This is a genomic window from Polaribacter atrinae (genome assembly GCF_038023995.1).
Taxonomy (GTDB): Bacteria; Bacteroidota; Bacteroidia; order Flavobacteriales; family Flavobacteriaceae; genus Polaribacter; species Polaribacter atrinae.
The window spans coordinates 237,844-468,529 of sequence record NZ_CP150660.1; the positions used below are offsets into that span (position 1 = coordinate 237,844).

A 230,686-nucleotide genomic window follows, 5' to 3' on the forward strand; every position below is an offset into this window, starting at 1 on the left:
TGATAATTCTAAGTTTTCAAAAATTTCTGGTCCAGCTGCTAGACCAGGAACGAAGTATATTGGAATCTTTTTCATATCTATTTCTTTTTTGTTTCAGTAATTCTATTTTAAACTGTAACGCTACTATTTTCAAAATTAAATCTTACCAAACCATCTTCATCAATTTCTGTAAGTGTAATAGTGTGTAAAGTATTTACTAATTCAGGGTTCCAAGGTGTTTTAACTTTAACGTAATTTTCTGTAAAACCGTTTATAAAACCTTCTTTATTTTCGTTTTCAAATAAAACAGTTACGGTATTTCCTAACTGACTTTCATAAAAAGCACGTCTTTTTTTAGCGGATAAACCACGAAGCATTTTACTACGTTTTGCTCTTACCTTTTTAGGGACTACACCTTCAAGATGCACAGCTTCTGTATTAGGTCTTTCAGAATAGGTGAAAACATGCAAATACGAAATATCCATTTCGTTTAGATAGTTGTATGTTTCTAAAAATAGTTCATCTGTTTCACCAGGGAAACCAACAATAACATCTACACCAATACAAGCGTTAGGCATTACTTCTTTAATTCTTGTAACTCTATTGGTATACGTATTGGTTAAATACCTACGTTTCATTTTTTTTAGCAATTCATCACTACCAGATTGTAGAGGAATATGAAAATGAGGAACAAAAGAAGTCGATTTTGATACAAATTCTATCGTTTCATCTTTTAATAAATTAGGTTCTATAGATGAAATACGCAAACGATGTATGCCGTCTACTTTATCTAATTCTTTTACCAATTCTAAAAATGTATGTTCGTGCTTTTTGTTTCCAAATTCGCCTTTACCATAATCACCAATATTAACACCTGTTAAAACAATTTCTTTAATTCCTTTAGATGATATTTCTTTGGCATTTTCAATAACATTTTCTAAAGTATCACTTCTAGAAATACCACGTGCTAGCGGTATTGTACAATAGGTACATTTATAGTCGCATCCATCTTGTACTTTTAGAAAAGCACGAGTTCTGTCTCCAATAGAATAAGACCCCACATAAAAATCAGCATCAGAAATTTCACAAGAGTGAACTTCACCAACATTATTTTTAGTTAAATCGTTGATGTAACTGGTAACATTAAACTTTTCGGTAGCGCCTAAGACCAAGTCTACCCCATCTACAGCAGCCAATTCTTCTGGTTTTAACTGTGCATAACAACCAACTGCTATTAAAAATGCGTCATCGTTTTTCTTTAAAGCATTTTTTACAATGGTTTTAAAGCGTTTATCTGCATTATCTGTAACAGAACAGGTATTTATAACATACACATCTGCTGCTTCTTCAAAATCTACACGTTCAAAGCCCTCACTCACAAAGTTACGAGCAATAGTAGACGTTTCTGAAAAATTTAATTTGCATCCTAAAGTGTAAAAGGCAACTTTTTTATCTGCATTCATTCTAATAAGTTTGTTTAACTAAAAAACAAAACTTTAAAAAAGGATTTATTTCTTAAAGTTCAAATTGTATATTTACAAATACTGTACAAAACAGTTTACAAGAGCAAAAGTACGATATTATTGATGATTTTTGAAACGGAAAGGTTAATTATTAGAAGACTAGTTTTGGCGGATTTAGCTATGTTTCATGAGCTAGAGAGCAACCCTAATGTTTTAAAATATGCAATAGGAACTCCAAAGACCTATATTGAAAATGAAAATGAGTTAAAAACATTAATATTAAAATATAATGATCCAAAAAATGATTTTTGGATACTTGCGATCACCAACAAAACAGACCAACAATTTATAGGTACAGTAGCGTTGGTAAAAGATAATTTAGAAGATGAAATTGGTTATCGTTTTTTAGAAAATTTTTGGAACCTTGGTTATGGTTCTGAAGTTTGCTTCGGATTAATCTCGTATTGTAAGCAAATTAAAATTAAAAGTATTATTGCTTATGTAGTAGATGAAAACAAAGCATCTGTAATCATTTTAGAAAAAAATAACTTTACGATTGTTGATGAATTTATAAATGATGAAGGCTTATCGGAAACAAAATACGAATTGTATTTATGATTAAAGATTATTGAATTTCGATTTATAAAGCAACCTATGGTAGTTGTTTTGATTAATATAACTTTTCTTTTATTTTAGCTTTTAATTTTTCAGATACATTTGTAGGGAATGGCTTGTCTCCGTGTAAAATGTCAACCATTAAATCGCTAAAATGTTGCCCATATTTTTTTAGCATATAATTTCTAACCGGGTTGTTATTGTAAAAGAATTTAGATAAAGTGCCACCAGAGTGTAATTCTGGGAGTAACTTTATATTTAGTTTTTCTAAGTACAATTGTTCTGCTAAATTTTTATTTAAGTTGCTTTCAATAAGTGCTTCTGCAACATACTTTCCGCTTAGAATAGCGTTTGAAATTCCTTCTGCAGTTATTGGTTCTGCAAAACCAGCTGCGTCTCCAATTAAAAAAACATTATTTTTAACAAAACCATCCGTTCTTGGAGCAATTGGTATTTTAAAACCGTGTGCATCTTCTTTTATTACTTCATTAATGCCAAGAGTTTTTAAATATTTTTTGTAATAATCTTTTAAATTTATTTTACCTTTTTTAGTGGTTAATACGCCTAGTGATAAGTGATTTTTCTTAGGGAAACTCCATGCATATCCGTAAGGAACAGCATCAATATCAAAACGTACACTTGTAGATAATCGTTTAAAATCTTCTTCAGAAACTTCTACCTCGTATTCTAAAGCAGGTATCAGTTTTCTCGTATCTTCTTTCCAACCAGCCATTTTTGCTGTCGGACTTAAAACACCGTCTGCTGCAATTATAAAATTGGCTGTTATTTCTCCTTGGCTTGTGTGTAATACCGATTTATCAATTAAAAAATCAATACTTTTTAATGTATGGTTTTCTAATAATGTAACGCCAAATTCTTTTGCTTTCTCTACAATTAAATTATCAAAAGCATCTCTCATAATCATTGTTATGATTGGTTTTTCTTTAGAAGATTGATAATAAATTTTACCATTATTAAAATAACTATCAACAGCAAAAAATTCACTTTCAATGACTTCATCAATCTCAAAAGGCATATTTTTTCGTCCTCTATTAACAAAACCACCACCACAAGTTTTATAACGTGGTAAAGTTTCTTTTTCTATTATAACGGTAGAAATACCTTGCTTACCAAGATAAAAAGCTGTTGAAGCACCAGAAGGCCCACTTCCAATAATAGCTACACCAAAATGTTTCATTGAATTAGAAAATTTAATTTTAAAATACGAATATAGAAAATCTTACCAGTTAATTTTTGCCATAATAGCAAAATGATCTGAGTGCTTTTCTGAAAAAGTAGAAAATTTGTTACTAATTGCGTCTTTGTCTGTTAATATGAAATCTATTCTCATTGGAAACCAGTAATTATAGGTTTTACCAAAACCTTTACCAGACTCGATATAGGTATCCTTTTTATTTTTTGCTATTTTGTTATATACCCAAGAGTAGCTTGTGTTATTAAAATCTCCACAAACAATTTTTTTTCCTTTCCATTGCTGTTCATGCGCTAAAAATTGAACAGTTTGTTCGGCTTGTTCTTTAAAGGAGCTTGAAACTCTTTCTATTAATTTTTCAGAATTTTCTTCTCCAAAATTTTCTTCATTTGGTTTTATTCTTAAAGATTCTAGATGAATATTATAAATTCTGATGGTATCCTTTTCTTTTAATATATCAGCAAAAATAATATTATTTCCGGTGCTTTTTAAATCTAAAGATCCAGAATTAATAATCTTGTATTTAGAATAAATAGCCATTCCGTATTTTTTACTTTTAGGGCGAAGTTTTACGTATTTATATGGAAATGAGAATTTGTTTTTATTCGTTAGATAGTATTCTTGTATGCTAATAACATCTGGGTCTTTTAGAGCTATAAATTCGTACCCATCTTGTTCTTTAGAGCCTTTTTTCTTATGAAAAAGATCGAAACTTTTTACATTATAACTCATCACTTTTAAATCGTTATTAAAAGAAGAGTTGTTGCTAGAGATTTTGAAAAAAGGTGAGGAAAAGAAGACGCCTATAATAAAAACAGTAACGGATAGTAAAAATTGTTTTTTCATTTTAATTAACCAGTAAATAGCAAAAAGCAAGTTAATTATCATTAGAAAAGGTACAAAAAGACTTAAAATTGCAACAAAGGGTATGGTAGCAGGAGATATAAAATGCAGCACATAAGATAGCAATAATAAGGTTGCTAATATTGAGTTTATAAAATATAGAACCTTATCTATGGGGGACAAATTTTTCATACGATTATCTTCCTTGTTTAAATAAAAACTCTTTTTCTTCTTTAGTTAAGGTGTCATAACCAGATTTGCTAATCTTGTCTAAAATAGCATCAATTTGTTGTTGATTTAAAGAATTATCTTTATTTGTTTTAACCGTTTTTTTAGGTGATTTGTAAACGGTTTTTAATGGTTTCTTTTTCGTTGAAAATAGATTTGCTAATTTATCGAATATTTTTATTTCTTTATTGGCTGCCCCATTAACATATAAAAAGCCAAATAAGGCGCCGCCTAAATGTGCAAAATGTCCACCAGCATTTCCGCCAGATAGCGCTAAAATATCTAAACCTACCCAAATAGCTCCTAAATACCATAGCTTAACAAAGCCAATAAAACGTATTTTTAATTGATAGTTTGGTATGTACGTGGTAATACCTATAAAAATGGCAGAAATACCTGCGGAAGCACCTACCAAAATAGAGGATTGATTTTGAAATAATGGAAAGTAATTATGGCTTAGTATAAACAAAGCTCCACCCAAAATAGTACCTAATAAATAGAACGTTAATAATTGTTTTTGTGTAAAATATTCTATAAATAAATTACCTACAAAATATAAGGTTATTAGGTTTAAAAGAATGTGTAGAAAGTCTGCATGTAAAAAACCATAGGTAATAATTGTCCAAGGTTTGGTTAATAAAGATGTAAAATTATCATCTAAAGAAAACCATGTTACCACCCAATTTATTTCTCCTTTATACAAGTCTTGAAAAACAGATGTTAATAAGGTAAATATAAAGATGGCAATATTTATGTAGATCAATTTTTCTACAATATTTCCACTTTTATAGCGGTCTTTTATGTCGTCTATAAACCCCATTAATATGTTTTAAATTCATTTTTTTTCCAATACCAAGCAATAATAAAACCTATTAAAGCACCACCAACGTGTGCAAAATGAGCAATGTTACCTATAGAGTATTTAGTCATTCCAAAGAATAAATCTCCCAAAATCATTACCGGTATAAAGTACTTTGCAGCAATAGGAACAGGAAAAAATATCAAAGCTAATTTCGCATCTTTAAAATAAAGACCAAAAGCTACTAAAACACCATATACAGCTCCAGAGGCTCCAACTGCAGGAGTATTGTATAAAGAGGTTATTTGATTAAATTGATCTTGCGAAATAGCCCCTATAACTCGAGCATCATTGGTGCTCCCTGATTTTAATATAGATAGAACTTCAGAATTATTTAAACCTGCATCTATAAAGAGTTCATAGATGCCGTTAAATTGATAATAATTGACTAATGTGTAAATAATTCCGGCTCCAATTCCTGCGGAAAAATAGAAAAATATAAACTTCTTTTTCCCCCATATTTGTTCTAAAGGTGTACCAAAAGCCCATAGACCATACATGTTAAATAAAATATGACTAAAACCACCATGCATAAACATGTGCGTTATGTATTGCCAAATTCCGAAATGTTCATTTTTAGGAAAATGTAAAGCCAAAATATTTGTAAAATCTAATTTTAAAAGTTGTGGTGCAACAAATAAAATTACATTTATAATAATTAAATGTTTTATGGCATCTGTAAGTTTAGTATTCATTTTTAACTGTTAAATAGATTGTCTATTTCGTTTAATGTTAATGTTTTAAAAGTTGGTTTTCCAAAAGGAGAAACATTAGGCTCTTTACAAGAAAATAAATCATTTACTAGTCCTTCTTGTTCTCTTTCAGAAAGTTGTGTACCTGTTTTTATAGATAATGTTTTTGCAAATGATTTTGCCATTACATCAAAATGACTATAATTAGCATCTGGTACTTCTAAATCGATATCACTTAATAACTCTTCTAATATAATAGTTATTTTACTCTCTGTAACAGAAACCGGAATTCCTTTTATAGTAACACTGTCTTTGGTAAATTCATCAAAAGAAAAACCTGCATTTTCTAATTCGGTTTTAATTGTATAAATCATTTCTATTTCTGCAGATGTATAAGAGATCTTAACCGGAAATAATAATTGTTGGCTATTGGCTTCTTTTACAGTAATACTTTCTAGAAAATCTTCGTATAAAATACGTTGATGTGCTAAGGATTGATTGATTAAAACCACTCCAGATTTTATAGAACTCAATAAATATTTTCGTTGAATTTGAAATGTTTTTTGTGTTTTTATTTCTTGCTGATTGTCAAATAATTCAGACTGTTTTTCTTCTTCAGTATCTGCCACAGAAGTATATAAAGATTCCCAACTTTCTGTTTTTGGTTCTTCTCTTTTAAATGGCGTATGAATTTCTTTATTTGCTTCTTCTTTAAACGGATTAAAGTCTGGATCAACAGAGATTCTAGGAGTAGCTGTAGATTTTGGTTTTGAATTAAAATGATACGGAGTATCTAAATTTGCATCTCTATTAAAATCTAAAACTGGTGCTACGTTGTATTGCCCTAAACTATGTTTTACCGTGGCTCTTAACATGGCATACAATGCTTTTTCATTATCAAACTTTATTTCCGTTTTTGTAGGATGAATGTTAATGTCAATTGTATTTGCAGGCACGGTTAAATATAAAAAATAGGAGGGATGCGAACCTTGTTCTAATAATCCATCAAAAGCATTTACAACTGCATGATTTAAGTATGAACTTTTTATAAAACGATCATTTACAAAAAAGAATTGTTCTCCTCTTTTTCTTTTAGAGAATTCTGGTTTTGCAACAAAACCTTCGATACCTACAATATCTGTTTGCTCGTTTATAGGAACTAACTTTTCATTCATTTTAGTGCCAAAAACACTAACAATTCGTTTTCTTAAATTACTGCTTTTTAAATGATATACTTCATTATCATTATGATGCATTAAAAAAGCAATATTTGGATGCGCTAAAGCAACTCTTTGAAATTCATCTATAATATGACGGGTTTCAACAGTATCCGATTTTAAAAAATTTCTTCTTGCAGGAATGTTGTAAAACAAGTTCTTTACAGCAATACTGGTTCCTTTACTGGTAGAAATAAAATCTTGTGATACAATTTTACTTCCTTCAATTTTTATGCAAGTACCTAATTCTTCGCTGTCTTGTTTTGTTTTTAATTCTACATGGGCAATGGCAGCAATAGATGCTAAAGCTTCTCCTCTAAAACCTTTTGTGTTTAGGTTAAATAAGTCTTCTGCTTTTTGTATTTTAGAAGTTGCATGACGCTCAAAACTCATTCTAGCGTCTGTAGTGCTCATTCCTTTTCCGTTATCAATTACTTGAATTAACGTTTTACCAGCATCTTTTAATAAAAGTTTTATATTAGTTGATCCAGCATCTATGGCGTTTTCTAGCAATTCTTTTACAACAGAAGCAGGGCGTTGAACGACTTCTCCTGCAGCAATTTGATTCGCAACATGATCTGGTAATAATTGAATAATATCCGACATTAATTTTTATTGAAAATAGATAAATCGAAATCTATGATGTACAAAAAGATAAGCACCAAAATTGCGATGATAATAAAAAGTGTTTTGTTTACGCTTTTGTCTGAGTTTTTTAAATCATCAAAAGCATCACTAAATTTACCTTTAATTCCTTTGTTTTTACCAGTTGTTGTTCTAAACTGGTCTAATTTATGTTCAATTTTAAAAGGACTTCCTTCTCCTTTGTAGAAGCGAGGTTGGTAATCAAATTTCTTATTAGTACGTTTTAAAAATCCCATAGTTTTAGTATTATTGGTTTATAATTGCTTGAATAAATCAAGGATTATACCAACTTATATAAGTATTTCAAATTTACAGAATTAAAAGGAATTCTTCAAACAAAGATGTTAAAAGAGTTCTTAATTTTTCTCACTTAGTTTTTTAAAATTATGTGGATAAAACTTTAGGAAAAATTAAAGAATACCTACAAGGTTAGAAAAACCTTGTAGGAAAATGGTTATCATTAATAACCAATACTTTCTGAAGAAGCATCAATATTTTTAAGAGCAGCCATTTTAATTGCTGCTACAGCACATTCGGTTCCTTTGTTACCTAATTTACCGCCAGATCTGTCTAAAGACTGTTGTTTTGTATTGTCTGTTAAAACGCAAAATATAACAGGTACGTCATATTTTACATTTAAATCTACAATACCTTGTGTAACACCTTCACAAACAAAGTCGAAATGCTTTGTTTCTCCTTGTATTACATTTCCAATAGCAATAATGGCATCAACTTGTTGCGATGCTATCATTTTTTTGCAACCATAAACTAGCTCAAAACTTCCAGGAACATCCCAAGAAATAATGTTTTCTTTTGTTGCACCGCAATCTATTAAAGTTTCAATTGCTCCTTTTTTTAAATTTCCTGTAATTTCAGGATTCCATTCAGAAACAACAATCCCAAATCGAAAAGATTTCGCATTTGGGATTGTTGCTTTATCGTAAACTGATAAATTAGTTGTAGCCATATTTTTAGTATTCAGTTAGCAGTTCTCAATCTTCAATAAGTTATTGCCTACTGTTACACTGAGAACTGCAAACTATTTAGTTAGCGTATTTTGCTGCTGCTATATATTTTTCTATATCTCTACCTTGGTCAGATTTAGAATAGTTTTCTTTAATTTCTGTAAATAAAGTTTCTGCTTTACCAAAATTCTTTAACTCCATAGCAATTTGACCTGCTTTAAATAAGTATAATGGCGTAGTAAATTCATTATTTTTTTTATTTGCTGCTTTTTCATAGTAATCTAAAGCATCTTCTGGTTGATTAATGTCTGCAAATGCATCTCCAATAGCACCAATAGAAACAGGTCCTAATAATTCATCATCAGAATCAAATTTACTTAAATACTCAATTGCTTTGTCATATTTTTTCATTTGTAAATAAGAAACACCTGCATAATAGTTTGCTAAATTTCCAGCATCTGTTCCGCTAAAAGAATCTGCGATGTCTAAAAAACCATATTTACCATTTGCTCCTTCTAAACCTAAAGTTAATAAAGAATCTACTCCAGAACCTGCAATTGCTGCTTCATTAAAATATTTTCTAGGAAAAGCTAACTCATTAGTTGCTTCTGTTTCATTTGGTTCAACGATATATTTAGTGTAGCCTAAATAAGCTAAAAACAGTACAACAACTGTAATTAAAGCTAAAAACAAAGGTTTATTGTTTTTTTCAATCCATTGTTCTGATTTAGAAGCCGTTTCATCTAAAGTATTTAATACTCCAGCTGTTTCGAATTCAGATTCATCAATTTGATTTTCTACTTGTTTACTTTCTGCCTTATATTTTTTCTTGTAAGTTGCCATTGTTTCCTTAAAAATTAGTGGCGACAAAAATAGTTTTTTTAATTGGATTTTAAAAGCGGATAATTCGCTAAATTTTCAATAATTTGCAAAACGTTTTCAATATCAAAATTCATCCATGTATTTACAGAAAATTTCTTTACTTAATTTTAAAAATATAGAGTCGCAAACTTTTGATTTTCAGCAGAAAATAAATTGTTTTGTGGGTAATAATGGTATCGGAAAAACAAATGTTTTAGACGCTATTTATTACTTGTCTTTTACAAAAAGTTACTTTAATTCAGTCGCAGTTCAGAATATTAGGCATGGTGAAGGTTTTTTTATGATAGAAGGAGACTATCTTTTAAATGATAGAAATGAGAAAATTGTTTGTAGTCTAAAAAAAGGTCAAAAGAAGGTTTTAAAGAGAAATGGAAAAAGTTACGAGAAGTTTTCTGAACATATTGGACAGCTACCATTGGTTATTATTTCTCCTGCAGATAGAGATTTGGTTACAGAAGGGAGTGATACAAGAAGAAAATTTATTGACGGCGTAATTTCTCAACAAAATAAAAGCTACTTAAAAGATTTGTTGTCTTATAATAAGGTGTTAACTCAAAGAAATGCGTTGTTAAAGTATTTTGCAGCAAATAGAACTTTTGATGCTTTAAATTTAAGTGTGTATGATGAACAGCTTTCTGATTTTGGAACTCGTATTTATGAAGTTAGAAAAAGTTTCTTAGAAGGTTTTATTCCGATTTTTAATGAAAAATATCAAACAATTTCTGGTGATAAAGAACATGTCAATTTGGTTTATAAGAGTCAGTTGCATGATTTTTCTATGAAGCACTTATTAGAGAAATCATTGGTAAAAGATAAGATTATACAGTACACCACTTCAGGTATACATAAAGACGATTTAAGTTTTGATATTGGCGAGTATCCTATTAAAAAATTTGGTTCACAAGGGCAGCAAAAGTCATATTTAATCGCTTTAAAGTTAGCTCAGTTTGAGTTTATTAAACAACAATCTAATGTGACTCCTATTTTATTGTTAGATGATATTTTTGATAAATTAGATGAAAACAGGGTTTCTCAAATTATAGATTTGGTGAATAATGATGAATTTGGACAAATATTTATTACAGATACTCATTTTGAAAGAACAGAGAATATCTTAAAACAAGGAAGTAAAGAATATCAGATTTTTAAATTATAGATTTCTGTAGTTTAAGAATAACAAATTTAAAATATACGACAATCCAATAATCTAAAATAAAAATGGCAAAAAGAGAAAATGATTCCTTTTCTATAGAAGATTTAATGAAAACTTTTATCAAGGAAAACAACTTGAGTAAAGGAATGCAAAAAATTAAAATTGAAGAAACTTGGATTAAGATGATGGGACCGGGTGTTGCCAATCATACTACTTCTGTAAAATTGCAAAATAAAACATTGGTTATTCAGTTAACGTCTTCTGTTTTACGTGAAGAGTTAAGCTACGGAAAAGATAAGATTGTAAAAATGATGAATGAAGAAATTGGCGATGATGTAATTTCTAAATTGATGTTAGTATAGTTTTTATTAACGGTTTATATAATAAAGATAAAGCAAAATATGTGTACTATATTTTGCTTTTTATAAAAAAAAAGTCCCAAAAGTTTATAAATTGTTTTTAAATATGATAGGATGATATTTTTGTGCAAACAAGTCAGTATCTTTTTTAGATATGCTACTCGGGTATGTCATTAATAATAGTTGTAAAGCAGATTGGTCTTTTCTTAAAGGAGGCATTTTATAAGAATGTAGATTTAATTTAAAACCTACTTTCTCATAAAATTTTATTCTACGTTCATTCAGTTTGCAAGTAGGTAGTTCTACTTCTAGTATTATTGGTTTGTCTTCTTTGTCTATAAATATATTTAGAACTAATTTTCCAAGGCCTTTATTTCTATGTTTTGTAGCTGTCGCAAAATGATCTATATATCTACAAGTATCCAAATCCCACCATAATATAAATCCCATAAACTGTTTTTTTTCAATTAAAACTTCAAAATGATACATCTCGTTCTCTAAGACCAAAGATTGATCTTCTATAAACCTTCGTTCTTCAATAGGGAAAGCGTCTTCGTAAAGTCTCCAAGCTTCTTTAAAATAAGTGTCAGAAGTGTTTTTAAGCCTTAATAGTTTCATGAGTTAGGTTGTCTTTTTTGATGTAAAAATTTAATTATACGTTTAAATAACTAAAATAGTGTATTAATCAAGAGTAGTATGGTTTCGAAAGGTGTTGTTTAGTATGGTGTTTTATTTTTGATAGTATCATTTGATATTATTAAATGTACAACCGTTAATTCAAACAATAAAATGAAGTGGTATTTTTAAATTGGGATAATTATTATAATATAAATCGTGTATGTAACGATTTAAAAGAAAAGCTAGTTTAGTTAAAGTTTTAAGGATAATATAAACTTTAAAACACACATTTCAAACAAAAAAAACTCGTAACAATTGCGTTACGAGTTTTATAAAAATATTTTATTAAGAATTTTATCAATCCTTAAAATTGGTCTCTTCCAGAAAAGTGAAAGTTTCCTTCAATTTCTGCATTTTCATCAGAATCAGAACCATGCACAGCATTTTCTCCCATAGAAGTTGCGTATAATTTTCTAATAGTTCCTTCTGCAGCATCTGCTGGATTTGTAGCTCCAATTAAGGTTCTAAAATCTTCTACAGCATTTTCTTTTTCTAAGATTGCAGCTACAATTGGTCCGCGTGTCATGAATTCTACTAACTCACCAAAAAACGGACGCTCGTTATGCACAGCATAAAAAGTTTCTGCATCTGCTTTTGTCATTTGAGTTTTCTTTAAAGCTACAATTCTAAATCCTGCAGCATTAATTTTTTCTAAGATAGCGCCAGTATGTCCGTTTTCTACAGCATCTGGTTTAAGCATTGTAAATGTTCTATTTGTTGCCATTTATTGACTTTAGTTTTAATGGTTAATTTGTAAAAGCTTGTTGTTAAGCCTTTCATAAATTTGGCGCGAAATTACACAAATTTTTTAATTATATTGTATATTCGCTGATTATGATTTTAAAAGGATTTGAAGAGTTAAAGGGCTTTCTTGGTAAATCGAGAAATATTGTAATTGTAGGGCATAGAAATCCGGATGGAGATGCTATGGGCTCTACATTGGCTTTAAAACATTATTTAGATAAAAAAGGACACAATGCAACTGTTGTTGTGCCAAATGAATATCCAGAATTTTTACATTGGTTACCAGGTTCAGAGACAACATATCGTTTCGATTGGCAAAACAATCAATCTCAAAAAGCGATAAATGCATCAGAGCTTATTTTTCTTTTAGATTTTAATACGTTGCATAGAGTAGGTTCTGATATGCAAAAAACGTTAGAAAAATATCCAAATGATTTTGCGATGATAGATCATCATCAACAACCAGATGATGTAAAATATATGTATTCTGATGTTACTATTTGCTCAACTAGCCAAATGGTGTATCAGTTTATAGAGATGAATAATGATTTAGACTTAATTGATGCAGCAATTGCTACTTGTTTATATACAGGTATCATGACAGATACTGGGTCTTTTCGTTTTAGATCTACCACAAGTACAACGCACAGAATTATTGCAGCTTTAATTGATAAAGGTGCAGAAAACGATAAAATACATAATAATGTATATGATGCTAACTCTTATAATAGATTACTACTATTAGGGCAAGCATTAAGTAATTTACAAATTTTACCAACGTATAATACCGCTTATATTACGTTATCTTCTGAAGAAAAAAAGAGATTCGATTTTCAAAAAGGAGATACAGAAGGTGTTGTAAATTATGCACTTTCTTTAAAAGGAATTGTTTTTGCTGCAATTTTTATAGAAGATAACGAGCAAGGACTTGTAAAAATATCTTTCCGTTCTAAAGGAGCTTTTTCTGTAAATAAGTTTTCTAGAAATCATTTTTCTGGAGGCGGACATGACAATGCTGCCGGAGGAAGATCTGATGTGTCAATGGCAGAAACAGTGACCAAATTTGTAAGTTTATTACCACAATATCAAAAAGAATTAGAAGCTTCTTATGAAAATTAATTTTTTAATTCTTGCGTCAATCCTGTGTTTGGGTTGTGCAAAAGTAGAACCTAGAAGACCAATAAATCCTACAAACTCTACAACCATATTAAAAGAAACCATAGAGGAGTCTATAAAGTTAAATGCTTTAGAAGAGGATAAGATTATAGATGTCATTAAAAAAGATTCTACAAAAACGTATCAAGTTTCGCCTAATGGTTTTTGGTATGCTTATATCAACAAAATAGAAGAGGATACACCAACTCCTAAAGTAGGAGATATTGCAACAATAACTTATAATATAACTGATTTACAAGGGACTGTCATATACAGTGAAGCAGAATTAGGAACAAAAGAATACAAAGTAGATAAAGAAGATTTTATTTCTGCACTTCAAGTAGGAATAAAGTTGATGAAAGTTGGAGAAACCATTACATTTGTCATTCCGTCTTACAGTGCATTTGGTATTTCTGGAGATGGAAATAAAATTGGAATCAATCAATCAATTAAAAGTACAGTAACATTAATCAATATAAATAAGTAAAAATGAAAGTAGTAAAAAGTGTTTTAGCAGTAGCAGTTGTTGCATCTATGGTTTCTTGTGGTAACCAAGTAAAAGAAGTAAAATCTTTAGAAACAGAAATAGATTCTGTAAGTTATGCAATTGGTTTAAGTATGTCTGGTCAATTAAGATCTGGTTTCGAAGAAGTAAATAAAGATATTCTTACACAGGCTATTAGAAATGGTTTAGATTCTACTAATTTATTAATAGATGTTAAAGATATTCAGAATGTAATTAGCCCTTATTTTCAAAAGAAACAAGCAGAGCAAATGAAAGAGCAGCAAGAAAAAGCAGCTAAAGAAGCAGAAGCTAAGTTTGGTGAAAATAAAAAAGCAGGGATTGACTTTTTAGCAGAAAATAAAACTAAAGAAGGTGTAATTACTACAGATAGTGGTTTACAATACATCGTTTTAAAAGAAGGTAACGGAGATAAACCAGAAGGACCTACTGCAAGAGTTAAAGTTCACTATCATGGAACTAACATAGAAGGTAATGTTTTTGATAGCTCTGTAGATAGAGGTACGCCTGCAGAATTTGGATTAAACCAAGTAATTAAAGGTTGGACAGAAGGTGTACAGTTGATGAGTGTTGGTTCTAAATACAAATTTTTTATACCTCAAGAATTAGCTTACGGAGCACAACAAAAAGGTGCAGAAATTAAGCCATTTTCTACATTAATTTTTGAAGTAGAATTATTAGAAATTAATAAATAATACACTTGATGAAGAATTTAAAATACTTAATAGCATTTGTTGTTTTATTAACAGCATGTAGTACTACACCAGAAAAGTATAAAGGACTTAATGATGGAGTTTATGCTGAAATTTTAACCAATAAAGGAGAAATTTTAGTAGAATTATATGCAGAAGATGTACCAATGACAGTTGCAAATTTTGTTTCTCTTGTAGAAGGAACAAATAGTAAGTTAGTAGATTCTTTAAAAGGTAAAAACTTTTATGAAGGCATTATTTTTCATAGAGTTGTAGATAATTTTGTAATTCAAGGTGGTGGTTTTACTGCCAATGGAAGAAAAGACGCAGGTTATGTTTTTGGTGATGAATTTCCAAAGAGTGAAGATGGAGATTTAATGTACAGACATGATGATAAAGGGATTCTTTCTATGGCAAATAGTGGACCAACAACCAATAATACTCAGTTTTTTATTACTCATAAACCAATTCCGCACTTAGATGGTAAACATGCCGTATTTGGTAAAACAATTATAAATGCTCTTCAATTAAAAGAATTAAAAAGTAAAATTAAAGATTCTTTACAGTTACATAAAGCAATAGATTCTACAAGAATGGCTGTTGTAAATAGTATTGTGCAAAAAGATACTATTTTATCTGTAAAGATTCTTAAATTAGGTGCAGAGGCAAGTAGCTTTAACGCTTCAGAAGTTTTTGATACTCAATTAGGAGATTTTGAAAATTTAGAAAAAGGTAAAAAGAAAGCAGAAGAGGAAGTTGAAAAAGCAAGATATGCGAATTACTTAGTTGAAAAAGCAGCTTTTTTAGCAGAAATGGATGAAGCAAAAGCAGAAAAAACATCTTCTGGACTACGAATTTTAAAATTAAAGAAAACTTCTGGTAAAAAAATTGTAGATAACAAACCTCTGTCTATTAACTATACATTGTATACAGCAGATGGTAAAAAAATTCAATCTACCGCAGAAACTAGTGGAGCTCCTTTTGTATGTCAGTTAGATGATGCACAAAGACCTATGATTGCAGGTTTTAAAGAAGGTGTTTTAACCATGAATGAAGGAGAAAAGGTGCGTTTATTTATTCCTTATTATTTAGGATATGGTGAAGAAAAATATGGTCCTTTCCCTGCAAAATCAGATTTAGTTTTTGAAGTTGAAGTTTTAAAAATAGGAAAATAATTTGTTAGATACTATTATACCTTTAGATAAAGACCTATTAATTTTCCTAAACAGTTTAGGGAGTGAACAATGGGACCCGTTATGGTTGGTAATTACCAATCAACTTTATTGGAGCCCATTGTTTATTCTTATTTTTTATTTAACAATTAGAGCTTTTGGGTGGAAACGTGGTGGATTTATGATTCTATCTATGATTTTATTGGTCGGGTTTTCAGACCAATTTACCAATCTAATAAAAAACTCTGTACAACGTTTACGCCCTAATAACGATCCAGAAATAAAACATTTATTAAGAACTCTAATTACCCCTCAGAGTTATAGTTTTACATCTGGTCATGCTTCTACATCAACATTTTTCTCTGTATTTGTTGTTTTACTTTTAAAAGATAAATACAAGTATATTTATTTTGTCTTATTTTGGCCATTAGTCTTTGCTTATAGTAGGTTATATTTAGGAGTGCATTTTCCTCTAGATATTATTGTAGGTGTTATAGTTGGTGTCACTTTAGCCAATATATATTACTTCTTTTTTAAGAAGGTAGATAAGAAACTTTTTCCGAATAAGTAGAAAACAGTATTACTTCATTTGTATTTATCCGATAATTATCGGAGTAGAAAGGCATGTAAAATTAGATACTATTTAAAATATTACAAATCAGTTTTGTTAATGCTTAATTAGTGTTGTAATTTAATACTTCTAGTGAATATTTACATGCTAATTGTAAATTTTAAACAGAAACAATTACCTTCCCAAAATTCTTTTTTGAATTTTAGTTTTAGAAACTGCTTCTAACTTTAGTTGCTAAACTAAAAGAATACGTAAAGATGATGTGGCTCTAGAGAAACACCTGTATGATATTTACTATATATCACTTGATTATTAGGTGTTTTTTACAATAATATTGGGGTTTTGAAGCACTAAAATATTAATTTTAAAAGTATTCAAAATAAACTTTCGTTTTTAGAATTAAAAAGGATGATAAAAAGTAGATTTTGAGTAAATTTGCAGTTCACAAACCCGGAATAAAATAATATGAAAATATCATACAATTGGTTACAACAATTTTTACAGATAGATTGGGAGCCTGTTAAAACAGGAGAATTGTTAACTGATTTAGGATTAGAGGTGGAAGGAATTGAAACCAAAGAATCTATAAAAGGAAGCCTAAAAGGAATTGTTGTTGGTGAAGTTTTAACTTGTGTACAACACCCTAATGCAGATCGTTTAAAAGTAACTACAGTAGATTTAGGTCTAGAAAAACCTGTACAAATTGTCTGTGGTGCGCCTAATGTTGCAGCAGGACAAAAAGTGCCAGTAGCAACTATTGGAACTACTTTATATGACGAGAAAGGTGACGGCTTTAAAATAAAAAAAGGAAAGATTAGAGGAGAAGAAAGCCATGGAATGATTTGCGCCGAAGATGAATTAGGTTTAGGTAAAGGTCATGATGGAATTTTAGTCTTAGATGAAGAATTAAAAACAGGAACGCCAGTTGCAGAAGTTTTTAAAATAGAAACAGATTATGTTTTCGAAATAGGGTTAACACCTAATAGGTCTGATGCAATGAGCCATTTTGGTGTTGCAAGAGATTTACGTGCAGGTTTAATTCAAAAAGATATTAAATTAGAATTGATATCTCCATCTGTAAGTAATTTTCATGTAGATGAAAGAACACTTCGCGTTGATGTAGAAGTAGAAAATAAAGAATTAATTCCTCGTTATTGTGGAATTACAATTACAGATATTGAAGTAAAAGATTCGCCAGAATGGATACAAAATAGGTTAAAAGCTATTGGCTTAACACCTAAAAATAATATTGTAGATATTACAAATTATGTATTACATGAATTAGGGCAACCTTTACATGCTTTTGATGCTCAGAAAATAAAAGGAAATAAAATTCTTGTAAAAACATTAGAAGAAGGTACAAAGTTTACCACTTTAGATGAAGTTGAAAGAGAATTATCATCAGAAGATATTATGATTTGTGATGGAGATTCTAATCCACTTTGTATTGGTGGTGTTTTTGGAGGTTTACACTCTGGAGTTACAGACCATACAACATCTATATTTCTAGAAAGTGCTTACTTTAATCCTGTTAGTGTTCGTAAAACAGCAAAAAGACATGGTTTAAACACAGATGCATCTTTCCGTTTTGAACGTGGAATAGATATTAATACCACAGAATATGCTTTAAAAAGAGCTGCTTTGTTAATCGAAGAATATGCAGGAGGTAAGTTAGCTTCAGATATTTCTGATTTTTATCCTGTTAAGATAGAAGATTTTCAAGTCTTTTTATCTTACGAGCATGTTTATAGATTAATCGGGCAGGAGATTCCAAAAGAAACCATTAAAAATATTTTAGCTTCTTTAGAAATTAAAATAAATAGTGTAACAAATGGTGGTCTTGGTTTAACAATACCTTCTTATAGAACAGATGTACAGCGTGAAGCAGATATTATTGAAGAAATCTTAAGAGTATATGGTTACAATAATATTGAATTTTCGCACAAATTAAATACATCAATTTCTTTTGATTCTAACAAAGAAACAAAGATTGAAAATGTTATAGCGAACCAATTAAGCGCTTTAGGTTTTAATGAAACCATGGCTAATTCTTTAACAAAGCCAGAGTATACATCCTTGTCAGAGAATATAAATGAAGAAGCGAATGTAGAAATGTTAAATCCGTTAAGTAACGATTTAAAAGTACTACGTCAATCTTTATTGTTTAGTGGTTTAGAGTCTGTTGGTTATAATATCAATAGAAAAAATAATTCATTACAATTTTATGAGTTTGGTAAAACATATCATAAATACAGTGATAAATACGAAGAAAACAAACATTTAACACTTTTTGTTACCGGTAACAGAACTAAAGATAGTTGGAGTGTTGCTAGTAAAACTACTGATTTCTTTTACTTAAAAGGGATTATAACTTCTTTATTAAGTAGATTAGGTATTGATAAAGTTAAATCGTTACCATCTAAGCAAGATGTTTTTTCTGAAGGAATTTCTTTTGGTTTAGGAAAAATAAAATTAGTAGAATTTGGTGTCGTTAAAAATTCTTTATTAAAAGAATTCGGAATTAAGCAAGAGGTTTTATTTGCTGATTTTAATTGGGATACTATTTTAAAATTAGTAGGAAATAAAAATGTTAAGGTAAGTGAACTTCCTAAATTCCCTATTGTAAAACGTGATTTAGCCTTGTTATTAGACTCTAAAGTATCTTTTAATGAAGTGTACAACTTAGCTTTTCAAGCGGAAAAAAGCCTATTAAAAGAAGTAGATTTGTTTGATGTTTACGAAGGTGATAAATTGCCAGAAGGGAAAAAATCGTATGCAGTTAGTTTCTTATTACAAGACGAAACAAAAACTTTAGCAGACAAACAAATAGATAAGATAATGCAAAAATTACAGCAATCTTTCGAGAAGAATTTAGAAGCTGTTTTAAGATAGATTTAGAATAAAATTTAAACATAAGTCATTAAAAAACCATCTCATATGAGATGGTTTTTTTAATTCAATAATTCAAATATTTATATATGAAATCAGGTTACAAGGCTGCTATCATCTATACCTTTTCAAGTACCCTGCAAAAATAATACATTATTTAAGAATATGTAAATTAAATAGTCTTTTTATCTTTATATAATAAAAAAACGACCCTATTTTAAGAATCGTTTATTTTTTAACACTAAAATTAAAAATAATTAGCTAATCTTTATCAACTATTAAGTTTTAAACAGCGTGTTTATGTGCTTTATATGAAGAACGAACTAAGGCGCCACTTTCTACAAACATAAAGCCCATTTCTAACCCTAAAGTTTCGTATTTTTTAAATTGATCTGGAGTAATAAATTCTTGAACAGGTAAGTGCTTTTTAGTTGGTTGTAAATACTGACCAATCGTAATAATATCACAATTTACTGCACGTAAATCTTTCATGGTTTGTATTACTTCTTCTTCTTTTTCTCCTAAACCAAGCATTAAACCAGTTTTAGTACGCATTCCTTTTTCTTTTAAGTATTTTAAAACACCTAAACTTCTGTCGTATTTAGCTTGAATTCTAACTTCACGTGTTAATCTTCTAACGGTTTCCATATTATGAGAAACTACTTCAGGATGCACCTCTATAACTCTATCTAATTGTTTCGTGTTTCCTTGAAAATCCGGAATTAAAGTTTCTAACGTTGTATTTGGGTTTGCTCTACGAATTGCATCTACAGTTTCTGCCCAAATAATAGAACCACCATCTTTTAAATCGTCTCTATCTACAGAAGTAATTACAGCATGTTTAATGCTCATTAATTTTATAGAACGCGCCACTTTTTCTGGTTCATCCCATTCTACAGTATCTGGTCTACCGGTTTTTACACCACAAAAACCACAAGAACGAGTACAGGTATTTCCTAAAATCATAAATGTTGCAGTTCCTTCTCCCCAACATTCTCCCATGTTTGGGCAGCTACCACTAGTACAAATAGTATTTAGTTTATATTTATCTACCAAAGTTCTTAGTTCTGTGTATTTTTTACCAACAGGTAGTTTTACACGTAGCCATTTTGGTTTTTTAACTTTCTCAGGAAGTATTACAGATTCTATTGCCATTTTCTATTGAATTTGAAAAACAAAGATACAAAGGAAAAAATAAAAAAGTAGGGTTCTAAATTGAAGTATTAAACTTGTTTTATAAGAAATAATGAGATGTTGAATTTTCTTCTAGAAATGTCCGGTTAAACCCGCCTTAAAATGTTCCCAATCAGAAATTATAGCTTTAAAAATAATAAAAGAAACTACAGCAATTAAAGTAGTTATTCTTAAGTTATTCTTGTCTTTTTTAGAGATGGAGTTCTTTTTCTGTTTTGTTGTCATTACAAGTTTTTTATAAAAATAAAGAATTAATTACAAAAACATTGGTATATAGTTTAAGATTTTTTAATAATCTCTGCTAATAACTTTTTTGCTCGCAATAACTTTACCTTTACGTTGTTCATAGGTTCGTTAATTTGCTCGGAGATTTCTTTGTAAGAAAGTTCTTGAAAATAACGCAACTGAATTACTTCTTGGTATTTAGGTTTTAATTGTTTGATGTCTCTTAACAATTTTGCTAAATTTTGTTCGGTAATAATTTTATCTTCTGGTGTTGGGCTTTCATCTACCACTAAATAAGCCCTTTCTTCTTGTTCTTTAGAAGTGTCTGTAGCGATAGAAATATTTTTCTTTCGTAATAAATCAATATGAACATTATTAGAAATGGTGATTAGCCAAGTTTTAAAAACGTACTGTTCATCAAAAGTATTAATCTTATCAAATGCTTTAGAAAACGTTTGTATGGTAATATCTTCTGCTTCGTTTTCGCTTTTTGTTCTTTTTAATTGATAATTATAAACGGCAGACCAATAGGTATCCAATAAGTATCTAAATGCAGATTGATTTCCACTTTTAGCTTTTGTAATATTAATTTTAAGTTTCTGGTCGCCTATTTCCAATGATTTGGTTTTGAAGACAAATTAGTAATAAATATTGAAAAGTGAAATATTAGTAATCCAATTTCTAAAAAAGGCAATACATAAGTAATCGTTGGTTCTTTTAATTTTTTAGCAGAAAAACCAATCACAATAAATTGAACCAAATAGTACGTTAAAAATATTGCTAAAACAGGTTTCCAAGGATAAAATAAAAATAAGGAAATTGCTAATAGATACAATAATACTTTAGACACAAAGAATAAGCCTAAAAAGAATTTATGCTTCGGTTTATAGTATTTTACTGTAGATATATGTCTTCTTTTTTGTTGAAACCATTCTTTAAAACTTTTAGGAGCAATCGATTCTGTAAAACTTTTTTTAGAGATAGAAAAAGTAGTATTTTCTTTGTTGGCTGCATCTTGTATAAACAAGTCATCGTCACCCGATTTAATGTGTATGTGATTTATAAAACCTTTTACATTAAAAAACTCAGATCTATGATACGCTAAATTACGTCCAACTCCCATATATGGAGACCCTAATTTTGCATAACTAAAATATTGAATTGCGGTTAATAAGGTTTCAAACCGAACAAATAAATTGACTAATAATTTTTCTTTTTTATATTTCCCATACCCTAAAACAATCGTTTTTTCAGCATTGAAATTTTGAGACATTTCAGAAATCCAATGTTTAGAAACAGGTTTACAATCTGCATCTATAAATAAAAGATGTTCATTTTTAGCTCCTTTTATACCTAATGTTAAAGCGTATTTTTTATTGCCCCAAAAAGCTTCTATATTTTCAACATTAATCACTTTAATATTCGAATGTTCTTTTTCAAAAGATTCCATTACTTCTAATGTTTCATCAGAAGAAGCATCATTTATTAAAACAACATCAAAATTAGAATAATCTTGATTTAAAATAGACGGTAAAAATTCTTGTAAATTTTTAGCTTCATTTTTGGCACAGACAATTACAGTTATAGGAATATCTAAGGCGTTTTTTTGATCCTTTTTATTATCGAATAAAAAAGAAGAAAAAGAGAGATAGTAAATAATTTGTATTGCTGTAAATACTACAAAAGCGTAGAAGAGTACAGATAATATCATTTAAAAAAGAGAATTAGTTGTGTTGCGTATCTTCGCAAGAATCAAATTGATCTGGAGTCTTTCCACAAAAACCACAAGATTCCCCTGTTTTGTTTAACATAGGGTTTTGGCTAGCACAAGTTCCTGCAAATTTACCATCTTTTTTTGCCCATATTTTTATAGCAATTCCTGCTACTGCAAGTGCTAATAAACCTAAAGTAAGAAATAATAATTTCATAATAAAAATTTGATCTACAAAGATACAAATTCTTATTTTCTTTTTTTTAAATCTACTACAAATCTTTTTGTAGAGTGACTTTATAAAGATATAAGTGTCCTATTTTTTGAATACTAAATTTTAACAAAAAAAATAATATGGAAACGACAACAGAAGCTTTAAAAAATTTTTACCATTCAATTTCTTCAGGTTTAGGTAACTGGGGTCTTCAATTAATAGGAGCTCTTGCTGCTTTAATTATTGGACTTTGGATTATCAGGATGATTATGAAAGGAATCTCTAAAGGGTTTGAACAAACAAAATTAGATGAAACTTTACAACCGTTTCTATTAACAACTATTGGGTTTTTATTAAAACTTTTATTAATTATTTCTATAGCAGGAATTGTAGGATTACCTATGGCTTCTTTTGCAGCTTTATTAGCTGGTGTTGGTTTAGCAATTGGAGCAGCTTTTAATGGCTCTTTAGGGCATATTGCCTCTGGTGTAATGTTGCTTATTTTTAAACCTTTTAAGGTTGGCGATTTAATTAAAACAAATGGTGCTTTTGGTTTTGTAAAAGAGATTTCTGTTTTTGTTACTGTTATAGAAACGTTTCAGAATGAAACAGAGATCATTCCAAATTCGGCAATTACTTCTAATAAAATAACCAATTTAACTAAAATAGGAAATTTACGTATCGATATGCCTTTTGCTATTAGATATGGTTCGGATATTGCAAAAGCAAAACAAATTGTTTTAGATGTCCTTAAAAAGGATAAAAATGTATTACAAGAAGGAGCAAGTGCACCAAGAGTAGCTGTAAATAATTTAGGTGTTAATAGTGTAGAACTGCTAGCGTTGCCTTATGTAAATTGTGAAAACTATTGGGATGTTTATTGGGATACAAGACAAGAAATTGTAGAAGCTCTTGGTAATGCAAACTACGAAGCACCTTTACCACAGCGCGTTGTTACCATGACAAAATAAATTATAAATACATAATATATAGAAAAGACTGTTTTAAGAAGCGGTCTTTTTTTGTATGTTTACTTTTTTAATTAGTAATCCCCTTTGAGCTAAGAATCTTTTTTAATAGAATTAAAAGCCGGAAAACAAGCTGCATTTAGTCAACTTTTAGATCAATATCAGCAGAAAGTTTTTGGTACCTGTATTTCCTTTATACCTAATAAAGAAGATGCAGAAGATGTTGCGCAAGAAGTTTTTTTAGAAGTGTTTAAGTCGATACATAAATTTAAAGGAGATTCTAAATTGTCTACTTGGATTTATAAAATAGCCACTAATAAGTGTCTAGAATTTATCAGAAAAAAGAACACGAAAAAAAGATTTGCGTTTATGCAAACTATTTTAGGAAATGAAATCCCTTTAGATAAGACGAGTTATTTTACAGAAGTAAATCATCCAGGTGTTTTACTAGAAAATCAAGAAAAATCTACCATTATCTTTAAAGCCATAAATACCTTACCAGAAGCTCAAAGAGTAGTTTTTACGTTGGCTAAGATAGATGATAAAAGCTATCAAGAAATTGTAGAAATTACAGGTAAAAGTTTGTCTTCTGTAGAGTCTTTAATGTTTAGAGCAAAGAAAGGATTGCAAGGTAAATTAGAAAATTTTTATAAAAATGAAAGCTGATAAAGCTTTTTAATTTAATTAGTAAGTTGATCTAAAAAAAAATATATAGAAAAAATAGAAAGCTACGCAAGTTTTTATAATTTATTGCATCTAAATAAATAACATTGTTTTAAGAAGACAAAAAATGAAAAGTAAAAAAGATATAAACCAGCAAGTAGATGATACTTTTAAATCATTAGATAACATTAAAAAAGTTGAAGTAAATCACTTTTTTAAACATAAAGTTTTACAGAAAATACAAGCTGAAAAGGACGAGAAACAGGTTGTTTTTTCTTGGTTTACACCACAATTACAATTAGCAACTTTAAGTATTGTTTTGTTATTGAATATCAGTACTATTTTTTATGCTTTTAACAATTCGACACAAAGTTCAGGTTCAACCTCAGATATTAAAACGTTTGCGCAAGAATACTCATTACAATCAGATAGCAGTTCTATTTTAAATTAAAAGTTATGAAATCAAAATTACTTCCTATTCTTCTAATCTTGTTACTACTATTAAATGGAGTGCTTATTTTTATGTTGGTAAAAAAACCACATGAAAATCAAAGAAATAATCCGACGAGAAATTTTTTAATGGAACAATTAAGTTTTAGCAAAACTCAAAAAGCATCATTTAGAACATTAGATGCAGCTCATAGAGAAGTTATGAGATCTTTAGAAAATGAAATTAAAAATCAAAAAGATTTCTTATTTGAAGGTTTTAATAAAGAAGATTTTAAGATAGACTCTTTAACTGCTAAAATTGGAGCTTTACAAGCTAAAAAAGACATAGAAGTTTTTTCTTTTTTTAAGCAAGTAAGAAAGCTCTGTACTGCAGAGCAAGTGCAAAAATTTGATAAGATAATTAAAGAAGCTATTAGAGGTGGAGAAAGAATGCCTCCAAATGATAGAAGAATGCCACCAAATGAAGGAAGAATGCCTCCTCATGGAGATGAAAGAATGCCTCCTCCAAGATAATTTTTTTACAACGTATTAAACTTTTTTTATTTGTAGCTACTCGTAATTTTTTTAAATATAAACATAAATAATAATGATATTTAAGAATCAAAGTGCCGTAGTATTATCAATTTTTACATTTCTTGCTATTTTTGCATGTACTTCATCTACCGATGTAGAAGAAGAAGCGGAAGTAGAAGTAACAACAGACTATGATATTACACCTGTTTTAACAATGTTTGATAATATAGATGCAATTACATACGCATTAAATGGTAATACAGTAACATTTACAACTACAGATGTACCAAATCATACAAGTCCTTATTTTGAAACTTCAAATGATTTATACGAAGCATATAATGGTACAAACACTGATTGGAACAAGAACCCAAATGTTATAGCAGAGCAAAATGTAACCATTACAATTCCTTTAAATCCTTCTGCTGCTACAATAAATCAAGCAACATCTTTAGGTCCAATTGGTATTACTAGAAATGGTATTGTGTTTTATAATCAATATGCAGGTCCTAATGAGCAAGTATTAACAGATGAAATCAATTCTTTTGATCAATATTTAGGGCATCCAACAGGAACTAACCAGTATCATTATCATATAGAACCAACGTATTTAACTGCAAAATACGGTTCTGATTCATTTTTAGGATTATTAGCAGATGGATTTCCGGTGTATGGACCAACAGAAAATGGAAGCACAATTACAAATGCAGATCTAGATGATTTTCATGGTCATACAACTGCTACGGTAGATTTTCCTGATGGAATTTATCATTATCACATAACTACAGAAGCGCCATACATTAATGGAAATGGTTTTTATGGGACTCCAGGTAATATAAGAAACTAATTTTTTTGAGAAGTTTACTAACCTTTGTAGTAATATGTTTCTTTTTTGCTTCTTGTGATAAAAAAATACAAGAGGAAGAAAGTATTGATTCTTTGGATAAAATTATTATTCCTTCTATAGAAAAAAACAAAACAGATGCAAATTTTACACTTAAAAACGGAATTCTATTTTTTGACAATATCCCTTATTCCGGAATTGTAAAAGAATTTTATCCTGATGAAAAAATAAAATCTACCTCAACATATTTTCAAGGCAAAAAACACGGATCTTTTTTAGGGTTTTATGCAAACGGAAACAAATGGTTTCAACGTACTTATACCCACGGAATAAAAACAGGAATTCATAGAGGTTGGTTTGATACAGGGAAAGTTATGTTTGAATATCATATAAGCGATAAAGGAGTTTATGAAGGAAGTGTAAAGGATTGGCATTATAATGGGCAATTAGCAAAACATTTTAATTTTGTGGATGGTAAAGAAACAGGAAGCCAAAAAATGTGGAATGCTAATGGTAAAATAAGAGCAAATTTTTATACAGTGAATGGTGATAGACATGGTTTAATTGGTTTAAAAAACTGTGTAAGTGTACTTAAAATAGAGAATGAATAACATGAAAATTAAATCGATATTTCTACTTATCATTATCTGTATTTCTTGTAAAAAAGAAGCAGATATAGATAAATCTAAAACACTACCCTTTTATAATTCAGAAGATTTTACGCCAGAATGGATTTCTCCTTCAGACTTAAAATATAAAGAGATTCATACAATTGCTCCGTTTGAATTTACAAATCAGAATGGAGAAAAAATCACCAATAAAGATTTTGAAGGGAAAATTTATATAGCAGATTTCTTTTTTACAACGTGTCCTAGTATTTGTACCATTTTAGCTAAAAATATGGGTGCAATTCAAGAACTATATAAAGAAGACAATGATATAATGTTACTATCACACTCAGTTATGCCTTGGGTAGATTCTGTAGAGAAAATCAAGGAATATGCAACAGAAAAAAAGGCTATTCATAATAAATGGCATTTAGTAACTGGCGATAGAGAAGAGATATACAACATTGCAAGAACTTCTTATTTTGCAGATGAAGATTTTAAAAAGACAAAAGATGAAAGTGAATTTATTCATACAGAGAATTTTGTATTAATAGATAAAAAAGGGAGAATTAGAGGTGTCTATAATGGAACTTTATCGTTAGAGGTTCAGCGTTTAAAAAGACACATAGAAATTCTTAGAAGAGAAAATTAGTTCACCTATAAGTACCAAATAAAAAGCCTTGTTAATTCGTTAACAAGGCTTTTTTGTTAAAGTAAAGTTAACGTGCACAAGTTTTTTAAAAGAGTAACATCTAAAGATATATATAAACTTAATAAATAGATTCAAAATGAAAAATTCAGTAAATAAAGTAATTGGTACTTTCTCGTTAGTTTTATTAATTTCTACAGCAACTTTTGCACAACAAGGTAATTCTGATGAAAAACCAAAAGGACCTCCAACATTTAAACAACTTCTAAAAGAATTTGATGCCAATGAAGACGGTAAAATTTCTCAAAAAGAAGTAAAAGGACCTTTGGCAGAAGATTTTAAAAAAATAGATATCGATGAAGATGGTTTTATTTCAGAAAAAGAATTGAAAAATGCTCCGAAACCAGAGAGAAGAGATAGACCAAGAAATTAATAAAAAAACAATGCATTAATCAATCAAACAATTAATTATGTAAAATTATAAAACACAATTATTCTCATTATTTATTACACTTTTTATTTTTTCGTGTACAAGTGATGACGTTTCTGATGTTGTAACAGATGATACAGATGATAGCGAAGAAGTTGCTGTAGTAATAGATGATACAGATTTTGAAGCTACAGATTGGACAGATGCTACACATAGTAAAAATGTGGATGCAAATATTAGTGAAGTTTTTGAAGATAACACAGTAAAAAGGTTAGACTTTGTTATTACAGAGGCTCGTTGGCAAACCATGTTAGATGATATGGAAAACCTTTACGGCACATTCGGTGGAAGTTCTGAAGGTGGACCGGGAGGCCAAGGCGGTGGTGTTGTTTCAGTAGATATCGATGAAGATCCAATTTTTGTGCCAGGAGAAGTGTTTTATGAAGGAAAAGAATGGTATAGAGTTGGTTTGCGTTTTAAAGGAAATTCAAGCTTAAAAGTAGTTGGGAAGCAGGTATTTTAAAATTATCATTCAAATTAGATTTTGATGAGTTTGAAGATGATTATCCACAAATAAAAAATCAACGTTTTTACGGAATTAAGAAATTAAGTCTTAAAAATAATTATGATGATAGCTCTATGTTAAGAGAAAAAGTAGCTACAGATGTATTTAGAAATGTAGGCTTAGTTGCTTCTCATACCGCTTTTTATACTTTATATGTAGATCATGGAGATGGACCACAGTATTTTGGATTGTATACTTTAGTAGAAGAGGTAGATGGTAGTGTTTTAGAAACTCAATTTGCAGATGATGACGGTAACCTTTACAAGCCAGATGGTGATGCAGCAAGTTTTGCAAGTGGTTCTTTTGATGAAGATGAATATGTAAAGAAGAACAATGAAGATGAGGCAGATTTTTCTGGTGTACAAAGCCTTTTATCAATTATAAACGACGGTACAAGAACTACAGATCCTGAAGCTTGGAGAACCAATTTAGATGCTGTTTTTGATACAGACATCTTTTTAAAATATTTGGCAGTAAACACAGTGGTTCAAAATTGGGATACGTATGGTAGAATGACACATAACTATTTCTTATACAATGATCCGGCTACGAGTAAATTAACATGGATTCCTTGGGATCATAATGAAGCTTTACAAACTGGTAAAATGGGAGGTTCTTTACCTTTAAATTTCTCTGGCTTAACAGCGTCTCAATGGCCTTTAATCGGATATATGTATCAAGATGAGGTTTATAAAGAAAAGTATGATGCGTATGTAGAAGAGGTTATAAATGGTGCGTTTAATGAAAGTACAATTCAGGCTTTATATACAAGTTATGCTGCTTTGGTAGAAGAATATGCAACATCAGAAGTTAGTGGGTATACTTTTTTAAATAGTAGTTCAGATTTTCAATCGGCAGTTAGCCAGTTAAAATCACATGCTACAATGGTTTAAGTAAGAACTCTGTAAAACAATTAATTGTAGATATTAAAACATTAAAATTAGAAATATAGTATTCGGGGGAGTATTATATTTCTAATTCTAACCTCATCATTAATTTGATGAGGTTTTTTATGCAATAATATTTACCTCAATTTCTAAAGAAATACCAAATTTACTAAAGATGGTTTCTTTTATTTTTTTAGCAAGCTGATAAATCTCTTTCCCAGTGGCATTACCATAGTTAACTAAAACCAAGGCTTGTTTTTCATGAACGCCATAATTGCCAAAACGTTTTCCTTTAAAACCTGCTTGTTCTATTAACCAACCTGCAGGAACTTTAACTTCAGTATCAGAAATTTTATAACTTGGTATGGTTGGAAAGTCTTTTTGTAGCTCTAAAAACTGAGTGGTAGTAATTATAGGATTCTTAAAGAAACTACCGCTGTTTCCTATTTGCTTCGGATCTGGAAGCTTCGATTTTCGAATAGCAATTACAGCATCAGAAATATCTTTTAAAGTCGGTTTGTGTATATTTTTAGATGTTAATTCTGTTTCTATAGCTCCGTATGAAGAGTTTAGGTTATGATTGTTTTTTGTCAACTTAAAACTGACAGAAGTAATAATATATTTCCCTTTTTCTTCATTTTTAAAAATGGAGTTTCTATAACCAAAATTACAAACTTCGTTAGAAAACTGAACTAGTTTACCTGTTTCAATTTCTAATGCTTCTACTTTTGTAATGGTATCTTTTACCTCTACGCCATACGCACCAATATTCTGAATAGGGCAGGTGCCTACGTTACCCGGAATTAATGATAAATTTTCTATACCACCATAGTTTTCAGAAACACACCACAAAACAAATTCATGCCAATTTTCACCAGCATTTACTGTAATGTATGCAGCGTTTTCATTTTCATTATCAATAGAAATTCCTTTAATATCTATATGAACCACTAGTTTTTCAATATCTTTTGTAAGCAACATATTACTTCCACCAGAAATTAAAAAGAGGTCTTTTTCAACTTTTAAAAGTTGTTGTAATTGATATACAGAATCAACAGAAATAAAACGTTTTGCATTAACAGAAAGACCAAACGTATTGTAATTTTTTAGTGATATGTTTTCTTGAATATTCATTTGTTTTTTCAAAATTTTGAGTTGAGGTCTTGATAGTTCCCTCATATAATTTTCGAATACTGTTTTATGTGCCAAAAATTAAATGTAATCTTCTTTAATTTTTGCCAAATACTTTTCACTTATTTTTTTTGTGTTCTTATAAAACATTCTGAAAACAATCAATGAAATAATAATTGTGTAAAGAAGAAATAATTTTATACTTGAATATAATAACAAAAATAAGAGCGATGGAACGATTCCTACTAGTAAAGAAATGAAAACAAATTTAATACAATTACTAAATAGTTTTATTGTAATTCCATCATTATTTTCTGTTAGTATTAGCTTAGAGTTAATTAGAATATTTTCTTTATGACGTTGAATTGTAAATGGAACTTTTAAAACAATTTCATTTAAAAACTCAATAGTATTCGATTCAGATGTATACTTATTCCAACGCTGTACAAATGTATTTCGTGTAATATTATCAATTTGTATTTCAGCCATTTTTACTTTCAAAGGATCAGGTTTTTATAGTGCTAAAGTTAGTTTATTGAAGCTAGTTTGGAGTCTTTAAAAGTTAGGAAATAAATTCAACATCACTTTCAGAAATTACTAGTATATAGAATTAGTACTATTCATATAAAGTTTATCAAAGCTCTTTTATGAAATGCTAAGAATTCAATTTTCAGAATATATTTGGTCGATTCTTGTTTTTATAGAATTGTTTAAATTATTTTTTTTAAGACTTAATCTTCCCAATCCCCAAATTTCACTTTCAATAATGACAACCGTCTTTATGAGTTCATTATTGACCATTCTTTCAAGAGAAATTTTTTTCTTGATTTTAGTGTAAATCCCTAAATTTAAAACGGAAGATAAATTAACTTTAAACCTTGAATCATTTTTTAATGTAGTTTCTTTTACACTCCAAAAAATTCCTTTACTATGAGTATCAATTTTTGTAGTTGAACCATTTATGTTTTTCTCATTGATACTATTCTGAGTTTCAATATTTGTATGAGCTTTAAAATAAGCAATAGGACTATAGAAAAGGAATAATAACATTCCGATAAAAATCAATATTCCTTTGCGTTTTTTTGAATTCATAGTTACATTTTTTCTAATTGATTTTTATGTTTTAGTTAGCGTTGTTATAACGTGTTTCTAAGAATGAATTTACTCACTTTAGATTACTATTACTCATATTTAAGAAACATTATATGATTAGGGTTTGATTTTGTTTCTGATAGTTTGAAGCTATATTCTCCTACAATTTTATATCCGATTTTGGTATAAAAATTTATAGCAGTTTGGTTTTCTGTCCAGACTGCTAACCAAATACCTTTCTGATTATTTTTTTTTGACAATTGAATATTAAATTCTAATAGTTTAGCACCAAGTTTTTGTCCGTAGAACTCTTTTAGAAGGTATAAACGGTCTAATTTTGTAACGTTTAACTCATTAATATCTTGGTTAGCACAGCTCAATTCTATTTTAGAATACCCAGCAACGATATCATTAGAGTAAATAAGATGATATTGAACCTTAGTATTCTCAAACTCTTTAGATATACTTTCTTTATTGTAAGTCTTAGAAATAAAACTATTCATGTCTTCTACTGAAGCACTATGTCCATGAGATTCTAAAAATGCTTTTTTTCCAATTTCTGCAATTAATTCTGCATGCTCAATACCTACTTTTACTATTTTAATCATTCATTTAAAATTTCTTAGTTTTTATGTTCAATTTGCTTATTTAGCTTTATTAACTAATAAACAAAAAGCACTCACAGATAGAAAATCCATGAGTGCTTTTTTATGATATTATAGCTAGGTAACTATTGTTATAACTAGTTTTTATACACTTTTAAAGCTTCTCCTAAAATTTCTACAGATCTAATTAAATCACTTTTGTTTAAAACATAAGCCATTCTAATTTGGTTTTTACCTTCACCTTCCGTAGAATAAAATCCGCTTGCAGGTGCTACCATAACGGTTTCGTTATTCAAATTAAAATCTTCTAATAACCATTTTGCAAAGTTATCAGAATCTTTAATAGGCAACTCAGCAACACAGTAAAAAGCACCTTTTGGGTTGGCAACTTTTACTCCTTCAATTTTATTCAACTCTGCAATTAAAGTATTTCTTCTGTCTACATATTCTTCTTTTACATCATCAAAATATTGTTGAGGAGTATCTAAAGCAGCTTCACTGGCAATTAATGCGTATGTTGGTGGACTTAAACGTGCTTGGGCAAATTTAATAGCTGTTTTTATAAAATCTTCGTTTTTAGAAACAATACAACCAATTCTTGCTCCACACATACTATAACGTTTAGAAACAGAATCTATAATAATAGAATTTTGCTCTAAACCATCTAAGGCCATTACAGAAGTATGTTGTAAACCATCGTAGGTAAATTCTCTATACACTTCATCAGCAATTAAAAATAAATCATGTTTTAAAACAATTTTCTTTAATTTCTCAATCTCTTCTTTTGAGTATAAATATCCGGTAGGGTTACCGGGGTTACAAATTAATATTGCTTTGGTTTTTTTTGTGATTAATTTCTCAAAATCTTCAATTTTTGGCAATGCAAAATTATTTTCAATTTTAGAAATTACAGGAACAACTGTAACTCCAGAAGCGGTAGAAAATCCGTTGTAATTTGCGTAAAATGGTTCTGGGATTATAATTTCATCTCCCGGATCTGTAATACTACCAATAGTAAAAAGCAAGGCTTCAGAACCACCAGTTGTAATTACAATATTGTCTGCAGTTACATTAACATTGTGTTTTTTATAATAAGAAACAAGTTTGTTTCTATATTCTTCAGAACCTTCAGAACGTGCATACGCTAATGTTGTAATTGTATTGTTTTTTACAGCATCTAAAGCAACTTGTGGTGTTTTTATATCTGGTTGACCTATATTTAAATGGAATACTTTAACACCTCTTTTTTTAGCATCTTCGGCATATGGTACCAATTTTCTAATTGGTGATTCTGGCATTTTTAATCCTTTCTTAGATATTGCAGGCATAATTATGGTTTAAATATTTGTGTATGCGAATTTCCGAAATATTTTTTACTTTAAAGAGTATATTAAAGAAACTTTAACGCTGATACTTGACAGTGTAAATAGGTTAAAATCTTAAGTTGTATCTTCTACAGGTTCTAAAAACAAGCAACTTGATAAAAATATATGCTCTTATAATAGCTTCATTTTTATTTTCATTGACAGCTAATTCTCAAACGGCTTTTAGATTTAATGAAAAAAATAAGCATAGCCAACAAATTAAATTTAGGTTGATTAATAATTTGATTGTAATTCCTTTAGAAATTAATGGTAAAGAATTGTCGTTTATTTTAGATACTGGAGTTAATAAAACTATTTTATTTAATTTATCAGAAAAGGATAGTGTTAGTTTGTTAAATACCACAAAAGTTAAGTTACGTGGTTTAGGTAATGGGGATGCTGTAGATGCTATTATTTCTACAAATAACACTTTTAAAATAAAGGATTTAGTAAGTAATAATGAAACTGTTTATGTTATTCTAAAAGATTTTTTTGATTTATCGAGTAAAATGGGAACAACTATTCATGGAATAATTGGGTATCGTTTATTAAAAAATACAATTATAAAAGTTAACTATAAAACACAAAGAATTTATTTTTATAATCCTAAAACTTATACCTACAAGAAGTGTAAAAAATGTGAAACAATTCCGTTTCAATTTCATAGAAAGAAACCATACATAGATGCTAAAGTTCGTATAGATACTGTGGGAAGTAAATTTGTAAACGTAAGATTATTAGTAGATTCAGGTGGTAGTGATGCTATGTGGCTTTTCGAAAACTCTAAAAGAGCGATTAAAACACCAAAACGTTTTTTTAACGACCTTTTGGGAGAAGGATTAAGTGGGCCTATTTATGGAAATAGAAGTAGAGTTCCTAAATTTAAAATGGGGCGTTTTGTAATTGAAAATCCTACAGTTTCTTTTTTAGATTCTGTCTCTACACACAATGCAAGAAAATTTAAGGAAAGAAATGGTAGTGTTGGTGGCGGTGTATTAAGTCGGTTTAAAGTTTGGATTGATTACCCGAATAAAATAATCACTCTAAAAAAGAATGGTTCTCTTAATTCGGGGTTTAATTATAACATGAGTGGTTTAGATATAGTGTATAACGGAAAACAATTGGTAAAAGAAGAAATAGCAGAAAAACATAAGAATGTTAATGATTATGAAATGCCTGCTAATAATTCGGTTTCTTTTGTAACCAAATATTCCTTTAATTTTAAACCGTCATTTATGATTCGTCGTGTGGTTAAAAACTCAGCTGCTGAAAAAGCAGGTTTATTAAAAGGTGATGTAATTCTTAAAATAAATGGAAGACAAGCACACGACTTAAAGCTGGATGATATTATCTATAAATTTCAAGAAAGGGTTAAAAAGAAAATTCGAATTACAATTAAACGCAATGGCGTAAAAATGGAATTCGAATTTCGATTAGAAAAAAAAATATAGTTTAAATATCTGTTAAGATACTTTTATCTTTCTCTAAAGAAAGTTCTTTATTTACAAAACCTCTAATTTTAATCATCTTTCTAGGATTCTTAGCATTAGAGAAAACTGTAATTGTTTTAGAGAAGCCACCAACTCTTTTGGTATCATAAGAAACTTTAATTTCTCCTTTTTGTCCTGGCATAATAGGTTGTTCTGGTTTTTTTGGCACCGTACAACCACAAGAAGATTGAATGTTTTTTATAATTAAAGGTTGGTCTCCAACGTTTGTAAAAACAAAAACTCTTTCTCCATTAGAAGCTTTATCAATTTTACCATAGTTAATTGTTTCCTCTTCAAATTTAAATTCTTGAGCGTTTATAGAAAAAGAAATAAAGAATACAACTAATAATGTTCCGAAGGTTTTCATAATAAATGTTTTATACTGTAAAATTAAGACTAATAATTTGTTTTAAAAAATCAACTACTAATTTTCTCTACAAAATAGATAATTGTACTTTTGCTAACTATATTACAAAAACAATACCAAAGTATGACAATTCCATCTAAATATGATGCAAGCCAAGTAGAAGATAAATGGTACGACTACTGGATGAAAAACAACTATTTTCATTCTACGCCAGATGAAAGAGAGCCTTATACAATTGTAATTCCGCCGCCAAACGTTACAGGGGTTTTACACATGGGACACATGTTAAACAATACCATACAAGATGTATTAATAAGACGTGCACGTTTGTTAGGTAAAAATGCATGTTGGGTTCCCGGTACAGATCATGCATCTATTGCTACAGAAGCAAAAGTGGTTGCTAAATTAAAAGAGCAAGGAATTACTAAAAACGATTTAACGCGTGAAGAGTTCTTGCAACATGCCTTTGATTGGAAAGATGAATACGGAGGTAAAATTCTGGAACAATTAAAGAAGCTTGGTGCTTCTTGCGATTGGGAAAGAACTGCTTTTACAATGGATCCAGAAATGTCTGAATCTGTAATTAAAGTTTTTGTTGATTTATACAACAAAGGTTTAATTTATAGAGGGTACAGAATGGTAAACTGGGATCCAGAAGCAAAAACTACACTTTCTGATGAAGAAGTAATTCATGAAGAAAGACAAGGAAACTTATACTATTTGCAATATAAGATTGAAGGATCTGATGATACTTTAACCATTGCAACTACAAGACCAGAAACTATTTTTGGAGATACTGCAATTTGTATCAACCCAAATGATGAGCGTTTTACGCATTTAAAAGGTAAGAAAGCAATTGTACCTTTATCAAATAGAGTAATTCCTATTATAGAAGATGAATATGTAGATTTAGAATTTGGTACAGGTTGTTTAAAAGTAACGCCTGCACACGATGAAAATGATAAGAATTTAGGAGACAAGCATAAATTAGAAGTAATTGATATTTTTAATGATGATGCTTCTTTAAATTCCTTCGGATTACATTATCAAGGAAAAGATCGTTTTGTTGTAAGAAAAGAAATTGCAATAGAATTAGAAGAAAAAGGCATTTTAGTAAAAACGGAAGTTCATACAAATAAAGTAGGAACATCAGAAAGAACAAAAGCTGTTATAGAACCAAGATTGTCTGATCAATGGTTTTTAAAGATGAAAGATCTTGCACAACCTGCAATTGATGCAGTTTTAGGTGAAGATGCAGAAATCAATTTATATCCAAAGAAATTTGAAAACACATACCGTCATTGGATGGAAAATGTGCGTGATTGGAATATTTCTCGTCAACTTTGGTGGGGACAACAAATTCCTGCTTATTTCTACGGAGACGGAAAAGAAGATTTTGTAGTTGCAGAAAATATTGATGATGCTTTAGTTTTAGCAAAAGAAAAAACAGGAAATACTTCGCTGTCGGCGTCCGACCTTCGTCAGGATGAAGATGCTTTAGATACGTGGTTTTCTTCTTGGTTATGGCCAATGTCTGTTTTCGATGGAATTAGAAATCCAGAGAACGAAGAAATTAAATATTATTACCCAACAAACGATTTAGTTACCGGACCAGATATTTTGTTTTTCTGGGTTGCAAGAATGATTGTTGCAGGTTATGAATATAAAGACGAAAAGCCTTTTAACAATGTGTATTTAACTGGTTTAGTTAGAGATAAACAAAGACGTAAAATGTCTAAATCTTTAGGGAACTCGCCAGACGCATTAGGATTGATTAAAGCTTATGGAGCAGATGGAGTAAGAGTAGGTCTTTTATTAAGTTCTGCTGCTGGAAACGATTTAATGTTTGATGAAGATTTATGTCAGCAAGGAAAAGGGTTTGCAAATAAAATTTGGAATGCTTTCCGTTTGATAAAAGGTTGGGAAGTAGATGCAAGTTTACCACAACCAGAAACTTCTAAAATTGGTTTAGAATGGTATGAGGCAAAGTTTCAAAAAACGTTAGCAGAAATAGAAGATCATTTCTCTAAATACCGTTTGTCTGATGCTTTAATGGCAATTTACAAACTAATTAATGATGATTTTTCTTCATGGTTATTAGAGATTGTAAAGCCTGCTTACCAACAACCAATAGACAAGCAAACGTTTGATGCTATTATAGAAGTTTTAGAAAACAACTTAAAAGTATTGCATCCATTTATGCCATTTTTATCAGAAGATATTTGGCAATACATTGCAGATAGAACACCAGAAGAAGCTTTAATTATTGCAAAATATCCAGTAATTAAAGATTTTGATGCGAAGATTATAGAAGATTTCGAATTTGCAACAGGAGTTGTATCAGGAATTAGAACCATCAGAAAAGATAAAAACATTTCTTTTAAAGATGTGGTAGAATTGTTTGTAATAGATAATGACAAAAGCACTAAAGAATTTGATGCTGTTATTCAGAAATTAACAAATACATCAGTTATAAACTATGTTTCAGAAAAAGTAGAAGGGGCATCATTTAGAGTAAAATCTAATGAATACTTTGTACCAATTTCTATAGAAAATATAGATGTAGAAGCTGAAATTAAAAAACTAGAAGGCGAACTTAAAAGAGCTGAAGGTTTTTTATTCGGAATTACAAAGAAGTTATCTAATGAACGTTTTGTAAATAATGCACCAGAAAAAGTGTTGGCTTTAGAACGTAAAAAAGAAGCAGATACAGTAGCAAAAATTGAAACTATTAAAAGTAGTTTGAGTTCGCTACAATAATTTTTTTTTTTTTAATATTATAAGCCCATGAAAATTAAGTTTTTATGGGCTTTTTTTTATTTTATAAAAAAAAATGAATTTTTAAGGTAGGGTATTTATAAACTGAGTTGTTTAAATAATAGAAGTAACATTAAATAACTAAATAACCGCTATAGGTTATATCATTTAAACTAATTAATTATGAAAAAATTTATTATACCTGTTGTAGCAATATCGTTAATGGCAACATCTTGTGTTTCTAAAAAAAAGTATGTAACGCTAGAAAATCAGTATATTAATACAAAAGGAACGCTTCAAAAAACTACTTTAGAAAAAGAAGCACTAGAGGGGAAATTTGCTAAAATTGAAAGTAGGGTTGCTGATTACAATGAAAAAATTAATTCACTTAAAAGTGATAATTCAAGCTTACAAGATGCTAATGATGTTAAGTTAGATATGGTTGGTAAAACAGCTGTTATTTCTAATAAGACAAGAGAGAGAATGAGAGAAACTTTATCAAAAGTAGATCCGGCAAAGTTAGCAAAAGCTAAAACTTTAAAAGATTCTTTAAACCTTGCCATTTCTTATAATTTAAAAAATAAGTTTGATAATTCTGATTTAACAGATTCTGATGATTTAAATATAGACATTGATCAAACGGTAGTAATGATTTCTGTTTCTGATAAATTATTATTTAACAACGCAAGTTATAGAGTTAAAAATGGTGCTTATGGTTTAATTGAAAAATTAGCGGCAGTTATAAAATCTGAACCAAGTATGGATGTAATGATTGAAGGACATACAGATTCTAGAACAATTAACAATGCTGTAGTACAAGATAACTGGGATTTAAGTGTAAAGAGAGCTACATCTATTGTACGTCTTTTAGAAAGTAAATATAATATTGAAGGAAGTAGGTTAATTGCTGCAGGTAGAGGTTCTACAATGCCTTTAGTAGAAAATACGACTAATGATAATAGAGCAAAAAATAGAAGAACTAGAATTGTAATTTTACCAAATTTAGATAAATTCTTTGCTTTATTAGCAGATGATCAACTTTCTGAATAAGAAAATTGTATGAAAAAGGAAGAGTTTAGGAAAAGGAAAAGTGTAGTATTAAATAGTGAAAAGCTCCTTGTTAAAGGAGCTTTTTTTATGTAATAAATAATCCACTTTTTATTCGTAGATAATAAAAACAAGAATAAAAGGTGCTTTTATAATTTTATTTTAAGCTAAAATCGAATTAATTCTAGCCAATTCTTCTTCAGAAAAAATAGTATTTTCAGTAGCCTTTAAACTATCTAAAATCTGTTCAGTTTTACTAGCTCCAATTAATACAGACGTAATTCTATCATCTTTTAAAATCCAAGAAATTGCCATTTGTGCTAAATTCTGATTTCTGCTTTTAGCAACTTCATTTAAAGCTTTAATTTTAGGCAACATTTCCATCACTTTATCCGTTTTTAAATAACGACCATCTTTAACAGCTCTAGAATCTTTAGGCAATCCGTTAATATATTTATCGGTTAACATTCCTTGTGCTAAAGGAGAAAAACAGATTGCACCAACTCCAGAGTTTCCTAATAAATCTACCAATCCGTCTTCTATCCAACGATCAAATAAACTATATCTTGGTTGATGAATTAAACACGGAGTTCCTAAGTCTTTTAATATTTTAAATGCCTTTTCAGCTTCTTTAGGCTGATAATTAGAAATACCAACATACAAAGCCTTTCCTTGTCTTACCATTAAATCTAAAGCCCCCATTGTTTCTTCTAATGGAGTATCTGGATCTGGTCTGTGATGATAAAAAATATCAACATACTCTAAGTCCATTCTTTTTAAACTTTGGTCTAAACTAGAAATTAAGTATTTCTTGGAACCAAAATTTCCATAAGGACCTTCCCACATATCATAACCTGCTTTCGATGAAATAATCAATTCATCTCTATATTTTTTAAAATCCTTTTTTAAGATTTTACCAAACGTTTTTTCTGCAGAACCATAAGGCGGTCCGTAGTTGTTTGCTAAATCGAAATGTGTAATTCCATTATCAAAGGCACATTTTAATAAATTTCGAGCATTATCAAAATCATCATTTTTACCAAAGTTATGCCATAAACCTAAAGAAAGTTCAGGTAAAAGCAAACCGCTATTTCCTGTTCTTCTGTAATTAATTTTCTTATAGCGATTTTCATCTGCTATGTATTTTTGTTTTATACTCATTATATGAAAAAATATTTTTTTAAACCAAAAAGTTGTTAAAAAATAAGTACTTTTTAGTAGTTAGTTGCTAAATTGGCAACTGAAACTTAAAACTGTTTACTAAATTTATGCAATGCTTCTTTTAATATAGTTATTGGGTGTTTTGCAACACGTTTTGTTCCATCAAAAATTTGATGTCTACAACTTGTACCTGCGGCAACAATTTGTGTTTCTTGGGGTGTATTTCTTATTTTTGGAAACAAAGTATCTTCACCAACTTGCATAGAAACTTTGTAATGTTCTTTTTCATATCCAAAAGAACCTGCCATTCCGCAACAACCAGAATTGATAATTGTAACTTTATAATTTTCTGGAATGTTTAAAATCTGAAAACTTGCATGCGTACCTGACAATGCTTTTTGATGGCAATGTCCGTGTATTTTTAAAGTTTTAGCGGCACTTGTAAATAGAGAGGTATCAATATTTCCTTTCTCTAGTTCTTTTGCTAAAAACTCTTCGAACGTAAAACTGTTTTTTGCAATTTTTTCTGCGGATGCTTTATCATCAGCTAAACGAATATATTCGTCTCTAAAGCCTAAAATTGCAGAAGGTTCTACACCTAATAACGGAGTTTCGTCTGTTATAATGTCTTTAAAAATAGCAACATTATTATTACAAATTTGTTTCGCTTCTTTTAAAAATCCTTTAGAAATATGACTTCTTCCACTTTCATCGTGGGCAACGGTTTTTACTTCATACCCTAATTTTTCTAATAAAATAACGGCATCTTGTCCAATTTCTGCATCGTAAAAGTTGGTGAATTCATCATTAAATAAATAAACCGCTTTTTTAGATGTTTTTGGGTGATGCTTCTTTAACCAACTATCTAAAGTCTGATTCGCTAATTTAGGTACAGAACGTTCTACAGCAACTCCTAAAACCTTTTTAGCAAGTGTAGAATTGGTGAAGAAGTTAGTAATAGAAGGAAAAGCACTTCCTAATTTATTGTATTTGGCATTGTTTGCAAACATTTTGTTTCTAAAAGAATAACCATTTGCTTCTTGATATTGATATAAAAACTCTGCTTTCATCGTAGCAATATCTACATTACTTGGGCATTCTGATGCACAAGCTTTACAACTTAAACAAAGGTCAAAAACTTGTTTTAATTCTTTATGATTAAATTTATTTGTTTGGTCTGAGTTTGTTAAAAACTCACGCAAGGTGTTTGCTCTTGCTCTTGTAGTATCTTTTTCGTCTTTTGTAGCTCTGTAACTTGGGCACATAGTTCCGCCGGCTTCTACAGGTTTTCTACAATCTCCAGAACCATTACATTTTTCTGCTAATTTTAAAATTCCTTCACTATCAGAATAATCTTGAATGGTTTCTATCGTAGGTTCATCTCTATCAATTTCATATCGCAGGCTTTCATCCATCGCAAAAGCATCTGTAATTTTACCTTGATTAAAAACGTTGTTTGGGTCAAATGCTTTTTTAAGGCGTCTTAATAATTGATAATTTTTATCACCAATCATTATAGGTATAAACTCTGCACGCACAATTCCGTCTCCATGTTCACCAGAAAAAGAACCTTTGTATTTTTTGACTAATAGTGCCGTTTCTGTGGTAATTTTTCTAAATAAAACTACATCTTTCTTTTTCTTTAAATTTAAAATAGGACGTAAATGCAATTCACCAGCACCTGCATGTGCATAATACACCGCATTTTGTTGGTATTTCGCCATAATTTGGGTAAACTCTTCTATATAATTTGGCAAATCTTCTAAAGCAACTGCAGTGTCTTCTATACAAGCAACTGCTTTATTATCGCCAACAATATTTCCTAAAGCACCTAAACCAGCTTTACGTAAGTAATGTACTTTAGCAATATCTGCTCCGTACACTTTTGGATGATGATATCCGAAATTATTTTTTTCTAAATCGGCAATTAGTTTATCTGCTAAAATCTCTGTTTCTTCAATGGTATTTGCAGAAACTTCTAACATTAAGATAGCTCCTGGATCTCCTTGTAAAAAGAAACGATTTTTAGCTAATTCTCTGTTGTTTTTTGTACAGTCTAAAATAGTTTTATCCATCAATTCACAATTATACAAATTGTGATTCATAGCAATTACAGTAGCTTTTAAACTTTCGTTGATGGTTTTAAAATGCGTACAAACCATGATGCTTTCAGTAGGAGGAAGCTCATCTAATTGCAACGTAATTGATGTTGAAAAAGCCAAAGTACCCTCACTACCCGTTAATAGTTTTGCAACGTTTATAGTTGGTGATGTTCCTCCAAATAAATCAGAAGTTAACAATTCATCAACCGCATAACCGGTACATCTTCTGTGGATGGTTTCTTTAGGAAATTCATTTTTTATTTCTTGTTGATTTTCTGTAATAGAAAGTTCATCAAAAAGATGCTTATAAATTTTTCCTTCTTGGGTATTTTCTTTTGTTTTTTTAATGAACTCTGCAGAAGTAATATCTTTAAAAATTGCAGTGCTTCCATCACTTAAAATAGCATCAACTTCTATTATTTTTTCACGTGTTGTTCCGTATTTTATAGAAGTACTTCCAGAAGAATTGTTACCAACCATTCCGCCCATCATACATCGGTTAGAAGTAGAGGTGTTTGGTCCGAAAAACAAACCAAAAGGTTTTAAGTATACGTTTAAAGAATCTCTTACAACTCCGGGTTGTACCGTAACTGTCTTTGCTTTTTCATCAAAAGAAATAATCTTAGTAAAATGCTTAGAAACATCTACTACAAGTCCATCACCAACACATTGTCCTGCTAAAGAAGTTCCGGCAGTTCTTGGTATTAATGTAATTTTATTTTTTGTAGCGAATTCAATTAAGGTTTTAATGTCTTTTTCATTCTTTGGAAAAGCAACCGCTAAAGGAATTTTACGATATACAGAAGCATCTGTAGCGTATAAAGTTTTGTGTAAATTATCAAAAAAAACATCACCAGAAAGTGAGTTACCTAAATTTTTTAAAGTAGTATTGTCTATCATTATTTACTATTGAAAAGTAAGAATATGTAACAAATATGCGAATAAAAAACTCATTATTTCTATCTCGAAAAACTTCTTTGATAATTTTTATCGATTCTATAAAAAATGATTTAAAAAACTGCTAATTTGAAAGGGTAAAAAAATGATATTTATAAATTTTGGCTATTTCTATGAATACGAATGATACTAGGTTTTAAAAAGTATCTTTGTAAAATATTATTTAGCATATAATTGGATACATATTGTTGTTAAATTTTTTCTATTTTATTTTAAAAAACTTGAATTGCAGATATAAAGTAACTGCAATTTCATATAATACCATATAAATTAATGAGTTCAGAGATACAATTACACAAACCAACACCAATTCGTTTAGGGGAAGACCTAATAAAATTCGATAGCAATACAGATGTAAGAGAAACGTTGTATGCAATGAGAGAAGGTAAATCGGTTTTAATTACTGAATTTTATAGTAACGGAATGTTACTTTTAAAAGAGCTGCAAAAACATTTAAAAATCCGTTTGCCTAATAAAACAATTAAAGAGCAACACGCGTTTCGTACGGAATATCATAGGCTTTCTAATTTAATTTTATTAAAAATTGTAAATCAGAAAGTAGCTGTAGATAAGGCACCAAAAATCGGTTGGTTTGATACATTGTATGCAAATAAAAATGACTTTTTATTAACGTTTCCAGAAGTGCAACGTTTAAATAGTACTTGGCAAAAGTATGATAAAGGAATTAAAGTGCCCGTTTTAAGAAACAAAGTACATCCTTATTATGGTGTTTATTTTCCTACTCGTTTTGATCATTTAACTTTGTTTGATAATTGGTTAAAACGTTATGAAGGTGCTAAAAAATCTGCAATAGATGTTGGTATTGGTAGTGGAGTATTGTCTTTTCAGATGGTGCAACATGGTTTTCAGAAAGTTTTTGGTACAGATACAAACCCAAATGCTATTTTAGGTTTAAAAGAATTTATGGGAGATACAAAGTTGTCTCGTAAAATAGAAGTGAATTACGGAAACCTTTTTGCAACTATAGAAAAAGAATCAGAATTGATTGTTTTTAATCCGCCATGGTTGCCTTCAATTTCTAATGAAGAAAATATAGATGAAGCTGTTTATTATAACAAAAACTTGTTTCCTAAGTTTTTTGCTGATGCAAGTAATAAATTGGCTGAAGGAGGGAAGTTAGTCGTTTTATTTTCGAATGCTGCAGAAATTAAAAATCTTACAAAGGAAAATCCGATAGAAAAAGAATTGGCAAAAGGAATTCGTTTTAAACTAGAAAAGTGTTTCAAGAAAACGATTAAACCTCCGGTTGATAAATCTAAAAGAAATAAAAAAGTAACCGTTTTAGAAGAAGCACAACTTTGGGTACTGACTAAAGTTTAGCATATTATTTGTCATTTCGACTTTAGGAGAAATCACATAAGGATGATCACATTAAATGTGTCAGCTTTGTGTGATTTTTCTTTTTGATTGAAAAGATAAAACTACATGTTGGTTTTTTATTTTTAATACTTTTGAGCAAGACATTTTTAAGATTAGATTAATATAAGAAACTCAACTTTGGGTTTTGACTCATACTACTTGTCATTTCGACGATAGGAGAAATCTCCTTACAGTGATAACACCAAATTGATCAGCCTTATGTGATTTCTCTCTTTGGTCGAAAAGATAAACCTCATGTAAATATTACCATTAAAGACTTCTGCGATAAGACATTTTTACGAATAAACTTTTTTTCTCGAATAAGTAAATAAACCCAAAACAGGACCAACTGCCAATAGCAGATAAATAAGGTTAGAATCCGTAGTTTCTGTATAGCTACTTATCAATTGAATGCTAACAATAGTAATTGCAAAACCAATACAATTTACTATGGTAAGCGCAGTTCCTTTATTTTTAGAATCTACATTTTGAGCAACTAACGTAGAGAATAATGGCGAATCTGCAATAACAACCATTCCCCAAAAGAGTAAAAAGGCAATAAACAGGTTTTCATTAGATAGTTGAAACATAAACGGAGCAACAAGACAACAAATACAAGAGAAAAATAAAGCCAAATAAGCAATGTTTTTAGGGCCATATTTTTCTGATAAATAACCAGCTATCACACAAGATATACTTCCTATTCCAATAATAAAAAACGATAATAGAGGAATATTAAAATGAGTGTTCGTATGTGAATCCGCATAGACTTTTAAAAGAATAGGCACAAAAGTCCAAAAGGTATAGAGCTCCCACATGTGTCCGAAATAACCAAAAGCAGCTTTTCTAAATTGAGTATTTTTAAATATTGAAAAACAAATGGTAATATCTAGTTTTTTTCCAGCAGTTCTATAAGGTCCATTGGGTACAAAAAGCAACATCAATAATCCGCCAAAAGCGGCTAAAGTAGAGATGGAAATTATAATTGTTTTCCAAGAATATTCTTGCATTAAGTCTTTTAGTAAATGAGGTAAAGCAGTTCCTAAAACCAAGGCTCCAACTAAATAACCTAAAGATTTACCTAGTCCTTTGTTAAAGTAATCTGTGGCAATCTTCATGCCTACAGGATAAATTCCAGCTAAGAAAAATCCGGTTAAAAACCGCATACCTATTAAAGTAAGAAACGTTTGATTTTCAAAAATAAGTCTCAAATTGAAAAATGCCCCTAAAATTGCACAGAAAAAAAACACTTTAGATGGCGAAAAACGGTCTGCAATGGTAAATAAAGCAAATACCAAAGTTCCGATAATAAAGCCAAATTGCACTGCAGATGTTAAATAACCTAATGCAATATCACTTAAATTAAAACTAGTTACTATATCGGTCATTACTCCGTTGCTTGCAAACCAGATTGAGGTACAGTAAAATTGAGAAATAATAATTATTGGAAGAATGTATTTTGATTTGCTCATAAAGAAAACGAAAGTACTATAAAGGAAGCAATAATCAATTAAAAAAATTTTGCCAGTTCATTAGAATCTCTATCTTTGATTTTGATGAAAAAAGTAAAAATCATAGAATGTCCTCGTGACGCAATGCAAGGAATAAAATCTCATTTTATTTCTACAGAGCAAAAAGCATTGTATATAAACTCCTTATTAAAAGTAGGGTTTGATACAATTGATTTTGGCAGCTTTGTTTCACCAAAAGCCATTCCGCAAATGCGAGATACGGCAGCTGTTTTATCAAAATTAGACTTGTCTAAAACACAAAGTAAACTGTTGGCAATTATAGCCAATGTAAGAGGTGCAAATGATGCTTCTCAGTTTGAAGAAATAGATTATTTAGGATATCCTTTTTCAATATCAGAAAACTTTCAAATGCGTAACACGCATAAAACAATACAAGAGTCTATAGAAACCTTAGATGCTATTTTAAATATTGCAGATAAAACCAATAAAGAAGTAGTTGCGTATTTGTCTATGGGATTTGGAAATCCGTATGGAGATCCTTGGAATGTAGAAATAGTAGGTGAGTGGACAGAAAAATTGTCTAAAATGGGCGTTAAAATATTATCGCTTTCAGATACTGTGGGGACTTCTACGCCAGAAGTAATAGACTATTTATTTAAGAATTTAATTCCGCAATATCCATCTATAGAATTTGGGGCACATTTACACACTACGCCAGATAAATGGCACGAAAAAGTAGATGCAGCTTTTAAAGCTGGTTGCAATCGATTTGATGGAGCGATTAAAGGCTATGGCGGGTGCCCAATGGCAAAAGATGAATTGACTGGTAATATGCCAACGGAAAAGTTGCTGAGTTATTTTACAGCTCAAAAAGCAGATATAAATTTAAAACCAATGAGTTTTGAAAGTGCTTATAACAAGGCTTTAGAGACTTTTATTTAGAGTTACTAACATTTTTCTTAATGTTTTAGAACAGCAAATTTGAATAAAGGCTCAATGTTTTATCAAATTGTAACATGTCACCTTGAGCGCAGTCGAAAAGGTTATTGCTCTCTTTTATTACAAATTATAACTGAATCAAAATGAAATTCACAAAATCACTTCTATACTTTTTATCAATCTTATTTTTAGCATCTTGTAATAAAGATGATCAGAAAATTGATTTTACTTTTCTACAATTAAATGATGTGTACGAGATTGCACCGATACAAGGAGGGGAATATGGTGGTATGGCAAGAGTAGAAACTGTGCATCAAGAATTATTGCAAGAAAACCCAAATACGATGCTTTTTATGGCGGGAGATTTTTTAAATCCGTCTTTACTAGGAACCATAAAAGTAGACGGAGAAAGAGTACGAGGAAAACAAATGGTTGAGGTAATGAATGCTATGAATTTCGATTTGGTAGCGTTTGGTAATCATGAGTTTGATATTCCGCTAGAGGATCTTCAGAAAAGATTAAATGAAAGTAATTTTCCTTGGATTTCTGCCAACGTAAAACTAAAAACAAAAGAAGCTGCTATTCCTTTTTACAAAGAAGTAAATGGTCATAAAGAACATGTAGGGGAAACATTTGTTAAAGAATTTTCTGATGCTGATGGAACAAAGATTAAAGTAGGTTTTATAAGTGTTTGCATTCCGTCTAACCCAAAAGAGTTTGTAGAATATGGTAATATGTTTGTAAAAGCAAGAAGTTCTTATGCAGCTATTAAAGATTCTGTAGATGTTGTTTTTGGTTTAACACACGTTAAAATTAATAATGATAAAAGAATTGCAAAGTTAATACCAAATTTACCGCTAATTATGGGTGGTCATGAACACACCAATTCTTATGATACGGTAGGAGATGTAATTATAGCAAAAGCAGATGCTAATGCAAAAACAGTATATGTACATAGAATTTCTTATGATAAGAAAACAAAGAAAACGATTGTAAAATCTGAATTAAAAGAAATTAATGCAACGATAAAATCGGATGAAAAAGTAGGAGAAATCGTTAACAAATGGCAAACTATTTTAACTGCAAAAATTAAAGAAGTTATTAAGAATCCGGATGAAGTTATTTTTGAAGCTAAAACACCTTTAGACGGTAGAGATACACCAATTAGAAGTACCCAAACAAATTTAGGTGTACTGATTACAAAAGCGATGTCTTTTGGGTATAAAGATGAGGTAGATTGTGCGTTGGTTAATGGTGGTTCTATAAGAATAGATGATCAACTAAGTGGGCATATTACCGCAGTAGATATTTTTAGAGTGTTGCCTTACGGAGGCGAAGTTTTAAAAGTAGAAATTAAAGGAAGATTATTAAAAAGAGTGTTAGATTATGGGGTTTTGGCTGCAGGAAATGGCGCTTATTTACAACGCTATAATGCAGAAAAAGTAGGGGATACTTGGATGATTAAAAACCAAAAGTTAGACATCAACAAAACGTATACGGTTGCTTTTTCTGACTATTTATTAAAAGGGTTTGATATTCCTTTTTTATCCGAAGAAAACAAAGAAGTGCTTTCTATTTATACACCTAAAGCAGAAGAGCTAAGTTTTGATATTAGAAAAGCAGTAATAGCATATTTAAAATCATTGTAGTAGTATTATTTGTAAAATAAATACATGTGTTTATAAAGCTTGTATTCTAGTTTTTTAAGGCAGCAATTTATACGGTTTCTATAGAGATTATTTTAAAGCAAGTTGTTGTTGTAGAAAAAACTAACCTTTATTTAACGTTAAAATTCATATATTATTTGTAAATTTGCACGCAATTATATCTTAATTGCAACATGACAGCACACGACAACAAAATTTTAGGAGAAGGATTAACATATGACGACGTTCTTTTAGTCCCAGCCTTTTCTGAAGTACTTCCAAGAGAAGTAAGCATTCAAACAAAATTTACTAGAAATATTACAATCAACGTTCCTATTGCATCTGCTGCTATGGATACCGTTACAGAATCTGCATTGGCAATTGCTATTGCAAGAGAAGGTGGTATTGGTGTTTTACATAAAAATATGACTATTGAGCAACAAGCGAAAGAAGTTAGAAAAGTAAAACGTGCAGAAAGCGGAATGATATTAGATCCGGTAACTTTGCCTTTAACGGCTGTTGTTTCTGAAGCGAAGGCAAACATGAAAGAACATGGTATTGGAGGAATTCCTATTGTAGATGACAATGGTATCTTAAAAGGAATTGTTACAAATAGAGATTTACGTTTTGAGCATAATGGGCAAAGACCAATTGTAGAAGTAATGACTAGCGAAAATCTAGTAACTGCTTCTGTAGGAACTTCTTTAGGTGATGCCGAAAAAATTCTTCAGAATTATAAAATAGAAAAACTTTTAATTGTTGATGAAGATTACAAATTAAAAGGATTAATTACATTTAGAGATATTACCAAAGTAACTCAAAAGCCAATTGCTAACAAAGATTCTTTTGGTAGATTAAGAGTTGCAGCTGCGTTAGGTGTTACTGGTGATGCTGTAGATAGAGCAGAAGCTTTAGTAAATGCAGGTGTAGATGCTGTAATTATAGATACTGCCCATGGTCATACTAAAGGTGTGGTAATGGTTTTAAAAGCAGTAAAAGCAAAGTTTCCAAACTTAGATGTGGTTGTTGGTAATATAGCAACTGGTTCAGCAGCTAAATATTTAGTAGAAGCAGGAGCAGATGCCGTAAAAGTTGGTATTGGTCCAGGTTCTATTTGTACTACAAGAATTGTTGCAGGAGTTGGTTTTCCTCAATTTTCTGCAGTTTTAGAAGTTGCCGCAGCTATTAAAGGTAGTGGAGTACCAGTTATTGCAGATGGTGGAATTCGTTATACAGGAGATATTCCTAAAGCAATTGCAGCCGGTGCAGATTCTGTAATGTTAGGTTCTTTATTGGCCGGAACAAAAGAATCTCCAGGAGAAACCATTATTTACGAAGGAAGAAAATTCAAATCTTATAGAGGGATGGGATCTGTAGAAGCAATGAAAAAAGGTTCTAAAGACAGATATTTCCAAGATGTAGAAGATGATATTAAAAAATTAGTTCCAGAAGGTATTGTAGGTCGTGTTCCTTATAAAGGAGAATTAGCGGAAAGTATTCACCAATTTATTGGAGGTTTACGTGCAGGTATGGGATACTGTGGTGCTAAAGATGTAGAAACATTAAAAGAAACAGGACGATTTGTAAGAATTACCGCAAGCGGAATTAATGAAAGTCATCCTCATGATGTTGTTATTACTAAAGAATCTCCTAATTATAGTAGAAGATAAAGAGCTTTCTTCTAAAAATATAAAACCGAGTAAATTTAATTTACTCGGTTTTTTTTATGACCTAAATAATTTGATAAATATTATTTTAATTCAATTTTAGCATTGCTTTCTTCTAATAGATGTATGTACTCATCTACTTTAAATACTTTACTATTAAATCTAGAAGTTCTATTTCGTCCTTCACTTTGCCTCGTAATACTTCTAGCAAAACGTCTTACTTCATCTTTAGTCGTTAAGATAATACCAGGAACAGGAGTACTTTTTCCGTCATCATCTTTTGCAACCATGGTAAAATAAGAAGAGTTACAATGTTTTGTTTCTCCGGTTCTAATGTTTTCAGAATCGACACGTAAACCAACAACCATAGATGTTCTACCCGTAAAATTGATAGACGCTTTCATGGTTACCAATTCTCCAACTTCAATAGGATTTAAAAAATCTACCTTATTTACAGAAGCAGTTACACAATAATTTCCAGAGTGTTTAGAAGCACAAGCAAATGCAATCTGATCCATTAAGTTTAAAATATAACCTCCATGAATTTTACCACTAAAATTAGAGTTAGATGGTTTCATCAACTCCATAATTTTTACTTGTGATTCTTTAATATGTTTATATTGTTTATTCATAATTTCGTTTTATACTTATAACTACTAGAGCCTCTATAGCTTAATATTTTGGTTCGTATTTTATATTTCTAAAAAGCTAAATTATCAATTTATTTACGCTATTAAATAAAAAAGAGTATTTATTATATATTATTAGGCATTTCTTAGTGAAATGGAATAATTATTACGGATTATTTATTTCAAATATATAAAATTATACAATAACTTGTTGTGTCGTGCTAATTTTAAAGAACTTTAGAAATCCGTATTTAAGTTATTTTTGATAAAAAATGCTGAGAAAACTGATTTTGAAGTTAAAATTTACTTGAATTTATAGAAATATATAAAAAAGCAGCACCTAAATTTTATGATATGTTAATGTCCGAAGAAATAAAGTTTTAGAATAGTATAAAAAAAGTGCTGTTTTATTTGAGACTTGATAAAAACGAATTGTAATTAATAGAATTCGTATTTTTTATGCTCATTTTAAATTAAATTTGTGGCACTTTTAAAAAGATAAAATGAATTATATTCTATTTGATGGAGATGTTAGAAACGCTCTATTACCTTTTACCTATACAAAACCAGTTGCAGACATAAGAATAGGAATATTAACCATTAGAGAAAAATGGGAAACACATTTAGGGCTAACTACCACAACTATTACAGAGGAATATTTAGAAGAAAAATATCCGATGGTAGAAATGGAAGAAAATATATTGATAAATGCTTCATTTTGTCCGACAGAGAGTTTGGTTGAAAAAATAAAGAATTTATCAAAAAATGAAGCTATTTTTAAAGGTGAAGATGTAATTGCTTTTTATACTTCTGATTCTCAGGAAGAAGTGAATTTTGATGAGTATACTCAAATTGAGTTTGAAGAAGACTTGATTCAAATTAAAAATACGTGGGATATTTTTTCTTTAAATGACAAAGCGATTCAGCAAGATTTCGATTTAATTACAGAAGGAAGAGAGTCTGCTCCTATACCTGAAGGAACAAGGTATTTGAACAAAGAAAATATTTTTATTGAAGAAGGTGCAGAAATTACTTTTGCCACTTTAAACGCATCTACAGGACCAATTTATATTGGTAAAGATGCTGTTGTGATGGAAAATTCAGGAATTAGAGGTCCTTTTGCAATGTGTGAAAAAGCGGTTGTAAAATTAGGAACTAAAATATTTGGAGCAACTACTTTAGGGCCTTATTGTAAAGTAGGAGGAGAAATCAGTAACACTGTTTTATTTGGATATTCAAGTAAAGGGCACGATGGTTATTTAGGAAATTCTGTAATAGGAGAATGGTGTAATTTAGGTGCAGATACAAACAACTCTAACCTTAAAAATAATTATGATGAGGTAAAATTATGGGATTATCAAACAGGTAGATTTGCAAAAACAGGCTTGCAGTTTTGTGGTCTAATGATGGGAGATCATTCTAAATGTGGAATTAACACGATGTTTAATACAGGAACAGTAATTGGTGTAAGTGCCAATGTTTTTGGAAGTGGATTTCCAAGAAATTTTATACCTTCTTATAGTTGGGGAGGAGCTTCTGGTTTTACAGAATATAAAACAAATAAAGTTTTTGAAGTTGCAGAAGTTGTAATGAAACGTAGAGAAATGGTTTTTGAAGAAATAGATAAACGAATTCTAGAACACGTTTTCGAAGAAACAAAACAATATAGAAATTACTAAAAAGTTTTTAGTTGCAGTAAGTAGTTCGTTTTTATTGAAAACGGTTACCAATTTAAGTGTGATAGTAACTCGTAAGTGAGATCTATCACACTTGTTGTTTAGTAAGTAGATTTAAAATGAAAACAGGACTTCACGAGCGGGACGCTCGCGATAGCGGGAGACTATAATCATAGCTCTTACTTTAAATAGAGACTGAATAACTACACACTAAATACGGCAAACTATTTAATATGCATCCACATCCGTAATAAATCGGATAGGTCTAAAATCTTTAACAGCTTCAAAAGTATTTTTAATCTTTTGAAGTTGTTTTTTTGTTTGTGCTAAGTTTTGTTTTGGCGGAATTTTAATAACAATATTCTTAATATATTGATTTCTAACTCTAGAAACTGCTGGAGCTGTTGGTCCTAAAACATGCTCTCCAAAAGAACTGTATAAAGCCTTAAATAGCCAATTTACACCACTATCAACTTTGTTATAATCTTTGTGCTTTAAGGTGATTTTTATCAACCTAAAATAAGGCGGATATTTATATTGCCAACGTTCTTGTAATTGTTCTTTATACATCTCTGCATAACTTGTAGTAGATACTTGCTGTAATATTTGATGATGCGGATTGTAGGTCTGTATGGCTACATTTCCTTGTTTTTTACTTCTTCCAGATCTTCCAGAAACCTGTACCATCATATCATACGCGCGTTCATGAGCTCTAAAATCAGGAAAATTTAGCATCGAATCGGCATTTATAATTCCTACTAAAGTAACATTTTCAAAATCTAACCCTTTAGAAAGCATTTGAGTTCCTACTAAAACATCAATTTCTTTGGCTTCAAAAGCACCAATTATTTTTTGATATCCATATTTTCCACGCGTAGTATCTAAATCCATTCTTCCTATTTTATGATTAGGAAAGAGTTGCGTTAATTCTAACTCAATTTGCTCTGTACCAAAACCTTTATTGTCTAAAGTGTTACTTCCACAAGCTCCACAACTGTTAGGCATAGAACGTTGATAATTACAATAATGGCATCTCAATTCGTGTCTAAATTTATGATACGTTAAACTCACATCACAATTAGGACATTCAGGAGATACTCCACAAGTATTGCATTCTACAACAGGGGAAAATCCACGTCTATTTTGAAACAAAATCACTTGCTCTTTTAGATCTAAAGCTTCCTGAATCAGTTTTAGCAAACGATCAGAAAAATGACCAGTCATTTCCTTTTTTCGCTGTTTTTCTTTAACATCAATTAATTCAATTTTTGGCAATTGCACATTTCCATGACGGCGATTCAACTCTACAAAACCATATTTATTTTGTTGGGCATTAAAATAGCTTTCTAAAGATGGGGTAGCAGAACCTAATAATATTTTAGCCTTGTGAATTTTGGCCAAAACAATAGCAGAATCACGTGCATTGTACCTTGGTGACGGTTCAAATTGTTTGTAAGACGTTTCGTGTTCTTCATCTACCACAATTAAACCTAGATTAGAAAAAGGTAGAAATATAGAAGAACGTGCACCTAAAATAATTCTTGCTTTCGGTTTGTTTTCTAGAACATTATTCCAAACTTCTACACGTTCATTCATAGAGTATTTAGAGTGAAAAACAGAAATTTGCTCACCAAAATAAAATTGTAAACGCGTAATAATTTGTGTGGTTAACGCTATTTCGGGCAACAAGAATACTACTTGTTTTCCTTGGTCTAAAACTTCTTGTATTAACTTTGTATAAACCTCTGTTTTACCAGAACTTGTAATTCCGTGTAAAAGCGTAACGTCTTTTTCTTTAAAGGTTTCCTTGATTTCTAAAAGTGCTTTTTCTTGAAATTCATTTAGTACTTTTAAATCATTTGTATCTCCGTTAAACTGAATTCTATCTGTTTGAATGTGGTAAAATTCAAAAATATTTTTATCGACTAAAGATTTTAAGATGGTTGCAGAAACTTTTGCTTTTTCTTCTAAATCTTTCGCTTTTATTGGTTTTTTAGAAGTTGATAACTGAAAATATCCTAAAACGGCTTCCCGTTGTTTTTTGGCTCTAGACAATTCTTCTAATAACTTTCCTAAAGAATCATCCGAAGAATAATCTGCATGTAAACGAACATATTTTACCAATTTTGGTTTATATTGTTCGTAAATTTCTTCCTTAATGATTATGGCTTCTTTTTTAATTAAAGAGTTAATAATAGGCATTACTTTTTGCTTTCCTAAAATAGCAATTACTTGATGAATGGTCAATTGAGATTGATGCTGTAATGCTTCAAAAATTAAAAATTCATCATCTGTTAAAATAGCATCCTCAGAGAATTCTTCATTTTTATTGATAACACTTTCACTTTCTAACAAAAATGCAGAAGGCAAAGCAGCTCTATATACATCACCTAAAGAACACAGATAATAACTAGAAATCCATTGCCAATGTTTTAACTGCAACTCATTTACCAAAGGTACTTCATCTAAAATCTGATGAATTTCTTTGGCCTCATATAACGTTGGTTTAGTTTGGTGAATGTTTAAAACCAAGGCAGAATACATTTTCGATTTTCCAAAAGAAACCGCAACACGCATTCCTTTTTTTAGAAAATTAGCTTCGTCTTCAGTAACAGAATACGTGAATGTTTTCTGTATAGGAATGGGTAGTATGACGTCTATAAAATGTAGCAAATGACTTATTTTTAGGTATTTGTAATTTTCTTCTTAAAAGAAGTCTTTAAATTTTGATAAAAGACTTCTAGATCTCTTGTTATTCTTAATTCGGAATGACATTAATAATCAAAATTACATAAAATTTAGTATATTTTTTTGATAAATAGCTAAAGTTCTATTTTAGAATTGTTAGAATGATAAATCTTTATTTCTGTAAAGGTTCTAGTTTTTTTCTGAGCTTTAAAAAGATAACTTTGTAGCTCGTTTTAGGGTTATTTTTTTATTACTGAGGTTTATCATAAAAACGATTTTATTAAAAGGGTAACTTTGATACTTGTTTCAAATTAATACCTAAATTTAACCTCTGTTAGCTTAAAAAAAATCTAAAGTTTAAAAAAGGCTCTTGTTAAAAATAAACGAAGAAATTACTTGTTTTAACAGCTGTCTATTTATTAATAAAATGAGATAGATTTATTTGTTATAATTTACTACTACATTGACTTCTGCCAATGAAGGCACACATTAAGAACGGAATAAGAATACGAATTATGAAGATTATTTTTGCAAAATGAATATTGCTTTTAAAAAAATATATAAGACTGCATTTTGGGCAAGTGTTTTAGGGTTGTTTGCTTTTATTTTTCATTTTGGTTTTGAGCAATCTATTTTTGTACAGCAACTAATAGATGGCTTTTACTTTTTAGTAATTGCATTAGGCTTAACATCTACTTTTGTAAGGTATTATGAGAATCCGCATCTTTTAAAAAGAAATGTTGTGGTCTTTGACCTCCTTTCTATCGGATATTTATTAGGTATTATTTATATGTATTTGTTTGTTGGTGAATCCTTTCAGACAGATTTAGTTTTAGACAATCCGTTGTGGTTGGTTTTTGCGGTTATTTTATCGTTTATAAGAGAGTTTTCTGAACTGAAATTAAACATGAATAGAATTTATTTTAATCCTGCTCAGTTATTTATTTTAAGTTTTTTAACCATCATCTTTTTAGGTTCTTTATTATTGATGATGCCAAAAGCAACGTATAATGGTTTGTCTTTTATAGATGCTTTATTTACGTCTGCAAGTGCCGTTTGTGTTACAGGATTGGCTGTAGTAGATACAGGTTCTTATTTTACCGTTTTTGGGCAATCTATCATTTTGATTTTAATTCAAATTGGTGGTTTGGGTATTTTAACTTTTGCGAGCTATTTTAGTTATTTCTTTAAAGGTGGTAGTACGTATGAGAATCAATTAACGTTAAGTGAAATGACCAATTCACAAAGAATTGGAGGTGTTTTTAATACCTTAAAAAATATTATTGTAATTACTGTAACGGTAGAGTTAATTGCCGCCATACTAATTTATGTTTCTTTAGATGATGCCTTAGTAACCAATTTTGTAGACAAAGCATTTTTCTCTATTTTTCATGCTATTTCTGCTTTTTGTAACGCAGGTTTTTCTACGTTAAGTAATAGCATTTATGAGGTTGGTTTTCGTTTTAATTATCCTTTACAACTGGTAATTATTGCTACTTTTTTTCTTGGGAGTTTAGGGTTTCCTATTGTAGTAAACCTCTTAAAATATTTAAAACATGTTATTCTCAATTTTTTCAAGTTTCAATCTTATAGAAAAACTTATAAACCTTGGGTGCTAAAAATTAACAGTCGAATTAATTTAGTTACTACTTTGTCTCTTACAGGTATTGCCTTTATACTTTTCTTTATTATAGAATTCCATAATACTTTAGAAGAACATTCGCTTTTTGGTAAAATGGTGAATGCTTTATTTATTGCAACCACACCAAGAACAGCCGGTTTTAATTCGGTAGACATGACTGCTTTATCATTACCAACAATCATGATTACCTTTTTATTAATGTGGATTGGAGCTTCGCCTGCATCCACCGGAGGTGGTATAAAAACCAGTACTTTTGCCATTGCCACTTTAAACATATTAAGTTTGGCAAAAGGAAAAAACAGAATAGAAGTATACCGAAGAGAAGTTGCAGATATTTCTGTAAAAAGAGCATTTGCCACTATAGCACTTTCGTTAATTGTAATTGGTTTTGGTATTATGCTGATTACCATATTTAACCCAGAACTAGGGTTGTTAAAAATCGCTTTCGAAAGTTTTTCTGCTTATAGTACTGTTGGTTTAAGTTTAGGTATTACGTCTAGTCTTGGTACGGCAAGTAAGTTGGTTGTAATTGCTATTATGTTTATAGGAAGAGTAAGTATGCTTTCTATAATGGTAGCCGTTTTTAGAAAAATTAAACATAAAAATTATCGCTACCCAAGCGAAGAAATAACCATAAACTAATATTATGAAATATATTATTGTAGGACTCGGAAATTTTGGAGGTCCGTTGGCAGAAAAACTAACTACGCAAGGAAATGAAGTGATTGGGATAGATAGCAATATGGCAAAAGTAGAATTGTATAAAGAAAGAATTTCTCATACTATTTGTATGGATGCTACGGATGAATCTACTGTTTCTGGATTGCCATTAAGTGATACCGATGTGGTTATTATCGCCTTTGGGCAAGACCAAGGAGCCAATGTTATGACTACCGCATTGTTTAAAAATTTTCAAGTAAAACGATTAATTAGTAGGGCGATAAATCCGTTGCACGAAAAAGTTTTAAATGCCATTGGTATTGAAGAAATTGTACATCCAGAAGAAGAATCTGCAGAGCGTTGGGCTAAAAAATTATGTTTAACAAATGTGGTAGATTCGTTTGAGTTAAGTGCAGATTATAGCATTATTGAGGTAAATATTCCCGAAAGATATATTGGAAGTACAATTAAGGAAATTCAGCTTCGTAGAAAATACAATATCTTAGCGTTAACTACCATTAAAAAAACAAAAGTAAAATCTCTTGTTGGTAGATCTAGAAATGAAGAACAAGTACAAGGTGTAATCGCACCAAATACTGTTTTAAATGAAAATGATATTTTAGTAATCTATGGTGCTAATAAAGATTTAAGAAAATTCACCAATAAATAACCCAAAAGAAGCGATAATTGCTCTTTTAAATTCTAAAAATGGACACAAATACAATCTATATAAAAAACATGGTTTGCCCACGTTGTGTGGATGTGGTAAAAGAAATTTGTGAAGATTTACAGATCTCTATTCAACATCTTCAATTAGGGAAGTTAGAAAGTACTACCGTAATAAATGATGCTTTAAAATTGGAATTGGATAGCCGTTTAAAAAAGAGAGGTTTTGAGTTACTAGAGGATAAAAATCAAAAAATAATAACGCAAATTAAGGCGTTAATAGTTACACAAATACATCATTCTAAAGAATCTTTAAATATCAATTTTTCAGATTATATTTCTGATGAATTACATCATGATTATGCTTCTCTTAGTAGGCTTTTTTCTTCTGTAGAAGGGATTACTATAGAACGTTTTATTTTAAAGCAGAAAATAGAGCATGTAAAAGAACTCCTTTTTTACAAAGAATATTCGCTTTCAGAAATTGCTATTCAAATGAATTATAGCAGTGTAGCACATCTTTCAGCTCAATTTAAAAAAGAAACGGGTATGTCTCCTTCTCAGTTTAAAAAGATGAAAGATCCTAAGCATCAACCTTTAGATTCGCTTTAAGTAAAAAAGCATAAAATCAGAATTATACAAATGATACTCATAATTCTGTAACAAATTAGATATACAGTCGCTGTACTTTTCTAGTACAATAAAAGTAATATCATGAAAGAAGAATATAAAGTAGCTGGTATGACGTGTGCATCATGCGCTATCAGTATAGAATCTTATTTAAAACCACAAGAAGGAGTTATTGACATTGCTGTAAATTACCCAAATCAATCTGTAACCATTTCATATGACGAGAATATTATTCCGTTGGAAACTATTGGGAATAAAGTTAAAGAAATAGGTTTTAAATTGATTTTAGGCACAAAAGAAGATACTAAAAAAGAGTTTGAAGCCTTAGAAGCAAAAAGATTAGCAACCCTTAAAAAGAAGTTGATTTTCGCCGCAATCTTTTCGGTGCCTATTTTTATCATGTCTATGTTTTTAATGGGTAAAATACCGTATGAAAATTGGATTATGATGGCGCTTGCACTACCTGTTTTATTTTATAGTGGCGCAGAGTTTTATACCATTGCATGGAAAAGGTTAAAGAGTTTTTCTACAAATATGGATACGCTGGTGGCATTAAGTACCGGAATTGCCTTTTTGTTTAGTGTGTTTAATACCGTAAATCCGCAGTATTTTTTAAGTAAAGGTTTGGTGCCTCATGTGTATTTCGAATCGGCAGTAATTATTATTACTTTAATTTTATTAGGACGTTTTTTTGAAGAGAAAGCAAAAAGTAAAACCTCTTCTGCCATTAAGAAATTAATGGGTTTAAAACCTAAAAAAGTAACCGCCATTAGAAATGGAGAAGAAAAAGTAATTTCTTATGATGAAATTCTAAAAGGAGAATTGATCATTTTAAAACCTGGAGATAAAATACCTGTAGACGGAAAAGTAAAAAAAGGAACTTCTTTTATAGATGAAAGTATGATTTCTGGAGAACCGATTCCGGTAGAAAAAATGAAGGGAAGCAACGTTTTTGCAGGTACGATCAATCAGAAAGGATCTTTAAGAATTATTGCTACTAAAATTGGCGATGAAACTTTACTATCTCAAATTATTAGATTGGTAGAAGAAGCACAATCTAGCAAGCCTACCATTCAGAAATTGGCAGATAAAATTGCAGGTATATTTGTGCCTATTGTAATTGGTTTAGCGGTTGTAACTTTTGTTTTATGGTATTTCTTAGGGCCAGATCCTTCTATAACCTACGCATTATTAACACCAATTACTGTTTTAATTATTGCTTGTCCGTGTGCGTTAGGTTTGGCAACTCCAACCGCTTTAATGGTGGGTATTGGTAAAGGAGCACAACAAGGAATTTTAATTAAAGACGCGCAAGCATTAGAAACTGCTTATAAAATTGATACTTTAATATTAGACAAAACAGGAACCATCACCGAAGGGAAACCAAAAGTAACCGATTTAATTTGGGATAAAAATGCAGTTTCAACCGAGTTAGAGAAAGTGGTGTTTGCCATAGAATCAGAATCAGAACATCCTATTGCAGAAGCAATTGTGGCACATTTAAAAACGATAGATACAGAAAGTGTTCCCATCGATTCTTTTACAAGTATTACCGGTTTGGGTGCAGAAGCAACCTATAAAAACGAACTATATAGAATAGGGAATGAGAGTTTAATGATTCAAAAGGAAATTACAATTCCTACCCAATTGAGTGTAAAAGCAAATAGCTTAAAATCAGAAGCAAAAACAGTGGTGTATGTAGCACATAAAAACACCGTAGTTGGTATTATTGCAGTGGCCGATAAAGTAAAAGAAACAACGCTTGCTGCCATTGAGAAACTACAACAAATGGGCATAGAAATACACATGCTAACTGGCGATAATGAGCAAACTGCAAAAGCAATTGCCAACAAAGTTGGGATAAAAAACTATCAAGCAAATGTAATGCCTGCAGACAAAGGTGCTTTTGTTAAAGAACTACAAGCACAAGGAAAGGTAGTTGCGATGGCGGGAGATGGCATCAATGACTCGCATGCTTTGGCGCAAGCAGATGTTGGTATTGCTATGGGAAGCGGAACAGATATTGCTATGGAAAGTGCAGGAATCACGTTAATGCATTCCGATTTAAAACAGATTTCTAAAGCGATTCAATTGTCTAAAGCAACGATGAAAACTATTAAACAGAATTTATTCTGGGCATTTATTTATAACCTTATTGCCATTCCTATTGCGGCAGGAGCATTGTATCCCATCAACGGATTTTTATTAAACCCAATGATTGCTGGGGCAGCAATGTCTATGAGTTCTATATCTGTACTCTCTAACAGTTTAAGATTAAAAAATAAAAATATTAATTAAAAATAAAAAAAGATGACAATCGTAAAATACAAAACAAATATCCATTGTGGAAGTTGCATTAAATCTGTAACGCCTGTGTTAAACAATTTAGACAATATAGATTTATGGAAAGTAGATTTAGAGCACGATGATAAAATTTTAGAAGTAACCATAGATGATGAAGATAAAAACAGCGTAGTAGAAGCTGTAAAAAGTGCTGGTTTCGAAATTGAAGAAATTCAATAACAAAACCAATGGCGCATTTGTACTTTTTGTAAATCTAAAATGTCAATTCGAGTGATTTTGAGGTACGAAAAATTGTATCGAGAACAATTTGATAACTTAAAATAGGTATTCTCGATACAAATTTTACGCATTGCAATTGTAGAATTTTCCAGAATTAACAAATACTCTAGATGTTAAAGAAGAGTATGTATAAGTGCTATTTTATGTAAATACATTGTAAAGGCTCAAAACACAATTACGTTGTTTTGAGCTTTTATTTTATAAGGAAATTTGCTACTGAATCCTTTTATAAAATTTACCTTTATACTTTAAATCACTACAAATGAATAAAAAAATAGGATTAAAAGAAGCAATATCTATTGGCGTAGGCGGAATGGTAGGTGGTGGAATTTTTGCAGTTCTTGGTCTTGCGGTATCACTTGCAAAAGGCGGAACACCTATTGCCTTTTTATTGGCAGGAATTTTGGCTTTAATAACTTCTTACAGTTACGTAAAACTCTCAATAGCGTATCCAAATAGGGGAGGAACGGTAAAGTTTATCAACCAAGGATTTGGTAAAACGGTGTTTAGTGGTGCAATTAGTAATCTTTTATGGGTAAGTTATATTATAATGCTTTCTCTTTATGCATCTGCATTTGGTTCTTATGCACCTAATTTATTAGAAATTACACATCATAAAACCATCGATTTTCATATTTATGCGAGTGGTATCATTGTTTTGGCAACTGTAATAAATTATTATAGTGTTGCTGTGGTGGGTAAAATAGAAGCTTATGCTGTTGTTATTAAACTGATCATTTTAATTGCGTTTATTTTTATTGGAGGTTACGGGTTAATAGGGAATCCAGAACTGACGCAATTGGCAGTGACTAATTGGGAAGCTCCTATTAAATTATTTGCAGGCGGAATGGTTATTTTTGTGGCGTATGAAGGCTTTGAGTTAATTGCAAATGCAGCGCCAGATATTATCAATCCAGAAAAAAATATTTCTAGAGCTTATTACATCTCCGTTATTTTTGTTATTATTTTGTACATTATTATTGCCATTGTTACGGTGGGTTCGCTTCCTTTTTCAAAAATTGCTACGGCAGAAGATTATGTTTTGGCAGAAGCCGCAAAACCAATGTTAGGACAAATTGGTTTTTCTATAATTACAGTGGCGGCTTTAATTTCAACCTTTTCGGCAATCAATGCTTCTTTGTTAGGTGCTGGTCGTGTAAATTATGAAATTGCACAAGATGACGAACTCGATCATCATTTTTTAGCAAAATTATGGAACCAACCTATTGGGTTATTGGTAACCGCTATTGCGACTTTAATTCTTGTAAATATTCTAGATTTAGAAAGCATCTCTACAGCAGGTAGTGTTGGGTTTTTACTTATTTTTGGTATTGTAAATTTTGTTGGTTATAAATTGTCTAAAAACACAGGGAGCAATAAAGTAATTCCGTTAGTTGGTTTTGTTTTATGCATGGTTGCCACCATTATTTTAATAAACCAACAGTACGAAACGAATCTATTGGGCGTACTCATTTCTATTTCAATTATAGGTTTTTGCTTTATAGCGGAATGGATTTATAAAAAAACAGAAAAAAAATAAAGGAAGATAAAAAAGACTTCTTCGTAAAAACGATATAAAAACCTTCAATCTCTGTAATAGTTGCAGTTAAGTTGGAGGTTTTTGTTTGTGTGATTGTTGTTTTTGTAAAACGAGAAGTTTGTTTTTAAAGAGTGTTATTTAAATGTTGATAAACAGTTGTTTAATAATTGATTTTTTATGGTTAAAAAACTAACTTTGCTAATGACGATTATAAGTCATTTAACCGATATTATAATAGTCTTAAGTTATATTGTATTTAAGGAAAATCAATGAATAAAATAATAAAACAATTTTGGAATTTAGATGAAAATCAATTTAATCGAAAAATTGTATCTCAAGAAGAATTTTATACTGCCATGAAAAGTGCAGATGATTTTAGGGATTTTGTTTATTGGCCAGAAGAGTTAATCCCTGAAAAAAAGGATGAATACAAAATAGAAAACAAAACTTTCACTAATTGCAGTTTTGCATTTACAACATTTGAGAATTTAACTTTTCAAAACTGCAAATTCAATAACTGTAAATTTAATCATGCTAAAATATTGAGTTGCAGATTTCATGATTGTACTTTTGAATATGTGAATATGTTTAAAGTGACTGTCAAAACAACCTATTTGGAACCAAACTCATTTAGAAATATTATCCCAAGTATTAGAGCTTTATCAGGAAGTTTTAAAAACGCAAATATGTGTGTAACTTTCTTTCAGGAAGTACTTGACAATTCAAAAGATGAAGGCCAGCCTGAACACACGAAAAATGCAGATTATCATTTCAAAAAATGGAAAGGTTTAAACTATTTTCAAAAAAGATTTTTTCCAGAAAAAGATAGTAGACGAACTTCAAATTGGATGTTTGTGAAGAAGTTTTTCCCAAACTTAAGTCTATATTTTTTAACAGGTTATGGATATAGAATACTAAATTTCCTAGTTGTATTTATACTAGGTTTTAGCTTTTTCTCTTATAAAAATTATTTAAACTGGACGGAATATGGTTTAGTCCAAAAAGATTTAGCAATAGATTCTTTTAACCCGTTAGAACCTAATTTGACATCCACTCTCTATTATACTTTGGATTGTACGACAAAACTTGTCGATTCTCAGTTTCAAGCATGTACAGACTATGGAATGGGGTGGCTAGCCGCTCAAAGTTTGTTTGGCTTCTTTCTATTAAGTGCTTTATTAACAATAATCATAAACAAATTTGTACGATGAAAAATTATAGCGTTGCAATATTCGGTAGCTCATTAAGAGCCGATTTTGATAAGTATAGCGATAGAGATTTATTAATCGTAGCTGATGACTTCGATACTTTAGATAAATTAAAAGTAGAATATTCTAAAGATGATTGGTCGATTTCTTATTACACATACTCAAAGCTTAAATATTTATCAAAAAGCGGTAGCTTATTTATTAAACATTTACAAAATGAGTCAAAAATATTTATTGATAAAACAGGTAGATTAGACAAAATTATTTCTGATTTCAAACCAAAGAACAATTACAAGAAAGATATTCAAGATTGCGAAAACTATTTTGATATTATAAAAACAATTCCAAAAACGAACTTAGGTTTTGCTTGGTTCTGTGATAGTCTTTACGTCGGGTTGAGAAATTATTTAGTCTTTAAAAATGCAGAAAATGAAATTTTTGAATTTTCATATATAAAACTTTTAGAAAGGCTGAAAGAACAAAGAAAAATAAATCAGTCTGATGTTGAAATCTTGAAAGAATTAAGAGTTGTAAAAAGAAACTACAGAGACGAAATTCTTGACGAACTACCTTCTTTAGGTTTTATTCAAAAAGTAATACCAATTCTAAATGCTATTGGATTATTAGAAACAGTAAATATTGTTGATTCTTTAACATTTCAGAATGTTGTGGAAAAATCAATTATAAGAAAAAAATTCAATCCATACCAAAGGTTGAGATTAGTAGAAGGATATTATTGCTCTCAAGAATTAAATATTCCTAAGTTGAAAAAAATAATTAGTAATCCGCAATTTTATGCTTCAAAAATGAAAGATAATAAACTTACTATGAGTTTAATAACAAGTATGAAAAAACTCCACATAACTAAGGCTATAGCTAATGCCTAGCTAGTTGTTTATAAGTGTTTATGAAGTTTACTTAAATTTTTAAGTTTGGTTTATAAAGATAAAATCAAAAAATTTTATAGCTAGGGATTATTTGAAAGTTAGGTACTTTTAATAACCATTCTAACCATAGCCGAGACATTAGAAAAAAACAAGAAAAAGCCTTCAATAAATAGAATAAGATTCAGTTTATTGAAGGTGTTTTTTGTATAATTAAGCGGAGAGCCTTTACTTTCTAAACATTCTCAAGCAAACAAGTCTAGCCCTGATTGAAGCAATTGTTTGAGCTCTTTTTATTCTTTTTTAGAATAAAAAAGCGAGTGCGGAAAGCAGGAAATAGCTTCTAATAAAAATTAATAAAGAGCATAGGTAACTTCTTCTTCAGCAGCTACTGGAAATAATTTTTCTGCTTCTGCTAAATCTAAAATAGTATCTACTTCGTACCAAGGTTTTTCATCGAAAGATACAGCTTCGAATGCTAGCGTTTTTTCGGCTACTAAGCTTGTAAAAACGGTTTCGTAATAAGCGTTTACGTTTCCGGCTTCAATATATTGATTCAGTTTTTTGGTAACTTCTTGCCAAGATTCTAAAGAGAAACTATAAATATTTACGGTTTTATAGCGCGTTTCTGTATACGGTTCTGTGGTGCCTGGTTGAAACTGTATTACCTCGTTTTGGTCATTTAAAGTTACGGTAGTTCCATTTAACCAAGGTTGCATTTTTGCTACGGCAATTCTATTTGGATACCTCATGTGGGTTAATAGAGCGGTGTCTAAAACCAAGTCGCTCTCTAAAAGTACAAAAGGTTCTTTAATGCTGTTACGAGCCATCCAAAGTGAATAAATATTGTTGGTGGTTTTGTATAGCGGACTGTGTATGTACTCGATACTTAAACCGTCTGTTTGGTTGCCTAAAAAGTCTACAATACATTCTTGTTTATAACCAGTTACAATAACAAGACGCGTAAAACCTTGGTCTTTTAAATTGGTTACAAGACGCGCTAACATAGATTCTTCGCTAACTAAGGTTAGGCATTTTGGAGCATCTTTTGTGATTGGAAAAAGACGACTTCCGGTTCCGGCAGCTAACAATAATGCTGTTGTAATAGGTTTGTTGTTCTTAGGGCTTTTTAAAGTACTATTCATGCAATGGTGATTTGTTCTCCTCTAAAAAAAACACAAAGATTTCTTATAAACCTTATCGTTTTAATGAGTTGAGATGTAATCTATTTTATTGAGGGTTTAAGTAAAAGTGTGTGATTTGTTCTTATAATAATATAGGAATCAAATTTTAAATAAGTGTGCAAATTTACGTCCTAAACAGAGTATTTGCAAGTGTTATTTAGCATATTTATTATTGATAAAAAATGAATGATAAATAAGTCTGTTTATAAAATTAGATAAAGAATAATGAAGTTTTTGGAACGATAAAATTACCTATTTGTAGGTATAAAACGTGTTTGCCATTAAATTATATTTGAATTCTAATTTAAAATCTGCTATGATGAAAAAAACTAAAATGTTACTATTATCAATTTTAACGCTTATTTCAATATCCTTTTTTAGTTGTGAAGAACTGTTTGGAGAGGAGGAAGAGGAGACTGCTGTAGATTCAATTTCTTGCACAGGCTATGTTGGTCCAAATAATATTGATAAACAGTATGACTACCAATGTCAAGCTGCTTATGTTTACAAATGCAATGGTAATACAGAGGCTTTAAAACAACAATGTGCTTATTATAAGCAGTTGCAAAAAGAATTAAATTTACCTGATTGTGATTATTGTGATTAAAAAAAAGCCTCTCAATATTGAGAGGCTTTTTTAAATTATACTAATTTCTTAGCATTCTTAACTTTTTGCTTTGTAAGTGCAATTTCTATGACTTCTCTCATTTCGGAAACATAATGAAAAGTCATGCCTTTTAAGTAGCTTTCCTTTATTTCTAAAATGTCTTTTTCATTTTCTTTACACAAAATGATTTCTTTAATATTTGCTCTTTTAGCTGCTAATATTTTTTCTTTAATTCCGCCAACTGGTAACACTTTTCCACGTAAAGTAATTTCGCCAGTCATGGCTAATTTGTTTTTAATTTTACGTTGTGTAAAAGAAGAAACTAAAGAAGTTAACATGGTGATACCTGCACTTGGTCCGTCTTTTGGCGTTGCGCCTTCTGGTACGTGAATATGTACATTGTATTTTTCTAAAATTTCTTGTTTAATACCAAATTCTTCTGCGTTCGATTTAATGTATTGTAAGGCAATGGTTGCAGATTCTTTCATTACATTTCCTAAATTACCTGTTATAGAAAGGTTTCCTTTTCCTTTAGATAAAATAGATTCTATAAATAAAATATCTCCACCAACACTTGTCCACGCTAAACCAGTAACTACACCAGCAACATCATTGTTTTCGAATTTATCTCTAAATCTTGGTGTTCCTAAAATAGATTCAATTTTTTCTGATGAAATAGCGATGTCATATTCTTCTTCTAAAGCGATAGATTTAGCTGCAAAACGTACCACTTTGGCAATTTTCTTTTCTAAACCACGTACTCCAGATTCTCTAGTATATCCTTCTACTATTTGCTCTAATTGTTTTTTACCTAACTTTAAATGTGCCGTTGTTAAACCATGCTCTTTTAATTGTTTTGGTAATAAATGTCTTTTGGCAATTTCTATTTTCTCTTCAATAGTATATCCAGTAACATTTATAATTTCCATTCTATCTCTTAATGCCCAAGGAATTTGCCCCAAGTTATTGGCAGTAGCGATAAAAAGAATTTTAGATAAATCGTACCCAACTTCTAAGTAGTTATCGTAAAAAGATTCATTTTGTTCAGGATCTAAAACTTCTAACATTGCAGAAGAAGGATCTCCTTGATGGCTGTTGCTTAGTTTGTCTATTTCATCTAAAACAAAAACAGGGTTAGAAGTTCCGGCTTTTTTTAAGTTCTGAATTAAACGCCCTGGCATAGCACCAATATATGTTTTTCTGTGTCCTCTAATTTCTGCTTCATCACGCAAACCACCTAAAGACATACGTATATATTTACGTCCTAATGCTTCTGCAACAGATTTTCCTAAAGATGTTTTACCAACTCCTGGAGGTCCGTATAAACAGATAATTGGCGATTTCATATCTCCTCTTAACTTTAAAACCGCTAAGTGTTCTATAATTCTGTCTTTTACTTCTTCTAAACCAAAATGATCTCTATCTAAAACCTTTGTAGCAAATTTTAAATCGAATTTATCTTTAGAATAAATGCCCCAAGGTAACTCTAGCAACAATTCTAAATAGCTTCTCTGAACACCATATTCAGCCGCTTGCGGATTCATTCTTTTTAAACGATTGATTTCTTTTTCAAACGTTTCTCCAACTTCTTTATTCCATTTTTTAGTTTTAGCTTGCTTGCGCATTTCTTCTAACTCTTCGTCATTAGAAACACCACCAAGTTCATCCTGAATGGTTTTTAATTGTTGGTTTAAATAATATTCACGTTGTTGTTGGTCTAAATCTTCGCGAGTTTTAGACTGAATATCATTACGTAATTTTAATTTCTGAAGTTCTTTATTTAGGTTTTTTAAGGCTAATAAAGCACGCTCTTTTAAATTATCTTTTTCTAAAATAACTTGTTTTTGCGCTACAGATAAATCCATATTAGATGAAATAAAATTCACCAAAAACGAATCTGATTTTATGTTTTTAATCGCAAAAGAAGCTTCGCTAGGTAACATTGGGTTTTCCTTTATTACCTCTAAAGCTTGTTCTTTAATAGATTCTATAATTGCTTCAAATTCTTTTTCATCATCTACACTTCTGTCTTCAATAGCTTCTTTTACAGTAGCTTTTAAATACGGTTTGTCTTGAATAATAGTGTCAATTTCGAAACGTTTTTTACCTTGTATAATAACGGTTGTGTTACCATCAGGCATTTTTAAAACCCGTAAAATTTGTGCTACAACTCCCGTTGTGTGTATGTCTTTTAAAGTAGGTTTTTCTTCTTCTTCATTTCTTTGTGCAACAACACCAATTACTTTATCGCCTTTGTTTGCATCTTTTATTAATTGAATAGAAGCATCTCTACCGGCTGTAATAGGAATTACAACACCAGGAAACAATACGGTATTTCTTAAAGGTAAAATTGCTAAAACTTCTGGAACACTTTCCTTATTAATAATCTCTTCATCTTCTGGTGTCATTAACGGAATTAATTCAGAATCTTCATTCAACATATTTTGTAGCGACAAATTGTCTAAATGCATTATTTTTGGTTTGCTCATTTGTTATATCTCTGTCATACTGACATTCATTTTAATAAAATGTAAAATCAATATCAATTCGTTATTTTTAGTTTATTGATATTTAGTAAGTTAATTAAAAATTTTCTAAATCTCTAATATATAAAAACAATTGTTATGCCAAGGTTCTATTGATAGAATTCCTTTTCTATTATAAATTTTTAAAATAGTAGTAACTTTGAATAAAACTTTAAAAATGAAAGATACCAGCCATCATGATGAGCGAATTGCAGAGATGAAATTTTTTTCTGTGTATCCTCATTACGTAACCAAGATAGAGAAAAAGGGGAGAACTAAAGAAGAATTACATCAGGTAATTGAATGGTTAACGGGTTATAATGAAAGCAAGTTAAAGGAATTAATTGAAAGTAAAGTAACCTTTAAAACTTTTTTTAGTGGAGCTACTTTAAACCCAAATGTTCATTTAATTAAAGGAGTAATTTGTGGGTATAGAGTAGAAGAAATTACCAATACTTTAACACAGCAAGTACGTTATTTAGATAAGTTGGTAGATGAACTAGCGAAAGGACGTAAAATGGAAAAAATAATACGTCTTTAATTTAATACATCTTGTAAAGTGTGGTTGTAATAACACCTTTGTTGTCTTCTAAAATATAAGACAATATTTGTTTCTTTTCTTTAATTTTTAAATTTAAAGGTGCTGCTAATAAGTCAATTCCGCTTTGTTTTTTAATTCGGATTCCTTGTCCGGAAATAATATCTTTATTGGGTGTAAAGTCACCAAAAGGCAAGTGTTCTGTAAGGATGATGTATTTGTAATTGATTAATTTTTGGACTACATTTTGTACTTCTTTGTTAGATAAATGTTGCAACACTTGTCTTAAAATAATACAATCTGCGTTTGGTAAATGATCTGTAGCAATATCTAAACATTCGAATTCTAAATTGTCTGCTTTAAAGTGTTCTTTGTTATATGCTATTAATTCAGAAACAATATCTACAGCGATGTATTTCTGAGTAAGTTTTACAAATTTTTGACCAATATTAAAATCTCCACAGCCTAAATCTAAAACGGTAATTGGGGTTTTAAAAGAAGTTAAAAAAGAGGTAACAGTATCTATATAAGGTTGTATTATTTCTGGTTGATGTGAGCCAGAACCAGAATAAAATTCAGAATTATTAGTTCCCCAAAGTTTCATTTTATAAACCTGATCCATAGCGTCTTTTGTAGGCCAAGGTTTTTTGATTTTTTTCTTCTGGTTCATTATTTAATTTCTTCAATTTTTATTGATAAAAAGTAGATAAACTTTTCTTATGATATGCGGAAAAGAAACTATTTATTTCAATTGTATAAGGCTTTATTAGTAACGCAACATTAATTATTTCTTTATTAAAAAAATATATTATGTACTTTTTATTACTTTTAAAATTTCTTTAATAGTTTCCTTATCTGAAATAGTTTGAGGGGTATTTCCAAAGAAAAAACTTCTTTCTGTACTAATAATTTTTGATGCGGATGCATGAATTTCTTTAAAACCAGCTTGTTTAAATAGATAAGTATTTTTTTTGTTGATACCGCTTCCAGGAAGAATTATCAATTTGTCTTTTGCTAGTTTTTGTAATTCTTTTAGGAGCTCAATTCCGTTTTCTGCTTTCTCTTGTTGACCAGAAGTAAGTATACAATCAACTTTTAAAGCGATTAATTGTTTTAATGCTTCTTGTGGGTTTTTAACACAATCAAAAGCTCTATGAAATGTAAATGACAAGGGTTTAGAAAGTGAAATAAGTTCTTTTGTTCTTTCTATATCAATAGAGTCATCATTATTTAAAACACCTGAAACTATACCGTTAAAACCTAGCTTTTTACAGAGTTTTATGTTTTCTTTCATTAATAAAAACTCGTCATCAGAATAATAAAAATTTCCGCTTCTTGGTCTAATTAAAACATTCGTAACAATGGTTAAATCTTCTGCTATTTTTTTTAATAGTCCAAAAGAAGGTGTAATTCCGCCAATAGATAATTCAGAACAAACTTCAATTCTATCTGCGCCAGCTTTTTGTGCATTTAATGCAGACTGATAAGAGTTTGCGCATATTTCTAGTTTCATAGGTTTTTAATTTAGTTTTAAAAATAATATTATTTAGAAATGCTGTTTTTATCTAGTGATTGTATAACAATGTTTGATAGTAGCTACTTTAAAAGATGACAAACGTAACAAAAAAAGAGGATTTACACGCTTAGACAATAAAAAAATATAAATGTAAGTTTGTTGTGTGGTCTAGAATTCAGTAAAATTAAAATTTTTCTTTTTGTAGTTAATGCATCAATTTATCAAAATAATTTATTTTTTAGAATTTGTAACTTTTAACGATACATTAGTTGCTGAGTAAATATTTACAAGAAAAGACTTGTAAGTAGTGTTTAAATTTTTTTTATCCATTCTATTTCTTAATAAAACACTATTTTTATTTTATAAAACTGTCACAAATTAAAAACAGTTTAGTCTATAGAGTACAACCGTTTTATTGGAAACTAATCAACCACATATAACCAAACTTATAAAACGCTGCAAAAAGTTAGATAAAAACGCGCAGTTAGATTTGTACAAAGCTTATTACCAAGCAATGTACAATACTGCTTATCGTATTTTAAAAGACAGTTTTGAAGCGGAAGATATTATGCAAGAAGCGTTTTTAACGATTTTTACAAAGATGGATAGTTATAAAGGAGAAGTAACCTTTGGAGCTTGGTTAAAAAGAATTGTGATTAATAAAAGTTTAACCCAATTAAAGAAGAACAACCGATATCAAGAAGTAAAGATGGAAGTAATTCCTGATGATGAAGTAGCAGAAGAACTAATTGATTATGCCAATTTAAAAGCAAAAAGTGTGTTGAGTTGTTTGCAGAATTTAAAAGAAAATTACAGATTGGTTTTAACCTTACATTTAATAGAAGGATATGATTATGAGGAAATTGCTCAGATTTTAGACTATACAAATGAAAATGTGAGAACCACTGTTTCTAGAGCAAAAAAGAAATTAAAGCAAGTATTACTTGCAGAAAATAGTAAAGAACAAGCGTATGGAAGATAAATTAAATCAATTTTTTTCTGAAAATAATTTCGACTTTCAAGAACCTCATTCGGGTCATTTAGATCGTTTTGAGCGTGCATTAAATGCCCAAAAGATACCTCGTAAAACCTCTTGGAAATGGATGTCTGTAGCGGCATCTATAGTTTTACTGGTTGGTTTTTGTTTGGGAGTTGGTCATCAAAAGAGACAGTTAGATTTGGCCGATGTTTCTCCTAAAATGGAAGAAGTACAAACTTATTTTGTTTCAACAATTTATCAAGAATTAAAAACTCTAGAAGAAAATAGAAGTTTAGATACAGAAAAAATTATAGAAAATGCTTTAGAAGAATTAGAAGAGTTAGAAGATGTATATGCCACTTTTGTTGTAGAGTTGACCAAAAATGGTAAGCAAACAAGGGTGATTAGTGCTATGATTAAAAATTATCAGCAACGATTACTTGTATTAGAAAACACTCTTAAACAGATAGAGAACGTTAAAAAAATAAATTTAGAGAAGAATGAAACCTATCTATAAAATTATATTGTTATTGCTTTTATTTCCATTAGTAACGCATGCTAATACAGATAAAAAGAAGCACGAAAAAAATAAGATTATTACTAAAGTATTTAATGTAAATAAAGATGCAAAAGTAGCTCTTAATAATAAGTATGGAAGTTTAAATATTACTACTTGGGATAAAAATAAGGTAGAAATAAAAGTAACAATTACCATACAAGGTGATGATTTAGATGATGTAGAAGAAAGATTGTCTACCATTGATGTTCTTTTTAATGCAATTGCTAGCTTGGTTGAAGCCAAAACAATTATAGAAAATCAAAACAGCGCTTGGTCTTGGTGGGGAAAAAGTAAAAAAATTAACTATAAAATTAATTATGTAGTTAAAATGCCAAGGTCTAATTCGGTAAATCTACATAATATTTATGGGGATATTTACTTAGATAATTTAGACGGAAGTGCCGCTATAAGTTGCGATTATGGTAAAGTTTCTGTTGGACGATTATCAGGGGCAAAAAATACTGTTAACTTAGAATATTGTACTACTTCTAGTATTAATTATATAAAAGAAGGTGTTATAAAAAGTGATTATTCTAAACTGATTATAGGAACATCAGAAAATTTAAAAATTAATGCAAATTATTCTACTATAAAATTAGATAACACAAAAAATGTTGATTTTAATTGCGATTATGGATCAATATATATTGAGGAAGCAGAAGAGATTATAGGGAGTTCAGATTATGTAAGCATGCATTTTGGTACGGTAAAGAAAAATTTAAATATAGAAACAGATTATGGTTCTTTAACGGTGCAAAACTTAGTGAAAGATTTTAAAAATGTTACTATTAATGGCGAATATGCTGGTATCAGAATTCATATAGATTCAGATACTGTTTTCGAATTTATGATCGATTTAGAATATGCTAGTTTTAGTGGAGATGATGATAAAATGGAACTTTTTAAAAGTATTTCTAAATCGACAAAAAAATATTACGAAGGGAGATTCGGAAAAGGAAATACCAATTCTAAATTAAAGATTACCTCTCAGTATGGAGGTGTCAGCATTAAATAAAATTAAAAATAATCAACCAAAAAACAACAATAATGAAGAAAAAAGCATTTTTAACCAGTTTAATTTTAACCATTACTGTTGCTGTAAATGCACAAAATTGGTTTGGAGGAAGTACTAAAATAAAAGGAAACGGAAATGTAATTACGGAAACAAGAACAACAGCAGATTATGATGGAGTTTCTGTTGGTGGTTCTTTTGATGTAATTCTGGTAAAAGGAAAAGAAGGTAAAATTACAATAGAAGGAGAAGAGAACATCATTCCTTATATAGAAACGGAAATTTCTGGAGATGTATTAAAAATTCAGTACAAAAAAAACACCAACATAAGTACTACGCAAAAATTAACCATAACAGTGCCTTATGATGATATTGAAAGTGTTGCTTTAGGAGGATCTGGAACTATTTCTAGTACATCTTTAATTGAAGCAGACAACTTTAAAGTAAGCTTAGGAGGTTCTGGAAACATCACTTTAAAAGTGGCTGCAGACAATGTAAAAGCTTCTATTGGCGGTTCTGGAAATGTTAATTTAGAAGGAGATTCTAACGAGTTAACTTGTTCTATTGCCGGTTCAGGAAATATTAGTGCTTATGGTTTAGAGGTAAATGAAGTGTATGCAAATGTTGCTGGTTCTGGAAATATTAAAACCACTGTAAAATCTAAAATTAAAGCAAAATTAGTAGGCTCTGGTAATATTTATTACAAAGGAAACCCTAAAAAAGTAGATGCTAAAACAGTTGGTTCTGGAGATATTATTAATAAAAATTAAACGCTAACTGATAGCGTTACCACCAAACTAAAAATATTTTTACAAGTTCGCCATTTTGCTTTTTCATCCAGCAAAGTGGCGAACTTTTTCTTTGAAAATATGCTTCGGTGGCTTGGTTAAATTCGTTAAAATTTAACCAGTTTACATTTTTATGAGGCAGTACAATCCAATCTTTTTTATTAGGGATAAAAAAGGCACAATCTTTAAATTGTGTCAATTCATTTTTGTTGATGTAAAACCCAACAACACAATCTTGATTTAAAATGGATAATTGAATGTCTGTATCAAAATAAGGAACAAATAATTGTCCTTTAAAATAAACTTGTTGCTCTATCTTTGAGGCTTTTAAATTGATAGTTTTTAAGTAAGAAACACATTCATCAGAATAGAGAAGTGGGAGTTGTTTGTCTTTTAATTTATTCAATTTTTCTACTAAAGAATCTTTTCTATTCGGACCAATAAAGTGGTCAATTTCACTAGTTCCGACTGAAGCATCATATAAATAAAACTTGTAAATAATTTCTAAATGAATAGGAGTTTCTTCTTTTAATAGGATGCAATCTAATTCACCTAGCGTAATCTTTTCTCGTTGAATTTGGATATTCTCACAAACAATAGAGATTCCTTTTTCTTGTGCCAATTGAAAAGAAACAAAACGTTCTATATATTTACCTAAACGCATTTTATCATTAAGGTCAATATCAATTTTTGTTGATTTCAATTCAATCTCAAATTGCTTTAAATCATAAACAATACTGTCGCTCCATAAACAAGGTGTTTGTAGAAAACCGTCGTATCTTTTCTGAATGTCTTTTGTTTTTTGATGTGTCATTATTTTTTCAAATTTACAATTTTATAATTTCCATTTATAGAATAATTTGTACATTGAAAATCTAAAATTAAACAGCATCAAAATGCAATTTCAAAAAGACAGTTTACAGTTTTTAAAAGATTTACAAAAGAATAACAATAGAGATTGGTTTACAGAACAAAAACCAACTTTTGTTAAGATCCAAAGTCAGGTGAAAGAAATCTTTTTAGAGATGCAAGCAGATTTAGAAAAACATGATGATATTGATAAAATGAAAATCTATCGTATTTATAGAGATGTTCGTTTTTCTAAAGATAAAACTCCGTACAACCCAAGATTTGCAGTATCTTTTTCTAGATTAGGAAAACAATTACGTGGTGGTTATTTTTTACAAATAAAGCCAGGAGAATCTATGTTAGGAGGTGGTTTTTGGCAACCAGAAAAAGATGATTTATTTAGGTTAAGGAAAGAGATTGAACAAGATGCTGTTGAGTTTAGAGAGGTTTTAGAAGACAAAGATTTTAAAAAATATTTTGGAAATAAATTTGAAGGTGATGAATTAAAATCAGCTCCAAGAGGTTTTGATAAAGATCATAAAGACATTGATTTACTGCGTAAAAAAGGGTTTGTTGCAATCAGAAATTTTACAGATTCCGAAGTTTTAGCACCTAAATTTCTAGAGGAGTTAGATGATAGTTTTAAAGCTTTACGTCCGTTTTTTAATTTGTTTAGTGATGTTTTAACGACGAATTTAAATGGGGAGAGTATTGTTTAAAATCCCATTGTCATTTTGAAATGAGCCATTTTAAGCGACTGAGAAATCTCTAATATTCTAAAATTTAGATTTCTTTTCCCACGTCATTCGGAATGACATTGTTATTATTGAATCCTTTTTTTAGAGAAATTAAGTCTATAATTTTAAAGTACAATTTTCATTTCGAAATGAGCCATTTTAGGCGATTGAGAAATCTCAAATATTCTAAAAATAAGATTCCTCTTCCTGCGTTATTCGGAATGACATTGTTATTTTTGAATCCTTTTTTTAGAGAAATTAAGTCTACAAGTTTAAAGTACAATTGTCATTTCGAAAGGAGCCATTTTAAGCGATTGAGAAATCTCTAATATTCTAAAAATAAGATTCCTCTTCCTGCGTCATTCGGAATGACGTTGTTATTATTGAATCCTTTTTTTAGATAAATTAAGTCTATAATTTTAAATTACAATTGTCATTTCGAAATGAGCCATTTTAGGCGATTGAGAAATTTCGAATATTTTAAAATTAAGATCCCTCTTCCTACGTCATTCGGAATGATAAAAAAACGATTCTTTTTATGGAGTTAAGTAGACTTCAAATTTCTATTAACCTCGCGTTTCAATACCAATATGGTAATCAAGGTCGATAATACATCAGCAATAGGGAAGGACCACCAAACACCACTAATTCCATAATATTTAGGTAAAAAATAGGCTAACGGAATTAAGAAAATCCCTTGTTTTAAAAGTGTTAAAAATAAAGCAGGCAATGCTTTTCCTGCTGCTTGAAAATAAGCGGAACCAATTAATTGCATGGTAATTACAGGAGTTGCCAAAAAGACAATTAACATAGCACTTGGTGTTTCGGCTAACAAAATAGCATCATTGGTAAAAATCCAAATGACTTCTTCTTTAAAAAAGAGGATTGTTATAAAAATAATGGTTCCTAAAACAGATCCATATATAATAGATTTTTTGATTGTTTCTTTAACACGTTCGTTTTTATTTGCTCCTATATTATATCCTGCAACAGGCAAGAAACCTTGAGAAACTCCCATTACAGGAGAAAGAGAGAACATCATAACGCGGTTGATAATTCCGAAAACGGCTATGGATATTTCTCCTCCATATTTAAAAAGAGAGTAATTTAAAACAATCATTAAAATACTTATAGCACCTTGCCTAACAATAGAAACACCACCTAATTCTACAATTTCTCTAACAATTTTGCCATCTAATTTAAAATTCTTAGGAATAATCTTTAATTCACTTTTAGAAGACAAGAAGAAGTATAAAATATATAAACCACAACTTGCGTATGAAATTGAAGTTGCCAAACCTGCGCCCCACATTCCCCAGTTAAAAAACTTGATAAAGATAACATCTAATACAATATTTAAAACAGCAGGAATCATCATTGCGTACATGGCAAATTTAGGTTTTCCTTCGGCTCTTATGGTTGGGTTTCCCATCATTGCAAAAGCTAAGAACGGAACCCCGTATATGATCACTCCAAAATACTCTGAAGCAATGGGTAAAATATCGCCTTTGGCGCCAAATAAATTAAGAATAGGAACGCTAAAAAAGTTTCCAATAATTACAAAAAGAATGGCTAAAATTACAGTTAAAGAAACCTGATTACCAAATGTAAGAAATGCTTTTTCAGATTTACCAGCACCTAAAGCTCTCGATATTATAGAACTTCCTCCAATACCAATTCCCATTCCAATAGAAGAAATTAGAAACGCAATTGGTAGCACAACTGTAATGGCAGCAATTGCTAAAACTCCAATCCATTGTCCTACAAAAATAGTATCGACAATCATATTTAAAGACATTACAAGTATTCCTATAGTAGCCGGAGCAGCTTGCTTAATCAATAAGTTGCTAATTTTTTGAGTTCCGAGGTCGTTAGCTAATTCTGTCATAATATTTGGCAAATATCGCCATAAACAGCAAGTTATTTGTAAATCTATCTGTAATAATTGTTATAGAATTCTTAAAATTTTTATGTTTGCTAAAATTGATAAAAGTTGGATAACGTTTTTACATTAACAATCACCGTTTCACCAGATGATATAGACAATTTACAACATGTAAATAACTTGGTCTATGTAACTTGGATGGATAAAATAGCAACAACTCATTGGGCTCACTTAACAAAAGAGAACCCTTTACCACAATATGTTTGGGTGGTAATGAGGCATGAAATAGATTATTTAAAACAAGCAAATTTAGGAGATAAGATAACTGTAAAAACATGGGTAGGAGAAACCAAAGGGATTACTTCTGTACGTTTTATGGAGTTTTATAAGGAAGATCTGTTGTTGGTAAAAGCCAAAACAATATGGGCAATGTTAGATTCTAAAACATTTAAACCAGCAAGAATTAGAGAAAATGTTTTAAAAGTATTACAACCTCCTAAATAAAAGTATCTTTGCACAAAATTAAGATACAAAATGGCAACTTTTTCTTCCTTAGGAATTACCAAAGATTATATACAAGCAATTAAAGAATTAGGGATATCTACGCCTTCAGAAATTCAAGAGAAAGCGATTCCGATTTTATTGGATTCGCCAACAGATTTTATTGGTTTAGCACAAACTGGTACAGGTAAAACGGCAGCTTTTGGTTTGCCAATTCTACATCATATAGATGCGAGTTCAGACAATATACAAGCATTAATTTTATCGCCAACAAGAGAGTTGGTACAGCAAATAAAAAAGCAATTATTTAAATTTACGAAGTTTAGTGAAGATAAAATTTTTGTAGAAGCTGTTTTTGGTGGAGAAAAGATTGATAGACAAATGAACAATCTTAAGAGAACCACACATATTGTTGTGGCTACTCCTGGTAGATTAATCGATTTAATAGAAAGAGGAAACATTGATATCAGTCATGTAAAAACAGTTGTTTTAGATGAAGCTGATGAAATGTTAAGCATGGGGTTTAAACAAGATTTAAATAGAATCTTAAAGTTTACCACAGAAGGTGATAGAAAAACATGGTTGTTTTCTGCAACAATGCCAGAAGAAATAAAAAGAATTGTTAAGACTTACATGGATGCTAATGCGCCTAGAGTAGAAATTAATAGAAGTTCTTTGGTAAATGCTAATATTCGTCATCACTTTGCTAAAACTACTTTAAAAGAAAAAGCTGCAGATATTGTAACTTTCTTAGAAAAGAGACAAGACCAAAGAGGAATCATTTTTTGTAGAACAAAAGCTGGTGCACAGAATTTAGCGGCACTTTTAATTGAAGAAGGTTTTTCTACAGCGGCATTAGAAGGAGATATGCAACAAAAAGAACGCGATAAAGTAATGCGTGCTTTTAAGAAAGAAAGCTTACAATATTTGGTTTCTACTGATGTTTCTGCACGTGGAATTGATGTTAGTGGTTTAGAGTTTGTAATTCACCATCAATTACCAGAACAATTAGAATACTACACCCACAGAAGTGGAAGAACTGCAAGAGCAGGAAAAACAGGAGTTTCAATTGCTTTTATTTTACCTTCAGAAATCGTGAGAATTCATGAAATTCAGAAGGAATTAAATATTAAGTTTTCTGAAGTAACCGTATAATATTTATTACCTAAACCGAAGTTTTTAGTAGAAAAACTTCGGTTTTATACTATTTTCATAACTAAATTGATGTAAATGGAACTCATTTATATTTTAGATATATTAGGAACCTTTGCTTTTGCCATTAGTGGTGCTTTAGTAGCTTCTGATAAAAAGTTCGATTTATTTGGGGTACTCATAATTGCCTTTGTAACTGCAGTTGGTGGTGGTATGTTACGAGATGTTTTAATAGACGCACATCCTATAAATTGGATTGGAGATTTAAACTATTTATACACCATTTTTGCGGCTGTTATTTTTACGTTTCTTTTTAAAAGTAAAATTACCTATTTAAGCAAAACAATGTTTTTGTTTGACACCATTGGTATTAGTGTTTTTACGTTACTTGGTTTAGAAAAAGGTTTGGCTTATGATCTACACCCAATTATTGCTCTTATTATGGGGATGATTTCTGCTGTATTTGGTGGCGTTTTACGTGATGTATTAACTAATAAAATTCCATTAATTTTCGAAAAAGAAATTTATGCTTCTGCTTGTTTGTCAGGTGGAATTGTATATTTAATTTTAAATCAATTTAACGTTCCAGAAAACATCATATTTGTAATTTCTGCAGCTGTGGTAGCGGCTATTCGGGTTATTGCAGTAAGATTTCATTTGCAATTGCCTAAAATTAAAGACGATTTATTTACTAAAAAATAAGGGATGAAGTCATTAGAGTTTATAGATTTTGAAGACTTTAAAAAGATAAAAGGACAGCAGCTTCCTGTTGGAGATTGGTATACAATTACTCAGCAAATGATTGATGATTTTGCAAATGCTACTTTAGACAAGCAATGGATTCATGTAGATAAAAATCGCGCAGCAAAAGAGAGTCCTTTTAAAACTACTATTGCACATGGTTTTATGTCTGTTGCTATGATTTCTAAATTACTAGAAGATTCTTTTTCTATAAAAAGTATAAGAATGGGCTTAAATTATGGGTTGAATAAAGTCCGTTTTCCAAGTCCTGTTCTTGTAAATAGTCAATTAAGAATGATTGCTGTTGTAAAAGAAATTGAAGAAATGGCTAACAACGGAATTAAAGTAACCTTTTCTTGTACTATAGAAATTAAGGGCGAAGAAAAACCTGCTTGTGTTGCTGAGTTTCTTGCTGCTTTTTTTGAATAAAAATAAACGATCTAAAAAGTAGCACCCTTTTTTACTTAAGAGTAGATGATTGGTCAACTACGTTAAAATTCCATCATCTGCACATTTTTTAGAAAACCAAAAAAGAAAGACAGAAAACAACGGAATAATTATCAGCATAGAGTATTCTAAAGTTCCGTACCATTCTCTACCTGGATTTATAAATAGATTATAGGTAGTTTGTATAGTAACTGCTATTAATCCTATTAAAAAAAAGGTCTTGGCTAATTTTTTTCTAAAGAACAATAAAATACAAGCAAATACAGAAGAAAAAACGGCAATAGCAAAAGCAGCCATTACCCAAGAAGGTATATTATAAATAACTTCTAATTGCGCTTCGGTATACATTAATTTAAAACGTTCCGTTTGATAAGCCTGATTTATGTAACCATCTACACCCATAGCATTCCAGATGAATCCAATAACTGCAACGATCCAAAAAGCTTTACTTGGTTTGTTTGGGTTTTGTGACATATGTTTTTTTTTGTAGTTTGAATCAATTTACTAAAAGTACAAAAAAAAAGGTAGAGTGTTTGTCTGTAAAGTTTTATTCATGAATAGAAATAACAGTAGCCTTAAATAAACTAGCTTTGGTTTTAAAGAAGTCATTTTCTAAATCAATAGCCTTTAATTTGGCTTCTATCAATTTAACTTCTCTATAATTAACTAAGAAGAGAGAGCTTTCGCCTAAGAAAAACTTTCGATCTTTTGCTTTTAACAAGGTTCCATAATCTTTAACAATATCTGTAGTTAAACGATTTTGTATAGTATAAGAAGCTAATTCTTGCTCAATAGCTGTTACCTTATTTTTAATGGCAACTTTTGCAATTTCGTTTTCTAATTTTTTGTCTTGCAACTTAATTTTTGAGAGTTTAAAATCACCTCTTTCTTTTCTTAAAAATAAAGGAACTTTAAAATTAATGCCTGCTTTATAATTTTGAGTATTTAAGGTGTTTATTTGATTTCCGTTCTCAGTTAAAAAGTTGTATTGAACATCTAATTTAGGAAGTAAATTGTTCAACTTTAAATTTTTATCAATATTTAAACTCTTTATTTTATATTCTAAAGATTTAATTTTAGGGTGATTATTAATGTCAAAATTAGCGTTATTAAACAAAGCAATGTTAAAAGTAACATCTACATTGTTTATGGTATTTGTATCAAGAATAATATGCTCTTGTAGTTCTATAGGTGTATTGTCATTCAACCATAAAAAGTTAGACAATTCTAACGAAGATTTTACTAATTTAATTCTAGATTTTTCTAAATTTAACTTTCTTGTTTTTAATGTAATTCCTGCTTCGGTTGTATCTATAGCTGGTTTTTCGCCCTCTAAATAAGCTCTTTTAGTAGCTTTAAATCGTGTTTCTGCATTTGTTAAAAATTCTTTATAAACATTATTTTGATGATATGTTTTTAACCAATTAAAATAAGACAAAGCTGCGTTGTATAAAATATCATTCACTAAAATTTGTTGGTCTTCTTTGGCTTGATTTAAAAAGAATTTAGCTTGTTTTAAAGAAGCCATTCTTTTGTTGATAAGCAATCCGTTTCATAAAGAAACAGAAACACCTGCACTATACAAACCATCTTCTGGAACCGTATTTTCTGGATTTAAGTAATAACCATCATTATTTTCAAAATTGGCTTTAAATTCAATTCCGTAATAAGTAGGAATTTTAAAAGCCGCATTTAGTTTATTATAATATTCTTTTTCTTTAAACTGTTTTTTATTAAAATCTACTTCAATTTTAGGGTCGAAAGCACCTCTAGCTTTTAGTAATTTTGCTTCACTTTCATTAATAACAAGATTTGCTTGTTTTACAATAGGATGATAGTTCTTTACGTAGCTTAAGTATTCGGATAGTGTCATTACAGAGGCTACCTTTTCTTGTGCAAAATATGTTGATGTAAATGATAAAAGGAATATTAAAAGATATTTTTTCATATTTATATTTCAATAATAAAATTGATATTATTTTTTCTTTGTATCATTTTTTGTTCCTTCTGGCTGATAGTAGTTAGGAGGGAAGCTGTTAAGTTGTCTCCACATTTCAAAATAAATAGGTACGTCTTCTAAAAGTGCAATTGTTTTTGCGCCAGAGCCGATTCTAATACCTTCAGGCCAATTATAATCTGTAGTATCTGGTGCAATTAAAACTCTGTATTTACCATTGGTACTTATAAAGTTTTCGATAGCAATAACAGTGGCACCATAGGTTCCGTAAGAAGCATTAGGCCAACCACTAAATACAATTGCAGGCCAACCATCAAACTGAACACGCATTTTATCACCAATGTGTAATAGCGGTAAATCAATTGGTCTCACAAAAGTTTCTACTGCTAAATCATATTTCTCCGGCATAATACCTACCAAGTCTTCTCCTTCTTTAAACGTTCCTCCAATTCCGCCTTTAATAGCTTTGTTTATATATCCATTTTGTGGTGCAGTAATGTATAATAAACTATTTCTAACGCTGTAGTTGCTTTGGCTATTTTCTAATTTAGAAACTTGTGCTTCTGCATCAAAACCACTAGATTGTGCTGTGTACATATCACTTTGTGATTTAGAAATTTTATCGGTGTACGTCGCGTTTATTCGAGAAAGCTCTAGTTGTGCATTTAAAATATTATTTCTACTTGCTAATAATTTATTTTCTTGAGAAATTAATTTTGCTTGTGTAGCTTGTAATTTTAACCTTTTCTCTTCTACATCTTTCACAGCTTTTAAGCCTTCACTTTGTAAGGTTTGTGTACGATTGTATTGTTTTTCTGCAATTAAGGTATTTGTTTTGGCTGCTTCAAAATCAATACTATCACTTTTTACTTTTAATTTAGATTGCAGTAATTTATTTTTTGTTTGAGCTATTTTTAGGCGTTGCTCTTGTTTTAAAGCATTTACTTGTCTTTGTAAAGCAGCTACTTTTCCTTGATATGCATCTACGGAAGACGTTTATGCATTAATTTGATCGCTTGTTCTTTCAATTAAACGTTGGTCAAAATAATCGCTTTTTACTTCAGAAATTCTTAAAATAGTATCTCCATTTTTTACAAAATCTCCTTCAGTTACAAACCATTCTTCAATTCTTCCAGGAATTTGAGATTGAATGGTTTGTGGTCTTTGGTTAGGAGTTAGTGTGGTTACTAATCCTTGACCAGATATATTTTGTGTCCAGGGTAAAAAGAGGGCTACAAGGGCGATACAAGCAAAAACCAAAAGAAATTTGTTAAAAGCTTTGTAGTACTCTTTTGTGAAAATAATTTTACCCGATTTAAAATCATTTAAATCCACATTTTTGTGTACTTGGTTGTTAGATATGTTTAACATTGCTCCTTAATTTATTGATTTAATTTCACCTTTTTCTAATATAATTGTTTCCTTAGATTGAGTTCTCCAACTCTTTTTACTGCTAGCTACAATTAAAGCCCATGGTCTTTTGGCATCTGTTAAATAATTAATAATGCGTACAGTTTCTTCTAAATTAAATTGATCTAAAGGGTCTTCTAAAATCATTATTTTAGGTTTCTTGATAATTGCTCTAGCTAAAATCAATTTTTTTGCAATTGTGTAAGACATTTGCTTTCCTTCTGGGTATAAAACAGTTTCTAATCCCTTAGGTTGTTCTTTTAAAAATTGTGTTAGACCAACAATTTCTAAAGCTTCATAAATAGTTTCATCTTTAATTTCTTTATTACCAAAAACTAAATTATTTTTGATGCTACCTTCAAATGGAGTTTCATCTGATAGTGATAAGCCAAGTTGAGATCGATAATGGTTTAGGTGTAAGCTACTTAAAGATAGGTTGTTGATGTATATATTTCCAGAAATTGGTTCTATAATACCTGCTATTAAATGTAATAATGTAGATTTTCCGGCACCACTTTCTCCCATAATTAAAATTCTACTTTTAGGGTTTAGAGTAAAAGAAACATTCTTTATAATGTGTTTCTCTCTATTTTCGACACCAAAAGAAACACCTTCTAGCTCTACGGTTAAACCATCTTTAAATAACGGTTTGTCTCCTTCTTGAGCTTCTAATTCTTTATCTACAACTTGTCCTATTTTTTCTATGGATGTTAGCACGTCATAAAAAGACTCTAAACCTATAATTAGTTTTTCTACAGATTGTATCACTAAAAGAATAATAATTTCTGCGGCTACAAATTGCCCAATATTCATTTCTTGATTTAAAACTAAAGCACCACCAATTAACAGTAAACTTGCAGTTACAATTACTTTAAAGCCTATCATTTGAATAAATTGGAGCATCAATATTTTAAAATGATTTTCTCTTGCTTCTAGATAATTACTAACCAAATCATCATTTTTTTGAAGTGCTAAATTAGTGTTACCAGATAATTTAAAACTAACTAAAGCTCTTGCAACTTCTTGTATCCAATGTGCTACTTTGTATTTCTTTTTAGATTCTATAAGACTAGTTTCTAATCCTTTTTGAGCAGTAAACTTAAATACGATATAAATTAAAAGCAATAAAAGAATACCAAAAACGATAAAAAATGGGTGATAAAATGATAGTAAAATCAATGCAAATATAATTTGCAATAATGCGGTTGGTACATCTATTAATATTTTAGACAATCCTTTCTGAATGGTTAAAGTATCAAAAAAACGATTGGCTAGTTCTGGTGGATAATCATTGCGAAGCTCATTCATTTTTATTTTAGGAAAACGATAACTCAACTCAAAAGAAGCTCTTGTAAAAATTCTTTGCTGTATGGTTTCTATAATTCGTAACTGCATTAATTGCAGTGCGCCCGAAAAAATGACACCAATGGTTACTAGAATAACTAAAACAATCCAAGAAGTGGAGAGTTGTGCACCTTGAATTAAGTTTATAATTGCTTGTATTCCTAAAGGGAGAGATAGTGCTACAAGACCACCAAAGACCGCGTAGTAAAATATTTGTAAGATGTCTCTTTTCTCTAATTTTAAAACTCCAACAAATCTTTGCCACGGGGTTAATTGTTTACTTTCCATATTTATTTGATTGTAGCTTTAACTAAATGAATAAAAAAATGAGTAGGTGTTTCTGCTGTTTTATAGTTTGTAATTACAGGGAAATGATCTTTAAGATAATGTTGATGTAAGCTGCCTACTACAATGGTACTTGCCAAACTTAGTGCAAACGGATATTTTTTATTTACCTCTAGTATCATGTTACTTATTCTAGTGATTACTCTTTTGTAGACCTCAAAATATCCCTCTTTATTATCAGAATCTACTTCTTTGGTTAAAAAGGACTTTGAACTCTCATTGATAATTATTTTATACAAAAGTGATTTGTTTATATGTGAAAAATTATCATCTTCTTTAGCGGTTCTTGTTACTACATCTATCGCTTTTTCTAATTTTTCATCAGAGTTAGAAATACTAAAAGTTTCAATAACCAATTGATATTCTATCCATGCCCAATACCAAGAGGAAAGATATAAAAGTAATTTATGTTTGCTCTCAAAATATCTGTAAATAGAACTTTCGTTAGAGCTTATTTTTGCGCCTAATTTTTTAAAAGTAAAAGCTTTAAAACCAATTTCATCGATCAAAAGAATACCGTGTTCTATGATTTTTTTTCCTAAAACAGAGGTTTCTGGATCTTTGATAAATATTTTATCTGGTACAGAGATCTTTAACACAGACAATAAGTTTTTCATAATTTATATTTTACAATACAAATATAATAGTAATACTATTATTAAAGTGTATTTTACTATTTGTTTGCGTTTTTTTAACATATAAAAACTTACATATATTTCATGAAAAAACCTTCCGTAAAACGGAAGGCTAACATTAAACACTCAACTAAAAAAGCTTGAATACTTATTTTTTTTAGTTCTTATATAAAAATACTGCAGAAGCAGCGGCTAAATCACTATTGTAAACAGGAGTTAAATTCCCGCCACTGTTAATATTGTTAAAAGCAAGAATTCTTCCTCCGCCATTACCAGCTTCAGCAATAAAAACTGTTTTAGTTTCACCATCATAAGCAACATCTACAGGATTCCCCATTAATGTATTTGTACCAGAAACTCTTGTTTGTTCTGTAATTGCTAAGGTACTTTCGTTAGTTGTACCACTAAATTTACTGGTAAAGTTTTCTATTACTTGAAAACCACCATCATCTTGTCCGTTAGCAGCATCTCCAATATCTGTTAGAACCATTGTGTCTGTAGCAGCATCGTATGTTAGTCCGTGTGTTCTTACAATTCCTTCGATAGCAATTTGTTTAGTAGCGTCTACTGTTGTTGTAGAAGTGTTGTTTAAAAAATTAGAAAAAACAGCTAATTCATTTGTGGTATCTGCAATTGCATAAAGATCATTGCCAATAAATATAATACCCCAAAGTTTAAAGTTTGTTGTAATTGTATTTCTTAATGTAAATTGATCTCCGTTTTTAGTGTAGATAAAAAGTTTTCCATCTTTTGTGTCTGTATTACCATCTGCATCAGCATTATCTGCTACTACATAGAAATTTTCATTTACAGCCAATTCTCTTGGGCTTGCCATGTCTAAGCTTCCTGTTACATTTGCAGTTATATTGGTAGAAATAATAGAGGTACTTGCAGTTATACCTGTATAGCCTTCTAGCCCAAAGGTACTTCTAGAAGATTGTACTACTAAATCTTCATCTCCATTATAATAAATACCATCTGCAGCGGTAGAAGAGGTTGTTAATGTAGACTTAGTTACTGCATTTAGGTTGTTTACATTGTAGATGTTTACATTTCCATCAGAATTATTAGATGTAAATAAAAGGTTGGTGCTTAATAACGTTGTAACTTCGTTATCATTGTTTGAGCAAGATGATAGACCAATAGCGGCTACACACAGAATTGCAAGGGTTTTGATTGTTTTCATAATTTAATAAATTTTAGTTTTCAGAGGTATATACGTAGAAGTAGCACTGTTGGTTTTATGAAAATCCATTTTTTTTATTAAATTTTATTTTTTATAAAAAAAAATGTTAAATGTCTATCAATTTTGAAAACTTTTAAATTTATCGTATCTTTGCAGGCATAAGAAAAAATACACTCCTCTAAATACACTAGTTAGCATTAGTTTGATTTCGAATTTCCAGTTAGGTATTTTATCTTTTCAGAAATATTAATTTAAAAAACTCTTATATTTTTAATGGCAAAATCGCAGCAAACCTTTAGTAAAAGTGAAAAAGAAAAAAAACGTTTAAAAAAACGTTTAGATAAGCAAAAGAAAATGGACGCTAGAAAAGCGGAGAAAGATGAAAATGGATCAACAGGTATCCAATTTGCTTATGTGGATCATAATGGAAACTTAACAGATACTCCGCCGGATCCAGAATTGAAAGTAGAATATGAATTGGAAGACATTCAGATTTCAGTAACCAAAAAAGAAGATTTACCAGAAGAAGATCCTGTAAGAAAAGGAAAAGTTTCTTTCTTTGATTCTTCTAAAGGTTTTGGTTTTATTATAGACTTAGAAAATAACGAAAAATATTTTACACACGTAAGTGGTTTAATAGATGAAATTGCAGAAAACGATAAAGTTTCTTTCGAATTAGAGAGAGGAATGCGTGGTATGAATGCAGTTAAGGTTAAGAAAGTCTAAGGCTTTACTAACATAACAAAAAAATGAATCCTTCTGTATAGAAGGATTTTTTTTTTACAATTTATTAAGAATTATGTTGATCAATAATAAGATTGATACTTATAATAAAATATCTGAATACAATGATATTAAGATAGAGAAGTTTGATGTAACCAAGCGTTATACAAAACCACATAAGCACAATAAATATTTAGAAATTGTCTTTTTTATAAAAGGTACTGGTTTTCATCACGTAGATTTAAAGAGTTACAAAATAAAACCATCTACCGTTTTTGTCATTAAAAAAGATGAAGTACATCATTGGGAAATTACCACCAAGCCAAAAGGGTATGTAATTATTATAAAAGAAGCTTTTCTACAAAAAACGTTAGATAAGTTTATCAATCACCAGTTGTTAAAACTGCAGCATACTTCAAAAATAAAAACAACTAAAAAGGATGCTTCTTTAAAAGCTCTTTTTAAATCATTGGTGTGGGAAAAGCAACAAGATGTTATAAATAGAGAAGCCGTTGAAGGCGGATTGAAAGCTTTATTTTCTAAATTAGTAGATTACGCTCCTCTAAATAAGGTAGAAAGTACAGATTTAGTATTGCTTTTTACAGATGTTTTGTCTCGCAGATTAAAAAATAATGTAAATTTTTATGCAGAACACCTGAATACAACTCCTCAAAATTTAAATGCAATTTGTAGAAAAGAATATGGCAAATCTGCTTCAGATATAATTGCAGATCATATTATAAAAGAAGTTCAAAGACGCTTGTTGTATACCAATGAAACAATTAGTGATGTTGCTTATAGTTTAGGTTTTAAAGACTCTTCTCATTTTACAAAATATTTTAAGCGCTACACAGGTGAAACACCTAAACAGTTTAAGAAATTAAAGAAAACTATTTAGACCATAAAATTTTCAAATAGACCATTTTAAAACTAAATTCTGAAGTATTTTTGTCAGAAGTTAAAATGGATGCTTTTAAATTTTCTTTATGTCTGTAAAAAAAATCTATATATCTTTTTTATACTTATAGTCTAACCGCTTAATATAATAATTTAACCAACTTAACTTAGAAAAACGTATTTCAATGAACTTAAAAAAATGGACCTTTTTGCTACTGACACTAATTATCAGTCAGATGGCAACTGCGCAGTTAACAGGTAAAGTTATAGATGCTGAGGATAATTACCCGTTAGAATATGCAACCGTAGCGCTGTATGAAACCAATAATAAAACACTTGTAACAGGTGTTGTTACAGATAGTAACGGAACGTTTTCTATTGCTTCAATAAAACCGGGGAGTTACTATTTAGAAGCTTCTTTTTTAGGGTATAAAGTACATACAATAGCTTCTTTTGTTTACGAAAATAGAAACGAGAAAAAAGATCTTTGAACGATAAAATTAATTTTAGGTTCTGGTAATCAATTAAACGAAGTTGTTGTAAAATCAGAAAAAAGTACTGTTGTTCATAAAATAGACAGACAGGTTTTTAATACTAAGAAATACCAAAGTACAGTTGGTGGAAATGCCGTAGATGTTGTTAAAAATTTACCTTCTATTACTGTAGATGGTTTAGGAGATATCAGCGTAAGAGGAAGTAAAGGTTTTACAGTTTTAATCAACGGAAAACCAACACAAGGTGATGCAAGTACCATTTTAGCGCAATTACCTGCAAATGCTTTAGAAAGTGTTGAGTTAATTACGGCACCTTCTGCAAAATATGATCCGGAAGGAAAAGGTGGAATCTTAAACATCATCACTAAAAAAGCAGCTATTAACGGAACGTTTGCGCAAGTAAATGTACGTGGTGGATTTCCTTCGATATAAGAATATGACACAAAGGTAGCTGCAGAGAGATATGGAATTGATGCAACTGTAAATAAAAGAACCGACAATTGGAATATTTCTGTAGGTGCTAGTTATCAAAGAAATGATAAAACAGGTAGAAGAGAAGGAGAAATGTTTATAGTGAATGCCTTAGAAAACAAAACAACTTTTTTACCTTCGGATGGAGAGCGTAGTTTTGATGAAATTACTTATAACGGACGTTTTAATGTAGATTATACTCCAAATAAATCTAATACATATTCTATAGGATTTTTTGCAGGAAAACGTACAAAAGAACGTTTAGCAGATATTGTATATTATGACAATCATTCAATTTCTCCAATTGGTGGTAATGATAGAGATTATACATTTGCATATTACAACCATAATTTAAGAATTAGAAAAGGAGATTTTGCTTTAGGTAGTTTTGATTATGCACATAAGTTTGATAATAATTCTAAAATTTCTACATCAATTTTATATGAATATACTTTTTTAGGAGGACCTACAGAGAATGATAATTTAGGGCATCCTGATAATACTATTGTATATCAACAAGAATACAACACCAATGACAATCCTTTATACGGAACACGTTTTAACTTAGACTATCAATGGAAACCTTTTTCTTTTGGTACTTTAGAAACAGGATATCAATTTAGAGATTTAGACCATACAGGTAAGTTTGTGTATGAAAGAGATGGTCTTTTGGTTCCTGAGTTTTCTAGTGATGTTAGCCTTAAAAGAACCATTCATTCTGGGTATGCACAAGTAACCGATTCTAAAAGTAAATGGGAGTATGCTGCTGGAGTTCGTTTAGAGTCTATGGATAGAGTGTATAAAGAGGCTTTACAGAGTGAGGTTTTAGAAAATACTTATAACTACGATTTTGTTAAGTTATTTCCGTCTGCATCTTTACAGTATAAAGTCAATGAGAATACGAATATAAAAACAGCGTATAGTAAAAGAGTAGAAAGAACCACTACGTTTAAGATGAATAGTTTTGCAGAGCGTGAGCATTCTGAGGTTTTTGAACAAGGGGACAATACTTTATTACCAGAGTTTATAGATTTGGTAGAATTAGGGATTACTAAAAATTTAAAAGGTGGAAACGCAATATATGCAACTGCTTATTTTAGACATGTAGATAATGTAATTAATCGTGTAAATACTTTAGCATACGAATCTAATGGCGCTGTTTTAGATAGTATTATTAATAGAGTATACTCTAATGTTGGTAAAAGTAATGCAATTGGTTTAGAAGTTGGAGCAACGATTAAGCCAACTCAAAACTGGACGAATTCTATTGGTGCTAATGTGTATAATTATGCTATTGATGGTGTTTTAAATTTTAAGCACAGAGATGGAGTTGATAGAAATTATACGATAGATTCTAAATCAACTATTTATTCTTTTAACTTAAATTCTACGTATAATTTCTGGGAAAATGCATCTGTGCAATTCACTTTTAATTATCTATCAGATAGAAATACTGCTATGGGATCAGATTCTCGTTTTTACTCGCCAAACTTAACGTTTAGAAAAAAGTTTATGGATGATAGATTGACAGCTACTTTGCAATGGCAAAATATAGATATGGGTTTATTTAATACCAATGAGCAACGTATTACAACATCTAGACCTAATGAGTTTTATACCACTACAAATTATGTGTACGAGGTAGATATGGTTTCTTTAAACCTTTCTTATACGTTTAATGCAGCTAAAGATAAATCGAAATTTATTGATAGTGAATTTGGGAAGAAGGAGTTTTAATAAATTACTTTCAACAATAAAAAATCCCCTTACAAATTCTGTAAGGGGATTTTTTTTATGATCTATATTTTGTCTTAATTGATCAAAGAATTATAGATTATAAAACTCCATACTTTCAACAATTAATTCTTCAGGAACTTTACAATCTAATTTGTAATCTTGGTAATCGTTTAATAAAACAAAATTTACTTGTCCGTTTATGTTTTTTTTATCGTGTTTTAATAATTCCATAATCGCAGAAAAGTCTTGTTTTAAAAGATGTGTTTTATTGTAAATAGACAAAACAACTTCTTTAACTTCATTCACTTTTTCTGTAGGGAAACCTAATAATTTAGCAGACATAAAACACTCACAAACCATCCCAATAGCAATTGCTTCACCATGAGTAAGGTTTTGTTTTTCTTCAGACTCTAGGTAAAAAGACTCAATTGCATGCCCTAATGTATGTCCGAAGTTTAAAACTTTACGCAAGCTTTGTTCTTTAGGATCTTGTAAAACAACCTCGTTTTTTATTTCAATAGATCTATATATTAAACTATTTATATCCAGGTCTTTATTGTGTTTTATCTCATTAAAAAGTTTAAGGTCGTAAGTAATACCGTATTTTAGTATTTCTGCAATACCAGATTTAATTTCTCTGTCTGTAACAGTCGTTAAATAATCAGTATCAACAATCACCATTTCTGGATTTGCAAACAAACCAATCTGATTTTTTAAGACACCTAAATCAACTCCTGTTTTTCCTCCAACAGAAGCATCTACCATAGATAATAAAGTAGTTGGAATGTTTACAAAGTCAATTCCGCGTTTAAAACAAGAAGCTACAAAACCACCTAAATCTGTAATTACACCACCACCTAAAGTAATAACTAAACTTTTTCTATCGCCACCTAATTCGGTAATTGCATTCCAAACACCACTACAAGTTTCTAGGTTTTTATTGATTTCTCCAGACTCAATTTCTATGACTTCGATACGTTTGTCTGTTTCTAAATTTGGTATAAATTTAGGGTAACAATGTTCCATCGTATTCTCATCAACCAAAATAAAGAGTGTAGAATAGTTATTTGTTGTAATTAAATTAGAAAGCTCTTTGTATGCTTTGTCTTGAAAATGAACTGGATATGTTACTGCTTTGATAGATTTCATAGATAAATTAATAAGAGTGCAAATTAAAAATAAAATATTCAATTATTACCATTCTATAGTTATATTTGTTTTTACTAAAACGATATAGTATGAAACTTTTTGATAACACAGAAGTTGCTTTTGCTTTAAAGTCAGATTCTCAATTAGAACGCGCTTATTTTTTATTTAAGATGATACAAAACGAACCAATGGTAAGAATTGGTAGTGCGGTTACTAATTTTGCTTTAAAAGTACATTTGCCGGTAGAAGGGCTTATACGTTCTACGGTTTTCGACCATTTTTGTGGAGGTGTAACAGAAGATGATTGTTTGCCAATTATAGATAATATGTACAATAACGGTAATGTACATAGTGTTTTAGATTATTCTGTAGAAGGGCAAGACAAAGAAGTAAGTTTTGATGGAGCTTTAGAAAAGATCTTAAAAATTCTTAACTTCTGCGAAGAAAAGGAATCGATTCCTTATGCGGTTTTTAAGCCTTCTGGTTTTGGTCGTTTTGGATTGTTTCAAAAAATATCCGAAGAAAAAGAGTTAACAACAGAAGAAAAAGAAGAGTGGAATAGGGTGGTAGCACGTTTTCATAAAGTGTGTAAATTAGCGCTTCAAAAAGATGTTCCTTTATTAATTGATGCAGAAGAAAGCTGGATGCAAAAAGCTGCAGACGAATTGATAGAAGAGCTAATGGAGACTTATAATAAAGAAAAAGCCATCGTTTTTAATACATTACAAATGTATAAACACGACAGAATGGACTATCTAAAAGCGTTGCATGAAAAAGCAAAACTAAAAGGATTTCATATTGGTATGAAAGTCGTTAGAGGTGCTTATATGGAGAAGGAACGAGAAAGAGCCGAAGAAAAAGGATATCCATCTCCTATATGTAAAGACAAACAAGCTACTGACCTCAATTATGATACGTGTATTAAATACATGATGGATAACTCAAGAATGGCCTTATTTGCAGGGACACACAATGAAGATAGCTCTTATTTGTTAATGGATTTAGCTAAAAAATATGAGATTAAAGAAAACGATAACCGTCTTTGGTTTGGACAGTTATTCGGTATGAGCGATCATATTAGTTACAATTTAGCCAACCAAGGTTATAATGTGGCAAAGTACCTTCCTTTTGGTCCTGTAAGAGATGTAATGCCTTATTTAATTAGAAGGGCAGAAGAAAATACATCGGTTTCCGGACAAACAAGTAGAGAGTTAAATCTGTTAAAAACAGAAAGAAAGAGAAGAAAATTATAATGACGAGCATCGAAGAAATAAAATTATTAATTTATAGAAATAAGCTTAGGCTTGCTCAAGAATTAAGACAAAGTAAAGAAGCTGTTTTTTTAATTAAGAAAGCTACTCATACTAATTTATCACCGGTAGAAAAAGAGAAAATTAAAATACAGTTACTAGATATTTGCAAAGCAATACCCGCATTGGCGGTCTTTTTATTACCTGGAGGAGCATTGTTGTTACCGCTTTTAATAAAATTGATTCCAGATATTTTACCTTCTGCATTTAAAGATGATTTGCCAAATGATAAAAAACAGGCTTAATTAATTGTGTTTATAAAATCTTTTAGAATTAAAGTTAAAAACTTCTTTTATCTTTAAATAATACAATACATTTGTAAAGTAAACTTTAGGAGTAGCTATTAAATTAGTTTGAGAAAAATCCTTAGAACCTGATTTGGTTAATACCAACGTAGGAAAAAGTTGCTTAGATTTAGTTATACAAAACTACCTCTCTACGGTTTACGGTAAATATTTAAAAAATATGATTACTATAAAAGTAAACCAAGAAAATCATCAATTTTCAGAAACTTTAGCGTTAACAGAATTAATTCGTTTTTTAGAAATAAAGACGAACGGAATTGCTGTTGCTATAAATGGCAGTGTAGTAAAAAAAAGCGATTGGTCTTTACGGTTACTTCAAAATAGTGATGAAGTTTTAATTATTAAATCCACACAAGGTGGTTAATAGTTAAACATTAAAAAAACAAACTATTTAATTGATCTAACTATAATTATGAAGAGCAAAGACACCGCACCAAAGCAAGACGGAATTACAAGACATCCGTTTCCTAATTCTACAAAAGTGTATGTATCAGGTAAAATTCATCCACAGATTAAAGTCGCAATGCGAGAAATTGCATTAAGCGATACTACAGATTCTATGACGAAAAAGAAAACGCCAAATGAACCTGTAACTGTATATGATACTTCTGGGCCTTACACAGATCCTAAAAAAGAAATTAATATCCATGCAGGAATAGAAAGAATTCGTGAACAATGGATTTTAGATCGAAACAACGTAGAGCAATTAGAAGGTTTTTCTTCGGATTATTGCAACGAGCGTTTAAACGATAAAAGTTTAGACCACATGCGTTTTTTCTTATTAAAGAAGCCTTTAAGAGCAAAAAAAGGACAAAACGTTACCCAATTACACTACGCTAAAAAAGGGATTATTACTCCAGAAATGGAATACATCGCTATTCGAGAAAACCAACGAATAGATGAAATGACAGAGATTAGAAAGCAGCACAAAGGCGAGCACTTTGGCGCTTCTATTCCAGATAAAATTACAGCCGAATTTGTACGTTCAGAAGTAGCGAGAGGTCGTGCGGTAATTCCTTCAAACATCAATCACCCAGAAGCAGAACCTATGATTTTAGGTAGAAATTTCTTGGTTAAGATCAATGCAAATATTGGTAACTCTGCCGTAACTTCATCTATCGAAGAAGAAGTAGAAAAAGCAGTTTGGGCTTGTCGTTGGGGAGCAGATAATATTATGGATTTATCTACAGGGGAAAATATTCATGAAACGCGCGAGTGGATTGTTCGTAATTCTCCAGTGCCAATTGGTACCGTGCCAATTTATCAAGCCTTAGAAAAGGTAAACGGTGTTGCAGAAGACTTAACATGGGAAATTTTCCGTGATACGTTAATTGAGCAAGCAGAACAAGGTGTCGATTATTTTACCATTCACGCAGGTGTTTTGTTACGTTACGTACCCATGACCGCAAAACGTGTTACCGGTATTGTTTCTCGTGGTGGTTCTATCATGGCAAAATGGTGTTTGGCGCATCATAAAGAAAGCTTTTTATACACACATTTCGAAGATATTTGTGAGATTTTAAAACAATACGATGTTGCCTTTTCTTTAGGTGATGGATTACGTCCGGGTTCTGTAGCAGATGCCAATGACGAAGCGCAGTTTGCCGAATTAGAAACTTTAGGTGAGTTAACTCAAATTGCTCGTAAGCACGAAGTTCAGTGTTTTATAGAAGGTCCAGGTCACGTGCCAATGCACATGATTAAAGAAAATATGGAGAAACAAATTGAGGTTTGTGACGAAGCTCCTTTTTATACTTTAGGTCCTTTAACAACAGATATTGCTCCAGGTTACGATCATATAACATCCGGAATTGGAGCCGCTATGATTGGTTGGTTTGGTTGTGCCATGTTGTGTTACGTCACGCCAAAAGAACACTTAGGTTTGCCTAATAAAGAAGACGTTCGTGTGGGTGTTGTAACTTATAAATTGGCGGCGCATGCAGCAGATTTGGCAAAAGGGCATCCAGGTTCTCAGCATAGAGATAACGCCTTAAGTATGGCGCGTTTTGAGTTCCGTTGGCACGATCAATTCAATTTAGGATTAGATCCAGAACGAGCTTTAGAATACCATGATGAAACCTTGCCTGCAGACGGAGCAAAAGTGGCGCATTTCTGTTCTATGTGCGGACCGAAATTCTGTTCTATGAAAATTTCTCAGGAGGTTAGAGACTTTGCTGCCGAAAACGACATTGTAAATAATGAAGTAATTGCAAAAGGTTTCGAAGAAAAATCGAAAGAGTTTAAAGAAAAAGGATCAGAAGTGTATTTATAATATCATTAGGAAGTTCCCACGCTTAGAAAAAAAGCGTGGTCGGGCTTTCCGTTATATCTTTTGCCTCAAAAAGGCAAAAGGATGCCACTGCAATCCCTAACTCAAAAACCAAGCAACCGTCATTACAAGGAGGAACGACGAAGTAATCTTATCTTTTAAAATCAAAACTAAAAACACTATGATAGTTCTTATTGCACCAGAAAAAGATATTCCTAATGAAATTGACATACTAAACCAGTTATTCGAAAATGGTTTGCGTTTTTATCATTTTAGAAAACCAGAAAAAAACTACGAAGAACACGTTACGTATTTAAATCAAATAGATAAAGAATACCACAACAGAATTGTAGTGCATTATCATCATGAATTAATAAATGATTTTAATTTAAAAGGCATTCATTTTCAAGAGCAAAAACGCATAGATTATATCGATAATCCGAGTGAGTACTTTAAAACGTTAAACATGTATGGTAAAACAATTAGTTCTTCTTTTCATGAGCCAAAAGTTTTAAAGGATTGTTATTTCGAGTTCGATTACCATTTATTAAGTCCGGTTTTTTCATCGATTTCTAAAGAAGGGTACGAAGGCAAAGGTTTTGATGTAAATGATATCAATAAAACCATTGTTGGTATGGGCGGAATAAATTCTGAAACCATACAAGAAACTTTACAACTAGGTTTTAAAGGAATTGGTGTTTTAGGTGGCGTTTGGAATGCAGAAAACCCAGTAGAGAGTTTTAAAAGTATAAAAGATAAGTATTATTCGTTAGTTTAATTTTCCCTGTCAGTTCGAGTGTTTTTATGCAGTGATAACGGAATAAAAATGTATCGAGAACATATTCCTGATATTAAATTATTATTAGAACAAGAATACAATTGTCAGTTCGAGCGCAGTCGAGAACTAAATAAATTAAAAGTCATTTAGATTGAAGAATTTGGAAGATGTATTAAATATAGATTGCCACGTCCTTCGTTCTCGCAACGACAGTTAATTGGAATTGAACGTTTGTCAGTTCGAGTGTTTTTATGAATTGGTAACGGAACAAAAATAGAATTGTCAGTTCGAGCGCAGTTGAGAACTAAATAAATTAAAAGTCATTTAGATTGAAGAATTTGGAAGGTGTATTAAATATAGATTGCCACGTCCTTCGTCCTCGCAATGACAGTTAATTGGAGTTGAACGTTTGTTAGTTTTAGTGTTTTTATAAAGTGAGAGCGAAATAAAAATGTATCGAGAACAAACCTAAAAAAAGCGAGTAGTGAAAGCCTGACCTAAAAGGGAACGCCATTATTTAAAGAAGTAAAAAATAAAATAAGAAGTTTGAAAACTAAAAACTACATACTCACCATTGCAGGTTTAGATCCATCAAGCGGAGCAGGAATCACGTCAGATATCAAAACATTTGAGGCGCATCATCTATACGGGTTATCGGTGTGTACGGCTGTTACGGTTCAGAGTGATGTAAAATTTACAGATTGTGTTTGGATAAAAAAAAAAGTCATATTAAGTCAGATACAACAACTTTTTAAACGCTTTTCAATTCCTGTTGTAAAAATAGGAATTATTCAATCTTGGAAAGTTTTATTAGAAGTCATTCTGACTCTAAAAAAGTTACATCCGGATATAAAAATAGTCTTAGATCCTATTTTAAAAGCAAGTGCAGGTTTTACATTTCATACTATTCAAGATTTAGACACTTTCGAAAAAGTATTAGAAAACTGTGCATTTATCACCCCAAATTACGATGAGATAAAAGCATTGTTTCCCGATAAAAGCATTGAAGAAACCATCGAATTTATATCAGAAAAAACAAATATTTATCTAAAAGGCGGACATAGAACCGATAAAAAAGGTTGGGACGAGGTGTATTACAGTAAAATAGTAAAACTCAATATTCCGCCAATAACAACAAAACCCATTTTTGAAAAACATGGCAGTGGTTGTGTTTTATCCGCTGCATTAGCGGCAAATTTATCAAAAGAGATTCCTTTAAAAGACGCTTGTAGAAACACAAAATTGTACACAGAACAGTTTTTAAGTTCTAACGATTCTTTATTAGGAACGCATAATTATCAAAACGAATGATTCATAAATTACATTATATATCGCAAGGAGAAACGCCCAAAGAACATTTAGAAAACATACAAAAAGCGTGTGGTTCTGGTGCAGATTGGGTGCAATTACGTTTAAAAAATAGTGATGCTAAAACTATTTTAGAAACGGCAAAAGAAGCAAGAGAAATAACAACCCGCTTTAAAGCCAAATTAATTATAAACGATCATTACACCGTTGTAAAAGAGATAAAAGCAGACGGCGTTCATTTAGGAAAAACAGATGAATGCCCTCTAAAAGTTCGTGACTTTTTAGGAGCGTCTTACATTATTGGAGGAACAGCAAATACATTAGAAGATTGCAGAAGTTTATTAGATAAAAAAGTAGATTATATAGGTCTAGGCCCTTATCAATTTACCGAAACAAAAAAGAATTTAAGTCCGGTTTTAGGTGTCGAAGGATATCAAAAATTATTAGAAGAACTAAAAACTGAAACTCCAATTATTGCTATTGGAGGAATTGCTTTAAAAGATGTTGCAAAAATTACAAATACAGGTATTTACGGAATTGCAATTTCTGGAGCCATCACAAAAGATGTAACTAGTATTGCTGAATTTCAAGAAATTTTAAATTGAAAAAGAGAGATGTCAACTAGAGCGGAGTTTAAGTATTAGTGATAGGGGATTCAACTAAAATTAAATTTCGTTCAACCTGATGTCGAATCTAAAAAAACATATAAAATGAGTCAAAAATTAAAAATAGCAGACAAAGAATTTACTTCTCGTTTATTTACAGGAACAGGAAAGTTTAGTTCATCAAAATTAATGAAAGAAGCATTGTTAGCTTCCGAAAGTGAGTTGATTACAGTGGCTTTAAAAAGGGTAGATGTTCAGAACGAGGAAGATGATATTTTATCACATTTAAACCATCAGCATATCAACTTATTACCAAATACCTCTGGAGTTAGAACCGCAAAAGAAGCTGTTTTTGCAGCAGAATTGTCTAGAGAAGCTTTAGAAACCAATTGGGTAAAATTAGAAATTCATCCAGACCCAAGATACTTATTGCCAGATCCTATAGAAACGCTTAAAGCTGCAGAAGAATTGGTGAAATTAGGTTTTGTAGTTATGCCTTATATTCATGCAGATCCTGTTTTATGTAAACGACTAGAAGAAGTTGGTGTGCAATGTGTAATGCCTTTGGGGGCACCAATTGGTAGTAATAAAGGATTAAAAACAGTTGATTTTTTAGATATTATTATAGAACAATCTAACGTACCTGTAATTGTAGATGCCGGTATTGGTGCGCCATCTCATGCTGCGTATGCAATGGAATTAGGCGCAGATGCTGTTTTGGTAAATACGGCAATTGCTGTTTCTAAAAACCCTGTTGCGATGGCAAAAGCCTTTAAAATGGCAGTGGAAGCAGGTAGAATGGCGTTTGAAGCAAAATTGGCTCCGAGAAGTGAAATGGCAATTGCAAGTAGTCCGTTAACGAGTTTTTTAAATTAAAAATATGAGTCATTTTAAAGAACTTTTCGATACCTATAATTGGGATTTTAGTCTAAAAAGTATTTTTGATAAAACAGCTGTTGAGGTAAAACAAGCTTTGTTAAAAGACAAACTAGATTTAGAAGATTTTAAAGCCTTAATTTCTCCTGCTGCAAAACCATTTTTAGAAGAAATGGCACATAAAAGTCAGTTGTTGACAAAGAAGCGTTTTGGTAATACTATGCAAATGTATGTGCCAATGTATTTGAGTAACGAATGCCAGAATATTTGTACGTATTGCGGTTTTAGTATGACCAACAAAATTCCAAGGCGAACTTTAACAGATGCAGAAATTTTAAAGGAAGTTGCCTTTTTAAAAGCGAAAGGATACGATCATATTTTGTTGGTTACAGGAGAAGCAAATAAAAAGGTAGGAGTTGAATATATTAAAAATGCTATTCAAATCATTCGTTCTCAATTTTCGAATATTACCATAGAAGTTCAACCTTTAGACCAAGACGAATATGAGCTTTTGGTAGAAAACGGATTGTATGCTGTTTTGGTGTATCAAGAAACGTATCACAGAGACGAGTATAAAAAACACCATCCGAAGGGAAAAAAATCTAATTTCGATTATCGTTTAGATACGCCAGATCGTTTAGGAAAAGCAGGAGTTCATAAAATTGGTTTGGGTTCTTTATTCGGATTAGAAGATTGGAGAGCGGATAGTTTTTTTACCGCTTTGCATTTAAAATATTTGCAAAAAACGTATTGGAAAACTAAGTATTCGATTTCTTTTCCAAGATTACGTCCGCATTCTGGCGGATTAGAACCAAAAGTGGAAATGACAGATTCAGACTTAGTGCAACTTATTTGTGCGTTTCGCTTGTTTGATGAAGATATAGAATTATCAATGTCTACCCGAGAAAGTGAAGTGTTTAGAAATCATATTGTTAATTTAGGAATTACCTCTATTAGTGCAGAATCGAAAACAAATCCGGGGGGATATTCTGTAGAACCACAATCTCTAGAACAATTTGAAATTTCAGACGAAAGAAGTACAGAAGATATTGTGCAAATGTTAAAAAATCAAGATTTAGAAGTAGTTTGGAAGGATTGGGAACATTTTAAGTAATCAATTATCAATTATCAATAATCAGTGGCCAATTATCAATTATGAAGTTTGCCTTTAACTTAGTTTTATCATGCTAACATCAGAAGAAAAAAAACAATACAACCGTCATTTAATTCTAGATAAAATAGGAGAAGAAGGTCAATTGAAACTAAAACAAGCCAAAGTTTTGGTTATTGGAGCTGGCGGATTAGGTTGCCCTGTTTTACAATATTTAACTGCTGCAGGTGTTGGTACAATCGGTATTATTGATGACGATGTGGTAGATCAAAGTAACTTACAACGTCAGATTTTATATACAGTTGATGATATTGGTTTGTCAAAAGCAAAAACTGCAGCAAAGCGATTGTCTAGATTAAATCCGTTTGTGAATTTTAAGGTGTATCAAAAGAAATTAACCAGAGAAAATGCCATTTTAGTATTCACTAATTATGATATTATTGTAGACGGAAGCGATAATTTTTCGACACGTTATTTGGTAAATGATGCGGCTATAATTACAAACAAACCTTTGGTTTATGGATCTATATTTAAGTTTGAAGGTCAGGTGAGTGTTTTTAACTATCAAGGAAGTGGTACATATAGGTGTTTGTATCCAACGCCACCAAAACCAAACGAATCTCCTAATTGTTCAGAAATTGGTGTTTTAGGCGTGTTACCTGGAATTATAGGAAGTTTACAAGCCAATGAAACTATTAAGATTATTTGTGAAATAGGAGCCGTTTTAGCCAATAAATTATTGATTTATGATTCTTTACAAATGAATCAAATGGTACTGAAATATGAAAAAGACAGTAAAACCAACGTTACTGCTTTAGAAACCGATTATGACTTTTTCTGTGGAATTTTATCCAAAGAAGAAATTTCTTTAGAAGAACTTCAAAAAAATAAAGAAAAATATAATTTATTAGATGTGCGAGAAATTTGGGAAAGAGAAAAATATCATATTGGAGGGCAACATATTCCTTTAGGAGAATTATTAGAACGTTTAGATGAGGTGTATCAAAATAAAGATTTAGTCGTGTTTTGTCAGTCAGGTGTGAGAAGTGCAAAAGCAATTGAAGTTTTATCGAATCATCATTTTAAGGCAAAACTCTTAAATTTAAAAGGAGGTTGTGTCTAATAAAATATATTAAAAATGGATTATCTTATACCTTTTTAACACTTAGATAGTTAAAGTTTTTTAGATTGAATGAAATCTTTAAACTAAAAACACTACTTTTGCACGAAATTTAAGAATACATAAATGCAACCAATTAGAAATATCGCTATTATAGCCCATGTCGATCACGGAAAGACAACGTTAGTAGATAAAATTATAGATCAAGCTAAAATCTTAGACGACCGTAAAGAACGTACAGATTTATTGTTAGATAATAATGACTTAGAACGTGAAAGAGGAATTACAATTCTTTCTAAAAACGTTTCTGTGCACTACAAAGACACAAAAATTAACGTAATTGATACTCCTGGTCACGCCGATTTTGGTGGAGAAGTAGAGCGTGTATTAAAAATGGCTGATGGTGTTTTATTATTAGTGGATGCATTTGAAGGACCAATGCCACAAACTCGTTTTGTATTAGGTAAAGCCTTAGAATTAGGATTAACTCCTATTGTAGTTGTAAACAAAGTAGATAAAGAAAACTGTACTCCTGATATCGTTCATGAAAAAGTTTTTGACTTAATGTTTGCATTAGAAGCTACAGAAGAGCAATTAGACTTTACTACAGTATATGGTTCTGCAAAGAACAACTGGATGAGTAAAGATTGGAAAAACCAAACTGAAGATATCGTTCCTTTATTAGATGCTGTATTAGAATCTATTCCTGCAACTAAGTACAATGAAGGTACGCCACAAATGCAAATTACTTCTTTAGATTTTTCTAAATTTACAGGAAGAATTGCTATTGGACGTGTTTTTAGAGGAGACTTAGAAGTTGGTAAAGAATATAGTTTATGTAAAGCTGATGGTTCTACTAAAAAAGTAAGAATTAAAGAATTACACATTTTCGAGGGAATGGGTAAAATTCAAGTAGAAAAAGTACCTTGTGGAGATATCTGTGCAATTACTGGTATTGAAGGATTTGAAATTGGTGATACAATTGCAGATTTAGAAAACCCAGAAGCATTACCAAGAACAGAAATTGACCAACCTACCATGAGTATGTTGTTTACAATTAACAATTCTCCTTTCTTTGGTAAAGAAGGTAAATATGTAACATCTCGTCACTTAAGAGATCGTTTATTTAAAGAATTAGAAAAAAACCTTGCATTAAAAGTTGAAACAACTGATAGTGAAGATAAATTTAACGTTTTTGGACGTGGAGTTTTACACTTATCTGTATTGATTGAAACAATGCGTAGAGAAGGATATGAATTACAAGTGGGAAGACCACAAGTAATTCTTAAAGAAATTGATGGTAAGAAACATGAGCCAATGGAAACATTGTCTATTGATGTACCAGAAGAAATGGCTTCTAAAGCAATTAACTTAGTATCTCTTAGAAAAGGAGATATGTTAGTGATGGAACCAAAAGGAGATTTACAACACTTAGAATTTTCTATTCCTTCTAGAGGATTAATTGGTTTAAGAAACAAAATTTTAACAGCAACTGGTGGTACTGCAATTATTAACCACAGATTTAGTGAATATGGTCCTTATAAAGGAGATTTTACTGAAGAAGTTAAAGGAGCAATTGTTTCTTCTGCTGCTGGTAAAGCAACTGCATATGCATTAAACCGTTTACAAGATAGAGGAGTTTTCTTTATCGATGTAAATCAAGAAATCTATGTTGGTCAAGTAATTGGAGAGAACAGTAAGTCAGACGAAATGGCTGTGAACTTAATTAAAGGAAAGCAATTAACAAACATGCGTAAATCTGGTACAGATGATGCTATGAAAATTGCACCGAAAGTAGACTTTTCTTTAGAAGAAAACATGGAATACATTAAAGCAGATGAGTATTTAGAAGTAACTCCAGAAAGCTTACGTATGCGTAAGATTAACTTTAAAGGATAATTATCTTTTTCATTCTGATAAAGGATGAATTTATATAAAATTAAAAGCTCAAGTTTTAAAATTGAGCTTTTTTTATGGATTGTAGTTTTAATAAAATCAATTTTAAGAATATAAAGTAGTAAGAAAATAGGTGCTGAATTTTTATTTTTTTGTAGTTTCCCTTTTAAATAAAACCAATGTTATATCTAATTGCCATTGCCATACTTCTAATAGTTTTGTTTGTTAGCTTAAGGTCTAAGAAAAGAGATAAGACCGTTTCTTTGGACAAAGTTGTGGTACCGGAACACTGGCATCAATTATTACTGAAGCATGTTCTTTTTTATCAGAAGTTAAACAGCAATGATCAAAAAGTATTTTGTAGTAAAATGGTTTCTTTTTTAAACGAAACAAATATAGAAGCAATTCATTTTGATTTAGAAGAGTTAGATAGGTTGTTAATTGCAGCAAGTGCTATAATTCCTGTTTTTAGATTCCCTAATTGGAGGTATTATAATTTATCTACGGTATTAATTTATCCTGATTATTTTGATGATGATTTACAGTTTGATGCTCAAGTAGAAGGGAGAACTATTGGTGGTTTGGTAGGTACTGGAAGATTCGAAAAACAAATGATTTTATCTAGAAAAGCTTTACATCTTGGTTTTAGTAATAAAACGGACAAAGGCAATACAGCCATACATGAGTTTATTCACCTTTTAGATAAGGAAGATGGTGTTATTGATGGTGTTCCGTCAGTTTTATTAGACAAACAATATATTATACCCTGGCTGCAGCTAGTACACAAAGAGATGGAGGCAATTAATAATGACGCTTCAGATATTAGACATTATGGTGGAACGTCTGAAATTGAATTTTTAGCGGTTGCTGGAGAATATTTTTTTGAAAGACCAAAGTTGTTTCAAAGAAAACATCCCGAATTATATAATATGTTAGCACTATGTTTTAGCAATTAATTCTACAATTAACAATTTCTTATTTATATTTTTGCAGCATGAGCAATTTTAAAGTTTTTTTTGAAACATTACAAGAAAGTTTAACAAAAGATGAATTTGTAAAACTAACCTTAAGCAAGCCTATTCGAAAAAGTGAAGGATTGTTAAATGTGTATGCACGTTTATTTAAGGTGGATGGTAAAGATGTTTTTGAATTAAAATATCGTTTTGCAGAAGAAAATGAGTTTAAACAATTTTCTTTAGACGCAGTAATGTCTGAAGTAGAAAGTTTATTAATAAATAAGTTTAGAACAGCTTGTTTATTTACACTAAGTGAAGATTTAATTGTACTCGTTTCTAAAAAGAAACTTGTTTCTTACAGAGATAACGCTCCTAGTTTTAAAAATCAGCTACCAGAGATACCAATGCAATCTTAACTTATAAGAAGCTTTATAAAACCTACTTAGAATCAATCTCATTTTTTTTTTAATCAGAAGATTATATTCCTTTTTTTAGGTGATTAAAGGAAGAAAATAAGTAAGCAAATTTAGTTTAGAATAAAAAGTTTAAAATTTATTATTTTATTTTTAGGCTTTTATGAAACAAAATTTACTTGTATAATTTACTTTGTGTGTCATTTTATCAATAATTAAGGTCATTATCTTTAAATAGCTATTTTTAACAACATTTTTTTGTTATTATAATAAATGTAAAATAAAAAGGTAATGTATTTATTTTCATGTAAATAGTCTTTTAAAAGTATAAAACTTAAAGTAAAAAAAAACTTATTGATACTACTATAGTTTACCTTTGTGTAAAAATTGTTTTACAATTATTTTTAATTAAATAGACACAAAATTATGAATGCAATATTCACAGATGCTAGTTTTCAGAACATGATAAACGTAGCCAACAAATACGGAGTAAGTACTAATGCCGTTACAGATTTAACGCAAAGACTTATGAGTAGCAATGGCTCTATGGCACAATTCAATATTCCTGAGTTAGGTGGAGGAGGCCAGTGGATGCAAGGAGGCATGACCATGGTTGGAGATATGTTTAATAATAATCTTAAATATTTGGTAGATGGTCTTTGTGTAGATTTATCTAATTTAATTCACCAAGGTGCAATACAATACAAACCTTTACCTAAGACAGAAAATGGACAAGGTGGTTTTTCTGGTAATTGGTGGGGAGATTTAGGATTTCCGAATTCTACAGGTAGTCAAAACGGAACTAGTTATGCTATTTTTAATGACATTCACCGTTTGGCAATTAAAGAGAATGGAAAAGTAACCGTATTTGATACTTTAGATAATAATATTGGAGGTGTTGGGCAACAGCAAGGAGGTAATTATTCTGTAACTTTTACAAGTCAATATGGTAACGTAAATTTAGGTTCTTTACCAATTGTTTCTGGTAGTGATAGCGTACAGGAATCACAACCAATTCAGAATAACGAAGTGCAAAATAATGTTGTAGAAAACATCGTTGCACCAGTTATTGATGCTCCAATACAAGCAGTAAATAACAATAGTGCTTTTGAAGAAGATATTTTTGTGAAAATTGAAAAATTAGCAGGTTTAAAAGACAAAGGAATTCTTTCTGTTGAAGAGTTTGAAAATAAAAAATCTGATTTATTAAACAGGTTATAAAAATTTGATTTCTTTTTTCTGAAGTAGAAATATCATTTTATAAACAAAAAGCTCAAGTATTAAACTTGAGCTTTTTTTCGTTGATATAAAATTCAATTAATAATTTACATCTATACCAACAGAAACGGCCATTTGACCTCTATCAGTTCTAATAGAAAAACCGATTGTTTTATAACCAGTAGTTATTGGGAAAGCAATTACTTTAAATGTTAGTTTTTTAGTAGTAATAAGTTTGTTTTTTGTTAATCCTTCTATTCCTATATTTTTTATGTCTCCAGAAATTTCATAATCAAAAATGGTATAATTAGCATTACAATCATTTAAAATTTCAAATTCTATTTCATTAGCTTCATTTACTTTTAATTTTTTAGCAGGAAATGTTTTATCTACCACATTAGTTGAAACACAAGAAGGTGTAGTATCTTCTTTTTCACAAGAAATAAAAGTAAAAGAGGAAAGGATGATCATGAGGAAAATGTATTTTTCTTTCATAGTTTTTTTATTTGGACACTATCCTAAAAAGTGTGTAAGTTCAAAATTTCAGGGTTAGGTTATTTATAACTTAATCCTGTTTTCAAATATAGCTAAAAATTGATTTAGTATCACTCCCCAATTTCTGATTGGCATGGTCCATTTTTTAGTGCTTTCTCTCAAAGCTAAAAACACGGATTTCATAACTGCTTCATCGGTTGGAAACGAGAGTTTGTTTTTTGTGTATTTCCGTATCTTTCCATTTAGGTTTTCTATAAGATTTGTGGTGTAGATTATGGTTCTTATTTCAATAGGAAAATCAAAGAATACTGTAAGCTCATCCCAATTATTTTCCCAACTTTTAATGGCGTAAGAATATTTAGAATCCCATTTAGTTTTGAAGTCATTTAAAGCAGCTTTGGCAGCTTCTTTTGTAGGAGCAGTATAGATTTGCTTCATGTCACGAGTAAATTCCTTTTTGTCCTTCCAGACCACGTAACGACACGAATTTCTTATTTGATGCACAACACAAATTTGAGTCGTTGATTTCGGAAAAATAGTTTTAATAGTATCCGTAAATCCATTTAAATTATCGGTAGCTGTGATAAGTATATCTTGAGTTCCTCGAGCTTTAATATCGGTTAAAACACTCATCCAAAAGGCTGAAGATTCATTTTTACCTAACCATAATCCTAGGACTTCCTTTTTGCCATCTGTTCTCAGGCCTACTGCAATATAAATAGTCTTGTTTATGACTTTAGAGTTTTCCCTAACTTTAAATACGATGCCATCCATCCAAACAATTAGGTAAGTGGCCTCCAAAGGCCTGTTCCGCCAAGCAATAACATCTTCTGTAATCTTATCTGTAATCCTTGAAATAGTGGATGTAGAAATATTAAAATCGTACAGCTCACGTATTTGTTCTTCAATATCACTGTTACTCATGCCTTTGGCATAAAGCGATATAATAATATTTTCGATGCCTTCTGTTGTACTTTCTCTTTTCTTTACAATTAAAGGATTAAAAGAACTATCACGGTCTCGAGGAACTTGAATCTCTGTTTCTCCTAAAACGGATTTTAATTTCTTTTTAGTGTAACCATTTCGAAGGTTGGCTGCTTTACTTTTTTTGTGCTTATCGTAGTCTAAATGGGCATCTAGTTCCCCTTCTAGTAACTTCTCAATACCACGTTTGTGCAACTGTTCTAAAAAGGATGTTAGCTCTGGTGCATTCTTGAATTGTTTTAAAAAGTCTTCGTTTAATAAATCTTCTGGTTTCATAAGTGTGTAAAAGTTAAAATTAATGAATAAAAAAATCTCAGATTAATATTTAACCTGAGATTTTAAAACTTACACAGTTTATGAGATACTGCCTTTATTTGTGATACAATTAATTTAAAATAATATTCTACAATATAGCAACCACACTAACTCCGTTATTCTTTTTTGTTATTTGAATCTGAGTAGGTATGCGTTCTTTTAAATTTTCTACGTGAGAGATAATTCCTATTATTTTACCTTGCGATTGTAACGTTTCTAGGGTAGAAATTACGGTTTCTAGCGTATTACCATCTAAAGTACCAAAACCTTCATCAATAAAAAGAGAATCTATTTTTACATTTTTACTTGCTAAATCAGATAAACCTAAAGCCAATGCCAAACTAATGATAAACTTTTCTCCACCACTAGAAGTATCTACCAATCTTGCTTGATCTGTTTGATAATGATCTATTAAATTAAAATTAAGCTCTTCTTTTGGTTTGTAATTATCTTCCATTTTTAAAGAATATCGCTTGTTTAATTTGTACAAATGTACATTGGCAAGGTCTAATAAATGTTTTAAAGTTAACCTTTGTACGTATACATTAAACGCATCTTTAGAGTTACCGATAATAACAAATAGTTCTTTCCAAACTTTACAAATTTCTGCTTGTGCCTCAATCTTTTTATAGACCTCTTGATTTCTATCTCTAATTTCCTTGTCTTTTCTAAAAGCTTCTACTATTTTACCTTTTTCAGTTAAAACGTTACTGTTTTTAGTTTTTAAAGCACTTAATGTTAATTTACTTTCTGCTTCGGTAGTTTCAAACTTTTTAGATGCAATTAAGGTTGATTTTTCTTTTAAATTAGCCTCTTGTAATGTTTTTAAACGAAGTTGTTTATCTTCAATTAATTTTTTGTTTTTAATATATTCTGCTTGTTGTTCTTCTGTTAATAATGCTTTTTCAACATCTTCTTTTAAAGAGAAATCACTGTTTTTTAACTGAGAATTAAAAGTTGTTTCTATCGTTTTTAATTTTTCTTTTAAAATCTCTTGTGCTTTACTATTTTCTAATTTTAAAGCTTCTTGCTTATTTTTTAAATCTAAAAGTTCTTGCTGTTGTTTTTTTGATGCTTCAACTTTTTTAGATAAACCATTTCTAACGGTTTGTAATTGCGTTCGTTTGTTTTCTACAGAAATTGCTATAGGTAAAATTGCTACACGTTCTTTTTTTAGTAAATCAATTTTGGTGTTAGATTTTTTAATTGATGTGAAGTGTTCTTTTTGAGTTTTAAGTAGTGTTTCTTGTTGTTTTTTAGTGTTTTCTAACTTAGAGTTGGTTAGTTTTATATTTGCTCTTAATTGCTCTAAGTTTTTCTCTTTTTTATTGAATTTAAGAATAGAACCTTTTAAGTTTTCTATAAATGAATGGCTGTTTTCTATAGAAGGTAATTCCAAATTAAACTTTATCAATTTTGTTTTTAAACTAGTTTCTAGTTGAATAACAGTTGCCTTTAATTGCTCAATTAATTTATTCTTTTCTTCAATTTCTGTAGTTGCATTTTTATTCTTTTCTGTAAGTGTGGCAACCCCGGTTTGAATTTGATTTAAATATTGACTTTGTTTTTTTAGATTATCTTCTAATTTGTTTTTGACTTCCTGTAATTCTTGCGCTATTTTTATACGTTTATCTAAAGCTAAAATTTGTTCGGTTATGTTTTTAAACTCCGTTTCAATTTTTATAGAATTTGTTAAATCACAATTAAGCTCTAATTGATTGGCATTTAATTGGAGTACTTTTAATTCTTCATTTATAATAGCATCTCTCTTAATTAAAGAGTTTATCTCAGTCTTTAAGGCAACTTCATTTTTTTCTAATTCGGTTTTAGAGAGATTAAATAATTGAAGCTTTTCCTTTCTTTGTTGCAATTCTAGTTCAGATTTAGAAACACCAATAGAAACTAAATGTTCTGTAAAAGGATGTACTGTAGAACCACATAAGCCACAAGGTTCTCCCTCAATTAAATTTTTACGATCACTTTCATATTTAGAAATACTTTTTTCTAAATTTAAAATTTTATCGGCATCAGAAACTGCTTTTTCTTGTGTTTCAATTTTTTTATTTATAGCAGTAATTTGCTTTTTATTTTCTTCTGTTTTAATAGAAAATGTTTTTTTATTTTCTGCTAAGTTGGTTTGTTCTTTTTTTAATTTAATTAGTTGTTCAGAAAATTGTTTAAACTGTTTCCAATTAGTTTCTTTAGCAGCTAATTTTGTTTTTTCGGCTAATAAATTAGATAAATTATTTTTAGTTAATTCTAAAGTAACCTCTGTAAGCTCTTTTTCTGTTTTTTTGAATTCAGTATTTTTAGCTTCAAGAATTTTATTGCCTTCGTTTAATCTGTTTTTAGTTTTTTCAATTTCTTCCTTTTTAAGAATCACAAAAGCAGCAGCGTCTTTTAAGGTTTCTTTTTTATTCTTTAAAGAAGCAATTTCACTGGTCCAATTTGATATTTCTAAATCTACTTCTTTTAAAAACTGATTTTCTAAAACATAAGATTCATCAACTTTAATTGCAGATGTTGTAGTAGCTAAAATCTTATTTAACTGAATTTCTTCTGTATTTAAAAGGTGAATTTCTTTGGTTTGTTTTTCTAAATCTAGTTCAATTTTTTGTTTGTTATCAACTTCATTTTTAATTTTACTATCTAGGTTTGTAATTTTATCAAACTTAGGCAACCAATTAGCAAAATCTTTGTCGGCAGTTTCTAACGCTTCGGTTTCTTTAGCAAAAAGTAGCGTTAATTTTTCAATTTCTGGTTTTAATGTTTTTAATTGATTTTCTAAAGCTTCTAATTGTTTCGATTTTTCTGAAGCTTCTAAGGTTGTTCTCTTTAAATTCTGAAGGACTTCTTTAAAAGGTGCAGCTTTTTCGTTTAAATCTAATAAGCCTAATTCTGCTTTATGCTTATCAATTAATAAGTTAATGTCTTTAGATTCTAATTCTAGTTGTGCAGTTTCTGTAAGTATTTTCTGATATTTAACATACCATTCTACAATTTCTTGAGTCGTTTTTATTTCGGCTTCAATCTTTATAATATTTGCATCTAAATCTTTGTCTTTTTGTAATAATTCTGCTTTAGCCTCTTCCGTTAATACATCATCTGCATTAATTTTAGATTGAATTTCTACTAATTTTTTTTCTTCTTTCGATTTTCGATCTAAAATACCTTGCCCAATTTTTTTATAAATCTGCTCGCCCGTAATCTGTTCTAATAAACGTCCTTTTTCAGGTCCTTTGGCAGTTAAAAAAGAAGCAAATTCACCTTGTGCCAACATTACAGAACGTAAAAACTGATTGTAATCTAATTGTGTAACCTGAATGATGTTTGCAATTAAGTCTCTTTTTTGAGTTGCTAAAATAGTATCTGTAGTTAAGTTTTTTAAACTAACTTCTTCTTTAGCATTTTTGTATTTTTTTCCTTTTTTATCGGCAATTCTAATTCCCCAAAAGGCTTCGTAAACGGTTAGGTCGTTTTGAAACGTAATTCTACTAAATGCATCATTGGCACCATGGCTTACAACGTCTAATAAAGTTCCTTTTGTACCATTAAAACGTGGCACATTATGATACAAAGCAATAGTTATGGCATCTAAAATAGTTGTTTTTCCTGCACCAGTAGAGCCTGTAATTGCATACAAACCAACATCTTTAAATTGTTCACTTTCAAAATCAATAACAGTGGGAGCGTCTGATTTTAATGAATTTATATTTTGTAATTCTATTTTTAAAATTTTCATAGGAAGCTGCCTTATTGGTTTTTAACGGATTGTAAAATTTCATTAAAAGCATCTTTAACTTCTGGGTTATTTTTTAAATCATATCCCATTTCTTCACACTTTAATTCAAAAACTTCCATTGGTAAGAGTTCTTTTATCGATTTTGTTTCTGCTAACAATTCTTCAATACCTTTGGTGTTTCGTTGTTTTTTTAAAGCAATTTTTAAAATTTCAAAAGGATATTGTTCTGCAGCATTTTTTAAATCGTCAGTATTTACTGTATTTGCTTCTTTAAGTGCAATTTCTACCCAAGGTGTTAAATTGTATTCGTTATCTGTTATCGTTGTAAATTGAGCAATACATGCATCAATGGTACCTTCTAGTTTATAAAAGTTTCTAAAATGCGGAATTATAGCATCTTCAATCGAACTAATTTTATTGTTTTCTATTGTTAAAACAATTATTTTTTTATCATATTTTAACTCACTAAAACTTAAAATATTGGGCGATCCAGAATACCGTATTTTATCATTATTACCAATTATTTGAGGCCTGTGTAAATGACCTAAAGCCACATAATCAAAATACGTAGGGAAATCTTGGGCACCAATATGACCTAAGGTTCCAACATAAATATTTTGTTCGCTATCACTAATAGAACCACCTGTTGCAAATAAATGGCCCATAGCAATTACAGGGGCATTACTTTTATTAATGGTTTCACATTGTTTTGCTGCGGAATTGTAATGGTTAATTAATGCTGTTTTGTATTTATCGGTTAATTCATCAAAAGTTTCGCCAGCAACTGCGCGTCTAATATCTCCATCTCGTAAATAAGGTACAGCTGCAATAATTACTTTTTCATTGTTGATTTCAATTTCAAAAACTTCATCTTTAATGTCTTCCGTAGCTTTACCAATCACTTTTATAGACAATGCACCTAATATCTGTTTTGGCGCATTTAGGGTTCCCGGAGAATCATGGTTTCCTCCGGTAATAATTATCGATTTACATGTGGTACCGTTCAATTTTACTAAAAAACTGTAATACATTTCTAAACTTTGATTCGATGGAGAACCGGTGTCAAAAACATCGCCAGAAATTAAAAGTACATCAATTTTTTGCTCAATAATGTAAGTTTCAATCCAATTTAAAAATAAAGATTGTTCTTCAAATTGAGATTGTTCGTGCAGTCGATGTCCTAAATGCCAATCGGCAGTGTGCAGTATTTTCATTTTCTTTTCAATTTTTAACTTTTCTAGTATATAGCATCCGTGTAAATTCTAGTTTTTAGATGGAATTTATAAGTAGATATCACAAGTAAAATACATAGAGCTAAAATACCTTTTTTGAGTGAAAAAAGCAGTAATCAAAAAGACCTTTTTATTCCGATTTATAAGTAGATTTTATAAAATAGGAGAGAAGTTGGGATAAAAAAATAAAGCTCAAATATACTATTTGAGCTTTATTCATGAAAAAGGGGGATTAAATTTTGTGTTTAGCTTTTTAGAGCTATTTTATTTACTTTTTATAGCTTCTATTATTTCTAAAGGAGCTTTATGTGGTCTTCCTGTAGCTTTTTCAAAATCAGAAGGTATGTTATTAGCACCGTTACGAATACCTTCATAAATACCAGCAATAACAGTTCCTAAGAAATCGCCTAATTCTTTTTTTCTTTCGGTTGCATATTCTTCAACAGAAACTCCGTTGTAAATAAGTTTTGTACCATACACTTGGTTTATGTAATCGGCTAATTGTGTTTGGGTAATCGGTGTGCCTACTAAATTGTAAATCTGTCCGTTATGTTTAGATTCTAAAAGCATTTTTGTGTAAGCATATCCTAATTCTCCTCTACTAGTATAGGTACATTTTCCATTTCCAGCACAATTTCTTATTTCTCCTTCTTTAACGTAGGTGTCTATGTATTCTAAATCTGGTTCTATATAAATTCCGTTTCTACCAATTACCCAATCTAATCCAGCGTTTTGCACATCTAGTTCTGTTTGTCTATTGCTTTGTACAATTGGGCTGAATGCGTTTTTTTCTGCATCGCCAACAATACTTGTATACACTATTTTTTTTACACCATTTGCTTTTGCTGCCTCAATAACATTTTTGTGTTGTTCAATTCTTTTTTGGGGTTCGTCCATTCCAGAAACTAAAAGTAAGGTAGTTACACCTTGCAATGCAGCATCAAAATGGTTACGATTATTGTAATCTCCTTTTCTAATTTCAATGTCTAAATGGGCTGCTTTTTCTGGAGTACGTGCTATTCCAATTACATTTTCTTTTCCTATTTCTTTAATGAGGTGTTTTGCGATAGACATTCCTAATTGTCCACTAACGGATGTAACTGCTATTTTCATACGATTAAATTTTAAATAGAATTAATGTATTGCAAAGGTGAGATTTCTAAAAATGAATTGGTAGGTAAATCTCTGATTAAAAATGGTAAAAGTGAGCAAGCTTATAAAGATGTTTTTACAGCTTCTTTAATTTGAATTTGTGCCATATCCAACAGTAAAGCATTTTTTTCTTTTGGTTTTAGAATAGATAATTCGGTACATGCCAAAACAACAGGGTAATTAGTGGTATACTTTTCTATTATAAGATGATATTTTTTAATCAATTCATCGGTTTCTGTTTCTGAATACACCTTTTTACGAACTTCATCTATAAACAATCGATCTTCTTTTAAAGGGAGTATTATTTGAATGTTATTAGCTTTAAAAATAGAACGGATATAGGATGACTCCAAAGTGTGTAAAGAGCCAAATAAAACAATTTTTATATATGGAGTTTGTTTTATTTTTAAGACCGTTACATGAACCGGATGGATAATTTTCGTGCTTATATTTAACCGATCAATAGTTTCGTGCAGTGTAATATTGGGTATTAACATATGCTCAATGTCTAATTTTTCTATTTCTAATATATAGTTATTGATAATGGTATCTAACTGTTGAGAAGTATTTGGTAAAAGTGGATTAATTGTATTAAAATTGGCGTTTAATAATTTAAAAGGACACGTGCTATAACCTCCTTTTTTTTCATTGTAAAGTTTATTTAATTGACGGATGTAAAAAGAAGTACTTCGGCTTCCAAGTCCTAATAAAGCAAGTGTTGTTGTATCCATTTTTTATGTTCTTTCTAAAATGTAATCAGCAAAATAAGCTTTGTGATCCATTATTTTATTTGAAATACTGAAATCTGTTTTTAAAATAATTTTCTCAATCAATACATCATTATATTTTCTAGAAATTTCTGTGTGAATTTTTTCTCCTGCTACAAATTCAAAAGTTTTTTTGATGACCGAAATAGTAACTTTTTGATCTATGGTACTTACTATATAACTTTTTGCAATACCTTCTTTTTCGTTATATTCTGGTTGATGTTTAAAATGATGTAAGTTAAAATCCCCATCCAATTCATTATTGATTCTTTCTAAAAGATTAAGGTTAAATTTTGCTGTAATTCCTTTACTATCATTATAAGCAGGCAGTACAATATTGTTGGCTTTAATTAAATCTACACCTAATAATAATTTATCCTTTGGTTGAAGGTTGTTACCTAAACTATAAATAAATTCTGCCGCCATTTCATCATCCATATTACCAATATTAGAACCAAGAAATAATATAACGATAGGTAGTTTTTTCTTTTTTAGTGAAGCTAAAATTTCAAAATAATCACCTTGTTGCGGTTTTACAGATACGTTTGGCAACTCTTTGTTTAAATCTTGTTTTAAAAGTGCTAAAGCATTGCCAGAAATATCAATAGGAAAATAATCAAACTTAAACTTTTGGGCATCCAATAATCGTAATAATTCTTTGGTTTTTAACCCATCACCAGCACCTAGTTCTATTAATTCAAAATAAGTGTTTGGGTTTAGATTAAGAGAATCTATAAGTTCTTGGGTTTTATTTTGAAAGATATCTAATTCACTACGAGTTAGATAATATTCTGGTAAATTCATAATTTCTACAAAAAGGGCATCTCCTTTTTTATCATAGAAATATTTTGAAGGAAGTGTTTTTGGGCTTGCATTTAAACCTTGTGATACTTCATTTTTAAAAGTTTCAATCATGTTATTTAGCTAATCTGATTCCTGTAAATTGCCAACGCTCTAAAGGGTTAAAAAAATTGCGGTAGGTTGCTCTAGAGTGATTTTTAGAAGTAGCAACAGAAGCACCCCTTAATACCATTTTATTACTCATAAACTTCCCATTATATTCGCCTACGGCACCATTTTCTTTTTTAAACTTAGGGTAAGGTAAATAAGCGCTGTTTGTCCATTCCCATCGTTTTCCCCAATCTAATTGTTGTGCAGCAATTTCCCATTCAAACTCTGTTGGTAATCTCATACCTTTCCATTCTGCAAAAGCATTGGCTTCGTAATAATTAATATGACTTAAAATAGCTTCTGTATCTACTTTCTGTAATCCAGAAAGTGTGTAATAATACCATTCATCTTCTATTTTATGCCAGTACATTGGCGCGTTAATTTGGTTGTTATTTACCCAAGACCAACCTTCGTCTAGCCACAAATTAAAATCAGCATAACCACCAGCTTCCATAAACTGAATGTAATCTCCATTGGTTACTAAATAATTATTTATTTCAAAATCATCAATATATACCTTGTGGACACCTAATTCATTATCGTAACAAAATTCGTTTCCTTGATAACCAATTTCATAAATGCCTCCATTTATGTTGCTGCTTTCTAAGTTTGTGTTTTTAACGTTTACTAGGTTAAAATCTTCATGTAAAACAGGAAAAATAGGGTTATGGCCAAACATATATTTCACATCCGTAATTAATAATTCTTGATGTTGTTGCTCATGGTTTAACCCAAGAATTACCAAGTCTATTATTTTTTTATCTGTTAAATCCCTTAAGAATTCTTGCATTTTTTCATCAACATAATCTCTATATGCAAAAATTTCATTTGTAGTAGGTCTAGACATATTGCCTCGGTTGGCTTGTAATACTCTATCGCCAACATTGTTGTAATAACTATTAAATAGAAAGTTGAAGTTAGAATTGAAATACGCGTAATTTTTTACATTAGGAATTAAAATAAACGTTTCAAAAAACCAAGTAGTATGCGCCAAATGCCATTTAGGAGGGCTCGCAAATTTTACCACCTGAATGGCAAAATCTTCTACCTGTAAATGTTTGCAAAAATCTAACGATTGCTGTCTTACTTGTTTATATGTTTGGCTAAGAGTCATTGTTTTTAGAATGCTTTATTAGTTTATTCCAATCCTTTTTTATCTGGATTCCAAAATGGTTTTGTTTTAATTTGTTTGGTATTCCAATTCAATTCCTTTCTAAAATATTGATTTAAAGCAATACAAACTCTACTATCTCCAGCAATATATACCATTTTAATACCTTTCATTTTTGGAGTGATGTTTTTAACCAAACTTAAAATTTCAGAAATAGAATTTTGCTCTAAGTTATAAAAATTAAAAGAGTTTGAGCTGTCTATGTCTTCAAAAAAATCTGATTTGTTTGCACTATAAATAATGCTTCTACTTGTTTTTTATTAGACAAGTTTCTGTTTAAGATATATAAATGAGATAAAGCAGATATGTCTCCAATCATTAAGTAACTATCTGCTGTTTTATCAAGTAAAAAGTTTCCTTTTTTCCATTTAAAATAAACAAGATCACCTTCTTTACAATTAACTACCCATTTTGCACCAATTCCCTTGCTATCGGTTGCAATGGCTAATTCTAAAAGACCTTCGTTTTTATTGATGTTCCAAACACTATAGCTTCTTACTTTGTCTTTAAAGTCTATATCATCATTATCAATACCAATACCAATACCTAATCGTAAAAAATAACCAGGTTGAAATACAGTTTTTTTAATGCTGTCACTTTTTAATTGAATTTTATATACAGAGTCAGAAATTTGTGTCTTTTTAGAGATGATAGCATTTTGTAATACTACTTTTTTTAATATGTTTTCTAGTAAGCTCATTTTAATTAAGAATTTACAGGTTTTCTTTTATTTCTACGTTTAATAAAGTAACTTTTTATAATTGGTATTCTAATTACAAATCCAATACCTACTATTATTGCATATATCAGCCAAGTTTTATCTAGAATAGCAACATGAAGTATGCTTAAAAAGATAGCAGCATATGCCCAACTTTGAAGCTTTTTCCATTTAGCTTTTAATCGTTTCATAGATTTTCTATTCGATGTAAAAAATAAAGGGATTAAAATTAAAATAGCGATAAAGCCTGCTATATAATTTACTTGGGTAAAGGTTTCTATAAAGCCTTCGGTGGATATAAAAATAATGAAGTGTAAAAAACTCCAAACTGCAGTTGCAATACCCATAGCTTGTCTTACATAAAGATTGTTAACTCCAAAAAGGATAAAAAAAGGAGTACAGGTTAGTACAGCAGTCATCCATCTAATAGCAAACTCGCCAGATACATGATACAGCATCTCTAAAGTAGTTTTACCTTCAGTAGCGGTTTTTTCTATAATGGATATAGAAAGACCATCAGTAAAACTAATATGTATCATATTAAAAATGACAAGTAAGGGGAGAGAAGCTAATATGGTAACTAAAATCCAACCATAATTTTTTCTTATAGATTTCATTAAATATTCTAATTTAGATTAAATTTTGATGTGTTGCCAAAAGTTGGTTGTAAAGATATTTGGCTCATTTTTAATTGTCAAAGATTGTATTAGTTACCAATAAAATAAAGGTGAATCTTGATTTAAAAATGGTAAATGTGAGACTCTTTTTTATTGCAACTAATTGTTTATGCTAGTTACTTTAATAATATATTTTTGTTTTTTTAGCCGTTAAAATGTTAGTTAAGAGTAATGTATCGTTTTTTTCTTTTATTAATTTTTATAAATACTTTAATAGTAAACTCCTACCGATAATTGGTACAAACATTATCAGTAGGAGTGAGTTGGATTTAAAGTTTTTTACTTTATTTAATTTAAAGTGATTGTAAAACTTTGACCAGGCTTAAAATCATAACCTTCACCAATTTCAACAACCAAAACTGTATCAGAATCAATTCTTAGATTTACAGACGCATTGCTTGATGTAAATCCGTTTACGTCTTGTGTGTTTTCAAAAGTAAAGTAATATCTGTCATAAGTATCGGCTTCCATTACTCTAAATAAATCACCGTAAGTAGCATCATTTGCCTTTGCAACTAGCTCAAAAGAAATACTGTTTTTATCGATATCAATATCATATAAATTTAGTAGATAAGAAGGGAATTCTACCGATTCGCTAATACTAGATGTTGCAGCTAAAGCACCTGCAGGTTGGTGAAATAAATCTTCGATTGCTAATTCAGCTCCTTGTGTAAATGCTGTAGATTGAAATGTGTTGGTTACTGTTACATTAGAACCTAATGTTATAGGGTCAGATATATCATCATTATTACTACAAGAATAAATTGTGATTGATAATAAGATTACAGCTAGAAATTTTAATTTAGAATAGTTCATCATTTTGTTTTTATATTAAATTATTAATACTGCAAAATTGAATTATTTCTAAAGCAATGTAATTGGTAAAATGAGGATAAAAATGGTAAATATGAGAATTACGTTAATTGATTCTTTCTAAAACTTTTGGGAGAAATGCCCATTTTGTTTTTAAAAAACTTGGTAAAATTGGTTACTTCATCAAACCCAAGTTCAAAGGCAATTTCTTTTAGACTTTTTTCTGTACTAACAATGGCACGTTTGGCTTCTAGAATTACGTATGCGTCAATAAAAGATTTGGCAGTGTTTAAAGTAAAATCTCTAACTGTTTGGTTTAAGTGCTTTGTAGAAATAAGCAATTTATTGGCATAGTCTTTAACGTTTCTAGTTTTAGTGTAATCAGATTCTACCAAATTTTTAAAATTGATAAAAGTATCGTATTGTTTTAATTTATGTTTTTTTAATTCGCTTGTGTTAGATTTTCCTTCTAATTTTAATAAGTAAATGTTTAATAATGATGCAATAATATTTTTTTTAGCAAAGCTATTTTCGGTGGTGAGTTCTTCTACAAGTTGATTCAAAAAAATATCATTACTTTCTTTATCATTGGTAATGGGTGATGTAGTATGGTAATTATATAAGTGAGAAATTAAATTTATAGATGATTTTGAAAAATAATTTAAAACAAAATCTTCAGTAAATATAATTAAGAAACCTTCGTATTTTGGATTTTTTTGAAACGCATGTACTTGCCCTTTCGCTATTTTTAAAACAGAACCAGCAGATAAATTGTAATCTTTTAAATCAATTTGATGTTTTCCAGTACCATTAGTAACAATCAATAATGCAAAAAATGATATTCTGTGTGGTAATTCTGGGTTATGGTCTAAATCTGTAAATATTCTTGTAAAGAGATGAGATAGGTTAATAAATTCAAAATCTTTTGAGTTTGCATTACTTTTAAACGATATGTTTGGAATGTTCTTCAAATTGTTTCTTTAAGTTCATTAACGGAATAATAAAATCCTTCTAAGTTTACTTTACTACGAAATTCTTACTTTCTATATTTTTGATGAAGATAAATATACAAATTAAATTAGGTTGATTCTAGGTATGAAATATAATAGTCTTTAGCAAAATGTATTTTTTTGATTATTAAGATTTTTTATTTTACAAAGTTGTCATAGATATTACTTAAAAACTACTTAAAACTGACAAAGTTGCGGATATGTTATGGGGATAAAAAATTATATAAAATAAGGTGCTTAAGTTGTTTTTTGACGTTATAAGCCAATCACAGCGTGTTTTTATTCTTTTAAATGGAGTTGTTTTGGTGTTTTATTATTTTTTGGCTTGGTTTTGGCGGACAATCTTTCTGTAAGTTTAAACTAAAAGAGTTTTTGTATAAGAATTATGCAAAAGCTTTTTTTCAAATTAAAGAATTATAGTATGAGTCAAGTAAAAGAGAACAATACCGTAAAAGTACATTATACAGGTAAATTAACTGATGGGCAAATTTTTGATACGTCTGAAGGAAAAGAGCCAATTGAGTTTACTTTAGGAGAAGGAAAGTTAATACCTGGATTTGAAAAGGGTTTAATCGACATGAAAGTAAGTGAAAAGAAAACCATTACTATTGCTAAAGAAGAAGCATATGGTGAGGTAAACGAGCAATTAATACAAGAAGTAAATAAATCTGACCTTCCACAAGATATGGAGCCTCAAGTAGGTATGGGATTGGTTTCTAAATCGCCAGACGGTAGAGAAATGAATTTAATGGTTGTAGAAGTAAAAGATGAAAGTATTGTAATTGATGGTAATCATCCTTTAGCTGGTAAAGATCTTGTTTTTGATCTTGAAGTTGTAGAGATTATATAAGTTATTGGTACTAAAGTATAGTACAATATATAAATTACAAAACACCCTTTGCACATTAATTTGTAGCAAAGGGTGTTTTTTTATACCATTTCTGTAGCTAAAATAATATAGTAGTTGAGTTTAAAAGTAAGCCTCTAACATCATATAAATTTAAGTATATTTTACCAAAATTTCTGTTACTTTATGTAAATCGCTTGCTACAATTTCTGTTTTTGGTGCTAACGGAAAAAGTTGTTGTCCAGGTCTGCTTACAAAAGCAGCGCGCCAACCCGCCCAAAGAGCACCAGCAACATCCCAACCATGTGCAGCAATAAGCATACATTCATCTAACTGAACCCCCATTTTGTGTGCGCCCCAAACGTATGTATTTGTAAATGGTTTAAACTTACCACTATCTTCTACACTAAGTAAATCATCAAAATATGTTGTTAAGCCAGCATTTTTAAATTGATTTTTTAATCCTTCGTTAGAAGAATTTGTAAATGCAACTAATTTGTATCCGGCTTTTTTTAATTGCGTTAGAGCTTCTTTTACTTCTGGATGCGCAGGTAAATTTTGCATCGCTGCCACAATAATTTTACGTGCTTCTTCTTCTTCTGAAATTACAATATCATGGTTTGCGGCAACCATTTGTAACGTTGCCGCACCAATATGTGTAAAGGGCTTGTATTGTCCGCTTGCGGAAACCACTAAAGAATACTGCAACATCGTTGTAAACCATAAAGAAAGTAAATCTTCTCTACCGCCTAAAGCGATGCCAATTTGTTTTTTTACAGGAGAAAGGTCTAAAAGCGTTTCATTAACATCAAAGAATAATACTTTTGGTTTTAATGTATTCATAACGGTCTTATTTTAATTTTTCTAATGCAGTGATAATTTCTGTTGGCTCTGCTCTTTGTCTATAATCAGCATCTAAAAAAGCATACTGAATAATTCCGTTTGTGTCGATAACATACGTTGCAGCCAAAGGCAATTGGTTGTCATTATTTCCATTTTTTTCGCTTAAACCGAATCCAGTTTCATAAATATCAGCCACTTCATCCGTTAATTGAAACACAATACCATATTCTTTTCCTATAACATTATCAAGATCACTTAAAACAGTGAATTCTAAATTGTTTTTTTCGGCAGTGTCTAATGAGTTGTCTGGTAATTCTGGAGTTAAAGCAATTAGTGTAGCACCTGCTTTTGCAAAATCGGGTAATTTTTCTTGTAAATAGTGTAGCGTAATGTTGCAATAAGGGCACCATCCGCCTCTGTACCAAGTTAAAATTACGGGACCATTTTCTAGCTCGTTGTATAAAGAAACCTCTTTGTTTAACGCATTTTTTAGGGTAAAGTTTGGTGCTTTATCACCTACATTTAAGGCGCTTTCAAGTACTCCAGAATCGGCTACACTTGTAATACCATCTGCGTAAATCTTGTTTTTCTCTTTGGTAAACTTAGTAGCGCCTTCTTTACGCTTTGTATTTAACAATGTATCTAATACTCCTTCATTTGCTTCCATGGTTTTTAACTTTTTAAATAACTACTGTATTAAACAGATTTTTGTTCTTTGATTAATTCGGATAGTACTTGTTTAAAGGTGTCTACTGGTTGTGCACCAGTTACTGCACTTTTTCTATTAAAAACAATAGTTGGTACAGAGTTAACTCCTAAATTTTTCCAATAATTTTGTTTTGTTCTTACTTTGTTTCTTGCGGCTTCATTATCTAATTTGGCCATTCCTTCATCAGCATTTAAACCAACAGACAATAATGCTTCTTTTAAAATTTCTCTTTTAGAAACATCTTTACGTTCACTAAAAAAAGCAGTTGTTAAACACATTTTTAATTCGGTTTGTTTCCCAAAATCTTTTGCATATTCTAAAAGAACATGTGCTTCAAAAGTGTTTACCATTCTCATTTCATCAAAATAATCAAATTTAAAACCAAGTTCTTCTCCAACTTCAGTCATATTTCGTTTTGATTCTTCTTGCTGCTCTTTGGTAGACCCATATTTTTCTGTAATATGTTCATCTACATTCTGACCTTCTGCAGGCATATTCGGATTCAACTCAAAAGGTTGCCATTCAATTTCTACTTGGTCTTGAACACCTAGTTCTGTTATGGCTTTTTCTAAACGCTTATAGCCAATGGTACACCAAGGACATACTACGTCTGATACGATATCTATTTTTAATTTTTCTTTCATTTTTTAGAATGTTATCAATTCACTAATTTGAAGTTCTCCTTGTACATTACTGTAATTTTTTACATCGTCTGCAAATACTTTTGCATGCGGACCAAATGAAGTCTGAAAAGCAGCAACATCATCAAATAATAAATGTGCAATTGCTACATAAGGAGCCGGTTCTCCAGGAACTCTACTCGCAAGACCTAAATCTAACTCTAAACCTTTTAAAGCAGTACCAAGTGCCTTAGAAATCGTTGGTAAGTGACTGTTTTTATAATAATCTACATCAAACTGTACATCTTTACTGTTTGGGTACATTACGGATACTTTTATCATAATGAGATTTTATTTAATATGAATAACTACAAATCTCCCGTTTTATTACGGAAGACTTGTAGTTATAATAATGTTATTATATGAATTATTTTTTCTCCCAAGCAAATGGCTTAAAAGCATCATCTACAGGTGTATTTGCAATATGATTTGTGTAATTACTAATTACTTTTTGAGATAATCCTAAGATAATATCTAAAACACTTCTTTCTGTATAACCAGCAGCATAAAATGTGTTCAATTCTTCTTGAGATACATGACCTCTGTTACGCGTAATGATTAATGTAAAGGTACGTAAAGCTTCTAATTTTTCGCTTTCTAAAGGAGTTTCGTTACGTAATGCTTCTATAATAGCATCATCTACTTTCATCATTTTTGCAATTCCTGTGTGTGCAGGTACACAATAATGACATGCGTGCTCTACGTTTATTGTTTGCCAAACTACTGTTAATTCGTCTGCATTAAAAGCCGTTTTTGTAAATAAATCGTGTAATGTTTGGTAAGCTTCAAAAGCTTGAGGAGATGTAGATAAAACACCATGTAAACCAGGAATCATTCCGTATGCTTTTTTAGATCCTTCTAATAATGCTTTGCTTTCTTCTGGTGCTGTTTCTATGTTGTTAATTTTTAATGTTGTCATAATTTCTATTTTTATTTATTAATTTATGTTAATTTTAACTAAACAATCGTTTAGTTATTAGGTAAAAAAAATGCTTATATGTTTTTAAAAGTAATTTCTATATAATCTTCAATTTCTTGTTGTGTATTTACTCTAGCTGCAGCAGCCAAACCATGTTTTGCCAAGAGTAAAAAATTGGCTTGTTTTTGTACTGTTTCAGCATCTCTAGTGCCGTCTTGTTCTAATTTTTTTATGAGTAACGCTTTTAAGTTGTTCATAAAAATAGTCATATCCTCTTTAATTAATAAATCTTCGCTTTCAGAAAATTCATTATACGTATTGGTTAATAAACATCCTTTTTGATGGCTCTCTTTAAACTTAGCGTTTACAGAATCATAAAAGAATTGTTTAATATCTTCCAAACCATTGGATGCATTCTTAAATTTTTCAAAAATAAGATTCAACTTTCCTTTGTAACATTTAATACTTTCTAGAAATAAACCATGCTTGTTACCAAAACTAGCATAGATAGAGAACTTGTTAATTCCCATTTCTTTTTCTAGCATTTGCATAGAAGTGTTTTCGTAGCCATTTGCCCAAAAAAGGTTCATTGCTTTTTCTACCACTTCGCTCTCGTTATAATTTTTCTTTCTAGCCATTATTTCTAAGTAAAGGACAAAACTAAACAATCGGTTGTAATAAAAAAACTTTTTTATGATTTTAACTTAAAATTATAATTTGAGCTAAACTGTAAAAAATGATTACTTGTTGAAAATTAGCGTGTTGCTGTCTTTTTTTTAAGTTATTCAACCAAAGAAGTTTCTGGTATTTTATTTTCTAATTGATCAAAATCATACAGGCTTTGATCTAAAAGATGAGAAGGAGATACGTTTTGTAAAGCATTCATCATAATGGCATTTCTATTTGGGAATTCGGTTTCCCAATCTGTAATCATTTGTTTTACCTTTTTACGTTGCAAGTTTTCTTGAGAGCCACACAAGTTACAAGGTATAATAGGGAAGTCCATAAAGTCTGCATACGCTTCAATGTCACTTTCTTTACAAAAAGCCAAAGGTCTTAGTACAATTAAATCTCCTGCATCGTTTTTAAACTTTGGTGGCATGGTTTCCATTTTACCAGAGAAAAAGAAGTTTAAGAAAAAGGTTTCTATAATATCATTTCTATGGTGACCTAAAGCCAATTTATTACAACCTAAATCTTTGGCAGCTTCATATAAAGTTCCTCTACGCAAACGAGAACATAAACTACAGGTTGTTTTACCTTCTGGAGTTTTGTCCATTACAATTTTATAGGTATTCTTTTCTATAATTTTATAATCTACACCTAAATTCTGTAAATAGGTGGGTAGCACTTCTACCGGAAAACCAGGTTGTTTTTGATCTAAATTAACGGCAACAATTTCGAAAGAAATAGGCGCAACTTTTTGAAAATACAATAACATGTTTAACATTGCGTAGCTGTCTTTTCCGCCAGAAAGACAAACCATAATTTTATCTCCTTCGGCAATCATTGTAAATTGCTGAATAGCTTCTGCAACGCCACGTTGTAATTTCTTTGTTACTTGTTTTCGGTTTTCCATGGGCGCAAAAATAGTACTAAAATCATTGTTATTCTATGAGTTTTTTGCGTTTCATTCAGTTTTATAACCGTTATTATTAAATAAATAGTAATTACATAAAAAATAAAAGCTCAAAATACTAATTGATAGTATTATGAGCCTAGAATAATAGTGCTTAAATTTAATGAAGAAAAGAACTGTTTTTAGCTCAGTTCTTTGTTGGGTTTAGTTTTTATCCAAAATTAATTGGTATCGTTCTCTTTACTTTTACTGGGGTTCCATCTTGTTTTGCTGGTTTCCAAATTGGCATAGAATTGAACATATTATTAACTTCATTTTTTAAACTTGGATTCGTGTCTTTGAGTATTTTTTCATTAGAAGTTTGTCCATTTGATTCTATTGTAAATTTAAAAATTAACTTTCCTTTTGTGTTAAAACTGTTAGAAGTTAGATGTTTTTTAATAAAACTGTTAAAAGCTATTTTTCCACCAGGAAATTCTGGCTGTATTTCAAAATTATAGTATTCTATTTCTTTTCCACTTTTGTCAAAACACTTTCCGTTTTTTAGTTTACCTTTTTTAAATAATTCTTTTCTCTTTAATTCTCCGTTTTTCCAATTGGACTACCTAATAAAAATTAGTCCATTTTTATTAGGTAGTCCAGGTTGCTAAAACAAATAATATTATTAAGTTTTTTTTCATTTTCAATAGTTAATTCTTCAATTCAGTGTTTTGCTTGGTAATGACGCACAACTGATTATATTTCAAATAATGCATCCAGTTGTTGTGATCATTAGGTGTTTTAATATCTTTTTAATCATTTTATTTAAATTGATGCATTGCAATTTTTATCAAAAATAGTACTTCTAAAGTATGCATCCGTTTTTTAAAGACTATTAGCGGTAGATTTTTGAGATCAAAAGATGTTTTTGAAACGATTGTGCAATAGCATCTTGTTTAATGTTGTTAGGATTATAGGTAATGTTTAAATATGAGTTTGTTGTATGGGGATTTTAATTACAGTATGTCTTTTTTTTATAGAAATCTATTAAAAAATCAAAAACTGAAAGTTGTAAAATCAAACAAAAAATCAAAAACTGATAAATATTATCATAAAAACTAATTTTTAGGTGAATAGTTTGTAATATTAAAAATAAAATTTTGATATTTGCCAAAGAAATAAACAAGACATGACATTTATTCAAAACCATCATCATCATTTTTACAATTGCAGTCAAGCGATTTAAAAGTGTATTGAATAAAATCAAGATATTTATAAACCCGTTTGAGCAAATCAAACGGGTTTTTTTAATTAAAAAAAAGAGTTTTTAAGACTCAGTCTTAAAAAGCCCGTTAAAATTGTCATTCCTGCGGAGGCAGGAATTTAAACCGTATTTGCTCAGGCATCAAACAAAAACAAAAATGAGTAATTTAAGAATTGCAGTACAGAAGTCAGGAAGATTAAATGAAGATTCTATGAATATCTTAAAAGATATCGGAATTTCAATAGACAACGGAAAAGATCAATTAAAAGCATCCGCAAGAAATTTTCCTGTTGAGGTTTTCTATCTTAGAAATGGCGATATTCCGCAGTATTTAAGAGATGGCGTAGTAGATGCTGCTATTATTGGCGAAAATGTTTTAATAGAAAAAGGAAACGATTTAGATTTTATAGAACGTTTAGGATTTTCTAAATGTAAAGTTTCTATTGCAGTGCCAAAAGAATCGAATGCAAATTCATTAAAAGATTTAGACGGAAAAAGAATTGCAACTTCGTACCCAGAAACGGTAAGAAAATACTTAAAAGAGTACAATATAGAAGCACAATTACATATTATTAACGGTTCTGTAGAAATTGCACCGAATATTGGTTTAGCAGACGGAATTTGTGATATTGTTTCTAGTGGTTCTACACTTTTTAAAAATGGATTAAAAGAGATTGAAGTTCTTTTAAAATCTGAAGCTGTTTTAGCAGTTTCTCCATTAATATCTGATCAAAGAAAGGCCATCTTAGAAAAAATTCAATTCAGAATTCAATCGGTATTAAAAGGAAGAGATTCTAAATACGTGTTGTTAAATGCGCCTAATGATAAATTAGATGCTATTTTAAACTTATTGCCAGGTATGAGAAGTCCTACTGTTTTGCCATTGGCAGAAAAAGGTTGGAGTTCTGTACACACCGTAATTAGTAAAAATGAATTTTGGCAAATTATTGACGGATTAAAAGAAAATGGAGCAGAAGGTATTTTAGTTTGCCCTATCGAAAAAATGGTACTTTAATATTTTATTTGGGCGTTTAAACGGGCTTTACACTATATCTTTTTGCAAAAAAGCAAAAAGGGTGCCGTTTCAATCCCTAACGCAAAAGCAGTTTTATAATAGAAGTTAACATTATGAATACAATTATAAATCCACCTAAAAAAGATTGGACTCAAATTTTAGAGAGACCTACAAAAACAGTTGATGATATAGAAGGTGTCGTAAACGAAGTTTTTGCAGATATTCAAAAAAACGGAGATGCAGCTATACAGAAATACACTCAAAAGTTTGATGGTGTTTCTTTAGAAAACAATATTGTTTCTGTAAACGAAATAAATGAAGCTATTAATTTAGTTTCAGAAGAATTAAAAGAAGCAATTCAACTTGCTAAAGAGAATATAACCAAGTTTCATACAGCGCAAAAAACAGCAAAAGTTTTTGTAGAAACGACAAACGGAGTTTCTTGTTGGCAAGAAAAAAGACCAATTCAAAAAGTTGGTTTGTATATTCCTGGCGGAACAGCACCTTTGTTTTCTACAGTATTAATGTTGGCTATTCCTGCTCAAATTGCAGGCTGTAAAGAAATTGTATTGTGTTCTCCTCCAAACAAAGAAGGGAAAATTCATCCAGCCATTTTATATGCTGCAAATTTATGTGGCGTAACAAAAATTATAAAAGTAGGAGGGATTCAAGCCATTGCAGGGTATACATTTGGTACAGAAACCATTCCGCAAGTTTATAAAATATTTGGTCCAGGAAATCAGTTTGTAACGGTTGCAAAACAATTGTCGACAAAACATGGTGTTGCCATCGATATGCCAGCTGGTCCAAGTGAGTTATTAGTGGTTGCAGATGATTCTGCAAACGCAAGTTATGTAGCGTCAGACTTATTAAGTCAGGCAGAACATGGTGCAGATAGTCAGGTAATTTTGGTATCAACATCCAAAGAAATGATTACAGAAGTAGAGAAAGAAATTGAAATTCAGTTGGCTAAATTGTCTAGAGTAGAAATTGCTCAGAAAGCCATTCAAAATTCGAAGTCTATTTTTGTTGAGAATGATGAAACAGCTTTAGAGTTGATTAATGAATATGGTCCGGAACATTTTATTGTTTGTACAAATAACAATGATTTTTACATAGACAATATAGAAAATGCAGGTTCTGTTTTTATTGGTAATTATACGCCAGAAAGTGCCGGAGATTATGCTTCTGGAACCAACCATACCTTACCAACAAACGGATTTTCTAAATCGTATTCTGGTGTTAACTTAGATAGTTTTACCAAAAGTATTACGTTTCAGAAAATTACAAAAGCAGGTATTAAAACAATAGGGAAATCTATTGAGTTAATGGCAGCAGCAGAAGGCTTAGATGCACATAAAAATGCAGTTTCTATCCGATTAAAAGATTTAAAATAGGTTATGAAATGTCATTCCGAACGAGGAATGGGGAGGAATCTTTATATTAGATTTCTCAATCGCCGAAAAGGCTCATTTCGAAATGACATTAGGAATATCAATTATGAAAACAAACTTTAACCTAGAGAGCTTAATTAGAGAGAATATTAAATCTCTAAAACCATATTCTTCTGCAAGAGATGAATATAAAGATGCCAATACAACAGAAATGATTTTCTTAGACGCTAATGAAAATCCGTTTGAAAATGGCGTTAATAGATATCCAGATCCACAACAAAACGGCGTAAAAGATTTGTTGTCTGAAATTAAAGGAATCAGCAAAGAAAATATTCTTTTAGGAAATGGAAGTGATGAAGTTTTAGATTTAATTTATAGAGCTTTTTGTGAGCCTAATAAAGATAATATTATCACATTGCCACCCACATACGGAATGTATGATGTGTTGGCAAATATAAATGCCATAGAAAATAGAACGGTATTGTTAAGTGAAGGCGATTTTCAGCCAAAAGTTACTCAGATTTTAAAAAAATCGGATGCCAATACTAAAATTTTGTTTTTATGCTCGCCTAACAATCCAACAGGTAACAGTTTTTCGGTAGAATCTGTTAGAGAGTTATTACTAAAATTTAAAGGTTTAGTAGTTATAGATGAAGCGTATATCGATTTTTCTGAACAAAAAAGTTGGTTAGAGAGATTGCAAGAATTTCCAAATTTAATTATCACACAAACCTTATCTAAAGCCTTTGGTTTAGCAGGGATTCGTATGGGAGTTTGTTATGCATCCGCAGAAATTATAAAAATTTTAAACAACATAAAACCACCTTATAACGTAAACGAACTAAGTCAGCAAAGAGCAATTGTAAGATTGCAAAAAATAGAGGAGGTTCAAAACGAAATTTCTCAGTTGATTAGTGAAAGAAAACGACTTAAAAAGGAGTTGGAGTGTTGCGTTAGTTATATAGAGAAAGTATTTCCTTCTGATGGTAATTTTTTTTTATTAAAAGTAGATGATGCTACAAAACGTTATAATCAGTTAATTGAATATGGCGTGGTTATAAGAAATAGAACTACACAACCTTTATGCGAAAACTGCCTACGAATTAGTGTGGGAGTTTGTGAGGAAAATCAAAGATTATTAAGAGCATTAAAAGCAATACAATAAACTTATAAGTTTTTAAGCTTGTAAGAAAAAAATATAAGATGAGTAAAAAAGTATTATTTATAGACAGAGACGGAACCTTAGTATTAGAGCCGCCTGTAGATTATCAATTAGATAGTTTAGAAAAGTTAGAGTTTTACCCAAAAGTATTTCAATACATGGCAAAAATTGCTAGTGAATTGGATTACGAATTGGTAATGGTAACCAACCAAGATGGATTGGGAACAGATTCTTTTCCGGAAGATACTTTTTGGCCTGCACAAAATAAAGTAATGAGTGCTTTCGAAAAAGAAGGTGTTGTTTTTACCGAAGTGCATATAGATAAAACGTTTCCGCATGAAAATGCCGAAACGCGTAAACCAAGAACAGGTTTGTTAACCAAGTATTTTTCTGAAGAATATGATTTGGAAAATTCTTTTGTTTTAGGAGATAGAATTACCGACATGGAATTGGCAAAAAACTTAGGTGCAAAAGGAATTTTTTTGTCAGAAGACCCAGAATTAGGTGCCGATGAAATTGAAACTTCTAAACAAGAAATTTTAGATTGTATCGCTTTAACTTCTACAGATTGGAAAGAAATCTATGAGTTTTTAAAGTTAGAAGATAGAGTCTCTGAAATTACTAGAAATACCAACGAAACTAAAATTTACATTAAACTAAATTTAGATGGTTCTGGTAAAAATGATATTTCTACAGGCGTAAAGTTTTTCGATCACATGTTAGATCAAATTGGTCGTCATGGAGCGATGGATTTAACTGTAAAAGTTGATGGCGATTTAGAGGTGGATGAACACCATACTATAGAAGATACCATGATTGCTTTGGGTGAGTTATTCCATAAAGCATTAGGAAATAAATTGGGCATTGAGCGTTATGGTTTTTGCTTACCAATGGATGATTGCTTAGCGCAAGCAGCCGTAGATTTTGGCGGAAGACCTTGGTTGGTTTGGGACGCAGATTTTAAGCGCGAAATGATTGGAGATATGCCAACAGAAATGTTTTTACACTTGTTTAAATCGTTTACAGATGGCGCAAAATGTAACTTAAATATTAAGGCAGAAGGAGATAACGAGCATCATAAAATAGAAGGAATTTTTAAAGCGTTTGCAAAAGCGATGAAAATGGCAGTAAAAAGAGATGCTAACAAGATGTTTTTACCATCTACAAAAGGGGTGCTTTAAAAAAGTGTTGAATTGTGAATTTTTAGTTCTGAGTGATTTTAACTTAAAACTAAACTCTAAAAATTAAAAACTAATTATGAAATTAGTAATTATCGATTATGGTGCCGGAAACATTAAAAGCATTCAGTTTGCTTTTAAACGTTTAGGTGTAGATGCTGTTTTATCAAATAATATTGATGAAATAAGAGCTGCAGATAAAATTATTTTCCCAGGAGTTGGTGAAGCAAGTTCTGCAATGCAAATGTTGCAAGAAAGCGGCTTAGACAAAGTAATTCCGACGCTAACACAACCTGTTTTGGGTATTTGTTTGGGGATGCAATTAATGTGTAATTCTTCTTCGGAAGGAAACACCAAAGGATTGGGTATTTTTGATGTTGATGTAAAGAAATTTTCGAAAGCTGTTAAAGTTCCGCAAATGGGTTGGAACGTGATTTATGATTTAAAATCAGATTTATTTATAGGAATCAAAGAAAAAGAATTCATGTATTTAGTGCATAGTTTTTACGCAGAATCTTGTGCAGAAGCAATTGCAACCACAGATTATGAAATTGAATATGCATCTGCATTGCAAAAAGATAATTTTTACGGAGTACAGTTTCATCCAGAAAAGAGTGGATTAGAGGGCGCAAAAATTTTACAAAACTTTTTAAATTTATAAAAATATTGCTTTTAGCAATTCGCCTTTAGCAGTTTGCTAAAAGCTAAGAGCTAAGAGCTAAAAGTTAATCAATGAGAATAATACCAGCCATAGATATTATAGACGGAAAATGTGTTCGTCTAACAAAAGGAGATTACAATACCAAGAAGATTTATAACGAAAATCCGTTAGAAGTTGCCAAAGAATTCGAAGGTGCAGGTATCGAGTATTTGCATGTAGTAGATTTAGATGGCGCAAAAGCAAGTCAGATTATCAATCATAAAGTATTAGAGCAAATTGCTTCAAAAACCAATTTAAAGATTGATTTTGGTGGTGGTTTAAAGTCTGATAAAGATTTAGAAATTGCTTTTAATTCTGGTGCGAATCAAATTACTGGAGGAAGTATTGCTGTTAAAAATAGCGAAATTTTTGAAAGTTGGATTGAAAAATATGGATCCGAAAAAATTATTTTAGGAGCAGATTTTTATCCTGATGCTTCAGGTGGAAAAATTGCTACAAATGGTTGGCAAGAAGAAAGTAGTTTAGAATTGATTCCGTTTATTGCAGGGTATCAGCAAAAAGGAATTCAGTATATTATCTGTACAGATATTTCTAAAGATGGCATGTTACAAGGACCAAGTTTTGATATCTATCAACAAATTTTATCTGAAGTAAATAATGTAAAACTAATTGCTTCTGGAGGAATTTCTGCTTTTGATGAGCTTCCTAGATTAGCAGAAAATGGTTGCGAAGGTGTTATTATAGGAAAAGCGATTTATGAGAATAAAATTAGCTTAAAACAATTAGAACAATTTATATTAACAAAATAAATGTCATTGCGAGGAACGAAGCAATCTCTTAATTAATTGACAGATTGCTTCGTGCCTCGCAATGACGAATTAGAATAAAATGTTAACAAAAAGAATAATACCTTGTTTAGATATTAAAAACGGAAGAACTGTAAAAGGTGTTAATTTCGTAAATTTAATAGATGCAGGAGACCCTGTGGTTTTAGCAAAACAATATGCAGATTTAGGTGCTGACGAATTGGTTTTTTTAGATATTTCTGCAACCTTAGAAGGTAGAAAAACCATGATTGAAATGGTGCATCAAATTGCAGAGCAAGTAAATATTCCGTTTACAGTTGGTGGAGGAATATCATCTGTAGAAAATGTAAATGAGTTGTTAAAATGGGGAGCAGATAAGGTTTCTATTAATTCATCTGCAGTAAAAAGACCCGATTTAGTAAACGAATTGGCAGAGAAATTTGGAAGTCAATGTGTAGTTGTTGCTATTGATGCAAAACAGATTGATGATGAGTGGTTTGTGCATTTGGCAGGAGGAACGATTCCTACAGATATCAAACTTTTTGAATGGGCAAAAGAAGTAGAAGAGCGTGGAGCAGGAGAAATTTTATTTACTTCTATGAATCATGATGGTACAAAAGCAGGATTTGCAAATGAGGCTTTGGCTAAATTATCCGAATTGTTAAACATTCCAATTATTGCTTCAGGTGGTGCGGGTAATGTACAGCATTTTGTAGATACTTTTACAGAAGGAAAAGCAGATGCAGCTTTGGCAGCAAGTGTTTTTCACTTTGGAGAAATTCCTATTTTAGAATTAAAACAAGAATTAAAAAAGAATAACATTCCAGTACGTATATAAACGTCATTACGAGGAAGAATGACGAAGTAATCTTAGAATAATAAATCAGATTGCCACAGCAAATTATCATTTGCTTCGCAATGACGGCAAAATAAAAAATTATGAATATCGATTTCAATAAAAATAACGACGGTTTAGTACCCGCAATCATTCAAGATGCAACTACAAAAAATGTGTTGATGTTGGGGTATATGAATGAAGAAGCTTTTGCTAAAACGCAAGAAACTAAATTAGTAACTTTTTTTAGTAGAACAAAAAAACGTTTGTGGACTAAAGGTGAAGAAAGTGGAAATGTGTTGAATTTAGTTGATATAAAACTAGATTGTGATAATGATACTTTATTAGTTTCTGTAAACCCAAGCGGACCAACGTGTCATATAGGTTCTGCTACTTGTTGGAATGAAGAAAATACACCAAATTATGGTTTCTTTTCTACCTTAGAAGATGTTATTACAGAAAGAGTTGCTAATAAGGATACCAAAAAATCTTATGTAGCTAGTTTATTTGCTAAAGGAATTAACAAAGTGGCTCAGAAAGTAGGAGAGGAAGCTGTAGAAACTGTTATTGAAGCGATGGATAATAACGACGAGTTATTTTTATATGAATCTGCAGATTTAATGTTTCACTATTTAATGTTATTACAAGCAAAAGGATTCACTTTAAAAGACATTGAAGAAGAATTAAAAGGAAGACATAAATAGTTTGATTTTATTCAAAAATAAATTTAAAACCCTCAAGATATTAATTATGAGGGTTTTTTTATTTTTAAGAGTAAAAGGTTTAATAATCATTCATTAAAACCACCTTAAAATTAGGGTAGTTTTCTTTGAATTCTTTTTCTAAACCAATTACATGTGCCGCACCTATAATAATAGCGTTTCTGTTTTTCTTCGATTTTATTACTTGACTAGAAATGTTTTTAGCTATTCTCATGTTCCTTTCGTCAAAATACTTTCTACCTTGTCTACAACCTTCTGTATCTTTAACAACATAAGAAAATGATGCCATATCGTGTAATTGCTGCAGTGATTTTCTTTTATTGGTATGTTTGCCTAAACCTCTAAAAATTGCTGGAAGAATAGCGCTATTGTAGTTTTTCTTATATAATTTAGAATTTGCAGTATTGTTACCGTTGCTAACCCCTTCCTTACTGCATTTGCCCCATGCATCATGATATTCTTTATTAGTTTGCTGGTCATCAATATTTATAACTGTTTTATGATTCATGTATAAGGCTAACTTGTATATTAAGTCTCCATCTTCATGTCTTGTTGGTTTTTTTGCTCCATGTACACCGTATTTTTTTATGTAAGAATAGAATTCATAATTTCCATGATCTCTTTTATAAATGAAACATTTTATTAAATAATCTAAATCAACATTATTCATTTTTGAAAAATCTTTGCTAATTGTTATGTTGAATTTTGAATCATTATAGTTAAAATTATTTTGTAAAGAATCGGATAATTTATAAAATTTTTGATATCCTTTAGACCAACCCTTTTTTAAATACTCCCAAGATATAGTATCATTTGCCATCGGAGATTCTACATAAATAGCTTCTGGTTTGTATTTTTTTGCAAACTTTAACATCGGCTTGTAACTCTTTTTTACAATTTTAGGAACAGTATGCATTGTTCCAATAATTACGATTTCTTGTTGTTTGTTTTGAGCAGATAAAACAAAAAAAGATGCTAATAAAGTAGTAATAAAAATGATTTTAGTTTTCATAATTTTAATTTTTGTGATTAAACTTCCTGAGACAAAATTAGAAAGTAATCTGCAATAAAATTAATATATACAAGGCTTTGGGGTGAAATGCAGCTATTCTGTGGTGGAATTCAATACAGCTTTTACATCATTTTGATAGGTTCTAGAAACTGGCACTTCTATGTGGTGAGATAACACTGTAAAAAGCTTACTGTTTTCCGTTTTCCATTGTACAAAGTGGTACGGATTGATTAAAAAAGAACGATGTGTTTTTAAAAGTTGAGGAAATTCCTCAGCAATAATAGAAAGCTTGTTTCTTATTAAAGTCTTCTTTAAACCATCCCCCAAAATATAAAATATCTCAATATAATTATCTGACGATTGTATGCAAATAACATCATTTAAAAATAAACGCAAACCTTCATAATTTCCCTGGCCTTTAATTTCAATTTTCATTGCTTCTGTTTTTTTGCTATTGTATTTTCCAAAAGCAAAACGACCAAATAATATAATAGGTAAAATGGTAGCAAATACAGGTAAAATAATTGATTTAAGTTGATAGCTTAGGTCATGCGGAAAAGGTTCTCCTGGAACAATTACATATAAATAAAATAATCTGGTTGCAATAATTCCAATTAAAATAAAAAAAAGAAAGAATAGTATTTCTGTTTTAAGAAACCAGTTTTTATTATTTTTTACGAATAGAAAATGCTGTATTGGTAAAAATAGTACATAACAAAAAGCACCTAATAATCCATAAAGAGGTAAGTAAATTAATTTTTCGGAATCGCTAAATACATTTACATCAAAAGGTTCCGTAAAATACAGAAAGACAAAAATCCAAATTGCTAAACAAAAAGCAATAATAAAATGGTGTTTTATAGAGGGATCGAAAGGAAATTTTTTATTCAATTTTAGCTTCTTTTTTAATCAATTTTTTCAAATATAATAATTAAAAGAAACAGTTATCGGAACAATGGATACTAATGAAGAGTTATTTCTCTAAGAATCTGTAAATTTAATATTGATATAATTTAAAGGATTCTCTTTAAAAAATATTGAAGCAGATTTAAAAAGGAGACATTAATAAAGCTTTTTGAAATATTTATGGTACAGCTGTAAAAACTAAAGTTTTTCCATAATAAGGATATTCACCTCCTGTAAAAATCATTCTAGTTTCACTAAGTTTTTCTAAACCAAGAATAGTAAGTGTATTTTTAAAATTTTCATCAAGACTTTCTCCTTTAGAAATATTGATAAAAATTTTACCTGTACTTTCGTTAAAGCTATAGGTTAAACGGCCGTCTTGTTCTGTTGGAGTGTCGTAGTAGCAAGAAGCATTGCCAAGTATTACTTCGGCTTCATTTGTATCATAGAAAAAAGTATACGCATCGTCGGTATAACAATCGTTAAATTCGCTGAGTAAATCATTTTCATAGGTTTTGTAAAAAGCTTCCACTTTCCAAGTTTTAGAACTATTTCCATGAATTTTTTGTAAATCATCTAGGGTATATTTTTCATTTATTCCATCATCGTCTTTACTGCAGTTATATAAAAACAAAGTAGAAAGAATTAATAGAGGTATGTAGATGTTTTTCATGGTAATACTTTTATGTTAGAGAACATTATTAAACAATTATTATGCCGAAGGAATGCTTTTTTTTGAATTAAAAAGGTATTAAAGATTAAGTATTTATCAAATCTAAAGTGACCAAATACATATCTTGTTTGGTCATTTTTGCTTTTAACCAGGCAAAGAAACTCATCATAAAAATATCTTCTTTTTTGGTGTCAATCCAATTAAAGGAAGTTTCTACTTTCTCTTTAAATTCTTCTGTGGTCACCATTTCTGGATTTTTATAGTAGATTTCCACTAACTTTAAATAGGTAATTACCCTTTCTTGATTAATTTCTGACAGATTTTTAAAATAGTTTCTTTTAAAGCTTTTTACCCTAGAATCTACCAAGTCTATGTTTCCTAAATCTATTTGTAATAAAATTTCAATTAAGTTTTTTTTGATAGTCCAAATAATACCTGCTTTTTCAATATACCATTTGTCTGTATGGTAAAATTTAGAAACTATTTTTTGTGCTTTTTCTAATGATTTATGCTGATAATAAAAAACAATTAAAGAAAGCGAGAAATCTAATTGTGTAACAATATCTGTGTTTTTTTTATCAATATAAGGCTCTAATAAAACTATAGCTTCGGTTTGTCTATTTGTGTAATTTAAGTTTAACGCTTGTAGTAAATCATATTTCTGAATAAAATCAGTATAACATTTTTTCTTCTCAGTATTCATATAGAATAACATTAAGTCTAAATATTTTTGAGATGCCTCAAACTTTTTATTTCTAAAAAGTACGTTGGCAATTAAACACAAAACTTCTAAATGATAGTTAAGTTGTTTGTCTTTTGAAGTATGATTTTGAATGATTTGATAAGTTTCAATAACAAACGATTCAATATTATAATAATCAAATTTTTGAGCAGAAGAAATACTTGTAATTTGAATGATTTGATATAAGGATTTGAAGGATAAAGAATCGGAAATTGTAATGTTTTGTTCTTTTAAAACAATGTCAATCAGTTCTTTAATGTCAATATTAGATTTGTTTTGACGATAATTAGCCAATGAAGTTCTAATTTTAGCATATGCAATGTTTAGATTATCTTCTAAAATAAGTTGATTTTGGTTTTCTTTAAAATTATTAATTAATTCCTCTAAATTTAAGTTAGCGTTTAAATGCGCATATTGAATTTTAGTATGATATACTTCGTTTAAAATTGCAAATAATTGATATTCATTTGCTGTTATAATGGTTTTATCTAAAATTTGATATCCAACTTTTATTTGTCCTTTTTTTAGAAAATACCGAGCAGAAAGAATGTTTTTTATCAATAGAATATCGATAGAGTTTTCTTCCTTCATACTTGTGTTTGCTGTAAAATCGATAAGAGATTGAAACAAACGTTTTCTAAGTGCGTGTAAAGCTACTTTGTTTTGCTTGCCATATAATTTGTTAGAAATTTCTGAAGAAGACATGTTGTCTTCTAATAAAAGTGTTACTAATAGACAGTTTTTAGCATCTTTCCTTTTGTTTTTTTTATCTAGGTAAGAAAAAAAATCTTGTTGTTGTTCTGTAGTAAAAGTACTTAATACTTTTTTTAAATTAATCATTATATCGTCAGTAAAATATAAGTAAATATACTTTATTTATGATTAAAATGTTTATTTATATAAAATTAGTCGTCAGTAATTGTTTAAAATTGAATTCTTACAACTTTAAAAGAGTCGCAAATTTGTATCATAATTATTAAACTAAAAATTATGAATTATCAAACAACATCTTCAATTAATGAAGAAACTAAAAAAGAAAGTAAAAAGGAAAAAGTAAAAAATGAATTAAATCCAAAACCAACTTCTGCTTATGTTGGAGCTTCGTGGGGAGCTTTAATAATTGGTCTGGTTTCTTACTGTGTCGGTTTGTGGAATGCAGCTATTGAATTGAATGAAAAAGGATTTTATTTCGCTATTCTTTTAATGGGGATTTACGCTGTAATTTCTTTACAAAAGGCAGTAAGAGATAAAGCAGAAGAGATTAAAGTAAGTGAAATGTATTATGGAATAAGTTGGGTAGTAGTTCTTGCAGCAATATTGTTATTAATTATAGGGCTTAGAAATGCTGATTTGCTTTTAAGTGAAAAAGGATTCTACGGAATTTCATTTCTGCTAAGTTTATTTGGTGCCATTACTGTACAGAAAAATACAAGAGATATCGATTTTATAAACAACAAAACTAAAGAAGAAAAAAGTTAGTTTAGTAATGGTTTTAGAGAACCAAAACCTCACAAGTTTATACTTGTGAGGTTTTAAGGTTTATGGTGTTTATAATAAATGTAAAATAGTTGAACTTGTAATTTTATTTATAGCTTTTCTATATTTACCTTTGGGTACTAAATTACTTCTTTTGAAAAAATCAAAATTTTTAATAGTTCTGGCCTTTTTTACAATTTATATTGTTTGGGGATCTACTTATTTATTTAATAAGATTGCGGTAACGGCTTTACCTCCTTTTTTTATGGCTTCATTACGGTTTTTAGGAGCTGGAGTTTTAATTATGATTATTTCTAAAATCATGAAATTAAACCTTAAAGTCACTAAAAAACAATTGATTAATTGTTTTGTATCTAGCTTTTTTTTCTTGGTTTATGGTAATGGTGTTTTTGTTTGGGCGCTTGTGTATTTAGATAGTGGTTTTGCTGCTTTGTTGGCATCTACACAGCCATTATTTGTCTTAATATTATTACGTTTAATAGATAGAAAACCAATGCAAACACAATCTATAATTGGGGTTGCTTTAGGTGTTTTAGGAATGTATTTATTGGTAAGTCAACAGTCTATAACCGCTTCAGAAGGAAGTTTATTGGGAATTTTTATGATTTTAACCTGTGTGTTGAGTTGGAGTTATGGAGGTGTATTTGTTTCTAAAGCAGATTTGCCAAAAAACTTTTTTATAACAACGGGATATCAAATGTTGTTTTCTGGATCGTTCCTTTTTTTAATGAGTTTAACTTTTGGAGAAACAATGATTTCTCCTTTAGAATGGTCAACAGAAGTGCAGTTTTCTCTTATTATGTTAATCGTTTTTGGTAGTATTATTGCCTTTACAGCTTTTAATTATTTACTTAAATTAGTGTCTACAGAAAAAGTAGCCACTTCTGCCTATGTAAACCCAATTGTTGCAATGCTTTTAGGATGGTATTTTCTAGATGAAGTATTAACAATGCAATCTATTATAGCATCTATTGTATTGTTGTCTGGAGTCTATTTTATTACTTCACGTAAACGAATAGCAAAGGTAGATGCAGAAGAAGTTATAAAGCCTTAATAAAAGTATAATGTTAATTTTTTACGTTTAACTTGTCTTAATCTTAAAATGTATTGTTAAGGTTATTCTTGATTTAAGCGTGAATAATACTAGAAAGTATTTAAGTACTTGAATGATACATATAATAGGCGATTTGTTCCTATTATTTTTAAGTCGTTTTCTTATTTTTAATAGGCTTCTGGTTTAGGTATTGCTATTATTTACCTTACTTTATAATTCAAATAACAAAATAATTAACATCCATTTTTGAATAGTTCTTTATATATTTCACCTAAATAAAAATCATTGCAAACAATTACAATTACATACATCATTTTAGCCTTGTTACTGAGTCTTTCAGTAGCTTATTTTCAGTACTTTTTTAAAGAAAAAAATAAAGCTAAAATTAATGTTTTGTTATTTGTTTTAAGAACGCTGAGTCTTTTTCTGTTGCTTTTACTATTGATAAACCCAGCAATTAAAAAAATAGAACTCATAAACACAAAGCCAGTTCTAGCTGTTTTAGTTGATGATTCTAAATCCATTCCTTTTTTTAACGAAGCTAAAAACATAGCTGCATTTTGGTCGGAAATTAAAAAGGACAAAAGCATACAGGAGAAATTTGACATTAATGGCTTTAGCTTTGGGAGTGAAATAAAGCCTTTAGATTCGCTTTCTTTTATAGAGAACGAAACCAATGTGTCTAAAGCAATAATAGCTGTAAATGAGCTTTATGAGGATAAAATTGCGCCCATTATCTTACTATCAGACGGAAACCAAACTATTGGAAATGATTATGAATATCTTAATTCTAATCAAAAAATATATCCAATTGTTTTTGGTGATACCATTCAGTATAAAGATTTAAAAATTACTCAGCTAAACGTTAATAAGTACAGTTATATAAAAAATAAATTCCCAGTTGAAGTATTCTTGAATTATGAAGGTAAAGAAAACGTGTCTTCTCAGTTTTCAATTTATAAAGAAGGTAAAACCGTTTTTACTAAAAAAATAGACTTTTCAGCAACTAATAATGTAAAAACAATTTTAACGAACTTAACATCAAGCAAAGAAGGATTTCAATATTATACAGCGTCGATTAGTAAGGTAGAAGGAGAGAAAAACACAAAAAATAATACCAAAAACTTCTCTGTAGAAGTGATTGACGAACAAACAAAAGTATTGATTTTAACGTCCGTTTTACATCCGGATTTAGGAGTTTTAAAAAAATCGATAGAAAGTAACAAACAACGCGATGTAGATGTTTTTTTAATTGATAAATTTAATAAGCAAATTAATGATTACCAATTAGTTGTTTTGTATCAACCAAATAATAGATTTAATAAATATATTAGCGCTATTAAAATAAATAAAAGCAATTATTTTTTAATTTCTGGAGCGAATACAGATTGGAATTTTATCAATAAACAACAATTAGGGTTTACTAAAAACGATCTGAATCAAACAGAGAATTATGGCGCATTTTTGAATGATTCATTTTTAACTTTTTTACAAAAAGAGATTGGTTTCAATCAGTTTCCGCCGTTGAAAGATCAGTTTGGAGAAGTTTTTATTTCTAAAGAACATCAAACATTATTATTTCAAAGTATAAACGGATTAGAAACCCAGCAACCTTTATTGGCTACTTTAGAAGAGAACAATCAGAAAGTAGGTGTTTTGTTTGGGGAAGGTTTATGGAGGTGGAGAGCTGCTAGTTTTTTAAACTCAAACTCCTTTCAAGATTTTGATACTTTTATAGGGAACTTAGTTCAGTATTTAGCCTCAAATAAAAAAAGAAACCGCTTAGAGGTAAATGCAGAAAGTTTGTACGCTGCAAACTCTACAATTCAAATATCAGCATTTTATACAGACAAAAATTACCTGTTTGATGCAAGAGCTTCATTAGAAATAACGGTAACAAATTCAGTAACGAAAGAGGTTGTGAAAAATCCTTTTTCATTAATCCATAATTCTTATCAGACGGAAATAGAAAACCTGAATGCAGGAGATTATGAGTATAAAGTTTCAGTAAATGGACAAAATATACATCAATACGGAAAGTTTAAAATTACAGATTATCAAATAGAAGAGCAGTTTACCAATGCGAATTCCATAAAGTTGCAAAAATTAGCAAATAAAACAACAGGAACGTTGTATTTTAAGGATGAAGTAGCACAATTAAAAGAAGCTCTTTTAGCGGATACTTCATTTTTTACTACGCAAGAATCAATAGAGAAAGAACAAAATTTAATAGATTGGAAATGGGTTTTGTTTATTGTAATAGGTTTGCTGTCAGTAGAGTGGTTTATTAGAAAATATTACGGAAAAATTTAAAAATTAGAATTTAATATGAGATTTCACACAAGAAAGTGGGTAAAACCAGAAGATTTAAATCCGAATGGAACCTTATTTGGAGGTAGGCTTTTACAGTTTATTGACGAAGAAGTAGCAATTTATGCAATTATTCAATTAGAACACACAAGAACGGTTACAAAATACATGTCTGAAATAGACTTTGTAAGCTCTGCAAAACAAGGAGATATTATAGAAATAGGGATCGATGTTTTAAAGTTTGGGAACTCTTCTATTACTTTAACATGTAGCGTTAGAAATAAACTAACAAGAAAAACCATTATTGTGGTAGATAAAATTGTTATGGTTTGTTTAGATGAAAATGGGAACCCAAAAAAACATGGAAAAACGGAGATTGAATACGTTAAAAATCGTTTAGAAGATTAAATTTGTGTTCGTGTATTATTCGTTGAATTATATCTTTATTATTACCGTTTTTTAAGCAAGATATAGATTATATATATTGCGTTTCACAAAGTTAAATTGTAAATTTGTAGTTAATCAAAACTTATAAGTATGGCGAATAATCAAGTAGATATAAAGTTTCCTAAGGGAGGTGTTTTTTTTATCATGTTAGCGGTAGTATTAATCATTTTATTTTCTAAATCTACAGTAACTATTGGGCCTGGAGAGGGAGGTGTAATTTTTGAAACTTTAGGAGATGGTATTAATACAGAAAAAACATATGGAGAAGGTTTTCAGATTGTAGCTCCTTGGAATAGAATGATTGTACGAAAAGTACGTCAGCAAGCTATCTCTACAGAAATGAATGTACTTTCTGTAAATGGATTAGAGGTTAAGGTAAACGGGACTGTTTGGTACGAGCCAGAATTTTCTAATTTAGGAAAATTAATAAAAACAAAAGGAGAGGATTATGAACGTGAATTGTTAGATCCGGCAGTTAATGCGGCTGCAAGAAGTGTTGTTGGTCGTTATACTCCAGAGCAGTTATATTCTAGTAAAAGAGACGTAATTGAGCAAGAAATTTTAGATGAAATTCAAATTGTTTTAAAAGATCAATTCTTAGCAGTTAAAAGAGTTTTAGTAGAAGATGTTAAATTACCAACTACTATTAGAACTGCAATTGAAACAAAGCTAAAACAAGAGCAAGAATCTTTAGAATATGAATTTAGATTAGCAAAAGCATTAAAAGAAGCAGAAAGACAAAAAATTGATGCTGAAGGGAAAGCAGTTGCAAATAAAATTTTAAGTGCTTCTTTAACGGATAAAATCTTACAAGAAAAAGGAATCGGTGCTACTTTAGAATTGTCTAAATCACCTAACAGTAAAGTAATTGTTATTGGTTCTGGTAAAGATGGTTTACCTATTATTTTAGGAAATCAGTAAAAAAAAGTAATTCCTATATAACGGAATGTAAAATTGATAAGAGAAATTTTTCTCAATGAAAATCCAGCGAAAGCTGGATTTTTTTTATGCCTTTAATTTATTAAACTTAAAGTCCGTAAGAGTGCTATTTTAATTGTAATTTAAGTGTCTTTTGAGCCTTATAGTTGTAAAAGATTATATATTGGTTTTACAAATGATATCTAGTGAAGTTGGAGTGATGTTAAGGTTTAACAATGGTGTTGGCTTATGATGTAGAGATTGTTAAAAGTAGATAAAACATCATTCATTTGAAATTTATTAGAAAAAGAAGTTTACATGTAAATACAATTACGCAGTATTTAAGTTAATTATAGTTAGAATTAATTAGTTTTAAGGTAGAAGTATCGTTTCTCAATAAAGTTGGTTAGAATCAATTTTAGGAAGCGTGTGAGTTTAGTGAGTTTCTTCTAAATAAAAAACCTTGAAGTTTTAGCCTCAAGGTTTTTAAAAGTGTTTTTGTTCTTTAGAAAAAGTATTGCAGAATCTAAAGAATTAATTTTTTACTGGAATCTTATCACGTTCAATTTTACCATTCTTAATTGCCTTGTAATTTTCATAACAATCCAATACTGCTTCAATCATTTGTAAGTCAGATGCTTTTTTAATAAAGTACTCAGAGTAGTTACAGTCTGTAAGAAGCTCAGTAAGTTCTTGCCTGTCCATTTGCAGGTATTCCATCATTACTTCTCTGTCAAATTTACCAGCCAACATTTTTCTTAAATCATCTTCTTTTTTAAGTTTTTGTAGCTTTTTTAATTGTTTTGGTTTGCTACCAAATAGATTGTATAAGTAGTCTACAGGCTGAAATAAAGCAGCTATAGGTGAAGAAAAGTCTTTTGCTTTAGGTTTACCAACTTCATAGGTTTGTGGTAGACCATTAATTTTAATTCTTGTAAATCGATCCTTAGGTACTTGTTTTACATCAATTTCTAAAACACCTATTAACTGGGTAGATTTTATAACGACTTCTCTAATTTCTTCTGGTTTTTCATACAAAGCTATTAGTAATTCGTTTCCTTTTAATAAATCGTTTGTAATTTTTAATTTTATAGATTCGTATCCTAAATAAGAAACTAAAATAGTATCATTTGCTTTTGTAGGGATTTCAAAAAAACCTCTATCATCAGTAATGGTACCTTGTACCGTATTTAAATTTAGTATGTGTGAGGCACTTAACGCTTTTTTTGTTTCAGCATGAATAATTTGCCCTTTTAACCTTTTTATACGAATGGTATCGTTCTGAGAGAGTGTGCTTAGGGAAGCGAATAAGCACAAAATATATAATAGTCTTTGCATATTGCAATAATATGAATAATTGCTCTTAGAAAGGTTAATTTTTTGTGAAACCCTGCTGTTTTTTTTTAAAAGAATTGAAGAAATACAAAAGGGAAGTTCTTTACTAAGAAAACTTCTCTTTTAAATTTTAATAGTATTTGTAAGTTGAAAATACGAGAGAGATTCTTTATTGGATAAAAAAAAGCTCCTTTCAATGAAAGGAGCTTATAAATTAATGCTTACTAAATTTATCTATAACGTCTTTTTAAATTCCAAAGAGTTGAGTTTGTGTTGCTTAAATTTTTTGTTGGTCCTCCAACTTTACTTTTTACTTTTTGATTACTTGTTTTCATACATCTTTAATTTGCGGGTGCAAAATTACGCAGTTTATAATGTTATAAAAACAACAGATTTAATGACTATGTATGGTATGTTAACTTTAGGTTAAGTAATTGTTTATTTTTTGATAATGTGTTGTTGTTTAGTGGAATAAAATTCTATTTTACTGTTTTGAATTGCTTTATAGATTCATTAACTCTATATACAGTTTTTGAATTGGTAACCCAACTACGTTAAAATAGCTGCCTTCTAAATTCTCAATAGCTATAAAGCCAATCCATTCCTGAATACCATAAGCGCCTGCTTTGTCAAAAGGTTGGTAGTTTTTTATGTAGTAATTTATTTCGTCGTCAGACAGTTCTTTAAAAGAAACTACGGTTGTATCATTTACAATTTTTTGAAAATGACTACTTTTTATACTAATCGATGTAATTACTTCGTGTTTTTTTCCGGATAAAGCTCTTAACATGGCAAAAGCATCTGCTTCATCTTTTGGTTTTCCTAAAGCTTTATCTTCTAACCAAACAATGGTATCTGAAGTTATCAGTAAATCTTTTTCGGATAAATTTGAAAATGCTTTTGATTTTAAATCTGCTAAAAAATCTGTAATTGCTGTTCCTTTTAATTCAGGTGGATAAATTTCTTCAACTTCTTTTAATTGAATTGTAAAATCGATATCTAAATCTTTAAAGAATTGTTGTCTTCTTGGAGATTTAGATGCAAGTATTATATTGTACTCTTTTAATTTTTCTCTTAACATATATTTTTATTGTTCATTCTGCTAAAGCAGGAATCTATTTTATGAATTAAACTTAAATAATACCATTGATAAAATTCCGAATAACATAATTACTTTCATTAAATTACTGAGTTGGCTAAACTCTTTTTTACTTTCAGAAAACCATAATTTGTACATAAAATAGAGTAGTGGTAATAAAATAAATAGAATTCCGTAGCTTAAAAGTAGGTACTCTTTTACTAAAGATTGTAAAATAATTAAAAGGAATACTAATAAAATGGCGCTAAAAAAAAAAGCTACTTTAGCGGCTCTTTTTCTACCAAACAAAATAGGTAAAGTATTTGCTTTTATTTTTAAATCACCATTAATGTCTTCTATGTCTTTAATAATCTCTCTAATAAGGTTGGTAAGTACAGAAAAAACAATGTAAGTAATCATTATTAAAAGTAAACGGATGCTTGTTGCCATGTTGCTTATTACTTCTAATAGATTGCTATTATGGGCTTTTGGTTCGTTGAATATTACGGTTATAAAAACCACTAAACCTAAGAGGGCAGAAACTAATAAATTACCAATAAAAAGTGTTTTTTTTAAGTATTTAGAATATAAAAATAATGCTAATATAGTTCCTAAAAAAAAGAAACTATACAGATTGTTCTCAGTGGTAAAAGACAAATATGTGCCTAAAATAAAACCTAGAATACTCGTAAAATAATACACAACCCAAGCTTTCTTTTTAGAAATAGAGGTGTCTATAATAACTTTTAAAGGTTTGTTTATTTTGTCTGTTTCAGTATCAAAAATATCATTTATAATATATCCACCAGCGGTGATACATAAAATGCTAAAAGCAAAGAGTATAAATTGATAATGAGTTAAAGTAATGCCTAAATAAGTAGTGTGTATTAAGGTGTAATTTTTAAAACTAATGTCACTAAAAAAGATGGAATCTATCAACGCATATTTGGTTAAAACCATTGTTAATAAAACCATTAAAAGGTTTTTATAACGAATTAGCCTTAAAAAATCCATTATCCGTTAAAGCTCTTTTTAATACGTGCTAAATCACGCTTGTTATCTCTATCTTTTAGAACTTCTCGCTTGTCATGAGTTTGTTTTCCTTTTGCCAATGCAATTTCTAGTTTGGCAAAACCTTTATCATTAATAAACAAACGTAAAGGCACAATAGTATTTCCTTTTGCTTCAACGTCTTTTCTTAAAGAACGCAATTCGCGTTTGTGCATTAATAATCTACGTTCACTTTTTGGTTTGTGGTTAAAGTGATGTCCAAACATGTATTCTTGAATATACATGTTAACAATAAACAATTCTCCGCCTTCATTAAATTCACAAAAACTCTCTGTAATTCTAGCCTGACTTAAGCGAATGGATTTTATTTCAGTTCCTGTTAACTGAATTCCAGCCACGTATTTGTCTAGAATTTCAAATTCGAAACGTGCTTTTTTATTCTTTATGTTTATCTTTTTCTGAACAGCCATAGACTGATTTTAATTTTAATAATTTTAACAAAGATACATTTTTACTTCGGTCAAAGAAACGTAATTTTGAAATCTATTATTTGTCAAATAAAACAACAACCGATGAAATATTTATCAATTCTTTTTTTAGCTTTCTTAATTTCTTGTAAACCTTCTGAAAACAAGTTGACTGCACAACAAATTATTGATAAAGCCATTGTTTCATCTGGTGCGGATAAAGTGGCTAATTCTGAAATTAAATTCAAATTTAGAGACAAAGAATATATTGCTAATAGAAAATCTTCTGGTAGTTTTAAGCTTACAAGAAAGCAGAAAGACGAAAAAGCAGGATTTATTTCAGATGTTTTAAGCAATGAGAAATTTGAAAGATTAGTAAACGGCATTCCGTATCAAGTAAACGATTCAATCGCAAACATTCTATCGAATTCTGTAAATTCGGTACATTATTTTTCAGTATTACCATTTGGGTTAAATGACAAAGCAGTGATAAAAAAGTTATTGCCATCAACTACTGTAAAGGATAAAGAATATTATAAAATACAAGTTACTTTTTCTGAAGATGGAGGAGGAGAAGATTTTGATGATATTTTTATCTATTGGATAGGAAAACAAGATTTTTTAGTTGATTATTTAGCATATTCTTACCACACAAATGGCGGAGGAAAACGTTTTAGAGCTATAAATAAAGAAGTCTTAAAAAACGGAATTCGTTTTGTGAATTATGACAATTATAAGCCTTTAAATAAAGAAATTTCTTTAATTGATATTGATAAAGCATTTGAAAAAAATGAGCTTAAAAAATTATCAGAAATCAATCTAGAAAATATCGAAGTACAGATTTTAAAGTAAGGTTAGTCTTTTTTTTTTGAAGCTAATTATGTTTTAAAGTTGATTTGGTTATTTTTCTGTGTTTTAAATAGATTATAGGATAGTAATAAATTTAATTTTACAAAGAAAAATAAAAACGGATAATTAATTGATTCATCGATAATTGTCCGTTTTTTTTGAGTTCTTAATACCAGGCTACCTAAAGAAGAATTGTTAGATACAATCAACTTTTTTTTTCAACTTTAAAAAAAGTTATTGAAGAGTTTCTAAACTACTTGTTTTTTTATCACCAGAAACCGTTACAATGTATAAGTTAGCATTGTTATCATCATCCATGTTTTCATATTTTTTGCTTCCTAAAATTTTATTTGCAAAAATTGGAGTCGTATTACTGTGCCCAACAACTAAAACAGTTTTACCTTTTGTTTCTTGTTGAAAAATAGAATCGTACATTTTACTCGGATTGTATTTTAATATTTCTAAATTTTTATCTTTAGCAGTTGGTGTAGCAGTTTCTATAGTTCTGTTGTAGTTTGTTGAGTAAATAGCATCAAACGGAACGTTTTTAAAATGATCAGCCCATTTTCGGGCCCTTTCTTGTCCGCTTTTATTCAAATTAGGATTTCTATTTGACTTATCTGTTCTGTCTTTTTCTGCATGACGAATTAAATAATACGTAGTTGTTTTATCGGAATTACAAGAAGTAAATAAGGTAAAAGTAAAGACAATAAGGAATAAAAAATTTTTCATAAGAGTAAGTTTGAGCAACGAATATAGTTAAAAAAAGAAAAAGCGATGTTTTTTAAAACACCGCTTTTTCTATATAATCTTTACTATTTTATGAATGTCTTTAGAGTGCATCTAGCAATGGATAAAAGATTGCTTTGTGCCTCTCTGATACATTCATTTTTAATTACTCTCTACCAAATCAGACTGATTTCTAAAAACCAACTGATCATCAAAAGCATCAATTAAAATAATGCTATCTGTGGTTATTTTTCCTGATAAGATTTCTTTAGAAAGCTGATTTAAAACTTCTTTCTGAATAACTCTTTTTACAGGTCTTGCTCCAAATTCTGGTTGATATCCTTTTTCAGCCAAATATGCAATTGCTTCATCAGTAGCGTCTAAAGTGATTTCTTGTTTACCTATCATTTTCTTTAAATGCTCTATTTGTAATTTTACAATTTCAAATATATTTTTCTTATTTAAAGGAGTAAACATAATTACATCATCAATTCTATTTAAAAACTCTGGTCTTACAGATTGTTTTAACAATGCTAAAACTTCAATTTTAGCCAACTCGGTTGCAGCGTCTATATCTGTTTTTGGATTGCTAAATTTATCCTGAATAATATGACTTCCAATGTTTGAAGTCATAATAATGATTGTGTTTTTAAAATCAGCTAAACGTCCTTTGTTATCTGTTAACCTACCTTCATCTAACACTTGTAATAAAATATTAAAAGTATCTGGATGCGCTTTTTCAATTTCATCTAAAAGTACTACCGAATAAGGTCTTCTTCTAACAGCTTCTGTTAATTGTCCACCTTCATCATAACCAACGTATCCCGGAGGCGCTCCTACCAATCTACTTACAGCATGTTTTTCTTGATATTCGCTCATATCTATACGAGTCATGGCGTTTTCATCATCAAAAAGATATTCTGCTAAGGCTTTTGCTAACTCAGTTTTACCAACTCCGGTGGTTCCTAAAAACAAGAAACTACCAATTGGTTTATTTGGGTTCTGTAAACCAGCTTTAGATCTTCTAACGGCATCAGAAATGGCAACAATTGCTTCTTCTTGTCCAACAACTCTTTTATGTAACTGACCTTCTAGTCTTAGTAATTTCTCACGTTCAGACTGAATCATTTTGGTAACAGGTACACCGGTCCATTTGGCAACTACTTCTGCAATATCATCATACGTAACCTCTTCTTTTATTAAAGATTTTTCAGATTGATTTTCTGCTAATACTTTTTGGAAAGCTTCTAAATCTGTTTGCGCTTTTTTAATTTTTCCATATCTAATTTCGGCTACTTTTCCGTAATCTCCATCACGTTCTGCTTTTTCCGCTTCCATTTTTAAATCTTCTATGGCAGCTTTTGCATTTTGAATATTATCAACAACGTCTTTTTCAGACTTCCACTTAGCGTTCATTTCATTACGCTCTTCTTTTAGGTTTGCTAAATCAGAACGTAAAGATTTTAACTTGGTTTCATCCTTTTCACGTTTTATAGCTTCTATTTCAATTTCTAACTGCATCACTTTTCTGTCTAAAACATCTAGTTCTTCTGGTTTAGAATTGATTTCCATACGCAATTTTGCCATCGCCTCATCCATTAAATCAATCGCTTTATCTGGTAAAAAACGATTGGTAATATAACGTTGAGATAATTCTACAGCACCAATAATGGCTTCATCTTTAATACGAACCTTATGGTGAGTTTCATACTTATCTTTAATTCCTCTTAAAATAGAAATGGCACTTTCTGTATCAGGTTCATTTACTTGTACTTTTTGAAAACGTCTTTCTAGAGCTTTGTCCTTTTCAAAATATTTTTGATATTCATCCAACGTAGTTGCACCAATTGCACGCAACTCTCCACGTGCCAAAGCAGGTTTTAGAATATTTGCGGCATCCATAGCTCCTTGTCCGCCACCGGCACCAACTAAAGTATGAATTTCATCAATAAAAAGAACAATATCTCCATCGGCACTTGTTACTTCTTTAATAACTGCTTTTAAACGCTCTTCAAACTCACCTTTATATTTTGCCCCTGCAATTAATGCTCCCATATCTAAAGAGAAAATAAGTTTTCCTTTTAGGTTTTCTGGTACATCTCCATCTACAATTCTGTGTGCTAAACCCTCTGCAATAGCTGTTTTACCAGTTCCTGGTTCTCCAACTAAAATTGGGTTGTTTTTAGTTCTACGAGATAAAATCTGTAATAATCTACGGATTTCCTCATCTCTACCAATAACAGGATCTAGTTTACCATCTTGTGCTAATTGGTTTAAGTTTTTAGCAAATTTATTTAAAGAATTATAGGTTTCTTCTTGACTTTGAGAAGTTACTCTTTCTCCTTTTCTTAACTCATCAATAGCTGCTTGTAAATGTTTTTCTGTAACACCTTGGTCCTTTAAAACTTGCGCAATATTGCTTTTAGATTTAAAAATTGCTAGAATTAAATGCTCTATAGAAACATAATCATCCTTCATTTTTTTAGCTATAACTGCTGCTTCTGTTAATGTTTTACTAGCTTCTCTAGAAATCATTAATTCAGCACCAGAAACTTTAGGTAAACTCTCTAATTGTTTGTCTAAAATTTGAGTTACAATATTTATATTGATGTTTAATTTTTTTAAAAGAAAAGGTAAAACATTTTCATCTACTTCTGTTAAAGCTTTAAAAATATGTTCGTTTTCTATTTGATTATGACCAAAACCTTGCGCAATCTGTTGCGCCATTTGTATGGTCTCTTGCGATTTTGTTGTATAATTGTTAAAGTTCATTTTTCTAAATTTTTATTTTTTTTGAAAACAATAGAGCAATTTTAATACCATTTAGTTATTGTGCTTAAAATGAGTCATTTTGTCTTTAAACACCTTGTTTTTACTGACTTTTTGACAAATGAAAGTTTCTTATATTTACATCGACAAAACAACTAAAAAACATACAATGAGTATATTTAATAAGATTTTTGGATCAAAAGAGGATGATACATCAAAAGTACAAAAAGTGTCATACTTAAAATGGATTCCTTTAACTTCTATAGATCAATTAGAAGAAATTAAAGAAATTTCTAAAACGGAAGCTGTTTTAATTTTTAAACATTCTACAAGATGTGGTATTAGTAGCATGGTTATTAAACAATTTGAAAAGCTTTTTACAGAAGAGCATCAGAATTTAAAAGTCTATTATTTAGATTTATTAAATTACAGAGATATTTCTGATGAAGTTGGTTATACCTTTCAAGTTATGCACCAATCACCACAGTTAATTGTTGTTAAAAATGGTATTTCTGTAGAGAATGCATCTCATTATGAGATCACAAATACAAATTTATCGAGATTTGTATAGGATAAACTTGCATAAACCCTTATTTAAGTCTTATTTTTGTAGCCTAAATTTATATTCCTTTGGCAGAGATAGACACTTCAGTAAAGAAAGTAGGTAAAGAATTATACGGATATCAACAAGATGCACTTCAAGAGATTTTTAGAAGGTTTAAAGATGCACCTAAAGATTATCATTTATTGTATCAATTACCTACAGGAGGAGGGAAGACTGTAATTTTTTCTGAAATTGTAAGACGTTATTTAGAAACTTTTAAGAAGAAAGTTTTAGTCTTAACCCACAGAATTGAGCTGAGTAAACAGACATCTAGGATGTTAAAAGAATTTGGTGTTTCTAATAAGATCATTAACTCTACAGCAGTACTAGATGACCAAGATGATTTTAATTGTTTTGTGGCAATGGTTGAAACCTTAAAAAATAGGTTGAATGATGATAAACTAGATATTTCTGATATCGGTTTGGTTATTGTAGATGAGGCGCATTACAATTCTTTTACAAAAATCTTTAAATTTTTTGATGAATCTTTTATACTTGGTGTAACCGCAACTCCTTTAAGTTCTAACATTAAATTACCAATGTATGAGAACTATCAAGAACTATTTGTTGGTGAAACAATTCAGCATTTAATTGATAATGAGTATTTAGCAAGTGCAAACTTATGTTCTTATAATGTTGGTTTAACATCATTAGAAGTAGGTGCAAATGGAGATTATACGGTAAAGTCTTCTGAAGATTTATATACCAATTCAGACATGCTTTCTAAATTGGTTTCTGCGTATGAAGAAACTGCAAAAGGAAAGAAAACTTTAATTTTTAATAATGGTATTAACACCTCTATACAGGTGTTTCATGCGTTTAAAAAAGCAGGATATCCTATTGCGCATTTAGACAATACCAATACAAAAGCAGAGCGAGAGCTTATTTTAAAATGGTTTCATAAAACACCTGGGGCAATTATTACTTCTGTTAGTATTTTAACAACGGGTTTTGATGAGCCAACCATTGAAGCAATTATATTAAACAGAGCAACAAAATCGTTAACTTTATACTACCAAATGATTGGTCGTGGTTCTAGGGTTTTAAATGATAAAAAAACTTTTGATGTTATCGATTTAGGTAACAACTTTCATAGATTTGGTCCTTGGGGAGCAGATTTAGATTGGGAAAAAATGTTTAGAGCACCAGACTATTATTTAAATGCAATTCTTTCTGATGAAGATATAGAAAGCACCTTTAGATATGAGTTAACGGCAGATGTAAAAAAAGAATTTGAAAAATCTACAGATACTTATTTCGATATGAAAAAAGTATACATAGATACCATTAGACAAGGAGAGTCTTCTAAAAGAGTTTTAGAAAAATCTATTGTACACCATGCAAAAATGTGTATAGAAAATAGTGAAGATGTTTTTGATGCATTAATCTTAGCAAAATTATTAGGCGAAGAAATTGATGATAGAATTAATAGATACGCAAAGTGTATTTCTAAAAGTACACACAATTTTGTAACTTGGTTAAAAGACGATTATAGAAAAAAATTAAACGCTTATCTAAGAGCAAATTTTGATGAAGATTACGAAGAAATTCATGGTCATCCACCAATTGAAGAATAAAATATAAACTAAAAAGCGCTGATTTTTCAGCGCTTTTTTTATTCAATAGGTTTTCCTTTTTTTATCAATAAAAAGTTGTTTTTAAGCGTTGTTAATTTCTTTTTTTTAGAATTAAGGTTAAAATTATTTATGTAAACATCTGTAAGACCAATGTTTAAAAGGAATAAAATAAATTGAAAAATAATTTCATTTTTTTTTGACTTTTGTTTTTTATATTCAAAAATAATATACATTTGCTTAACTTATTTAAGTAAAATGTTTAGTTTTTCTTATTTCGGAAATATCTTTCTATCGGAGAATGAAAGTTATATCGCATTTTGGAAATGCAACGAAAAAATTAAGGTATCTCCATTTTCAATTCTTCCAGAATTGCAGCTTTTCTCAAAGTTGCACGTGGTTTACTTGCAAATATTACAGTGATAACATCCCTTTTTTTTAAGGTTATAATTTCTATTCTAAAACAGGCATTTGTTTTAGTTCAGACGGATTTATCATACAAATAATTTAAACAACAAAGTGAACACAAAATACATAGATTTAGTCGAGCAAACGTTCGATTTTCCTCAGGAAGAATTCAAAACAGAAAACAACAAATTGTTTTGGCACGGAATTAATTTAATGGAGTTAATAGAGCAATACGGTTCTCCATTAAAATTTACATACTTACCAAAAATTTCAGAAAATATCAACAAAGCAAAAGGTTGGTTTCAAGAAAGCATTGATAAACACAACTATAAAGGGAAATACTTTTATAGCTATTGTACAAAAAGTTCTCATTTTAAACACATTTTACATGAAGCTTTAAAAAATGATATTCACATAGAAACGTCTTCTGCTTTTGATATAGATATTGTAAATAATCTAAAAAAAGAAGGTAAAATAAAAGAAGATACCTTTATTATCTGTAACGGATTTAAACGCGATCAATACATTAAAAATATTGGAGGTTTAATTAATTCTGGACATCAAAACGTAATTCCTATTATTGATAATTACGAAGAGATTAACCTTTTATTAGATGAAACGGATAAAAAATTAAATATTGGTATTCGAATAGCATCAGAAGAAGAGCCTAAATTTGAGTTTTATACCTCTAGATTAGGAATTGGTTATAAGAATATTGTTGCTTTTTATGAACGTGAAGTTGCAGGCAATACTCAGGTAGATTTAAAAATGTTACACTTTTTTATCAATACAGGTATTAAAGACAATGCATATTATTGGAACGAGTTAATGAAATGTTTAAACGTTTATATTAACCTTAAAAAAGTTTGTCCTACTTTAGATAGCTTAAATATTGGTGGTGGTTTTCCTATCAAAAATTCATTGGCATTTGATTATGATTATCAATACATGATTGATGAAATTATCAATCAAATAAATGAAGTTTGTAAAGATGCAGGTGTAGATGTACCAAATATTTTTACTGAGTTTGGAAGTTTTACTGTTGGAGAATCTGGTGCAGCTATTTATGAAATTTTGTATCAAAAGAAACAAAATGATAGAGAGCGTTGGAATATGATTAACTCTTCATTTATTACTACTTTACCAGATGCTTGGGCAATTAATAAACGTTTTATTATGTTGCCAATTAATAAATGGAACAGACAATATGAACGTGTTTTGTTAGGTGGTTTAACTTGTGATAGTGATGATTATTACAATTCTGAACAACATATAAACGGAATTTATTTACCTGTTTATGAGAAAGATAATCCTTTATATATTGGTTTTTTTAATACAGGTGCCTATCAAGAATCTATTGGAGGTTTTGGAGGTTTACAGCATTGTTTAATTCCGCATCCAAAACATCTAATTATAGATAGAGATGAAGATGGTAACATTGTGACAAAAATATTTAAAGAACAACAAAAAAGTAGCGAATTATTATCAATTTTAGGATATTAAAAAGAAAAAAATGAACACAAATAAAACATATGCAGGAATTCCAGAAGAATTTGGAAACCTGTCAACATCAAAAGTAGTTATTATTCCTGTTCCTTATGATGGAACAAGTACTTGGCAAAAAGGAGCAGATAAAGGGCCTCAAGCTTTTTTAGATGCATCAGAAAATATGGAGTTATATGATATTGAAACAGATTCTGAAGTATATAAAGAAGGCGTTTATTTAGCGGATGCAATTACAGAAAATTCTTCTCCAGAGGCAATGGTAGAAGAAGTGCATCAGATTACAAAAAAATACATTAATAGAAATAAGTTTGTAACTGTTTTTGGTGGTGAACATTCTGTATCTATAGGAACTATAAGAGCTTTTAACGAGTGTTTTAGAAGTTTAACGGTTTTACATATTGATGCACATGCAGATTTAAGAAAAGAGTATGATGGTTCTAAATGCAACCACGCTTGTGCTGTTTATGAAGCAAACCAAAACACAAATTTGGTGCAAGTTGGTATTAGAAGCATGGATATTTCTGAAAAAAGAGAGATGAATTTAGATAAAGTTTTCTTTGCACATGACATGGCTGTAAATGAAGACTGGATGGATGATGTGGTAGATCAATTAACAGAAAACGTTTTTATTACGTTTGATTTAGATGCCTTAGATCCTTCAATTATGCCTTCTACAGGAACTCCAGAACCAGGTGGATTGTTTTATTATGAAACATTAGAATTTTTAAAATTAGTTTTTAAACAAAAGAATGTTGTTGGTTTTGATATGGTAGAATTATGCCCTAATGAAAGCGAAAAATCATCAGACTTTTTAGCTGCAAAGTTATTTTACAAAATGTTAAGCTACAAATTTGCTTCTAATGATGATAGTTATGATATTGGTGATGACGCTACTGATGTAAATCCATTTAGTAAATTGTCTAAGTTTAAAGGTGATGATAACGACGATTTTTAGTTCTATAAAATGATAAAAAACATCGAGAATATTGAGCTTCATTATTTAACGTTAACAGATTACAAACAGTTAAAGGAAGCGATGATTCAGGCATATTCAAGTATGCCAGGTTCTTATTGGAGAGAAAATCAAATTAAATCTTTGATTGATAAATTTCCAGAAGGACAAGTTATTATTAAAGTAAATGGTGAGTTAGCAGGTTGTGCATTGTCTATTAAATTAGATTATGATGGTTTCGACGATCAGCATACGTATGAAGATATTACAGGGAATTATACCTTTGATACACATGATGAAAATGGAGATGTTTTATACGGAATTGATGTTTTTATTAAAAAAGAATACAGAGGTTTACGTTTAGGTAGAAGGCTCTATGATTATAGAAAAGAACTTGCCGAGAAACAAAATTTAAGAGGAATTGCGTTTGGAGGTAGAATTCCGAATTATCATAAATATTCAGCAACTTTATCGCCTAAAGAATATATAGAAAGTGTTAAACGTAAAGAAATTCATGATCCGGTTTTAAACTTTCAAATTTCGAATGATTTTCATCCTTCAAAAATTTTAAAAGGATATTTAGAAGGTGATGAGAATTCTGGTGAGTTTGCAGTTTTGCTTGAATGGGATAATATTTATTACGAGAAAAAATCTAAAAAAGCAGCTACAAAGAAAAAAGTAGTGCGTTTAGGATTGATTCAGTGGCAAATGCGTTTGTATAAAGATTTGGAAGAATTAATGCAACAAGCAGAGTATTTTGTAGACGCAGTTTCTGCTTACAGGTCTGATTTTGCATTGTTTCCAGAGTTTTTTAACGCTCCGTTAATGGCAGATAATAATCATTTACCAGAATCGGAAGCAATTAGAGAATTGGCAAAATATACACCAGAGATTGTTCAGAAATTTTCTGAGTTGGCAATTACGTATAACATTAATATTATTACTGGTAGTATGCCAGAAATTAAAGATGAGTTGTTGTACAATGCGGGCTATATCTGTAAAAGAGACGGTTCTACAGAACGTTATGAGAAATTGCATGTGACGCCAGATGAAGCAAAAGTTTGGGGAATGCAAGGAGGTAATGAGTTAAAAACCTTTGATACGGATTGTGGTAAAATTGGTGTATTAATTTGTTATGATTCTGAGTTTCCGGAATTAAGTAGAATTTTAGCAGAAGAAGGAATGGATATTTTGTTTGTTCCGTTTTTAACGGATACGCAAAATGGATATTCTAGAGTACGTCATTGTGCACAAGCTAGAGCCATAGAAAATGAATGTTATGTTGCCATTGCTGGTAGTGTTGGTAATTTACCAAAGGTGAATAATATGGATATTCAGTATGCACAATCTATGGTGTTTACACCTTGCGACTTTTCTTTCCCTGCAAACGGAATTAAAGCAGAGGCAACCACAAATACCGAAATGATTTTAATTGCGGATGTAGATTTAGATTTATTAAAGGATTTAAACCAGTTTGGTAGCGTACGAAATTTAAAAGATAGAAGAACAGATATATTTGAAGTTAGAAAACTTCCAAAAAAAAATAAAAAAATAAAATGAGCAAACCTATTACAAATTTTATAGAAAAATACTTTTTACACTTTAACGCTGCGGCTTTAGTAGATGCTGCAAAAGGGTACGAAGCACAATTAAACAAAGGATCTAAAATGTTAGTTTCTTTAGCGGGAGCAATGAGTACTGCAGAATTAGGGAAAATTTTCGCGGAAATGATTCGTAAAGATAAAGTACAAATTGTTTCTTGTACAGGTGCAAACTTAGAGGAAGATGTTATGAATCTTGTTGCACATTCTCATTACAAACGTGTGCCTAATTATAGAGATTTAACGCCACAAGACGAGTGGGATTTACTAGAAAAAGGATTAAACAGAGTTACAGATACTTGCATACCAGAAGAAGAAGCTTTTAGAAGAATTCAAGAGCATATTGTAAAAATATGGAAAGATGCAGAAGCAAAAGGGGAGCGTTACTTACCACATGAGTACATGTACAAATTATTATTATCTGGTGTGTTAGAGCAATATTATGAGATAGATATTAAGGATTCTTGGATGTACGCAGCAGCAGAAAAAAACTTGCCAATTATTTGTCCGGGTTGGGAAGATTCTACCATGGGTAATATTTTTGCTTCTTATGTTTTAAAAGGAGAATTAAAAGCAAGCACGGTAAAATCTGGAATTGAGTACATGACGTTCCTTGCAGATTGGTATACAAATAATTCTGAAAACGGAATTGGATTCTTTCAAATAGGAGGAGGGATTGCAGGAGATTTCCCTATCTGTGTGGTGCCAATGTTGTATCAAGATATGGAAAAACCAGAAACACCATTTTGGAGTTATTTCTGTCAGATTTCAGATTCTACAACAAGTTATGGTTCATATTCAGGAGCAGTACCTAATGAGAAAATTACTTGGGGTAAGTTAGATATTGATACGCCAAAGTTTATTATAGAAAGCGATGCTACTATTGTAGCTCCGTTAATTTTTGCTTATTTATTAGAAATGTAGCATTGCAGGTGCTTTTTTTATAAAAGCTGAATTGCTGATTTTTAACTTGTAATTAAAAAATCATAAAATAAGTGGAGTGTCATTCCGAAATGAGTCTTTTTTGACGATTGAGGAATCTCATATTAATTGAATAAATGATTATAAAATGAAAAGAGTAATCGTAGAATATGCAAAACTGACTACAGACATATTAGATATGTTGGTAGAAAAATATCCTGATGGATATGACTATGAAGACATTATTTCCTTTAAAAATGCTAAAGGAGAAACTGTAAAAGCGGTAGAAGTGAAAACAGAAGATACTATTTATCTTGTAAAAATCAGTTCTAAACTTGAGCAAACGATGGAAGATTATGCAGAAGATGAAGATTCTTTTGACGAGGATGGAGATTTAGACGTTGATGATTTAGAAGACGATATATAAAAAAAAAAGCTTGGAAAATTTCCAAGCTTTTTTTGTTTTTAGCTTTAATTATATCCTTTATAAATTTAAAAAGAAGTTTACTCTAAATGATTTTATGCAATCTTTTAAAATTATTAACGATAAAATCGGCATTTATTAAGGATTGATCTTCTGCCAATGGGTTTCTGTAACCGAATACAAAAATACCAGCATCATTTGCAGCTTTAACACCGTTATCAGAATCTTCTATTACCACACAGTTTTCTTTTGGAGTATTTCCTAAAATAGCTGCTTTTTCAAAAATTTCTGGGTTTGGTTTAGATTGGGGTAAATCTGCACCACTAATTTTAGCTGTAAAATATTGATTTAAATTAAATCTATTAAACACTCTATCGATGTTAACCATCGCAGAAGAAGAAGCTAAAATTAAGGTTAAACCTTTATTATGACAATGATTTATCAATTCCTCTACACCTTTTACCAAATGTAATGTTGGGTCGTTTTCAAAGAAATTTACATATCGTTTTCTTTTATTTAAAACCAATTCTTCTGGGTCTAAATCTAAGTTAAAATGTGCTACTAATTTCTGAAAAGCATTAATTGTAGAAGAGCCTGTTAAGGTTTTGTATAAATCGTCAGAAACAGTTACGCCAATAGAAGCAAAGGTTTCATAATATGCCTTTTTATGAATTTCTTCTGAATCTATAATTACACCGTCCATGTCAAAAATGACACATTTTATTTCTTTTGGTACGTTCATGTTTCTATTAAGAGTTTGATATTATTAAATAAGAGTATAAGGTTAAAAAAAAAATATTTAGTAGAAATGCAATAAATACTTGAAACTTTTTAGTTTCTCGAATGCTTTTAACGGCTTTTATGGCCCCTATAATTGATAGAATTAAAATAATAAAAGCGAGAATTCCTACCAAACTAGAAATAATATAAGAATTGTCATCATTCATATATACAGACAAAATTGCTATCGCAATTGTGAGTACAAAAGAAAATAATGAATATTTTATAGCTAATAAAGAATTCATTTTTAATCTAAAAACTTAGCATTTAGTTCTGGTGTAGGAATCATGCAGGTTTCTTTTTTTCCAAACCACTTGTAACGGTTTTTCGCAATATAATCGTATACATAGTTTCTAAATCCTTCTGGTAAGATTAAAAAGAGTTGACTTAGACTCCAAATTCCCCCAAAGTCATTCATAATTTTTAAAGCTGCAGTAGATTTTACTTCATAAGAAACACCTGGCTCATACAATATAATAGAATCAATTTTAGAAACATCAATTCCTAATTGATTGATAATTTCTTTACCTTTTTCAGACTGTAAGGCTGTAAATAAAAAGGTGTTTTTTGTATCGTATTTAATTACCTTTAAGACAGCATCATTGCATAAATTACAAACTCCATCAAATAAAATAATCTTTTTGTCTTCTGGTAAATCCATCATTTTGCATTTCAAAATTAAAGAAAACAAAGATACTTTATCTTTTTTCGAAACCGATAAAAAACAACTATGGATTCTAAGGTAGTTTTCTCTATACAAAAATCTAAATATATCAGTAAAATTAAAAAAAATGTAATTTTCTTGTAACATTTTTTTTAATGAAGCGTCTTATGTTAGTATTCGAGTAAATAGGTCTTTTTTTTAAATGATTTTTACTTTTAATATTTTAGCTTAAAATTAACCAACCAACCAATGATTAGAATAGAAAAACTACACAAATCTTATCCGATAGGTAAAGATTCTCTACATGTTTTAAAAGGTATAGATTTACATATAAAAGAAGGCGAATTTGTTTCTATTATGGGGTCTTCTGGTTCAGGTAAATCTACTTTATTAAACATTGTTGGTTTATTAGATGAACATGATGAAGGTGATTATTACCTAAACGGTCAATTAATAAAAAACTTGAATGAGAAAAAAGCAGCAATTCTTAGAAATAAATTCTTAGGCTTTATTTTTCAATCATTTAATCTTATTTCTTACAAAACCGCTTTAGAGAATGTAGCGCTTCCTTTGTACTATAAAGGAATGGCAAGAAAAGAGCGTTTAGAAAAAGCTTTAGAATATTTAGAAAAAGTAGGATTAAAAGATTGGGCAAACCATTTACCAAATGAACTTTCTGGTGGACAAAAACAGCGTGTAGCAATAGCAAGAGCGTTGGTTACAAAGCCAAAAGTTGTTTTAGCAGATGAGCCAACAGGAGCTTTAGATTCTACAACTACAGATTCTGTAATGGACTTATTAAAAGACATTAATAATGAAGGGATGACAGTTTTTGTTATTACGCATGAAGAGGAAGTTGCAGAGCAAACCAAAAGAATTGTACGTTTAAAAGACGGTCTTATTATTAGTGATGAATATACAAATGTCTCTAAAACTGTTTAATTATGTTTGATATAGATCGTTGGAGAGAAATATTTCAAAGCATTAGTAAAAACAAGTTGCGTTCTGCGTTATCTGGTTTTACGGTTGCGTTTGCTATTTTGCTTTTTACGCTACTTTTTGGTATTGGTAACGGACTTCAAAATACCTTTAAAAATGAATTTGCTAAAGATGCTATGAACTCCATTTATATTTGGACAAATAACACCACAATTGCTTATAAAGGAAACCAGATAGGTAGAAGAATACAGTTTAAAAATGATGATTTCACATATATCAAAGAGAATTTTGGAGACAAAATTCAAACGATAAGTCCAAGAATTCAGAGATCTGCAAATGTTGTTTACAAAGACGAAAAAGATAATTACACGATTAGAGGAGTCTATCCAGAATATTATGTGTTAGAGTCAGCAGAAGTGACCGAAGGACGTTTTCTTAATTATAGAGATTTACAAGAAAATGGAAAAGTCGTTGTAATTGGTAAAATGGTAGAAAAAGATTTATTTGGCCAATTAAGTGCTTTTGGTAAACAAATAAATATTAGTGGAATTATGTATAAAGTAATTGGTGTTTTCTCTGATCCAGGAGGTGATAGTGATGAAAGATATATTTACACTCCATTTACAACTATGCAAAAAATGTATGGAAATAATGATTATGTAGATGAATTTGGAATTACATATAATCCAGACTTAAGTATCGATGAAGCCATTGCGTTTAGTAGTGAGTTACACCGAGAATTAAAGAAAAGACATAATGTTTCGCCTAATGACCAAAGGGGAATTGGTTTAGATAATTATGCTACCAATAATAAAGAAGTATCTGGTATGATGTTTGGCTTAAGTATTTTAATTCTTGTAATAGGTTTTGGAACGCTAATAGCTGGTGTTGTAGGTATTAGTAATATAATGGTTTACATTGTAAAAGAAAGAACTAAAGAATTAGGAATTAGAAAAGCTGTTGGTGCTACACCAAAAATGATTGTTGCTATGATTATGCAAGAAGCTATTTTTATCACTGCAATTTCTGGTTATGCCGGCTTGCTAGTTGGAATAGGAATTTTAGAATTTGCAGGACCTAGTTTAGAAAAATACTTTATTTTAAATCCTAGTGTTTCTCAACCTGTAGTTATTGGAGCAACCTTAACACTCGTTTGTGCAGGGTTAATTGCAGGATATTTACCAGCCAAAAAAGCAGCAAAAATTAAACCCGTAGTAGCATTAAACTCAGATTAATTATGAGATTTTTATTTGAAAAAGATACTTGGCAAGAAATTTACGGTAGTATTCGAAAGAATAAAACCAGAACTGCAATTACCATTTTTGGTGCATTTTGGGGAATACTTTTATTAGTAGGTTTATTAGGAGCTGCCAAAGGAATAGAAAATAGTTTTAACAGTATGTTTGGTAATTTTGCTACAAACAGTGTTTTTATGTCTGGTAGCAGAACCTCTATGCCTTTTAAAGGTTTTCAAGAAGGACGCCAAATTAGTTTAAGATTAAGTGATGTAGATAAAATTCGTTCAGAAGTAGATGGTATTCAGTTTGTAGTGCCAAGAAATGCAACTGGCGGACAAGTAGTACATGGATTAAAAACTGGTAATTTTACTATTTTTGGAGATTTTCCTTTAATAGATGAAGTTCAAAAAAAGAACTTGATAGAAGGTAGGTTCATCAACCAAAATGACATGGATGAAAACAAAAAGGTTTGTGTTATTAGTGAAGGTGTTTATAAAGAATTATTTGATAGAAATGAAGAAGCTATAGGTGTTTATATTAAAGTAAGTGGCATCAATTATAAAGTAGTTGGAGTTTATGAAACAAGTCAGTTTGAAGGTAAAAACAACATCCACATTCCTTTTAGTACATTTAAATTAGTTTATAATAAAGGTGACAAATTCGAATGGATGGTTGTAACCGGAAAAGAAGAGTTTGATATTGTTCAATTAGAATCTGATGTAAAATTATTATTGAAAAATTTACACAAAATTCACCCTGAGGATAACAGAGCATTTAGAGGGTTTAACTTGGGAGAACGTATAAAACAAGTTACAGGTTTTTTAATAGGTATGCAGTTTTTAACATGGTTTGTAGGTATTGCAACCTTAATAGCTGGTGTTTTTGCAATTGGTAATATTTTATTGATTACCGTTAAAGAAAGAACAAAAGAAATAGGAATTAGAAGAGCTTTAGGGGCAACGCCAAATAAAGTGAGACAACAAATTATATTAGAATCATTATTTTTAACGCTGTTAGCAGGGTCTTTAGGAATTATTGCAGGTGGATTAATTTTAATGCTTCTTGATAATTTTGTAGAGTTTCTTGTAAATCCTACAGTAGATATTCCTATTGTTTTAATAGCATATGCAGTATTAGTCTTTTTAGGGACTTTAATAGGTTTTATACCTGCATATATGGCAACAATAGTGAAACCAATAGACGCATTAAGAGAAGAATAAAAAAAAATCAACTAACTAGAATAAATAGAAGATAAATGAAAAAAGTAATCATTTTTGGAGGAATAGCTGTCGCACTAATAGCGGTATTAATTTGGTTTGGTAAAAAGAACAGTGCATCACCAATAGAGTACAAAACAGAAAAAGCTTTTAAGGCAACCATTATTAAAAAAAGTGTTGCTACAGGTAAAGTTACTCCGTTAGAGGAAGTAGAGATAAAACCACAAATAGCAGGTATTATAGATAAAATTGTTGTGGAAGAGGGAGCAATTGTTAAAACAGGAGATTTGTTAGCAACTGTAAGAGTTGTGCCAAACGAACAATCTTTAACAAGTGCAAAAGGACGTATTAATTCTGTTCAAATTCAATTAAACAATACAAAAATACAATATGACAGAAATAAAAAATTATTTGATAAAGGAGTTATTTCTCGTCAAGAATTTGAATCATTAGAGCTTTCTTATAATCAAGCAAAAAACGATTTACGTAATGCGCAAAATGATTATCAGATTATTAAAAAAGGATCTGCAGGTTCTTCTGGAGCAAATACAAATATTAGAGCAACAACTTCTGGTATGGTAGTAGAGATTCCTGTTAAAAAAGGTTATCAAGTTGTAGAAACAAATGGTTTTAGTGCAGGTACAACAATTGCTACTATTGCAGATATGACTAAAATGATTTTTGAAGGTAAAGTTGATGAGTCTGAAGTTGGTAAATTAGTAAAAGGTACAGAGATTGAAATTTCTTTAGGAGCTATTGAAAACAAGAAATTTCCAGCAGTTTTAAATTTTATTGCACCTAAAGGAACAGAAGAAGCAGGAGCGGTTCAATTTAAAATAAAGGCAGATGTTTCTTTAGATGATGAGCATTTTATTAGAGCAGGTTATAGTGCAAATGCAGAAATTGTTTTAGAGAGAAAAGACAGTGTTTTATCTATTAAAGAATCTTTATTACAATTTGATAGAAAAACGGAATTACCTTATGTAGAAATTAAAAATGCAGAAGGAACATTTGACAAGAAAGATGTAAAATTAGGAACATCTGACGGAGTAAATGTTGAAATTTTAGAAGGTGTTACCAAAGATGATGATATTAAAATTTGGAATCAAACTTCTAAAGAAGAAGATAAAAAAGATAATATTTAATAATTATTGAAATTATATTAAAAAAAGGAACTCAATTTGAGTTCCTTTTTTTGTGTTTAAAAACCAATGTTTAATTAGTAAGATTGCTTTAAGTTTATAACGGTCTAAATAATATTAAAAACTCTTTAATATATTAATAATTACTCCAGAATTCAAAGAACTTTCTAAAGCTCCATTGCAAAATCTATCATTTCTAAAAATAGCTGTTAAAAGCTTGCGTTTTGTTTCAAGATCTATTGTCGAATAATCAAATTCTTTATTTCTTAGGATGCTTCTTCCTTCATCCCAAGAACTCCAATTAAACCCAATCATCCAACCTTGTTGACGAAACAATTTTGTAAAATCACTTACTATTTTTTCATCAACTTTATATAAGTTAGGGAAAACACCATTTTCAATTTTAGTTATATCAATAGATTCAATCACATTAGAAAGGTTAACTATCATGCTTTTTTTAATAAAGATAAAGCTAAAAACCAGTCGCTTATAAGCATTCGTAAAAAAAGCAAAAAACTTTTTTATCCAAGGCAACCTTTTTAAAACATCTATAGTCTATATATTTGTAAGGCTGTTAAAAAACGAAACGAGAGGCTTGAAAATTATATCATTACATAACAAAGAAAAATCGTTAATTAAAAAAGCAATTGACAACAATAGAGAAGCGCAACAATAATTGTTCGAGCAATTTTCGCCTAAAATGTTGGGTGTTTGTAGGCAATATGTAAAAGATTTGCATCACGCAGAAGATTTAATGTTACAAGGGTTTCTAAAAGTTTTTACCAACTTAGATAAATTTAAACACGAAGGTAGTTTTGAAGGCTGGATTCGCAGAATTATGGTAAACACTTGTATTTCTTACCTCCGTAAAAAAGAATTTAATCGATCTATCTGACGAAGAATATGTTTTTAACGACGCAGCTACAGAAAGTTTAGAAAACACATCGGTAGAAGATATTCAGAAATTGATAGATCAATTGCCAGAAGGTTACAAAATGGTGTTTAATTTATACGCCATAGAAGGATATAAACATTCAGAAATTGCAGAGAAATTAGGCGTTTCTGAAAGTACATCAAAATCGCAGTTATTTAAAGCACGTAAATTATTGCAACAGAATTATTACAAAATGAATAAAAGAATTCATGAAAACAAATAAGTTAGACCATAGCATCAAAGAAAAGTTACAAAATAGAACGATCAATCCATCGGCTTCTGCTTGGGAACGTCTGTCTGTACAATTAGATGAGCAACCAAAGCAAAAGAAAAAAGGTTGGTTCTTTTATGTAGGTGCTGCAGCAAGTATTTTATTATTAATTAGTATCGGTTTTCTTTTTCTGAATAAAAATGAAGATTTAAAACCATCAGAAATTATTGTTACAAACCCAATTGATACCACTACTATTGATGCTAAAATTAACCAATTTATCAATGAAATTCCTGCTGAAAAAGCAATCGTTAAGGTTGATGAAGTAGAAGAGGAGCAAGTGGAAGTTGCTAATAAAAACGTTATTGCAAATAAGAATGTCATTCCGACAAAGGAGAAAACTAAAAAAACAATCAATAATACTGTTATAGCAAACAATAACAATAAGGCTATTCCGACAACGGAGGAATCTATTATAAAAGTATCCGAAGCGTATCCGACGAAGGAGAAAACAATTAAAAAAGAATTCTTAAAACAAGACCCAAATAGTAGCATAAAAATTAATAGTGATGATTTGTTATTCGCGGTAACACATTCGTCTTCAGAGGTTAAAGAATACTACGCAAAGTATGATATTACGAGGGAAGATGTTTTAAGAACCATTAAAGGAGAACTTAAAAAAGGGAACCTTAAAGTGAATCCGAATGCTATTTTGGCTGAAGTAGAACGCTCTATTGGAGAAGAAGAGTTTCAGAATAATTTCTTAAATTCTTTAAAGAAAAGAGTAACAGATATTGCAACTGCTATTGCAAGTAGAAACGATTAAAAAGAAATACCTTAAGGAATAGTGAAATTAGAAGACGTTTTAATTGAAGCTATATTACCAAAGGGTTTTATCAAAAAAACAATAATTTTTAAAAACATATAAGATGAAAAGAATACTACTAATATTAGTGTTGTTTAGTACAACTATTGCCGTATCTCAAGAGAAAACATTTGAAAAAGAAGTGCGTAAAATTTCTAAAAGGATAGAACGTATTACAGAAAATCAAAAAGATTCTTTAAAATTAAAAGTAGTTGCTATTGATAAAAGATTAGAAAGCGGAGAAATTACAAAAACAACAGCCAATACTTTAAAAAGTGAAGTTGCTTCTTATCATGCTAGAAGAATAGAAGTGTTGGTAGGAGAGCAAGAGCGTTTGTTGCAATTATTAGTGCAAGATAAAACGAATGGTAAAATTGCTAGTGCAGAGGAATCAGATGAAGTTGATGAGGATGACAATACATTTACGGTAGGGAAAACTACTTTTCGATTAAACTTTAATAATGATGAAAATGAAGACAAAATTGAAAAGAGAGATAGAAGAATACAAAGAAGAACAACTTCTCAGTTTGTTTTTGCAATGGGTGTAAATAATGTATTGAAAGATCATGAGTTTTCTTCTTTAAATGATTCTGATTACAAGTTTTGGCAATCTCATTTTTACGAATTAGGCTGGACATGGAAAACTCGTTTTACGAAAGAACCATCTCAATTGTACTTTAAATATGGTGTTTCTTTTCTTTGGAACAACTTGCGTTTAGAAAACAATAGTGTGCATGTAAAAAATGGAGATTTAACGGAAATTCAAGTTTTTGATGATAAATTATCAGAAAGTAGATTAAGACATGTACAAATGAATTTTCCGATGCATGTAGAATGGGATTTTTCTAAAAATAAAACCTATAAAGACGGAGTTAAAAGAGATAGAACAAATAAATATGTTCGTTTAGGTCTTGGTGGTTTTGTAGGTTTTAAATTAGGTACAAGACAGTATTTAGAATATAAAGATGCAAATGCAGTAGCTATAGAAGAAATGCAGAAAGAAAACTACAATATGAATACTGTTAATTATGGACTAAGTGCTTATGTTGGTTATAGATCTACGAGTCTTTATGTAAAATATGATTTGAATCCTTTATTTAAAAACACCGAAATTAGAAACATTTCTATGGGAATTCGATTAGATTTAGATTAAATCTTTAAGAATAATATTATAGCTGTCAGTTTTTTGTGATTTTTATTAAATATATGATAAAAAAACTCTTAGAATTTTTTATAAAACCATTTAAAAATAGATAAAAATAGGAGATTAGTAAAAATAACAGTTTTGAAATATTTTGTTAAATTACAAACAAAAAACAGTGTAAATTGACTTGCTTAAAACATCTAAATTAAGCAATATGAAAGTTGGGATTCCTAAAGAAATTAAGAATAACGAAAGTAGAGTTGGTATGACACCTGCAGGTGTTTTTGAGTTGACAAAAAGAGATCATACAGTTTATGTACAGTCAACAGCGGGAGAAGGAAGTGGTTTCTTTGACGCAGATTATATTAAGGTAGGAGCAACTATTTTACCTACAATAGAAGAAGTTTACAGTCAGAGTGAAATGATTGTAAAAGTAAAAGAACCTATTGCATCAGAATATCCTTTAATAAAGGAAAATCAAATTGTTTTTACGTATTTTCATTTTGCATCATGCGAGCCTTTAACAAAAGCAATGATAGAAAGTAAATCTATTTGTATTGCTTACGAAACGGTAGAAGATAGCGAAGGAACTTTACCTTTATTAACACCAATGTCTGAGTTTGCAGGAAGAATGGCAATTCAGCAAGGTGCTAAATATTTAGAGAAGCCAATTAAAGGACGCGGTATTTTATTAGGTGGTGTACCAGGCGTTGCCCCAGGAAAAGTATTAATTTTAGGAGCAGGAGTTGTTGGAGTGCAAGCAGCAAAAATGGCAGCAGGATTAGGTGCTCATGTTACTATTATGGATATTAACATGAAACGTTTACGTTATGTAAATGATGTGTTACCAAACCATGTTACTACTGCTTTTTCTAGCGAGTATAGCATTAGACAATTAATTAAAACGCACGATTTAATTATTGGAGGTGTCTTAGTAAAAGGAGGAAAGGCTCCTAAATTAATTACTAGAGACATGCTTAAAGACATGCGTCCAGGAACTGTTGTAGTAGATGTTGCAGTAGATCAAGGTGGTTGTTTTGAAACTACAAAAGCAACAACACATGAAGATCCTACATTTATTATAGATGACGTTGTACATTATTGTGTTGCAAATATGCCAGGAGCTGTACCTTATACTTCTACAATTGCTTTAACAAATGTAACTTTACCTTATATTTTAAATATTGCCAACAAAGGATGGGAAGAAGCTTGTGCTACTGATGCATCTTTAGATAAAGGATTAAATATTGTAAAAGGAAAAATAGTATATAAAGAAATTAGTGAAGCTTTTCAATTAGAGGCTTTTGAAGCTTAATTTAAGTTAGCTTTTTTTAATAAACCTCTAGTATTGTTTCAGTGTTTCAATCTAGAGGTTTTATTATATTTTTATCTATTTTTTTATTTAGATAAGAATTGTTTGTCTTGTACAAATAAGATTCTTAAAGAAAAAACAGCTATAACTCCTCTTTTAGCTTACAATTTTCACTTTTCCTATATAAAGGTTAAGAATAACTGCTATATATAACTCTAATTATAAAAAAGTTATTATATTTGCAGCCTTAAAAATAAACAATAAATATTTAATTTATGAATCATTACGAAACTGTTTTCATTTTGAATCCCGTTTTATCTGATACTCAGATAAAGGAGACAGTACAAAAATTCGAGGATTATTTAGTTTCCAAAGGAGCTGAAATGATCTCAAAAGAGAATTGGGGCTTAAAGAAATTAGCATATCCAATCCAAAAGAAAAAAAGTGGTTTTTATCACTTATTAGAGTTTAAAATTGCTGGAGAAGAAATCTCTGCATATGAGTTAGAATTTAGAAGAGATGATAGCGTTATGCGTTACCTAACTGTTAAATTAGACAAACATGCTGCTGCTTGGGCAAAAATTAGAACTGAACGTGTTAAATCTACAAAAAAATAAGAAATGGCATCAATAGAACAACAAGCAAAAGGCGGTAAATCTGCTGACGTTAGATATTTAACGCCATTAGATATAGACACTAAAAAAGAAGCAAAATACTGTAGATTTAAGAAGAAAGATATCAAGTATATCGATTTTAAAGATGCAGACTTCTTAATGTATTTAGTAAACGAACAAGGTAAAATTTTACCAAGACGTTTAACAGGAACTTCATTAAAATATCAACGTAAAGTTGCGCAAGCAATTAAAAGAGCGCGTCATTTAGCGTTAATGCCTTACGTTGGAGATATGTTAAAATAATAAAGAGGTAGAACATGGAATTGATATTAAGACAAGACGTAGAAAATTTAGGATTTAAAGACGACATCGTTGAAGTGAAAAACGGATATGGTAGAAACTTTTTAATCCCTACAAAACAAGCAGTTTTAGCTACTTCATCTGCAAAGAAAGTTTTAGCAGAGAATTTAAAACAACGTGCTTACAAAGAAGCTAAATTAATTGAAGACGCTAATGTAATAGCAGAAACAGTTAAAGGATATGAAATTAAAATTGCATCTAAAGTTGGTTCAGGAGACAAATTATTTGGTTCTGTAAACAACATCGATTTAGCTGTAGCTCTTGCAAAAGCAGGAACAGACTTAGACAAGAAATTTATTAAAGTTGTTGGTGGTTCTGTAAAAAGATTAGGTAAATACGAAGCATCTGTAAGATTACACAGAGCAGTAGTTGCTGAAATTTCTTTTGAAGTTGTTGCTGAATAAGTAACTTTTTCTTAAAATTATTATGAAAAGCTCGTTAGAAATAACGAGCTTTTTTTTAGTTTAACCAAGCCCATTTTTAGAGGGAACTCATATTATTAAAGTCAACGCTATTTTTTATTAAATTTATTATGAAATACAGACAACTGACCAAAGAACAATTTGAAAGTTTACATGAAGATTTTGCACGTTTTTTAGCAACTCAAAGTATCGATGTAATAGAATGGAATCAAATAAAAAAAGAGAACCCTAAAGTAGCAGAAGAAGAAATGAATGTTTTTTCTGATGTTGTTTGGGATGATGTACTAACAAAAACCAATTACGTAGAGCATTTTTCTAAAACTTCTGTAAACTTGTTTAAATGCGATGCAGAAGAGATACATAGAATTGCCATTAAAGTAAATTGGGATATTAATTTGTTAGAACAAAAAGGCTTTGAGTGGTTAATGCAAAACCCCATGGATAATTCTGTAGAGATTTTTAGAGGCACAAAACCTTATAATAAAGACGATAGAAATACAGAGATTTTCGATTTAATAGAAAAAGGAAGTTCTATTTCTAAAGGAGAGATTTATGAGTATTTCAGTCAGTTGGTTTCTTAATTTTTTTAGAAGCCAATTCCTGCTTTCTCTACTCGCTTTTTTCGTGCCTCAAAAGAGCTCAAACAAACCGTTCAATCAGGGCTAAAAATTTTGTTAGCTCTTTGTTTTTATAGAGAGTAAATTACATTTCTAATATTATTTAAAATCTGTCAGTTTTTTAAAAGCTGACAGATTTTTATTTATTACTAGTTCTCATTTAACAGTTTACGAGTTTGTTTAATGGTAAGTGTACTTCCATCGTGGCTCCAACCTGGTGCTGCAAATGCATACATAAATTTATGATACCAGTTCTTAGATTTTTTCATGTCATTCCAAATATCCTTGTATTCGTGTGTTAATATAACTAGAGGATTGTAAGAGTTCGGAGGAGTTGTTACACCATATTTAATTTCAATATTTTCATCAAACTCTTTAAAAGTTCCAAAAATTCTATCAAAAATGTTTAAAAATCCACCATGATTTTTATCCATATATTCCATGTTTTGAGCATGATGTACTTGATGCATGGTGTGTGTGTTAAATATTTTATCTATAATACCTAATTTACCAATATATACGGTATGTAATTGAAACTGCCATAAAGCTTCTATACCTAAACAAACGACTAACATTGCTGGCGGAAAACCAATAGCAACAATCCACATATAAAAGAAAGGTTTGTAAAGAATGGTAAACCAACCATTTCTTACCGCGGTACCTAAATTAAAATTATCAGAAGAATGATGTACAATATGTGCTGCCCAAAGAAAACGGACATTGTGGTTTTGTCTGTGAAACCAATAATAACTAAAATCGTCTAAAAGCTGACAAATAATCCAAATATACCAAGCATATCCAAAAGACTCATAACCCATTATATTTGTGCGTACGCCATCTATAAGTGGATTAAATATATCGTACACAAAATTAAACAATACAATTGCAGCAATTGTTTTTGTTAAAGGCGCCAAAATAGCCGAACCAATTCCCATGCTTAGACTTGCAGCTAAATCTTTCCATTTATAAAGTTTTTTGTTTTCTTCTTTTTTATGATGTTTGCTATACGCTAATTCTACTAAAATTAGCCCCAAAAAACAAGGCACACCATATACTAGAGGGTTTGTGAAATCCATTTACTATTTTTAATTTTTTATAAAACTAAGTTAAAATAAAGGAATAACTAAAGGTTTTAACGTTAGTTATCATTAAATGTTAAAATACGGTTAAAAAAGATAGATTTACAACTAAAAGTCACTTTAAAACCTTTACATTTTAATAAATATAATAGAAGAAGGGTAAAATTATGATCATCTTTATAATAGAAAAAACATGCATTCATTTTTATGATTACTTCAATGGAATATGGATAATCTAAAAGGTTATTTAGGTTCTAGTACTCTAAATATTCGTAAATTTGATGGTAATATCCTTATTTTAAAATAATCGTAAGATTAATTATGAATTATAAACACTTACTACAAGTAATAAAAGACAATACCAATCGATTCTCTAATAAAGAAGCCATTTTCTATAAAGATGAAGCTTTACAAAATTGGAAAGGAATCACTTGGAATTCTTTTTACTTTCAAATACAACAAGTTTCAAAAGCTTTAATCAATTTTGGAATTAAAGAACAAGATAATATTGGTGTTTTTGCACAAAATATGACAGAGTGGATTATCGCAGATTTAGGAATTATGGGAGTAAGAGCCGTAACGATTCCTATATATGCAACCAACTCTCAAAAAGAAGTAGAATACGTTGTAAACGATGCAGAAATTAGTGTGTTGTTTGTGGGAGATCAAGAAGAGTTTGATAAAGTAGAAGCGATTTCTAAAGAGAATAAATACCTAAAATTAATAGTTGCTTTAACAAGTACCGTTGATTTAAGAAGCCATAAAAATGCTGTATATTATAATGATTTTATAAAGGCAGAATTTCCAAAAAGTATTGAAACAGCGCTAGAAAAACATCTTTCTGATTCTAAATTAGATGATTTAGCTAGTATTATTTATACTTCAGGTACTACAGGAGAGCCTAAAGGAGTGATGTTGGATCATAACAACTTTGCATCGTCATTAAAAGCACACGAAGATGAGTTAGATGTAGATGAAAACGATGTGTCTTTAAGTTTTTTACCTTTAAGTCATATTTATGAGCGTAGTTGGGTGTTTTTCTGTTTGCAACAAGGAATTCAGGTGTACTTTAACCAAGATCCTAAAAAAATTGCTGACGTATTAAAAGAAGTCAAACCAACTTTAATGTGTACGGTTCCTCGAATTTTTGAGAAAATTTTTACTGCCATTCAAGAAAAAAGAAAAGAAGCTTCTCCTACAAAAATGAAATTAGCAAGTTGGGCATTGGGAGTTGGTAATAAATACCACAATACCTATCGTCGTTTTGGTAAAAAAGTGCCATTAATGCTAAATGTAAAACATAAAATAGCAGATAAATTGGTGCTTAGTAAGTTGCGTGATGTGTTTGGTGGAAATATAAAATTTATGCCTTGTGGTGGTGCTCCATTAGGTCCTGACTTGGTTTCCTTTTTTCATTCGTTTGCATTAAACATAAAATGTGGGTATGGTTTAACAGAAACAACAGCTACGGTTACATTATTTGGGAATCAGTTTTTTGAATTTAACTCTGCAGGTAGACCAATTTCTGGAACAGAAATTAAGATTGGTCTTAATGATGAAGTTTTAGTTAAAGGACCTGGTGTTATGAAAGGGTATTATAAAAAACCAGAAGCTACGGCAGAAGTTTTTGAAGATGGTTGGTTTAAAACTGGTGATGCGGGAAAAATAGATGATTCTGGAAATTTAGTGATTACCGATAGAATTAAAGATTTAATGAAAACTTCTGGAGGAAAATATATTGCACCACAAAAACTAGAAATGGCTTTAGTAAGTGATTCTTTTATTGAGCAGATTGCTGTAATAGGTGATCAGCAAAAATATGTTACGGCATTAGCAGTACCTAGTTTTGATAATATTAAAAAATACGCTGAAGAACATAAAATTAGTTTTAAAGATATTGAAGATTTGATTAATAATAATCAGATTAAATCGATGTTAGAAAAACGTTTTGAAGAATTACAAAATGAATTTTCTAAGTTTGAGAAAATTAAGAAATTTACACTATTGCCAAAAGAGTTTAGTATTGAGGCTGGAGAAATTACAGCTACTTTAAAACTAAAACGTAAAGTAATTCAGAAAAAATACAAGGCACTTATTGATAAAATGTATGCTGATTAAATGTATAGCATGTCATTCCGAAGAATAGAGGGATCTCATTGTGTAAAAACGTAGTGAGATTTCTCAATCGCTAAAAAGCTCATTTCGAAATGACAATGGGATGTTTATTGTAGTATTTGTATGAAAGTACATTTTGTCATTCCGAAGAATAGAGGGATCTCATTTGTAAAATTGTAGTGAGATTTCTCAATCGCAAAAGAGCTCATTTCGAAATGACAGTTTGATGTTTATTGTATTAATTGTGTGAAACAGATTTTGTCATTCCTAAGAATTGAGGGATTTCATTGTGTAAAATTGTAGTGAGATTTCTCAATCGCAAAAGGCTCATTTCGAAATGACAATTGAATTTTTATCGTGATAATTGTATGAAAGCACATTTTGTCATTCCTAAGAATTGAGGAAGTTCATTGTGTAAAACTGTAGTGAGATTTCTCAATCGCAAAAGAGCTCATTTCGAAATGACAGTTTGATGTTTATTGTGATAATTGTATGAAAGCACATTTCGAAATGACAATTGGATGTTTATCGTAGTATTTGTATGAAAGTACATTTTTTCATTTCTAAGAATTGAGGAATCTCATTGTGTAAAATTGTAGTGAGATTTCTCAATCGCAAAAGAGCTCATTTCGAAATGACAGTTTGATGTTTATTGTAGTAATTGTGTGAAACAGATTTTGTCATTCCTAAGAATTGAGTAATCCCATTGTGTAAAATTGTAGTGAGATTTCTCAATCGCTAAAAGGCTTATTTCGAAATGACAATTTGATGTTGATTGTAGTAATTGTGTGAAAATACATTTTGTCATTCCGAAGAATTGGGGGAACCTCATTGTGTTAAACTGTAGTGTGATTTCTCAATTGCTAAACAGCTCATTTCGAAATGACAGTTTGATGTTATTGTGGTAATTGTATGAAAGTACATTTTTTCATTTCGAAGAATTGAGGGATTTCATTGTGTAAAATTGTAGTGAGATTTCTCAATCTCAAAAGAGCTCATTTCGAAATGACAGTTGGATGTTTGTTGTGGTAATTTCATAAAAATACTTTTTGTCATTCCGAAGAATTGAGGAATCTCATTTGTAAAATTGTAGTGAGATTTCTCAATCGCTAAAAAGCTCATTTCGAAATGACAATCGTTAATTATTCTAACTGCTTATTATTTTTAATACCAATTCTTTAGTCAATGGTTGTCCGTTGGCTATTTTTTTGATGTTATCAAACGTAAAAACAAAATCGCAACCTGTTTTATAAGCAGAACAACCATATGCGGTTTTACCTTTTAAAACAGTTCCTTGTTTACATTTCGGACAGGTTATTTTATCACCGTCATTACGAGGAGTTTTCGACGAAGTAATCTCATTATTAACAGATTGCTTCGTTTCACTCGCAATGACAGTTTGTTTTGGCTCTAATTTTAAAGCAAAATTATCATCAAAACGTATCAAACCTTCAACCTTACCAGCACCTGTTTTAAAACCTTTTAAATTGGTTGTACAGCCTTTATCTATCAATCTTATTAATTGATTTTCAGAAACTTTCTTTCCGTAAATTTCAAAAGGGATTTTTAAATTACAGTTGTTTTTATATTCAGAACAACCAAAAGCAGAAGAACCTTTTAAAATAGTTCCTTTTTTACATTTCGGACACGTTTTACCTACAACTTGTTTAGATTTTGTTGCCTTTTTAGGTTTTGGTACATCAGATTGCTTCGTTCCGCTCGCAATGACAGTAGAGTTAGAAGTAATTCTTTTTTTAGAAGTATTAGAGCGGACTTCATACACCAAATCATCTACCATTTTCTTCATATTATTTATAAAGGTCCCGGCATTAAATTCTCCTCGTTCAATTTCTTTTAATCGTTTTTCCCAACGACCAGTTAACTCCGCAGATTTTAATAATTCGTTGTCAATGATATTTATTAAATCGATTCCGGTTTGGGTTGGTAAAACTAATTTCTTTTTACGCTCAATATATTTTCTTCGGAATAAAGTTTCTATAATACTAGCTCTTGTAGAAGGTCTTCCAATTCCGTTTTCTTTCATCAATTCACGTAAATTTTCATCATCTACTTGCTTACCTGCGGTTTCCATGGCACGTAATAAACTAGCTTCTGTAAAATTTCTTGGTGGTTTTGTTTCCTTTTCTAAGAATGAAGGCTCGTGTGCACCTTTTTCTCCCTTCACAAAAGAAGGCAAGGTCATTTGCTCGTTTAATTCTTTCTTAATTTTGCTTTCTTCGGTTTCAAAAGCAACGCGCCAACCTTTGGTTAAAATTTCTTTTCCGGTAGTTTTAAAAGGGACATCTGCAGCTTTACCAATTACAGAGGTATTAGAAACATCAGAATCTGGATAAAACACCCCAATAAATCTACGTGTAATAATATCATAGACTTGTTGCTGATTGTATTGTAGGTTTCCTTGAATTCCGGTAGGAATAATAGCGTGGTGATCGGTTACTTTTTTGTCATCAAAAACACGTTTCGATTTCTTTATTTTACTACCTAAAAGTGGTTGTGTTAATGCACTGTAGTTTGTTAATTTCGATAAAATTCCTCCAATTTTTGGATACACATCATTTGGTAAGAAAGTAGTATCAACCCTTGGGTATGTAACTACTTTCATCTCATATAACTTCTGAACCATTTTTAGTGTTTCATCCGCAGAAAATCCGAATTTATTATTACAATATACTTGTAAGCCCGTTAAATCGAACAATTTAGGTGCGTATTCCTTTCCTTTCTTTTTGGTTACAGAAACAATTTCGAAATCTGATTCTTTAACTTTACTCGCTAAAACTTCACCATCTTCTTGTTTTAGAAAACGCCCATCTTCGTAATTAAAAAGTGTATTTCTATAGGTAGTTTGTAGTTCCCAATAAGGTTGTGGTTTAAAATTCTGAATTTCAACAAATCGATTTACCAACATGGCTAGGGTAGGAGTTTGCACTCTACCAACGGATAAAACTTGTTTAAATCCTCCAAATTTCACGGTATATAATCGCGTTGCATTTAAACCTAACAACCAATCACCTATAGCTCTAGAGTATCCTGCATAATACAAGTTATCGTATTTTTCTGCAGGTTTTAAGTTCTTAAATCCGTCTTTTATAGCTTCTTCGGTTAAAGATGAAATCCATAAACGTTGTACTTCTCCTTTGTAACCAGCTTGATTAATTACCCAACGCTGAATTAATTCTCCTTCTGTTCCAGCATCCCCACAATTGATAACAATTGTTGCTTTGTCAAATAAAGATTTTACAATATTGTATTGTTTTCTAATTCCTGCATCGCCTGTAACTTTGGTATCAAAACGCTCTGGAAGCATTGGTAAATTGTTCAAATCCCAACTTTTCCAATGCGGTTTGTAATCTTTTGGTTCTAAAAGCGTACATAAATGTCCGAAAGTATAGGTTACCGCATAGCCATTTCCTTCGTAGTAACCATCACGTTTTGTGGTGGCTCCTAGAATATTAGCAATTTCTCTTGCTACACTTGGCTTTTCGGCAATACAGACTTTCATTGATTATTTTTGTGAGGTCGAAATTAAGAAAATTATTAAGAATACTGATTTGTTTTTTTGAAAGAAAATAGAAAATTAATATTGAAGACAGCATTCTAAATTTTCATTTAAAATATTATGTGTATATGATAATAGAAAGAAACGTATTTTAGAAATGACTCTTAAATATTAAAATAGCTTTCTGATATATTATGTTAAAATTAAAATTGAATGAAGTTTTTAAGTTAAATGACTTCACAAAAGTACTAAGAGTTGAAAAAGGTGTTATTTATCTATTCCACGAAAATAATAAAGTAATAAACGGTTGCTTTGTTGAAATGGAGGATAAACTTTTTAAAGAAACTAAATTATTGAATTTAAGTAATTTAAAATTAGGTGAAACTGATGAAATAAATAACTTCACAAAAGTACTTAGGGTTGAAAAAGGTGTTATTTATCTATTTCACGAAAATAATAAAGTAATAAACAGTTGCTTTGTTGAAATGGAGGATAAGCTATTTATAGAAACTAAACCTTTTAATAAAGTAGAGCTTAGGTAATTATTTTTTTAAGCCCCTTCAGGTTTTTAAAACCTGAAGGGGTTATTTTAGTATTCATTTAGATATTTATTTCATAAAATCTTCCCAAGAAATACTTCTGCCTTCATCCAAATCCTTAATTCCTTGTTTAATTTCTTCTTTTTGAGATTGAGTTAATTCATTCCAAAAATCAATTTTTCTGTTTTCTTAGTCATTTTTTAAGATAAAAGTTTTACTTCACCAAAGCCAATTGAATTCGTTTTCTAAAAACATCAACCTCTAAAACTTTTACGAGTATTTGCTGATTTAAAGAAACAATGGCATTTACGTCTTTTACAAAAGTATCTGATAAATTAGAAACGTGAATTAAGCCACTTTCTTTAATTCCGATATCTACAAAACAACCAAAATTGGTAATGTTATTTACAATTCCAGGTAAAGTTTGTCCGCTTATTAAATCTGTAATTGTTTTAATATTTTGATCAAAAGAAAACATTTTTGCTTTTTCTCGTGGATCAACTCCTGGTTTTTCTAATTCCTTAATAATGTCTTCTAACGTAGGTAAACCAATGGTTTCAGAAATATAATTTTTTAAAGAAATCTGTTTAAGAACTTCTTTATTGCCAATAAAATCACTTACTTTCTTTTTGTGGTCTTTCGCCATTTTATCAACTAAAGCATAACTTTCTGGATGCACACCAGAATCATCTAACGGATTTTTAGCATTCTTAATACGTAAAAAACCAGCAGCTTGTTCAAAGGCTTTTCCGCCTAAACGAGGTACTTTTTTTATGGCAGTTCTAGACGTAAAAGAACCGTTTTCGTTTCTATAATTCACTATGTTTTCTGCAATTTTTGGTCCAATTCCAGAAACATAACTCAATAAAGATTCGCTTGCCGTATTGATGTTTACACCAACCGTATTTACACAACTTTCTACAACGGTGTCTAAAGATTTTTTCAATTTAGTTTGATCTACATCATGCTGATATTGGCCAACTCCAATCGATTTTGCATCAATCTTTACCAATTCTGCCAAAGGATCAGCTAATCTTCTTCCGATAGAAACAGCACCACGCACAGTAACATCGTAATTAGGGAATTCATCTCGTGCAATTTTAGAAGCCGAATAAATAGAGGCACCAGCTTCACTCACCACAAAAATTTCAATATCGTTTTTAAACTGAATGTTCTTAACCAATTGTTCGGTTTCTCTTGATGCAGTTCCGTTTCCAATAGCAATGGCTTCAATTTTATAAGTATCCGCCAAAGAGCTAATTTTATGAATAGCTTCTATAGATTGATTTTGTGGTGCATGCGGATAAATGTTTTCATTATGCACTAAATCTCCTTGCTCATTTAAGCAAACCACTTTACAACCCGATCTAAAACCAGGATCGATAGCTAAAATTCGTTTTTCGCCCAAAGGAGCGCCTAATAATAATTGTTTTAAGTTTTTTGCAAAAACGGTAATGGCAGCTTCATTGGCTTTTTCTTTGGCAATAGATAGTGCTTCGTTAGATAAAGATGGAAATAACAAACGTTTATATGCATCTGCAATTGCCAATTCAATTTGTGATGTACATTCGTTTTGAGAACGAATAATTCTCTCTTCCATTTTTTGAAGGGCTCTTTCTTTGTCAATTTCTATTTTAACACGAATAAAACCTTCATTTTCTGCTCTTAAAATGGCTAATAATCTGTGTGATGGAATTCGCATTAAAGATTCGCTCCAATCAAAATAATCTTTAAATTTTTGCGCTTTTTCATCATCCGCTTTAGTTTTAATAATTTTAGATGAAATGGTAGCATGACGTTCTAACTCTCTTCTAATATTATTTCTAATATCTGTGCGTTCATTAATCCATTCTGCAATGATAAAACGCGCCCCTTCTAAAGCGTTATCAATAGTGTCAACTTCCTTGGACGTGTATTTAGAAGCAGTATGTTCTAAATTATTAACACGCTGACTCATCATCATTTTTGCCAACGGTTCTAAACCTTGTATACGTGCCGTTTCTGCTTTGGTTTTACGCTTTTTCTTAAAAGGTAAATACAAATCTTCTAAAGCAATTAAGTTTCTAGAAGTAGTTACTTTTTGTTCTAATTCTGATGTTAAAACATTTTGTTCTTCTAATGCTTTTAGAATGGCTTTTTTTCGCTTTTCTAAAACCTCAAATACTTCTTTAAACTTAACAATTTCTCCTATTTCTACTTCATCTAAATTACCTGTCATTTCCTTTCTATATCTAGAAATAAAAGGGATTGTAGCATCTTCATTTAACAATGAAATAGTGTTTTCTATAGATTTAGAAGAAAGTTGTGTTTGCTGAATTATATATGGAAGTAATTGCATTTTTTTATTTGAGTTTATCAGAAAAAGAAACCTCATAAAAATGAATTTATGAGGATGTAAATATAGTTTTATTTTGTGTTTTGAGAATAAACAAACTGTCACTTCGAGTGAAATTCTTTTTTTGAGAATTTTGTATCGAGAAGTCTTTTTTAAAAAATTACTTTTTCAAAAGCCAATCTTTTTGCGTTGTAATTGGTGTAAATTATTCCACAATATTGGTAACCCAATTTTTTGATTAAAGATTGCATTCCGATGTTTTCTTCATGTGTATCAATCTTTAAACTTTTTATGTTTTGTTCTAATAGTTGTAAATGAAATTCATGAAACATAAATGTAGCCAACCCAAACTTTCTAAATTCCTTTTTAATTGCCATTCTATGAATAACTCCGTAAACTTTCGCTTCATCAATAATCCAATTTCCATCAATAACCTTGTAGGTTGGTTCTGGATTTGTTGTAAACATAGAAGTTGCTAGTATCTGATTTTTATCATTAACAACAACATAGCTTTCGCCTTTTAGAATGTCATTTTCTATTTGTGGTGCATTCGGATATCCGTTTTGCCATTGATCAATATGTAAGGATGCTAAAAGTTCTTTTGCATCATTAATAATGGTCATAATTTCTGAAACGTCATCAATTTTAGAAAGTCTAATTTTCATCAATATAAATTATATCATTTTAAAATCTAACAATAATTCACCATTCACAGAACACTGTAATTGATCTCCTTTAAAGATTTCTCCTTTACCAAGTGCAGGTGTTCCTGTAAAAATTAAATCTCCAGGTTGTAACGTCATATATTTTGATATAAACACAATAATATCAGCAAAATCGTTAATCATATATGCCGTATTACTTTTTTGTTTTTCTTTTCCGTTGATTTTTAAATCGAAATCGATATCCGCTAAATTATAATCGGCAACGGGTTTAAAACTAGAAATTGGTGCAGCACCATCAAAACCTTTGGCAAAATCCCAAGGGTGTTTTGTTTCTCTAGCGTCTTTTAAGATATCTGTAGCCGTATAATCGATACCAACAGCAATTTCAGAAATAAAAGAATTTGCATCTTCTTTTGCAATGTTTTTTCCTTCTTTACCAATCTTAACAACTAGTTCTACTTCGTAAATTAATTCGTTTGTAATACTGCTAGGATATTCAACATCACAATTAACAGCTAAACTAGATTCTGGCTTAGAAAATATAAATTTCTTAGCATTTTTTTTCTCTTCAATATCTTTTAACTCGGTAACGTAGTTGCTTCCAATTCCTAATATTTTCATTTTAAATTTGTTTTAAATGTATAAGGTAAATTTAATAAAAAAATCCACCAAAAAATATATTTTATGATGGATTTATAACTTGTTAAAAAGCTTATTTTAAGCTTCTACTTTTCTGTTTTAGAAAAGTCTACAACCACTTGGTTGTGTAAAATATCTTGAATAGTTTGTCTTTTTCTAATTAAATAATCTTTTCCTTTATGTACCATAACTTCTGCAGGAATATAACGAGAATTGTAGTTAGACGCCATTGAGAAACAATATGCACCAGCATTGTGGAAACATAAAACATCTTCTTCAGAAATTTCTGTAATTCTTCTGTTAGAAGCAAACGTATCTGTTTCACAAATATAACCTACTACAGAGTAATAACGATCTCTTCCTTTTGGGTTAGATATGTTTGTAATATGGTGATAAGAATCGTACATCATTGGTCTTACCAAGTGATTAAAACCAGAATCTACATGAGCAAAAACCGTAGAAGTTGTTTGTTTTACAACATTTACTTTTGCTAAAAAAGAACCTGCTTCAGAAACTAAAAATTTACCAGGTTCAAACATTAAAGTAATGTCTTTACCGTAATCTGCACAAAATTCATTAAATCTTTCTGATAATTGCAAACCTAATTGTTCTATATCTGTAGAGATATCTCCTTCTTTATAAGGAACTTTAAATCCACTTCCAAAATCGATAAAATCGATATTTTCGAATTGTTTAGCTACATCAAATAAAATATCAGACGCACGTAAAAAAGTATCGATATCTAAAATATCAGAACCTGTGTGCATGTGAATTCCGTTGATATTCATTCCCGTATTCTCTACCACACGCTTAATATGAGGTACTTGGTGAATTGAAATTCCGAATTTAGAATCGATATGCCCCACTGAAATTTTAGAATTTCCACCTGCCATAATATGTGGGTTGATACGCACACAAACAGGAATATCTGGATGTTTTTGTCCGAATTGCTCTAAAATAGAAAGGTTATCAATATTAATTTGAACTCCTAATTTAGCTACTTGTTCAATTTCAGATAAAGAAACACCATTTGGCGTATAAATAATATCGTGAGGCTCAATTCCTGTTGTTAAACACAATTGTACTTCTTGATAAGAAACAGTATCTAATCCAGAACCTAAATCTTTAAAGAACTTTAATATATTAATATTAGAAAGTGCTTTTACAGCATAATTTAACTTTAAACTTTTAACACTACTAAAAGCATTTGTTAATCTATTGTATTGAGATTCTATTTTATCTGTATCGTAAACATATAAAGGACTCCCGTATTTATTTGCTAACTTTATTAATTGTGCGTTTTTCACTTTTTTATATTTTATATCAGACGTCAAAAGTAATAAAATTGTTTAGTAAATAATGACTTGTTTAAAAATATAACATATTGTTTTTTTTTGTGATTTTTATACGGATTTTGTTCTTTTTGTTAACTGCTAAGTTGGAAAAATTACAGCTTTATTTCATATAATTTTAATTTGATAAATTGATAAAATTTGAAGAAAAAAAACGTTAAAATACTGTTGATAACTAATTGGCTGTGTTCTTTTATTTTAGCTTGTTTAATGCTATTTTAGCAGAGCTTCAAACCTAACAACAGTAACATATTTCATGAGTCAAGAAACAAAATATACCGAAGATAATATCAGGTCTTTAGACTGGAAAGAGCACATAAGAATGCGTCCAGGAATGTACATTGGTAAACTAGGAGATGGGTCTTCTGCAGACGACGGAATTTACATTCTTGTAAAAGAAGTTTTAGACAACTCTATAGATGAGTATGTTATGGGCGCCGGAAAAACTATTGAAATCTCTATACACGGAAGCAAAGTTATTGTTAGAGATTATGGACGTGGAATTCCTTTAGGTAAAGTGGTAGATGTAGTTTCTAAGATGAATACTGGTGGGAAATACGACTCTAAAGCGTTTAAAAAATCTGTTGGTTTAAACGGTGTTGGTACAAAAGCGGTAAATGCACTTTCGTCATTTTTTAGGGTAGAATCTTCTCGTGATGGAAAATCTGCTTCTGCAGAATTTAGTCAAGGAAACTTAGAAAATCAAGAGTTTTTAGAAGAATCATCTCGTAGAAAAGGAACAAAAGTTTCTTTTATTCCGGATGAAGAAATTTTTAAGAAATACAAATTCAGAAATGAGTATGTAGCAAAAATGTTAAAATATTATGTGTATTTAAACCCAGGTTTAACTATTATTTTTAACGGAGAAAAATTCTTTTCAAAAAACGGACTGAAAGATTTATTGGAAGACAATAACAATGTAGATGATATGTTGTATCCAATAATTCACTTAAAAGGCGATGATATAGAAGTTGCCATAACTCATAGTAAAACACAATATTCAGAAGAATACCATTCTTTTGTAAACGGGCAACATACCACACAAGGTGGTACACACCAATCTGCATTTAGAGAAGCAATTGTAAAAACAGTTAGAGAGTTTTATGGTAAAGCTTTTGAAGCTTCAGATATTCGTAAATCTATTATTTCTGCCGTTGCTATTAAGGTAATGGAACCTGTTTTTGAAAGTCAGACAAAAACAAAATTAGGTTCTACAGATATGGGAGGAGACTTGCCAACTGTAAGAACTTATATTAATGATTTCTTAAAAACAAAACTAGACAATTACCTGCATAGAAATACAGATGTTGCAGATGCATTACACAGAAAAATTGTTCAGGCAGAGAAAGAACGAAAAGAACTTTCTGGAATTAGAAAATTAGCAAAAGACAGAGCAAAAAAATCTAGTTTACATAATAAAAAGTTACGTGATTGCAGAATTCATTTAGGTGATACAAAAAAAGAAGCCTATTTAGAATCTACATTATTTATAACAGAGGGAGATTCAGCTTCTGGTTCTATCACAAAATCTAGAAATGTAAATACACAAGCAGTTTTTAGTTTAAAAGGAAAACCTTTAAACTCTTACGGATTAAGTAAGAAAATTGTGTATGAAAATGAAGAATTCAATTTATTGCAAGCGGCTTTAAATATAGAAGATGGTTTAGAAGATTTACGTTATAATAATATTGTAATTGCAACCGATGCCGATGTAGATGGTATGCATATTCGTTTATTATTGATTACATTTTTCTTGCAATTTTTCCCAGAATTGATAAAAGAAGGGCATTTGTATATTTTAGAAACGCCTTTGTTTAGAGTTCGAAATAAAAAAGAAACGTTTTATTGTTATTCTGATGAAGAAAAACGTGAAGCGATTGAAAAATTAAGAGGAAAACCAGAAATAACTCGATTTAAAGGTTTGGGTGAGATTTCGCCAAATGAGTTTGTTCATTTTATTGGTAATGATATTCGTTTAGATCCAGTAATGCTAGATAAAGAAATGTCTATTGAGCAAATGCTAGAGTTTTATATGGGTAAAAATACTCCGGATAGACAAAAGTTTATTATTGAGAATTTAAAGGTTGAATTGGATACTATAGAAGATGAAGGATGAGAAAAATAAAGACAGTATTTAATATATTATCTATCATTTTTGGAATTATTTTAATTTTTTGGTTTACGCAAATAAACTATTCTGATATATCATTTAAAGAGAATTCATCTGCATATTTAGGGATTTTATCTATGGCAATGATTTCTATCGCGCTTCAAATGATTATCAGGGGAATTAAATTAAAGTAAAAATAGCATTGGTGTTTTTTATTTTTATGAATTGATTACAATGAAAAGTATAAAAAAGAAAGCACAAAAAATGGGTTTAATAAAGGTGAAAGCAAATAGTTAGCAAGTACACCTGCGTTAGGGATTGAACGGTTTGTTTGAGCTCTTTTGAAGAATGAAAAAAGCGAGTAGTGAAAGCCCGACCTTTTTAGGGAACGCCCAAATTATAGAAATACATAGTTAAACGATTACACGATTAAACGTTTTTTTAAATGAGTGAAGATATTAACGAGAACGAACACGAAGAAGAATTAACGATTCCAGAAAATCAATCTGATTCTCTAGATAATCCGACAGAAGCAGTAGAAACCATAACCAAAGTTACAGGGATGTACAAGGAGTGGTTTTTAGATTATGCGAGTTATGTAATTTTAGAAAGAGCGGTTCCGTCATTAGAAGACGGGTTAAAACCTGTGCAGCGTAGAATTATGCATTCTATGAAAGATTTAGACGATGGACGTTACAATAAGGTAGCTAATATTGTTGGTCATACCATGCAATATCACCCACATGGTGATGCATCTATTGCAGACGCTATGGTGCAAATTGGTCAGAAAGAATTGCTGATTGATATGCAAGGAAACTGGGGTAATATTTTAACTGGAGATAGAGCTGCAGCTTCTCGTTATATTGAGGCTCGTTTATCTAAATTTGCCTTGGATGTTGTTTTTAATCCGAAAACGACGGAGTGGAAAATGTCTTATGACGGACGTAGAAAAGAACCGATTGATTTACCTGTAAAGTTTCCGTTATTATTAGCACAAGGAGCAGAGGGGATTGCTGTTGGTTTGTCTACTAAAATACTACCACATAACTTTATTGAATTAATAGACGCTTCTATAAAGTATTTAAAAGGGAGAAGTTTTAAAATTGTTCCTGATTTTTTAACTGGCGGAATTGCCGACTTTAGTCATTATAATGATGGTAAACGTGGAGGAAAAGTACGTGTTCGTGCTAAAATTCATCAGTTAGATAAAAAGACGTTGGTAATTACAGAAATTCCTTTTTCTACAACTACCACCACTTTAATTGATAGTATTTTAAAAGCCAATGATAAAGGTAAAATTAAGATAAAAAAGATAGAAGACAATACAGCTGCAGAAGTAGAGATCTTGGTGCATTTACCACCAAATGTTTCTCCAGATAAGTCTATTGATGCTTTGTATGCTTTTACAAATTGCGAAAGTTCTATATCTCCTTTAGCATGTACTATTGAAGATAATAAGCCTGTTTTTGTAGGTGTTTCTGAAATGCTAAAACACTCTACAGATTTAACGGTAGATTTATTAAAAAAAGAATTAGAAATTCAGTTAAACGAATTAGAAGAGCAGTGGCATTTTTCTTCTTTAGAACGTATTTTTATAGAAAATAGAATCTATCGAGACATAGAGGAAGAAGAAACTTGGGATGGTGTAATTGAGGCGATTGATAAAGGATTAAAACCACATATAAAACATTTAAAACGTGCCATAACTGTAGAAGATATTACACGTTTAACAGAAATAAGAATTAAGAAAATATCTAAGTTTGATATTGACAAAGCACGTCAGTTTATAGAAGGTTTAGAAGAAAAAATAGCTGTAGTTAAAGATCAATTAGCAAATTTAATTGAGTTCGCTATCAATTATTTTAAACGTTTAAAAGATACTTACGGTAAAGGTAAAGAGCGTAAAACAGAAATTAGAATCTTTGATGATATTGTTGCCTCTAAAGTGGCAATGAATAACGCAAAACTATACGTAAATAGAGAAGAAGGATTTATTGGAACTTCACTAAAAAGAGATGAGTTTGTAACAGATTGTTCTGATATTGATGATGTTATTGTCTTTAGAAAAGATGGAGGTATGATGGTGTCTAAGGTAGATTCTAAAACCTTTGTTGGTAAAGATATTATTCATGTTGCAATCTTTAAAAAGAAAGACAAAAGAACCGTTTATAACTTTATGTATAGAGATGGAGCAAGAGGTGCGTCTTATATGAAACGTTTTAACGTTACGTCTGTAACAAGAGATAAAGAATACGATTTAACCAACGGAAATAAAGGGTCTATTGTACATTACTTTACTGCAAACCCTAATGGAGAAGCAGAAGTTGTAACTGTTAATTTACGTGCCGCTGGTAGTGTTAAAAAATTAAAATGGGATATCGATTTTGCAGATTTAGCCGTAAAAGGTAGGGCTGTAAGAGGAAATAGAATTACAAAGTATGCAATTAAATCTGTAGATTTTAAATCTGAAGGAGTATCAACATTAAAGCCTCGTAAAATTTGGTTTGATGATACGGTACAACGTTTAAATGTAGATGAAAGAGGAGAATTATTAGGCGAGTTTAGAGCAGAAGATAAATTATTGATTATTACACAAAGTGGAAAATTAAAAGCGGTAAAACCAAATTTAGCAATGCATTTTGAGGATGATATGATTGTCTTAGAAAAATGGAAACCTAACAAACCAATTTCTGCAATTTATTATGATGGGGAAAAAGAACGCTATTATGTAAAACGTTTTTTAATTGAAACAACAGAAAAAGAAGAAGAATTTATTTCTGATCATGTAAAAAGTCAGTTAGAAATTGTAGCAACAGATTACAGACCTGTAGCAGAAATTCAATTTTCTAAAAGAAGTTTAGAGAATGAGGAAGTCAATTTTGAAGAATTTATTGCTATTAAAGGTATTAAAGCGCAAGGAAATCAGTTAACAACCGATAAAATTAAACAAGTTAATTTATTAGCACCATTGCCTTTTGAAGAACCAGAAGATGAAATTTCTGACGATATGGAGGTTGTTGGTGAAGAAATTGTTGAAGAGGAACTACCAATTGATATTCCTATTCCAGAAACTAAAAAACCTATTTTAGAAGAACTTTCTGCAGAAGAAAAAGCAAAAATTGCCTTGCAAAAATCTATTGCAAGAAAGAAAGCTGAACAGAAAAAAATAGATGATGAAAACCAAACCAAATTATTTTAAGTATTGGTTCTAGTAAATGGTAAAAAGACCAAGATCTATGAAAGTGTAGGTGTCTTTAAATTAAAAATAAAAAACAGCGATAGGAGAGGTTTGTGTGAGGTTTAAGGTGCTATTAATTTTCTTATTTTTCATTGGGACCACTTTTTCTCAATCAGATATATTTTATTTTAAAGATGCTAATAGTAGTTTAACATATAAGAATATTGCTCAGGAAGAATTTAATCCTTTAGAAAAAGAAATTTTAAAGGAAAATCTGATGCCACTTTTTGGTTTAAGATACCTGCTAATAAAACGGGTATAAATTATATTTTTAGAATTATTAGTATGAGGGCCACTAATGCAAAGGCTTATCAAAATTTAAAAGAACTTAAAAAGTTAACAAATCAAAGGTATTCATCTTTTAAGTTTTCTAGACAAACTCCAGTATATATAAAAGTTAGCTCTAATTTTAGTTCCTATTTTCCTGTTGAATTACATACGGAGCAAGAGGCTATTTTTAAAGAAAAAATACAATTACTTATTGATGGTTTTTATTATGGAATTGCTTTTTTACTAATTAGTATCTCGTTTAGTTTTATAATTTTTGATGGTTTACTAAACTTTTTGAATGTTGATCAAGAAAAGATAGAGTTCCTAATTTTGTTGGATTACGTTTTATTAAGCTTTACGTCATTAAAATTTGGAGATAGTTTTCTTTTATTAGATAAGTACTTTCCAAAGGTTAAAAAATATACCTTAGTTTTATTTTTGATAATTGTTTTATTTGTAACCTTATTTTTTATTTTAAAAGTAAATATTCTATATATAATTTTAAATGTTTTAACCCTTCTGTTATTATTGGTGTATTGGTTGTTGGGTGTTTTACTTTTTCGCAAAAACAGGTATACAAAACTCTTTGTTTTTTCTTATGCTATTTCTTTATTTAGTGGGTTAGATTTTTTTGTTTTAAAAAACTTTGGTGTTTCCTTGTTTGATACAACGCCAACCAATTTAAAAATAGGTGGATTTGTACAAATAATAATCCTATCATTTGCTGTACTTTTTAGAGAAAAAGATTTAAGAAAATATAATTTTATTATGAAGAATGAAATTAGAAAGTTCTCTTCAGAAATAAAAAAACGTACAATAGAAGAGGGGAGTTTAAAAGTAGATTTAGACAATCTAAGTTTAAGAGAGAGAGAAATTTTTGACTTAATAGTGTCTAGTAAATCAAATAAAGAAATAGCAAATGAAGTAAATATCTCTGTAAACACAGTTAAATTTCATGTCAAAAACATTTATTTAAAATTAGATATAAAAAACAGAAAACAAGCGCTCTCTATCAAAAAAGTCATAAAACACTAGGTTTTTAAGAAGAACTACCCAAATACTACCCTAATACTACCCATAAATTAATGGAGATTACTTAATATTTATATTACTTTTGGAGTATAGAATTTCTCCCAACTATTTTCAATTATAAAGACCTTCTGTAGAAATACTGAAGGTCTTTCTTTTTATTTCATTTTTTCAAAAAAAGTCATTTCATAATTTGGTAACAAATCTGGATTTGTAATTTTTATAAAATCTTTTAAAACTAAGTCTGGTCTAGTAGCGGCTAATTCATAATAAATGATACCACCTGTTTTTCCTTTCTTAATTGTAGAAGTATAAATTTCATCATTTTTAAAAGCATCAAATTCTGCATAAATTTTATTGCTTTGTAATAATTGTTCTTTACTAGAAAAGTACCCTGGAGAAATCCAATATTCAGCATTTTGACCTTTATCAAAAACGCTTTCAAAGCTTAAAGATAAACTACCTTTTCCTTTTGTTTCTTTCCATAAATAATTAAGGTTTGCGTCATTTATAAATTGTGCAACAAAACTTTCTCCCGATGGTAAGTTCCAAATATCTTTACTCATTATTGCACCAGATAATACAGTTGGCTTCTTGGTAGCTTTTAAGGCTATTTTTTTAGCATCTAAGTAATTAGTTTCAATTACCTTAAAAATACTGTCAGCTTGTTTCTCTTTATTAAATAAAACGCCAAAGAATTTAATCCACTCAGCTCTTCCTAAAGGAGTTTCTTCTAACCAATCTCCATTGTAAATTACGCTTATTCCAGCTTTTTGTACAGTTGTCAGGCTTTTATCTGCAGAAGAAACACTATAACCAACTACTAATTCTGGCTGTAAGTCTAGTAATATTTCTGTGTTTAAAGAGCTTTCTTTTCCTATTTCTTTTATTTTTCCTGCATCTATTAACTGTCTTGTTTTTTCTGATGATACATATCTAGCATACGGAAAACCTATAATTGAATTTTCTTCGTTTAACAACTCTACCATTGGAATGTGGGTTGTAGAAGTAACGACAATTTTTTGAATAGGAGTATAGATGGTGTTTTCTAAAGTAGCTTCTTTTTCTGCTGCATCTTTAATAATATATTCAGAAACCTCTTTAGAGTTTTGATAAGCAGATTTTATAATTAACTTTTTAATACCATTTTCATTAATCATATCAAATCCTTTAGCGTATGTAATACTACTTACTGCTTGTGAGGTTTTATCTACCTTTTCAACTTCTTTTTTACAAGAAATAGCAATCAAAAGAAAAAATAAAACAGGAATTAAATTTATATTTTTCATTATGAATATACTTGGTTTTCTTGTTCTTGAACTCTAATAAAAGTGGTTCTTTTAGTTAATTCTTTTAATCTGCTTGCGCCCACATAGGTACAAGTAGATCTAATTCCACCTAAAATATCTATAATGGTATCGTCTACATTTCCTCTGTAAGGAACTTCAACAGTTTTTCCTTCAGAAGCTCTGTAGTTTGCAACACCTCCCACATGTTTATTCATGGCAGTTGTAGAACTCATTCCGTAAAAAGCTTTAAATTTTTTTCCATTTTTTTCAATTAATTCGCCACCACTTTCTTCATGACCAGCCAACATACCGCCTAACATTACAAAATCTGCACTACCACCAAAAGCTTTAGAAAGGTCTCCTGGAATTTTACAACCTCCATCAGAAATAATTTGTCCTCCCATACCGTGAGCAGCATCTGCGCATTCTATAATCGCAGAAAGTTGCGGATAACCAACTCCGGTTTTTACACGAGTTGTACAAACCGATCCCGGACCAATCCCTACTTTTATAATATCAGCGCCAGCTAAAAGAAGTTCCTCTACCATTTCACCTGTTACCACATTCCCTGCAATAATTACTTTGTTTGGGTGGTTTTTACGCATTTTCTGAACAAAATTTACAAAATACTCAGAATAACCATTGGCAACATCAACACAAATAAAATTTATTTGCGGAAATTCGGATAAAATTTGTTTCACTTTTGCAGAATCTTCTTTTCCTGTTCCCGTGCTAACGGCAATATTCTTTAAGACCTTTTCATCAGCATTTGCTGCAAATAGTCTCCATTCGTCTAAGGAGTAATGTTTATGAATTGCAGTAAAAAGACCGTGTTTTGCAAGTGATTTTGCCATTTCAAAAGTCCCCACTGTATCCATGTTTGCAGCCATTATAGGAATCCCTTTCCATACAATATCACTGTGTAAAAAAGTAAACTCTCTTTCTAAGGTTACTTGTGATCGAGATTTTAATGTAGATCGTTTTGGGCGAATCATTACATCTTTAAAACCTAATTTTAATTCATTTTCTATTCTCATTTCTATCAAAATTATCAATCCTTAAAGGTATAAAATTTGGAAACGAATTAATTAGATTGTTCATAAGAATGCATATATATTTGCATCGATTTTGTTTTTGATGTGAAAATCATTTACATCGAATTAAAAGGGAATCTGGTTAAAAACCAGAGCTGTTCCCGCAACTGTAAGTTTTACTAAATTTATTTTAGTCCCTCTTTAGAGGATGTTATTAATTCTTTTACCACTGACATTTTTTTGTTGGGAAGGTATAATAATATAAAAACGAGCCAGGAAACCTGCCATAAATCACGAGTTTAAAACTTTCGGGATAAAGGTTTATGTACTAATACTATTTTGTACACAAATTTACCTGATTTATTTAGATTCCTTTTTTACATAAGGAATTACACACTATTGTAGTCTTGCAAATGCAAGAAGACTTAAATTAAATCATTAAAAATGAAAAAACAATTATTAATTGTTGGTGTTTTGGCATGTAGTTTTGCTAGCACAAATCTTTTTGCACAAAAAAAAGAATTGCAAAAAGAAAAGGTAGAAACTTTAGATGAAGTTGTTGTTACAGCTACAAAGTTTAATCTAAAAAAAGAGAATACAGGTAAAGTAATTCAGAAAATTACTCAAAAAGAATTGCAGCAAAATGCAGGTAAGAATGTTATTGAAATTCTTAACAATGTTGTAGGTATTGATGTTAGAGGAGTAAATTCTAATGCATCAGAACCAAGAAGTATTAATATTAGAGGAGGAAGAAATAGACAGGTTTTAGTTTTAATTGATGGTGTACCTGTTACAGATCAGTCTGCTATTAACCAACAATTTGATTTACGATTATTAGCAGTAAGTCAAATAGAATCTATTGAAATTTTAAAAGGAGCTTCATCTACATTGTACGGTTCTGGAGCTGCAACTGCAGTTATTAACGTGGTTTTAAAGAAAGCATCTGAAGATAAAATTTCAGGATCTTTTGAAACAAGTTTTGGAACAAATAATACTGCAAATGTTACAGGAAGTGGTTTTTCTGATAACAACCAAAATGTAAGTTTAAATGGTACTTTAGGGAAACTAAATTTCTTAGGTTCTTTTAGTATTACTGGAACAGACGGAATGTCTGCTGCAAAGAGTAATACGAATGCTGTTTATGAAAACGATAGTTTTTACAGTAAAAATGCGTTGGTAAAATTAGGGTATGCTGTAAATGATAAATTATCGATTGAGACTTTCTTAAATTATGATAATTTTGATTATGATTTTGATACAGGTGCTTTTTCTGATAGCGATGTAAATACAGGAGATCAAGAGCAGTTTAGAGTTGGTTTAAAACCAAAATACACCTATAATAAGGGGGAAGTTTATTTATTAGCTTCTGCAAATGTGGTAGAAAGAAATTTAAAACAATTTAATTCTTATGGTGGTACTTTAGACAGCTATGAATTTGTTGGTAGAAGTGTAAATTTAGATTTAGTAAATAGATATGATTTTAAAGACGCTAAAATTCAATTAATTACAGGTTTAAATTACCAAATTCATAGTAATAATACGGTAACTCCTTTTGCAGAAATTAAAAAAGGAATTGCAAATTTTAATACTGTAGATCCTTATGCAAGTGTGGTTTATATTTCTGATTTTGGCTTAAGTGCAAATGTAGGTGGACGATTAAATATTCATAATGTTTATGGTAATCATGCGGTGTATGATGGAAATCTTGCATATTTAGCTTTTAAAAACGAGAGTGCTTCTTTAAAGTTATTAACTTCTTATAGTACTGCTTTTATTACGCCAAGTTTGTATCAATTATATGATGGGTTTTATGGTAATTTAGACTTAAAACCAGAATCTAATGAAACTTTTGAAGCAGGATTTGAAGTAAATTATAGAGATTTTATTCAGTTTGATGCAGTTTACTTTAACAGAGTAGAAGAAGATGCAATTATTTATGATAACGCTACTAGTAAATATGGTAATGGTTCTTCTGATGCTAATGGATTTGAAGTAAATACGCATATTACTCCTGTTGATTTTTTAACTATTAACGCGTCTTATACGTATGTTGATAAAGATAAAACAGAAGATTTTAACGATTATATTCCTGCAAATAAATTTGTTGCTGGTTTAGATTTTAATGTATTAAAAAATGCATTTTTAAATATTACTTATAAAAATGTAGGAGATAGAAGTATTTATGATAGATATGGTTCTTTTGGAACTGCAGGAGAAGATGTTTCTTTAGCAAGTTATCAAGTATTAGATTTTGCTGCTAATTATAAATTATTAGAAGACACTGTAACCTTATTCGGAGGTGTTTCAAATATTTTAAATGAAGATTACGATGATATTTTAGGTTTTTCTACACGTGGTAGAAATGTTAAATTAGGTGTAAGACTTCAGTTTTAAAAAGGGAATTTTGTTGTAAAGAAAAAGTAAAAAGACCATCTGTTTAGATGGTCTTTTTTTATAATAATTTTTTCACTTCATTTTTAATAATACTGATAACAGTATCTGTTGGAGGTAATGTTTTAGAATAATCAATAATAACATTTTCACGCAATTCGTTCGCTGTTTTTACTGTTTCTGCAACTTGTCTTAATTTATTTATAATGGTGTTTTTTGTTGCTACAACTGCAGTCCAAGAATCGTCTGTAATATACATTTGTTGTACTAAATTATGTTCAAATTCTTGATCTATATTGGCAATCAATAATTGTAAATAATCTTGAGTATCTTCTGTAATTGGTTTAATTCTTACCAACATTTTAACAGGATTAATACGTTCACAAAACAACAACATTCTTTCGTAAGCTTGTAGTTTTATAGGTAAAGCTTCTTTTTTTCTTTGAGATAATAGCGCTATTTTTTCATTAGAATTTTGCTTTAGCAGAAGTTTGTTAAAAATATAATAAGTAACAAAACCGCTAACTGCAGCAGGTAAAATATAAGAAATACTTTCTATTAAATTATCTTCCATAAATTAGATCAATTTTAAAGTGTACAAATATAAGACTCCTAAAAAGATAGCAATACCAAAACTTAATAAAGTGCCAATTAAAATATATTCGGTTAATTTTCTGTCTTTTGATGAAGTTAAATCTCCGAATCTAAAAACAGATTTTGCTGCTAATAAAAAACCAATTGCTTCCCAATGATTGGTAATTACAAAGGTAAAAACAAACAAACGTTCTAAAATTCCAATATAACGTCCTGCTTTTGCCAATGAATCGTCATTTTCTTTTTTACTCTCAGGATTCCATTGTGTAATGATTATTTTAATGATAATTGCAGAAACAAAAATAACTAGTAGTAAAAAGGTAATCAGTAATAAAATTTTATCTGTAATTAAGTTTTCTGCTGATAATGAAATATCTACATACAAAGAAGTTGCAATGACTAAAAATAGCAGATGTAGCATTTGATCTACAAAAAACCAAACACGTTTTGTTTTCTTTTTTTGAAGGTATAATTTTAGAACATCAATAAAATAATGAGAAACTACAATAAGCAGAAATCCCAACCAATGTTCTTTTAAATTAAATTGAAGTACAAGTAATAAAAATAAGACATAAATACCTATGTGGTAATACAGTTTTACCGACTTCACCTTTTTTTCTTCTTTATTTTTAACCCATTTTTCTGGTTGAAAAACAAAATCACCTAAAATATGTGCTAATAAAAATTTTAAAAATAAAAACATTTTATTGGAGTGTTTTCTGATGAATTAATTTTTTAAAGCGTTTCTCTAGCTTCATAATAGGTTCAAATCCTGCGCGTTTTTGTCTTTCGCTAACTCTTCCTTGAGTAATTCCTAAAATAGCTGCAATTTCATTTTGTGTACTGTTTTCTGATTCTAACGAAATTTTAAACACTTCTGCAGAATTTTTTGTCCAAGAATCCATAGTTAATAAAGCCAAATCAAAAGCAATATTTAACTCTGCATCAATTTCTTGCCAAGGTGTTTTAATTGCCATAGTTTGTTTCTTTAAATAGGTGTCAAATGCATAGCCAGAATTTATAAAAGCTTCTCCGTTAGATGCTGTAATTTCGGGCACATTAAATTCTTTTTCTCCAATTCCAATTCCTATTCTTACATCAATATCTACTGTAGATTTTAAATGAGCCTTTAACTTTAAAGCTGCATAAAGTGCATTCTCACATTTTTCTATTTCTAATTGAAAACTATCTCCTCTGTATATCTGCCAATATTTTGGAGAGTCACCAAAAGTACTTAACGCCTCTTTTAGCGTTTCTAACCAAAAATTATCATCCTTTTTTCTAGAATTGATGATGTCGCCTGTTAAAATACTAGTCATTTGTAAATCTTAATTTTTAGCTAATATATCAATTATTAAGCTAAATAACAATATTATCTGCCTGTAAGCAGATATTTTAAATTATCTGTCTATAGGCAGATAGTTGTGTTTATCTGCTCTTAAGCAGATATGCTTAGGTTTTCTTATGTAAAAATTGTGAATAAATAGTATTCATCTTCTTTTATAGAAACGAATAGTTTGGTTAATTTCACGCTTTCAAATTCCTTTAAAATAAACCATTGAGCACATATTTAGATTCTTTAAACGAACCACAGAGACAGGCTGTCTTACAGAAAGACGGACCCATGATTATTATTGCTGGTGCGGGTTCTGGTAAAACACGTGTATTAACCTACAGAATTGCCCATTTAATGAAGCAAGGCGTAGATTCATTTAACATTTTATCACTTACATTTACCAACAAAGCTGCCAAAGAAATGAAGGCAAGAATTGCCGGAGTGGTAGGTAATAGTGAATCTAGAAATTTATGGATGGGGACTTTTCACTCTGTTTTTGCTAGAATTTTACGTACCGAAGCAGATAAATTAGGTTTTCCAACCAATTTTACAATTTACGATTCGCAAGATTCTGTTCGGTTAATATCAGCAATTATTAAGGAGAAAAATTTAAATAGAGAACAATACAAACCAAAACAGATTTTAGGTAGAATTTCTTCTTTTAAAAACAGTTTAATTACGGTTAAAGCGTATTTTAATAATCCAGATTTGCAAGAAGCAGATTTGCATGCAAGTAGACCCGAAGTGGGGAATATCTATAGAACGTATGTAGATAGATGTTTTAAGGCAGGTGCAATGGATTTTGATGATTTATTGTTAAGAACCAACGAGTTATTAGCACGTTTTCCAGAAACGTTGGCAAAATATCAAGATCGTTTTAGATATATTATGGTAGATGAGTATCAAGATACAAATCACTCTCAATATATTATTGTTAGGGCTTTGGCAGACAAATTTGGAAACATTTGTGTGGTTGGAGACGATTCTCAGAGTATCTATAGTTTTAGGGGCGCAAATATTCAGAATATATTAAATTTCCAGAAGGATTATCCGGATGTTAAAACCTTTAAATTAGAACAGAATTACCGCTCTACAAGTAATATTGTAAACGCTGCAAACTCTGTAATCGAAAAAAATAAAACAAAATTAGACAAAGAAGTTTGGACTTCTAATGATCCTGGAGATGCCATAAATGTAATGCGTACAATTTCTGATGGTGAAGAAGGTCGTTTTGTGGCACAATCTATTTGGGAAAACCAAATGAATCATCAATTAACTCCAGATGATTTTTGTGTTTTATATAGAACAAATTCGCAATCAAGGGCTATTGAAGATGCGTTGCGTAAAAAAGGAATTGACTATAAAATCTATGGTGGAATTTCCTTTTATCAAAGAAAAGAAATTAAAGATATTTTATCTTATTTACGTATTTTAATCAACCCGAATGATGAAGAAGCGTTAAAGAGAATTATCAATTATCCTGCTCGTGGAATTGGTGCAACAACTATAGACCGGTTAACAATAGCTGCAAATCATTATAAAAAATCAATTTTTGATGTTATAAAATACATTGATAAAATAGATTTAAAAATAAATACCGGAACTAAAAATAAGCTTCGTAATTTTATGAATATGATGCAAAGTTTGCAAATAGAATCGCAAACAAAAAATGCATTCGAAATTGCAGAAACGGTTGTAAAAAAGGCACAATTAATAAAAGATTTAGAAAAAGACGGAACGCCAGAAGCGGTTAGTAAAGTAGAAAACGTTCAAGAACTTTTAAACGGAATTAAAGATTTTATTACTGATAAAATAGAAGAAGGAGGTGATACTTCTTTAACTACTTTTTTAGAAGATGTGGCTTTGGCTACAGATTTTGATGCTAAAAAAGATGATGACAAACCGTCGGTTTCTTTAATGACCATTCACCAATCTAAAGGGCTAGAGTATATGTATGTGTACATAGTTGGTTTAGAAGAAAGCTTATTTCCTTCTGCAATGAGTATGAATACTCGAAGTGAATTAGAAGAGGAGCGAAGGTTGTTTTACGTAGCTATAACAAGGGCAGAAAAAGTAGCCTATTTAAGTTATGCACAAACCCGTTATAGATGGGGAAAATTGGTTGACGCAGAACCGAGTAGGTTTTTAGAGGAAATAGATGATCAGTATCTAAATTATATTACTCCAAAAAGTACCAACCCTGCAATTAATAATTTTGTAGATAAGAGTATTTTTGATGATGCACCAAAAGGAATCCGTTTTCAAAAACCAATTCAGCGTAAAAAAATGGAGCGTGATTTGGTTAAAAAGAAAGAAATTATCATTCCTAAAAATCTAAAAAAGGTCTCTCAAACAACTGCAAAAGCTAATCTATTTGATGGTAATATTGTTGTTGGTAATTTTGTAGAGCATAATAGATTTGGTACAGGAGAAGTAATTGCTCTAGAAGGAAATGGCCCAAATAAAAAGGCAGAAATTAAATTTGGTACTGTCGGAAAGAAGAAATTATTGCTTCAATTTGCCAAGTTAAAAGTGATTGGTTAAAAATCATTCATAAAAACTAAAAATAAATTGTTATTTTGCAACGTTAAATAACTACAAACTATAATTTGTCAGTTCTAGTGTTTTCTTTTGATTAAAAGGATAAAGGAAAATGTATCGAGAACACTTCTCAAAAATATAAAAATGACATTCGATTTAGAATACAATTCAGAAAGACCGTTAATGATAATACCAGAATACGGCAGACATATACAGAAATTAGTAGACCATTGTTTGGCTTTAGAAACTAAAGATGAACGCGATAAAATGGCAAAAGCAATTGTAGATGTTATGGGTAATTTACAACCACATTTACGTGACGTTCCAGATTTTAAGCACAAACTTTGGGATCAGTTATTTATTATGGCAGATTTTAAATTAGATGTAGAGTCTCCATATCCGCAGCCATCTAAAGAAGAATTACAAGAAAAACCAGAAGGATTAGCGTATCCAAAATCAGCGTCTAGATATCGTTATTATGGTAACAATATTCAAACAATGATAGATATTGCTTTAAGCTGGGAAGAAGGCGAGAAAAAAGAAGCTTTGGTATTTACCATTGCAAATCACATGAAAAAGTGTTATTTAAATTGGAATAAAGATACTGTAGATGATGCTGTTATTTTTAAGCACTTATTCGATTTATCTGACGGTAAGTTAGATTTAAGAAATACAGAAGAGGAACTTTCTGAAAGTAAAAACTTATTAAGAAAGCCACGTACACAAGGGCAAGGTACAAGTACAACTAAAGGTACTTACAAGAAACCACAACACAGTAATCAAAATAAAAATAGAAAAAGATATTAGTATATGGCATCATTTAAAATTGAAGGCGGTCATAAATTAAACGGAACCATTACTCCACAAGGAGCAAAAAATGAAGTTTTACAAATACTATGTGCGGTTTTATTAACCCCAGAAAGAGTTGTTGTAAATAACGTTCCAGATATTATTGATGTCAACAAACTAATTTTTATTCTTGGAGAATTAGGAGTAAAAGTAGAAAAATTAAATAGCAATTCTTATGCTTTTCAAGCAGATGAAATAAATTTAGAATACTTAGAATCTGCAGATTTTAAAAGAGACGGAAGTTCTTTACGTGGATCAATTATGATTGTAGGTCCACTTTTGGCTCGTTTTGGTAGAGGATACATTCCAAGACCTGGAGGAGATAAAATTGGTCGTAGACGTTTAGATACGCATTTTGAAGGATTTATAAGATTAGGCGCAAAATTTCGTTATAATAAAGAAGAACACTTTTACGGAGTAGAAGCAGAAGAATTGCAGGGTGTAGAAATGTTGTTAGATGAAGCTTCTGTAACGGGAACAGCTAATATTTTAATGGCAGCTGTTTTAGCAACAGGAACCACAAAAATTTACAACGCTGCTTGCGAACCTTATATTCAACAGCTATGTAAAATGTTGAATTCTATGGGTGCTAAAATCTCTGGAGTAGGTTCTAACTTACTAATTATAGAAGGAGTAAATGCACTTGGTGGTTGCGAGCACAGAGTTTTACCAGATATGATTGAAATTGGTTCTTGGATTGGAGTAGCAGTAATGACAAGATCTGAATTAACCATAAAAGATGTTAGTTGGGGAAATTTAGGACAAATACCTAACGTTTTTAGAAAATTAGGAATACAATTAGAAAGAAAAGGAGACGATATTTATATTCCTGCACAAGAATCATACGAAATTCAGAATTTTATTGATGGTTCTGTTTTAACAGTTGCAGATGCACCTTGGCCTGGTTTTACACCAGATTTACTAAGTATTGTTTTGGTGATTGCAACACAAGCAAAAGGTACCGTTTTAATACATCAAAAGATGTTTGAAAGCCGTTTGTTTTTTGTTGATAAATTGATTGATATGGGGGCAAAAGTTATTTTGTGTGATCCGCATAGAGCTACCGTAATAGGAATGAATTTTGAAAGCTCATTAAAAGCTACCAAAATGACATCACCAGATATTAGAGCAGGTATCTCATTATTAATTGCTGCTTTGTCTGCTAAAGGAACAAGTATTATAAATAATATAGAACAAATAGATAGAGGATACGAAAACATAGAAGCTCGTTTAAAATCTATTGGTGCCAAAATTGAAAGAATTGCTGAATAAGAAAAAGTATTTTATTAATTTAAAAATACTTTTAGATCATGATAAGAAATTTATGGAAAGAGGAATGGAAGGATGTTAAGTTTGATGAAAAAATTTCCGACGTAAAAAAATTTAAGGTTTCCAACCATGGAAGAGTTATTTACTTAAAAGACGGTAAAGAGTTCTTAAGAAAAAAGAGTTTTATTAATGGTTATGAAACCATTTTGGTAAAACAAGCAGTAAATAATAAGCATACAAGTAGGTATTTGCATAAGTTAGTTGCTCAGCATTTTATAGAAAAAGAAAATGAGGAGCAAGTATTTGTCTTACATATCAATTATGATAAAACAGACAATACCGTAGATAACTTAAAATGGGCAACAAAAAGAGAAAAAGAATTACATCAATTTAAAAACCCTGTATTTATAGAATCTAAAAAAAACAAAAAAACCAACTATAAACTTACTGAAGGAAAAGTAAGAATTATAAAAAAGCAATTAAAAAATAAAAGAACTAGAATTACCATGATTGCGAAACGGTTTGGAGTTTCAGATATGCAGATTCACAGGATTAAAACAGGAGAAAATTGGGGTCATGTTGAAATTTAAAAAAATAAAAAATAGTGTCAGTTTGACACTATTTTTTTGTTGGCAACGTTTTTGCTTTTTAATTGTAGACATTTTAACGACTACAAAGATAATGAGTAAGAAAGATAACATCAAAGAAGAAGAAATAATAAACGAACAAGAAGCTGTTCAAGTTGAAGAAAATCAGGAGGTTGAAGCAGAAGTTGTAAAAGAAGAACCTACAACAGAAGAATTACTTCAGGCTGAAAAAGATAAGTTTTTACGTTTGTTTGCAGAGTTCGAAAACTACAAAAAAAGAACTTCTAGAGAAAGAATAGAGTTATTTAAAACTGCTGGACAAGAATTAATGACATCTTTACTGCCAATTATTGATGATTTTGAGCGTGCGCTGACACATATCGAAGATGATAAAGAAGCAGAAGACTTAAGAAAAGGTGTTTTATTGATTTATCAGAAATTCTACAATACTTTAGAGTTAAAAGGACTTTCTAAAGTAGAAACAAATGCTGGTGATACTTTTGATGCCGAAATTCATGAAGCAATTACACAAATTCCTGCTCCAACAGAAGATTTAAAAGGAAAAGTAATTGATTGTGTTGAAAAAGGATACAAATTAGGAGATAAAATTATTCGTTATCCAAAAGTGGTAATCGGACAATAAATCAGTCTTCAGTTGGCAGTAAGCAGTAAAAAACTGACTGAACATGGCTAACTGAACACTGCAAAAAAAAAGTATTCTCTAAGATAGTATGAGTAGTAGTAGTAGTAAACAGTGAGCACTGAAAACTGCAACTGTGTACTGAAAACTAAAAAAAGAAATGGCAAAACAAGATTTTTACGAAATATTAGGTCTTTCAAAATCTGCAACACAAGCAGAAATTAAGAAAGGATATAGAAAAATGGCAATTAAATATCATCCTGATAAAAACCCGGATGATAAAACTGCTGAAGAAAATTTTAAAAAGGCAGCAGAAGCTTATGAAATTTTAAGTGACGAAAACAAAAAAGCACGTTATGATCAATATGGTCATGCTGGTTTTGAAGGTCCTCAAGGTGGCGGCGGCGGTTTCGGCGGCGGCGGTATGAATATGGATGACATATTCAGTCAGTTTGGAGATATCTTCGGCGGCGGCGGCTTTGGTGGTGGTTTTGGAGGCTTTAACGGTGGTGGAGGCCAACGACAAGCTAGAGTTAAAGGAAGTAATATGCGAATTCGCGTAAAACTTACTTTAGAAGAAATTGCTAAAGGAGTAGAAAAGAAAGTAAAAGTTAGACGTAAAGTTCAAGCAGACGGAGTTACTTATAAAACATGTACTACATGTAATGGTTCTGGTCAGCAAATGCGTGTTACTAATACTATTTTAGGTAGAATGCAAACAGCTACTACTTGTGGTACTTGTTCTGGTGCAGGAGAAATTATGAATAGTAAACCAGCTGGTGCAGATGCACAAGGGTTAATTATTAAAGAAGAAACAGTTTCTATCAATATTCCAGAAGGAGTTACAGAAGGAGTTCAATTAAAAGTAGGAGGAAAAGGTAATGAAGCTCCTGGTAAAAATTCTATTGCAGGAGATTTATTAGTTTTAATTGAAGAAGTTCCTCATGATACTTTAAAGAGAGAAGGAACTAATATTCATTATGATTTATATGTAAACTTTTCTGAAGCAGTTTTAGGTACAAGCAAAGAAGTAGATACTGTTACAGGTAAAGTAAAGATTAAAATTGATGCAGGTACCCAATCTGGTAAAATTTTAAGATTAAAAGGTAAAGGTCTACCAAGTATAGAGCGTTATGGAACAGGAGATTTCTTAATTCATATTAATGTTTGGACTCCGCAAGAATTAAACAAAGAACAAAAACAATTCTTTGATAAGATGTCTGATAATGAAAACTTTAGACCGAGTCCTAATAAGTCTGATAAATCATTTTTTGAAAAAGTAAAAGACATGTTTTCATAAAATAATGTTAATTTGAAAAAAAAGCAGTATTTTTATCGTAAAATAGTTTTTTGTATTACAATTTAATATATATTTGCAGTGTTGTTGAGAAATCAGCAACACTTTTTCTTTTTCATAGCAATTTTTCCCACTCATTTATGAGTGGGTTTTTTTTGATTAAAGAAAATGTATATAAAATAATATAGAAATTGCAGACTTATCTTATCGACTTGTGTATGCAAGTAGGAAAGTCCGGACACCAAAGAGTATCATAGCGGATAACATCCGTCCAGCGAGAGCTGAGGACCAGTGCAACAGAAAGAATGTACAGTTAGGCTGTAGTGAAACCAGGTAAACTCTATGAGGTGCAATGCCATGTATATTAGAGCTTGAGAGCTACTCGCTCGATTCTAAAGGGTAGGCAGATAGATTCTAAGAGTAATTTTAGAACTAGATAAATGATAAGAGCCTTTTTAAGGTACAGGATTCGGCTTATTAGTCTGCATTTTCTATATAATTATTAAAACTTCAAAATAAATCAAGAAACAATCCTTTTTGTTGATTTAAAATCAGTGTTTTATCAAATAACTTTTTTTTATTCATTAATTTACGCAATCTATTATTTATCTTTTAATTTTAATATAAAAAATGTAAGTTTGTCATACTAAAATAAATAAATAATTTTACAGTTTGGCTTTTAGTTTATAAGAATTATTAAGGCCTACAGTAACTAAAGATTTCTTTCATGAGTATTTATAAAGACTACCTTAAACAGATAGAAGAACGTAAAGAGCAAGGACTTCATCCACAACCAATTGATAGTGCAGAATTATTAAGCAAAATCATAGAACAAATTAAAGATTTAGAAAACGAGTACAGGGAAGAATCTTTGAACTTTTTTATCTATAACGTTTTACCAGGAACCACAAGTGCTGCTGGTGTAAAAGCTCAATTTTTAAAGGAAATTATTTTAGGTGAATCAATTGTAAAAGAAATTACAACTTCTTCTGCATTTGAGCAATTATCACACATGAAAGGTGGTCCATCTATAAAAGTGTTATTAGATTTAGCTTTGGGATCAGATGCTGCGATTGCAGAACAAGCTGCAGATGTATTAAAAACACAAGTTTTTCTTTACGAAGCAGATACAGTACGTTTAGAAGAAGCATTTAATAAAGGTAATAAAATTGCAATTGATCTTATTAAAAGTTACGCAAATGCAGAGTTTTTTACAAAATTACCAGAAATAGAAGAAAAAATAGATGTTGTTACATTTATCGCAGGAGTAGGTGATATTTCTACAGATTTATTATCTCCAGGTGGTGATGCACACTCTCGTTCAGATAGAGAATTACATGGTCAATGTTTATTCGAACATAATAAAGAACAACAAGCAGAATTAAAAGCTTTACAAGCGCAACATCCTGACAAACGTGTGATGTTAATTGCAGAAAAAGGAACAATGGGTGTTGGGTCTTCTAGAATGTCAGGTGTAAATAACGTAGCGTTATGGACAGGTATTAAAGCTAGCCCATATGTACCATTTATAAATATTGCTCCGGTAATTGCTGGTACAAACGGAATTTCACCAATTTTCTTAACTACAGTTGGTGTAACAGGTGGTATTGGTTTAGACCTTAAAAACTGGGTACAACAAAAAGATGCTGAAGGCAACACTATTCGTGATGAAAATGGAGATCCAGTATTAAAAGAAGAGTATTCTGTAGCAACAGGTACAGTTCTTACAATTAATACAAAAGAGAAAAAATTATATAACGGAGATACAGAATTAAAAGATATTTCTGCAGCATTTACACCACAAAAAATGGAGTTTATGAAAGCAGGTGGTTCTTACGCTGTTGTTTTCGGTAAAAAATTACAAACCTTTGCGTCTAAAGTATTAGGTATTGATGTAGTGCCAGTGTATGCACCATCAAAAGAAATTTCTATTGAAGGACAAGGTTTAACGGCTGTTGAAAAAATATTCAATAAAAATGCTGTTGGAACTACTCCAGGTAAAGTATTACATGCAGGTTCAGATGTGCGTGTAGAAGTAAACATTGTAGGTTCTCAAGATACTACAGGTTTAATGACATCTCAAGAATTAGAAATGATGGCTGCTACAGTGATCTCTCCAATTGTAGATGGAGCTTACCAATCTGGTTGTCATACAGCTTCTGTTTGGGATGATAAGTCTAAGGCAAACATTCCAAGATTAATGAGTTTTATGAACGATTTTGGTTTAATTACTGGTCGTGATCCTAAAGGGAAATATTTTCCAATGACAGATGTTATTCATAAAGTATTAAACGATCTTACAGTAGGAGATTGGGATATCATTATTGGTGGAGATTCTCATACACGTATGTCTAAAGGTGTTGCATTCGGAGCAGATTCAGGAACCGTTGCCTTGGCATTAGCTACAGGTGAGGCTTCTATGCCAATTCCTCAATCTGTAAAAGTTACTTTTAAAGGACAAATGAAATCTTATATGGATTTCCGTGATGTAGTACACGCTACACAAGCTCAAATGTTAAAGCAATTTGGAGGAGAAAACGTTTTCCAAGGTAGAATCATTGAGGTTCATATTGGTACACTTACTTCAGATGAAGCATTTACATTTACAGATTGGACCGCAGAGATGAAAGCAAAAGCTTCTATCTGTATTTCTGAAGATGATACTTTAATTGAATCTTTAGAGATTGCAAAAGGTCGTATCCAAATCATGATTGATAAAGGTATGGACAATGCAAAACAAGTTCTTAAAGGTCTTGTAGAGAAAGCAAATACTAGAATTACTGAACTTAAAACGGGTATTAAACCATCTTTAAGACCAGATGCAAATGCTAAATATCATGCAGAAGTTGTTATCGATTTAGATGAAATCGCAGAACCAATGATTGCTGATCCAGATGTAAATAATGAAGATGTTTCTAAACGTTATACACATGATAACATTAGACCATTATCTTACTACGGAGGAACTAAAAAAGTAGATTTAGGTTTCGTAGGATCTTGTATGGTTCACAAAGGTGATATGAAAATATTAGCTCAAATGTTAAAGAACGTAGAAGCTCAATATGGTAAAGTTGAATTTAAAGCACCTTTAGTAGTTGCACCACCAACATACAATATTGTTGATGAGTTAAAAGCAGAAGGTGATTGGGATGTTTTAGTAAAATATTCTGGTTTCGAATTCGATGACAACGCACCAAAAGGAGTAGCACGTACAGGATACGAAAACATGTTATATTTAGAGCGTCCAGGTTGTAATTTATGTATGGGTAACCAAGAAAAAGCAGCACCAGGAGATACTGTAATGGCAACATCTACACGTTTATTCCAAGGAAGAGTTGTAAAAGATTCTGGAGAGAAAAAAGGAGAATCTTTATTATCTTCTACACCAGTAGTTGTATTGTCTACAATTTTAGGTAGAACACCAACTATGGCAGAATACGAAGCAGCTGTAGACGGAATTGTTTTAACGAAATTTAAGCCATCTCAAAAACAATTAGTAAGATAATCTAAAGATTATAAATTATATAGAAAAGTCTGAGTTTTAAACTCAGGCTTTTTTTTTGCTCTTTTTCTAAAGAATTTGGGGGTTACCACGCCAAAAAGCGTGGTCGGGCTTTACATTACAATCTTTTTGTTCGTACTTCACAAAAAGGATTTTCATTTCAATCCCTAACCCGGTTAAGTTCATTTTTTTCCAAATTATTTATTAGTAATCAAAATTTTCTATTTCACTATCAGTATTAAATCTTTTCTAAGTAGAATTCAATTAAAATAATTATTAGATATTTTGTATCTTAGTGTACTTATAAATTATTAACAACTAAATTACATATAAATTTATGGCATTTGATATTAATATGATTAGAAAAGTGTATTCTAACGTTGTAGAACGTGTAGATGCAGCTCGTAAACTTACAGGGAAACCTTTGACCTTAGCAGAAAAAATTCTGTATTCGCATTTATGGGATAAAACAGCTGATAAAGCTTTTGTTAGAGGTAAAGACTATGTAGATTTTGCTCCAGATAGAATTGCATTACAAGATGCAACTGCCCAAATGGCATTACTGCAATTTATGCAAGCTGGTAAAAGTAAAGTGGCAGTACCTACAACAACGCACTGTGATCATTTAATTCAGGCTAAAAACGGAGCAAGTATGGATTTACAATCTGCTCTAAATACAAGTAATGAAGTTTTTAATTTCTTAGAATCTGTATCTAATAAATACGGCTTAGGATTTTGGAAACCAGGAGCAGGAATTATTCACCAAGTAGTTTTAGAAAATTATGCATTTCCAGGTGGAATGATGATTGGTACAGATTCTCACACAGTAAATGCTGGTGGTTTAGGTATGGTTGCAATTGGTGTTGGTGGTGCAGATGCTGTAGACGTTATGGCGGGTATGGCTTGGGAATTAAAGTTTCCTAAATTAATAGGTGTTAAATTAACCGGAAAACTTTCTGGTTGGACAGCTCCAAAAGATGTTATTTTAAAAGTTGCTGGTATAGTTTCTGCAAAAGGAGGTACAGGTGCAATTGTTGAGTATTTTGGAGAAGGAGCAACTTCTATGTCTTGTACTGGTAAAGGTACTATATGTAACATGGGAGCAGAAATAGGAGCTACAACTTCTACTTTTGGGTATGATGAATCTATGGAACGTTATTTACGTGCTACAGATAGAAGTGATGTTGCAGACGCTGCAAATGAAGTGAAAGAGTATTTAACAGGTGATGTTGAAGTATATGCAAACCCAGAAGAATATTTTGACCAAGTTATAGAAATTGATTTATCTAAATTAGGCCCTTTATTAAACGGACCTTTTACACCAGATTTATCTACAGAAGCAGGTGCAGATATGAAAAAAGCTGCAAATGATAATGATTGGCCATTAAAAGTAGAATGGGGATTAATTGGTTCTTGTACAAACTCTTCTTACGAAGATTTATCGAGAGCTTCATCAATTGCGCAACAAGCAATTGACAAAGGATTAAAAATGAAATCGGAATTAGGAATTAATCCTGGTTCAGAAAAAGTAAGATATACAGCAGATAGAGATGGTATTATTGGCATCTTCGAAAAATTAGATGCAAAGATCTTTACAAACGCTTGTGGACCATGTATCGGTCAATGGGCACGTTATGATGATCCAAAAAATGCACCTAAAAACAGTATTGTTCATTCTTTTAATAGAAACTTTGCAAAGCGTGCAGATGGTAACCCAAATACACATGCCTTTGTTGCTTCGCCAGAATTAACAGCTGCTATTGCAATTGCTGGTCGTTTAGATTTTAATCCGATTACGGATAAGTTAATCAACGAAAACGGAGAAGAAGTAATGTTAGACGAACCTACAGGATGGGAATTACCTCCAAAAGGTTTTGAAGTAAAAGACGATGGTTATTTAGCACCAGAAGAAGATGGAAGTCATGTTAAAATTGCGGTAAAAGACGATTCTGAAAGATTACAATTATTAGAACCTTTTACACCATTAGGAAATAACTTAACAGGTGTAAAATTATTAATAAAAGCTTTTGGAAAATGTACAACAGATCATATTTCTATGGCAGGACCATGGTTGCGTTACAGAGGTCATTTAGATAATATTTCTAACAACTGTTTAATTGGAGCTGTAAATGCTTTTGGTAAGAAAACAAATTTTGTTAAAAATCAATTAACCGGAGAATTTGGTGGAGTACCTGATACGGCACGAGCTTATAAAGCTGCAGGTATAAAATCTATTGTTGTTGGAGATCATAATTATGGTGAAGGTTCTTCTAGAGAACACGCTGCAATGGAGCCTAGACATTTAGGAGTTGCTGCTGTTTTAGTAAAATCTTTTGCGCGTATTCATGAAACAAACTTGAAAAAACAAGGAATGTTAGGTTTAACATTTGATAATGAAGCAGATTACGATTTAATTCAAGAAGACGATACATTTAACTTCTTAGATTTAAATGAGTTTGCAGCCGACAAACCTTTAACGATTGAAATCGTACATGCTGATGGGACAAAAAACGTAATTAAAGTTAACCATACCTATAACCAAGGTCAAATAGAATGGTATAACGAAGGTTCTGCATTAAATTTAATTAAGAAAGAAAATGCTTAATATTTTAAGTATTTAAATATAAAACTCTCGGAGAAATTCGGGAGTTTTTTTGTAATATAGAAGTATGAATACAGAAAGTTTTAATCAATTTTTAAGTCAAATATCAGAAGAACCAATTGCAGTTATTGACGCAAGTATTTCTTTTGATAAGTATTTTCCGATAGTAATTTCATCAAAAAATAAAGATTTATTACATTTTGATATTTCTTCATCCATAGAATGGGAAACTTATTTAGCCTCTTTTCTAACAAATAATAAAGCTGAAGTTGCATTTGGTGGTTATTTAGAAAAAAGGAATATCTATGATAGAAGTGATTATTTTAAAAAACTATCAGAAAATGAAAAAAGAAACATTCATTTAGGTGTTGATTTGTGGTGTGATGAAAACACCAAAGTATTGGCAGCTTTAGATGGAAAAATCCATAGTTTTAAAAATAATAAGAATTATGGAGATTATGGCCCAACTATTATCTTAAAACATCAAGTTGAAAAAGAGGTTTTTTATACTTTATATGGACATTTATCTACAGCTTCTATAGAAAACATAAAAATTGGTGATACTGTTTTACAAGGAAATATCATTGGATATTTAGGAAGTGCAGCTGTAAATGGAGATTATGCACCACATTTACATTTTCAAATAATTAGAGATTTACTAGACAATTTTGGAGACTATCCTGGAGTTTCATCCGAAGAAAATATAGTATTTTATAAAAATAATTGTCCAAACCCAAATTTATTACTAAAATCAGCTATTTAGTTTTTGCGTTTTTGTAAGCTATTACGCTGTTTATAGACTTATTAGATAACCAAAACTAAAACACCTTTTATGAATAACTTATGGTTTTTTGATAACGTAAACTTATTTAACCTTCTTTGTCCGCACAAATTTAAAGAATATAAAAAGTGTCATACTTTTGATGCCTATAAAAAAAGTGATTATATCTACTTTGAAGAGGACGCTAGCTAACATTTCATGATTCATTAAGAATTTAACTTTGTCATCAACATTAACATAAATATTAATAAGATGAAAAAAATTTTAAATTTAGCAATCGCATTTGCAATCGCAACAACTTTTGTGGCATGTAGCGATGATGAAGACAACAACAGTGTACCAACAACAGGAAGTTTAACCGTAGACTTTACAGGTTTAGAAGTATTAGGAGCTGATTTTGTTTATGAAGGATGGTTAATTGTAAATGGAAGTCCCGTAAGTACAGGTACTTTTACAAGTGTAGATTTTCCGCAAACATATACTGTTGGAATTGATGATTTACAAGCAGCAACAACATTTGTTTTATCTATTGAGCCAGCAGGAGAAACTGGAGCAGATGCTTTAGCACCAGCAGCAACAAAGATTTTAGCAGGAGATTTTTCTGGAGATACTGCAAATGTAAATTCTGATAATATAGTTGTTGATGCAACTGGAGATATTTTAGGTTTAGGATCTTCTTGGGGAAAATACATTTTAGCAACGCCTACAGATAATGATGATACAAATGAAGCTAGTGGAATTTGGTTTTTAGATAATACGAATGATCCAACAATTTCAGGTTTAGGTTTACCAACTTTAACTGATGGATGGAAGTATGAAGGATGGGTTGTTATAGACGGAACACCCGTAAGTACAGGTACTTTTACTGCAGTGGATGCAGCAGATGACAACGCAGCTACTTCACCTTACAAAGGTTCGGTAGGTAACGGACCAGATTATCCAGGAGAAGATTATGTAACAGGGTCTGCAGCAGGTGTAGATTTTCCAACAGATTTAAAAGGAAAAACAGTGGTAATTTCTGTAGAACCAAGTCCAGATAATAGCACTGCACCTTTTACTTTAAAGCCTTTAGCACATTTTGTACCAGCAGATGCAGAGAATTTTACTGTAATTACAATGGGAGCAGGACCTTTAGCAGTTTTATCTGGAAGTGTAATAAGATAACAGAAAAGAATAATCTACTATTATGTTAATGGTTGATTTATTTAAAGGGCAATTATGAAAATAATTGCTCTTTTCTGTTTTTAATACTTAGATTCAAATCATAAACGCAACTATTTGGTTAAGGAGAAAAAACCTACCACTTTTAAATTAGACCTAGGTCTAATTTAAAAGTGGTAGGTTGCTAAAAAAGGATTTATTTTTATGTCGTCAAAAACTTAAAAAAATATGCCTCAATTAACATTAGACCAAAGATATGAAATTTGGAATTTAAAAATCCAAGGCTGTAATAACAAATTTGTAGCGCAACAAATAGGAGTCCATCCTACGACTATAAAACGAGAATTAGCTAGGAATTCAGATAAAAGAAATGGCGTTTACAAACCTAAATTAGCGCAACAAAAAACAGTACAACGTCATAAAAATAAGACCAAACATATCGGTTTTACTAATCAAATTAAGGAGTTTGTTATAAAATGGTTAAAAGAAGATTATAGCCCTGAACAAATAGTCGGAATTGCTAAAAAAATAACTGTTACATGTGTTAGTGTAGAGCGTATTTATCAATTTATTTGGTTAGATAAAAAACAAGGAGGAAATTTATACAAGCATCTGAGAACTCTTGGAAAACGCTATCAAAAAAGAGGGAACACAAAAAATAGAAGAGGGCAAATACCTGATAGAGTAGCTATTGAAAAGCGTCCAAGTATTGTAGAAAAAAAAGAACGTTTTGGAGATTTAGAAATTGATTTAGTGATAGGTAAAGCTCATAAAGGGGCTTTGTTAACCATAAACGATAGGGCTACGGGGCTACTCAAAATGGCTTATATTAAAAGTAAAGAAGCTAAAGAAGTAGCAAAAAAAACAATCGAATTACTAGAGCCATGGATACCTTTTATACACACTATCACTTCTGATAATGGCAAAGAGTTTACCAATCACAAACAAATAGCGCAAGCACTTAATATTGACTTCTACTTTGCAAAACCCTACCATAGCTGGCAAAGAGGAGCTAATGAAAATTTGAATGGTTTAGTGAGGCAATATTTTCCAAAAAAGCATAACTTTGATTTAATCACAAAACAGCAAGTAGAACTTGCAATTTATAAATTAAACAATAGACCTAGAAAGAGATATGACTTTTTTAGTCCTAATCAAATGTTCAATCAATTTATTGAGCGAAAATCTAAAGTTGCGTTTATCAGTTGAATCCACCATAAATAAAGATGAATTAAGAAAAATAATTATTCATTTACTTCATCAATAGTCTTTAAAATAATAGCACACCCTTTTATAATCTCTTCATCAGAAATAGTAAGAGGAGGCGTAATTCTCATTGCACTTGGTTCAAAAAGTAAAAAGAATAGTATTAATCCGTTTTCTAAACATTTAAGAACTACTTTAGAATTGAGTTCTGGAGTTTCTAAAATAGCAGCTAACATTAATCCTTTTCCCCTAATTTCTTTAATTGATGGATGAATTAAATGTTTTCTAATAAGCGTTTCCTTTCGTAAAGCTTCTTTCGTTAAGTTATGTTCAGTAATTTCTTTAACAGTGGCTACTGCAGCGGCAGAAATAACAGGATGACCAGCAAATGTAGAAATATGCCCTAATTTAGGGTTGTCTTTTAATAAACTCATCATTTCGAACGAAGAAATAAAAGCTCCAATTGGCATTCCACCACCTAAACCTTTACCTGTAATTACAATATCCGGAATTACATTATAGTTTTCAAATCCCCAAAAAGCACCTGTTCTACCAATACCTGTTTGTATTTCATCTAAAATTAATAGTGCTCCAACTTCTAAACAACGTTGTTTTATTTTGGTTAAAAATCCATTTTTTGGTTCAATAAAACCAGCACCACCTTGTATGGTTTCTAATATTACCGCAGCAGTTTTAGAAGTTATTTTAGCAATATCATTTTCATTATTGAAACCAATAAATTTTGTACCCGGAATTAAAGGCCTAAAAGCTTGGTTCTGTTTTTCTACACCCGAAACACTCATAGACCCCATGGTGTTACCATGATAAGAATTTTTGGCTGCAATAATTTCTGATCTATTGGTAACTCTTTTGGCTAGTTTTAAAGCACCTTCTGTAGCTTCTGTTCCAGAATTTGTAATGTAAACTGCGTTTAAATTCTTTGGAGAATTTTGCGCCAATAATTTACATAATTCTACTTGTGGTTGTTGTATAAACTCCCCATAAACCATTACGTGTGCATAAGCATCTAATTGCTCTTTTATAGCATTTGTAACTTTAGGATGATTATGACCTAAACTATTTGCAGAAACACCTGCTACAAAATCTAAATACTCTTTGCCTGAAGTATCGTAAATATAACTTCCTTTAGCTTTAGAAATTTCTAAAGCAAATGGGTGAGGAGATGTTTGTGCTTGGTATTTAAAAAAATCTGTTTTCAAGATTATTGTTTTTTTATAGAAATATCTGACTTAGGTAATTTATCACCTTTTTTTTCTTTGGGTACTTTTTTCTGAATAAGAAGATCTGAGATTTTTTCGACTTTTTCTTCAGTCTTAGAAGGTGTTTTAACTTTATCGTCCTTTATAAAAATGTCTTGCATCTTTTTAGGTTGTTCTTCTTCTCGCCAAATAAAACCTTTTAACTCTCTAACATCATCTGGTAATTTAGAAGGAGGATAGGTGTTACCATCAGATTTTTTTAAATACTTTATGGTTTCAATTTGTCCTTGATCTAATGTAAATTCTATATTACTAGATATTTCTTTGGTAATGGTTTCTAATACATTTGTCTCTTCATTTCTATTAAAATAAACTGATTCTGCGTTTCCTTTTACTAGAAGTATGTGCAATTTATTATCCTTAAACTTCCCAAACATATTTCTACCTTTAATTTGGTCGTAATCTTTCTCAGAAAGAGAGTCTTTAGAAACGATAAAAGAGTTGTTTAACACTTTTAAAGAGTCTAATTTCTCGGTTTCTACGTTAGAAATTAAATGTATGGTATCTCCTGTTATTTGATTTTGATCTGACCAAATCACTGGGTTTTTAAACATTTTTGTCAAGCCAGTTTCTTGATTTGTATGTATAGAATCGCATTTTCCTTGTAAATCTGATTTAAATATTTTTACATTATGATACGTTCTTACAATTCTCTTATCAGGTTTACCTGTAACTAAAAGGGTATCTCCATGAATAAACATAGAATCTTTATCTATAATTGATATTGCAACAGCCTTTTTAATAATATACAATGAATCTTTTAATTCAAATATTTCTGCGTAATTCCCTTTTGTAATAAAATTTTGAACCGTATCTATAACTTGAATATTGTTAGTCGCAGAGGCAAAACCTTTATTTTTATCATAATACAAACTATCTCCTTCTACAGTTCTTTCTTTTAAGAAGAGTTTTGCATTTTTTACAAAGTGAGAAATATCTGTTTTTGTATCGTAAAAACCTTTTTCGCAATAAATCCTATTGTCGTTTGCTGTATTTGTAATGGTAGTTGGCCCATACAAATAGGTAAGTCCAGAATTTGTATAATAATCTAAATGATCAGATTCTAAGTGATGTTCTGGGTTTACTACGGTAACTCTTGTAGTTGCAGTAAACTTTTTATCCGCTAAATAAAAGTTTCCATTTTTACTTTTTAAAGTATTTGTTTGGTCTTTTATAGTTGCGTAACTTTTATAATATAGTTTTTGATTTAATCTGTCAAAATGTAATGTATCTGTAGTTAAAGTCATTGTTGGGTCTTTTAAAACTACATTTCCCCAAGAGACCGCTTGCTTAGAATTGGCATCGTAATCTGCGTAACTACTTGTTTGTGTAATGGTATCTCCTTGCTTAATTAACACATTTCCAATAGCTTTAAAGAAGTTTTTATCTTTATAGTATAATGCTTGTTGACTTGTTAAAATAATTCCGTCATGAATCATTTTAACATTACCAATTAATAATGTTGCTCCAGGATATTTTTCTTCATCAGCTTCTTGCTGTTCTGCATAATATTGAATTTTTCTCTTTTCTTGAGAAAAAGAAATGAAGGAAGAAAAAATTAAAAATAGAAAAAGTATTCTTTTCAAAGTAATGTATTTGAGGCAAAAATAATGAAAAGAAAATGGCTATGTATTAAAGAAAAGTAAAAATTAGTTGAAATATAGTTACGAAAGCATTATTAAAGATTGTTCTAATTTTTTTGCTTTTGGAAATAAGATATTATTTTCTATATGAATATGATTGTTTAATAATTCTTCAAATTGCTGTAGTTTTAGGTATAAGACTTTAAAAGAGATACATGCATTTTCTGGCATCTTATAATTATTGGTTAGTTCAGATATTTTTTTAAATGTTTTACTAACCTTTTGGTGATCATCTTCTATGATATCAATAGGTCTGTTTAAGGGAGAATTACTTGTATTAGTCACTATTTTTTTAGTATTCGCTTCAATAAGCTTCTTTATATAAGGAAAAATAATGCGTTCTTCGTTTTTCATATGTTCAAGAATACTATCTGCAACTTTTAATATTAACAGATTAATTTCTATGAGTTCTTCATATTCTTCACCATAAATTGCTGCTACTTTTTCTCCATATTCTTTTAGTAATAATATATTTTCTTCTTTATATTCATGTTGAATATTCACTAAAAAGTCAATTAAAAAATCTAATTTCCAAGAATTATAATCTTTTAAATAGTAAACTTTATCATTTACCGCCTTTAAATCTTTTAGAATGTGTTTTAAATTGGTGTTTTTTTCTTCACAAGCCTGACTAAGTAACATGTTTCCATGAATACTAAAGTCTATTTTATATTTTTTAAAAACAGAGGCAGTATTTATATTCTCAATAACTATTGTTGCAACACTTTTATTCATTAGATCCTTCACAATAATAGGCTTTGAATTCCTAACAAATATGATCTTATTATTAGGGATAAAAAATGACTTTTGTCACTTTTTTACATAATTATAGATATTTGTATTAAAACGATATCATTTTCGGATAAGTATATGTTAAATGGTGAATAAAAATCATTTATTCATAACGTTAAAATGAAGTTTTTTGGGCTTACTATTGAGATAAAACAAGTTTTACTTTCAATAAAAGTTTAAGATGATGTAATTTGCACTAAAATTATTTTAGAATGAAATCACCTTTTTATTTAACAAAAGAAGAAATGAAATCTTATGGTTATAAGATTGTAGATATTATAGTAGACCATTACAAAGAAGAAGAAAAGAAAAAGCCCGTAATTAAAGCTTCTAGAAAAGAAATGGATTCAATTTTCTTAACAGAAGCTCCAGATAATGCAACTGATGCAGATGAAGTTTTAAATTTTGTGGTAGACAATGTGTTACCTAATAGCAATATATCTACGCATCCTAAATCTTTTTCTTTTGTGCCAGGTCCAAGTAACTTTATAAGTACTATGGCAGATTCTTTAGCAACAGGTTTTAATATTTTTTCTGGTGGATGGATAGTTTCACCCGCAGCTGCAGAGTTAGAAATTGTTACCTTAAACTGGTTGTTAAAAATGTTTCACTTCCCTGTTACTAAAGGTGGCGGAATTTTTACAAGTGGTGGTTCTATGGCTAATTTAACTGCATTAACTACAGCAAGAAGAGTAAAATGCGGCGATGATTTTTCTAAAGCCGTAATTTATTTATCAGACCAAGCACATTCTTCAAACATTAAGGCTATTAGAGTTTTAGGTTTTAAGAGAGAACAAATAAAAATAATTCCGACAGATTTAGAGTTTAAGTTTAGCATGAATAAACTTAAAAATGAGATTGCAAGAGATCAATTAGAAGGAAAAAAACCATTTTGCATTATTGCATCAGCAGGTACTACTAATACTGGTACTGTAGATCCTTTAGATGATTTAGCGGATATTTGTGAAAAAGAAAATCTTTGGTTTCATATTGATGGTGCGTATGGTGCCGCAGCAATTTTATCTAAAAAAGGAAGCCGAATTTTACGCGGAATAGAACGTGCCGATTCTTTAACTGTAGACCCTCATAAATGGTTTTTTCAGCCGTATGAAATTGGTTGTTTATTAGTAAAAGATGCCTCTTGGTTAAGCAATACGTTTAGTGAAAAACCAGAGTATTTAAGAGATATAGAAGGGAATGAATCTGAAATTAATTTTTATGACTACGGAATTCAATTAACAAGAAGGTTTAGAGCTTTAAAGTTTTATATGTCTATTAAAACGTATGGTTTAAATGCGTTTAAAAAGGCAATTACCTATAATATAGATTTAGCAGATAAAACAGAAGATATCCTTAGAAAAAGTAAAAATTGGGAAATTGTTTCTCCTGCTACTTTAGCAATTATCAATTTTAGATATAATCCGTTAAATAAAGATTTAACAGAAGAAGAAGTAGACAAATTAAACCAAGAAATTTCTACAAGAGTCGTAGATTCTAGAGAAGCATTTTTAGTAACTACTGTTTTACAAAGTCAGGTAGTAATTAGAATGTGTTTAATTAACCCAAAAACAACTTTAAAGCATGTTACAGATACTTTAGATCAATGTGAAGTATTTGCTAAACAGGTTCTTTTAGAGTGGCAAAAGTAGGTTTTATATTAGCAATAAATAATCCTAAAACACCAATTGGCATCAATGCAGATATTAGCACTAAAATGGTATAATAATTATTGATGATTGATAATTGCTGCCAATTGCAAAAGCCTTTATAAAAAATTAAAATTTCAGAAAGTATAAAACCAGTCAAATAAATTAATATCCATTTTTTAGGAATGGTTATTAATTTATTTTGATGTAAAAAAAAGAAAACACTTAGACTTATAATTCCTAAAAAGACGAGGTGTAAATAGCCTATTACAAAATCTTTTATTTGATAAGATAAGATTGCAAAATACGGAATTGCAGTAATTGTTTGCATTATTATTTTTAAACAAAATAACACAAAAATAAAGATGCATAATTTAAAGAAAAATCGACTTATTTTATTCTTTAAAATGGTCTTTTGATCTTTTATTATTGCATAAAATTGAATTAAAGAAAAGGTTTGAGTAATAACTCCTAATGTAGCTAATATATAGATGGTTACAGGTGGTTCTATCCATAGAAAAGATAATGCTAAAGTAAAGATACAACTAAACACCATCAACCTAAAAAAAACAGTAATTTTTTTCTTAAAAATAATACTATTATTTTTTTCTAAAAAGTGAAAAAATAATCCCAATAAACAGAAGATAAACCATCCATTGTATTGAAAATGTAGATAGAAATAAATGGCATTTTTATACCAGTGAGATGTACTGCCTAAAGTATTCATAATAATTCCTAAAGCCCAAGGACCAATACTAGAAACAATCATAAATAGAAGAGATGCGTTTATAAATTTTAAAGCATAACTGTCTTTATTCAAATTGTTATTTTTCCTGAAAAAAACATAAAACCAATAGGAACAAATTAAAAATAAGGTAGAAAAAATTATAGAAAATAAAGCATACCCAGTTATAGGAAAACTAATAAGCATACCCACAATAGTAATCTGAGTACAAACAAACAATGTGGTGTACTTTTTTTTTGCTGCTTCATTAATAAATAAATAAAAAATTAGGGTTGTTAAGCCCATATATACCCATCCTAAAAGCGCTACATGAGAGTGCGTGTGCACCATAAACTTATAGTTAACGTTGATGTCTAAGATTGGAAAAAGACGTAATAAAATGCCTAAAGAAGCAGCTATTAAAAAATAGGAAAGTGCTACGTAACTTTGTATTTTGGCTTTTATCATTATTATAAAGTGTTTATAATATTATTATTTTCTACATATTCAATAGACATTTCTAAAATAGTTTTCTTTTTTAATTTAGAAATTAATTTATCTTTAAAAGGCACATATAAATGATGAACAACACAAGGATTTTTAGAACTACATTCTAATTGACCTAAGTAGCATTCATTAAATTTTTCTACCCCATCTATACATTCTATAATATCAAATAGAGAGTTTTTTTCATCTTTTTTAGTAAGATAAAATCCTCCGTGAGGGCCTTTTACAGAACTAATTATATTTTTTTTAGTCAATTCTTGTAATGTTTTTGCTAAAAAAGGTGCTGGCATTTTTAAATCATCTGCAATCTTTTTAGATCCTATTTTATTGTTTTCACTGGCTTTTTCGGTAAGATAGAGTACTGCTCTAATGGCATATTTACTTGAATTAGATAACATTTTTTATTTTTTTGCTAAATTATAAAGATAAAAGTATCTTTTAGTATGATAAATATCATTTATTTTTTAAACGAACAGTAATAATTTTGTTTTACAATAAAAGATAAAAGAGTCTTCTATTTTAACCATAACTAAAATCAAAAAAAATGAAATTCTTAAAATCAGCATGTGTGTTATTAGCAGGAAGTTTACTGTTATTAAACTGTAAAAGTGAAATCAAAGAAGAAGTAGCAATAAAAGACACTTCAACTATCTACATTAAAGGTACAATGGACGCAGAATTAACTTCGCCACCATTTGTACCAGCTCCAATAGGAAACAGATCAGCTAAAAAATTATTGGTGAACATGGAAATTCTTGAAAAAGAAGGAACTATGACAGATGGTGTACAATATGTTTATTGGACTTTTGGCGGTACTGTACCAGGTAGTTTTATAAGAACTAGAGTAGGAGATGAAATAGAATTTACTTTATCCAATCACCCAGATAACAAACTACCACATAATATAGATTTACATGCAGTAACGGGCCCTGGTGGTGGAGCAGAATCTTCATTTGTAGCACCAGGACATGAAAAAACGTTTTCTTTTAAAGCATTAAACCCTGGTTTGTTTGTATATCACTGTGCTACAGCACCAGTAGGAATGCATATTGCAAACGGAATGTATGGTTTAATTTTAGTTGAACCAGAAGGAGGTTTGCCTAAAGTAGACAAGGAATATTACATTATGCAAGGTGATTTTTATACTAAGGGAGCAACAGATGAAAAAGGTTTACAACCTTTTGACATGACAAAAGCAATTAAAGAAGATGCAGATTATGTGGTTTTTAACGGTAAGGTTGGTTCTTTAACTGGTGATAATGCAATTACTGCAAATGTTGGTGAAACGGTTCGTTTATTTGTTGGTAATGGTGGTCCAAACCTAACTTCTTCTTTTCATGTTATTGGAGAAATTTTTGACAATGTACATGTAGAAGGTGGAGATTTAATTAATACCAATGTTCAAACAACATCTATTCCTGCTGGTGGAGCGGCAATTGTAGATTTTAAAGTAGATGTTCCTGGCACATTTATCCTTGTAGATCACGCTATTTTTAGAGCTTTTAATAAGGGAGCATTAGGAATGTTGAAAGTATCTGGTGAAGAAAATAAAAAATTATATTCTGGTGTAAAACAAGAAGGAATTTATCACCCAGAAGGGGGAACAATTCAAACAATGCCAGTAGATAAAAATAAAAAAGAAGTTGCCGTTACTACAGAAAAATCTTTAGCTAAAAAAATAGCAGATGGTAAGCAACTATATATGACTACTTGTTTTGCATGTCATCAAGGAGAAGGACAAGGTATTCCGAATGCATTTCCTCCATTGGCAAAATCAGATTATTTAAACGCAGATGTTAAAAGAGCAATTGGTATTGTTTTACATGGAAAAACAGGTGAAATTACAGTTAATGGTAAAAAATACAATAGTGTAATGACTAGACAAACATTAACTGAAGAGGAAGTTGCAGATGTTCTGACTTATGTATATAACTCTTGGGGAAATAATAAAACCAATGTTACTATAAGTGATGTTAAAGAAGTAAAAAATAGTCATTAATACTCTCAATATAAATGTTATGAAAACGATTTTAAGATTGACAATTTGTTTAATCCTTTTAAATACAACTCATGCAAGTTGTCAATCTAAAATGGTACCAATTAAAGGAGGAGAATATATTCCTTTATATGGTAGAGATTCAGAAACAGTTAAAATTGATGATTTTTTAATGGATGTTTATCCGGTTACCAATAAAGAATATGTAGCCTTTGTAAAGAAATATTCAAAATGGCAAAAAAGTAAAGTCATCAAATTATTTGCTGATGGAAGTTATTTACGAGAATGGAAATCTGATACTATTTTAAGTAAAAATCAAAAGGACAACTCACCTGTTACACAAGTATCTTGGTTTGCTGCAAAGGAATATTGTGAGTGTCAAGGAAAAAGACTCCCAACAGTAGATGAATGGGAATATGTAGCCATGGCAAATAAAACAATACCAGATGCTAGAAAGCAAAAAGAGTACAATGCATTTATTTTAAGTTGGTATGAAAAGCCAAAGACTTTCAATCAAACGATTGGATCTACATTTAAAAATTATTGGAAAGTATTTGATTTACATGGCTTGGTTTGGGAATGGACTTCCGATTTTAATTCGGTATTAATTACAGGAGAATCTAGAAAAGATGTAGATACAGATAGTAATCTGTTTTGTGGAAGTGCAGCTGTAAATGCAACAGATTTAATGAACTACGCTGCTTTTATGAGATATGCAATTAGAGGAAGTTTAAAAGCAAAATACACTATGAAAAACTTAGGGTTTAGATGTGTGAAAAATGATAAATAATAGAAAAAATGAAAACACTTAGATATATAATAGTATTGATTTGCACAGTTACTTTGTTTACCGCTTGCAACACATCTAAAACTAAAGATAGTGGCAAAGTGGAGTACCAGTGTCCTATGAAATGTGAAGGAAGTAAAGTTTATTTAGAAGAAGGCTCTTGCCCTGTTTGTAAAATGGATTTACAGCCAACAACCAAAATTGTTAAAAAAGTATTATCTAATATTATTTCTGATAAGTCTATTTTTAACTTAACTTCTAAATGGAATACACAAAATGGTACTGAAATTCAGCTAGAAGAGCTAAAAGGTAAAACTTTGGTAATGGTAATGATTTATACAACTTGTAAAGCTGCTTGCCCAAGGTTAACTGCTGATATGAGAAATATAGATGCTAAAATTCCAACCGAATTAAAAGAAGATGTAGAATTTGTTTTGGTAAGTATAGATCCAAAAAATGATACGCCAGAGAGGTTAAAAGAGTTTGCCGAAGAGAATTTTCTTACAGATAAAAATTGGACCTTATTACAAGGTACAGAAAGTGGTGTTAGAGAATTTGCAAATGTACTAGCGGTAAAATACAAACAAATTTCTCCTTTAGATTTTTCTCATTCTAACATTATAAGTGTTTTTAACCCAAACGGAGAATTAGTGCATCAACAAGAAGGATTAGGTGTTGATAATAAAGAAACGATTACAAAAATTATAGAAACTATAAAATCATATTAAAATGAAAATCACAAAAGATAATACAGTAGCAGAAGTAGTAACATATAATATTAAAACAGCAGATGTGTTTAAAAAACACGGTATAGATTTTTGTTGTGGAGGCGGAATAAGTATAGAAAAAGCATGTAAAAAACACAATGTTTCTTTTGAAGAAATGGAAAAAGAACTACAAAATATTAATACTCCAAGCACTAATGCATTTAATTATGATAGTTGGAAACTAGATTTCTTAGTAGATCATATCGTAAATATACATCATGCGTATGTTGAAGAAAGTACACCAATAATATTGCAATACGCAGCAAAAGTAGCAAAAGTTCATGGGCATCATTATACAGAAGTTATAAAAATTAATACTCTTTTTATTGCTGTAGCACAAGAATTAGCAGCACATTTAAAGAAAGAAGAATTGATTTTATTTCCGTTTATTAAAAAATTAGTAAGTGCAGATAAAGAAGGAATAAAAGTGAATCAACCTCATTTTGGAACCGTTAACAATCCAATTGCAATGATGGAAGAAGAGCATGAAAGTGCTGGAGATATCTTAAAAGAAATAAAACAACTTTCTAACAATTATACACCACCAGAAGGAGCTTGTAACACCTTTAAAGCACTGTATGCTAAGTTAGAAGAGTTTGAGCAAGATTTACACCAACACATACATTTAGAGAATAATATTTTATTTCCAAAAGCCATTCTTTTAGAAAAAAAGAATAAAGAATAAGAATACTTCATTTTAAATTAGAGTGTAAAAAACTGAGTGTTATTTGTTTAATACTTGGTTTTTTTCATTTCTAATGATATTAATCATGTTTTCTGCAGACAGATACTTATACATTGCAAGCTTAATTAAATTTAGTTAAACATTTAAATTAAACAATGAAAAACGCACATTCATTTCACATTCCTGTTATGGGAATTGGTTTTACTATAGACTCTCCTTTAAAAGTAGCACAATTTGGTATTGATTCTGTTATCTCTTTGGTTGATGATATTTTAGTAGAAAAAATGCGAAAAATATACAGCGAAAAATTCGAAATTCCTTATAAAGAAATTTCAGATAAAGTTGATGATTTTAGAGCAAAGAGAATTACCTCTTATTTAGATTTATTACATGACCAAACAGAAGAAAAGTTCAATCAATTAAAGAATATTACATCAGAAAAAAGTAAAGCTTTAATGGATTATATTCACATGTTACCAGAATATTCTTCATTAAAAAAAGACTTTTTAAAGTTGACTGAAGAAGGAGTCGACTTTTCTAAGATAAAAGATTGGGCTCATAAAAATTTATCAATGGGTAGTATTGATGTCAATATTATGACCAAAATTGATAAAGGAAATTATGTTGATAATGAATTATTACCAATAGAATACAATGATGCACATGCTGCATTAAGAGGGTATTCTAATAGTAAATTATCTTCGTCAATAATCCTTTCTGCAGGTATGAACCCTAGGTTATATACCTATATGAGTAATTTTGATGATTTTTTTCCTGATGTAAACGGAAACATTAAAAAGAAGATTATTTTAAAAGTAAGTGATTATAGATCTGCATTTATTCAAGGTAAATTTTTGGCTAAAAAAGGGTTATGGGTTTCAGAATATAGAGTAGAGTCTGGTTTAAACTGTGGTGGTCATGCTTTTGCTACCGATGGTTTTTTAATGGGACCTGTTTTAAAAGAATTTAAAGAAAACAAGGCAACTTTAATAAGTGAAACTCAAGAATTAATGCTGCAGGCTTTAACAGAAGCTAACAAAGTAATACCAACCAAAGATTTAGAATTAAAAATAACAACGCAAGGTGGTGTTGGTACGGGAGAAGAACATTCTTTTTTATTAGATGAATATCAACTAGATTCTGTAGGGTGGGGAAGTCCATTTTTACTGGTTCCAGAAGCAACAAGTGTCGATGAAAAGACAGTAGCACAATTAGCAAAAGCTAAAGAACAAGATTTGTATTTAAGCAACAGTTCTCCTTTAGGAGTTCCTTTTAATACACTAAAAGGAAATACAAAAGATGTGCAAAGACAAATGCTTATCGATAAAGGAAGACCTGGTACTTCTTGCCCTAATAAATTTATTGCTTTAAATCATGAGTTTAAAGAAACGGGGTTATGTACTGCATCTAGAGAATATCAGCATTTAAAACTGAAAGAAATTGATGCTTTAGAAATTTCATCAGAAGAAAAAGAAGAAAGAGTAAATAAAGTCACAGAAAAATCTTGTATTTGTGTTGGTTTAGGAACATCAACCTTAATTTTAAATAAATTGAGTACAAAAAAAGTAGGAGATGGTGTTTCTGTTTGTCCTGGACCTAATATGGCATATTATGATAAAATAATGAGTCTACGAGATATCACAGACCATATTTATGATAGAAAAAACATGATCTCTAGAAAAGATAGACCTAATGTTTTTATGAAAGAATTATCTCTTTACACTGCTCATTTACAAGATAAAGTAAATGAGATTAAAACTACTATTGATAAAAAACAATTGAGAACTTTAACGAAGTTTAAAAAGAATTTAGAAGCCGGAATTCAGTATTATAACGAATTATTTATAGCTAAAAAAGATACATTTATAGAAGAGAAAGAAACTCTTTTAGAAGCTCTTAAAATAGAACAACACAAACTTAATTTAATTGGTGTAGAAATTAATAATTTATAACCAATAATATTATAACAAGAAAGCATCTTTTACATATAAAAGGTGCTTTTTTTTATGCTTAAAAATTAAAATATTATATTTTATTTACCTTTTAAATATGTTGTTATTAATTGAATATATGTTTATTATCTCTTGATAATATAAAGGATAAAAAAGTCTTTAAATATGACAAAAGTCATGTTTTATAGAGAACTGCTTTTTTAAATTTGTTAGAAGCATTTTAAGCAACTAACAATGAAAAGTATCATAAATATAGTATTATTTGTTCTTCTGTTTGCTTCATGTAATACTACTACAAAAGAACCTAAAAACACACCAAAACCAAATCTTGAAGTAGAAGTACAAAAAGAAGGTCAAGCTAATGTTGTTGATCCAGTTTCTGATTCTAATGCATTAAAAGTTGCAGGACCTTTATCTGTTTTTGCTCCCGTAGATCAGGCTTTTGATAAATTACTATCAGGTACCTTAGAAACATTATTAAAGCCAGAAAATAAAGAGCAATTAGCCACTATTCTTAAAAATCATGTAGCTCCCACAAATTATACTATCAATACGTTAAAAAAAATGTAATAAAAGGTAGAAAATTATACATGGCTTTTAGTGTCTATTTAAATGTAGATAAAAAGGAGATGACTTATATGTTGAAGGAACAAAAATTTTAAAATCAGTAAAAGTAAGTAACGGATGGGTACACGTTATTTCTGATGTATTGGTACCTAAATAAAAATAACAATTAACCTATAAATAAATCAAAAATGAAATTAAGAAATTTAATAGCCTTGTTTGCAGTAGTATTATTAATTAGTTGTGGAGGAGAAGAAAAAAAGAAATCTACAAACGACTTACCGACTAAAAAAGCTGCTGTAAAAAAAACTCCAGAAAAAGTTGAAAAAACAAAAGTAGTAGAAAAAGAAGAGATTGCTGTAGATTTAAATAACAAAGGAATTGGCCCTGTAAAGTCTGTAACAATAAACGAGGCTATTGATAAAAACATGGTTGCAGATGGTAAACTGTTATTTAAAAACAAGTGTTCATCATGCCATAAAACAAATAGAAAATTTATAGGACCTAGTATGGAAGGAGTAGTGAATAGACGTTCT

The 230,686-nt window shown here is 30.1% G+C and carries 215 protein-coding genes, 1 other RNA gene, 2 pseudogenes and 2 riboswitches (2 of these 220 running past the window's edge); of the genes and pseudogenes, 125 read left to right on the plus strand and 93 right to left on the minus strand.

Going from position 1 to position 230,686, the window contains the following annotated elements; genetic code table 11:
* Together WG945_RS01025 and mtaB are read right to left on the minus strand one after the other, a co-directional pair.
* Nucleotides 1–75 carry the beginning of a lipase family alpha/beta hydrolase gene (locus WG945_RS01025; RefSeq protein WP_068449729.1) on the minus strand. It extends 585 nt beyond the left edge of the window, so only the first 75 of its 660 coding nucleotides appear in the window; it begins with the start codon at nt 73–75; the stop codon falls past the left edge of the window.
* A 32-nt stretch (nt 76–107) separates the two neighbouring features.
* Nucleotides 108–1,442: a tRNA (N(6)-L-threonylcarbamoyladenosine(37)-C(2))-methylthiotransferase MtaB gene (gene mtaB, locus WG945_RS01030; protein ID WP_068449730.1), complete on the minus strand. Its 1,335-nt coding sequence runs from the start codon at nt 1,440–1,442 to the stop codon at nt 108–110.
* Nucleotides 1,443–1,565: 123 nt separating this feature from the next.
* On the opposite strand from mtaB, the gene WG945_RS01035 reads away from it, so the two are divergent.
* The gene (locus tag WG945_RS01035) at nt 1,566–2,060 is read left to right on the plus strand and encodes a GNAT family N-acetyltransferase (RefSeq protein WP_068449731.1); all 495 of its coding nucleotides are present in this window, start codon (nt 1,566–1,568) and stop codon (nt 2,058–2,060) included.
* A 52-nt stretch (nt 2,061–2,112) separates the two neighbouring features.
* Here the strand turns inward: WG945_RS01035 and WG945_RS01040 are convergent, their stop codons facing one another.
* The 8 genes from WG945_RS01040 to WG945_RS01075 all read right to left on the minus strand — a co-directional run bounded on the left by WG945_RS01040 (nt 2,113) and on the right by WG945_RS01075 (nt 9,589).
* Entirely contained in the window at nt 2,113–3,255 is a 1,143-nt protein-coding gene (locus WG945_RS01040; RefSeq protein WP_068449732.1) for a geranylgeranyl reductase family protein, read from the minus strand.
* Between the two features lie 42 nt (nt 3,256–3,297).
* On the minus strand, nt 3,298–4,116 hold the full coding sequence (locus WG945_RS01045; protein WP_231874638.1) for an endonuclease/exonuclease/phosphatase family protein: 819 nt from the start codon (nt 4,114–4,116) through the stop codon (nt 3,298–3,300).
* A gap of 193 nt (nt 4,117–4,309) precedes the next feature.
* Nucleotides 4,310–5,161: a rhomboid family intramembrane serine protease gene (locus WG945_RS01050; RefSeq protein WP_068449734.1), complete on the minus strand. Its 852-nt coding sequence runs from the start codon at nt 5,159–5,161 to the stop codon at nt 4,310–4,312.
* Nucleotides 5,161–5,895, minus strand: coding sequence for a rhomboid family intramembrane serine protease (locus WG945_RS01055; RefSeq protein ID WP_068449735.1), 735 nt, complete (start codon nt 5,893–5,895; stop codon nt 5,161–5,163). The genes WG945_RS01050 and WG945_RS01055 overlap by 1 nt, the downstream gene beginning before the upstream one ends.
* A 2-nt stretch (nt 5,896–5,897) precedes the next feature.
* Nucleotides 5,898–7,715: a DNA mismatch repair endonuclease MutL gene (gene mutL, locus WG945_RS01060; protein WP_068449736.1), complete on the minus strand. Its 1,818-nt coding sequence runs from the start codon at nt 7,713–7,715 to the stop codon at nt 5,898–5,900.
* On the minus strand, nt 7,715–7,990 hold the full coding sequence (locus WG945_RS01065; RefSeq protein WP_068449737.1) for a riboflavin synthase subunit beta: 276 nt from the start codon (nt 7,988–7,990) through the stop codon (nt 7,715–7,717). The genes mutL and WG945_RS01065 overlap by 1 nt, the downstream gene beginning before the upstream one ends.
* Nucleotides 7,991–8,214: 224 nt before the next feature.
* Nucleotides 8,215–8,721 carry a 6,7-dimethyl-8-ribityllumazine synthase gene (gene ribH, locus WG945_RS01070; protein ID WP_068449738.1) on the minus strand — a complete coding sequence of 169 codons (507 nt, stop codon included), beginning with the start codon at nt 8,719–8,721 and terminating at the stop codon, nt 8,215–8,217.
* 76 nt (nt 8,722–8,797) lie between these two features.
* Nucleotides 8,798–9,589, minus strand: coding sequence for a tetratricopeptide repeat protein (locus WG945_RS01075; protein WP_231874639.1), 792 nt, complete (start codon nt 9,587–9,589; stop codon nt 8,798–8,800).
* Nucleotides 9,590–9,677: 88 nt separating this feature from the next.
* Here WG945_RS01075 and recF point away from each other — a divergent pair, with 88 nt between their 5' ends.
* Nucleotides 9,678–10,757, plus strand: a complete 1,080-nt coding sequence (gene recF / locus WG945_RS01080; RefSeq protein WP_068449740.1) for a DNA replication/repair protein RecF — start codon at nt 9,678–9,680, stop codon at nt 10,755–10,757.
* Between the two features lie 62 nt (nt 10,758–10,819).
* Entirely contained in the window at nt 10,820–11,116 is a 297-nt protein-coding gene (locus tag WG945_RS01085; RefSeq protein WP_068449741.1) for a DUF721 domain-containing protein, read from the plus strand.
* A gap of 84 nt (nt 11,117–11,200) precedes the next feature.
* Here WG945_RS01085 and WG945_RS01090 read toward each other — a convergent pair whose 3' ends face one another.
* Both WG945_RS01090 and WG945_RS01095 read right to left on the minus strand, forming a co-directional pair.
* The gene (locus tag WG945_RS01090; protein ID WP_068449742.1) at nt 11,201–11,731 is read right to left on the minus strand and encodes a GNAT family N-acetyltransferase; all 531 of its coding nucleotides are present in this window, start codon (nt 11,729–11,731) and stop codon (nt 11,201–11,203) included.
* 364 nt (nt 11,732–12,095) lie between these two features.
* On the minus strand, nt 12,096–12,515 hold the full coding sequence (locus tag WG945_RS01095; RefSeq protein ID WP_068449743.1) for a nucleoside-diphosphate kinase: 420 nt from the start codon (nt 12,513–12,515) through the stop codon (nt 12,096–12,098).
* 110 nt (nt 12,516–12,625) lie between these two features.
* Here WG945_RS01095 and WG945_RS01100 point away from each other — a divergent pair, with 110 nt between their 5' ends.
* From WG945_RS01100 to pheT, 6 genes are all read left to right on the plus strand, one after another.
* On the plus strand, nt 12,626–13,654 hold the full coding sequence (locus WG945_RS01100) for a DHH family phosphoesterase (protein ID WP_068449744.1): 1,029 nt from the start codon (nt 12,626–12,628) through the stop codon (nt 13,652–13,654).
* Nucleotides 13,644–14,177 carry a gliding motility-associated peptidyl-prolyl isomerase GldI gene (gene gldI, locus WG945_RS01105; RefSeq protein WP_068449745.1) on the plus strand — a complete coding sequence of 178 codons (534 nt, stop codon included), beginning with the start codon at nt 13,644–13,646 and terminating at the stop codon, nt 14,175–14,177. The genes WG945_RS01100 and gldI overlap by 11 nt, the downstream gene beginning before the upstream one ends.
* A 2-nt stretch (nt 14,178–14,179) precedes the next feature.
* Nucleotides 14,180–14,908 (plus strand): FKBP-type peptidyl-prolyl cis-trans isomerase, encoded by a 729-nt coding sequence (locus tag WG945_RS01110; RefSeq protein WP_068449746.1) that lies wholly within the window; start codon nt 14,180–14,182, stop codon nt 14,906–14,908.
* An 8-nt stretch (nt 14,909–14,916) separates the two neighbouring features.
* Nucleotides 14,917–16,080, plus strand: coding sequence for a peptidylprolyl isomerase (locus WG945_RS01115; protein ID WP_068449747.1), 1,164 nt, complete (start codon nt 14,917–14,919; stop codon nt 16,078–16,080).
* 1 nt (nt 16,081) lies between these two features.
* Nucleotides 16,082–16,648, plus strand: a complete 567-nt coding sequence (locus tag WG945_RS01120) for a phosphatase PAP2 family protein (RefSeq protein WP_068449748.1) — start codon at nt 16,082–16,084, stop codon at nt 16,646–16,648.
* 465 nt (nt 16,649–17,113) lie between these two features.
* A complete protein-coding gene (gene pheT, locus WG945_RS01125; protein WP_068449749.1) occupies nt 17,114–19,540 on the plus strand; it encodes a phenylalanine--tRNA ligase subunit beta in 2,427 nt (808 codons plus the stop codon).
* A gap of 282 nt (nt 19,541–19,822) precedes the next feature.
* Here the strand turns inward: pheT and lipA are convergent, their stop codons facing one another.
* The 5 genes from lipA to WG945_RS01150 all read right to left on the minus strand — a co-directional run bounded on the left by lipA (nt 19,823) and on the right by WG945_RS01150 (nt 22,884).
* Nucleotides 19,823–20,692 carry a lipoyl synthase gene (gene lipA / locus WG945_RS01130; protein ID WP_068449750.1) on the minus strand — a complete coding sequence of 290 codons (870 nt, stop codon included), beginning with the start codon at nt 20,690–20,692 and terminating at the stop codon, nt 19,823–19,825.
* 111 nt (nt 20,693–20,803) lie between these two features.
* A complete protein-coding gene (locus WG945_RS01135) occupies nt 20,804–20,956 on the minus strand; it encodes a hypothetical protein (protein ID WP_165733371.1) in 153 nt (50 codons plus the stop codon).
* Nucleotides 20,957–21,009: 53 nt separating this feature from the next.
* A complete protein-coding gene (locus tag WG945_RS01140; protein WP_068449751.1) occupies nt 21,010–21,573 on the minus strand; it encodes an RNA polymerase sigma factor in 564 nt (187 codons plus the stop codon).
* On the minus strand, nt 21,564–22,667 hold the full coding sequence (locus WG945_RS01145; protein WP_197482079.1) for a glycosyltransferase: 1,104 nt from the start codon (nt 22,665–22,667) through the stop codon (nt 21,564–21,566). The genes WG945_RS01140 and WG945_RS01145 overlap by 10 nt, the downstream gene beginning before the upstream one ends.
* Nucleotides 22,668–22,680: 13 nt before the next feature.
* Nucleotides 22,681–22,884 (minus strand): membrane or secreted protein, encoded by a 204-nt coding sequence (locus tag WG945_RS01150; RefSeq protein WP_068449752.1) that lies wholly within the window; start codon nt 22,882–22,884, stop codon nt 22,681–22,683.
* A gap of 137 nt (nt 22,885–23,021) precedes the next feature.
* Between WG945_RS01150 and WG945_RS01155 the strand changes: the two genes are divergently transcribed.
* The 10 genes from WG945_RS01155 (at nt 23,022) to WG945_RS01200 (ending at nt 29,464) form a co-directional block, all read left to right on the plus strand.
* Nucleotides 23,022–23,852, plus strand: coding sequence for a mechanosensitive ion channel family protein (locus tag WG945_RS01155; protein WP_068449753.1), 831 nt, complete (start codon nt 23,022–23,024; stop codon nt 23,850–23,852).
* A 105-nt stretch (nt 23,853–23,957) separates the two neighbouring features.
* Entirely contained in the window at nt 23,958–24,515 is a 558-nt protein-coding gene (locus WG945_RS01160; protein WP_068449754.1) for an RNA polymerase sigma factor, read from the plus strand.
* Between the two features lie 124 nt (nt 24,516–24,639).
* The gene (locus WG945_RS01165; protein WP_068449755.1) at nt 24,640–24,963 is read left to right on the plus strand and encodes a hypothetical protein; all 324 of its coding nucleotides are present in this window, start codon (nt 24,640–24,642) and stop codon (nt 24,961–24,963) included.
* A 5-nt stretch (nt 24,964–24,968) separates the two neighbouring features.
* The gene (locus WG945_RS01170) at nt 24,969–25,475 is read left to right on the plus strand and encodes a Spy/CpxP family protein refolding chaperone (protein ID WP_157603609.1); all 507 of its coding nucleotides are present in this window, start codon (nt 24,969–24,971) and stop codon (nt 25,473–25,475) included.
* Nucleotides 25,476–25,548: 73 nt separating this feature from the next.
* Entirely contained in the window at nt 25,549–26,322 is a 774-nt protein-coding gene (locus tag WG945_RS01175) for a YHYH protein (RefSeq protein ID WP_068449757.1), read from the plus strand.
* A 5-nt stretch (nt 26,323–26,327) separates the two neighbouring features.
* On the plus strand, nt 26,328–26,930 hold the full coding sequence (locus tag WG945_RS01180; RefSeq protein ID WP_082864229.1) for a toxin-antitoxin system YwqK family antitoxin: 603 nt from the start codon (nt 26,328–26,330) through the stop codon (nt 26,928–26,930).
* On the plus strand, nt 26,923–27,579 hold the full coding sequence (locus WG945_RS01185) for an SCO family protein (protein ID WP_157603611.1): 657 nt from the start codon (nt 26,923–26,925) through the stop codon (nt 27,577–27,579). The genes WG945_RS01180 and WG945_RS01185 overlap by 8 nt, the downstream gene beginning before the upstream one ends.
* Nucleotides 27,580–27,715: 136 nt before the next feature.
* On the plus strand, nt 27,716–28,009 hold the full coding sequence (locus WG945_RS01190) for an EF-hand domain-containing protein (RefSeq protein WP_068449758.1): 294 nt from the start codon (nt 27,716–27,718) through the stop codon (nt 28,007–28,009).
* 220 nt (nt 28,010–28,229) lie between these two features.
* A complete protein-coding gene (locus WG945_RS01195) occupies nt 28,230–28,529 on the plus strand; it encodes a hypothetical protein (protein ID WP_231874640.1) in 300 nt (99 codons plus the stop codon).
* Nucleotides 28,530–28,579: 50 nt separating this feature from the next.
* Complete coding sequence (locus WG945_RS01200; RefSeq protein WP_231874646.1) at nt 28,580–29,464, plus strand: CotH kinase family protein; 885 nt, start codon at nt 28,580–28,582, stop codon at nt 29,462–29,464.
* Between the two features lie 117 nt (nt 29,465–29,581).
* On the opposite strand, the gene murB is transcribed toward WG945_RS01200, so the two are convergent.
* The 5 genes from murB to WG945_RS01225 form a co-directional block, all read right to left on the minus strand.
* Complete coding sequence (murB, locus tag WG945_RS01205) at nt 29,582–30,592, minus strand: UDP-N-acetylmuramate dehydrogenase (protein ID WP_068449759.1); 1,011 nt, start codon at nt 30,590–30,592, stop codon at nt 29,582–29,584.
* A 78-nt stretch (nt 30,593–30,670) separates the two neighbouring features.
* Nucleotides 30,671–31,078: a hypothetical protein gene (locus WG945_RS01210; RefSeq protein WP_068449760.1), complete on the minus strand. Its 408-nt coding sequence runs from the start codon at nt 31,076–31,078 to the stop codon at nt 30,671–30,673.
* 174 nt (nt 31,079–31,252) lie between these two features.
* Nucleotides 31,253–31,681: a hypothetical protein gene (locus WG945_RS01215; protein WP_157603613.1), complete on the minus strand. Its 429-nt coding sequence runs from the start codon at nt 31,679–31,681 to the stop codon at nt 31,253–31,255.
* Between the two features lie 89 nt (nt 31,682–31,770).
* Nucleotides 31,771–32,289 (minus strand): GNAT family N-acetyltransferase, encoded by a 519-nt coding sequence (locus tag WG945_RS01220; RefSeq protein WP_068449762.1) that lies wholly within the window; start codon nt 32,287–32,289, stop codon nt 31,771–31,773.
* A gap of 134 nt (nt 32,290–32,423) precedes the next feature.
* On the minus strand, nt 32,424–33,614 hold the full coding sequence (locus WG945_RS01225; protein ID WP_068449763.1) for a pyridoxal phosphate-dependent aminotransferase: 1,191 nt from the start codon (nt 33,612–33,614) through the stop codon (nt 32,424–32,426).
* 149 nt (nt 33,615–33,763) lie between these two features.
* On the opposite strand from WG945_RS01225, the gene WG945_RS01230 reads away from it, so the two are divergent.
* Nucleotides 33,764–35,101, plus strand: coding sequence for an aspartyl protease family protein (locus tag WG945_RS01230; RefSeq protein WP_197482080.1), 1,338 nt, complete (start codon nt 33,764–33,766; stop codon nt 35,099–35,101).
* A gap of 1 nt (nt 35,102) precedes the next feature.
* Here WG945_RS01230 and WG945_RS01235 read toward each other — a convergent pair whose 3' ends face one another.
* Entirely contained in the window at nt 35,103–35,507 is a 405-nt protein-coding gene (locus tag WG945_RS01235; protein ID WP_068449765.1) for a DUF1573 domain-containing protein, read from the minus strand.
* Between the two features lie 123 nt (nt 35,508–35,630).
* Here WG945_RS01235 and WG945_RS01240 point away from each other — a divergent pair, with 123 nt between their 5' ends.
* Together WG945_RS01240 and WG945_RS01245 are read left to right on the plus strand one after the other, a co-directional pair.
* Nucleotides 35,631–38,267, plus strand: coding sequence for a valine--tRNA ligase (locus WG945_RS01240; RefSeq protein WP_068449766.1), 2,637 nt, complete (start codon nt 35,631–35,633; stop codon nt 38,265–38,267).
* A gap of 180 nt (nt 38,268–38,447) precedes the next feature.
* Nucleotides 38,448–39,314 carry an OmpA/MotB family protein gene (locus WG945_RS01245; protein ID WP_068449767.1) on the plus strand — a complete coding sequence of 289 codons (867 nt, stop codon included), beginning with the start codon at nt 38,448–38,450 and terminating at the stop codon, nt 39,312–39,314.
* Between the two features lie 159 nt (nt 39,315–39,473).
* On the opposite strand, the gene WG945_RS01250 is transcribed toward WG945_RS01245, so the two are convergent.
* Together WG945_RS01250 and WG945_RS01255 are read right to left on the minus strand one after the other, a co-directional pair.
* On the minus strand, nt 39,474–40,472 hold the full coding sequence (locus WG945_RS01250; RefSeq protein WP_068449768.1) for an aldo/keto reductase: 999 nt from the start codon (nt 40,470–40,472) through the stop codon (nt 39,474–39,476).
* A gap of 86 nt (nt 40,473–40,558) precedes the next feature.
* A complete protein-coding gene (locus tag WG945_RS01255) occupies nt 40,559–43,474 on the minus strand; it encodes an FAD-binding and (Fe-S)-binding domain-containing protein (RefSeq protein ID WP_068449769.1) in 2,916 nt (971 codons plus the stop codon).
* Nucleotides 43,475–43,804: 330 nt separating this feature from the next.
* On the opposite strand from WG945_RS01255, the gene WG945_RS01260 reads away from it, so the two are divergent.
* Nucleotides 43,805–44,872: a methyltransferase gene (locus tag WG945_RS01260; RefSeq protein ID WP_068449770.1), complete on the plus strand. Its 1,068-nt coding sequence runs from the start codon at nt 43,805–43,807 to the stop codon at nt 44,870–44,872.
* Between the two features lie 335 nt (nt 44,873–45,207).
* Here the strand turns inward: WG945_RS01260 and WG945_RS01265 are convergent, their stop codons facing one another.
* Nucleotides 45,208–46,383 carry an MFS transporter gene (locus tag WG945_RS01265; protein WP_068449771.1) on the minus strand — a complete coding sequence of 392 codons (1,176 nt, stop codon included), beginning with the start codon at nt 46,381–46,383 and terminating at the stop codon, nt 45,208–45,210.
* Nucleotides 46,384–46,467: 84 nt separating this feature from the next.
* Here WG945_RS01265 and WG945_RS01270 point away from each other — a divergent pair, with 84 nt between their 5' ends.
* The 3 genes from WG945_RS01270 (at nt 46,468) to guaB (ending at nt 50,638) form a co-directional block, all read left to right on the plus strand.
* The gene (locus WG945_RS01270) at nt 46,468–47,325 is read left to right on the plus strand and encodes a hydroxymethylglutaryl-CoA lyase (RefSeq protein ID WP_068449772.1); all 858 of its coding nucleotides are present in this window, start codon (nt 46,468–46,470) and stop codon (nt 47,323–47,325) included.
* 140 nt (nt 47,326–47,465) lie between these two features.
* Nucleotides 47,466–48,971: a bifunctional metallophosphatase/5'-nucleotidase gene (locus WG945_RS01275; protein ID WP_068449773.1), complete on the plus strand. Its 1,506-nt coding sequence runs from the start codon at nt 47,466–47,468 to the stop codon at nt 48,969–48,971.
* 191 nt (nt 48,972–49,162) lie between these two features.
* Nucleotides 49,163–50,638, plus strand: a complete 1,476-nt coding sequence (gene guaB / locus WG945_RS01280) for an IMP dehydrogenase (protein WP_068449774.1) — start codon at nt 49,163–49,165, stop codon at nt 50,636–50,638.
* Nucleotides 50,639–50,718: 80 nt separating this feature from the next.
* On the opposite strand, the gene WG945_RS01285 is transcribed toward guaB, so the two are convergent.
* Nucleotides 50,719–51,267, minus strand: coding sequence for an acyl-CoA thioesterase (locus WG945_RS01285; RefSeq protein ID WP_068449775.1), 549 nt, complete (start codon nt 51,265–51,267; stop codon nt 50,719–50,721).
* Nucleotides 51,268–51,767: 500 nt separating this feature from the next.
* Between WG945_RS01285 and WG945_RS01290 the strand changes: the two genes are divergently transcribed.
* Nucleotides 51,768–52,943: a GlmU family protein gene (locus WG945_RS01290; protein ID WP_068449776.1), complete on the plus strand. Its 1,176-nt coding sequence runs from the start codon at nt 51,768–51,770 to the stop codon at nt 52,941–52,943.
* Between the two features lie 225 nt (nt 52,944–53,168).
* Here WG945_RS01290 and priA read toward each other — a convergent pair whose 3' ends face one another.
* On the minus strand, nt 53,169–55,613 hold the full coding sequence (gene priA, locus WG945_RS01295; protein ID WP_197482081.1) for a replication restart helicase PriA: 2,445 nt from the start codon (nt 55,611–55,613) through the stop codon (nt 53,169–53,171).
* 550 nt (nt 55,614–56,163) lie between these two features.
* Between priA and WG945_RS01300 the strand changes: the two genes are divergently transcribed.
* The 8 genes from WG945_RS01300 to WG945_RS01335 all read left to right on the plus strand — a co-directional run bounded on the left by WG945_RS01300 (nt 56,164) and on the right by WG945_RS01335 (nt 65,444).
* Nucleotides 56,164–57,912, plus strand: coding sequence for a TrkH family potassium uptake protein (locus WG945_RS01300; RefSeq protein ID WP_068449777.1), 1,749 nt, complete (start codon nt 56,164–56,166; stop codon nt 57,910–57,912).
* Between the two features lie 4 nt (nt 57,913–57,916).
* Nucleotides 57,917–58,600, plus strand: a complete 684-nt coding sequence (locus tag WG945_RS01305) for a potassium channel family protein (RefSeq protein ID WP_068449778.1) — start codon at nt 57,917–57,919, stop codon at nt 58,598–58,600.
* 38 nt (nt 58,601–58,638) lie between these two features.
* Complete coding sequence (locus tag WG945_RS01310) at nt 58,639–59,208, plus strand: helix-turn-helix domain-containing protein (protein ID WP_068449779.1); 570 nt, start codon at nt 58,639–58,641, stop codon at nt 59,206–59,208.
* 102 nt (nt 59,209–59,310) lie between these two features.
* The gene (locus WG945_RS01315) at nt 59,311–61,524 is read left to right on the plus strand and encodes a heavy metal translocating P-type ATPase (protein ID WP_068449780.1); all 2,214 of its coding nucleotides are present in this window, start codon (nt 59,311–59,313) and stop codon (nt 61,522–61,524) included.
* A gap of 12 nt (nt 61,525–61,536) precedes the next feature.
* Complete coding sequence (locus tag WG945_RS01320) at nt 61,537–61,749, plus strand: heavy-metal-associated domain-containing protein (protein ID WP_068449781.1); 213 nt, start codon at nt 61,537–61,539, stop codon at nt 61,747–61,749.
* Nucleotides 61,750–62,071: 322 nt separating this feature from the next.
* Nucleotides 62,072–63,349 (plus strand): APC family permease, encoded by a 1,278-nt coding sequence (locus WG945_RS01325; protein WP_068449782.1) that lies wholly within the window; start codon nt 62,072–62,074, stop codon nt 63,347–63,349.
* A gap of 269 nt (nt 63,350–63,618) precedes the next feature.
* A complete protein-coding gene (locus WG945_RS01330) occupies nt 63,619–64,560 on the plus strand; it encodes a pentapeptide repeat-containing protein (protein ID WP_068449783.1) in 942 nt (313 codons plus the stop codon).
* Nucleotides 64,557–65,444, plus strand: a complete 888-nt coding sequence (locus WG945_RS01335; RefSeq protein WP_068449784.1) for a nucleotidyltransferase domain-containing protein — start codon at nt 64,557–64,559, stop codon at nt 65,442–65,444. The genes WG945_RS01330 and WG945_RS01335 overlap by 4 nt, the downstream gene beginning before the upstream one ends.
* Nucleotides 65,445–65,794: 350 nt before the next feature.
* Here the strand turns inward: WG945_RS01335 and WG945_RS01340 are convergent, their stop codons facing one another.
* Entirely contained in the window at nt 65,795–66,586 is a 792-nt protein-coding gene (locus WG945_RS01340; RefSeq protein WP_068449785.1) for a sugar phosphate nucleotidyltransferase, read from the minus strand.
* Nucleotides 66,587–66,944: 358 nt separating this feature from the next.
* On the opposite strand from WG945_RS01340, the gene WG945_RS01345 reads away from it, so the two are divergent.
* Entirely contained in the window at nt 66,945–67,232 is a 288-nt protein-coding gene (locus WG945_RS01345) for a hypothetical protein (RefSeq protein WP_157603615.1), read from the plus strand.
* 35 nt (nt 67,233–67,267) lie between these two features.
* Here WG945_RS01345 and lon read toward each other — a convergent pair whose 3' ends face one another.
* A complete protein-coding gene (gene lon, locus WG945_RS01350) occupies nt 67,268–69,721 on the minus strand; it encodes an endopeptidase La (protein ID WP_068449787.1) in 2,454 nt (817 codons plus the stop codon).
* 214 nt (nt 69,722–69,935) lie between these two features.
* Between lon and WG945_RS01355 the strand changes: the two genes are divergently transcribed.
* Complete coding sequence (locus tag WG945_RS01355) at nt 69,936–70,298, plus strand: DUF2200 domain-containing protein (protein ID WP_068449788.1); 363 nt, start codon at nt 69,936–69,938, stop codon at nt 70,296–70,298.
* 1 nt (nt 70,299) lies between these two features.
* On the opposite strand, the gene WG945_RS01360 is transcribed toward WG945_RS01355, so the two are convergent.
* Together WG945_RS01360 and WG945_RS01365 are read right to left on the minus strand one after the other, a co-directional pair.
* Nucleotides 70,300–70,965: a class I SAM-dependent methyltransferase gene (locus WG945_RS01360; RefSeq protein ID WP_068449789.1), complete on the minus strand. Its 666-nt coding sequence runs from the start codon at nt 70,963–70,965 to the stop codon at nt 70,300–70,302.
* A gap of 138 nt (nt 70,966–71,103) precedes the next feature.
* On the minus strand, nt 71,104–71,808 hold the full coding sequence (locus tag WG945_RS01365; RefSeq protein ID WP_068449790.1) for a copper homeostasis protein CutC: 705 nt from the start codon (nt 71,806–71,808) through the stop codon (nt 71,104–71,106).
* A gap of 418 nt (nt 71,809–72,226) precedes the next feature.
* Between WG945_RS01365 and WG945_RS01370 the strand changes: the two genes are divergently transcribed.
* Genes WG945_RS01370 through WG945_RS01385 form a run of 4 tightly spaced genes read left to right on the plus strand, consistent with a single transcriptional unit; the run spans nt 72,227 to nt 75,131 of the window.
* Nucleotides 72,227–72,793: an RNA polymerase sigma factor gene (locus WG945_RS01370; protein WP_068449791.1), complete on the plus strand. Its 567-nt coding sequence runs from the start codon at nt 72,227–72,229 to the stop codon at nt 72,791–72,793.
* On the plus strand, nt 72,783–73,307 hold the full coding sequence (locus WG945_RS01375) for a hypothetical protein (protein ID WP_068449792.1): 525 nt from the start codon (nt 72,783–72,785) through the stop codon (nt 73,305–73,307). Before WG945_RS01370 ends, WG945_RS01375 begins: the two co-directional genes overlap by 11 nt.
* Entirely contained in the window at nt 73,291–74,364 is a 1,074-nt protein-coding gene (locus WG945_RS01380) for a hypothetical protein (RefSeq protein WP_068449793.1), read from the plus strand. Before WG945_RS01375 ends, WG945_RS01380 begins: the two co-directional genes overlap by 17 nt.
* 32 nt (nt 74,365–74,396) lie before the next feature.
* Nucleotides 74,397–75,131, plus strand: coding sequence for a head GIN domain-containing protein (locus tag WG945_RS01385; protein WP_068449794.1), 735 nt, complete (start codon nt 74,397–74,399; stop codon nt 75,129–75,131).
* A 16-nt stretch (nt 75,132–75,147) separates the two neighbouring features.
* On the opposite strand, the gene WG945_RS01390 is transcribed toward WG945_RS01385, so the two are convergent.
* Nucleotides 75,148–75,963 carry a DUF1853 family protein gene (locus tag WG945_RS01390; protein ID WP_068449795.1) on the minus strand — a complete coding sequence of 272 codons (816 nt, stop codon included), beginning with the start codon at nt 75,961–75,963 and terminating at the stop codon, nt 75,148–75,150.
* 82 nt (nt 75,964–76,045) lie between these two features.
* On the opposite strand from WG945_RS01390, the gene WG945_RS01395 reads away from it, so the two are divergent.
* A complete protein-coding gene (locus WG945_RS01395; RefSeq protein WP_068449796.1) occupies nt 76,046–76,717 on the plus strand; it encodes a DUF2461 domain-containing protein in 672 nt (223 codons plus the stop codon).
* A gap of 562 nt (nt 76,718–77,279) precedes the next feature.
* On the opposite strand, the gene WG945_RS01400 is transcribed toward WG945_RS01395, so the two are convergent.
* Nucleotides 77,280–78,623 (minus strand): MATE family efflux transporter, encoded by a 1,344-nt coding sequence (locus WG945_RS01400; RefSeq protein WP_068449797.1) that lies wholly within the window; start codon nt 78,621–78,623, stop codon nt 77,280–77,282.
* A gap of 105 nt (nt 78,624–78,728) precedes the next feature.
* Here WG945_RS01400 and WG945_RS01405 point away from each other — a divergent pair, with 105 nt between their 5' ends.
* The 4 genes from WG945_RS01405 (at nt 78,729) to WG945_RS01420 (ending at nt 81,443) form a co-directional block, all read left to right on the plus strand.
* A complete protein-coding gene (locus tag WG945_RS01405; RefSeq protein ID WP_068449798.1) occupies nt 78,729–79,124 on the plus strand; it encodes an acyl-CoA thioesterase in 396 nt (131 codons plus the stop codon).
* A 30-nt stretch (nt 79,125–79,154) separates the two neighbouring features.
* A complete protein-coding gene (locus WG945_RS01410) occupies nt 79,155–80,276 on the plus strand; it encodes a DEAD/DEAH box helicase (RefSeq protein ID WP_068449799.1) in 1,122 nt (373 codons plus the stop codon).
* Between the two features lie 75 nt (nt 80,277–80,351).
* The gene (locus WG945_RS01415; RefSeq protein WP_068449800.1) at nt 80,352–80,975 is read left to right on the plus strand and encodes a trimeric intracellular cation channel family protein; all 624 of its coding nucleotides are present in this window, start codon (nt 80,352–80,354) and stop codon (nt 80,973–80,975) included.
* 3 nt (nt 80,976–80,978) lie between these two features.
* Nucleotides 80,979–81,443 carry a MaoC family dehydratase gene (locus WG945_RS01420; RefSeq protein WP_068449801.1) on the plus strand — a complete coding sequence of 155 codons (465 nt, stop codon included), beginning with the start codon at nt 80,979–80,981 and terminating at the stop codon, nt 81,441–81,443.
* 57 nt (nt 81,444–81,500) lie between these two features.
* Here the strand turns inward: WG945_RS01420 and WG945_RS01425 are convergent, their stop codons facing one another.
* The 7 genes and pseudogenes from WG945_RS01425 to WG945_RS01455 form a co-directional block, all read right to left on the minus strand.
* Nucleotides 81,501–81,935, minus strand: coding sequence for a hypothetical protein (locus WG945_RS01425; RefSeq protein WP_068449802.1), 435 nt, complete (start codon nt 81,933–81,935; stop codon nt 81,501–81,503).
* 73 nt (nt 81,936–82,008) lie between these two features.
* Nucleotides 82,009–82,989: a TolC family protein gene (locus WG945_RS01430; protein ID WP_317039184.1), complete on the minus strand. Its 981-nt coding sequence runs from the start codon at nt 82,987–82,989 to the stop codon at nt 82,009–82,011.
* Nucleotides 82,990–83,013: 24 nt separating this feature from the next.
* Nucleotides 83,014–83,409, minus strand: coding sequence for a hypothetical protein (locus tag WG945_RS01435; protein ID WP_317039185.1), 396 nt, complete (start codon nt 83,407–83,409; stop codon nt 83,014–83,016).
* Nucleotides 83,410–83,436: 27 nt separating this feature from the next.
* Nucleotides 83,437–84,789: pseudogene (locus tag WG945_RS01440) on the minus strand (HlyD family secretion protein).
* 6 nt (nt 84,790–84,795) lie between these two features.
* Complete coding sequence (locus WG945_RS01445; protein ID WP_068449803.1) at nt 84,796–86,460, minus strand: peptidase domain-containing ABC transporter; 1,665 nt, start codon at nt 86,458–86,460, stop codon at nt 84,796–84,798.
* Between the two features lie 2 nt (nt 86,461–86,462).
* Entirely contained in the window at nt 86,463–87,134 is a 672-nt protein-coding gene (locus tag WG945_RS01450; RefSeq protein ID WP_068449804.1) for a TetR/AcrR family transcriptional regulator, read from the minus strand.
* A 175-nt stretch (nt 87,135–87,309) separates the two neighbouring features.
* A complete protein-coding gene (locus tag WG945_RS01455; protein WP_068449805.1) occupies nt 87,310–88,338 on the minus strand; it encodes a hypothetical protein in 1,029 nt (342 codons plus the stop codon).
* A gap of 273 nt (nt 88,339–88,611) precedes the next feature.
* Here WG945_RS01455 and WG945_RS01460 point away from each other — a divergent pair, with 273 nt between their 5' ends.
* From WG945_RS01460 to WG945_RS01480, 5 genes are all read left to right on the plus strand, one after another.
* Entirely contained in the window at nt 88,612–89,064 is a 453-nt protein-coding gene (locus tag WG945_RS01460) for a cold-shock protein (protein ID WP_068449806.1), read from the plus strand.
* 73 nt (nt 89,065–89,137) lie between these two features.
* Nucleotides 89,138–89,959: an AraC family transcriptional regulator gene (locus tag WG945_RS01465; protein WP_068449807.1), complete on the plus strand. Its 822-nt coding sequence runs from the start codon at nt 89,138–89,140 to the stop codon at nt 89,957–89,959.
* Nucleotides 89,960–90,143: 184 nt separating this feature from the next.
* On the plus strand, nt 90,144–90,449 hold the full coding sequence (locus tag WG945_RS01470; RefSeq protein WP_231874642.1) for a carboxypeptidase-like regulatory domain-containing protein: 306 nt from the start codon (nt 90,144–90,146) through the stop codon (nt 90,447–90,449).
* Nucleotides 90,450–90,530: 81 nt separating this feature from the next.
* The gene (locus WG945_RS01475; RefSeq protein WP_231874648.1) at nt 90,531–90,884 is read left to right on the plus strand and encodes a TonB-dependent receptor plug domain-containing protein; all 354 of its coding nucleotides are present in this window, start codon (nt 90,531–90,533) and stop codon (nt 90,882–90,884) included.
* 132 nt (nt 90,885–91,016) lie between these two features.
* Nucleotides 91,017–92,660, plus strand: a complete 1,644-nt coding sequence (locus tag WG945_RS01480) for an outer membrane beta-barrel family protein (RefSeq protein WP_231874643.1) — start codon at nt 91,017–91,019, stop codon at nt 92,658–92,660.
* 90 nt (nt 92,661–92,750) lie between these two features.
* Here WG945_RS01480 and aroB read toward each other — a convergent pair whose 3' ends face one another.
* Nucleotides 92,751–93,809, minus strand: coding sequence for a 3-dehydroquinate synthase (gene aroB, locus WG945_RS01485; protein ID WP_068449808.1), 1,059 nt, complete (start codon nt 93,807–93,809; stop codon nt 92,751–92,753).
* An 89-nt stretch (nt 93,810–93,898) separates the two neighbouring features.
* On the opposite strand from aroB, the gene WG945_RS01490 reads away from it, so the two are divergent.
* The 14 genes from WG945_RS01490 to WG945_RS01555 all read left to right on the plus strand — a co-directional run bounded on the left by WG945_RS01490 (nt 93,899) and on the right by WG945_RS01555 (nt 107,977).
* Nucleotides 93,899–95,062 (plus strand): proline dehydrogenase family protein, encoded by a 1,164-nt coding sequence (locus WG945_RS01490; protein ID WP_068449809.1) that lies wholly within the window; start codon nt 93,899–93,901, stop codon nt 95,060–95,062.
* Nucleotides 95,062–95,364 (plus strand): LETM1 domain-containing protein, encoded by a 303-nt coding sequence (locus WG945_RS01495; protein ID WP_068449810.1) that lies wholly within the window; start codon nt 95,062–95,064, stop codon nt 95,362–95,364. The genes WG945_RS01490 and WG945_RS01495 overlap by 1 nt, the downstream gene beginning before the upstream one ends.
* Nucleotides 95,365–95,441: 77 nt before the next feature.
* A riboswitch (TPP riboswitch) is annotated at nt 95,442–95,536 on the plus strand.
* A 48-nt stretch (nt 95,537–95,584) separates the two neighbouring features.
* A complete protein-coding gene (gene thiS / locus WG945_RS01500) occupies nt 95,585–95,788 on the plus strand; it encodes a sulfur carrier protein ThiS (protein ID WP_068449831.1) in 204 nt (67 codons plus the stop codon).
* 48 nt (nt 95,789–95,836) lie between these two features.
* The gene (gene thiC / locus WG945_RS01505) at nt 95,837–97,696 is read left to right on the plus strand and encodes a phosphomethylpyrimidine synthase ThiC (RefSeq protein ID WP_068449811.1); all 1,860 of its coding nucleotides are present in this window, start codon (nt 95,837–95,839) and stop codon (nt 97,694–97,696) included.
* Nucleotides 97,697–97,874: 178 nt separating this feature from the next.
* Complete coding sequence (locus tag WG945_RS01510) at nt 97,875–98,471, plus strand: thiamine phosphate synthase (RefSeq protein WP_068449812.1); 597 nt, start codon at nt 97,875–97,877, stop codon at nt 98,469–98,471.
* A 546-nt stretch (nt 98,472–99,017) separates the two neighbouring features.
* Nucleotides 99,018–99,782 carry a hydroxymethylpyrimidine/phosphomethylpyrimidine kinase gene (locus tag WG945_RS01515; protein ID WP_068449813.1) on the plus strand — a complete coding sequence of 255 codons (765 nt, stop codon included), beginning with the start codon at nt 99,018–99,020 and terminating at the stop codon, nt 99,780–99,782.
* On the plus strand, nt 99,779–100,384 hold the full coding sequence (gene thiE / locus WG945_RS01520; protein WP_068449814.1) for a thiamine phosphate synthase: 606 nt from the start codon (nt 99,779–99,781) through the stop codon (nt 100,382–100,384). The genes WG945_RS01515 and thiE overlap by 4 nt, the downstream gene beginning before the upstream one ends.
* 105 nt (nt 100,385–100,489) lie before the next feature.
* On the plus strand, nt 100,490–101,260 hold the full coding sequence (locus WG945_RS01525; RefSeq protein ID WP_068449815.1) for a thiazole synthase: 771 nt from the start codon (nt 100,490–100,492) through the stop codon (nt 101,258–101,260).
* A 4-nt stretch (nt 101,261–101,264) separates the two neighbouring features.
* Complete coding sequence (gene thiH, locus WG945_RS01530; RefSeq protein WP_068449816.1) at nt 101,265–102,374, plus strand: 2-iminoacetate synthase ThiH; 1,110 nt, start codon at nt 101,265–101,267, stop codon at nt 102,372–102,374.
* 67 nt (nt 102,375–102,441) lie between these two features.
* The gene (moeB, locus tag WG945_RS01535) at nt 102,442–103,494 is read left to right on the plus strand and encodes a molybdopterin-synthase adenylyltransferase MoeB (RefSeq protein WP_068449817.1); all 1,053 of its coding nucleotides are present in this window, start codon (nt 102,442–102,444) and stop codon (nt 103,492–103,494) included.
* Nucleotides 103,495–103,617: 123 nt separating this feature from the next.
* A complete protein-coding gene (gene typA / locus WG945_RS01540; RefSeq protein ID WP_068449818.1) occupies nt 103,618–105,390 on the plus strand; it encodes a translational GTPase TypA in 1,773 nt (590 codons plus the stop codon).
* A gap of 176 nt (nt 105,391–105,566) precedes the next feature.
* Complete coding sequence (locus WG945_RS01545) at nt 105,567–106,343, plus strand: zinc-dependent peptidase (RefSeq protein ID WP_068449819.1); 777 nt, start codon at nt 105,567–105,569, stop codon at nt 106,341–106,343.
* Between the two features lie 38 nt (nt 106,344–106,381).
* A complete protein-coding gene (locus WG945_RS01550) occupies nt 106,382–106,759 on the plus strand; it encodes a hypothetical protein (RefSeq protein ID WP_068449820.1) in 378 nt (125 codons plus the stop codon).
* 423 nt (nt 106,760–107,182) lie between these two features.
* A complete protein-coding gene (locus tag WG945_RS01555; protein WP_068449821.1) occupies nt 107,183–107,977 on the plus strand; it encodes an SHOCT domain-containing protein in 795 nt (264 codons plus the stop codon).
* A 96-nt stretch (nt 107,978–108,073) separates the two neighbouring features.
* Here WG945_RS01555 and WG945_RS01560 read toward each other — a convergent pair whose 3' ends face one another.
* The 13 genes from WG945_RS01560 to WG945_RS01620 all read right to left on the minus strand — a co-directional run bounded on the left by WG945_RS01560 (nt 108,074) and on the right by WG945_RS01620 (nt 121,962).
* Nucleotides 108,074–108,445 (minus strand): hypothetical protein, encoded by a 372-nt coding sequence (locus tag WG945_RS01560; protein WP_157603617.1) that lies wholly within the window; start codon nt 108,443–108,445, stop codon nt 108,074–108,076.
* Nucleotides 108,446–108,532: 87 nt separating this feature from the next.
* Nucleotides 108,533–109,729 carry an IS256 family transposase gene (locus WG945_RS01565; RefSeq protein WP_038527458.1) on the minus strand — a complete coding sequence of 399 codons (1,197 nt, stop codon included), beginning with the start codon at nt 109,727–109,729 and terminating at the stop codon, nt 108,533–108,535.
* Between the two features lie 127 nt (nt 109,730–109,856).
* On the minus strand, nt 109,857–113,510 hold the full coding sequence (locus WG945_RS01570; RefSeq protein WP_068452293.1) for an AAA family ATPase: 3,654 nt from the start codon (nt 113,508–113,510) through the stop codon (nt 109,857–109,859).
* A gap of 11 nt (nt 113,511–113,521) precedes the next feature.
* On the minus strand, nt 113,522–114,724 hold the full coding sequence (sbcD, locus tag WG945_RS01575; RefSeq protein ID WP_068452296.1) for an exonuclease subunit SbcD: 1,203 nt from the start codon (nt 114,722–114,724) through the stop codon (nt 113,522–113,524).
* Nucleotides 114,725–115,006: 282 nt separating this feature from the next.
* Nucleotides 115,007–115,855, minus strand: a complete 849-nt coding sequence (locus WG945_RS01580) for an SDR family oxidoreductase (protein ID WP_068452299.1) — start codon at nt 115,853–115,855, stop codon at nt 115,007–115,009.
* A 101-nt stretch (nt 115,856–115,956) separates the two neighbouring features.
* A complete protein-coding gene (locus WG945_RS01585; RefSeq protein ID WP_068452302.1) occupies nt 115,957–116,625 on the minus strand; it encodes an aspartate/glutamate racemase family protein in 669 nt (222 codons plus the stop codon).
* 3 nt (nt 116,626–116,628) lie between these two features.
* On the minus strand, nt 116,629–117,576 hold the full coding sequence (locus WG945_RS01590; protein ID WP_068452305.1) for an L-histidine N(alpha)-methyltransferase: 948 nt from the start codon (nt 117,574–117,576) through the stop codon (nt 116,629–116,631).
* Between the two features lies 1 nt (nt 117,577).
* Nucleotides 117,578–118,726 carry an ergothioneine biosynthesis protein EgtB gene (egtB, locus tag WG945_RS01595; protein WP_068452307.1) on the minus strand — a complete coding sequence of 383 codons (1,149 nt, stop codon included), beginning with the start codon at nt 118,724–118,726 and terminating at the stop codon, nt 117,578–117,580.
* A gap of 23 nt (nt 118,727–118,749) precedes the next feature.
* Nucleotides 118,750–119,025: an SIP domain-containing protein gene (locus WG945_RS01600; protein ID WP_340867192.1), complete on the minus strand. Its 276-nt coding sequence runs from the start codon at nt 119,023–119,025 to the stop codon at nt 118,750–118,752.
* On the minus strand, nt 118,983–119,483 hold the full coding sequence (locus WG945_RS01605) for an FAD-binding oxidoreductase (protein WP_197482117.1): 501 nt from the start codon (nt 119,481–119,483) through the stop codon (nt 118,983–118,985). Before WG945_RS01605 ends, WG945_RS01600 begins: the two co-directional genes overlap by 43 nt.
* A 5-nt stretch (nt 119,484–119,488) precedes the next feature.
* Nucleotides 119,489–120,118, minus strand: coding sequence for a ferric reductase (locus tag WG945_RS01610; protein WP_068452310.1), 630 nt, complete (start codon nt 120,116–120,118; stop codon nt 119,489–119,491).
* A 348-nt stretch (nt 120,119–120,466) separates the two neighbouring features.
* The gene (locus WG945_RS01615) at nt 120,467–120,997 is read right to left on the minus strand and encodes a hypothetical protein (protein WP_157603727.1); all 531 of its coding nucleotides are present in this window, start codon (nt 120,995–120,997) and stop codon (nt 120,467–120,469) included.
* A gap of 95 nt (nt 120,998–121,092) precedes the next feature.
* The gene (locus tag WG945_RS01620; RefSeq protein WP_068452316.1) at nt 121,093–121,962 is read right to left on the minus strand and encodes an AraC family transcriptional regulator; all 870 of its coding nucleotides are present in this window, start codon (nt 121,960–121,962) and stop codon (nt 121,093–121,095) included.
* 460 nt (nt 121,963–122,422) lie between these two features.
* Here WG945_RS01620 and WG945_RS01625 point away from each other — a divergent pair, with 460 nt between their 5' ends.
* Nucleotides 122,423–122,851, plus strand: a complete 429-nt coding sequence (locus WG945_RS01625; protein WP_068452319.1) for an FKBP-type peptidyl-prolyl cis-trans isomerase — start codon at nt 122,423–122,425, stop codon at nt 122,849–122,851.
* 150 nt (nt 122,852–123,001) lie between these two features.
* Here WG945_RS01625 and WG945_RS01630 read toward each other — a convergent pair whose 3' ends face one another.
* The 8 genes from WG945_RS01630 to WG945_RS01665 all read right to left on the minus strand — a co-directional run bounded on the left by WG945_RS01630 (nt 123,002) and on the right by WG945_RS01665 (nt 128,086).
* The gene (locus WG945_RS01630; RefSeq protein ID WP_068452321.1) at nt 123,002–123,691 is read right to left on the minus strand and encodes a haloacid dehalogenase type II; all 690 of its coding nucleotides are present in this window, start codon (nt 123,689–123,691) and stop codon (nt 123,002–123,004) included.
* 7 nt (nt 123,692–123,698) lie between these two features.
* The gene (locus WG945_RS01635) at nt 123,699–124,358 is read right to left on the minus strand and encodes a peroxiredoxin-like family protein (protein WP_068452323.1); all 660 of its coding nucleotides are present in this window, start codon (nt 124,356–124,358) and stop codon (nt 123,699–123,701) included.
* Between the two features lie 29 nt (nt 124,359–124,387).
* The gene (locus WG945_RS01640; protein ID WP_068452325.1) at nt 124,388–125,044 is read right to left on the minus strand and encodes a DsbA family oxidoreductase; all 657 of its coding nucleotides are present in this window, start codon (nt 125,042–125,044) and stop codon (nt 124,388–124,390) included.
* A 3-nt stretch (nt 125,045–125,047) separates the two neighbouring features.
* Nucleotides 125,048–125,362, minus strand: coding sequence for an EthD family reductase (locus WG945_RS01645; protein WP_068452327.1), 315 nt, complete (start codon nt 125,360–125,362; stop codon nt 125,048–125,050).
* Between the two features lie 85 nt (nt 125,363–125,447).
* Nucleotides 125,448–125,999, minus strand: a complete 552-nt coding sequence (locus WG945_RS01650) for a carboxymuconolactone decarboxylase family protein (RefSeq protein ID WP_068452330.1) — start codon at nt 125,997–125,999, stop codon at nt 125,448–125,450.
* A 74-nt stretch (nt 126,000–126,073) separates the two neighbouring features.
* Entirely contained in the window at nt 126,074–126,637 is a 564-nt protein-coding gene (locus WG945_RS01655) for a TetR/AcrR family transcriptional regulator (protein WP_068452333.1), read from the minus strand.
* Between the two features lie 143 nt (nt 126,638–126,780).
* On the minus strand, nt 126,781–127,578 hold the full coding sequence (ttcA, locus tag WG945_RS01660; RefSeq protein ID WP_068452336.1) for a tRNA 2-thiocytidine(32) synthetase TtcA: 798 nt from the start codon (nt 127,576–127,578) through the stop codon (nt 126,781–126,783).
* A gap of 211 nt (nt 127,579–127,789) precedes the next feature.
* Nucleotides 127,790–128,086 (minus strand): energy transducer TonB, encoded by a 297-nt coding sequence (locus tag WG945_RS01665; RefSeq protein ID WP_082864313.1) that lies wholly within the window; start codon nt 128,084–128,086, stop codon nt 127,790–127,792.
* 892 nt (nt 128,087–128,978) lie between these two features.
* Between WG945_RS01665 and hisG the strand changes: the two genes are divergently transcribed.
* The 8 genes from hisG (at nt 128,979) to hisIE (ending at nt 136,576) form a co-directional block, all read left to right on the plus strand.
* Nucleotides 128,979–129,836 carry an ATP phosphoribosyltransferase gene (gene hisG, locus WG945_RS01670; protein ID WP_068452339.1) on the plus strand — a complete coding sequence of 286 codons (858 nt, stop codon included), beginning with the start codon at nt 128,979–128,981 and terminating at the stop codon, nt 129,834–129,836.
* Nucleotides 129,837–129,949: 113 nt separating this feature from the next.
* Complete coding sequence (gene hisD / locus WG945_RS01675) at nt 129,950–131,233, plus strand: histidinol dehydrogenase (protein WP_068452342.1); 1,284 nt, start codon at nt 129,950–129,952, stop codon at nt 131,231–131,233.
* A gap of 103 nt (nt 131,234–131,336) precedes the next feature.
* The gene (gene hisC, locus WG945_RS01680) at nt 131,337–132,395 is read left to right on the plus strand and encodes a histidinol-phosphate transaminase (protein ID WP_068452345.1); all 1,059 of its coding nucleotides are present in this window, start codon (nt 131,337–131,339) and stop codon (nt 132,393–132,395) included.
* 38 nt (nt 132,396–132,433) lie between these two features.
* On the plus strand, nt 132,434–133,573 hold the full coding sequence (gene hisB / locus WG945_RS01685) for a bifunctional histidinol-phosphatase/imidazoleglycerol-phosphate dehydratase HisB (RefSeq protein WP_068452348.1): 1,140 nt from the start codon (nt 132,434–132,436) through the stop codon (nt 133,571–133,573).
* Between the two features lie 76 nt (nt 133,574–133,649).
* Entirely contained in the window at nt 133,650–134,231 is a 582-nt protein-coding gene (hisH, locus tag WG945_RS01690) for an imidazole glycerol phosphate synthase subunit HisH (protein WP_068452351.1), read from the plus strand.
* A 71-nt stretch (nt 134,232–134,302) separates the two neighbouring features.
* Complete coding sequence (gene hisA / locus WG945_RS01695) at nt 134,303–135,040, plus strand: 1-(5-phosphoribosyl)-5-[(5-phosphoribosylamino)methylideneamino]imidazole-4-carboxamide isomerase (RefSeq protein WP_068452353.1); 738 nt, start codon at nt 134,303–134,305, stop codon at nt 135,038–135,040.
* Between the two features lie 79 nt (nt 135,041–135,119).
* Nucleotides 135,120–135,875 carry an imidazole glycerol phosphate synthase subunit HisF gene (gene hisF / locus WG945_RS01700; protein ID WP_068452356.1) on the plus strand — a complete coding sequence of 252 codons (756 nt, stop codon included), beginning with the start codon at nt 135,120–135,122 and terminating at the stop codon, nt 135,873–135,875.
* Nucleotides 135,876–135,976: 101 nt separating this feature from the next.
* On the plus strand, nt 135,977–136,576 hold the full coding sequence (gene hisIE, locus WG945_RS01705) for a bifunctional phosphoribosyl-AMP cyclohydrolase/phosphoribosyl-ATP diphosphatase HisIE (RefSeq protein ID WP_068452358.1): 600 nt from the start codon (nt 135,977–135,979) through the stop codon (nt 136,574–136,576).
* A 79-nt stretch (nt 136,577–136,655) separates the two neighbouring features.
* Here the strand turns inward: hisIE and WG945_RS01710 are convergent, their stop codons facing one another.
* The 4 genes from WG945_RS01710 to WG945_RS01725 form a co-directional block, all read right to left on the minus strand.
* Complete coding sequence (locus tag WG945_RS01710) at nt 136,656–137,606, minus strand: DUF5694 domain-containing protein (protein ID WP_068452361.1); 951 nt, start codon at nt 137,604–137,606, stop codon at nt 136,656–136,658.
* A gap of 93 nt (nt 137,607–137,699) precedes the next feature.
* Nucleotides 137,700–138,497: a LytTR family DNA-binding domain-containing protein gene (locus WG945_RS01715; RefSeq protein WP_068452365.1), complete on the minus strand. Its 798-nt coding sequence runs from the start codon at nt 138,495–138,497 to the stop codon at nt 137,700–137,702.
* A 193-nt stretch (nt 138,498–138,690) separates the two neighbouring features.
* On the minus strand, nt 138,691–139,185 hold the full coding sequence (locus WG945_RS01720) for a hypothetical protein (RefSeq protein ID WP_068452368.1): 495 nt from the start codon (nt 139,183–139,185) through the stop codon (nt 138,691–138,693).
* 85 nt (nt 139,186–139,270) lie between these two features.
* Nucleotides 139,271–140,767 (minus strand): hypothetical protein, encoded by a 1,497-nt coding sequence (locus WG945_RS01725; protein WP_068452371.1) that lies wholly within the window; start codon nt 140,765–140,767, stop codon nt 139,271–139,273.
* A gap of 150 nt (nt 140,768–140,917) precedes the next feature.
* Between WG945_RS01725 and yiaA the strand changes: the two genes are divergently transcribed.
* The 5 genes from yiaA (at nt 140,918) to WG945_RS01750 (ending at nt 146,156) form a co-directional block, all read left to right on the plus strand.
* The gene (yiaA, locus tag WG945_RS01730) at nt 140,918–141,406 is read left to right on the plus strand and encodes an inner membrane protein YiaA (protein ID WP_068452373.1); all 489 of its coding nucleotides are present in this window, start codon (nt 140,918–140,920) and stop codon (nt 141,404–141,406) included.
* A 151-nt stretch (nt 141,407–141,557) separates the two neighbouring features.
* Nucleotides 141,558–142,478 carry an EamA family transporter gene (locus tag WG945_RS01735; protein WP_068452981.1) on the plus strand — a complete coding sequence of 307 codons (921 nt, stop codon included), beginning with the start codon at nt 141,558–141,560 and terminating at the stop codon, nt 142,476–142,478.
* A 285-nt stretch (nt 142,479–142,763) separates the two neighbouring features.
* On the plus strand, nt 142,764–144,791 hold the full coding sequence (locus WG945_RS01740; RefSeq protein WP_231874710.1) for a VWA domain-containing protein: 2,028 nt from the start codon (nt 142,764–142,766) through the stop codon (nt 144,789–144,791).
* 15 nt (nt 144,792–144,806) lie between these two features.
* Nucleotides 144,807–145,196: an acyl-CoA thioesterase gene (locus WG945_RS01745; RefSeq protein ID WP_068452376.1), complete on the plus strand. Its 390-nt coding sequence runs from the start codon at nt 144,807–144,809 to the stop codon at nt 145,194–145,196.
* A gap of 129 nt (nt 145,197–145,325) precedes the next feature.
* Nucleotides 145,326–146,156: a prohibitin family protein gene (locus WG945_RS01750; protein WP_068452379.1), complete on the plus strand. Its 831-nt coding sequence runs from the start codon at nt 145,326–145,328 to the stop codon at nt 146,154–146,156.
* Between the two features lie 531 nt (nt 146,157–146,687).
* On the opposite strand, the gene WG945_RS01755 is transcribed toward WG945_RS01750, so the two are convergent.
* The 4 genes from WG945_RS01755 to smpB all read right to left on the minus strand — a co-directional run bounded on the left by WG945_RS01755 (nt 146,688) and on the right by smpB (nt 150,047).
* Nucleotides 146,688–147,491 (minus strand): carboxypeptidase-like regulatory domain-containing protein, encoded by an 804-nt coding sequence (locus tag WG945_RS01755; protein WP_068452383.1) that lies wholly within the window; start codon nt 147,489–147,491, stop codon nt 146,688–146,690.
* Nucleotides 147,492–147,990: 499 nt separating this feature from the next.
* The gene (locus WG945_RS01760) at nt 147,991–148,569 is read right to left on the minus strand and encodes a Maf-like protein (RefSeq protein WP_068452386.1); all 579 of its coding nucleotides are present in this window, start codon (nt 148,567–148,569) and stop codon (nt 147,991–147,993) included.
* Between the two features lie 39 nt (nt 148,570–148,608).
* Nucleotides 148,609–149,541: a geranylgeranylglycerol-phosphate geranylgeranyltransferase gene (locus tag WG945_RS01765; RefSeq protein WP_197482118.1), complete on the minus strand. Its 933-nt coding sequence runs from the start codon at nt 149,539–149,541 to the stop codon at nt 148,609–148,611.
* Nucleotides 149,542–149,579: 38 nt separating this feature from the next.
* The gene (smpB, locus tag WG945_RS01770) at nt 149,580–150,047 is read right to left on the minus strand and encodes an SsrA-binding protein SmpB (protein WP_068452391.1); all 468 of its coding nucleotides are present in this window, start codon (nt 150,045–150,047) and stop codon (nt 149,580–149,582) included.
* A 102-nt stretch (nt 150,048–150,149) separates the two neighbouring features.
* On the opposite strand from smpB, the gene WG945_RS01775 reads away from it, so the two are divergent.
* Nucleotides 150,150–150,896, plus strand: coding sequence for a DUF6503 family protein (locus tag WG945_RS01775; protein ID WP_068452393.1), 747 nt, complete (start codon nt 150,150–150,152; stop codon nt 150,894–150,896).
* A 231-nt stretch (nt 150,897–151,127) separates the two neighbouring features.
* Here WG945_RS01775 and WG945_RS01780 read toward each other — a convergent pair whose 3' ends face one another.
* Nucleotides 151,128–151,625 carry a SixA phosphatase family protein gene (locus WG945_RS01780; protein WP_068452395.1) on the minus strand — a complete coding sequence of 166 codons (498 nt, stop codon included), beginning with the start codon at nt 151,623–151,625 and terminating at the stop codon, nt 151,128–151,130.
* Nucleotides 151,626–151,784: 159 nt separating this feature from the next.
* Nucleotides 151,785–154,394 carry an ATP-dependent chaperone ClpB gene (clpB, locus tag WG945_RS01785; RefSeq protein WP_068452397.1) on the minus strand — a complete coding sequence of 870 codons (2,610 nt, stop codon included), beginning with the start codon at nt 154,392–154,394 and terminating at the stop codon, nt 151,785–151,787.
* 166 nt (nt 154,395–154,560) lie between these two features.
* Between clpB and ytxJ the strand changes: the two genes are divergently transcribed.
* From ytxJ to WG945_RS01820, 7 genes are all read left to right on the plus strand, one after another.
* Complete coding sequence (gene ytxJ / locus WG945_RS01790; RefSeq protein WP_068452985.1) at nt 154,561–154,962, plus strand: bacillithiol system redox-active protein YtxJ; 402 nt, start codon at nt 154,561–154,563, stop codon at nt 154,960–154,962.
* Between the two features lie 59 nt (nt 154,963–155,021).
* Nucleotides 155,022–156,572: a DEAD/DEAH box helicase gene (locus WG945_RS01795; protein ID WP_068452400.1), complete on the plus strand. Its 1,551-nt coding sequence runs from the start codon at nt 155,022–155,024 to the stop codon at nt 156,570–156,572.
* 516 nt (nt 156,573–157,088) lie between these two features.
* Complete coding sequence (locus WG945_RS01800) at nt 157,089–158,480, plus strand: arginine decarboxylase (protein ID WP_068452406.1); 1,392 nt, start codon at nt 157,089–157,091, stop codon at nt 158,478–158,480.
* A 10-nt stretch (nt 158,481–158,490) separates the two neighbouring features.
* Nucleotides 158,491–159,438 carry an agmatinase gene (speB, locus tag WG945_RS01805; protein WP_068452409.1) on the plus strand — a complete coding sequence of 316 codons (948 nt, stop codon included), beginning with the start codon at nt 158,491–158,493 and terminating at the stop codon, nt 159,436–159,438.
* Nucleotides 159,439–159,447: 9 nt separating this feature from the next.
* Complete coding sequence (locus WG945_RS01810) at nt 159,448–160,995, plus strand: carbon-nitrogen hydrolase family protein (protein ID WP_068452412.1); 1,548 nt, start codon at nt 159,448–159,450, stop codon at nt 160,993–160,995.
* Entirely contained in the window at nt 160,992–161,960 is a 969-nt protein-coding gene (locus WG945_RS01815; protein ID WP_068452414.1) for a deoxyhypusine synthase family protein, read from the plus strand. The genes WG945_RS01810 and WG945_RS01815 overlap by 4 nt, the downstream gene beginning before the upstream one ends.
* A gap of 145 nt (nt 161,961–162,105) precedes the next feature.
* Nucleotides 162,106–162,384, plus strand: a complete 279-nt coding sequence (locus WG945_RS01820) for a hypothetical protein (RefSeq protein WP_068452417.1) — start codon at nt 162,106–162,108, stop codon at nt 162,382–162,384.
* Nucleotides 162,385–162,466: 82 nt separating this feature from the next.
* On the opposite strand, the gene WG945_RS01825 is transcribed toward WG945_RS01820, so the two are convergent.
* Together WG945_RS01825 and WG945_RS01830 are read right to left on the minus strand one after the other, a co-directional pair.
* Complete coding sequence (locus tag WG945_RS01825; protein ID WP_068452420.1) at nt 162,467–163,123, minus strand: HAD family hydrolase; 657 nt, start codon at nt 163,121–163,123, stop codon at nt 162,467–162,469.
* 285 nt (nt 163,124–163,408) lie between these two features.
* Complete coding sequence (locus tag WG945_RS01830; protein WP_068452986.1) at nt 163,409–163,825, minus strand: thiol-disulfide oxidoreductase DCC family protein; 417 nt, start codon at nt 163,823–163,825, stop codon at nt 163,409–163,411.
* Between the two features lie 249 nt (nt 163,826–164,074).
* Between WG945_RS01830 and WG945_RS01835 the strand changes: the two genes are divergently transcribed.
* From WG945_RS01835 to WG945_RS01850, 4 genes are read left to right on the plus strand one after another with little or no spacing between them, the layout of a single operon-like run.
* Nucleotides 164,075–164,767, plus strand: a complete 693-nt coding sequence (locus WG945_RS01835) for an ABC transporter ATP-binding protein (protein WP_068452426.1) — start codon at nt 164,075–164,077, stop codon at nt 164,765–164,767.
* A 2-nt stretch (nt 164,768–164,769) separates the two neighbouring features.
* On the plus strand, nt 164,770–165,999 hold the full coding sequence (locus WG945_RS01840) for an ABC transporter permease (RefSeq protein ID WP_068452429.1): 1,230 nt from the start codon (nt 164,770–164,772) through the stop codon (nt 165,997–165,999).
* Between the two features lie 2 nt (nt 166,000–166,001).
* On the plus strand, nt 166,002–167,222 hold the full coding sequence (locus WG945_RS01845; RefSeq protein WP_068452432.1) for an ABC transporter permease: 1,221 nt from the start codon (nt 166,002–166,004) through the stop codon (nt 167,220–167,222).
* Nucleotides 167,223–167,257: 35 nt separating this feature from the next.
* On the plus strand, nt 167,258–168,364 hold the full coding sequence (locus WG945_RS01850) for an efflux RND transporter periplasmic adaptor subunit (RefSeq protein ID WP_068452435.1): 1,107 nt from the start codon (nt 167,258–167,260) through the stop codon (nt 168,362–168,364).
* Nucleotides 168,365–168,478: 114 nt separating this feature from the next.
* On the opposite strand, the gene WG945_RS01855 is transcribed toward WG945_RS01850, so the two are convergent.
* Entirely contained in the window at nt 168,479–168,811 is a 333-nt protein-coding gene (locus WG945_RS01855) for a DUF6508 domain-containing protein (RefSeq protein ID WP_068452438.1), read from the minus strand.
* Nucleotides 168,812–168,956: 145 nt separating this feature from the next.
* Here WG945_RS01855 and WG945_RS01860 point away from each other — a divergent pair.
* From WG945_RS01860 to WG945_RS01895, 8 genes and pseudogenes are all read left to right on the plus strand, one after another.
* A pseudogene (locus WG945_RS01860) lies at nt 168,957–169,518 on the plus strand (RNA polymerase sigma factor).
* The gene (locus tag WG945_RS01865; RefSeq protein ID WP_068452441.1) at nt 169,505–170,332 is read left to right on the plus strand and encodes a hypothetical protein; all 828 of its coding nucleotides are present in this window, start codon (nt 169,505–169,507) and stop codon (nt 170,330–170,332) included. The pseudogene WG945_RS01860 and the gene WG945_RS01865 overlap by 14 nt, the downstream one beginning before the upstream one ends.
* Before the next feature lie 103 nt (nt 170,333–170,435).
* Complete coding sequence (locus WG945_RS01870) at nt 170,436–171,524, plus strand: hypothetical protein (protein WP_068452443.1); 1,089 nt, start codon at nt 170,436–170,438, stop codon at nt 171,522–171,524.
* A 205-nt stretch (nt 171,525–171,729) separates the two neighbouring features.
* Nucleotides 171,730–172,830 carry an alanine dehydrogenase gene (gene ald / locus WG945_RS01875; protein ID WP_068452446.1) on the plus strand — a complete coding sequence of 367 codons (1,101 nt, stop codon included), beginning with the start codon at nt 171,730–171,732 and terminating at the stop codon, nt 172,828–172,830.
* Nucleotides 172,831–173,102: 272 nt separating this feature from the next.
* Nucleotides 173,103–173,444 (plus strand): 30S ribosomal protein S6, encoded by a 342-nt coding sequence (gene rpsF, locus WG945_RS01880; protein WP_068452449.1) that lies wholly within the window; start codon nt 173,103–173,105, stop codon nt 173,442–173,444.
* Nucleotides 173,445–173,447: 3 nt separating this feature from the next.
* Nucleotides 173,448–173,744, plus strand: coding sequence for a 30S ribosomal protein S18 (rpsR, locus tag WG945_RS01885; RefSeq protein WP_068452452.1), 297 nt, complete (start codon nt 173,448–173,450; stop codon nt 173,742–173,744).
* 14 nt (nt 173,745–173,758) lie between these two features.
* Nucleotides 173,759–174,205 (plus strand): 50S ribosomal protein L9, encoded by a 447-nt coding sequence (gene rplI / locus WG945_RS01890; RefSeq protein ID WP_068452456.1) that lies wholly within the window; start codon nt 173,759–173,761, stop codon nt 174,203–174,205.
* Between the two features lie 128 nt (nt 174,206–174,333).
* Entirely contained in the window at nt 174,334–174,804 is a 471-nt protein-coding gene (locus tag WG945_RS01895) for a DUF6495 family protein (RefSeq protein WP_068452459.1), read from the plus strand.
* Between the two features lie 185 nt (nt 174,805–174,989).
* On the opposite strand, the gene WG945_RS01900 is transcribed toward WG945_RS01895, so the two are convergent.
* Nucleotides 174,990–175,916 (minus strand): sterol desaturase family protein, encoded by a 927-nt coding sequence (locus tag WG945_RS01900; protein WP_068452462.1) that lies wholly within the window; start codon nt 175,914–175,916, stop codon nt 174,990–174,992.
* A gap of 324 nt (nt 175,917–176,240) precedes the next feature.
* Between WG945_RS01900 and WG945_RS01905 the strand changes: the two genes are divergently transcribed.
* Nucleotides 176,241–178,037, plus strand: a complete 1,797-nt coding sequence (locus tag WG945_RS01905) for an AMP-dependent synthetase/ligase (protein ID WP_068452465.1) — start codon at nt 176,241–176,243, stop codon at nt 178,035–178,037.
* Nucleotides 178,038–178,985: 948 nt separating this feature from the next.
* Here WG945_RS01905 and WG945_RS01910 read toward each other — a convergent pair.
* Both WG945_RS01910 and WG945_RS01915 read right to left on the minus strand, forming a co-directional pair.
* On the minus strand, nt 178,986–179,156 hold the full coding sequence (locus tag WG945_RS01910; protein ID WP_340866819.1) for a hypothetical protein: 171 nt from the start codon (nt 179,154–179,156) through the stop codon (nt 178,986–178,988).
* A gap of 25 nt (nt 179,157–179,181) precedes the next feature.
* On the minus strand, nt 179,182–181,554 hold the full coding sequence (locus WG945_RS01915; protein WP_068452468.1) for a type IA DNA topoisomerase: 2,373 nt from the start codon (nt 181,552–181,554) through the stop codon (nt 179,182–179,184).
* Nucleotides 181,555–181,760: 206 nt separating this feature from the next.
* Here WG945_RS01915 and WG945_RS01920 point away from each other — a divergent pair, with 206 nt between their 5' ends.
* Nucleotides 181,761–182,093 carry a hypothetical protein gene (locus WG945_RS01920; RefSeq protein ID WP_340866820.1) on the plus strand — a complete coding sequence of 111 codons (333 nt, stop codon included), beginning with the start codon at nt 181,761–181,763 and terminating at the stop codon, nt 182,091–182,093.
* Nucleotides 182,094–182,304: 211 nt separating this feature from the next.
* Here the strand turns inward: WG945_RS01920 and WG945_RS01925 are convergent, their stop codons facing one another.
* The 4 genes from WG945_RS01925 to lysA form a co-directional block, all read right to left on the minus strand.
* Nucleotides 182,305–184,428, minus strand: coding sequence for a Tex family protein (locus WG945_RS01925; RefSeq protein ID WP_082864314.1), 2,124 nt, complete (start codon nt 184,426–184,428; stop codon nt 182,305–182,307).
* Between the two features lie 149 nt (nt 184,429–184,577).
* The gene (locus tag WG945_RS01930) at nt 184,578–185,090 is read right to left on the minus strand and encodes a GNAT family N-acetyltransferase (protein WP_068452474.1); all 513 of its coding nucleotides are present in this window, start codon (nt 185,088–185,090) and stop codon (nt 184,578–184,580) included.
* A gap of 9 nt (nt 185,091–185,099) precedes the next feature.
* On the minus strand, nt 185,100–185,711 hold the full coding sequence (locus WG945_RS01935; RefSeq protein ID WP_068452477.1) for a fumarylacetoacetate hydrolase family protein: 612 nt from the start codon (nt 185,709–185,711) through the stop codon (nt 185,100–185,102).
* A gap of 104 nt (nt 185,712–185,815) precedes the next feature.
* The gene (lysA, locus tag WG945_RS01940; RefSeq protein ID WP_068452992.1) at nt 185,816–187,036 is read right to left on the minus strand and encodes a diaminopimelate decarboxylase; all 1,221 of its coding nucleotides are present in this window, start codon (nt 187,034–187,036) and stop codon (nt 185,816–185,818) included.
* 301 nt (nt 187,037–187,337) lie between these two features.
* Here lysA and WG945_RS01945 point away from each other — a divergent pair, with 301 nt between their 5' ends.
* From WG945_RS01945 to WG945_RS01955, 3 genes are all read left to right on the plus strand, one after another.
* Nucleotides 187,338–189,197, plus strand: a complete 1,860-nt coding sequence (locus WG945_RS01945) for a DNA topoisomerase IV subunit B (protein WP_068452480.1) — start codon at nt 187,338–187,340, stop codon at nt 189,195–189,197.
* 439 nt (nt 189,198–189,636) lie between these two features.
* Complete coding sequence (locus WG945_RS01950; RefSeq protein WP_068452486.1) at nt 189,637–192,390, plus strand: DNA gyrase/topoisomerase IV subunit A; 2,754 nt, start codon at nt 189,637–189,639, stop codon at nt 192,388–192,390.
* Nucleotides 192,391–192,714: 324 nt separating this feature from the next.
* Nucleotides 192,715–193,734 (plus strand): response regulator transcription factor, encoded by a 1,020-nt coding sequence (locus tag WG945_RS01955; protein WP_068452493.1) that lies wholly within the window; start codon nt 192,715–192,717, stop codon nt 193,732–193,734.
* Nucleotides 193,735–193,886: 152 nt separating this feature from the next.
* Here the strand turns inward: WG945_RS01955 and WG945_RS01960 are convergent, their stop codons facing one another.
* Both WG945_RS01960 and WG945_RS01965 read right to left on the minus strand, forming a co-directional pair.
* Nucleotides 193,887–195,017: an ABC transporter substrate-binding protein gene (locus WG945_RS01960; RefSeq protein ID WP_068452495.1), complete on the minus strand. Its 1,131-nt coding sequence runs from the start codon at nt 195,015–195,017 to the stop codon at nt 193,887–193,889.
* Entirely contained in the window at nt 195,017–196,054 is a 1,038-nt protein-coding gene (locus WG945_RS01965; protein WP_068452497.1) for a GMP reductase, read from the minus strand. The genes WG945_RS01960 and WG945_RS01965 overlap by 1 nt, the downstream gene beginning before the upstream one ends.
* Before the next feature lie 75 nt (nt 196,055–196,129).
* A riboswitch (cobalamin riboswitch) is annotated at nt 196,130–196,354 on the plus strand.
* Nucleotides 196,355–196,495: 141 nt separating this feature from the next.
* On the opposite strand from WG945_RS01965, the gene WG945_RS01970 reads away from it, so the two are divergent.
* On the plus strand, nt 196,496–198,445 hold the full coding sequence (locus WG945_RS01970) for a TonB-dependent receptor plug domain-containing protein (protein WP_068452500.1): 1,950 nt from the start codon (nt 196,496–196,498) through the stop codon (nt 198,443–198,445).
* A 58-nt stretch (nt 198,446–198,503) separates the two neighbouring features.
* Here WG945_RS01970 and WG945_RS01975 read toward each other — a convergent pair whose 3' ends face one another.
* The 3 genes from WG945_RS01975 to WG945_RS01985 are packed head-to-tail and all read right to left on the minus strand — an operon-like array spanning nt 198,504 to nt 200,355.
* Entirely contained in the window at nt 198,504–199,016 is a 513-nt protein-coding gene (locus WG945_RS01975; protein ID WP_068452502.1) for a hypothetical protein, read from the minus strand.
* Nucleotides 199,017–199,019: 3 nt separating this feature from the next.
* Nucleotides 199,020–199,739, minus strand: coding sequence for a DUF3307 domain-containing protein (locus WG945_RS01980; protein WP_068452505.1), 720 nt, complete (start codon nt 199,737–199,739; stop codon nt 199,020–199,022).
* A 1-nt stretch (nt 199,740) separates the two neighbouring features.
* On the minus strand, nt 199,741–200,355 hold the full coding sequence (locus WG945_RS01985; RefSeq protein WP_068452508.1) for a sigma factor-like helix-turn-helix DNA-binding protein: 615 nt from the start codon (nt 200,353–200,355) through the stop codon (nt 199,741–199,743).
* Nucleotides 200,356–200,594: 239 nt separating this feature from the next.
* On the opposite strand from WG945_RS01985, the gene WG945_RS01990 reads away from it, so the two are divergent.
* The 12 genes from WG945_RS01990 (at nt 200,595) to WG945_RS02045 (ending at nt 216,810) form a co-directional block, all read left to right on the plus strand.
* Nucleotides 200,595–202,916, plus strand: coding sequence for an ATP-dependent helicase (locus tag WG945_RS01990; protein WP_068452511.1), 2,322 nt, complete (start codon nt 200,595–200,597; stop codon nt 202,914–202,916).
* A 141-nt stretch (nt 202,917–203,057) separates the two neighbouring features.
* Nucleotides 203,058–203,720, plus strand: a complete 663-nt coding sequence (locus WG945_RS01995) for a DUF4290 domain-containing protein (protein ID WP_068452517.1) — start codon at nt 203,058–203,060, stop codon at nt 203,718–203,720.
* 3 nt (nt 203,721–203,723) lie between these two features.
* Nucleotides 203,724–205,034, plus strand: coding sequence for a UDP-N-acetylglucosamine 1-carboxyvinyltransferase (murA, locus tag WG945_RS02000; protein ID WP_068452520.1), 1,311 nt, complete (start codon nt 203,724–203,726; stop codon nt 205,032–205,034).
* A gap of 38 nt (nt 205,035–205,072) precedes the next feature.
* Nucleotides 205,073–205,621 carry an HNH endonuclease gene (locus WG945_RS02005; protein WP_068452523.1) on the plus strand — a complete coding sequence of 183 codons (549 nt, stop codon included), beginning with the start codon at nt 205,073–205,075 and terminating at the stop codon, nt 205,619–205,621.
* A 91-nt stretch (nt 205,622–205,712) separates the two neighbouring features.
* Nucleotides 205,713–206,261 carry a nucleotide exchange factor GrpE gene (locus WG945_RS02010; RefSeq protein WP_068452526.1) on the plus strand — a complete coding sequence of 183 codons (549 nt, stop codon included), beginning with the start codon at nt 205,713–205,715 and terminating at the stop codon, nt 206,259–206,261.
* A 157-nt stretch (nt 206,262–206,418) separates the two neighbouring features.
* Complete coding sequence (gene dnaJ, locus WG945_RS02015) at nt 206,419–207,558, plus strand: molecular chaperone DnaJ (protein ID WP_068452530.1); 1,140 nt, start codon at nt 206,419–206,421, stop codon at nt 207,556–207,558.
* 187 nt (nt 207,559–207,745) lie between these two features.
* Nucleotides 207,746–208,048, plus strand: an RNA gene (rnpB, locus tag WG945_RS02020) — RNase P RNA component class A.
* Nucleotides 208,049–208,282: 234 nt separating this feature from the next.
* A complete protein-coding gene (locus WG945_RS02025) occupies nt 208,283–211,060 on the plus strand; it encodes a bifunctional aconitate hydratase 2/2-methylisocitrate dehydratase (protein ID WP_068452533.1) in 2,778 nt (925 codons plus the stop codon).
* A 334-nt stretch (nt 211,061–211,394) separates the two neighbouring features.
* Nucleotides 211,395–213,662 carry an aconitate hydratase gene (locus tag WG945_RS02030; RefSeq protein WP_068452536.1) on the plus strand — a complete coding sequence of 756 codons (2,268 nt, stop codon included), beginning with the start codon at nt 211,395–211,397 and terminating at the stop codon, nt 213,660–213,662.
* A gap of 64 nt (nt 213,663–213,726) precedes the next feature.
* Nucleotides 213,727–214,422, plus strand: a complete 696-nt coding sequence (locus WG945_RS02035) for a peptidoglycan DD-metalloendopeptidase family protein (RefSeq protein ID WP_068452539.1) — start codon at nt 213,727–213,729, stop codon at nt 214,420–214,422.
* A gap of 270 nt (nt 214,423–214,692) precedes the next feature.
* A complete protein-coding gene (locus tag WG945_RS02040; RefSeq protein ID WP_068452542.1) occupies nt 214,693–215,604 on the plus strand; it encodes an anti-sigma factor in 912 nt (303 codons plus the stop codon).
* A gap of 225 nt (nt 215,605–215,829) precedes the next feature.
* Nucleotides 215,830–216,810: an IS30 family transposase gene (locus WG945_RS02045; RefSeq protein ID WP_068452544.1), complete on the plus strand. Its 981-nt coding sequence runs from the start codon at nt 215,830–215,832 to the stop codon at nt 216,808–216,810.
* A 35-nt stretch (nt 216,811–216,845) separates the two neighbouring features.
* On the opposite strand, the gene WG945_RS02050 is transcribed toward WG945_RS02045, so the two are convergent.
* The 3 genes from WG945_RS02050 to WG945_RS02060 all read right to left on the minus strand — a co-directional run bounded on the left by WG945_RS02050 (nt 216,846) and on the right by WG945_RS02060 (nt 220,465).
* Nucleotides 216,846–218,027: an aspartate aminotransferase family protein gene (locus WG945_RS02050; RefSeq protein ID WP_068452548.1), complete on the minus strand. Its 1,182-nt coding sequence runs from the start codon at nt 218,025–218,027 to the stop codon at nt 216,846–216,848.
* Nucleotides 218,028–218,029: 2 nt separating this feature from the next.
* Nucleotides 218,030–219,673: an OstA-like protein gene (locus WG945_RS02055; protein ID WP_197482119.1), complete on the minus strand. Its 1,644-nt coding sequence runs from the start codon at nt 219,671–219,673 to the stop codon at nt 218,030–218,032.
* 78 nt (nt 219,674–219,751) lie between these two features.
* Nucleotides 219,752–220,465 (minus strand): DUF542 domain-containing protein, encoded by a 714-nt coding sequence (locus WG945_RS02060; RefSeq protein WP_068452551.1) that lies wholly within the window; start codon nt 220,463–220,465, stop codon nt 219,752–219,754.
* Nucleotides 220,466–220,734: 269 nt separating this feature from the next.
* Here WG945_RS02060 and WG945_RS02065 point away from each other — a divergent pair, with 269 nt between their 5' ends.
* Nucleotides 220,735–222,171 (plus strand): pyridoxal phosphate-dependent decarboxylase family protein, encoded by a 1,437-nt coding sequence (locus WG945_RS02065; RefSeq protein ID WP_068452554.1) that lies wholly within the window; start codon nt 220,735–220,737, stop codon nt 222,169–222,171.
* Here the strand turns inward: WG945_RS02065 and WG945_RS02070 are convergent.
* Nucleotides 222,140–223,360: a hypothetical protein gene (locus WG945_RS02070; RefSeq protein ID WP_068452557.1), complete on the minus strand. Its 1,221-nt coding sequence runs from the start codon at nt 223,358–223,360 to the stop codon at nt 222,140–222,142. The genes WG945_RS02065 and WG945_RS02070 overlap by 32 nt on opposite strands.
* Nucleotides 223,361–223,362: 2 nt before the next feature.
* Nucleotides 223,363–223,797, minus strand: a complete 435-nt coding sequence (locus tag WG945_RS02075; protein WP_068452560.1) for an RrF2 family transcriptional regulator — start codon at nt 223,795–223,797, stop codon at nt 223,363–223,365.
* Between the two features lie 146 nt (nt 223,798–223,943).
* Between WG945_RS02075 and nirK the strand changes: the two genes are divergently transcribed.
* The 7 genes from nirK to WG945_RS02110 all read left to right on the plus strand — a co-directional run.
* A complete protein-coding gene (gene nirK / locus WG945_RS02080) occupies nt 223,944–225,398 on the plus strand; it encodes a copper-containing nitrite reductase (RefSeq protein WP_068452562.1) in 1,455 nt (484 codons plus the stop codon).
* 19 nt (nt 225,399–225,417) lie between these two features.
* On the plus strand, nt 225,418–226,185 hold the full coding sequence (locus WG945_RS02085) for a formylglycine-generating enzyme family protein (protein WP_068452565.1): 768 nt from the start codon (nt 225,418–225,420) through the stop codon (nt 226,183–226,185).
* A gap of 8 nt (nt 226,186–226,193) precedes the next feature.
* Nucleotides 226,194–226,910 (plus strand): SCO family protein, encoded by a 717-nt coding sequence (locus tag WG945_RS02090; protein WP_068452568.1) that lies wholly within the window; start codon nt 226,194–226,196, stop codon nt 226,908–226,910.
* Between the two features lies 1 nt (nt 226,911).
* On the plus strand, nt 226,912–227,634 hold the full coding sequence (ric, locus tag WG945_RS02095; RefSeq protein ID WP_068452571.1) for an iron-sulfur cluster repair di-iron protein: 723 nt from the start codon (nt 226,912–226,914) through the stop codon (nt 227,632–227,634).
* 155 nt (nt 227,635–227,789) lie between these two features.
* The gene (locus tag WG945_RS02100) at nt 227,790–229,586 is read left to right on the plus strand and encodes a hypothetical protein (RefSeq protein ID WP_068452576.1); all 1,797 of its coding nucleotides are present in this window, start codon (nt 227,790–227,792) and stop codon (nt 229,584–229,586) included.
* Nucleotides 229,587–229,820: 234 nt separating this feature from the next.
* Complete coding sequence (locus WG945_RS02105) at nt 229,821–230,156, plus strand: fasciclin domain-containing protein (protein ID WP_068452581.1); 336 nt, start codon at nt 229,821–229,823, stop codon at nt 230,154–230,156.
* Between the two features lie 185 nt (nt 230,157–230,341).
* Nucleotides 230,342–230,686: the 5' portion of a c-type cytochrome gene (locus WG945_RS02110; protein WP_068452583.1), read on the plus strand. The gene runs 162 nt beyond the window's last position; the window shows 345 of its 507 coding nt (coding positions 1–345); its start codon is at nt 230,342–230,344; the stop codon falls past the right edge of the window.

Bases quoted from the DNA above. Each gene is read 5' to 3' on its own strand.
- mtaB (WP_068449730.1), bottom strand. From the start codon at position 1,442: ATGAATGCAGATAAAAAAGTTGCCTTTTACACTTTAGGATGCAAATTA.
- WG945_RS01035 (WP_068449731.1), top strand. From the start codon at position 1,566: ATGATTTTTGAAACGGAAAGGTTAATTATTAGAAGACTAGTTTTGGCG.
- WG945_RS01040 (WP_068449732.1), bottom strand. From the start codon at position 3,255: ATGAAACATTTTGGTGTAGCTATTATTGGAAGTGGGCCTTCTGGTGCT.
- WG945_RS01045 (WP_231874638.1), bottom strand. From the start codon at position 4,116: ATGAAAAAACAATTTTTACTATCCGTTACTGTTTTTATTATAGGCGTC.
- WG945_RS01050 (WP_068449734.1), bottom strand. From the start codon at position 5,161: ATGGGGTTTATAGACGACATAAAAGACCGCTATAAAAGTGGAAATATT.
- WG945_RS01055 (WP_068449735.1), bottom strand. From the start codon at position 5,895: ATGAATACTAAACTTACAGATGCCATAAAACATTTAATTATTATAAAT.
- mutL (WP_068449736.1), bottom strand. From the start codon at position 7,715: ATGTCGGATATTATTCAATTATTACCAGATCATGTTGCGAATCAAATT.
- WG945_RS01065 (WP_068449737.1), bottom strand. From the start codon at position 7,990: ATGGGATTTTTAAAACGTACTAATAAGAAATTTGATTACCAACCTCGC.
- ribH (WP_068449738.1), bottom strand. From the start codon at position 8,721: ATGGCTACAACTAATTTATCAGTTTACGATAAAGCAACAATCCCAAAT.
- recF (WP_068449740.1), top strand. From the start codon at position 9,678: ATGTATTTACAGAAAATTTCTTTACTTAATTTTAAAAATATAGAGTCG.
- WG945_RS01085 (WP_068449741.1), top strand. From the start codon at position 10,820: ATGGCAAAAAGAGAAAATGATTCCTTTTCTATAGAAGATTTAATGAAA.
- WG945_RS01090 (WP_068449742.1), bottom strand. From the start codon at position 11,731: ATGAAACTATTAAGGCTTAAAAACACTTCTGACACTTATTTTAAAGAA.
- WG945_RS01095 (WP_068449743.1), bottom strand. From the start codon at position 12,515: ATGGCAACAAATAGAACATTTACAATGCTTAAACCAGATGCTGTAGAA.
- WG945_RS01100 (WP_068449744.1), top strand. From the start codon at position 12,626: ATGATTTTAAAAGGATTTGAAGAGTTAAAGGGCTTTCTTGGTAAATCG.
- gldI (WP_068449745.1), top strand. From the start codon at position 13,644: ATGAAAATTAATTTTTTAATTCTTGCGTCAATCCTGTGTTTGGGTTGT.
- WG945_RS01110 (WP_068449746.1), top strand. From the start codon at position 14,180: ATGAAAGTAGTAAAAAGTGTTTTAGCAGTAGCAGTTGTTGCATCTATG.
- WG945_RS01115 (WP_068449747.1), top strand. From the start codon at position 14,917: ATGAAGAATTTAAAATACTTAATAGCATTTGTTGTTTTATTAACAGCA.
- pheT (WP_068449749.1), top strand. From the start codon at position 17,114: ATGAAAATATCATACAATTGGTTACAACAATTTTTACAGATAGATTGG.
- lipA (WP_068449750.1), bottom strand. From the start codon at position 20,692: ATGGCAATAGAATCTGTAATACTTCCTGAGAAAGTTAAAAAACCAAAA.
- WG945_RS01135 (WP_165733371.1), bottom strand. From the start codon at position 20,956: ATGACAACAAAACAGAAAAAGAACTCCATCTCTAAAAAAGACAAGAAT.
- WG945_RS01145 (WP_197482079.1), bottom strand. From the start codon at position 22,667: ATGATATTATCTGTACTCTTCTACGCTTTTGTAGTATTTACAGCAATA.
- WG945_RS01150 (WP_068449752.1), bottom strand. From the start codon at position 22,884: ATGAAATTATTATTTCTTACTTTAGGTTTATTAGCACTTGCAGTAGCA.
- WG945_RS01155 (WP_068449753.1), top strand. From the start codon at position 23,022: ATGGAAACGACAACAGAAGCTTTAAAAAATTTTTACCATTCAATTTCT.
- WG945_RS01165 (WP_068449755.1), top strand. From the start codon at position 24,640: ATGAAAAGTAAAAAAGATATAAACCAGCAAGTAGATGATACTTTTAAA.
- WG945_RS01170 (WP_157603609.1), top strand. From the start codon at position 24,969: ATGAAATCAAAATTACTTCCTATTCTTCTAATCTTGTTACTACTATTA.
- WG945_RS01175 (WP_068449757.1), top strand. From the start codon at position 25,549: ATGATATTTAAGAATCAAAGTGCCGTAGTATTATCAATTTTTACATTT.
- WG945_RS01185 (WP_157603611.1), top strand. From the start codon at position 26,923: ATGAATAACATGAAAATTAAATCGATATTTCTACTTATCATTATCTGT.
- WG945_RS01190 (WP_068449758.1), top strand. From the start codon at position 27,716: ATGAAAAATTCAGTAAATAAAGTAATTGGTACTTTCTCGTTAGTTTTA.
- murB (WP_068449759.1), bottom strand. From the start codon at position 30,592: ATGAATATTCAAGAAAACATATCACTAAAAAATTACAATACGTTTGGT.
- WG945_RS01210 (WP_068449760.1), bottom strand. From the start codon at position 31,078: ATGGCTGAAATACAAATTGATAATATTACACGAAATACATTTGTACAG.
- WG945_RS01215 (WP_157603613.1), bottom strand. From the start codon at position 31,681: ATGAATTCAAAAAAACGCAAAGGAATATTGATTTTTATCGGAATGTTA.
- WG945_RS01220 (WP_068449762.1), bottom strand. From the start codon at position 32,289: ATGATTAAAATAGTAAAAGTAGGTATTGAGCATGCAGAATTAATTGCA.
- WG945_RS01225 (WP_068449763.1), bottom strand. From the start codon at position 33,614: ATGCCTGCAATATCTAAGAAAGGATTAAAAATGCCAGAATCACCAATT.
- WG945_RS01235 (WP_068449765.1), bottom strand. From the start codon at position 35,507: ATGAAAACCTTCGGAACATTATTAGTTGTATTCTTTATTTCTTTTTCT.
- WG945_RS01240 (WP_068449766.1), top strand. From the start codon at position 35,631: ATGACAATTCCATCTAAATATGATGCAAGCCAAGTAGAAGATAAATGG.
- WG945_RS01245 (WP_068449767.1), top strand. From the start codon at position 38,448: ATGAAAAAATTTATTATACCTGTTGTAGCAATATCGTTAATGGCAACA.
- WG945_RS01250 (WP_068449768.1), bottom strand. From the start codon at position 40,472: ATGAGTATAAAACAAAAATACATAGCAGATGAAAATCGCTATAAGAAA.
- WG945_RS01255 (WP_068449769.1), bottom strand. From the start codon at position 43,474: ATGATAGACAATACTACTTTAAAAAATTTAGGTAACTCACTTTCTGGT.
- WG945_RS01260 (WP_068449770.1), top strand. From the start codon at position 43,805: ATGAGTTCAGAGATACAATTACACAAACCAACACCAATTCGTTTAGGG.
- WG945_RS01265 (WP_068449771.1), bottom strand. From the start codon at position 46,383: ATGAGCAAATCAAAATACATTCTTCCAATAATTATTATTTCTCAATTT.
- WG945_RS01270 (WP_068449772.1), top strand. From the start codon at position 46,468: ATGAAAAAAGTAAAAATCATAGAATGTCCTCGTGACGCAATGCAAGGA.
- WG945_RS01275 (WP_068449773.1), top strand. From the start codon at position 47,466: ATGAAATTCACAAAATCACTTCTATACTTTTTATCAATCTTATTTTTA.
- guaB (WP_068449774.1), top strand. From the start codon at position 49,163: ATGACAGCACACGACAACAAAATTTTAGGAGAAGGATTAACATATGAC.
- WG945_RS01285 (WP_068449775.1), bottom strand. From the start codon at position 51,267: ATGAATAAACAATATAAACATATTAAAGAATCACAAGTAAAAATTATG.
- WG945_RS01290 (WP_068449776.1), top strand. From the start codon at position 51,768: ATGAATTATATTCTATTTGATGGAGATGTTAGAAACGCTCTATTACCT.
- WG945_RS01300 (WP_068449777.1), top strand. From the start codon at position 56,164: ATGAATATTGCTTTTAAAAAAATATATAAGACTGCATTTTGGGCAAGT.
- WG945_RS01305 (WP_068449778.1), top strand. From the start codon at position 57,917: ATGAAATATATTATTGTAGGACTCGGAAATTTTGGAGGTCCGTTGGCA.
- WG945_RS01310 (WP_068449779.1), top strand. From the start codon at position 58,639: ATGGACACAAATACAATCTATATAAAAAACATGGTTTGCCCACGTTGT.
- WG945_RS01315 (WP_068449780.1), top strand. From the start codon at position 59,311: ATGAAAGAAGAATATAAAGTAGCTGGTATGACGTGTGCATCATGCGCT.
- WG945_RS01320 (WP_068449781.1), top strand. From the start codon at position 61,537: ATGACAATCGTAAAATACAAAACAAATATCCATTGTGGAAGTTGCATT.
- WG945_RS01325 (WP_068449782.1), top strand. From the start codon at position 62,072: ATGAATAAAAAAATAGGATTAAAAGAAGCAATATCTATTGGCGTAGGC.
- WG945_RS01330 (WP_068449783.1), top strand. From the start codon at position 63,619: ATGAATAAAATAATAAAACAATTTTGGAATTTAGATGAAAATCAATTT.
- WG945_RS01335 (WP_068449784.1), top strand. From the start codon at position 64,557: ATGAAAAATTATAGCGTTGCAATATTCGGTAGCTCATTAAGAGCCGAT.
- WG945_RS01340 (WP_068449785.1), bottom strand. From the start codon at position 66,586: ATGAATAGTACTTTAAAAAGCCCTAAGAACAACAAACCTATTACAACA.
- WG945_RS01345 (WP_157603615.1), top strand. From the start codon at position 66,945: ATGAAAAAAACTAAAATGTTACTATTATCAATTTTAACGCTTATTTCA.
- lon (WP_068449787.1), bottom strand. From the start codon at position 69,721: ATGAGCAAACCAAAAATAATGCATTTAGACAATTTGTCGCTACAAAAT.
- WG945_RS01355 (WP_068449788.1), top strand. From the start codon at position 69,936: ATGAAAGATACCAGCCATCATGATGAGCGAATTGCAGAGATGAAATTT.
- WG945_RS01360 (WP_068449789.1), bottom strand. From the start codon at position 70,965: ATGAACCAGAAGAAAAAAATCAAAAAACCTTGGCCTACAAAAGACGCT.
- WG945_RS01365 (WP_068449790.1), bottom strand. From the start codon at position 71,808: ATGAAACTAGAAATATGCGCAAACTCTTATCAGTCTGCATTAAATGCA.
- WG945_RS01375 (WP_068449792.1), top strand. From the start codon at position 72,783: ATGGAAGATAAATTAAATCAATTTTTTTCTGAAAATAATTTCGACTTT.
- WG945_RS01380 (WP_068449793.1), top strand. From the start codon at position 73,291: ATGAAACCTATCTATAAAATTATATTGTTATTGCTTTTATTTCCATTA.
- WG945_RS01385 (WP_068449794.1), top strand. From the start codon at position 74,397: ATGAAGAAAAAAGCATTTTTAACCAGTTTAATTTTAACCATTACTGTT.
- WG945_RS01390 (WP_068449795.1), bottom strand. From the start codon at position 75,963: ATGACACATCAAAAAACAAAAGACATTCAGAAAAGATACGACGGTTTT.
- WG945_RS01395 (WP_068449796.1), top strand. From the start codon at position 76,046: ATGCAATTTCAAAAAGACAGTTTACAGTTTTTAAAAGATTTACAAAAG.
- WG945_RS01400 (WP_068449797.1), bottom strand. From the start codon at position 78,623: ATGACAGAATTAGCTAACGACCTCGGAACTCAAAAAATTAGCAACTTA.
- WG945_RS01410 (WP_068449799.1), top strand. From the start codon at position 79,155: ATGGCAACTTTTTCTTCCTTAGGAATTACCAAAGATTATATACAAGCA.
- WG945_RS01415 (WP_068449800.1), top strand. From the start codon at position 80,352: ATGGAACTCATTTATATTTTAGATATATTAGGAACCTTTGCTTTTGCC.
- WG945_RS01420 (WP_068449801.1), top strand. From the start codon at position 80,979: ATGAAGTCATTAGAGTTTATAGATTTTGAAGACTTTAAAAAGATAAAA.
- WG945_RS01425 (WP_068449802.1), bottom strand. From the start codon at position 81,935: ATGTCACAAAACCCAAACAAACCAAGTAAAGCTTTTTGGATCGTTGCA.
- WG945_RS01430 (WP_317039184.1), bottom strand. From the start codon at position 82,989: ATGGCTTCTTTAAAACAAGCTAAATTCTTTTTAAATCAAGCCAAAGAA.
- WG945_RS01435 (WP_317039185.1), bottom strand. From the start codon at position 83,409: ATGAAAAAATATCTTTTAATATTCCTTTTATCATTTACATCAACATAT.
- WG945_RS01445 (WP_068449803.1), bottom strand. From the start codon at position 86,460: ATGGAAAGTAAACAATTAACCCCGTGGCAAAGATTTGTTGGAGTTTTA.
- WG945_RS01450 (WP_068449804.1), bottom strand. From the start codon at position 87,134: ATGAAAAACTTATTGTCTGTGTTAAAGATCTCTGTACCAGATAAAATA.
- WG945_RS01455 (WP_068449805.1), bottom strand. From the start codon at position 88,338: ATGAAAACAATCAAAACCCTTGCAATTCTGTGTGTAGCCGCTATTGGT.
- WG945_RS01460 (WP_068449806.1), top strand. From the start codon at position 88,612: ATGGCAAAATCGCAGCAAACCTTTAGTAAAAGTGAAAAAGAAAAAAAA.
- WG945_RS01465 (WP_068449807.1), top strand. From the start codon at position 89,138: ATGTTGATCAATAATAAGATTGATACTTATAATAAAATATCTGAATAC.
- WG945_RS01470 (WP_231874642.1), top strand. From the start codon at position 90,144: ATGAACTTAAAAAAATGGACCTTTTTGCTACTGACACTAATTATCAGT.
- WG945_RS01480 (WP_231874643.1), top strand. From the start codon at position 91,017: ATGTTTATAGTGAATGCCTTAGAAAACAAAACAACTTTTTTACCTTCG.
- aroB (WP_068449808.1), bottom strand. From the start codon at position 93,809: ATGAAATCTATCAAAGCAGTAACATATCCAGTTCATTTTCAAGACAAA.
- WG945_RS01490 (WP_068449809.1), top strand. From the start codon at position 93,899: ATGAAACTTTTTGATAACACAGAAGTTGCTTTTGCTTTAAAGTCAGAT.
- WG945_RS01495 (WP_068449810.1), top strand. From the start codon at position 95,062: ATGACGAGCATCGAAGAAATAAAATTATTAATTTATAGAAATAAGCTT.
- thiS (WP_068449831.1), top strand. From the start codon at position 95,585: ATGATTACTATAAAAGTAAACCAAGAAAATCATCAATTTTCAGAAACT.
- thiC (WP_068449811.1), top strand. From the start codon at position 95,837: ATGAAGAGCAAAGACACCGCACCAAAGCAAGACGGAATTACAAGACAT.
- WG945_RS01510 (WP_068449812.1), top strand. From the start codon at position 97,875: ATGATAGTTCTTATTGCACCAGAAAAAGATATTCCTAATGAAATTGAC.
- thiE (WP_068449814.1), top strand. From the start codon at position 99,779: ATGATTCATAAATTACATTATATATCGCAAGGAGAAACGCCCAAAGAA.
- WG945_RS01525 (WP_068449815.1), top strand. From the start codon at position 100,490: ATGAGTCAAAAATTAAAAATAGCAGACAAAGAATTTACTTCTCGTTTA.
- thiH (WP_068449816.1), top strand. From the start codon at position 101,265: ATGAGTCATTTTAAAGAACTTTTCGATACCTATAATTGGGATTTTAGT.
- typA (WP_068449818.1), top strand. From the start codon at position 103,618: ATGCAACCAATTAGAAATATCGCTATTATAGCCCATGTCGATCACGGA.
- WG945_RS01545 (WP_068449819.1), top strand. From the start codon at position 105,567: ATGTTATATCTAATTGCCATTGCCATACTTCTAATAGTTTTGTTTGTT.
- WG945_RS01550 (WP_068449820.1), top strand. From the start codon at position 106,382: ATGAGCAATTTTAAAGTTTTTTTTGAAACATTACAAGAAAGTTTAACA.
- WG945_RS01555 (WP_068449821.1), top strand. From the start codon at position 107,183: ATGAATGCAATATTCACAGATGCTAGTTTTCAGAACATGATAAACGTA.
- WG945_RS01560 (WP_157603617.1), bottom strand. From the start codon at position 108,445: ATGATCATCCTTTCCTCTTTTACTTTTATTTCTTGTGAAAAAGAAGAT.
- WG945_RS01565 (WP_038527458.1), bottom strand. From the start codon at position 109,729: ATGAAACCAGAAGATTTATTAAACGAAGACTTTTTAAAACAATTCAAG.
- WG945_RS01570 (WP_068452293.1), bottom strand. From the start codon at position 113,510: ATGAAAATTTTAAAAATAGAATTACAAAATATAAATTCATTAAAATCA.
- sbcD (WP_068452296.1), bottom strand. From the start codon at position 114,724: ATGAAAATACTGCACACTGCCGATTGGCATTTAGGACATCGACTGCAC.
- WG945_RS01580 (WP_068452299.1), bottom strand. From the start codon at position 115,855: ATGAAAATAGCAGTTACATCCGTTAGTGGACAATTAGGAATGTCTATC.
- WG945_RS01585 (WP_068452302.1), bottom strand. From the start codon at position 116,625: ATGGATACAACAACACTTGCTTTATTAGGACTTGGAAGCCGAAGTACT.
- WG945_RS01590 (WP_068452305.1), bottom strand. From the start codon at position 117,576: ATGATTGAAACTTTTAAAAATGAAGTATCACAAGGTTTAAATGCAAGC.
- egtB (WP_068452307.1), bottom strand. From the start codon at position 118,726: ATGACTCTTAGCCAAACATATAAACAAGTAAGACAGCAATCGTTAGAT.
- WG945_RS01605 (WP_197482117.1), bottom strand. From the start codon at position 119,483: ATGAGCTTACTAGAAAACATATTAAAAAAAGTAGTATTACAAAATGCT.
- WG945_RS01610 (WP_068452310.1), bottom strand. From the start codon at position 120,118: ATGAAATCTATAAGAAAAAATTATGGTTGGATTTTAGTTACCATATTA.
- WG945_RS01615 (WP_157603727.1), bottom strand. From the start codon at position 120,997: ATGATGAACTATTCTAAATTAAAATTTCTAGCTGTAATCTTATTATCA.
- WG945_RS01625 (WP_068452319.1), top strand. From the start codon at position 122,423: ATGAGTCAAGTAAAAGAGAACAATACCGTAAAAGTACATTATACAGGT.
- WG945_RS01630 (WP_068452321.1), bottom strand. From the start codon at position 123,691: ATGAATACATTAAAACCAAAAGTATTATTCTTTGATGTTAATGAAACG.
- WG945_RS01635 (WP_068452323.1), bottom strand. From the start codon at position 124,358: ATGGAAGCAAATGAAGGAGTATTAGATACATTGTTAAATACAAAGCGT.
- WG945_RS01640 (WP_068452325.1), bottom strand. From the start codon at position 125,044: ATGAAAGAAAAATTAAAAATAGATATCGTATCAGACGTAGTATGTCCT.
- WG945_RS01645 (WP_068452327.1), bottom strand. From the start codon at position 125,362: ATGATAAAAGTATCCGTAATGTACCCAAACAGTAAAGATGTACAGTTT.
- WG945_RS01650 (WP_068452330.1), bottom strand. From the start codon at position 125,999: ATGACAACATTAAAAATTAACAACATAGAAACAGCACCAGAAGAAAGC.
- WG945_RS01655 (WP_068452333.1), bottom strand. From the start codon at position 126,637: ATGGCTAGAAAGAAAAATTATAACGAGAGCGAAGTGGTAGAAAAAGCA.
- ttcA (WP_068452336.1), bottom strand. From the start codon at position 127,578: ATGGAAAACCGAAAACAAGTAACAAAGAAATTACAACGTGGCGTTGCA.
- hisG (WP_068452339.1), top strand. From the start codon at position 128,979: ATGAGTAATTTAAGAATTGCAGTACAGAAGTCAGGAAGATTAAATGAA.
- hisD (WP_068452342.1), top strand. From the start codon at position 129,950: ATGAATACAATTATAAATCCACCTAAAAAAGATTGGACTCAAATTTTA.
- hisC (WP_068452345.1), top strand. From the start codon at position 131,337: ATGAAAACAAACTTTAACCTAGAGAGCTTAATTAGAGAGAATATTAAA.
- hisB (WP_068452348.1), top strand. From the start codon at position 132,434: ATGAGTAAAAAAGTATTATTTATAGACAGAGACGGAACCTTAGTATTA.
- hisH (WP_068452351.1), top strand. From the start codon at position 133,650: ATGAAATTAGTAATTATCGATTATGGTGCCGGAAACATTAAAAGCATT.
- hisA (WP_068452353.1), top strand. From the start codon at position 134,303: ATGAGAATAATACCAGCCATAGATATTATAGACGGAAAATGTGTTCGT.
- hisF (WP_068452356.1), top strand. From the start codon at position 135,120: ATGTTAACAAAAAGAATAATACCTTGTTTAGATATTAAAAACGGAAGA.
- hisIE (WP_068452358.1), top strand. From the start codon at position 135,977: ATGAATATCGATTTCAATAAAAATAACGACGGTTTAGTACCCGCAATC.
- WG945_RS01710 (WP_068452361.1), bottom strand. From the start codon at position 137,606: ATGAAAACTAAAATCATTTTTATTACTACTTTATTAGCATCTTTTTTT.
- WG945_RS01720 (WP_068452368.1), bottom strand. From the start codon at position 139,185: ATGAAAAACATCTACATACCTCTATTAATTCTTTCTACTTTGTTTTTA.
- WG945_RS01725 (WP_068452371.1), bottom strand. From the start codon at position 140,767: ATGATTAATTTAAAAAAAGTATTAAGTACTTTTACTACAGAACAACAA.
- yiaA (WP_068452373.1), top strand. From the start codon at position 140,918: ATGAATTATCAAACAACATCTTCAATTAATGAAGAAACTAAAAAAGAA.
- WG945_RS01745 (WP_068452376.1), top strand. From the start codon at position 144,807: ATGAGATTTCACACAAGAAAGTGGGTAAAACCAGAAGATTTAAATCCG.
- WG945_RS01750 (WP_068452379.1), top strand. From the start codon at position 145,326: ATGGCGAATAATCAAGTAGATATAAAGTTTCCTAAGGGAGGTGTTTTT.
- WG945_RS01755 (WP_068452383.1), bottom strand. From the start codon at position 147,491: ATGCAAAGACTATTATATATTTTGTGCTTATTCGCTTCCCTAAGCACA.
- WG945_RS01760 (WP_068452386.1), bottom strand. From the start codon at position 148,569: ATGTTAAGAGAAAAATTAAAAGAGTACAATATAATACTTGCATCTAAA.
- WG945_RS01765 (WP_197482118.1), bottom strand. From the start codon at position 149,541: ATGGTTTTATTAACAATGGTTTTAACCAAATATGCGTTGATAGATTCC.
- smpB (WP_068452391.1), bottom strand. From the start codon at position 150,047: ATGGCTGTTCAGAAAAAGATAAACATAAAGAATAAAAAAGCACGTTTC.
- WG945_RS01775 (WP_068452393.1), top strand. From the start codon at position 150,150: ATGAAATATTTATCAATTCTTTTTTTAGCTTTCTTAATTTCTTGTAAA.
- WG945_RS01780 (WP_068452395.1), bottom strand. From the start codon at position 151,625: ATGAAAAATTTTTTATTCCTTATTGTCTTTACTTTTACCTTATTTACT.
- clpB (WP_068452397.1), bottom strand. From the start codon at position 154,394: ATGAACTTTAACAATTATACAACAAAATCGCAAGAGACCATACAAATG.
- ytxJ (WP_068452985.1), top strand. From the start codon at position 154,561: ATGAGTATATTTAATAAGATTTTTGGATCAAAAGAGGATGATACATCA.
- speB (WP_068452409.1), top strand. From the start codon at position 158,491: ATGAACACAAATAAAACATATGCAGGAATTCCAGAAGAATTTGGAAAC.
- WG945_RS01810 (WP_068452412.1), top strand. From the start codon at position 159,448: ATGATAAAAAACATCGAGAATATTGAGCTTCATTATTTAACGTTAACA.
- WG945_RS01815 (WP_068452414.1), top strand. From the start codon at position 160,992: ATGAGCAAACCTATTACAAATTTTATAGAAAAATACTTTTTACACTTT.
- WG945_RS01820 (WP_068452417.1), top strand. From the start codon at position 162,106: ATGAAAAGAGTAATCGTAGAATATGCAAAACTGACTACAGACATATTA.
- WG945_RS01825 (WP_068452420.1), bottom strand. From the start codon at position 163,123: ATGAACGTACCAAAAGAAATAAAATGTGTCATTTTTGACATGGACGGT.
- WG945_RS01830 (WP_068452986.1), bottom strand. From the start codon at position 163,825: ATGATGGATTTACCAGAAGACAAAAAGATTATTTTATTTGATGGAGTT.
- WG945_RS01835 (WP_068452426.1), top strand. From the start codon at position 164,075: ATGATTAGAATAGAAAAACTACACAAATCTTATCCGATAGGTAAAGAT.
- WG945_RS01840 (WP_068452429.1), top strand. From the start codon at position 164,770: ATGTTTGATATAGATCGTTGGAGAGAAATATTTCAAAGCATTAGTAAA.
- WG945_RS01845 (WP_068452432.1), top strand. From the start codon at position 166,002: ATGAGATTTTTATTTGAAAAAGATACTTGGCAAGAAATTTACGGTAGT.
- WG945_RS01850 (WP_068452435.1), top strand. From the start codon at position 167,258: ATGAAAAAAGTAATCATTTTTGGAGGAATAGCTGTCGCACTAATAGCG.
- WG945_RS01855 (WP_068452438.1), bottom strand. From the start codon at position 168,811: ATGATAGTTAACCTTTCTAATGTGATTGAATCTATTGATATAACTAAA.
- WG945_RS01865 (WP_068452441.1), top strand. From the start codon at position 169,505: ATGAAAACAAATAAGTTAGACCATAGCATCAAAGAAAAGTTACAAAAT.
- WG945_RS01870 (WP_068452443.1), top strand. From the start codon at position 170,436: ATGAAAAGAATACTACTAATATTAGTGTTGTTTAGTACAACTATTGCC.
- ald (WP_068452446.1), top strand. From the start codon at position 171,730: ATGAAAGTTGGGATTCCTAAAGAAATTAAGAATAACGAAAGTAGAGTT.
- rpsF (WP_068452449.1), top strand. From the start codon at position 173,103: ATGAATCATTACGAAACTGTTTTCATTTTGAATCCCGTTTTATCTGAT.
- rpsR (WP_068452452.1), top strand. From the start codon at position 173,448: ATGGCATCAATAGAACAACAAGCAAAAGGCGGTAAATCTGCTGACGTT.
- rplI (WP_068452456.1), top strand. From the start codon at position 173,759: ATGGAATTGATATTAAGACAAGACGTAGAAAATTTAGGATTTAAAGAC.
- WG945_RS01895 (WP_068452459.1), top strand. From the start codon at position 174,334: ATGAAATACAGACAACTGACCAAAGAACAATTTGAAAGTTTACATGAA.
- WG945_RS01900 (WP_068452462.1), bottom strand. From the start codon at position 175,916: ATGGATTTCACAAACCCTCTAGTATATGGTGTGCCTTGTTTTTTGGGG.
- WG945_RS01905 (WP_068452465.1), top strand. From the start codon at position 176,241: ATGAATTATAAACACTTACTACAAGTAATAAAAGACAATACCAATCGA.
- WG945_RS01910 (WP_340866819.1), bottom strand. From the start codon at position 179,156: ATGAGCTTTTTAGCGATTGAGAAATCTCACTACAATTTTACAAATGAG.
- WG945_RS01915 (WP_068452468.1), bottom strand. From the start codon at position 181,554: ATGAAAGTCTGTATTGCCGAAAAGCCAAGTGTAGCAAGAGAAATTGCT.
- WG945_RS01925 (WP_082864314.1), bottom strand. From the start codon at position 184,428: ATGCAATTACTTCCATATATAATTCAGCAAACACAACTTTCTTCTAAA.
- WG945_RS01930 (WP_068452474.1), bottom strand. From the start codon at position 185,090: ATGAAAATTAGACTTTCTAAAATTGATGACGTTTCAGAAATTATGACC.
- WG945_RS01935 (WP_068452477.1), bottom strand. From the start codon at position 185,711: ATGAAAATATTAGGAATTGGAAGCAACTACGTTACCGAGTTAAAAGAT.
- WG945_RS01945 (WP_068452480.1), top strand. From the start codon at position 187,338: ATGAGTCAAGAAACAAAATATACCGAAGATAATATCAGGTCTTTAGAC.
- WG945_RS01950 (WP_068452486.1), top strand. From the start codon at position 189,637: ATGAGTGAAGATATTAACGAGAACGAACACGAAGAAGAATTAACGATT.
- WG945_RS01955 (WP_068452493.1), top strand. From the start codon at position 192,715: ATGAGGGCCACTAATGCAAAGGCTTATCAAAATTTAAAAGAACTTAAA.
- WG945_RS01960 (WP_068452495.1), bottom strand. From the start codon at position 195,017: ATGAAAAATATAAATTTAATTCCTGTTTTATTTTTTCTTTTGATTGCT.
- WG945_RS01965 (WP_068452497.1), bottom strand. From the start codon at position 196,054: ATGAGAATAGAAAATGAATTAAAATTAGGTTTTAAAGATGTAATGATT.
- WG945_RS01970 (WP_068452500.1), top strand. From the start codon at position 196,496: ATGAAAAAACAATTATTAATTGTTGGTGTTTTGGCATGTAGTTTTGCT.
- WG945_RS01975 (WP_068452502.1), bottom strand. From the start codon at position 199,016: ATGGAAGATAATTTAATAGAAAGTATTTCTTATATTTTACCTGCTGCA.
- WG945_RS01980 (WP_068452505.1), bottom strand. From the start codon at position 199,739: ATGTTTTTATTTTTAAAATTTTTATTAGCACATATTTTAGGTGATTTT.
- WG945_RS01985 (WP_068452508.1), bottom strand. From the start codon at position 200,355: ATGACTAGTATTTTAACAGGCGACATCATCAATTCTAGAAAAAAGGAT.
- WG945_RS01995 (WP_068452517.1), top strand. From the start codon at position 203,058: ATGACATTCGATTTAGAATACAATTCAGAAAGACCGTTAATGATAATA.
- murA (WP_068452520.1), top strand. From the start codon at position 203,724: ATGGCATCATTTAAAATTGAAGGCGGTCATAAATTAAACGGAACCATT.
- WG945_RS02005 (WP_068452523.1), top strand. From the start codon at position 205,073: ATGATAAGAAATTTATGGAAAGAGGAATGGAAGGATGTTAAGTTTGAT.
- WG945_RS02010 (WP_068452526.1), top strand. From the start codon at position 205,713: ATGAGTAAGAAAGATAACATCAAAGAAGAAGAAATAATAAACGAACAA.
- dnaJ (WP_068452530.1), top strand. From the start codon at position 206,419: ATGGCAAAACAAGATTTTTACGAAATATTAGGTCTTTCAAAATCTGCA.
- WG945_RS02025 (WP_068452533.1), top strand. From the start codon at position 208,283: ATGAGTATTTATAAAGACTACCTTAAACAGATAGAAGAACGTAAAGAG.
- WG945_RS02030 (WP_068452536.1), top strand. From the start codon at position 211,395: ATGGCATTTGATATTAATATGATTAGAAAAGTGTATTCTAACGTTGTA.
- WG945_RS02035 (WP_068452539.1), top strand. From the start codon at position 213,727: ATGAATACAGAAAGTTTTAATCAATTTTTAAGTCAAATATCAGAAGAA.
- WG945_RS02040 (WP_068452542.1), top strand. From the start codon at position 214,693: ATGAAAAAAATTTTAAATTTAGCAATCGCATTTGCAATCGCAACAACT.
- WG945_RS02045 (WP_068452544.1), top strand. From the start codon at position 215,830: ATGCCTCAATTAACATTAGACCAAAGATATGAAATTTGGAATTTAAAA.
- WG945_RS02060 (WP_068452551.1), bottom strand. From the start codon at position 220,465: ATGAATAAAAGTGTTGCAACAATAGTTATTGAGAATATAAATACTGCC.
- WG945_RS02065 (WP_068452554.1), top strand. From the start codon at position 220,735: ATGAAATCACCTTTTTATTTAACAAAAGAAGAAATGAAATCTTATGGT.
- WG945_RS02070 (WP_068452557.1), bottom strand. From the start codon at position 223,360: ATGATAAAAGCCAAAATACAAAGTTACGTAGCACTTTCCTATTTTTTA.
- WG945_RS02075 (WP_068452560.1), bottom strand. From the start codon at position 223,797: ATGTTATCTAATTCAAGTAAATATGCCATTAGAGCAGTACTCTATCTT.
- nirK (WP_068452562.1), top strand. From the start codon at position 223,944: ATGAAATTCTTAAAATCAGCATGTGTGTTATTAGCAGGAAGTTTACTG.
- WG945_RS02085 (WP_068452565.1), top strand. From the start codon at position 225,418: ATGAAAACGATTTTAAGATTGACAATTTGTTTAATCCTTTTAAATACA.
- WG945_RS02090 (WP_068452568.1), top strand. From the start codon at position 226,194: ATGAAAACACTTAGATATATAATAGTATTGATTTGCACAGTTACTTTG.
- ric (WP_068452571.1), top strand. From the start codon at position 226,912: ATGAAAATCACAAAAGATAATACAGTAGCAGAAGTAGTAACATATAAT.
- WG945_RS02100 (WP_068452576.1), top strand. From the start codon at position 227,790: ATGAAAAACGCACATTCATTTCACATTCCTGTTATGGGAATTGGTTTT.
- WG945_RS02105 (WP_068452581.1), top strand. From the start codon at position 229,821: ATGAAAAGTATCATAAATATAGTATTATTTGTTCTTCTGTTTGCTTCA.